Genomic DNA, 223,005 nt, shown 5'->3' with positions numbered 1-223,005 from the left:
GGTACCGGGCGAGCGTACGTCTTCGCGCGGGCTCGGGCTCCGGCCGGGTCAGCGCCCTTCGAGCAGGTCCAGGGCTCGCTCCCAGCCGAACTCCGGGCGGCCGCCGTCCTCCTCGGCGCCCCCGGGGTTCCCGGCGTACGGGTCGCCGAAGCGCACGCCCATCCCGCGCAGCCGGGCCAGGCTCTCCCGGTACGCGGGGTGGGCGGCCAGCGCGTCGGCCACGCACGGCAGGACGGCGACCGGGACGCCGAGGCCGCACGCCTCGCACAGGGTGGCCACGGCGAGGGTGTCGGCCAGGCCCGCGGCCCACTTGTTGAGCGTGTTGAAGGTGGCGGGCGCGACCACGACGGCGTCCGGCGCCGGGAAGGGCCGCGGATCGCCCGGTGCGCGCCAGGCCGAGCGGACCGGGCGGCCGGTCCGCTCCTCGACGGCGGCCGCGTCGAAGAAGCCGCCCATGGCGACCGGTGTCGCGATGACCCCGACCTCCCAGCCGCGTGTCCGCGCCGCGTCGATCAGCCCGCCGACGCCTTCGGCCACGCCCGCGGCGCAGACGACCACGTAGAGGAAGGGCCTCGCGGCCCCGTCGCTTCCGCTTCCGGCCTGTTCGCTCACCCCGGAACCCTACTGGGCGGGCCTCGGGCCGTGGATGCGCCGGTCCCGCTCCTCGATGCGCACGTCGTTGATGCTCGCCTCGCGCCGGGTCATCAGGCCGTGCCCGTCGAACTCCCACAGCTCGTTGCCGTAGGAGCGCCACCACTGGCCCTCGGTGTCGCGGGACTCGTACTGGAAGCGGACGGCGATGCGGTTGCCGTCGAAGGCCCACAGGTCCTTGCGCAGCGCGTACTCCCGCTCGCGCGCCCACTTGGCGGTCAGGAACTCGACGATGGCGGGGCGGCCGGTGAGGAAGACGTCGCGGTTGCGCCAGACCGAGTCCTGCGAGTAGGCGAGGGAGACCCGCTGCGGGTCACGGGTGTTCCACGCGTCCTCCGCGGCCCGCACCTTGCGCTCGGCGGTCTCCCGGGTGAACGGCGGCAGGGGCGGCCGGTCGGTCGTCGTCATGGCTGAACCTCCGTGCGCTACAGCGGAGAACGAGCGTTCTCTATCGGGCTGCTACCGTAGGAGAACGCCGGTTCTCCAGTCAAGGAAGAGGTCCCATGGACAGCGAGGCCGCCCGGGAGCGGGCACTGGACGCGGCGGAGGGGCTCTTCTACGCACGCGGGGTGCGGGCCGTCGGCATGGACGAGGTCCGCGGTGCCTCCGGCGTCTCGCTCAAACGCCTGTACCAGCTCTTCCCGGCCAAGGAGCAGTTGGTCGTGGCCTGGCTGGACCGGCGCGACCAGCGCTGGCGGGGACGGCTGTCCGAGTACGTCGACCGGCGCGAGGCGCCCGGCGCGCGCGTCCTGGCCGTGTTCGACTGGCTCGGCGTGTGGTTCACCGAGCCCGGCTTCCGCGGCTGCGCCTGGATCAACGCCTACGGCGAACTGGGTCCCGCCTCGCCCCCGGTGGCGGAGCGGGTGCGGACCCACAAGGCGGCGTTCCGCGCGTACCTCGACGGCCTGGTGGCCGGAGCGGGGCTGCCCGCCTCGCTGGGCGGGCAGCTCTTTCTGCTGGCGGAGGGCGCCATGGTGACGGCGGGTGTCACGGGCGGTGCCGAGCCCGCTCGCCAGGCACGGGAGGCGGCACGGGTGCTGCTGGGTGCGGCCGGGGCGGAACGACCCTAGGTTGCGCCCCGGCGGTGGCGAGGAGGGGTACGCGCGACTGTCAGCGGGCGTCCGGAAGGGTGCCGGCGCCCTCCGTCTCCTCGGCGGTGATCGCGCCCACGGGGCAGGCGCGGGCCGCCTCCCGTACCAGCGCGCTGCCGCCGCCGTCCTCCCGGCCGGGGCGCAGTGTGCTGTAGCCGTCGTCGTCCTGGGTGAAGACGTCGGGGGCGGTCAGGGCGCACTGGCCCGCGCCGATACAGGTGTCCTTGTCGATGCCGATACGCATGTCCGGAGCCTCCTACCAGGCCACGGGGAGTTCCAGCATCCCCTGGATCGTGTCGCCGGGTTTGAAGGGGATCTCGTCGGCCGGGGCGGCCAGGCGCAGCGTGGGCAGCCGGTCGAAGAGCGCGTGCAGGGCGATCTCCAGTTCGGCGCGGGCCAGGTTCTGGCCGAGGCACTGGTGGATGCCGAAGCCGAAGGCGACGTGGTGGCGGGCCGGGCGGTGCCAGTCGAGGGCGTCCGGGTCGGGGTAGACGCTCTCGTCGCGGTTGATGACGGAGGTCGAGAAGACGACTCCGTCACCGGCCCGGATGGTCTGCCCGTCCACGTCGATGTCCTCGGTGGCCATCCGCAGCAGCCCGTCGGCGATCGACAGGACGCGCAGCAGCTCCTCCACGGCGTCCGGCAGCAGCGCGGGGTCCGCGCGCAGTTCGGCCAGCCGGCGCGGGTTGGTCAGGAGGGTGTAGGTACCGAGCGAGATCATGTTGGCGGTGGTCTCGTGGCCGGCGACCAGCAGGATCACCGCGAAGGCGATCAGTTGGTCGCGGTCGATCGCGCCGTCGGCGAGCTGTCGCGCGACCAGGTCGTCCAGCAGGCCGTCGCCGGGTTCCCGCCGCTTGCGATCGATCAACTCCCCCAGGTACGCCTCCAGTCGGCCGCGGGCATCCTGGGTGTCGGCGGGCAGGGGGCCGCGCAGCAGCCGGCGGGACTGTTCCTCGAAGAAGTCGTGGTCGGCGTAGGGGACCCCGAGCAGTGCGCAGATCACCATCGACGGCACGGGCAGCGCGAAGGCCGTCACCAGGTCGGCGGGCGGGCCCTGCGCGATCATCGCGTCGAGCCGTTCGTCGACGATCCGCCGGATGCGCGGGCGCAGCGCGGCGGCGCGTTTGAGGGTGAACTCCGGGAGCACCAGCTTGCGCTGGGCGCGGTGCTCGGGGTCGTCCACTCCTAGCAGTGCGGTCCTGCGCCCGCGTACGGCGGCCAGGCGCGCCGAGGTGGCGGGGAAGCCGTCGCGGGTGCGGTCGGTCGACAGGCGCTGGTCGGCCAGCAGCCTGCGGGCGGCGGTGTGCCCGGTCACCAGCCAGGCCGGGCGGCCGTCGAAGAGGGTGATCCGGGTCAGCGGCCGGGCGGCGCGCAACGGGTCGTAGCCGGCGGGCGGCTGGTAGGGACAGGTCCGGTCCTGCGGGAAGGCGACGGGGGGCGCCGCGCCCTTGTCCCGCGTCGTGCCGGTGTTCGTCGTCGTGCCGGTGTTCGTCGTCGTGTCGGTGTCCGTCATGGAAGACCTCGCAGACGAAGAGTGCGTCGTGATCGTCATTAGATGCCTCAGGCATCTTTGAGGGGACGACAAGTTCGGCCATACCGGTGGCGGCGGCAGACTGGCCGGGGACCACCGGTCGGGGACGGCGGAGTCGTCCCGCGCGGGTTGGGTCGGCTCCGGGAGTGGCGCGATCGCGACCACCGGCGGCCCCGGCCGTGCCCCGGAACTGGCCGAGCGGCAGGGGGTGGCGACCGGCGGCCGGACCCGCTCCGTCCGGTTGTCCGCGCAACCCTGGGGTACGAGGGGCAGGATGCGGTAAGGATGGTCACGCGCCGGTCGAGGGTACCCATCGGTCCGGCCGGCCTGACGACACGACGACACGACGACACGACGACACGACGACACGACGACACGACGACACGGACGGATGCACATGCCTCTTGACGGCGAGTACGAACCCAGCCCGACGCAGTGGGTGCGCGAACAGGTCGAGCTGTACGAGAGCTCGGGCGGCACCGAGGGCACGACCCTGATGGACACCGGTCGGCCGGTGATCGTGCTGACCACCCGGGGCGCGCGGAGCGGCAAGCTGCGCAAGACGCCGCTGATGCGCGTCGAGCACGAGGGCCGGTACGCCGCGGTCGCCTCCCTCGGCGGGGCGCCCAAGCACCCGGTCTGGTACTTCAACGTGAAAGCCGATCCCCGGGTGGAGCTCCAGGACGGCCCGGTGAAGCAGGACATGACGGCCCGCGAGGTCACCGGCGCGGAGAAGGCCGAGTGGTGGGAGCGCGCGGTCGCGGCGTTCCCGCCGTACGCGGACTACCAGGAGAAGACCGACCGGGAGATCCCCGTCTTCGTGCTGGAACCGTCCGACGCGGGCTGAGCCGGGCGCGCCGGACTTTCCCGGACCGGCGCGCATGGACCGGCGGGTGCCGGGAACATGCCGTTCAGGCCCCGCCGCGTTCCCCCGTCGCGGCGGGGCTTTCCGCCGTCTCCCGCGCGAGCCGGTCGGTGACGTCGAGGAAGACCTGTCCCGCCTCGGGGACGGTGCGCGAGATCGACCTCTTGATGCGCACGGCGACCTCCTCCACCCGTTCGCTGTCCAGGCCCGGCACCAGGTCGACGCGGGCCGCCACCAGGGTCGAGTCCAGGCCGGTCTTCATGGTGAACAGCGCCTCGACGCTGTCGATCTCCGGCTGGGCGCACAGCAGCGCCCTGATCCGGCCGCTGGCCTCCGGGTCGGCGGCCTCGCCGATCAGCTGGTCGCGGGCCTCGCGGCCCAGCCGGTAGGCCACGTAGACGAGCAGGGTGCCGATGGCGAGCGAGGCGCAGGCCTCCCACACCACCTGTCCGGTGACCATGTGCAGCACCATGCCGGTCATGGCGAGGCAGACGCCGAGCACCGCGGTGCCGTCCTCGGCGACGACCGTGCGCAGCGCCGGGTCCCGCAGTCCGTCGGCGAGCCCTCCCTGACCCCGCACCTGGTGCAGGGCCCGCAGCAGGGAGCCGCCCTCCGCGAGCAGGGCGATACCGAGCACGATCAGTCCGGCCACGTAGCCGCCCAGTTCCTCGTCGGCGCCGGTGCGCAGGGCCTCGACGCCCTGGAAGAACGAGAAGCAGCCGCCCATGACGAAGATGCCGACGGCTGCGAGGAGCGACCAGAAGAACCGTTCCTTCCCGTAGCCGAAGGGGTGCTTGCGGTCCGCGGGGCGCCGACTGCGGCGCAGGGCGGCGAGGAGGAAGATCTCGTTCAGGCTGTCCGCGACCGAGTGTGCCGCCTCCGACAGCAGCGCGGGCGAACCCGCGACGAACCCGCCGACCGCCTTCGCGGCGGCGATCACCAGATTGGCTGCCAGGGCCACGAGCACGGTGACGCGTGTCCTGCGGTCGGCCTTCCGGCCCTGATTCTCTTCCCCTGCTGTCCCACTCACGAAGCCCCGCCTGCCCCGGCCGGCCGCGCTCACACCCCGCCTTGCGGGTGGCCACCAGTGCCGACGGGCGAAAACGGGGAACGCCTACACAGGGACGGACACACGGACAGCGGAAGGCGGGGCCATGAGCGGTGACGACGGGACGCCCGGGAACAGCGGCTACGGGAGGAAGGCGTTCAAGCGGTCCCGGAGCCACTTCGCGGACCGGATCACCGCGGACGGCCGGGACGGCTGGCCGGTGGAGGCGGGCCGCTACCGGCTGGTGGTGAGCCGCGCCTGCCCCTGGGCGAGCCGTGCCCTGGTCTCACGGCGGCTGCTCGGCCTGGAGGACGCCCTGTCCCTGGCGGTCGCCGACCCGGTCCAGGACGACCGCAGCTGGCGTTTCACGCTGGACCCGGACGGCCGCGACCCGGTCCTCGGCATCCGCTACCTCAGCGAGGCCTACGACCGGCGGGAGACCGGCTATCCGGGCGGGGTGAGCGTGCCCGCGGTCGTGGACGTGCCCAGCGGCGCGCTCGTCACCAACGACTACCAGCAGATCACCCTCGACCTCGCGACCGAGTGGAGTTCCCTGCACCGGCCGGGCGCGCCCGACCTGTATCCGCGGGCCCTGCGCGACGAGATCGACGAGGTGATGGCCGGGGTCTACGAGGACGTCAACAACGGCGTGTACCGGGCGGGCTTCGCCACCGGCCAGGAGGAGTACGAGGCCGCGTGCGCGGGGGTGTTCCGGCGCCTGGAGCAGCTGACGCCCCGGCTGGAGCGGCAGCGCTACCTGGTCGGTGACACGATCACGGAGGCGGACATCCGGCTGTTCACCACGCTGGTCCGCTTCGACGCCGTCTACCACGGCCACTTCAAGTGCAACCGCTGGAAGCTGACGGAGAACCCGGTGCTGTGGGGGTACGTCCGCGATCTCTTCCAGACGCCCGGATTCGGGGACACCGTCGACTTCGACCACATCAAGCGCCACTACTACCAGGTGCACACCGGTATCAACCCGACCGGCATCGTGCCCATGGGCCCGGACCTGGCCGGCTGGCTCACCCCCCACCACCGGCAGGAGCTGGGCGGGCGTCCGTTCGGCGAGGGCACCGCGCCGGGCCCGGTCCGGGCCGACGAGGAGGTACCGGTGCGGGGCAGGCCCTGACCCGCACCGGTACGCATACGACCAATCAGCCCACATCAGGCAAGGAGATTCCCATGGCGAAGAAAAAGAAGAAGCTCCCCCTCGCCTACAAGCCCGTCGGGTTCGCGCTCGGCTGGCTGGGCGGCACGCTGGCCGGGATGGCGTTCCAGAAGACCTGGAAGGTCATCCGCGACGAGGACGACGCGCCCGACGCCCTGGACCCGGACCGCGGCTGGGGCGAGATCCTGCTGGCCGCGGCGATCCAGGGCGCCATCTTCGCCGCGGTGCGCAGCGCCGTGGACCGCACGGGCGCCAAGGCCATCCAGCGCTCGACCGGCAGCTGGCCGGTCGCCGAGAAGGGCGGCCGCGACTGACACGCACGACACCCCTGGGGCCCGTCCGGCGGACTGGCCCCAGGGGTGTCGTGTCGGGTGCGCGGCGGAGGCGGGCGAGGGCGGGAACGCGATGAGGGGGCGCGCCGGACCCCCCGCGACCCCCGGCACGATCCGAACGGCAGGATCTAGCCCTGCTTGGGGGCGGTCGGTGCGAGGGCGAGGCGGAGAGTGAAGGAGTGCCCGGCCGGGTCGGAGAAGCCGCGCTCCTCGTGCGGGCCGGCCGGGTCCTTCGCCTCCACCGGGCGTCCGCCGAGCCCCACGATCGCCCGCTCGGCCCCGTCCAGGTCCGCCACCACGAACTCCAGGTGGACCTGGAGGGAGTTCTCCGGGCGCGGCCAGCTCGGCGGGGTGGCGTTCACGTCCCGCCGCAAGGCCATGCGGAAGCCGTCTGGAGCCTTGATCTCGATGCGGTTGGCGCTCACGTCGCTCTCCTCGGCGCCCAGCAGGCCCTTGTAGAACTCGGCGAGCCGCTCGGGTTCGGCGCAGTCGAGCACCACGACGCCCGCGTTGACCAGTGCCATGTCTCCTCCGAAGGATTCCGGGCCCGGGGCGTCGTGCCCCGTGCCCTGTACCTTGCGCATATCCCGGCCCGGCCGAATCAGTCGGCGGGCGGCCGCCGGCCGGCCCGCCCGAGTTCGCCGCGCTGCCTGTCGGCTGCGGGAATGGCACGATCACGTCGGAGGTTGCAGACCGTGCCGCCCGTCCCCTTCCCCGAGTTGCGAGGTCTCGATGAACACCATGCGCGCCGTCAGCCAGGACGTCCTCGGCGGTCCCGAGGTCCTGAAGGAAGTCCGGGCCGAGCGCCCCGAGCCGCGCCCCAACGAGGTGCTGGTACGGGTGCGTGCCGCCGGGGTCAACCCGACCGACTGGAAGCACCGGGCGAACGGCGGCTTCCTCGGCGAGCCGCCCTTCGTCCTGGGCTGGGACGTGTCGGGCGTGGTGGAGTCGGTGGGCATCGGCGTCGCCGCCTTCCGGCCCGGGGACGAGGTCTTCGGCATGCTGTCCTACCCCTTCGGCCACGGTTCGCACGCGGAGTACGTCACCGCCCCCGCGCGCACCTTCACCCACAAGCCGTCGGGGATCGACCACGTCCAGGCGGGCGCCCTGCCGCTGGTCTCGCTGACGGCGTGGCAGGCCCTGGTGGAGCGCGCGGACGTGCAGCCGGGGCAGCGGGTGCTGATCCACGCGGCGGCCGGCGGTGTGGGCCATGCGGCGGTGCAGATCGCCAAGGCCCGCGGCGCCCATGTGATCGGTACCGCCAGCGCGGGCAAGCACGAGTTCCTGCGCTCGCTCGGGGCGGACGAGACCGTGGACTACCGGGAGACGGACTTCGCCGAGGCGGTGAAGGACGTCGATGTCGTCCTGGACACGATCGGCGGCGACACGTCCCTGCGGTCCCTGCGCGTGCTGCGCCCGGGCGGGGTCGTGGTGTCGATCCTGCCGGTCGGTTCGGACGAGTTCTTCGAGGAGGCCGACCGGCTGGGCGTGCGGGCGGTGCGGATGCTGGTCGACGCCGACCGGGCCGGCATGGAGGAGATCGCCCGCCTGGTCGAGTCGGGGAAGCTGCGGGCGACGATCGCCGAGACGTTCCCGCTGGCCGAGGCGGCACGGGCGCACGCGCGGGGCGAAACCGGCCGCACCACGGGCAAGCTCGTCCTCGTGGTCGACTGACCGTCCGGCCCCTGCTGATGGGCGGACCGTCGGCGCTGCGGTGAGATTTCGATGACATATGTCAAATGAACATGCTCAAATTCGCTCGATCGGGGTAACTTTCCGAGCGGACTGGGTAGTTGAGCCCCCGGAAGCAGGCCGGAACGGCCGCAACAGGCTGGAGGCAAGGTTCGTGCGGCAGGAATCCGCGTCGCCCACCCGGCACCTCCGCGTGCGCCACCACCGGGGACACACGGTGCTGGAGTTCCGGGGCGAGATCGACATCGCCTCGGCGGCGGAGATCGCCCCGCACCTGGACCGGGAGACGGTACGTCCCGGTGCCCGGGTCGTCCTGGACCTCGGCGGCATCGAGTTCTTCGACTGCTCCGGGCTGCGGCTGCTGTACCGGGCCCGCAGCCAGGTGCTCGACCGGGGCGGGCAGGTGCACCTGGTGTGCGCCCACCCGCTGACCCTGCGCATGCTGCGGATCACCGGCCTGGCGCGACTGCTGCCGCCGTGGCCGACCCTGGACGAGGCCCTCGGCGTCAGCCGGCCGGCCGGGCGTCGAACAGGGCACTGACCGACTCGCCGTTGTGGATGCGGCGCACCGCCTCGGCGAGCGCCGGGGCGATGGACAGGATCCGCAGCTTGTCCGTGTGGTCGTCCACCGGCACCGGCACCGTGTTGGTGCACACGATCTCCAGCACGTCCGGCTGTTCGCTGAGCCGGCCGAGCGCCCCGGCCGCGAACAGCCCGTGCGTACAGGCCAGGCGGATGGTGCGCGGACCCGACTCCCGGAGCCGGTCGAGGAGTTCCAGCACCGTGCTGCCCTTGGCGATCTCGTCGTCCAGCACGATGACGTCGCGCCCCGCGACCTCCCCGATCACCGCGCTGATGCTGACCCGGTCGTCCGCGTACCGCTGCTTCGCCCCGGCCGCCACCTGCGCGCCGAGCATCCGGGCGAACGCCGCGGCCTCCTTGGCGTTGCCCAGGTCCGGCGAGACGACGGTCGCCCGGGAGAGGTCGTACTGCCGGAAGTGCGCGGCCAGCTCCCGCAGCGCGTGCAGGTGGTCGACCGGGACCGAGAAGAAGCCGTGCACCTGGGGCGAGTGCAGGGTCATGGCGAGGACCCGGCTCGCCCCCGCCGCCACCAGCAGGTCGGCCACCAGGCGCCCGCCCAGCGAGATGCGCGGGGCGTCCTTCTTGTCGGAGCGGGCGTAGGAGTAGTGCGGCATGACCACGGTGATGCGGCCGGCCGACGCCCCGCGGGCGGCGTCGCACATCAGGAGCAGCTCGACGAGGTGCTCCTGGACCGGCTTGACCAGCGGCTGGACGAGGAACACGTCCCGCTCGCGGCAGTTGGCCATGAGCTGCACCTCGAGGCAGTCGTTGGCGAACCGGCTGACCCGGGTGGGGCTGAGCGGCACGCCCAACTGGGCACAGACCTCCTCGGCCAGGTCGGGATGGGCACTACCGCTGAACACGGCGATGTCTCGCACGGACCGCTCCTCGGATGATCCTGTCCGGCCTAAGTCCCCAGCTTACGGAAATCCTGTTGCGCCGCTCCCGGGGCCCCGGGTGATGATGGCGCCGTCCACCTTCACCAGGACCTCAAGCCTCCCCACGTCAGGAATCCCTCGCATGCGCCGACTCCTCGGAATCACCCAGCGCCCCTTCCGGCCCACGGTTCCCGAGGACTCCTCCACGCATGCGCACCCTGAACATCGGCATCCTGGCCCACGTCGACGCCGGTAAGACCAGCCTCACCGAACGGCTCCTGTTCGACCACGGCACCATCGACCGGCTCGGCAGCGTCGACGCCGGTGACACCCGTACCGACGACGGCGGCATCGAGCGCCGCCGCGGCATCACCATCCGCTCCGCCGTCGCCGCCTTCACCGTCGGCGACACGCGGGTCAACCTGATCGACACCCCGGGACACTCCGACTTCGTCGCGGAGGTCGAGCGCGCCCTGGAGGTGCTCGACGGCGCGGTGCTGCTGCTGTCCGCCGTCGAGGGCGTACAGGCGCGGACCCGCGTCCTCATGCGCACCCTGCGGCGGCTGCGGCTGCCCACCCTGGTGTTCGTCAACAAGATCGACCGGTCCGGCGCGCGCACCGACGGCCTGCTCGACGACGTCCGGCGCCTGCTGACTCCGCACGTCGCGCCGCTGACCGAGGTGACGGGCGCCGGTACCCCGCACGCCCGGGTCGCCCGCCGCGCGCCCGACGAACGGACCGCGGAGGCCCTCGCCGAGGTCGACCCCGGCATCCTGGCCGCCCTGGTCGACGGTCCCGAGCCGACCGCGCGGGACCTGGCCGCCGCCCTCGCCACCCGTACCGCCGAAGGCACGTTCCACCCGCTGTACCACGGCTCCGCGCTCGGCGGCGAGGGCGTCGCGGAGCTGGTCGAGGGCCTGGTCGGCCTGGTCCCGGCCGCCGCGCCGGGCCCGTCCCGCGGCGCGGAACCGCGCGGCACGGTCTTCGCGGTGCGCCCCGGACCCGCCGGTGAGCGCACGGCCTACCTCCGGCTGTACGACGGGGAGGTGCGCCCGCGCCGGCGGCTCACCTTCCTGCGGCGCGAGTCCGACGGTCGGACCACCGAGTTCTCCGGCCGGGTGACCCGCCTCGACGTGGTCGGCGGGGACACCACGCTCACCGCCGGGAACATCGCCGCGCTCGCCGTCCCCGGGGGCCTGCGCGTCGGCGACCGGCTCGGCGAACTGTCCGAGCGGGCACCGCAGTTCGCGCCGCCGACCCTGCAGACCCTGGTCCGTGCGGTGGACCCGGAGCAGGCGGGCCCGCTGCGCGCCGCCCTGCTGGCGCTGGCCGACCAGGACCCGCTCCTGCACGCCCGCCCGGCGGCGTCCGGCGCCACCGCCCTGCTCCTGTACGGCGAGGTCCAGATGGAGGTGCTCGCGGCGACGCTGGCCGAGGACTACGGGATCGAGGCGGAGTTCGCGCCGGGCCGCGTCCGGTTCCTGGAGCGTCCGACCGGTACCGGTGAGGCGGCGGAGGAGATGCCGTGGCTCGACCACACCCGCTACTGGGCGACGATCGGCCTGCGCGTCGAACCGGGTCCGCGCGGCTCGGGCGGGGAGTTCGCCTACGAGACGGAACTCGGCGCGCTGCCCCGCGCCTTCCACCAGGCCGTCGAGGAGACCGTGCACGCCACGCTGCTCACCGGACTCACCGGCGCGGCGGTCACCGACTACCGGGTCACGCTGATCCGCTCCGGCTTCAGCTCGCCGGTCAGCACGGCCGCCGACTTCCGGGGACTGACGGCGATCGTGCTGCGCCGTGCGCTCGCCCGGGCGGGCACCGTGCTGTACGAGCCGTACCAGGCCTTCGAGGCGGAGGTCCCGGCGGACACGCTGGCCGCCGTGACGGCCCTGCTGGCGTCGCTGGGCGCGGACTTCACCGGCACGACGGGCGGCGACCCGGCCTGGATCGTCACCGGCGAGCTGCCCGCCCGGCGGGTGCGGGAGGCCGAGCTGCGGCTGCCGGGGCTGACGCGCGGGGAGGCGGTGTGGTCGTCGCGCCCCGCCGCGGACCGCCCGCTGAAGCACGGAAACGGTGGGCCTGGCAAGGGAGTTGGCGGGCATCAGGGTGAGTAGGAAGGAGGGCCGTCGCCATGACGACTCCCGTCAAGAAGCCCACGAGTCCCGTCGAGAGGCCCGCGCGGCGCATGCCCGGCTGGTCCAAGGCGCTGACCGCGCTGGTGCTGGTGCTCGTCGTGCTGTTCGCCGGGCTGCGCCTGAGTGTCGTACCGGGGCTGAAGGACCTGTTCGGCTCCGAGACCCAGGACCGTTCGGGTCCGGCGCTGCTGAAGTCCGTCCAGGACATCAGCCGTTACGACGCCGCGTCCGGCAACTTCCAGGTCGTCGTGGACCTGGAGAAGGACGCCAAGTTCCTGCCCGACGCGGTCCGCGGCACCCGCACCCTGTACGTCGGGGCGGGCACCGTCGACGCCTTCGTCGACCTCGGCAAGGTGGGCGAGGACGACGTGACGGTCAACGGCGAGCGGACCTCGGCCACGCTGCGGCTGCCGCACGCGGCGCTGGGCGAGCCGGCGCTCGACCCCGACCGTTCCTACGCGGTCTCCAAGCAGCGCGGGCTGCTCGACCGGCTCGGCGACCTGTTCTCGGACAACCCGAACGGCGAGCAGGCCGTGCAGAAGCTCGCGGCCCGGCACATCGGCGACGCGGCGAAGGACAGCGAGCTGAAGGCGCGGGCGGAGAGCAACACCACCGCCATGCTCCGGGGGCTGCTGACCTCCCTCGGCTTCGAGGAGGTACGGGTGACGTACGGGACCTGAGACCCGGCCGTGGACGCCGCCCGCGCCCACCCGGCGAGGAATCCCGGGTGGGCGCGGGCGATCGTGTCGTGCGCGGCCGGTCGGGCGCGGAGATCGCGCGGTTCGCCGGGCATCCTCGGCGGATCGGCGGGTAACCGCCCTACCACGCGGGGACGTTGACGACTGGAGGACACCGACATGGCTAGAGCCGCCTCACGACCGCGCTCTTGGCCGCGCCCCCGCGCCGCCAAGGCATCAGAGGGCGACCGTCGCGAACGGCACACGCTCGCCTGGCCGCTGCGGCTGCTGGCGACGGCGTGCGCGTTCGTCTTCATGGTGGCGTTCGCGGTGGTGCTGGCGCGGCTGACCCTGCAGCCCTCCCCCGCGTCCGAGGCCCTGACGCACACCAACCTGCATCCCGGCCGCTCCCTGAGGGCCTATCTGGACCAGCCCGCCCTGCGCGACGCCGTCAAGCAGATCGGCGGGAACATCCTGCTCGGCGTGCCGTTCGGCGTCCTGGTCCCGGTCGTCGCCCCGCGCACGCGCGGAGTGCTGCGCATGCTGCTCCTGACGGCCTTCGTGATGCTGCTGGTGGAGTCCGCCCAGGGCGCCCTGGTCACCGGGCGGGCCTTCGACGTCGACGACGTCATCCTCAACACCGGTGGAGCGCTGATCGGTTACCTGTTTCTCGGCCGGCGGATGAGCCGCACGGTGCACGCGCGCGGGGGACGCACCTGAGACCGGGCCGTCCGGTCCGTACCAAGGTATTGACCGGCCCTTATCTCACTACTTGAATAAAGAGGCGACACCTCCAACCCCCACCTCGGTCGGTGCCTTCGCGCAAGGCGCCGTACGGAAGGGAGAGCCGTGGCCCGCCCACGCCTGCTCCGCAGATGTCTCCTCGCCGCCGCCCTGTCCGCCGGGCTGGCCGCGTCCCTCGTGACCGGCCCCGCCCAGGCGGACCCGGCAACCTCCCGGGCCGCCGGGGCCCACGGGGCCGTCGACGCCTCGTCCTCCGCGGCCGCCGCCGTGGCCTTCTCCGACACCTTCGACGGTCCCGCCGGTGCGGCCGTCGACTCCTCGAAGTGGCAGATCGAGACCGGCGACAACGTCAACAACCACGAGCGGCAGTACTACACCTCCGGCAACAAGAACGCCGCCCTGGACGGCCAGGGCCACCTGGTCATCACCGCCCGCAAGGAGAACCCGGCCAACTACCAGTGCTGGTACGGCACCTGCCAGTACACCTCCGCCCGGCTCAACACCTCCGGGAAGTTCACCGCGCAGTACGGCCACGTCGAGGCCCGGATGAAGGTGCCGCGCGGGCAGGGCATGTGGCCCGCGTTCTGGATGCTGGGCACGCCGGTGAACTGGCCGGACTCCGGTGAGATCGACATCATGGAGAACGTCGGCTTCGAGCCCTCCACCGTGCACGGCACCCTCCACGGTCCCGGCTACTCCGGTGCGGGCGGCATCGGCGCCGGCTACACCCTGCCGGGCGGGCAGGCCTTCGCGGACGCCTTCCACACCTTCGCCGTCGACTGGGCGCCCGACTCGATCACCTGGTCGGTGGACGGCACCGTCTACCAGCGGCGCACCCCGGCCGACCTGGGCGGGAAGCAGTGGGTGTTCAACAGGCCGTACTTCCTGATCCTGAACCTGGCGGTCGGCGGCTACTGGCCGGGTGACCCGGACGGCTCCACGGTCTTCCCGCAGACGCTCGTCGTCGACCACGTCTCGGTGACGACGGGCGACTCACCGGCCGGTGGCGCGATCCGGGGCCTGGCCGGCAAGTGCGTGGACGTCGCCGCGGCGAACACCGCCAACGGCACGCCGGTACAGCTCTACGACTGCAACGGCACGGCGGCCCAGCAGTGGTCGGTGGGCTCCGACGGCACGATCCGGGCGCTCGGCAAGTGTCTGGACGTCAACGCCGGCGGCACGGCGGACGGCACGGTCGTCCAGCTGTGGGACTGCAACGGCAGCGCCGCCCAGCGATGGGTCGTCACCGCCGCGCGCGACATCGTCAATCCCCAGGCCGACAAGTGCCTCGACGTCACCGGCAACAACGCGGCCAACGGCACCCGGCTGCAGATCTGGACCTGCACGGGCGGCGCCAACCAGAAGTGGACGGTCGGCTGAGGCACCGGGCGGGGGCGGCCCGGGGCGCGTCCTAGTGCGTGGTCCAGGTGAACTTGTCCCCGCCCACCCAGCGCACGACCGCCGGGTCGTCGAGGTCGTGGACGGTGATGCCGAAGGCGGCGGCGGCCTCCAGTACGTCGGTGACGGCCCTGGCCTCACCGACCACCTGGCCGTCGATTTCTACGATCCGGAACGGGGGCGGGCCCGGGTGGACCCCGAGCACCAGGATGCGCGGACTGCCGATGTGCGGGCTGTCGATCTCGGTCATGCATCGAGGGTAGGCCGCAATCCGTGGTATCGGGGACCTGTCCCGGTCGGGCACGGCACCGCCGCCCGGCTCGTGGTGCGGGTCCCGGTGCTCTGGGGAACCCTGGACATGCCGGCCGAGGCCGGTGGGGCCGGTCGAGGTCGGACCAGGAGGTGGCGATGGACCCCGTCGAGGCGCTGGAGCGGATCGCGTTCCTCCTGGAGCGGGCCCAGGCGCCGACGTATCGCGTCCGTGCCTTCCGCACCGCGGCCGGGGTCCTCGGTGGGCTGTCGGCCGCGGAGCTGCGCGAGCGGGCGGGGTCGCTGGAGTCGCTCAAGGGGGTCGGGCCCAAGACGGCGCAGGTGGCGCGCGAGGCGCTGGACGGGCAGGTGCCCGGTTATCTCGCGAAGCTGGAGGACGAGGCGGACACCCCCCTCGCCCGGGGTGGTGAACACCTGCGGGAGCGGTTGCGCGGCGACTGCCACCTGCACTCGGACTGGTCGGACGGCGGCAGCCCGATCGAGGAGATGGGCCGGACCGCGGCGGCGCTGGGGCACGAGTGGGCGGCCCTGACCGACCACTCGCCGCGGCTGACGGTGGCCCGTGGCCTCTCCCCCGCACGGCTGCGCGAGCAGTTGGACGTGGTGGCGGAGCTGAACGCGGCCTGGGCGCCGTTCCGGCTGCTGACCGGCATCGAGTGCGACATCCTCGACGACGGCTCGCTCGACCAGGAGCCGGAGCTGCTGGAGCGGCTCGACGTCGTCGTCGTGTCCGTGCACTCCAAGCTGCGGATGGACGCCCGCTCGATGACCCGCCGGATGGTGACCGCCGTCCGCGATCCGCACGCCGACGTGCTCGGGCACTGCACCGGGCGGCTGCTGACCGGGCGGGGGCGGCCGGAGTCGGAGTTCGACGCGGACGAGGTCTTCGCCGCCTGCGCCGAGTCCGGCACGGCCGTGGAGATCAACAGCCGGCCGGAGCGGCTCGACCCGCCGCGGCGGCTGCTGCGCCGGGCGGTGGCGGCCGGCGTGCTGTTCTCCGTCGACACCGACGCGCACGCGCCCGGTCAGCTGGACTGGCAGATCCACGGGTGCGCGCGGGCAGAGGAGTGCGGGGTGCCCCCGGAGCGCGTGGTCACCACCTGGTCCCTGGACGAGCTGCTGGCCTGGACGCGGGAGGGCCGTACACCGTCCGGAGTGGCGGGCCGCTGACGTGGTACCCGCCCGTTGATCCATCCTCCACGGATCACGTATGACGCACCACGGAAGGGACAGTGCATGCAACGGGCGGCCGTGTTCGACGTCGACGGGACCCTCGTCGACACCAATCACCTGCACGTGACGACCTGGTGGGAGGCGTTCCGGCAGGCGGGCCACCAGGTGCCGATGCACGCCGTCCACCGGGCCGTGGGCCTCGCCTCCGGCGATCTGGTCGCGCGGCTGCTCGGAGAGGACCGGGACAAGGACCGGGACGCGGAGCTGAGCGCCGCCCACAAGGCACTGTACGGACAGTACTTCGACCGGCTGCCGGCGCTGCCGGGCGCCGGGAGCTGCTGCGCCGGCTGGCCGGTGACGGCTGGAAGGTGGTGCTGGCCACCTCGGCGGGCGGGGCGGAGCTGGGCGCGCTGCGGCGGGCGATCGACGCGGACGACGCGATCGCCGCCACCGCGAGCGCCGACGACGTGGACGCGGGCAAACCGGCGCCGGAACCGGTCGAGCACGCCCTGGAACTGGCCGGGGTGCCGGCCGAGCGGGCCGTCTTCGTCGGCGACACCGTGTGGGACATGCGCGCGGGCAGCCGGGCCGGAGTGCGCTGCGTGGGCGTGCTGTGCGGGGGTCTGCCCCGCGCCGACCTGGCGGAGGCGGGCGCGGAGGCGGTCTACGCCGACCCGGCCGACCTGCTGGCCTCCCTGGGCGGGAGCCCGCTGGCATGAGTCACCGGACCGAACCCCGCACCCGCCCCGCCCGCTTCGAGACGAGTCCGCCGGTCACGCGGGCACCCGGTACCGCATGAGCGCTGTGACACACACCCTCCGGGAGGCACTCCGGGGTCGGCGGCCCCTGGCCGCGGTGTGGTGGGAGGCGTGTTCCGTCGGACGGGCTGCGCGGGCGGCCTGGCGGGGGCCGGGGCGGGAACGCGACCTGGTCGTGCAGTCGCTCAAGGCCGCGGGCGCGGCGCTGATCGCCTGGGCCGTGGCGGGCGTCTGGCTGGACGATCCGATGGCGCTGATGGCGCCCTGGGTGGCGCTCGTCCTCGTCCAGGCCACCGTCTACAGCTCGGTGCGGCAGGCCGGGCAGCAGTTCGCGGCGATCTGCGTCGGCGCGCTGGTGGCGTCGGCGGCACAGGCGATCACGGAGGACAACACGGGGGCTCTGGTGCTGTCCCTGCCGGTGCTGATGCTGGCCGCGAACTGGTCCCGGTTCGGCCCGCAGGGCATCTACACGGCCACCACGGCGGTGTTCGTCCTGGCCTCCGGCACCTCGGTGTCGGCCGCCGCGGTCGGCCATCGGGTGGGCCAGGCGGCACTCGGGGCGGTCATCGGTGTGGCGGTCAACGCGCTGGTGCTGCCTCCGGTCCACCTCCGGGACGTACGGGAGAACCTCGCGGCGCTGGCCCGGGAGTCGGGCGACCTCCTGCACACCGTCGCCGCCGACCTGCGCGAGACCCAGTGGGACGCGCAGAGTGCGGCCGACTGGTCCCGGCAGGCCGCGTGGCTGCAGCGGCGGCTGGACGCGCTCTACTCCGCCCGGTCGTGGAGCCGGGAGAGTCTGCGCCTGACCTCGGGCCCGCTGCGCCGGCTGACCCGCCGGCCCACGGGCGTGCCGCCGGAGGACGAGGACCAGCGGTGGAGCCGGGTCACCGAGAACCTCACCGCGCTGACCCGGGCCCTGGCCGTCGCGGCCGACGAGAACCGGACGCCCGTACCGCCCGAGGGGCCCGTCCTCGACCTGTACGCACGCCTGCTGCGGCTGATCGGCGACGCCTGCCTCGCCGAGGCGGGCCGCCTGGTGGGCGAGCCGGACGTGGCCGACCCGGGGGCGGCCACCGAGGAGACGATGGAGGAACTGCACCAGCGGCTGCAGGAGGGTCTCAAGGAGCACGCCGGACAGGGCGCCGCGCGGACCGCGGTCCTCGGCACCCTGCTGCTCCAGGCGGAGAACCTGTGGGCCGAGATCGTCCCCGATCCCCACGAGCCCGCCGAGCAGTGACGCGCATCACCCCAAACCGCGACAGACGGTGGAACACCGGCAGGTCGTTCGCCGTTGAACAGACCGTGGGTACGGATGGGACAGTGTCCCCGGGCCTCACCTATTGCCCACAGGGACGATCGTTCGGCTGAAGCCCTGTGGAGCCTTTCGCCGAGAGGCGACCGCCATCCGTATCCACCCCGAGCCGCCCCGGCCGTGATTCCCCCGTCGCGGTCGGGGCTTCTCCATGTCCGCCCGCTCCGCGCGTGCCCTTCCGCGGGCGGCGGGTACCCGGTGCTCTCCGCAGCGGCGAACGGCCGAGAGGAGCACAGGGTGAGCAGCGCGACGGGCAGCAGGATCGTGGTCACGGGGGCCACGGGCAACGTGGGCACCAGCGTGGTGCGGCTTCTCTCCGAGGATCCGGAGGTGGGGTCCGTGCTGGGGCTGGCCCGGCGGATCCCCGGCTGGTCGCCCGCGAAGACGGAGTGGGCGGCGGTCGACCTGGCCTCCGAGCGGACCGACCTGACCGGTCACTTCGCCGGGGCCGACGCCGTCGTCCATCTGGCCTGGGCCTTCCAGCCGACGCACGACCCGGCGACGACCTGGCGCACGAACGTGCTCGGCTCCATCCGGGTCTTCGAGGCGGTGGCCGCGGCCGGGGTGCCGACGCTGGTGCACGCCTCGTCGGTCGGCGCGTACTCGCCGGGGCCGAAGGACCACGCGGTGGACGAGTCGTGGCCGACGCACGGCTGGCCGGACGCCGCGTACTGCCGTGAGAAGGCCTATCTGGAACGGACGCTGGACACCTTCGAACGCGACCACCCCGGGATCCGGGTGGTGCGGATGCGGCCGGCCTTCCTCTTCAAGCGGGAGTCGGCCAGTGAGCAGCGCCGGATCTTCGGCGGCCGGTTCCTGCCGGGTCCGGCGGCGCGTCCGGAACTGCTCCCGTTCCTGCCGGACGTCCCCGGTCTGCGGGTGCAGGCCCTGCACACGGACGACGCCGCCCACGCCTACCGGCTGGCGGTGCGTTCCGAGGGCGCCCGGGGCGCGTTCAATCTCGCGGCCGATCCGCCGGTGGACGCCGAGGTGCTGGGCGAGCTGCTGGGGGTGCGTGCGGTCCGGCTGCCCCGCACCGCGGCCCGTTCGGCGATCGCCGCCGCCTGGGGACTGCGGCTGCTGCCCGCCTCGCCGCATCTGTTCGACGCGGTGCTGCGGCTGCCGCTCATGGACTGCACCCGGGCACGGGTGGAGCTGGGCTGGCGCCCGACGCGCACGGCCACGGAGGTGCTGGAGGAGTTCCTGCGGGGCCTGCGGCAGGGCGCGGGGGCGGACACGGAGCCGATGCGCGGGCGCAAGGTGGGCTGAGCGCCACCCCGCGGGCCGGGTGGCTCGTCAGCCGGAGGGCTCGTCGGGCACCGGGTGCTCGGGGTGTACGGCGCCCGAGTGCGGTGCGCCCTGGCGGCCCGTGCCCGCCTCGTCGGTGTCGGGGACGTCGGGCTCCGTCCCGGCCTCCGTGGTCTCCGTGTCGCCGGGGGTCTCCCCGTCGTCCTCGGGGCGTTCGTCGTCCAGGCCCTGCTGGTGCTCGCGCTGCTCGCGGGTGGGCGAGGCGGCCTCCCACGGGTCGTCGTGGTCGCCGGCCTGCTGGTCCGGCATGTCGCGCGGGACGGGGGCACCGTTCTCCCCCGGTCCTTCGTGGCGGTGGTCGGACACGGCAGCTCCTTCTCGCGGCTCTCGAGGTCCTCCGGTCGCCCGACGGCCGTACGGGATCGTCCGGCGGCCGTCGGAGCGACGTCGGGTACCACCGCGGTGCCCGGCGAAACCTCAGTGCGGTGCCCGCTCCTCCAGCGCCGTGCGCCAGGCGGGGACCGGGTCCTGCGGGGCCGGTTCGGGGCGCCTGCCGCCGCGCGCGAAGAAGTCGGCCAGGGGCAGGATCGCGGCGCCGACGGTGACGGCGTCCGGGCCGAGCCGCCCGAGGTCGACCGTCACCTTCCTGGCGGGGTGCCGCAGCGCGTACGACACGGCGTGACGGCGTACGGCGGGCAGGAAGCGGGTGCCGAGCTGGAGACCGGCCCAGCCGCCGATGAGGATGCGTTCCGGCTGGAAGAGGTTGATCAGGTCGGACAGACCGGCGCCCAGGTATTCGGCGGTCTCCTCCAGCACGGCGAGCGCGACCGGGTCGGCGGCCTCGCCGTCGGCCGGGTAGGCGGCGGCGAGCATCGCGGTGAGGGCGGTCTCCTCGTCGGTGCCCTCCGGCACCCGGCCGTCCTCCTCGCGCCAGCGGGCCAGCAGTGACTCGGCGCCCGCGTACGCCTCCAGGCAGCCGAGCGCTCCGCACCGGCAGCGGCGGCCCCGGACCCGGACGGTCAGGTGCCCCCATTCGACCGCCCGGCCCTGCTCGACCTCGGGGGTGACGAGGCTGGCGCCGACTCCGGAGCCGAAGAGGACCACGACCGCGTTGCGGGCGCCGCGACCGGCGCCGAACCACATCTCGGCCTGGCCCAGGGTCTTGGCGCCGTTGTCGATGAGGTAGGGGACGGTGTCGGGCAGCGGGGAGCCGGCGCGCAGCAGGGCCTCCAGCGGGACCGCGTCCCAGCCGATGGTCTGGCCGTGCACCACGGCACCGCGGTCGGCGGTGTGCTCCACGATGCCGGGGACGCCGATCCCGGCGCCGAGCAGCCGCTCGGGCGGGAGTCCCGCCGTGGCCAGCACCTCGGCGACGCCCTCGCGGATGTGCCCGACTATGACGTCGACGTCGTAGCGCTGCGGGGCCAGCGGGCGTTCGGCGCGGGCGAGTTCGGTGAGCGTCAGGTCGAACAGCTCGACCCGCACCCGGGTCTCGCCGACGTCCACGCCGATCATGTGGCCGCTGGCGGGGGCCACGCGCAGCAGGGTGCGGGGGCGGCCGCCGTCGGAGTCGACGCTGCCGGCCTCCTCCACCAGTCCGTCGGCGACCAGGTCGGCGACCACGTTGCTGACGGAACCGGAGCTGAGTCCGGTCGCCGGGCCCAGCTCGAAGCGGCTGAGCGGTCCGTCGAAGTAGAGCCGTTGCAGCACGGCCGTACGGTTGGCCCTCCTCAGGTCGCGCACCGTGCGTCCGTTCCGCCCCGCCATGTGGTTCCTCCCGTACCGTGCCCGGTCTGCAAGATACCTCTGCCCCACGGCCGTACGCGACTTCCCTTGGCACTTAATTCATGCTATGAACTCGCCTCCCCGAAATCCGATGGCGATTCGACGTCTAGGCTATCTACGCTAGGTGCAAACCTAGAGAGCCTAGGTTTCTTTCGATCAAGGGGAGGCTCCCCATGAGAGCACTCGGCGAGCAGGACGTCCGCGGTTCCTTCATCAACTGCTCGAAGGGCGAGGCCAAGCGCCTGGCCGTCCCCCGCGACCTGGACGAGCGTCCCTGGGACGATCTCGACTTCCTCGGCTGGCGGGACCCCGGGGCGCCCGACCGCAGCTATCTGGTCGCCGACCTCGACGGGCGCCTCACCGGTGTGGCGCTGCGCTTCCAGCCGGCCAGGAGCGGCTTCTTCCAGCGCAGCATGTGCGCGCTGTGCCTGACCACCCATCCCCGGGGCGGTGTGTCGCTGATGACGGCGCGCAAGGCGGGCGCGGCGGGCCGCGAGGGCAACTCGGTCGGCCTGTACATGTGCACCGACCTCACCTGTTCCCTGTATCTGCGGGGCAGGAAGGTGTCGCAGAGCGGCGCCCGCTTCGAAGAGAGCCTCACCCTGGACCAACAGGTCGCCCGTACGCTGGGCAATCTGTCCGCGTTCGTCGCCAAGGTGACCGGCTGACCCGTCCGGCGGCGCCCGGCGCGTGAGAGGAGGTCCGGCGGCCCGCGTCCGGCTACCGTCCTGATCGGACACGTTCGAGGCGCCTGCGGAAGGGAACAGCCCGAGGATGCGGGATGTGCTTGAGGCCGCGAGGACGGCTCTGCGGCGGGCGAAGTGGCTGAAGGACCCCATGGTCGTGCAGGCCCTGCGGTCCGCCGCCGCGGCATCGATCGCCTATGTCATCGCGGTACGGCTCACCCCCGACAAGTCGGCGGCGCCCCTGACCGCGCCCCTGACCGCGCTGCTGGTCGTGCAGGTCACCCTGTACGCCACGCTGAAGATGAGCTTCCGCCGGGTGAACGCCGTGGTCGCCGGTGTCCTGGTCGCCATCGCCTTCAGCCAGTTGGTCGGGCTCAGCTGGTGGAGCCTGGCCCTGATCATCGTGGCGGCGCTGGGCGTCGGGCACCTGGTGCGCGCCGAGGAGTTCACCGCCGAGGTGGCGATCAGCGCGATGCTGGTGCTCGGCGTCACCTCGCACGGGAGCCTGGCGTGGGCCAGGGTGGTGGAGACCCTGATCGGGGCGATTGTCGGGCTGGTCTTCAACCTGATCCTCGCGCCGCCGGTGTGGGTGGAGCAGGCCGGTGAGTCGGTCGTGGGGCTGGCCCGGCAGGTGCGCCAACTGCTGCTGCGGATGGGCGAGGAGGCGGTCGGCAGCACGCCCTTCCACGAGGCGGCGGCCCGGCTGCACGAGGCCCGCCGCCTCGACCACGACATCGGCGAGGTGGACGAGGACCTCCGCCAGGCCGAGGACAGCCTGCGGTTCAACCCCCGGGTGCGCGAGGGACTGCTGCACCGGGTGGTGCTCCGCACCGGCCTGGACACCCTGGAGATCTGCACGGTGGTGATGCGGGTCCTCGCGCGCAGCTTCACCGACCTGGCCAAGGAGCGCGAGCCGGAACCCCTGTTCGCGCCGGAGACGGGGGCGGCGATCCAGCAACTGCTCTCCGAGATCGCCGACGCCGTGGTGAGCTTCTCGGTGCTGGTCACCAGCAGCGCGAGCGAGAACGCCGAGTCCGCGGAAGAGCGTCTGGCCGCTGAGCTGCGCCAGGCCGCGAGCACCCGGGACAGGCTGGCCGACCTGCTCCTTGACGAGGTCCGGCGCGACTCCCGGCAGTGGCAGCTGCGGGGCGCGGTGCTGGCCGAGGTGAACCGGATCATCGACGAGATGGACACCGAGCACCGCTCCCGCCGCCTCCTGGAGGAGCTGGACCGCCATACTCGCGAACAGCGCGAGCGCATGCCGCGGCTGACCCGGCTGCGGGACCGGGTGCGGGCCGGGCTGCGCAGGCGGAACCGCGGCACCGCCGCCCGGCGTTCCTCTTGAGGAACGACGAACGGCGCACGGCCGACGAAGGCGCGTGAACGGCGAACGAGGGGGCGTTGGATGGACGACACCAGTGTGCGGATCGACGGGAACCGGCTGATCCTGCCGGGCGGGGCGACGGTCCGCTTCATACGGACCCTGCGGCTGCCGGAGACGGGGACGCACCCGCTGCCGCCCGGGCTCGGCGAGTTCCCGGTCCGCCGGGTGTCCGACTACGCCGACCGGGTGCCCGAGGCGTGGCGGGCGCGCGGCGGCGTGCTGCTGCCGGTGTACCTGCGTGAGGCCATGTGGCTGAGTTTCGCGGGTACGCGGGAGCCCGCCGCGCTCCAGGTGGGGGCGGGCAAGGTGTGCGCGGTCTCCGGCAGGCCCTGGAGCGACCGGTTGTCCCGGGACCCGCAGAACTACGTGGTCCTGCCCCGGCAGCCCTGGCTGGACGGCATCAACTCCGGGACCGGCACGGTCCGTCAGTTCGTGGCGGTGCCGCTCGGCATGGGGGCGACCGTCGAGGGCCAGGTCACCGGCGAGGAGGTCTGGGGCGGCGTCCAGCTCCAGGCGTTCACGCTCAACGACACGGAGCTGGCCCGCTGGCGCGAGGAGGAGCGGCGGCGGACGGAGTCGGCCCGCAGGGCGGCCCGTTCCGGCGGTGCCTTCGGCGCCCCGGCGCCGCTCTCGGCCCCGGCCGCCCCGGGCTCGGCGGCGGGGTACGGCGGCGCACCCCGGTCCGCGCCCGCCATGGGTCTCGGCGTCGGCGGCTCCATGCGCCAGGAGGTGTACCGCGACCAACGGCCGTTGACGGACTGGGCCGAGCGTCCGGCGGGCCGGGTTTTCGTGCACCTGGTGACCCCGCCCGAGTGGCGCCGCATCACCGGTGAGGCGCCGCCGCCGTCCCCCGTGGACCGGGCCGCCTACACCCGGGCCGGTCTGCCCTGGTACGACTACTACGACCAGGACGCCCACGATCTCGCGCCCGCCGAACCGCTCCAGGACGTGCAGCCGGTCGGGGACTGGATCGGCGACGACCACGAGCCCTGGCAGCCGCCCGCGCCCCACCAGGTCCAGCCGCTGGGGGACGCGCCGGGCAAGCCGGTGCAGGACGGGGACTGGTAGCGGCGGACCGGCACGGGAGGGCCGTATGAGCGGTGACGGATGGAGCAGGCGGCGCTTCGTCGGGCTGCTCGCCCGCACGGCCACCGCGACCGCGGCCCTCCCCGCGGCGGCGGCGTGCGGCGGGGCGGCCGGGGCGCGGGCGCCGTCCGCGACGCCGACCCCGTCCCGGGCGGGCGGCGGTGCGTCGGGCAGGGAGCGGGGGTCCTCCGGCCCACGCCCGCTCCTCCTGGGCACCTACACCTCCGCCGAGGGCGGCGGCCAGGGCATCGGACTCGCCGAGTACGAACCCGGCACGGGCCGGATCACCGGCCGCGGCCTGCTCGCCGAGGTGGGCGATCCCTCGTACCTGGCGGTGCATCCCGACGGCCGGACCGTGTACGCGGTCGACGAGCGCGAGGACGGGGCGGTGACCGCCGTCCGGCTGTCGGACCGCAAGGTGCTGGGCAGCCGGAGCACCGGCGGGGCGGCGCCCTGCCACCTCTGCGTGCACCCGGGCGGACGCTGGCTGTTCAGCGCCAACTACGGCTCGGGAAGCGTCGCCGTGCACCCGGTCGACGCCTCGGGCGCACCGGGCGAACGCACCCACCTGGTCACGCACTCCACTCCGCCGCCGGGCCCGGGACAGCGGGGTCCGCACGCCCACCAGGTCGTCACCGCCCCGGACGGCGCCCACGTCCTCGCCGTGGACCTCGGCACGGACACCGTGTACACCTACCGCCTGGACGAGGGCGCGGGGACCCTCGCGGAGGTCGCCCGGGCGCGGACCCGGCCGGGCGCCGGGCCCCGGCACCTCACCTTCCACCCGGGCGGACGCCACGCCTATCTGGCCAACGAGCCTGACGCGGTACGCGGTGGAGGCTCGGGGCGCCCGGCTCCGGCTCCTCGGCACGGTGCCGGTGGGCGGCGACTTCCCGCGGCAGATCGCCTTCTCACCGGACGGCGCGCTGCTGTTCGCGGCCAACCAGCGCTCCGGCACCGTGACCGCGTTCCACGTGGGCTTGGAGGACGGCGGGCTGCGCCCCGCGGGAGAGCCGTTCGCCTCACCCGTCGCCGTCTGTGCGCTGCCGCTGTAGGGCCCGCGGGCAGGAGGTCGCGCTCGCCTGGGCGAGCAGCACGTGCACCCGCTCCGTCAGTTGCGCGATCTCGTCGGCGGGCGCGTGGAACGGCAGGCGTACGTCGCCGTGGTCACGGATCCGTTCGATGCGCAGGGTCAGTCCGTGCCGGTCGACGGCGAGCGGCCGCACCCGGGCCGCTCCGTACAGGCTGTCCGGGTCGACGAGCCGGGTCAGCCGCTGTACGGCGTCGCCGTGGCAGTCGGCGAGATGGGTCAGCAGCCGCGCCTCGGCCAGGGCCAGCGGATCGGGCGCGGCGGCGGTGAACTCGTCGACGTCGACCACCACGGTCCCGGACGGCCGCCGCAGCACCACACGGGTGGGCCGGAAGGCCAGCTGCCCGTCCGCCACGGCCAGCCGGCCGGCGAGCCAGAGCCGGGCCCTGATCCGCCCCCGCACCGGGACGGGCGCCACGTCGGCGAACTCCAGCACGGCGGACGGCTCCCCGCGGGGCGCGCACACCGCCGCGGCGACCAGCGCGCTGTCCTCGGGGACGTCCAGGAGCACCCGGCCGTCGTCGGTCACGGTGTGCGCGCCGACGAACTCCTCCCGGCCGCCCTCCGCGGTCACCGCGCACGACCAGGCGGCGGCGAGCACCGAGCGGGCCTGCTCCGCCGCGGCGGGCGCGGCCGCCCAGGTGTGGCTGTCACCCATCCCAACCTCCGTTCGGCAATTCATTAGGTAAGGCTCACCTAACCTATCGGAGTTCGGGGTGTGCGCCAACCACGACAGCGACGCGACTCGCCACCGCCGCGCGAACCGGACCCGCGGCCTCAGGGCGCGATGGCTCCCAACAGCGCCCGCGCGCACAGGTCCCGCACCTGCTCGCGGGCGGGCTCGGGGTCGCGCAGCCACTCCAGGCAGACCGCGGTGGTGAAGGCCAGCCAGCCGCGCACCGCCAGCCGCACGTCGCCGCGTTCCTCGAAGGCCGGGCCGAACTCCGGGTCGGCGGCGAGGGCGGCGAGGATCTGCCGTTCCTGCGCGGCCAGCGCCTTCTGGTAAACGCGGCGCACCGCCCGGTCGCCCGCCGCGTCGGCGCGGTGGAAGGCGCGGTAGCCGTGCGCGTGGGCCCGCACGTACTCCAGGTAGGCGTCGAGGCCCGCGGTGAGCTGCTCGCGGACCGGGACGCCGGGCACGGCCGCCGTCATCCGCAGCATGCGCTCGCTCTCGCGCTCGACGACCGCCGCGAAGAAGTCCCGCTTGTTCGGGAAGTAGTGGTACAGCAGCCCGCGGGAGACCCCGGCGATCTCGGCGACCTGCTCGATCCAGACCTCGTCGTACGGGCTCTCCGAGAACAGTCGCGCGCCCACCGAGAGCAACTGCTCCCGGCGCTCGGCGGTGCTGAGCCGGCGGCGGGTGCGCTCGCCCTGGTTCGCGGCCATGCCCGCACCTTACTTGACGCCGGTTCAACAACGGGACGACACTGGGCCGCGCTATTGAACCCATGTACAACACGCTCGCCTCGGCTCGTGCAACACGCCGCTGCGTCAAGGGAGATCACGTCATGGCCCAGACAGCGAGGGAGACGGCCCGGGACGGACTGCCGAAGGGCTTCCGCAGCGCCGAGCTGGGCTGGCCCGAACTGCACCGCATCCCGCACCCCCCGTACCGGCTGCCGCTGCTCGGTGACGTCGTGGGCGCGAGCAGGCGCACCCCGATGCAGGACTCGCTGCGGTACGCGCGGCGGCTGGGGCCGATATTCCGGCGGCGGGCCTTCGGCAAGGAGTTCGTGTTCGTGTGGGGCGCCTCCCTCGCCGCCGACCTGGCGGACGAGACGCGGTTCGCCAAGCACGTCGGCCTGGGCGTGGCCAACCTGCGGCCGGTGGCCGGGGACGGGCTGTTCACGGCGTACAACCACGAGCCCAACTGGCAGCTCGCGCACGACGTGCTGGCGCCCGGGTTCAGCCGCGAGGCCATGGCCGGGTACCACGTGATGATGCTGGACGTGGCCGCGCGGCTCACCGGCCACTGGGACCTGGCCGAGGCGGCGGGACGGGCGGTGGACGTGCCCGGCGACATGACCAAGCTGACCCTGGAGACCATCGCGCGCACCGGTTTCGGGCACGACTTCGGCTCCTTCGAACGCCCGCGCCCGCACCCCTTCGTCACCGCCATGGTGGGCACGCTCGGCTACGCGCAGCGCCTCAACACGGTGCCCGCCCCGCTCGCCCTCTGGCTGCTGCGCGACGCGAGCCGCCGCAACGCCGCCGACATCGCGTACCTCAACCGCACGGTCGACGACCTCGTCCGCGCCCGCCGGGCGACCGGTGGCACCGGCGGCGGGGACGGCGACCTGCTCGACCGGATGCTGGAGACGGCGCACCCCGAGACCGGTGAGCGACTGTCCCCGGAGAACGTCCGCCGCCAGGTCATCACCTTCCTGGTCGCCGGTCACGAGACCACCTCGGGCGCCCTCTCCTTCGCCCTGCACTACCTCGCGCGGCACCCCGAGGTCGCGGCCCGGGCCCGCGCCGAGGTGGACCGGGTGTGGGGCGACACCGAGGCGCCCGGTTACGAGCAGGTGGCCAGGCTGCGCTACGTGCGCCGGGTCCTGGACGAGTCGCTGCGCCTGTGGCCGACCGCCCCCGGCTTCGCGCGGGAGGCCCGCGAGGACACGGTGCTCGGCGGCACGTATCCGATGCGGCGCGGGGCCTGGGCGCTGGTGCTCACGGGCATGCTGCACCGCGATCCGGAAGTGTGGGGCCCGGACGCCGAGCGGTTCGACCCGGACCGCTTCGACGCGAAGGCCGTGCGGGCGCGCGCCCCGCACACGTTCAAGCCGTTCGGGACCGGGGCGCGGGCCTGCATCGGGCGGCAGTTCGCGCTGCACGAGGCCACGCTGGTCCTCGGGCTGCTGCTGCGCCGCTACGACCTGCGGCCGGACCCCGGCTACCGGCTGCGGGTCACCGAGCGGCTGACGCTGATGCCCGAGGGGCTGCGCCTGCACCTGGCCCGGCGGACCCCGTCGACGCCCGCGCCCGCCTCCCGCGCGGACGACGCCGGACAGGCACGGGCGGAAGACACCGGGAACGCCGGCTCAGCGTCCCGCTGTCCAGTGCACCGGGCGGGTGACTGAGTCCGGCAGCCTGGTGCCGGGGCCGCCCCTGGCCGCGTTGACCTGCGGCTGGGTCAGGAAGAAGGCGCCCGTCAGATCGGCGTCGGTGAGGTCGGCGTCGCGCAGGTCCGCGCCGATCAGGTCGGCGCCCCGCAGGTCCGCGCCGGTGAGGTCGGCGGCGATGAGGTAGGCCCCGCGCAGGTCGGCCCCGGAGAGGTCGGCGCCCTTCAGGCGGGCGCCCATCAGGTCGGCGTTGCGGCGGTTCTTCCTCCGGCCGCGGGTGCCGGACCGGACCAGCTCGCTGGTGCGCAGCAGGAGCACGTTCACCCGCTGCCGGTGCGCGGCCACGTCGAGGGCGGCCAGCTCCTTCGGTGTCCCCGAGGCGAGGCGCTCGGTGTCGGCGAGGGCGCCGCGCAGGTCGGCGTGGACCGGGCGGGCGGCGGGCAGGGTCAGCGCCTCGGTCAGGTACCAGAGCAGCTCGTGCAGGTGGCGGACGACCGGGAACACGTCGAACATGCGGCGGGCCTGCTCCGGCGGGCCGGTGCGCCAGTCGCTGCCGCCGAAGGTGACCTGCGAGACCCGCTGTCCGGCGCCGAAGCAGTCGTAGACCGTGCAGCCGGTGAAGCCGCGCTCCCGCAGCGTCGCGTGGATGCCGCAGCGGTGGTCGGTGCGCAGGTTCACGCAGGGGGTGCCGGCGTCCTTGTCGGTCGCGAAGTCCGCCGAGCGGGCGAACGGCAGGGCCACGCAGCACAGGCCGAAGCAGCTGTCGCAGTCGCCGCGCAGTTCCGCACCGGCCCGGGTGTCCGCCCCGTCCGCCGTGTGTTCTCGCATGTCGTCGAGGATACGGGCCGCCCGCGCGCGGCTCCGAGGGCGCCCCCGCGCCCCGGGTCAGCCCTCCAGCGCGGACAGGTCGAGTCGGGCCAGCCGTTCCGGGTCGGACAGGATGTACAGGCCCGTGATGAGACCGTCGGCGACGGTGACGTAGGTGACCGACCGCGGCCGCCCCTCGGACACGGCGACGGTACCGACCGCGCCGTTGACCAGGACGACGCGGGCGAGTGGGGCGAGGTGGCGGAAGTGGAACGCCCCGGTGGCGACGGTCCGGGCGCCGCGCACCACCTTGGACGCCGCCACGCCCCGGGCCAGCGCACCGGCGTCGGCCCGCAGCACCACGTCCGGGTGGAGGACAGACACCAGGGCCTCGAAGTCACCGGCGCGGCTAGCGGCCAGGAACGCCTCGACCACCCGGCGCTGCCGCCCGAGGTCCGGTTCGGCCGCGGGGGTCGCCTCCCGCACCCGGCGCCGGGCCCGGCTGGCGAGCTGGCGGGTGGCGGCCGGGGTGCGCTCGACGACCGGTGCGATGGCGTCGAAGGGCACGGCGAACATGTCGTGCAGGACGAACGCCAGCCGCTCGGCCGGTTCCAGGGTCTCCAGGACCACCAGCAGGGCGATGCCCACCGAGTCGGTGTGCAGGGCCTCCGCCTCCGGGTCGGCCTGGGGCAGGGCCCGCAGCACGGGGTCCGGCACAAAGGTGTCGAAGCCCTCGGTCATGGGCTCCTCGCGCCGCGCGGTGCGGGAGCGGAGCAGGTCCAGGCAGATCCGGCCGGTCACGGTGGTCAGCCAGGCGCCGAGGTTGTCGATGCCGTCCCCGCCGGAGCGGTCGAGCCGCAGCCAGGCCTCCTGCACGGCGTCCTCCGCCTCGGCCAGTGAGCCGAGCATGCGGTAGGCCACCGCCTTCAGCTGCCCCCGGTGCTCCTCGAACCGCTCGGCGAGCCGCTGCTCCTGCCGCATGTCCCGCACGTCCCGCTCCCCGCGCACGCCCCGCTCCCCCGCCACGCCGCTACCGTCCGAAGACTTCGAAGGTCACCGCCGGCTTCCCGCCGAACCGCTCCCCGGCGGCCTGGGCGAAGCCGGTGAGGAATCCCCGCACATACGTCTCGGGGTCCTCCTCCGTCAGCACCTCGATGTACGTGCGGTGTTCGAGCAGCGAGCGCACCGCGCGCTCCAGCCCCGGCGTGGCGTCCACGGCGTGAGTGGGCGAGGAGGAACCGGCGACCGCGACCCACCGCACGCCGTTCCAGGGTTCGAGGCCCTGCTCGGTCAGCTCGGGGAAGATCCACCGGTTGCCCGCGTCGGCCGCCGCGTCGAGCGTGGCACGGCCGACGGCGACGTGGTCCGGGGTGTTCCAGGCGACACCGCCCCAGGTGTCCCGGTGGTTCATGGTGATGACCAGCTCGGGTCGGTGCCGCCGGATCGCGGCGGCGATGTCGCGGCGCAGCGCGGTGCCGTACTCGACGACGCCGTCCCGGTGGTCGAGGAACTCCACCTCGCTCACCCCGACGACGGCCGCGCTCGCCCGCTGCTCCCGCTCGCGCAGCGGGGCGCACTCGGCGGGCGGCAGCGTGTCGATGCCCGCCTCGCCCCTGGTCGCGAGGACGTAGGCGACCTCGCGGCCCTCGTCGGTCCAGGCCGCGATCGCCGCCGAGCAGCCGTACTCCAGGTCGTCCGGGTGCGCCACCACGGCGAGGGCGCGGCTCCAGTCGCCGGGCATGGGCTCCAGTTGCGTGATCGTCGGCTCCGTCATGCCCGCACAGTAACCCGCGCCGCTGACATCGCACCCGGATTTCGGCGCGGTGCCGGGTGTCCGGCCCCGGCCTCTCAGGCCTCGTCGTGGGCGAGCGCGAGCAGCCGGTCCAGGACGCGGGGGCCGCCGGCCCGTACGCCGTCGTGCTCGAACTCGTCGGTGACCCAGGTGCGCAGGCCCCGGATCGCGCGGGCGGTGGTCAGGGCGTGGGCGGTGTCGACGTACATGTCGTCGTGGTAGACGGCCGCGGCGGCCGGGACCTCGTTGGCGGCGAGGCGGGCGGGGTCGTACAGCGGGGTCCAGTCGGTGCGGGCGGCGAGCAGTTCGGCGGTCTCGCGCAGGGGGCGCAGCGCCGGGTCGCAGTCGAACATCCAGGGGTGGATCGACTCGCCGGTGAACAGCAGCGGTTCGTCGCCCGCGAGGGCCTTCGCGGCGTCGAAGCGCGGGAACTCGGCGCGGACGCGCTCGGCGGACCAGTCGGTGGGCCGGGCGTCCTGGCCGTAGATGACCTCGTGGATGAGGGCGTACAGCGGGTTGGCCGCGTAGGACAGCAGGCCCTGTGCCTGCTCCTGGAAGGCGTCGGACAGCTCGTGTCCGTTCGGGGTGCGGACGAAGGCGTCCTCCAGCAGGAAGTGCAGCCGGTGGCTGCCCTCGCTGCCGCCGAGCATGATGCCGAGCGACTGGAAGGCCTCCACGGTGAGGCGGTAGCCGCCCGGCAGGACCACGTCGTGGGTCAGGAGGTGGTCGGCGATGCGGCGGGCGCGCTCGACGTCCTGCGGGTAGCGGGCGTAGTGCGCGACGACCTTGCGCTCGATGCGCGGGTAGGCGGCCCGGTAGACGTCGTCCGCGTGGGCGTCCAGGGAGGGCAGGCCGCCGGTGATCAGGGCGGTGCTCAGGCCCTCGGGGGCCAGCGACAGGTAGGCGACGGTGCAGAAGCCGCCGAAGCTCTGGCCGAGGACGGTCCAGGGGGCGCCGCCGGTGACCTGGGGGCGGATGGCCTCGCAGTCGCGGACGATGGCGTCGGCGCGGAAGTGGGCGAGGTAGTCGGCCTGCTCGGCGGGGCCGCCGCGCAGCGGGAGCGTCTGGCGGTTGGCCGGGGTGGAGGCGCCGGTGCCGCGCTGGTCCAGGAGCAGGACGCGGTAGTCCTTCAGGGCGCGGCCGAACCAGGCGGGACGGCCGATGAAACGGTTCGCCCCGAAGCCGGGTCCGCCCTGGAGGTAGACCAGCCAGGGCAGGTCCTGGTCGGCCTTGTCGCTCGCGACGGCCTCGCGGGCGTACAGCTCGATCGTCTCCCCGCTGGGGTCGGCGTGGTCGAGGGGCACGGTGAAACGGCGGTCGGTGAGGACGACGCCTGGCTGGCGGTAACTGACGCTCAAGGGGTCTCCCGGGCGGACGGATCTGGCGGCCGATTCTTTCGGCCATGCCCCAGTTCAGCACACCGTCCTGCGGCCGTCGGCCCCCGGGATCATGACAGCGTGCTGACCGGCCGGTCAGCGGGCGGCGAGGCTGGAGCGCCGCACCACCAGCTCCGGCTGGAGGACGACCCGCCGGTGCGGGTGGGGCCGGCCGGTGCCCTCCAGCTCGGTCTCCTCCAGGAGCAGTTCGGCGGCCATGGCGCCCATGGTGACGGCGGGCTGGCGCACGGAGGTGAGCGGGACGGCCGCGGCGGCGGCGAACTCGATGTCGTCGTAGCCCACGATCGCGAGGTCGTCCGGGACGCCGACCCCGGCGGCGTACATGGCCTGCAGGACGCCGAGGGCGAGCAGGTCGTTGGCGCAGAAGACGGCGGTCGGGCGCTCGGCGAGGCCCAGGAGGCGGGCGCCGGCGTCGCGGCCCGCGGCGACGTCGAGGCGCTCGGTGGGCAGTTCGCGCAGCGCGTCGGGGCCGAGTCCGGCCTCGGCGAGCGCGGTGAGGGCGCCGGTGCGGCGGTCGCGCACCTGGTTGAGGCCGGGCGGGCCGCTGACGTAGGCGATGGAGCGGTGTCCGGCGTCCACGAGGTGGCGTACGGCCAGCGCGCCGCCCGCGACGTCGTCGACGGAGACCGAGCACTCGGTGGTGCCCTCGGCGACCCGGTCGACCAGCACGAAGGGGATGTTGTGGCGCCGGAAGCCCTCGATGTTGCGGCCGGTGGCGTCGGCGGGGGTGAGCAGGACGCCCCGGACCCGCTGCTCGGCGAAGAGCGAGAGGTACTCGGCCTCCTCGCCCGGGTTCTGCGCGCTGTTGCAGACCATCACGCCGAGTCCGGCCTCGCGGGCGGCGCGCTCGGCGCCGCGGGCGACGTCGACGAAGAACGGGTTGCCCATGTCCAGGACGAGGAGCCCCATGATGCGGCTGCGGCCGGCGCGCAGCTGGCGCGCGGACTCGCTGCGGACGTAGCCCAGCCGGTCGATGGCGGACAGCACCCGCGCGCGGGTCTCGGTCGCGACGGTGTCGGGGCGGTTGATGACGTTGGAGACCGTGCCCACGGAAACTCCGGCGGCGCGGGCGACGTCCTTGATACCCACGGAATGGGCCATCGGGCAGGGACCTCCGAGGTCGGGCTGGGTCTGGGGGGGGCGGCCGCGGGACCTTCACACAGTACCCGGGCCGCCCCGACGAGGTCCCCGTCAGGCGAGGTGGAACACCTCGGTGAGGGGCTTCATCGCCTCGTCGGGGCGGGCCCCGTCGAGGGACTCGAACAGCGGGGCCATCTCCGCCTGCCAGCGGGCGTTGACCTCGGTGGCCTCCATCCCGGCCCGGGCGGCGGCGAAGTCCTCGGTCTCCAGGTAGCCGACGAGCAGGCCGTCGTCCCGCAGGAAGAGCGAGTAGTTGTGCCAGCCGGTGGCGGAGAGCGCCTCGCACATCTGGGGCCACACGGCGGCGTGGCGTTCGCGGTACTCCGCGACGCGGTCCCGGCGGACCTTGAGCAGGAAACAGACGCGCTGCATGGACTGCCGCTCCCGTACGAGGGTGGTGATCAGAAGTTGAACCGGTCGACGTTGTCGGCGGTGAACACGGTCGGCTTGCCGAGGTTGATCACACCGTCCTTGCCGATGGTGTACTCGCCCAGGGCGCCGGCCTCGAAGGTCTCGCCCTCCTTGCCGGTGATCTGCCCGGAGGACAGGGCGACGGCGGTGCGCGCGGCGAGTTCGCCGAGCTTGGCCGGGTCCCACAGCTCGAACGCCTCGACGGTGCCGTTCTTGACGTACTTGCGCATGTCGTTGGGGGTGCCGAGGCCGGTGAGCTTGACCTTGCCCTTGTACTTGGAGCCGGACAGGTACTGGGCGGCGGCCTTGATGCCGACGGTGGTCGGGGAGATGATCCCCTTCAGGTTCGGGTGCTCCTGGAGCAGGCCCTGGGTCTGCTGGAAGGACTTCTGGGCGTCGTCGTCGCCGTAGGCGACCTTGACCAGCTTGATGTCCTTGTACTTCGGGTCCTTCAGCTCGTCCTTCATGATCTCGATCCAGGCGTTCTGGTTCGTCGCGGTCTGCGCGGCGGACAGGATCGCGATCTCGCCCTTGTTGCCGATCTGCTCGGCCAGCTGCTGCACCTGGGTGCGGCCGATGTCGTCGGCGGACGCCTGGGAGATGAAGGCGTTGCGGCACTCGGGGTTGGTGTCCGAGTCATAGGTGACGATCTTGATGTCGTTCTTCATCGCCTGCTTGAGCGCGGTGCACAGCGCACCGGGGTCCTGCGCGGAGACGGCGATGGCGTCGACCTGCTGCTGGGTGAGCGTGTTGACGTAGGAGACCTGGCCGGCGGTGTCGGTGCCGCTGGAGGTGCCGACCTCCTTGTAGCTGGAGCCCAGCTCCTTGACGGCCTTCTCGCCGCCCTTGTCGGCGACGGTGAAGTAGGGGTTGTTGACCTGCTTGGGCAGGAAGCCGACGGTCAGTCCCTTCTTCGTCTCGGCGTTCGGGTCGGCCTTGCCCGCCGTGGCGGCCTTGCCGCCCTCGTCCTTGACGTCCTCCTTCGTGGTGCCGCCGCAGGCGGTGGCGGCCAGGGCGAGGGAGGTGACGGCGGCGAGGGTCGCACAGGTACGGCGGATGGACGACTTGCGCATGGTGGGTTCCTTACGAGGGTGGGCGGGGCCGGTGACGGGGTTCACGCAGTGGGCGCGGGCGCCTTGGACGGGGGTGTGGGTGCCGCCCCGCGTCCGGCCCTTGCGAGGGAGATCTGCCGTGCGACCCGGGGGCCGAGCACGGAGAGCACGAGCAGGACGCCGGTGACGACGATCTGCGACTGGGCGGAGACGTCCTGGAGGCTCATCACGTTCTGCAGCGCGCCGAGCAGGAACACGCCCGCGATCGCCCCGCCGAGCGTGCCCTTGCCGCCGTCGAAGTCGATGCCGCCCAGGAGCACGGCGGCGACGACGGACAGTTCGAGGCCGGTGGCGTTGTCGTAGCGGGCGCTGGCGTAGTGCAGGGCCCAGAAGACGCCGGTGAGGGACGACATCAGACCGGTCAGCGTGAACAGGATCAGCTTCTGCCGCTTGACCCGGAGGCCGGCGAAGCGCGCGGCCTCCTCGCTGGCGCCGATGGCGAACAGCGACCGGCCGAACGGCGTGGCGTGCAGGGCGAGCACGGCGATGGCCAGCAGCGCCAGGAACGGCAGGAAGGCGTACGGCAGGAAGGTGTCGCCGAGGCGTCCGGCCGCGAAGTCCAGGTACTGCGAGGGGAAGTCGGTCACCGAGTCGGAGCCGAGCACGATCTGCGCGATGCCCCGGTAGGCGGCCATGGTGCCGATGGTGACGGCGAGGGAGGGCAGCCCGAGCCGGGTGACCAGCAGGCCGTTGACCAGACCGCACACCACGCCGAGCAGCAGGCAGATCGGGATGATCGTCTCGATGGTCATGCCCTGGTTCCACAGGGCGCCCATCACCGCGCCGGACAGTCCCGCGGTGGAGGCCACCGACAGGTCGATCTCGCCGGAGACGACCAGCAGCGTCATGGGCAGGGCGATCAGCGCGATCGGCAGGGTGTTGCCGATCAGGAAGGACAGGTTGAGGGCGTTGCCGAAGCCGTCGACGAAGCCGAAGGAGAGCAGCAGGACGACCACGAGGAGGGCGCCCACCGCCCCGTCCCACCTCAAGGAGGCGGACCAGCGGACGACGCGCGTCGGGGAGCTGTCAGCCATGGCGGGCGTTCCTCTTCTTCAGGGCGTTGGCCACGCGCAGCGCGACGATCCGGTCGACGGCGATGGCGAGGATGAGCAGGATGCCGTTGATGGCCAGCACCCACACGGAGCTGACGCCGAGGGCGGGCAGCACGCTGTTGATCGAGGTCAGCAGCAGCGCGCCCAGAGCGGCGCCGTAGACGCTGCCGGAGCCGCCGGTGAAGACGACGCCGCCGACCACCACGGCGCTGACGACGGTCAGTTCGTAGCCGTTGCCGGTGCCGGAGTCGACGTTGCCGAACCGGGCGAGGTAGAGGGCTCCGGCGAGTCCGGCGAGGGCCCCGCAGAAGGTGTAGGCGGCGAGGATCCGCTTGCGGACCGGGATGCCGGCCAGCCGTGCGGCCTCGGGGTTGGAGCCGAGCGCGTACAGCTCGCGTCCGCTGCCGAACTGCTTGAGGTAGTACGCCGTGGCGACGAGCACCGCGAGGGCGATCATGGCCAGCCAGGGCACGGCGGAGATGCCGCCGGAGCCGAAGTCGACGAAGCCGCCGGGCAGGTCGGCCGCGGTGATCTGCCGGGAGCCGACCCAGATGGAGTCGATGCCGCGGATGATGTAGAGGGTGCCGAGGGTGACGACGAGGGCGGGCACCTGGCCGAGGCTGACCAGCAGGCCGTTGAGGAGGCCGAAGCCGATGCCCAGCAGCACCGCGAGCAGCACCGCCACGACGGGGTTGCCGCCGCCCTGGAGGTAGGTGCCCGCGGCGAAGGCGCTGATGCCGAGGGTGGAGCCGACGGACAGGTCGACGTTGCGGGTGATGACGACCAGGGACTGGCCGGTGGCGACCAGGACCAGGATGGTCGCGTTCAGCAGCAGGTCCTTGATGCCCTGCTCGGACAGGAACTCGCTGTTGCCGGCCTGGGTGAGGGCGATCATCACCAGGAAGACCAGCAGGATGGCCAGTTCGCGCATCTTGAAGATGCGGTCCACCAGCCGGGTGGCGCCGGCCGTCGGCACGTCGGCCGCGGGGGCCTTCTCGGGTGCGGTGACCGTCATGCGGCGGCCCTCCCCGTGGCTGCGGCCATCACGGTCTCCTCGGTGGCGTCGGTGCGGGATATCTCGGCGGTCAGACGGCCCTCGTGCATCACCAGGACGCGGTCGGCCATGCCGAGGACCTCGGGCAGGTCGGAGGAGATCATCAGGACGGCCACGCCGTCGGCGGCGAGCTGCGAGAGAAGCCGGTGCACCTCGGCCTTGGTGCCGACGTCGATGCCGCGGGTGGGTTCGTCGACGATCAACACCTTGGGGCCGGTGGCCAGCCACTTGGCGAGGACGACCTTCTGCTGGTTGCCGCCGGACAGGGTGGCGACGGTGTCGGCGATGCGGGCGTACTTGACCTGGAGCTTGACCGCCCAGTCGAGGGAGCGGCTGCGCTCGGCGCCGCGGTCCATGAGCCCGGCCCTCACGGTCGTGCGCAGGCCGGTGAGGCCGATGTTGCGCTCGATGGACATGTCCATCACCAGGCCCTGGGCGCGGCGGTCCTCCGGGACGAGGGCGAGTCCGGCGGCCATCGCGGTGGAGGGGGCGCCGTTGACGAGCGGCTTGCCGTCGACCTCGACCTCCCCGGCGTCCCAGCGGTCGACGCCGAAGACGGCGCGGGCGACCTCGGTGCGTCCGGCGCCCACCAGTCCGGCCAGCGCGACGATCTCACCGCGCCGCACCTCGAAGGAGACGTCGGTGAAAACGCCCTCGCGGGTCAGCCTGCGCACGCTCAGGGCGGTCTCGCCCGGGGTGACCTCCTGCTTGGGGTACAGCTCGTCGAGGTCGCGGCCGACCATGCGGCGCACCAGGTCGTCCTCGGTCATGCCCTCCAGGGGCTCGCTGGCGATCCGGGCGCCGTCGCGCAGGGTGGTGACCCGCTTGCAGATGCGGAAGATCTCCTCCAGGCGGTGGGAGATGAACAGCACCGCGGCGCCCTGTTCGCGCAGGGTGCGCACCACGCCGAAGAGCCGGGCCACCTCGCTGCCGGTGAGGGCGGCGGTCGGCTCGTCCATGATCAGGACCCGGGCGTCGAAGGAGAGCGCCTTGGCGATCTCGACGATCTGCTGGTCCGCGATGGACAGGCCGCGTGCGGGCCGGTCGGGGTCCAACTCGACACCGAGGCGCAGCATCAGTGCGGCGGTGGCGGCATGGGTGGCCCTGTGGTCGATGCGGCCGAGGGCGCGGCGCGGCTGGCGGCCCATGAAGATGTTCTCGGCGATCGACAGATCGGGGAAGAGGGTGGGCTCCTGGTAGATCACGGCGATGCCGGCGTCGCGGGCGTCGCCGGGGCCGTGGAACACGACCGGTGCGCCGTCGAGCAGCACCTGGCCGGCGTCCGGCCGGTGCACTCCGGCCAGCGTCTTGATGAGGGTCGACTTTCCGGCGCCGTTCTCGCCGGCGAGGGCGTGCACCTCGCCGGGGAACAGCTCCAGGGAGACGTCCCTGAGCGCACGGACCGCGCCGAAGGACTTGGAGACGTCCCTGAGCGCCAGGACCGGGGCCGTACCCGTGTCGGACGGGTGGGTCATTGGGGGCTCCTCGACGACACCGGACGGGACGGCCCTCACGGCGTCGTGAAAGGTTTCAACTTGGTTGCCGGGGACGTTAGGCAGCGAGGGTATGGCACGTCAATGGGTCCGGGTCGAAAAACTTTCGATCTCCGAAGGTCACGGACGCGTCACGAACAGCCGGGGTGACGAGAAGGGTTGACACCCCTTCGCGGGGCTCATAACTTCGCGTTCTGAATCGTTTCATCCACGGTCGTGCGCACAGCGGACCACGACCCGATGCCACAGGAGTCCCGAAGTGACCGAGCTCGCCGCGGTAAAGGCCGCGCTCAAGACCCAGGCCGTCGAGACGCCGTCGTGGGCGTACGGCAACTCGGGCACCCGCTTCAAGGTGTTCGCCCAGCCCGGTGTCCCGCGCGACCCGTTCGAGAAGCTGGACGACGCGGCGAAGGTGCACGAGTTCACCGGCGCGGCCCCGACCGTGGCCCTGCACATCCCGTGGGACAGGGTCGAGGACTACGCCGCGCTGGCCGCGCACGCCGAGCAGCGGGGCGTACGGATCGGCGCGATCAATTCCAACACCTTCCAGGACGACGACTACAAGCTGGGCAGCATCTGCCACCCGGACGCGGCGGTGCGCAGGAAGGCCGTCGACCACCTGCTGGAGTGCGTCGACATCATGGACGCCACCGGGTCGCGCGACCTGAAGCTGTGGTTCGCCGACGGCACCAACTACCCCGGCCAGGACGACATCCGCTCCCGGCAGGACCGGCTGTCCGAGGGCCTGGCCGAGGTGTACGAGCGGCTCGGCGAGGGGCAGCGGATGCTGCTCGAGTACAAGCTCTTCGAGCCGGCGTTCTACTCGACGGACGTGCCGGACTGGGGCACGGCGTACGCGCACTGTCTGAAGCTGGGCGAGAAGGCGCAGGTGGTGGTCGACACGGGGCACCACGCGCCGGGCACGAACATCGAGTTCATCGTGGCGACGCTGCTGCGGGAGGGGAAGCTCGGCGGTTTCGACTTCAACTCGCGGTTCTACGCCGACGACGACCTGATGGTGGGTGCCGCCGACCCGTTCCAGCTGTTCCGCATCATGTACGAGGTGGTGCGTGGGGGCGGGTTCACCTCCGACGTGGCGTTCATGCTCGACCAGTGCCACAACATCGAGGCGAAGATCCCGGCGATCATCCGGTCGGTGATGAACGTGCAGGAGGCTACGGCGAAGGCGCTGCTGGTCGACGGTTCGGCGCTGGCTGCTGCGCAGGGCTCGGGGGATGTGCTGGAGGCCAACGCCGTGTTGATGGACGCGTACAACACGGACGTGCGTCCGATTCTTCGGGAGGTGCGGGAGGAGTCGGGGTTGGACCCCGAGCCCATGAAGGCGTATCGCTCCTGCGGGTGGGCGGAGAAGGTCGTCGCCGAGCGGGTCGGTGGGCAGCAGGCCGGGTGGGGGGCCTAGTCCGTAAGCGTCTGCCGGGTTTCTGTTGTTCGCGGGCTGCGGGCCGTTCGTGGCTGGTCGCGCAGTTCCCCGCGCCCCTTCCAGGGGCGCTGCTCCTCGCCCTCGTTGAAAAGGACTGCCAAACATGGGTATCCACCCCTCAGCCGCCGCCCTCCTCGCCCGTTCCCATCGGCTCGGTGGCGATCCGCGCAACACCAACTACGCCGGTGGCAACGCGTCCGCCAAGGGCACCGGGACCGATCCCGTCACCGGGGGTGAGGTGGAGCTGATGTGGGTCAAGGGGTCCGGCGGGGATCTCGGGACGCTCACCGAGGCGGGGCTCGCCGTGCTGCGGCTGGACCGGATGCGGGCGCTCAAGGGCGTCTACCCGGGCGTCGAGCGCGAGGACGAGATGGTCGCCGCCTTCGACTACTGCCTGCACGGCAAGGGCGGCGCCGCGCCCTCCATCGACACGGCGATGCACGGGTTGGTCGAGGCCGCCCACGTGGACCATCTGCACCCGGACTCCGGGATCGCGCTGGCCTGCGCGGCGGACGGCGAGAAGCTGACCGCCGAGTGCTTCGGCGACACCGTGGTGTGGGTGCCGTGGCGGCGGCCCGGTTTCCAGCTCGGGCTGGACATCGCGGCCGTCAAGGAGGCCAACCCGCGGGCGATCGGCTGTGTGCTCGGCGGGCACGGCATCACCGCGTGGGGCGACACCTCCGAGGAGTGCGAGCGCAACTCGCTGCACATCATCCGCACCGCCGAGGCCTTCCTCGCCGAGCGCGGCAGGGCCGAGCCGTTCGGTCCGGTGATCGACGGGTACGCGGCGCTGCCCGAGGCCGAGCGGCGGGAGCGGGCGGCGGCGCTGGCGCCGTACGTGCGCGGTCTGGCCTCTCAGGACCGGCCGCAGGTCGGGCACTTCACCGACGCGGACGTGGTGCTGGACTTCCTGGCGCGGGCGGAGCACCCGCGGCTCGCCGCGCTCGGCACCTCCTGCCCGGACCACTTCCTGCGCACGAAGGTGCGGCCACTGGTCCTGGACGTGGCGCCGACCGCGCCGCTGGACGAGGCGGTCGCCCGCCTCAAGGAGCTGCACGCGGCCTACCGCGAGGAGTACGCCGCCTACTACCAGCGGCACGCCGAGCCCGACTCCCCCGCCATGCGCGGCGCCGACCCGGCGATCGTGCTGGTCCCGGGCGTGGGCATGTTCAGCTTCGGCAAGGACAAGCAGACCGCGCGGGTGGCCGGCGAGTTCTACGTCAACGCGATCAACGTGATGCGCGGGGCCGAGGCGGTGTCGTCGTACGCGCCGATCGAGGAGTCGGAGAAGTTCCGCATCGAGTACTGGGCGCTGGAGGAGGCCAAGCTCCGGCGCATGCCGAAGCCGAAGCCGCTGGCCACCCGTGTCGCGCTCGTGACCGGCGCGGGCAGCGGGATCGGGAAGGCGATCGCGCGGCGGCTGGTGGACGAGGGCGCCTGCGTGGTCGTCGCCGACCTGAACGCCGAGAACGCGGCCGCCGTCGCCGAGGAGCTGGGCGGGGACGACAAGGCCGTCGCGGTGGGTGTCGACGTCACCTCCGAGGAGCAGATCGCCGCGGCGTTCGAGGCGGCCGTGCTCGCCTTCGGCGGGATCGACCTGGTGGTCAACAACGCGGGGATCTCCATCTCCAAGCCGCTGCTGGAGACCACGGCGAAGGACTGGGACCTCCAGCACGACATCATGGCCCGCGGCTCCTTCCTCGTCTCGCGCGAGGCGGCCCGCGTGATGACCGCGCAGGAGCTGGGCGGCGACATCGTCTACATCGCGTCGAAGAACGCCGTGTTCGCGGGCCCCAACAACATCGCCTACTCCGCCACCAAGGCCGACCAGGCCCACCAGGTGCGCCTGCTCGCCGCCGAGCTGGGTGAGCACGGCATCCGGGTCAACGGCGTCAACCCCGACGGTGTGGTGCGCGGTTCGGGCATCTTCGCGGGCGGCTGGGGCGCCCAGCGGGCGGCGGTGTACGGGGTGCCGGAGGAGAAGCTGGGCGAGTTCTACGCGCAGCGGACGCTGCTCAAGCGCGAGGTGCTGCCCGAGCACGTCGCGAACGCGGTGTTCGCGCTGACCGGCGGCGACCTGACCCACACCACCGGCCTGCACGTCCCGGTCGACGCCGGTGTCGCCGCCGCGTTCCTGCGATGAGCACCGCCATCGACGCCAGGGCGTACGCCGCGGTCGACCTCGGCGCGTCCAGCGGGCGTGTCATGGTCGGCCGCGTGGGCGCCGACCGGCTGGAGCTGACCGAGGCGCACCGCTTCCCCAACCGGCCCGTCCGCACGCCAGACGGGCTGCGCTGGGACGTCCTCGCGCTGTACGCCGGTGTGCTGGACGGTCTGCGGGCCGCCGGACCGGTGGACTCGGTCGGCGTGGACAGCTGGGCCGTCGACCACGGCCTGCTGGACGCGGACGGGGTGCTCCTGGGCAACCCCGTGCACTACCGCGACACCCGTACCGAGGGCGTCGCGGAGAAGGTGTGGGCCTCACTGCCCCCCGGGGAGCTGTACGCGGCGACGGGCTTGCAGTACGCGCCCTTCAACACCCTGTACCAGCTGGTCGCGGCGCGCGGCACGGCCCAGTTCGCGGCGGCCCGGCGGCTGTTGCTCATCCCCGACCTGCTGACCTACTGGCTGACCGGCGAGCAGGGCACGGAGCTGACCAACGCCTCCACCACCCAGCTGATCGACCCGCGTACCCGGGACTGGTCGCGGGAGGTCGCGGACCGGCTGGGGATCGACCTCGCCTTGTTCGCCCCGCTGCGGCGGCCCGGTGACCCGGCGGGGCGGCTGCGCCCGGAGGTGCTGGAGGAGACGGGGCTGACGGGACCCGTGCCGGTGACGGCGGTCGGTTCGCACGACACCGCCTCCGCGGTGGCCGCCGTACCCGCTTCGGGTGAGCGCTTCGCCTACATCTGCACCGGCACCTGGTCGCTGGCCGGACTCGAACTGACCGCTCCGGTACTGACGGAGGAGAGCCGGGCCGCCAACTTCACCAACGAACTCGGCCTGGACGGCACCGTCCGCTACCTGCGCAACATCATGGGTCTGTGGCTGCTCCAGGAGTGCGTACGGGCCTGGGGCGACCCCGATCTGGGTGAGCTGCTGCGCGCGGCGGCGCGCGTGCCGGCGCTGCGGTCGGTGGTGGACGCGGGTGACGCCGCGTTCCTGGCGCCGGGACGGATGCCGGAGCGGATCGCCGAGGCGTGCCGTGCCTCGGGGCAGCCGGTGCCCCGGACGCCCGCCGAGGTGACCCGGTGCATCCTCGACTCGCTGGCGCTGGCCCACCGCGCGGCCGTCGAACAGGCGCAGCGGCTCGCCGGGCATCCGGTCGACGTCGTGCACGTGGTCGGCGGCGGCACCCGCAACGCGCTGCTGTGCCAGCTGACCGCCGACGCCTGCGGGCTGCCGGTGGTGGCGGGGCCGACGGAGGCGGCAGCACTCGGCAACGTCCTGGTGCAGGCCCGCGCCCACGGGTTGGTCGGCGACCTGGCGGGAATGCGCGGGCTGCTGGTGCGCACCCAGTCGCTGACCCGGTACGAACCGCGCGGCGGCACCGCCCGCTGGCGGGCGGCCGCGGCCCGACTCGCCGACCGGTGAACCGGGGCTCCCGCGCGCCCGATCGGCCGACTAGTCTGCACTCATCATTCATCCGATGATCGAACACGAGGAGCCGCGATGCGTGTCGCACTGTTCCTGACCTGCGTCAACGACACGCTCTATCCGGACACCGGCCGCGCCGTGGTGAGGCTGCTCACCAGACTCGGCGTCGACGTCGATTTCCCGATGGCCCAGACGTGTTGCGGGCAGGCGCACTACAACACCGGCTACCGGCACGAGGCCGAGCCGCTCGCCCGGCACTTCGCCGACGTGTTCGCGGACTACGACGCCGTCGTGACGCCCTCGGGCTCGTGCGGCGCGATGGTGCGGGAACTGTATCCGCGCATGGGTGAGCGGGCGCGGGCGGAGGGGCGCGGGGACACGCTCGCCGCCGTGCTGGCGCCGGTGGTGCCGAAGACGTACGAGCTGACGGAGTTCCTCGTGGACGTGCTGGGGGTGATGGACGTGGGGGCGTACTACCCGCACACGGTGACGTACCACCCGACCTGCCACGGGCTGCGGAGCCTGGGCCTGGGCGAGAGGCCGCGGCGGCTGCTGGAGGCGGTGAAGGGGCTGGAGCTGGTGGAGCTGCCGGGCGCCGAGGAGTGCTGCGGGTTCGGCGGCACCTTCGCCGTGAAGAACTCCGACGTGTCGGCGGCGATGGGCGCGGACAAGGTGCGCAACGCGGAGTCGACCGGCGCGGACGTGTTGTGCGCGGCCGACAACTCCTGCCTGATGCACATCGGCGGGACGATGACGCGGCTGCGCACGGGCATGCGGCCGGTGCACCTCGCGGAGATCCTGGCGAGCACCGAGGAGGTGGCGGCCGGATGAGCGGGACCTTCGTGGGGATGCCGGCCTTCCCCCGGGCGGCGCGGGAGGCGGTGGGCAACACGACGCTGCGCGGCAATCTGCGCCACGCCACCCACACCATCCGCGAGAAGCGGGCTCGCGCGGTGGCGGAGCTGGACGACTGGGCGGCGCTGCGCGAGGCAGGGAAGCAGATCAAGGACCACACGCTGCGCCACCTCGACCGGTACCTGGTGCAGGTCGAGGAGGCGGTCACGGCCGCGGGCGGCACGGTGCACTGGGCCGCCGACGCCGACGAGGCCAACGCGATCGTCACCCGGCTGGTCCGGGAGACCGGCGAGTCGGAGGTCGTCAAGGTCAAGTCGATGGCGACGCAGGAGATCGGTCTGAACGAGGCCTTGGAGGCGGCGGGCATCCACGCCTACGAGACCGATCTCGCCGAGCTGATCGTGCAGTTGGGCAAGGACCGGCCCTCGCACATCCTGGTGCCGGCCATCCACCGCAACCGGGGCGAGATCCGCGACATCTTCCGCTCCGAGATGGGCGAGTGGGGCCGTCCGGCGCCCGAGGGTCTGACGGACACCCCCGCCGAACTCGCGGAGGCGGCCCGGCTGCACCTGCGGGAGAAGTTCCTGCGGGCGAAGGTCGGTGTCTCCGGCGCCAACTTCGTGGTCGCCGAGACCGGCACGCTGGTGGTCGTGGAGTCCGAGGGCAACGGGCGGATGTGCCTGACCCTGCCCGAGACGCTGATCTCGGTCGTCGGCATCGAGAAGATCGTGCCGAGGTGGCAGGACCTGGAGGTCTTCCTGCAGACCCTCCCCCGCTCCTCCACGGCCGAGCGCATGAACCCGTACACCTCCATGTGGACGGGCACCAGGGACGGCCGGGCCGGGGAAGGGGACGGCCCCAGCGCCTTCCACCTGGTCCTGCTGGACAACGGCCGTACCGACACCCTCGCCGACGAGGTCGGCCGCCAGGCGCTGCGCTGCATCCGCTGCTCGGCCTGCCTGAACGTGTGCCCGGTGTACGAGCGGGCCGGCGGCCACGCCTACGGCTCGGTGTACCCGGGCCCGATCGGGGCGATCCTCAGCCCGCAACTGCGGGGCACCGGCAGCGAGATCGACGCCTCGCTGCCGTACGCCTCCTCGCTGTGCGGTGCCTGCTACGAGGTGTGCCCGGTCGCCATCGACATCCCCGAGGTGCTGGTGCACCTGCGGGAGCGGGTGGTGCAGGGCGGTCCGGCCGTCCGGGGCGGCAACCGGGTCGTCCTGAAGCCCGCCAAGGGGCACGCCGCCGAGCGGGCGGCGATGCGGGCGGCGCAGTGGGCGTTCACGCACCCCGGCGCGCTCAGGACCGGGCAGCGGCTGGCCTCGCGCACCCGTCGGCTGCATCCGCGCACGCTGCCCGGTCCCGGCCGGGCGTGGAGCGGCAGCCGGGACCTCCCGGCGGTGCCCGCGGAGCCGTTCCGGGACTGGTGGCAGCGCATGCACGGCGGGAAGGGCGGAGCGAAGTGAGCAGCAGGGAGCGCATCCTGGGCCGGGTACGGCGCGCACTGGCGGACGTGCCGGACGACGCGAGGCCCTACGAGGAGGTCGTCGCCCGGAACTATCTGCGCGAGCACGGGCAGCGGTCCGTCGCGCAGACGGTGGACCTGCTCGCCGAGAACCTGGCGGACTACCGGGCGGTCGTGCACCGCGCGGACGAGGAGGAACTGCCGCTGCTCATCATGCGGTTGCTCGCCCAGCGCGGCCCCCGGTACGTACTGGTGCCGCCGGGCCTGCCGCCCGCGTGGATGTCGGCCGCCGATCCGACGCGCGTGCACGACCGCGCGGTGAGCACACCGCACGAGCTGGACCGGGTGGAGAGCGTCGTGACCGGCTGCGCCGTCGCCGTCGCCGAGACCGGCACGATCGTCCTGGACGGCTCCCCCGACCAGGGGCGGCGGCGCATCACCCTCGTCCCCGACCACCACATCTGTGTCGTGCGGGTCCCCGACCAGGTCGTGTCGTCGGTGCCCGAGGCGCTCGAACGGCTCGACCCGAAGCGGCCGTTGACGTGGATCTCCGGGCCCTCCGCGACCAGCGACATCGAGCTGGACCGCGTCGAGGGGGTGCACGGCCCGCGCACCCTGGAGGTGGTGCTGCTGAGCGGCTCGTAGCGCTGCCGGGGTGTCGCTGAGTACACCCCCGGATACGGGTTCTGCACCCAGTGTGGTCCGGCCGCACTCTCCGTAGCGTCTTCCACGAGGCACCGCACAGGGCGTGCCACACGGAAGGTGATCACGATGTTTCGCTCCGGCGCACGAGGCAATCACGACCCGGGCCCCGCCTCCGAGGCCCTCCGGCTGGTCAAGGTGACCCGGACGTACGGCTCGGCGGAGAACGCCGTGACCGCCCTGGACGGGGTGACGCTGAGCCTGGGGCGCGGCACGTTCACCGCGGTGATGGGGCCGTCCGGCTCGGGCAAGTCCACGCTGCTGCAGTGCGCGGCGGGTCTCGACCGGCCGGACGGCGGCATCGTGTGCGTGGACGGCAAGGAGCTGACGGGTGGCGGCGAGGCGGAGCTGACGAGGTTCCGGCGCGGCCGGGTCGGGTTCGTCTTCCAGCAGTACAACCTGCTGGAGACGCTGACCGTCGCGCAGAACACGGTGCTGCCGCTCAAGCTGGCCGGGCGTCGCGTCGACCGCGGGCGGGCGCGGGAGATCCTGACGTCGGTCGGTCTCGGGGACCGGCTCGGTCACCGTCCCGACCAGCTCTCCGGCGGTCAGCGGCAGCGGGTGGCGATCGCCCGGGCCCTCGTCACCGAACCGCGGGTGATCTTCGCGGACGAGCCGACGGGAGCGCTGGACACGCGCAGCGCCCGGCAGGTGCTGCTGCTGCTCCAGGAGGCGGTGCGGGTGCACGGGCGGACCGTGGTGATGGTGACGCACGACCCGGTCGCCGCCTCGTACGCCGACTCGGTGGTCTTCCTCGCCGACGGCCGGCTGGCGGGGCGGATGGACGCGCCGACCCCGGACGCGGTCGCGGAGCGCCTCGCGCACCTGGGCGACGACGTGCCGGCGGGGGTGTGAGCGATGTTCGTACTGGCTCTTCGGTCGATCCGGCGCCGTCCCGGACGGTTCCTGGCGACGCTGCTGTCCGCCTTCCTGGGGGCGGCGATCATCATGACGTTCAACTCGATGCACGACACGGCCGGGCAGGGCGGTGTCGACCCGGTCAGTTCGGAGACGCTGGGCACGGCGGCGGGGGTCGTCGGCGGGTACGGGACGCTGCTGGTGTTCTTCGCGGTGGCCTCGGCGCTGACGGTCAACGTGCGTCAGCGCACCGCCGAGCTGGAGCTGCTGCGCTGCTCGGGGGCGACCCCGGCGCAGCTCAGGCGGATGGTCGTGGGCGAGGCGGTGGCCGTGGCCGTGGTGGGCTCGGCACTGGCGATCGGCCCGGCGATGCTCGGCGGGCGGGTGCTGCTGGACCTGTTCCAGGACAGCGGCCAGGTGGCGCGGTCCGTGGACTACTCCTTCGGCCCCGTCGCGCTGCTGAGCGGCGTGGCCCTCACCCTGCCGGCGTCGGCGGGCGCCGCGTTCCTGGCGGTACGGCGTCTGACGCGGGGCCGCCGGGAGCGGGCCGGGGCGAAGCGGTTCCTGGCCTGGGCGGCGCTGGCCGTCGGGGCCGCCGGGGCCTGTTCCACCTTCCTGTTCTCCGCGACGGACGAGGCGCTGATGGCGGCGCCGGCCAACGGGGCCATCCTGCTGTCGGCCGGTTTCGCGCTGCTGTCGCCGCGGCTGCTGAAGGGCGTACTGAACCGGCTGCCGCTGAGCGGTGCGAGCGGCTGGCTGGCCGTGCGCAATCTGCGTGAGCGCACGGATCATCTGGCCGGGATCCTCGTGTCGTTGATCATGTTCACCGCCGTGTCGACGGCGACGCTCACCATGCAGGCCGTGGAGAGCGACGCGGTGAAGGCCTCCGGTCTGGTGAAGTCGGTCGACGCCAAGAACCTGGAGACGCTCAACCTCACGGTGGTCGGCATCATCGCGGTGTTCGTCTGCGTGATGCTGGTCAACTCGCTGTACGCGGCGACGACGTACCGCTCGCGGGAGTTCGGTCAGCAGCGGCTGGCGGGGGCGACGCCGGGGCAGGTGCTGGGCGTGGTGGCCGCCGAGGGCGTGATCCTCACGGTGACGGGGGTCTTCTTCGGCACGGTGGCCGCGCTGGCCGGTGTGGTGCCGTTCACGGTGGTCCGCACCGACGCGGTGCTGCCGGACCAGTTCCTCGGGGTGTGGCTCGCGATGGTGGCGGTCTCGGCGGCGGCGACGCTGGGGACGAGCCTGGGCACGGCCCGGCGGGTGCTGCGCACCCCCGCGGTGGGCGCGGTGACACTGGCCGCCTGAGCGGCACGGGAAGGGGGTGGGGGCGACCGCCGTGGCGGTCGCCCCCACCCCCTTCACCGCTGTTGGCCGGACGTCCGGCTAGTCGGCCTTGGCGTACTCCTTCGCCATGCCACCGGCGAAGTCGTACACGACGCACTGTCCGTCGCCGACGACCCAGGCGTCGTGGCCGGGCGAGCAGACGAAGACGTCGCCCGGTCCCACCTCGCTCTCGGTGCCGTCGTCCATGCGGACGTGCATGCGTCCCTCCACCACGTAGCAGTTGTGGTGGATCATGCAGCTGTCGGTGCCGGCGATCGGCGCCACGGACTCCGACCAGCGCCAGCCCGGTTCGAAGGTGGCGACGGCGAAGTCGAGTCCTTCCATGTGCACGGCCTCGATGTGCCCGCGGGGGAAATCGCGCCGCTCGTCCGGCTTGTCGAGCGTCTTTGCCTCCAGCATGACGCTCCTCCTTTCCCTGGCCCCACCTCTCTATCCTCCGCCTGTCAACTCGGCGGCGCCATCCGGGGGACGCGCGTGTCAGCGGGGCGCGCCGCACAGGGCGGCGAAGCGGGCGGCGTCCACGTTGCCCCCGGAGAGGATCACGCCTACGCGGCGGGGCAGGGCGTCGATCCGGCCGTTCAGAAGGGCGGCCAGCGGGGTGGCGCCGCTGGGTTCGAGGACGGTCTTCAGCCGTTCGAAGGCGAACCGCATCGCGTCCCGGATCTCGTCGTCGGAGACCACCACGATCCCGTCGAGCAGCCGCCGGTTGACGGAGAAGGTCAGCTCGCCCGGGGTCGGCAGGGCCTGGCCGTCGGCGATGGTGCGCGGGACCGGCACCGTGACCCGCCGGCCCGCGGCCAGGGAGCGCCTGGTGTCGTCGCCGGCCTCCGGCTCGACGCCGATCACCCGGGTGCCGGGGTGCAGGCCCTTGACCGCGGTGGCGCTCCCGGCGATCAGTCCGCCGCCGCCGACCGGTGCGACCAGGGCGTCCAGCTCTCCCGTCTCCTCGACCAGTTCGAGGGCTGCGGTGCCCTGGCCCGCGATGACGTGCGGGTGCTCGTAGGGCGGGATCAGGGTCAGTCCCCGGTCGGCGGCCAGGGCCTCGGCCAGGGCGACGCGGTCGCCGGTGTAGCGGTCGTAGGTGACGATCTCGGCGCCGTAGCCCGCGGTGGCGTCCCGTTTGGAGGGCGGCGCGTCATCGGGCATGACGATCACCGCGGTGGTGCCCAGTTCGCGGGCGGCCAGGGCGACCGCCTGGGCGTGGTTGCCCGAGGAGTAGGCGGCGATGCCCCGGGCGAGCTGCTCCGGGGTGAGGCGGGAGGCCGCGTTGTAGGCGCCGCGGAACTTGAAGGCGCCGACCCGCTGGAGGTTCTCGCACTTGAGGTGGACCTCGGCGCCGACGAGGGCGTCCAGGGTGCGCGAGCGCAGCACGGGGGTGCGGTGGGCGACGCCCTCGATGCGGGCGGCGGCGGAGCGGACGTCGTCGAGGGTGACCGGCGGGGTGGTGGTCGTCACGGGTGTCCTCAGGGGGTGTCGGCGGCCGGGCCAGGCAGGGCGCGGGCCTGGGAGAGGTAGTGGTAGGCGGAGGCGCGGGAGATGCCGAGCCGGGCGGCGACGTGCTCGACCGAGCGGCGTACGGCGAAGACGCCGCGCCCGTCGAGGTCGCGGAACAGTTCGAGCCGCCGCTCCCGGTCCAGCGCGGCCCAGCTGGTGTCCCGGCGCAGTGGGTGGGCGTCCACGATGGCGTCGACCACGGCGTCGATGTCGTCGCCGAAGGTGGTCGCCGGTACTTCGGGGGTGCGGGCGGTCCCGGCGAGGGCGCCGAGGAGGGCGTGGGCCCGGTCGACGGCGGTGACGTCCAGGTTGACGCACAGGGCGCCGAACACGGCGCCCGTGGAGTCGCGCAGCACCATGGTGGAGGACTTGAGCAGCGTGCCGTCGGCCGTGCAGGTGACGTAGTTCAGCTCGTCGCGGGCCTCGTCGCCGCGGGCCAGTACGCGCATGCCGATCTCGCTCATCGCCCCGCCCACCGTCCGCCCGGTCACCGACCCGGCGACGGCGACGACCGACCGCTCGGGGCGCCGGTAGTCGTGGAGCACCGCCTCGCAGACCGGTCCGAACGTGGCGGCGATCCCGTCGACGACGGGGCGCAGCGCGGCGAGCACGGCGTCGCGTTCGGCGTCCAGTGCCGGTTCACTCATCCGGATCTCCCGTCTGGGACTTCGAGGAGTTTCAGACTACACGTCCAACGTCTGGACAGGTAGTCCAATTCTCTTTCTCGCGCCGCCGCACCGGGGCTCCGCGCCGGAGTGCGCCTCCCCCTCCGGGGTGCGACCGCGGGAGCGCACGGCCCCGAACGGGTATGTCTCCCGCTGCCACGGGGCCGCCGGGTCCGGCACCCCCGCCCGGCACCGCGCACTGCCCGAGTCCCTCGTACGGAGGTCGCTCCCCATGCCCAAGGACGCCAAGTCCCCGAAGAAGCTGCGCGGCAACCGCGCCGCACTCACGCACAAGGTCGGGTACGCGCTGCGCCACCCCGAGCGCGTCGGCCCCTACGTCCGCCGGGCGGGCCGGGACGCGTGGCTGCGGCTCAAGCACCCCGACCACGTCGGCTACTACCGGGCGGTGATGGCTTCCGACACCCGGCGCGACCCGGAGGCCGCGGTCGGCAGCCGGACCCACGACCGCTGGCTGGCGCTCGGGCAGATGCAGTTCGACTACCTGATCGAGCACGGGCTGCGCCCCGGGCACCGCATGCTCGACATCGGCTGCGGCAACCTGCGCGGCGGCTGGCGCTTCATCGACCACCTCGACACGGGCCACTACTACGGCGTCGACATCTCGCCGGACATCCTGATCGCCGCCAAGAAGACGCTGGCCGAGCGCGGACTCCAGGCCAAGCTGCCCCACCTGACCCTGATCGGGGACCTCCGGCTGGAGTTCCTGCCCGACGGCCACTTCGACGTCGTCCACGCGCACAGCGTCTTCTCGCACTCGCCGCCGGACGTCGTCGACGAGTGCCTGGCGCACGTCGGGCGCGTCCTGACGAAGACCGGGTTCTTCGACTTCACCTTCGACCGGACGGAGGCGTCCGAGCACCAGGTGCTCCGCGAGGACTTCTACTACCGCACGGACACGCTGCTCACGCTGGCCGCCCGGCACAATCTGCACGCGCGGTTCATGGAGGACTGGGAGAAGCGGCCGCACGGCCAGTCCAAGATCCGGGTGAGCCGCTCGCCGCTGACCGTGTAGGGCTCCGGTCGCGCCCGCCCAGGGGCCGGACCGTTCGTCCGGCCCCTACGGGCGCGGGTTGACGCGCCGCCAGGCGGGCCGGGCGTCCGCACCCCGGCGGCCGGCCGCGGCGGCGCAGCGGGGGCAGACCCGGCGGACGGCGTCGGCGGCGCCGCCGGACTCGGGCAGCACGTCCGTCCAGCGGACCGCCGCGAACCGGGAGAGCCGCGAGCGGTGGAGGGACAGCCCGCACACGGTCTCGTTCCTGCCCTGCTCCCACGCGTGCACCTCACCGGCGGGCAGCCAGCGGTTGTCGTCCTCGTCCCACCAGCGGCCGGAGGCCGCCACGTCGTAGCGCCGAGTCCTGGCCATGGCTCCCGGGTGCCCCGGAGGGAGCGCGCCCACACGCGCGTACCTCCTCCTGTGTGATCACTCCGCAAGCCCTTCCCGTTTGGGGTGTTTTGTCTGCTTAGCATGCGGGGTCCGCGCATCGCCCCGCTGTACGAGAGGACACCAGATGGCGCCCACGGGCCGTCCCCGCGCACTGGCCGAGCACGCCTTCTCCCCGCACGACGCCGTGATGGGAGCCGCCGCCCGGCACCTCGGCCGCAGGCGCTTCCTCACCGTCACCGCGGCCGCCGCCGCGCTCGCCTTCTCCACCAACCTGCCGGCCCGCGGCGCGGTCGCCGCCCCCGAACGCGCCGCCCGGATCAGCAAGGACCCCTTCACCCTCGGCGTCGCCTCCGGCGATCCGCTGCCGGACTCGGTGCTGCTGTGGACCAGACTGGCGCCCGAACCGTTCCTGGAGGACGGCGGGATGGGCGCGGAGCGGGTCACGGTCGAATGGGAGGTGGCCCTGGACGAGCACTTCGCGGCCGTCCTGTTCCGGGGCACCGCCGACGCCCACGCCGAGTACAACCACAGCGTCCACGTCGACGTGAAGGGCCTGACGCCCGGGACCGTCTACTACTACCGCTTCCGCGCCGGTGCCTGGCTCAGCCCGGCGGGCCGCACCCGCACCGGGCCCGCGGCGGGCAGCACCACCTCGTCGCTGAAGCTCGCGGCGGTCGCCTGCCAGGCCTACATGGACGGCTACTACACCGTGCTCCGCCACGTCGCCCAGGACGACGTGGACGTGGTGTTCCACCTCGGCGACTACCTGTACGAGTACGCGGTGAACTCCGAGGGCGGTGAGCGCCGCTACACCGACGTCACCCTGCCCGACGTGTTCAACCGAGAGACGATGACCCTCGCGGACTACCGGCTGCGCTACTCGCTCTACAAGAGCGACGAGGACCTGCGGGCCGCGCACGCCGCGCACCCGTTCGTCGTCGCCTGGGACGACCACGAGACCGAGAACAACTACGCGGGCGACACCCCCGAGAACGACATCCCGCCCTCGGAGTTCCTGCTGCGCCGGGCCGCCGCCTACCGCGCGTACTGGGAGAACCAGCCGCTGCGCGCCGCCCAGCTGCCGCAGGGCCCGGACGCCCGGCTGTACCGCCGGCTGCACTGGGGCACGCTCGCCCAGTTCGACATCCTGGACACCCGCCAGTACCGCTCCGACCAGGCCTACGACGACCGGCCGCACGCTCCCGGGGCCGAGTCGGACGACCCGGCGCGCACCATCACCGGCGCCGAGCAGGAGCAGTGGCTGCTGGACGGCTGGAAGGGCTCGACCGCGCTGTGGAACGTGATGCCCCAGCAGGTGTGCTTCTCCCAGCGCAAGTTCGACGTGACCGCCGACGCCGCGCTCTCCATGGACGCCTGGGACGGCTACCGCGCCTCGCGCGACCGGGTGGTCGCCGGGGCGAAGGCCGCCGGGGTCGACAACTGGCTGATCCTCACCGGGGACGTGCACGTGGGCTACGCCCTCGACGTCAAGGAGGACTTCGACGACCCGGCGTCCGCCACCGTCGCCACCGAGGTCACCTGCACCTCGGTGGCCAGCGGCCGGGACGGCGTGGAGAAGCCCGCCAACTGGGACCTGTACATGCAGGCCAACCCGCACATGAAGTTCTACAACGGCAAGCGCGGTTACGTCCGGGCCGAACTCGGCCGCCAGGCCACCCACCTCGACTTCAGGACGGTCTCCGCCATCAGCACGCCCGGCGCCGCCGTGACCACGGCCGCGTCCTTCGTCACCGAGGCGGGTGAACCGGGCCTCAAGCCCGCCTGATCCGGGCCCGCCCGGCGGCAGGGCGTCCGCGTACTGCACATGGCACCCCCGGCGTCCCCCATAGCGCGAAACAGACCGGGGTCGGGCATCGCCGCCGCTCTGCGCGGCAAGGCCTGTGACTTCGCCGCAGGCGCACCGTGATCCACGGTCGCCCACCGAACACCGCTGTCTCGCACAGCGCCCGAAGGAGGCACATCGCATGGTCGGCAGACATGCCGCGCGCAGCCGCCGCGCAGCCCTCACCGCGCTCGGCGCCCTGGTCCTGACCGCACTCCCCGCGGCCGCGTCGGCCGCACCGCCCCCCGTTCCCGGGCCGCGGCCCGCCGTGGCCGAGGCGCCCGCCGCCACCGCGCCGGCGCGCATGCTGAGCGCGATGGAGCGCGACCTGAAGCTGGCGCCCGGCCAGGCGGCGACCCGACTGGTCAACGAGGCGGAGGCGGGCACCCGCGCGGGCATGCTGCGCAACACGCTGGGCGACCGCTTCGCCGGGGCCTGGGTGAGCGGCGCGACCTCCGCCGAGCTGACCGTGGCCACCACCGACGCCGCCGACACCGCGGCCATCGAGGCGCAGGGCGCCGAGGCGGCCGTCGTCGGCAGGAACCTCGCCGAGCTGCGCGCGGTCAAGGAGAAGCTGGACGCGGCCGCGGTCCGCACCCGGACCCGGCAGACGCCGGTCTGGTCCGTCGACGTGCGGGCCAACCGGGTGACGGTGCAGGCCACCAGCCAGTCGGCCGCGGCCGCCTTCGTCGAGGCCGCCGGTGTGCCCGCCGAGGACGTGGGCGTCCGCGTCTCGCCGGACCAGCCGCGCGTGCTGGCTGACCTGGTCGGCGGCGACGCCTACTACATCAACGACCAGGCCCGCTGCTCCATCGGGTTCTCCGTCACCAAGGACGACCAGCAGGGCTTCGCCACGGCCGGGCACTGCGGCGACCCGGGCGCCACCACCACCGGGTCCAACGAGGCCGACCAGGGCACCTTCCAGGCCTCCACGTTCCCGGGCAAGGACATGGCCTGGGTGGGCGTCAACTCCGAATGGACCGCGACGCCGGACGTCAAGGCGCAGGACGGCGAGAAGATCCAGGTCGCCGGGTCGGTGGAGGCGCTGGTGGGCGCGTCGGTGTGCCGCTCCGGCTCGACCACCGGATGGCACTGCGGCACGATCCAGCAGCACGACACGAGTGTCACCTACCCGGAGGGCACCGTGAACGGGCTGACCGAGACGACGGTGTGCGCCGAACCCGGCGACTCCGGCGGCCCCTTCGTCTCCGGCACGCAGGCCCAGGGCACCACGTCCGGCGGCTCCGGCGACTGCACCAACGGCGGGACCACCTTCTACCAGCCGGTCAATCCGCTGCTCAGCGACTTCGGCCTCACCCTGAAGACCACCTCCGCCGCGACCGAGACGCCCGCGCCGCAGGACAACGCGGCGGCGGACGCCTGGGCAGCGGGCCGGGTCTACGAGGTCGGCACCACCGTGTCCTTCGACGGTGTGCGGTACCGGTGCCTGCAGGGGCACCAGGCGCAGGGCGCCGGGTCACCGGCGAGCACGCCGGCCCTGTGGCAGCGGGTCTGACGGACCGTACGCCCGGCGCGGGGTCGCTCGACGCGGCCCCGCGCCGGCCCGTGTACCGGCGCGCTATCCCTCGGCGAGGAGCGCGTACGCCGTGGCGATGAACGGGTCCCGGGCACGGAACCGCCGGGTGCACACGGCGGCCAGGGCGGTGTCGGTGTCGGGCCGGAAGCCCAGGAACGCCTGCTGCCCCAGGGTGGCGCCGCTGTGGAAGTACAGGGGCCCGCCGTCCGTGGGATGCCGGAACCAGCCCACCGTGTGCACGTGCCGGTGCCCCCACCCCCGGCGCAGCACCGGCACCCGCACCGCCCGCAGCGCGCCGGCCGCCGGTGAGCGGGCCGGGTCGAGGTGGGCCTCCAGGAAGGTGAGCAGGTCGCCGGGGGTGGACCGGACGGCTCCGGCCGCCTGGAAGCCGCCCGCGTCGAAGGGCGGGACGGGGGTGCGGCCGTCCTTGCGGTGTCCCACGGCGTCGGTCTCGGGGCCCTGGGCCCGCAGGGCCGTTCCGCTGAGGCCGAGGGCGGGCAGGACCTGGCCGGTGATCAGGTCCTCCCACGCCGTGCCGGTGGTCGCGGCGATCGCGTGACCGAGGACGGAGACGCCGTAGTTGGAGTAGTGCCAGCGGGTTCCGGGGCGGTGCTTCGGCTCGTGGCGCAGGAAGGTGCCGGTCAGCCGGTCGGCGGGGTAGCGGGCGTAGGGGTTGGTGCGCCAGGCGGGCAGGCCCCGGCGCACGAAGCCGGGCGGCAGGGCGGGCAGCCCCGCGGTATGGGTGATCAGGTGCGCCAGCGTCACGGGGTGCGGGCCGACGGTCCGGCCGGGGTCCAGGCAGGTGGCCGCCGCCTCGCCGCCGGTGAGCACGCCGCGCCGGATCAGACGCGTGAGCAGCAGCGCGGTGAACGTCTTGGACGCCGACCCGATCTCGTAGCGCAGCGCCTCGCGGGGGACGCCGGGCGGCGGGGCGGTGCCGCCGCCGTACAGGGTGCGTCGGCCGCGCCGGGAGACGGCGAAGACGACATCGGGTGCGTCGGCGGCGTCCACGGCCTCGGCCAGCCGCTCGCGCAGCGCCGCCGCGTCGGCACCGTCGGCCGGTGCGGGCTCCGACGGGGCGTACTCCACGGACTCCTCGGTGGCGGGTTCGCCCGGCCAGGGCGTGCGGCGGCCCGTCACGACGCGGAGTGCGCCAGCTCGGTGAGGGCGCGGGAGGTGGCCAGCAGGGAGGCGAAGGCGGCGACCAGCGTCGGGTGGTAGACCACGTCGAAGACCGTGTCGGGGTCGCCCTCGGGCATCGTGCGTACGGCGGGCATGGCGCCGTCGGGCTGCTGCGCGGCCGCGAAGCCCTGCCAGGCGGCCTCGTCGAGGGTGGGCCGGGGCAGGCAGGCGTCCACGACGAGGAGTTCGCCGAGCAGGTCCCAGCGTTGGAGGTCCAGCCAGTCGTCGATCCACACCGGGAGCCAGGTGGCGAGGTAGTCGGCGACGTCGGGCGGCAGGCCGCCGGGGTTCTCGCCCCAGTCGGTGAGGTGGAAGACGGTGTGGGTGACGTCGTAGGCGGTGTGGCCCTCGACCGTCCACGGCTCGGGGGTGCCCGCCAGCCAGGTGGCGGCGACCAGGTCGGCCTCGGGCGGTCGGGCGGGCAGGCCGAAGCGGCGCTGGAAGGCGGACAGGCCCAGGCGCCGGGTCGGGGTCACCGGGAACCGCGACCAGCTGTCCAGCCGGTGGTTGAGGACCGTGGCGCGTTCGATCTCGGGCTGGCTGTAGCCCAGCTCCTTGAACGGCAGGTACACCTCGAAGGGGACGGGCGAGAAGGGCTCGACGCGCTGGCCGCGCACCAGCATGCTGCCGCCGTCCAGGGTCTCGCGCCAGGTGTGGTCGAGCAGTTGGCGCGCGAGCTGGGACTGGCGGGATCCTGCGACGCCCTCGCGGAAGAGCACCGTGCAGATGAGGGCGAGTTCGCCGATCGGCTTGAAGCGTTCCAGGAATCCGATCTCGGGGTCCACGTCCGGTTCGAGGCGGAAGCCGTCCCGGTGGGCCCACAGCCACTCCAGGGCACCGGCTCCGACGCGGTGGATCAGGCGGGTGTCCGTCATCCCGGCGCTCCTTGTCCGGCGTGTCGCGCCACGTCTCGCGCCGCCTGCCGCACGTGCGGCGGGCGCGCGGTGGCCGCCGTGGCGAGTGCCGCCGCGAACGCGGCCATCAGGGTGGAGTGGTAGCAGTCGGCGAAGTCGTAGGGGTCCGGTCCCGGGTCCGGTCCGGCGGCGTCCTGGGCGGCACCTTCCTCGGGGATCGCGCCGGAGGCGGCCTGGGCGGCGGCGACCCGCTGCCAGGCGTCCTCCATGACGGCCGGTTCCGGCGGGCGCGGCAGGCTCGCCGCGACGGCGAGCAGTTCGCAGCTCAGGTCCCACATCCGGGCGTCCAGGCAGGTGTCGAGCCAGGGCGGCAGCCAGTGCAGGAGGTAGTCCGCCAGGTCCGCCGGCACGCCCTGGGCCGTCCGTCCCCAGTCGGTGAGGTGGAAGACGACGTGGGTGAGCGCGTAACCGGCCGCGCGTTCGAAGGTCCACGGTTCCGGCAGGCCGCCCAGCCAGGTGCGGCCCAGCGCCTGCGGCACGTCCCCGTGCGGGTCGATGCCGCTGCGCCGCTCGGCCTCCAGCACGCCGAGGCGGCGGGTGGGGTACTGCTCGGTGAGCCGCCAGCCGCGGGTGCGGGTAAGCACCGCGGCGGACGCCTCGTAGCCGGGGTGTCGCAGTCCGGCCGAGGCGAAGGCCGCGTAGACCTCCAGCGGGTAGGTGGCGAAGGGCTCCAGCGACTGCATGAGCGGGAAGAGTTCGCCCCGGTGGGTCTGCTGCCAGGCGAAGTCCAGCAGTTCGGACACGCGGGTGTGCAGCGGGTCCCCGGGCGGGGTGCAGCGGGAGACGGAGGCGCAGACCTGGGTGAGTTCGCCCAGGGGCTTCCAGGTCCGGTTGACCTGGCCGTCGGCCGCCAGCGCGTCGTCGCCGAGCGCGAAGCGGTCGCGGTGGGTCCACACCCACTCCAGTGCGGCCGCCTCGACGTCGCGGACGCTCACAGCAGCACTCCGGCCGGCATCAGCCGCGCCGCCTCCAGTTGCAGGGCCACCCGCGGGTCGGAACCGCCCATCAGGCGTACGAAGTCCAGTCCGGCCTCCAGGCCAAGGGTGTCCGGCACCCCGTCCAGGAGGGTGAGCCAGCGTCCGGCTCCGGCCGCCTGCTGCCAGTCGCGGCGGCGCACCGCCCGTACGAATCCGCGAGCCACGTCCACCGGACGGCCGCGGGCCACGCGGGTCACGGCGCACTCCTCGCCGGGCAGCGCGAGCGGGGCGAGGACGGCGAGCTGGTGGGTCAGGAACTGCCAGCCGGCGCCGTCGAGCCAGCGGGCGTCGGGTTCGGCGTCCGGCCCGTCGGCGGGCGGCGCGGTCAGGGGTTGTTCGGTCCGGCGCAGGGCGCGGGTCATGGCCCAGTGGCTCCACACGACGGTGGGTGCCGCGTCGTCGCGCGGCGGATGGGCCGCCACGGCGTCCTTGAACACGGCCAGTTGCGCGGGGTCGGGCGGGACGCGCAGCAGGACGCTGGGCAACAGGGTGTCGGCGCCCAGGACGCGTACGGCCGCGCGGGCGACGCCCTCACCGGCGCCGCCTCCCGTCAGGGTGCTCCCCGCTCGCACGTGGTCTCCGCTCCGAAGAGCGGAGACCACGTCGGAAGCGAGGTCAAGCACCGTTCCCTGCAGGAGGGCCGATGTGCTCGACTGCTCCATCAGATTCTCCCGTCGGTCCGTCAGCCCTTCTTCGGGCGCGGGGTCGGCGGCGAGAGCAGGAGGCTGGTGCCTCCGGACTGCAGGGCGAGCGCGGCGCACTCGCGGCTGTCGCGGAAGACTCCGTCGGGCTCGGCGGGGTCGAGTGCCGCGTCGATGTCGATGTTCTCGGTGTAGGTGACTTCCTCGAGCACCTTGTCCTTGGAAGGCATTTCACCATCTCCCTCTGGTAGCCAAATGGCCTTCACAACCAAGGGTGTCCGGTAAGTCCCAGAACATGCCTTTCTTCACAAAATTCTCGGAAGGTAACTCGTTCAACAAAACTCACACGCGCCGCAGGCGCCACACGTGGTCCTCGCGGAAACCCTCGACACCGTCGGGCGAGACGCTCGGCCGACGAGCGGTCCGGCGGGTCTCGACGTCCCACTCCCCCTCGGGCAGGGCGAGTTCGGCGAGGACACCGTCCAGGGTGGGGAAGACGGCGTCGAACGGCGGTTCGGTCTGCCAGGAGGGCCAGCCGGCGTGCAGGACGAGCAGCAGGGTGCCGCCCGGCGCCACGGCCCGTGCGGCGGCCCGCAGCACCGCCTGCTGGTCGAGCTCGACCGGGGACTGCAGGTAGTGGGCGCTCACCAGGTCGAAGGTGCCCTCGGGGAACGAGGGTCCCAGCTCGTGGCGTTCCCAGGCGACGCGGTCGCCGACCCCGGCCTCGGCGGCGTGCCCGGCGGCGCGTTCGAGGGCGGTGGCGGAGATGTCGACGCCGGTGACCCGCCAGCCGCGCGAGGCGAGCCACACGGCGTCCGCCCCTTCGCCGCAGCCGAGGTCGAGCGCGCTACCGGGCGCGAGGTCGCCCGCTTCCTGGACCAGCAGTTCGTTGGGGCGGCCGCTCCACACGCGGCCGGTGTCGCGGTAGCGGGCTTCCCAGAACTCCGCGGCGGGAGCCGGCGCGGGGGTGTCGGTCATGGTGCCTCCTGGGGCGGGCGCGGTCATCTGCTCGGCGGGGCGCGCGAGAACCACGCGCCCCGAGTGCAGGCTGCCCCGTCCGGTCAGGAGGCGCAAAGATGTTTGCCGGATCGGCAAAACCGGCGTGGACGGGTGCCTTCGTCAGCTCGTCAGCGCCTCCGCCCCGCCCTCGGAGCCGTCGGTGCGCACCCACACCGCCCGGCGCGGGAAGGGGATCTCGACGCCCGCGTCGTCCAGCGCCTCCTTGACCCGGCGGCGCAGCTCGCGGGTGACACCCCACTGCTGGAGCGGCGCTGTCTTGACGGCGAGGCGCACCAGCACTCCCTCGGCGTCCAGGGACTGCACGCCCCACACCGCGGGGTCCTCCAGCAGGACGTCCGCGAAGTCGGGCTCCTCGCGCAGCGCGCGGCCGGTGTCCTCCAGCACGCGGTAGACGGTGTCCAGGTCGGCGTCGTGGGCCACGGCGACGTCCAGGACGGCACGGGCCCATTCCTGGCTGTCGTTGCGGACCCGCAGGATCTCGCCGTTGCGGATGTGCCACAGGCCGCCGTTGAGGTCGCGCACATGGGTCAGGCGCAGGCCGACGTGCTCCACCTCGCCGACCGCCTCGCCGAGGTCGACCGAGTCGCCGACGCCGTACTGGTCCTCGACCATGATGAGCAGCCCGGACAGGTAGTCCGCGACCAGGCTCTGGGCGCCGAAGCCGATGGCCAGGCCGACCACTCCGGCGCTGGCCAGCAGCGGGCCGAGGGCGATGCCGACCTGGTCGAGCACCATGGCCACGCCCACCATGAACAGCACGATGGTGACGGCGCTGCTGAGCACCGAGCCGATGGTGCGGGCCCGTTGCTCGCGGCGCTGCCGCGCCCGGGACCGGTCGCGGTGCAGGACGGCGGCGCCGCGGGCCGGCCGGCGCGGGCGGCTGCGCTCGGCCTCGCCCGCCGACGGTTCCAGGACCCGCTGGACGACCCGGGTGATGGCCCGCTTCGCCACCGCGCGCAGCACCAGCAGGATCACCACGATGAGCGCGATGCGCAGCGGTATCCCGATCAGTGCCGCGGTGTGGTCGCCGAACCAGTCCGTCCACGAGGCCGCCAGCTGCGGGTCCGTGGCCGGTTCGGGGGGCGGGGAGGTGTACGACATCGGCTCGGCTGCTCCGTTCCTCGGGGACGACGTGTCTGCCGTCGGGGCCGCCTACCCGCGGACCGGGCGAACATGACGGCTTTCACCGGCGCCCGGCTGGGCACCCGCCGGGAGTCGTACAGCGGAAGGGGCCCGCGGCGTGGTTACCGTTGCCGTCCTGCTACTGCCCGGTCTGGGGCTGCTGTTGTTCGCCATGACGTGTCTGGAGGACCGGCTGTTCCGGGATCCGGCGCCGCCCCGGCACGCCCGGCGCCGCCATCTGCGTCTCCTCCCGGGCGGCGCGAGCGGCGGGGACCGCGGCGCCGAGCGGGACGCCGCCTGAGGCCGCGAACCCGCGCGCCGACACGTGCGTGCGCGGACCCCGCCGTGCGGGTGTCCGCCCCGCCGGGCGATGCTGTCCCGGACAGGACACACGCGGCGCGGGCGAGGAGAGCGGATGGACGCCGGGGAACAGCACGACGCGGACGACGAGTTCGTCCGGTTCTGGCAGGAGCGCCGGGTGTGCTTCCTGTCGACGGCGCGGGCCGACGGGACGCCCCACCTGGTCCCGGTCGGCGTGACGTACGACCACGCCACCCGCACGGCGCGGGTCATCACCAGTCGGGACACCACGAAGGCGCGCAACGTGCGGCGGGCCGCCGGAGCGGTCGTCGCCGTGGGCCAGGTCGACGGCAGGCGCTGGTCCACGCTGGAGGGCGTGGCGACCGTGCGGGACGACGCCGGGACGGTCCGCGACGCGGAGACCCGCTACGCCGCCCGCTACCGCCAGCCCCGGGCCAACCCGGAGCGGGTCGTCATCGAGATCGCCGTACGGCGCTTCCTCGGCACGGTGCGCCCGCTCGCGCGGCGTCCGCAGGCCTGATGCCGTCCTCGGCGGGGCGGGTCACCCCCGCCCCGCCCGGTCCCGGTGCCCCAGTCGCCCGGGCCACCAGGCGACGGCGCCGAGGTCGCGGGCGAGCGCCGGGACCAGCAGGGAGCGCACCACCAGCGTGTCCAGCAGGACGCCGAAGGCCACGATGAAGGCGATCTGCACCAGGAACGCGAGCGGGATCACGCCGAGCGCGGCGAAGGTGGCGGCGAGGACGACCCCCGCCGAGGTGATGACGCCGCCGGTGGCGGTCAGCCCGCGCAGGATGCCCTCGCGCACCCCGTGGTGCAGCGCCTCCTGCCGGACCCGGGACATCAGGAAGATGTTGTAGTCCACTCCGAGGGCGACCAGGAAGACGAAGCCGTAGAGCGGGACGGAGGCGTCCGTGCCGCTGAAGCCGAACACATGGGTGAAGACCAGCGCCGAGACGCCCAGGGTGGCCACGAAGTTCAGCGCCACCGTCGCCACCAGCAGCACCGGCATCAGCAGCGAGCGCAGCAGGGCGATCAGGATGACCAGGATGATGACGAGGACCACGGGCACGATCAGCGTCCGGTCGTGCTCGGCGGTGCGCTGGGTGTCGTACTGCTGGGCGGTGTAGCCCCCGACGAGGGCGTCCGCGCCGGGGACGTCGTGCACGGCCGTCCTGAGCCGGGCCACCGCGCTCTTGGCGGCGTCGCTGTCGGCCGGTGCCCGGAGCGTCGCGTCGACGCGCACGCGCCCGTCGACCACCTTGGGTTCGCCGCCGCCGGGACGGCCCGACGCGGTGACCGGGGCCGCGGAGGCGACGCCGGGGGTGTCGCGGGCGGCCGCGAGGACCGGGTCCAGCCGGTCGGCCTCGGCGATGATCACGGCGGGGTTGCCCGAACCGCCGGGGAAGTGCCGTGCCAGCGTCTGCTGCGCGGCGACCGACGGGGTGTCGTTCACGAAGATCTCGTCCAGCGGCACTCCCTTGGAGGTCAGCGTCGGTGCGAAGGCGGCGCAGGCGAGCAGCGCGGCCAGCGAGATCGCCCAGATGCGGCGCGGTGCCCGGTCCACCAGTTCCGCCACCCGGTGCCACAGCCGGTGCCCGGCCTGCGGGTCACCGGCCCGTACGGGCCTGGCCGGCCAGTAGGCGGCGCGGCCGAGCAGGACGAGGACGGCCGGCAGGAAGGTGAGCGTGCTCAGGACGGCGCAGACGATGCCGATGGCGCCGACGGGTCCGAGCGCGCGGTTGTTGGTCAGGTCGCTGAGCAGCAGCGCCAGCAGCGCGAGGGCGACGGTCGCCGCGCTGGCCACCACGGCTCCCCAGGAGGCCCGCAGGGCGGCGCGCACGGCGGCGAAGCGGTCCGGGTGCCGGGCCAGTTCCTCGCGGAAGCGGGCGGTGAGCAGCAGGGCGTAGTCGGTGGCGGCGCCGATGACCAGGATGGAGAGGATGCCCTGCACCTGCCCGTCGACGCGTACGGCGTCCCGCTCCGCGAGCGCGTAGACGATGGCGCAGGCCAGGCCCAGGGCGAAGACCGCGCCGAGGATGATGACCAGGGGCAGCAGGACGCTGCGGTAGACCAGCAGCAGGATCACCAGGACGGTGATCAGCGCTACTGCGAGGAGCAGTCCGTCGATGCCCGAGAAGGCGTCGGAGAGGTCGGCCTGGGAGGCCGCCGGACCGGCCAGCTGGGCCTGCGTGCCCGGCACCCGCCCGGCCGCGTCGCCGATCCGCTCCAGGACACCGGGCAGCGCGTCGCCGAGGTCGGGCTCGACCTGGACGACGGCCTGGAGGGCCTCGCCGTCGTCGGAGGGCAGCGCGGGCGACGCCTGCCCCACGACCCCGGGCTCACCCTCCAGGGAGGCGACGGAGCGGGTGGCCCCGGCCCGGTGGCCGGTGACGGAGCCGCCGCCGTCGGCGGTCCACACGACGATCACCGGGAGCGTCTCGTCCTGCTGGAAGGCCTTCTGGGCGTCGACGACCCGGGTGGACTCCGCGCTGCGGGGCAGGAAGGCGGCCTGGTCGTTGGTGGCGACCTCGCCGAGCTTTCCGGCGTACGGGCCGAGCGCTCCGCCGATGCCGAGCCAGACCAGGAGCAGGACGGCGGGGACGAGCCAACGGGCCCGTCGGGAGGGGATGGACATCGGTGTCGGGTCTCCAGGTCTGCGGGGCGACGGGAAGTGGCTCGATCATAAACAATCTCAATGATTGAATTACTTCGGCCCGTCATGACACACCGCGTGTGCCCCCGGTCACTCCTCCGTATGCGGGAGCGCCCGGGCGCTCAGCGCTCGTCCGACCGGACGAGGCCCAGTTCCGCGTTCATCGCCGTGAGGAAGCGGACCACGACCGCCAGTTCCTCGTCGTCGAAGCGCGCGCGGGCGGCGGCGGCCGCCTCCGCCAGCGGGAGGAAGTACGTCCTGGCCGCTTCGCGGGCCTCGGGGACGTAGCGCAGGTGCACGACCCGGCGGTCGGCGCTCTCCCGGACGCGGCGCACGTGCCCCGCGCGCTCCAGCCGGTCCACGCAGGCCGTCACCGCCCCCGAGGTCAGCCCCAGGTGCTCGCGCAGCCGCCCCGGTGTCATCGGCTCGCGCGCGTCCAGGATCGCGGCGAGCGCCTGGACGTCGGTGGCGTGCAGGCCGTGGCCGCCGGCGAACCCGTGCACGAGGCGGTTGATCTCGCCGTTCATCCGCCGCAGTTGCGCGGCGAGGACGTGCAGGTCGCTCGCCTCGGGGCCGGGACCGGTCCCCCGCTCGTGCGCGTGCTGTCCGCGCTGGTTCGCTGTCGCCACGTGATCAGCGTATAGAAGGGTCGACCTGGGCCGGGGCGCGTCCGGCGCGGCCCGTTCCGGGGAAGGGGTCACGGAGACGGCAGTCCCGCGAGCGACGGAGGCACATGAGCCAGGCGGACGAAGGACCCGGCCGAACGGGCGGCGCGGGCGGCACGGCGGGCGTGCGCTGCCTGGTCACCGGCGCGACGGGATACGTCGGGGGCCGTCTCGTGCCCGAACTGCTGGACGCCGGACACCGGGTGCGGTGTCTGGCCCGCTCCCCGCACAAGCTGCGCGACCATCCGTGGGCGGCAAGGGCCGAGGTGGTGCGCGGGGACGTGACCGACGCCGACTCGGTGGCGCGGGCGATGGAGGGCGTCGACGTCGCCTACTACCTGGTGCACGCGCTCGGCACCGGCGACGACTTCGAGACGACCGACCGGCGGGCGGCACGCACCTTCGCCGAACGGGCCCGGGCGGCCGGCGTGCGGCGCATCGTCTACCTGGGCGGCCTGACCCCGGCCGGGGTGCCGGAGGGGGAACTGTCGCCGCACCTGCGTTCCCGCGCCGAGGTCGGCCGCATCCTGCTGGCCTCCGGCGTGCCCACGACCGTGCTGCGCGCGGCGGTCGTCATCGGCTCCGGGTCGGCCTCCTTCGAGATGCTGCGCTACCTCACCGAGCGGCTGCCGGTGATGGTCACGCCCAGCTGGGTCCACACCCGCATCCAGCCGGTCGCCGTCCGGGACGTGCTGCGCGCCCTGGTCGGCAGCGCGACCATGCCCAAGGAGGTCTCCCGGGCGTTCGACATCGGCGGTCCGGACATCCTCACCTACCGGGACATGATGGTGCGCTACGCCGAGGTCGCCGAGCTGCCCAAGCGGCTGATCCTGCCGGTGCCGATGCTGTCCCCCGGGCTGTCCAGCCACTGGGTCGGGCTGGTCACACCGGTCCCGGCGGCCATCGCGCGCCCGCTCACCGAGTCGCTGCGGCACGAGGTGGTGTGCGGCGAGAACGACATCGTCCGGTACGTCCCACCGCCGCCGGGCTACCCGCTCGGCTTCGACGACGCGCTGCGGCTGGCCCTGCAACGGGTCCGCGAGGCCCGGGTCACCACCCGCTGGTCGTCCGCGTCCGTGCCGGGCGCGCCCAGCGACCCGCTGCCCACCGACCCGGACTGGGCCGGCGGCAGCCTCTACACCGACGACCGCGCGCTGACGGTCGACGCGCCGCCCGAGGCGCTGTGGCGGGTCATCGAGGGCATCGGCGGCGACAACGGCTGGTACTCCTTCCCGTTGGCCTGGGCGGTACGGGGCTGGCTCGACCGGCTGGTCGGCGGGGTGGGCCTGCGCCGGGGGCGGCGGGACGCCGCGCGGCTGCGGGTCGGGGACTCGCTGGACTTCTGGCGGGTGGAGGAGATCGTCCCCGGGCGGCTGCTGCGGCTGCGCGCCGAGATGCGGCTGCCGGGGCTCGCCTGGCTGGAGATGTACGCCGGGACCGACGACGCTGGGCGGACGCGCTACCGGCAGCGGGCGCTGTTCCATCCGCACGGGCTGGGGGGCCAGGCGTACTGGTGGAGCGTGTCGCCCTTCCACGCCGTGGTCTTCGGCGGCATGGCCCGCAACATCGCCCGCGCCGCCGCCCGCGCTCCCCGGCCCCCGGACCAGGGGCGCGACGGCTCGGGCTCCTGAGGCCGGTGCAGTGGGCCGGAGGCGGACCGGCCTTCAGGTGCGGGGGCCGTCCGGGCGGGAGGTGTGGTCCGGGTGGTTCCGGGTCCGGCGGACCTCCTTCAGCTCCGCCTCGTACAGGTGGCGGCGGCCCTCGGCCAGGCGCGCCACCGCCTCCCGCTCCAGGTCCCGGAACGGCTGGTAGTACGTCCGGTCGTAGGCGTCGAGGATCTGGAACGTCCAGTGGCCGGGGATGACGTTGCGGCCCAGGATCTCGGTGCGCACGCGTTCCGCCCACTCCGGGTGCCCCGCGGCGCGCAGCAGTTCGACCGCGCGGTCGAGTTCGAAGTCCGCGGAGCCGGTGTGCTGGTGGAAGGCGAACAGGTGGCCGCGGGCGCACTCGGTCGTCTCCAGCGCCTTGGACAGGGACCCCAGGGCCTCGACCGTCTCGTCGCTGACGCCCTCGGGGCGCCGGTGCGGGTCGTCGTCATCCATGGCGTGCCAGCGGGTCGTGGCCCCAGTTCATGAGCGAGTGCCGCCACCGGGTGTCCTCGACGTCGCCCGACGGGCGCTGGGCCAGGTGCCGGCGGACGTAGCCGACGACCTTGCGCATGTGCTCGTAGTCGTCGTCCGAGAGGTCGCCCTTGTTCTTGTGCAGGATCTCGACGATCCGGCGGCCGGACGCGTGCCCGACGGACTCGCCCCCGTCCTGGTGGTGGCCGGCGTCCCGCGACGCGTCGGTGTCGAGCCACCGGTCCAGTTCGGCCGGTGTCATGTTCACCAGTTCACGGAAGGCGTCCCGGGTCTCGTCCTGTTCGTCGCCGTCCATGACACCTCACTTCCCCTTCTTCTTCAGCGCGGACGGCTTGTGCACCGCCGACCGGCCCGACTTGTCGCTGCGCACCTGGTACTGCGGGGCGTCCGAGGAGGCGTCCACGGTGCGGCCGGCCGCCTCGGTCCGCTTGGTGATCTTCTTCTCCACCTCGCCCTCGGTGCGGGAGCCGTGGCTGCTCCAGGTGACCTTGTCGCCCTTCCTCAGGTGCTCGCCGTCGTCGCGGTTCTCGGCCATCGCGGTACTCCTTCGCCGGTGCGCCCCCTTCGGCTTCCTGGACGGTCAGGGTTCCCAGCCGGGGGCGCCCCACTCGGGCGGAGCGGTGATTGACCGCCGAACTATCCTGGTCGCGGCCCCGGCGGCGCCGTCCACGCCCGCCGTCGTCCCGTCACCGCCGTCGTTCCAGGAGCAGCCCGTTGAACACCAGCACAGCGTCCCCGGACAGCTACTACGAGCGCATCGACGAGCACCGCTACAAGCCGACCGCGCACGCGGGCGGCGCGTGGAGCGCGGACGAACAGCACTTCAGTCCGCTCGGGGGTCTGATCGTCCACGCCGTGGACCGCCATCTGGCGGGCCGTGCCGGTGCGGGGATGTCGCTGAGCCGGATCAGCTTCGACATCCTGGGCCGCCCGGCGCTGGACGAGTGCGAGATACGGGTGGAGACCGTCCGGCCGGGACGCACCATCGAGCTGGTCGAGGCGACCGTGCTGATAGCGGACCGGTCGGTGGCGCGGGCCAGGGCGTGGCTGCTGGCGGACGGGGACACGCGCGCGATCGCCGGTGGCGGTGCCGACCGGCTCCCCGGGCCGGACACGCTCGCCCGCTGGCCGATGGACGCCGAGTGGCCCGGTGGCTACGTCGCCTCCCTGGACGTTCGTCCGCTCGCCCCGCCCCGGCCGGGTCGCACCACCGCCTGGATCTCCACCGGCCTCGACCTGGTCGCCGGGGAGAGCGCGAGCCCGCTGGCCTCGTACGTCGCGCTGGTCGACACGGCCAACGGCATCGCGGTGCGGCAGTCGCCGCGGGAGTGGATGTTCCCGAACGTGGATCTGACCCTGCACCTGCACCGTGCGCCGCGGGGCCGCTGGACCGGCCTGGACACCACCGTCGTCTTCGGGCCCACCGGTCAGGGCATCACCAGCACCGTGCTGCACGACCTGGACGGCCCCGTGGGCCACGCCCAGCAGATGCTGACCGTCCGGCCACAGCCCTGAGCGGCCCTGCCGGACCCCGACGGCCGCGTCAGCCCCGGCCCGCGGGCGGGTCGGCGAGGATGCCCTCCAGCAGCCCGGTGGCCTGGCCGACCTCGATCAGGTACCCGTCGGGGTCGCGCAGGTAGCACCGCAGCTCGGCCTTGCGGTCGATCGGCGGGGTGAGGAACTCGGCGCCGAGCGCGCTCCACTCGCGGTGGCAGCGCTCGATGTCGGCCACCCGGATGTTGAGGAAGCTCGTCGCCGTCCCGGGGTCGTCCGGCGGACGCAGGGTGACGTCGGGTTTGTCCGGCGTCGGCCCTCCGCCCGGGTTCATGATGAGCCAGCTGTTCGCGAGCTTCACGATGCACGGGTTCTCGTCGAGCACGACCTCGCCGCCGAGCACCTCGGAGTAGAAGGCACGCGAGCGCGGCACGTCGGCCACGGTGAGGAAGTGGGTGAGCAGCAGCCCCGACTCCGGGGCCGGCAGGTCTTCACGGCGCATTCCTGGACCCCCACGGTCCTGTGACGGGCTTCCGGATCCCTCCATCGTGTCCATCATGGACCGGGTCCGCCGGGCCGGAAAGACGATCAAGAAGGGGTGAGGATCAGACGCCCCCGCACCTGCCCGGCCTCCAGCCTGCGGTGGACCTCGGCCGTCATCGACAGCGGCAGTCGGTCGGCGACGCGCGGACGCCACGGGGTGTCGGTGAGGACGTCCACGACGCCCCGGGCCGCCTCGGCGAGGTCCGCGGTCGTGGCGTTGCTGATGGCGAAGCCCACGATGCTCGCGTCCCTGGTGTAGAGGCGGCTCACGGGCAGTGCGGCGGGGCCGGTGACGAGCCCCACCATCGCCACCAGCCGCCCGCCCGGGGCCAGCGATTCCACGGCGTCGGCGAGCACCCCGTGGCCGGACGTGTCCAGGTGCACGTCGTAGCCGCCGGGGGCTGCCCGGCGCACGCGCGCGTCGAGGTCGGGCGCACGGTGGTCGAGGACCTCGGCGGCGCCCAGGCCCCGCACCTCCTCGGCGTCCCGCGCACGCGCCGTGGCGATCACGCGAGCCCCGGCCCGGGCGGCCAGGGCGACGGCGGCGCCGCCCACGTTCCCGGCGCCGCCCCCGACGTAGACGGTCTCCCCCGCCCGCAGCCGACCGTGCCGGAACAGCGCGAGCCAGGCGGAGGCGGCCGGATGGGCGGCCGCCACGAGGTGTTCCGCGTCGATGCCGGGCGGCGCCGCGTACAGGCGATCGGCGGCGACCGTCGCGTACTGGGCGAAGGAGCCCTGGCGGCCCGCGTGGCCGAGGCTGTTGCACCACACCCGCTGCCCGGCCGTGAAGCCCGCGGCGCCGGGCCCGGCCGCGGCGACCTCGCCCACCAGGTCGCGGCCGACGACGAAGGGCAGCGGCAGCGGTGTGGCGTACGCACCGGACCGTACGAAGGTGTCCACGGGGTTGGCGGCGACCGCCGTCACCCGCACGAGCACGTCCGTGGGACCCACGGAAGGCACGGGAAGCTCCCCGTGGCGGATGGCGCCGGCCGGTCCGACGGCGTCGACGTACGCCGCCCGCATCGTCTCGGGAACCGTGCCGTTCATGATCCCATGCTACGAACACCGGGACGGTGCTCGCGCAGCCGGCGACCGCGCCGAGTGAGGCCCCAGGGCTTGAGGACCGAGAGCAGGGTCATGAAGACGTAGGCGGACAGGGAGACCACCGGCCCGAAGAGCACGTCCCCCGCGTCGGGCAGCGGCCCTCCGGCGGCCACGGCGGCGACCGCCGAGTTCACCCCGGGGCGCAGCGCGAAGAACGTGGCGACGGTCGTGCCCAGGGTCAGCCAGAACTTCGTGTACACCCACCGGTGCCGGGCCAGGCCCCACGGTGTACCCAGGGCCAGCACCAGCCCGCTCGCCAGGGTGAGCAGGGCGAGGGGGAGCAGCAGCCAGTCGGCGAACAGCTTCATGCAGCGGACGGCGGCCTCCACCGCCACCGGGGCGGCGCCGGCGGCTGCGGTCACGCCGAGCGCCAGCAGCCCGAGGGTGAGCCCGAGCCAGGAGGCGGAGGCGACGACGTGGACGACGAGGGAGGCCCTGCGTGCGGGGCGGCTGAGTTTCACCCCACCCACGCTGCCGGTCGGCAGCCGCCCAGACGTCCCGCGGCGGGAGTAACCGCCCGTACCGAGCCGGGCGTACGCGCCGGGGGTCGTCGTGACCCGATCGGAGCAGCTTCCCGACGTCCGCGCTGCGAGGGGTACGGGCGCGCCCTAGCCTGAGCGTGTCCTCGGAGAAACGCCCTAGGAGTTCCCATGCGTCTGCCCGTCGAGCTCAGGCATGTCGCCCCGCGACTGGCCACCGGGGCTTTCATTCTCAACTCCGGTCTGGCCAAGCGCGGAGCCGATGAGCAGAGCGCCGCCATGATGCACGGAATGGCGAAGAACACCTATCCGTTCCTCGGCAAGCTGCGGCCCGCGACGTTCGTCCGGCTGCTCTCCGCCGGTGAGATCGCGCTCGGCACGGCGCTCCTCCTGCCGGTCGTACCGACGGCGCTGGCGGGCGTCGGCCTGACCGCGTTCTCGGCGGGACTGGTGGGGCTTTATCTGCGCACCCCGGGAATGCGCGAGGAGGGCAGCCTGCGCCCGACGCAGGAGGGAACGGCCCTGGCGAAGGACACCTGGATGCTCGGCATCGGGGTGGGATTCGTCGTGGACGGAGCCACCAGCAGGTCGTGTTGACCGCGCGCCCGGCCGCCGGTCCGGCTGCCCGGGTAACGGCGAGTTGCCGGTGAATTAACGGCGGACCACGGAATCCGTAATGCTCCCCAATTCCGGTCGTAGATCGTCGAATTGAGAGCGGAACAGTACCGGTTCGCACTTCAACATCACTATGCTGAAAGCGCTTCGCCGAGTTCGGCGCAGCGGCTGCCGACGCACCCGGGGAGGGGTGCCGACCGCGGCCTTTGGGGGGTGCGGAGAAATTCGGGGGTGACGCCGTCATGTCTGGGTGCCATTTTCCCGCGGGATTCTCGTCCCGCCGCCCCGGTGTCCGTGTGACGAAAGCCGAGGAATCACCGTGCGACGTACGACCTCCGTCCTGCTGTCCCTGAGCGCCCTGCTCGCGGCCTCCGCGCTGAGCGTTCCCACCGCCGTCGCCGCCCCGCGCGCCGACGGGCCCGCCGCCGCTCCGGCCGGCTGGGAGGCGGTGGACGCGACCGCCCTGGCGCGGATCACCGGGGAAAAGGACGCCCGGCGGGCCCCGCTCGCCGCCGGGGACACCGCCGCCGCGGCCGCGGAGCCCGAGCTGCTGGCCGTGCAGTCGGCCCGCAACGAGCGCTTCGTGGCCACCGAGAAGAACTACGCCGAGCCGAACACCGGTGTCCAGCGGGCCCGTTCGACCGAGTTCAGCGGCTCCTGGGAGAGCTACGCCTTCGAGTGGGACGAGGCCTCCGAGACCTACGCGCTGCGGTCCCTGGCGAACAACCGCTACGTGGCGGTGGAGAAGAACTACTCCGGCAGCGCGCAGAACGTCCTGCGGGCACGGTCCACCAGCGTGGGCGGCTGGGAGCGGTTCGTCCTGTACTACAACGAGAGCCTGGACCGCTGGGCGCTGCAGTCCACGCTCAACGGACTCTTCGTCGCCATGGAGAACGGCTACACCGGTTCGCTCCAGTACGCGCTGCGCGCCCGCTCCACCGAGGTGACGGGTTCGTGGGAGGAGTTCGTGCTCTACGACATCAGCGCCTGACACCAGTCCTGCTCGGCGAGGGCCAGCATCGCTTCGATGGTGTCCTCGTCGGGCAGGGGCCCGTGGTCCCCGACGACCTTCAGCGCGGACGCGGCCGTGAGGTGACCCAGCCGCAGGGCCCGGGTGAGATCCGTGCCGCCGCACAGTCCGGCGAGGAATCCGGCGGCGAACGCGTCGCCCGCGCCGACCGGTTCCACGACCTCGGTGGCCAGGGCGGGCACGGTGCACTCGCCGTGCTCGGTGAACGCGGTGGCACCCCGCCCGCCGTCCTTGACGACGAGAACGCGCGGGCGGCTCAGCATCCGGCGCACGTCCGTCGCGCGCAGGTCGGCGCCCCACAGGCCCTGGGCCTCGTCCAGGCCGACGAAGACGATGTCGGCGCGGTCGGCCAGCTCCCGCAGCACCGGGGCGGCCGTGCCCGGCGGCCACAGGGCGGGGCGGTGGTTGACGTCGAAGCTGACGGCGTGGGTGCGTCGCTCCGGCGGGGTGTGCAGGGCCCGTTCCACCAGGGCCCGGCAGGTCGGGGACAGGGCCGGCGTCACCCCGGTCAGGTGGACCAGGGCGGCGCCGCCGATCCGCGGGTCGTCCAGGAGGCCGGGGCCGAGGGTGGAGGCCGCCGAACCTCCGCGGTAGTAGTGCACGCGGGTCCCGGTGGCACCCGGCTCCTTCAGCAGCAGGCCGGTCGGCCGCGCCGGGTCGGTACGCACGCCCGAGACGTCCACGCCCGCCCACGCGACGGCCGAGCGCACCCTGCGGCCGAGGGCGTCGTCACCGACCGCGGAGAGCCAGGAGACGGGCACGCCCAGGTCCGCGAGGTACATGGCCACGTTCGACTCCGCGCCCGCCACCGAAAGGCACAGGGACTCCGCGTCCTCCAGCGAGTGCGGCGGGGCCGGTGCCATGGCCGCCATGGTCTCGCCCAGGCACACCACCGGCCCCCGCGGCAGCCGCCAGGGGCTCGTGGCCGGATCGGCGGCGGTCTTCCCGCGCCCGCCCGCGGCGGTGCCGTCGTCCCTCTCGGGCAGGGGCCGGGTGCCGGTCACGGCCGGGCCTCCCGCACGGCGGCGCAAAAGGCGCGGGCGCGGGTGCGGAGGGCGTCGAGGCTGCCTCCGTCGGCGGCGTCGCCGATCAGCGGGGAACCGACCCCGACCGCGGTGGCGCCGGCCGCCAGGTGGGCGCGGGCCGCCGCCTCGTCGACGCCGCCCACGGGCACCAGGGCGTCGTGCGGGAAGGGTCCGCGCAGGGCCTTCACGTAGGCGGGTCCGCCCGCCTGGGCCGCCGGGAAGATCTTCAGCGCGGTGGCGCCGAGGGTGCGCGCCGTGATCACGTCGGTGGGTGTCATGACGCCGGCCAGGACGGGCATCCCCCGCTCCCGGGCCGCCGTGACGCCCTCCCCCAGCCCCGGGGTGACCGCGAAGTCGGCGCCGGCCCGATGGGCGGCCACGGCGTCGTCGGCGGTGAGTACCGTGCCGGCGCCCAACGGGCGGTCGGGTCCGAGGGCCGCTCTGGCGCGTTCGATGACCAGGAGGGCGTCCTTGCCGGTCAGCGACACCTCGATCAGCTCCACGCCCTCCTCGGCCAGCGTCAGCACGGTGCGCAGCGCGGCGTCGGCGTCGCCGCCGCGCACGATGGCGACGAGGCGGTGGGCGTCCAGGGCGGCTCGCAGATCCACAGGCGGGTCTCCTACTCGAGGCATCACAGGTCACAGGGGTCGGACCGCACGCGGCGGCACCCGGCGGCCAGGGTAGAACGCCACCGCGCCGCACCGGAGGCCGGGCGGTGCGGGAGGCGGTACGAGGTCCGACCGCGCCCCCTACATCCGAGTTGCACGTTTTGCCCCATTCCTGATGGTGACCCGGACGGAGGACATCCACGTGCGACGAGGTGAGAGACATGCTGGTGCTGGGCCTCCTGCTCATGGCGGGCGCCGCCGCCTTCGCGGGCCTGCTGATCGCGTACAACCTGTCCGGCGGTCCGGACTACACCGTGACGCTGCTGGGGAGCGAGCCATTCACGATCAGTACGCTCGGGGCGTTTCTCGGCGGCATCGCCCTGACCCTGATCTTCGGCCTGGGCATGTGGATGCTCTTGGCCGGGACGGTACTGGCGCGCCACCGCGGCAAGAAGCGCCGCCGGGAGCGGGAGACCGCCAGGCAGGCAACCGCCGAGCGTGACGCGCTGGCCGGGCGCACGGAGGGTCCGGGCAGCAGCACGGACACCGCGGACACCGCGGGCGAGCCGGCCGGGCACCGCCGCCCGTCCGCCCACCGGCCACAGTGGCTCCGGCCGCACAGTCACCACTGACCGACCGCGCAACCGACCGACCGCGCACCGGAACACGGCCGACCGGTCCGGCTCACCGCCGGTCCGGTCGGCCGTGCCGCAATGTCGTGTCAGCCCGAGGCCCGGCCTATGTGACGGTCCTGTCCCGCACCGTGCCCGGCGACCGCCGTGGCGACGCCGAGGACGGCCAGGACGGTGAGCGGCAGCGTCCAACTGTCCGTGGTGTCGTGCAGGATGCCGAGGAGGAGGGGGCCGGCCGCCGCCACGAGGTAGCCGATGGACTGCGCCATACCGGCCAGCGCGGCGGCTTCGCCGGAGCTGCCCGCGCGCTGGCTCTGGAAGGTCAGCGCGAGGACGAGGCAGGCGCCGCCGCCGAGTCCGAGCAGGGTGCACGCCACGACGGGCAGCGCGGGGGCGGCGACCAGTACGGTGAAGCCGGCCGCCACGAGGACCGAGGCCCCGGCCGCGATCCAGCGCTGGTCGTGCCGGCCCCGGGTCAGCAGGGGCAGGAGACTGCTCGCGGCCAGCGACACCACCTGGTAGTAGAACAGCATCCAGCCGGCCGTGGTGCTGCTGGTACCGCGGTCGACCAGGATGCTGGGCAGCCACGCGACGGCGGTGTAGAAGGCCAGGGACTGCAGGCCCATGAAGAAGGTGACCTGCCAGGCGACCCGCGACCGCCAGGGCACCGGGCTGTGGGTCCCGCCGGTGGACGCCTGCGGCTTGTCCCCGCGCATCCGGGGCAGCCAGGCGAGGAACGCCGCGACGGTAAAGGCGACACCCCAGGCCAGCGCGGTGTGCCAGGAGCCCGGCACGGTGTGGGCCAGCGGCGCGGAGATCCCGGAGGAGACCGCGGCCATGAGGCCCATGACCGTCACGTAGAGGGCACTGACGCCCTGGATGCGGTGCGCGGGCACGTTGCGCCTGATCAGGGCGGGCAGCAGCACGTTGCCGAAGGCGATGGCCGCGGAGAGGATCACCGTTCCGGCGAACAGGCAGATCACCGAGGGGAGGGAGCGGACCACCGTTCCGACGGCCAGCACCCCGAGCGCCGCCACCAGCAGGCGGGCGCTGCCCAGCCGGTGGGAGGCCCGGGCCACCAGGGGCGAGGTGGCGGCGAACGTCAGCAGCGGGAGGGTGCTCAGCAGCCCTCCCCAGCTCGTCGTCAGACCGCTGCCGCGCTCGATCTCCGGCAGCAGCGCGCCGACACCGGTGAGCGTGGTGCGCAGGTTGGCCGCCACCAGGCAGATGGCGACGACGAGCCCGACCGACACGGCGGGCCGGGCGGAGTCGGCACGGTCGTCGACCGGTGCCCCGGTGGCGGGCTGCTGACGGGACGTCGAAGACGGCTGCGCGCTCACTCCTCCCCCTCCGCTCGTGAGGCGTCGGACTCGTGGTCGCGGGTGAGCCGGACGATCGCGCCCGCGGCGGCCCGGGCACCGCCCGCGTCCCGGGCCTCGATCGCGTCGACGAGCCGCCGGTGCAGGCGGGCGTGGTCCTCGGCGTGGGCGGCGTCCCAGGGCAGACCGCCCAGGGACGACATGAGCGCCGTACCGAGGTGGTCGTACACCTCCATCAGCAGGTCGTTGCCGCTCGCCCGGACCACGGCCCGGTGGAACAGCGCGTCGACACTCGTGGCCGCGGCCGTGTCCGCACCGTCGCTGGCCGCGTCGGCGTCGGCGAGCAGCTCCCGCAGCTGCCGCAGCTGCTCCTCGCTCCGGCGCAGGGCCGCGGCTCCCGAGGCGTACTCCTCCAGAACGGTCCGCAGCTCCAGCACCTTGTCCCGCTGCACGGAACTCGCCCGCCGCACCATCACCGACTGCAGCTCGCTGGAGGACCGGACATAGGTGCCGTCCCCCGCTCGGGGCTCCAGCAGCCCCAGGTGGACCAGTGCGCCGATGGCCTCCCGCAGCGTGCTGCGTCCGACCCCCAGCTCCTCCATGAGGACCTGCTCCGGCGGGATCCGCGTCCCCACCGGCCAGCCCCCCGCCTCGATGTGTGCCCTGAGGCTGTCCACGAGCTGGGCGGACAGGCTGGCCGCACGTCGTGGTGCGCTGATGCGTTTCATGACCGCACCCTACACAAACATCAGACGTTTGAACATCGCATGGGTCACTCGTCAGATGGGGCGGGCGTTGAGGGGACGTCCCGTGGGCTGGCGGGTGCGGGAGCCGGGCGGTCAGGGCGGTCAGGGCCGCCTCACGGCGCGGCCTCCCGGAGCGAAGCCGTCGAAGGACTGTTCTCAGGACTCGCCCGGCCAGTAGGTCACACGGCCCTCGGACGGCCGGTAACGGGCGGTGTAGACCGTGCTCCAATCCCTGGTGTACGCGGATTGATACAGCGGCGGCTTCAGCAAGACCACCGGCATTCCGGTCAGCACCCTGTCCCGTCTGGAATCCGGGCACCGCAGACCGGGCCTGGAACTCCTGCTGCCCCTGGCCCGGGCCTACCAGATACCGATCGAGGAGCTGATCGGCGCCCCGGCCGAACTCGACCCCCGTGTGTATCCACAGCCGTTTACCCGCAACGGCATGACGGTCGTTCCGCTGACCCGCAAACCCGTGGGCTGCAGGCGTTCAAACACATCCTGCCCGCCGGCCTGACCGACGGCCGGGAACCCGACCCCCGCTCACACGAGGGCTACCACTGGCTGTACGTCCTGCGCGGCTGCCTGCGCGTCGTGCTCGGCGACAAGGACTTCATCCTCACCGAAGGCGAAGTCGCCGAATTCGACACCCACCTCCCGCACTGGTTCGGCAACGCCAACGAACACCCTGTGGCACCGTGGAGCGGAATGTGAATGTGAAGGACAGCTCGCGGGCTGCGGTTCGCTGGCGGCGGTGCCGGTTCGGGTTCGGGAACCGCGGCGGGTATGCGACTGCGGTAGGCGGCGGCGAAGTCCCCGATCCGCTTCGACACCCCCTGCCACCGACGGAAGCGGCCGTTGACCTGTACCGGTCCACGAACAGTTCGATCTCGGCGTGGGGGTGGGAAGCGGTGTCGCCGCCACGGCCACAACTGCGGTGTCTAGGTGGGAGCCGAATCCCACCTGTCGGACAGCCGCAGCAGCACTTTGCTGCTCCCGGCGGCCGGGTCGGCGGCGACCGAAAGGGCCTCGGCCGCGCGGTCCAGCGGGAAGCGGTGGGTGATCAGCGGTGCGACGTCCACGCCGTCGCGCAGGGCGAGCAGCGCGTCGTCGATCTCCTCCACGAAGCGGTACGACCCCGTCCAGGTGATCTCGCGGGTGACCAGGTCGCCGAGGACGGCGGTGACCGCGCTGCCGGGCAGGTTGCCGACCTGGACGAGGGTGCCGCCGCGGGCGGTGGCCCGCAATACCGCACCGAGCGCCGCCGGGGCGCCGGACGCCTCGAAGACCACTTCTACGTCCTCGGGCAGCGTCTCGCCGCGCGCGAGGTCGCGGGTCTCGTCGGCTCCCATCGCCCGGGCGACGGCGAGCGCGTCCGCTGACAGGTCGGCGGCGATCACGGTGTCCGCGCCGCGGTGTTTGGCGGCGGCCACCACCAGGGAGCCGATCGGTCCGGCACCGTTGACCAGGACGGTCCGGCCGTGCAGGGACGGCACCCGGCCGACGGCGTGCAGGGCCACGGCCAGCGGCTCCGCCAGCGCGCCCCGCTCGGTGTCCACCCCGTCCGGCAGCGGCCGTACCTGGTCGGCGTCGACCGTGCGGTATTCGCTGAACCCGCCGTCGGTGTGGGGGGTGAAGGCTGCCGAGCCGAAGTAGCGGACGTGGGGGTAGAGGTTGGTGCGGCCCGCGATCCGTTGGGGCAGTACGCCGTCGCCTACCGGCCGGGCCGGGTGGACGGTCGTCGGCTGGCCTTCGGCAAGCCCGGTGACGCCCGGGCCGAGCGCGGCGACGCGGCCCGCCACCTCGTGTCCGAGGACCAGTGGATGGCTGAGCGCGGCTGTGCCGGATGCGCCGTGCCTCCAGTAGGCGATGTCGGATCCGCAGATCCCGCCCCATTCCAGGGCCAGCAGGACCTCGCCGGGTCCGGGTACCGGCAGTGGCCGTTCGTCCACGCGGACGTCGCCGGGGCCGTGCACCACCAGGGCACGCATGGTGCGCTTGCCGGCGGCGGGGGCTCCGTGTCCCTCGGTGGCGGTGGTCATACGGCGTCCTCCAGGCGGACCAGGTCGCGTCCGCGGGTTTCGGGCGCAAGGTAGGCGCCGACGAACGTGATCAGTGAGTAGACGATGAGCATGGCGGCGATGGGCCACCAGCTCCCGGTGACGGCCGTGAGGGTGGCGGCGAGGACGGGGCCTGTCGCGGTGGCGAGGATGCCGCCGATCTCCTTGGCGAGGGCGAGCTGGGTGAACCGGGTGCGGGCGCCGAAGAGTTCGGCCATCGTCACGCTCTCCAGCGAGAACAGCCCGAGCACGCCGACGTTGAGGCCGAGCACCATGCCGATCATCACGCCCGGCGTCGTGCCGGAGGTGATCAGCAGCATCACCGGGAAGGCGAGGACCATGGTCAGCGCCGAGACGACCAGGTAGAGCACGCGGCGGCCGACGCGGTCGCCGAGCAGGCCGATGAACGGCACGGTGGCGAATCCCACGAGCGAGCCGTACACGATCGCGTCCGTGGGTACGGACCGGTCGACGGCGAGATTGGTGGCGAGGTAGCCGACGAGGAAGGTCTGGATCAGTCCGGAGTTGCCGGCCTGGCCGAAGCGGAGCGCCAGGGCGAGGAAGAACGCCTTGCCCTTGCGCTGCCGCACGCCGGCTGCCAGTACGCTGCCCTGCTGCTCGGTGGAGTCGGTGATGGCCGACTCCACCTCGTCGCGGTCCAGCGCCACACCGTCCACGACGTCGGCGCGTTCCTCGAAGACGGGGCTCTCCTTCAGGCCTCGGCGCAGCCAGACGGCGAACAGCATCATGGCGAAGCTGAGGAGGAACGGCAGCCGCCAGCCCCAGGACAGGAGCTGGTCCTCGGTGAGTACGGCGAGCAGGACGGCCCACAAGCCGGAGGCGGCCAGGGTTCCGGAGTTGGTGCCGAGCGACACCAGCGAGGAGATCAGGCCCCGGCGCTTGGCGGGCGCGTACTCGGCGAGGAGCACCGTCGCGCCGGCGATCTCGGCGCCCGCGCCGAATCCCTGGGCCAGCCGCAGCGCGACCAGCAGGATCGGTGCCATGATGCCGATCGTGCCGTAGGTGGGCAGGACACCGATCAGGGTGGTTGAGGCGCCCATCAGGAGCACGGTGATGTAGAGGACCTTCTTGCGGCCGAGCCGGTCGCCCATCCGTCCGAAGTACACCGCGCCGGCGAGCCGGGCGACGTAGCCGACGCCGTAGGTGGCCATCGCGGCGATCAGTCCGATCGCGGGGCTGACGTCGGGGAAGAAGAGCCTGTTGAAGACGATCGCGGCGGCCAGCGAGTAGAGCTGGAAGTCCATGAATTCCATGGCCGTGCCCAGCCAGCCCGAGACGGCGGCTCTGGCCAGATCGCCCGTGGTGCGCTCCGCGGGGCGCGTCTGCTCCGCGGCGACGGCGCTGTCCTTCATCGTGAACTCCGTTGTTCGGGGACGGGAACGGGTGCGTGCAGGGGTGGGGTTGCACGGGGGGGCGGGAAGGTGGGAGTGCTGCGGGAGGGGGTCAGATTTCGACGCGGCCCGCGCGCAGTGCGGGGAACCGGCCGGCGACGGCCGCGGTGAGGACCGTGTCGTCGGCGAGATCCGCGGCGCCGACGGTGCGCAGCAGCGCGCTCACCGTCCCGGCCGCAGGAGCGCCCGCGTTCCAGCAGGAGGCGAGGGCCTCGGTCGCGGGGTCCGACCGGTCGGGGGCACCGGGCCGGGTGCCGTGTGCCCAGGCGGCGAGGGCGAGGGCCAGGACCGGCGTGTCCGTGCCGCTGGCGCGCAGCTCGCGCAGGGCGGGCAGCCAGCGCTCGGTGATCTTCAGGGAAGCGTCGGAGCCGATCTGCCGCAGCTGGTGGTGCATCGTGGGGTTGCGGAAGCGGACGACGAGATCACCGGCGTACGCCTCGGGGTCGGGTCCTCCGGCCGGCAGGGTGGGCGCGACCTCGGCGCACAGCGCGCGGACGAGCCGTTCGCCCCAGTCCGTCGCCATGGCGTCGGCGACGGTGGCGTGTCCAGTGGCGAGGCCCAGGTGGGCCAGGGCCGAGTGGGAGCCGTTGAGCAGCCGCAACTTGGTGAGCTGGTACGGGCCGACGTCCGGTACGAAGAGGGCGCCGTCGTGCTCCCAGGGTGGCCGGGCCGCGGGAAAGGAATCCTCCAGGACCCAGCTGCGGTAGGGCTCGCCGGCCACGGTCAGGCCGTCGTCGAGGCCCAGCGCGGTGCGGGCGGCCGACCGGTCGTCGTCACTGGTCGCGGGCACGATCCGGTCGACGACGGTCGAGGGGAAGGTCACCGCCTCGTCCATCCGGGCCAGGACGGTCTCGCGGTCCGGCCAGGCCGAGGCGTGGACGAATTCGCGTACGACGCGGGCCAGTACGGCGCCGTTGCCCGCCATGTTGTCGCAGGAGACGACGGCGACGGGGGCCGCGTCGGACCGCATCCGGAGGGCCAGGCCCGAAGCGAGGCGTCCCACCACGGTGGTGAGCGGCGCGCCGGGCGGGGCGGCCAGGTCCGCGGCGACGGGTGCCGCCGCCGTGTCCAGGCCGCCCACGGCCGACCGGTGGTAGCCCTTCTCGGTCACCGTGAGGGTTACCACGCTCACCTCGGGATCGGTGAGCAGCGCGTCGACGGCTTCGGCGTCGGGGCCCATCGACAGGGCGCCGACGACGGACCCGATGACGCGGCAGGTGTGGCCGTCGGGGTGGCGCTCGACGACCGAGTACAGACAGTCCTGTTTCCGCAGGGCGCGCACGGTGGCGGCCGAGCGGGGCGCGACGGCGGTGATGCCCCAGGGCTCGCTGGAGACGGCGGCGGCGTTCTGCGTGTAGAGGGCCTGGTGGGCCCGGTGGAAGGCGCCGAGCCCGAAGTGCACGATGCGTGGGCGCAGTCCGGCCGGGTCAACGGCGGGCCGGAGGTCGGGCGCCAGTCGCGACAGCGCGCGGCGGTTCAGGCGGGGAAGGGCGGGTGAGGTGCTCACCAGTCGTGCACCGAACCGTCGAGACGGCGCGCCACGGGGAGATAGCGACGTTGGTAAGGGAAGCGCTCGGCGGCCCTGTCGTCGTACTCCACGCCGAGGCCGGGCTCGTCGGAGGGGTTGAGGTACCCGTCGGCGAAGGTGACGCCGGAGCGGAACACCTCGGAGGTCTCTTCTGCGTGGCCCATGTACTCCTGGATGCCGAAATTCGGCACGGTGACGTCAAGGTGCACGGCGGCGGCCATGCTGACGGGTGAGAGATCGGTGGCGCCGTGCGAGCCGGTGCGGATGTGGTACAGCGCCGCCAGGTCGAAGATCCGCCGCAGGTGGGTGATGCCGCCCGCGTGCGCGACGGTGGTGCGTACGTAGTCGATGAGCTGCCCGGTGATGAGGTGCTGCACATCCCAGATGGAGTTCATCACCTCGCCGACCGCGATCGGTGTGGTGGTGTGTTCGCGGATGAGCCGGAACGCCTCCTGGTTCTCCCCCGGGGTCGGGTCCTCCATCCAGAACAGCCGGCAGCTCTCGACGCTTCGGCCGAAGCGGGCGGCCTCCATCGGCGTCAGCCGGTGGTGCACGTCGTGCAGCAGGTGGAAGCCGAACCCGAACCGCTCCCGGACCGCCTCCAGGTATCCCGGCGCGAAGCCGAGGTAGGCGTCGGTGTCCCAGGGCTGCTCCTCGGGCAGGTCGGTTGCGGCCGGCTCGTAGATCCTGCCCTTGCGCACCCCGTACGTGCCGCCGACGTCGGGAACCGCGGCCTGGGCCCGCACCGCCCGGTAGCCCAGTTCCAGGTGGCGTTCGACGTCGTCGAGGAGGGAGGGCACGTCGGTGCCGCTGGCGTGCGAGTAGACCAGCACGCCGTCGCGGGAACGGCCGCCGAGGAGTTGGTACACGGGCAGGCCCGCAACTTTGCCCTTGATGTCCCACAGCGCGGTGTCGACGGCCGAGACCGCGGTCATCGTCACCGGGCCGCGGCGCCAGTAGGCGCCCTTGTAGAGGTACTGCCACATGTCCTCTATGCGGGCGGGGTCGCGGCCGATGAGCAGAGGGGCCACGTGGTCCCGGAGGTAACTGGCGACGGCCAGCTCCCTCCCGTTAAGCGTGGCGTCTCCGAGTCCGGTGACTCCGTCGGTGGTGGTGATGCGCAGTGTGACGAACGTGCGACCGGGAGAGGAGACGAGCACCTCGGCCCGCGCGATCTTGCTCACTTACAGCTCCATCCTGTCGGGCAGTACTTGTATACAAGCATCTGTCGCACAGAGGGGCAAGACCCTTCGTCCAGTACGTAGGATGTGCGCATGGCTCAATCGAACGGGCGGCGGACCAGTCGGCGCGACATCTACCTCAAGCTGCGCCAGATGGTCCTGACCCTGGAACTCGCCCCGGGCGCCGCCCTGTCGGAGAACGAACTGGCCGCCTCACTGGGCGTCAGCCGCACCCCCGTGCGGGAGAGCCTCATCCTCCTGGCCCAGGAGGGACTCGTTCAGGTCTTCCCGAAGATCGGGTCGTTCGTCTCGCGCGTCGACGCCGTCCAGGTCGCCGACGCACAGTTCCTGCGCGAAGCGGTGGAACTCGCCTCCCTGGAGGACCTTCCCGAGCAGCTCGACACTGAGACGGTCGAGGAGCTGCGGAACAACTTGGAGTGCCAGCGTCGCACCGGTCTCGACCACGAGGAGTTCTTCGCCCTGGATGAGGCCTTCCACCGCGATCTGATGCGGCTGAGCGGTCACGGCAATGCCTGGGCCACCGTCGCCGCCGCCAAGGGCCACCTCGACCGGGCCCGCCGGCTCGGCCTGCACGGCCACGAGTCCCCCACCGTCTTCGCCGACCAGCATCACGAGATCTTCGCCGCGATCACCGCCGGCGACATTCCCGGGGCCCGCAGCCGCATGCGCGATCACCTTCGCGCCGTCTTCGACGACATCGAGCGCATCCGCAGCCACTCCCCGGAACTATTCGCCTCCGGCCCTGCGACGGTCCCCGTACGGCGCAGCGTGGTCGTGTGGGAGTGAGGCCCGGCCGGCCGACCGCCACCCCTCATGGCGGCTACGGCCGTACCCGCGCCCACCGCGGCCCTACGCCCCGTCCTCCCAAAGACAGCGTGTCCTCCGTTCTCGAGCTGGACGGGTTCGAGACCGGCCCAGAGGCCGCCGGCCTCGCGGACACCTGGTGGCGCGGCAGTGACTCGCCGCCCCCGCCCACCGAGGCGAAGCCGAAGTCATGGAAGCGCCGCGGTGCCGGACTGCCACCGTCTGTGCCGGACTCGACGAGCAAGGGAACTCCGCGAACATCAGTGCAAGTGTGCCCTTCATCCGCGCACCTACTCATTTGACGGCCGGCGTCGCCTGCCACGCGCCTGGACTCATGCCCGTCGCCTTCCGGAAGAACACTGAGAAGTTGGACGCGTCGGAGAAACCGAGCACGTTGGCGCAGCGGGCCGCGGTGAGGTGGTCGTGCGCGAGGAGCCGTTTGGCTTCCAGGACGATCCGATCGACGATGTACCCCTTTGCCGTGCGGCCACTGGCCTGCTGCACCGCTCGCGAAAGGGTGCGGGGCGCGTATCCCAGCGCACGGGCGTAGTAGCCGGCGTCGTGGTGTTCCCGGAAGTGCGCTTCGACGCAGGATCGGAACAAACGGAACACCGGAGGCGAGATCCGTGCTTGGGCATGCGGCGGCCGGAGACGGGCGATCAGCGCGGAGAGCAGGGTGCCGGGCAGCTCCCCCGAGACGTCGCCCGGCGGGGCGGATGTCTCAAGGAGGAGGTGGTCGCGTGCGGCGTCCACGAACGGCCAGTCGGCGTCAGGAATGCTCCATTGCGCGGCCAGGTCCGGGGACGCGACGAGTTCACGAGTGGCGTGGGTGACGGGAGCAGTCGGCACGAACAGCACGAGGTGTCCCGCCACGTCTGCGATGTCAGCCCATCGGTGCACCGCGCCGGGAGGGATCCACACCGCGGACCGCTCCTCGAGCGGGTGCCGGAGGAAGTCCACCGTGACGGAGCCGCGCCCGGCGTCGACGACGGCGAGGACGTGGAAGTCGGCTCGCTGCGTGCCGCCGTCGTTCAGATCGCGAAGGCGGCCGAACGTCATCGTCTCGACCGTGGCGGCACGGCGCTCTGCGGGCTGGTAGGCCATCTGCCGGATCACGGTCACCTGTCCAGTTTCCACCATCAGAAGACCAGTCACGCCGATGCCCCGCTCGGGTGCGGGGGATTCAATGAGCACCTAGGGAACCGCCCAGAACAGTGACCAGGAGAGCCACGATGACTGCAACGCAGCCGGTGCTGCTGCCCGCTTACGACCATCGGCCGGGGGCCGGTCCCACCCTGGTGTTCCTGCACTACTGGGGCGGTTCCGCCCGCACGTGGGACCTCGTCGTCGACCGCCTTCCGGGACGTGACGTGCTCACGTTCGACTTCCGAGGGTGGAGCCGGTCCATCGGTCTGCCCGGCCCCTGCACGCTCGGTCAGCTCGCCGACGACACGCTCGCCGTACTGGCAGACGCAGGGGTCACCGACTACGTCCTCGTCGGGCATTCGATGGGAGGCAAGGTCGCGCAACTGGTCGCGGCAACCCGGCCCGCCGGCCTGCGCGGCATCGTCCTCGTCGGCTCCGGCCCGGCGAAGCCCGCGGCACAGATCACTCCCGAGTACCAGGAGGCCCTTTCCCACGCCTACGACTCCGACGAGTCCATAGCCGGGGCACGGGACCACATCCTCACCGCGACCGAGCTGCCCGCGTCGATCAAGGCACAGATCGCGACCGATTCGCGAGCCGGCGCCGACGCCGGCCGCACCGAATGGCCGCTCCACGGTATCGCGGAGGACATCACCGAGCACACCCGCCTGATCAGCGTTCCCGCCCTCGTGGTCGCCGGAGAGAATGACCAGGTCGAACCCGTCGACGTGCTCCGCGACAACCTTGTGCCCTACCTCCCCCAGGCCGAGTTCACGGTGATACCGGCCACCGGTCACCTGATCCCGCTGGAAGCTCCGGCCGACCTCGCCCACGCCATCACGGCCTTCGCACCAGCGGCCTGACTCTCTGCGCGACCTGACGACAGATCTCCCCCTGATCACCAGCCGGACACTCTGCTGTGCGACAGCCGGCGCGGAGACTCGCACCGACCGAAAGCCAACCGGAGCGGGCATCCTTGGGACCGCACCCGCGTCGGCCACCTCGCCCGGCTCGGCCTCTCCCTCGCCGCGTGACTCCCTGGTCCTGCTCACGAAGTCCGAACCGTCACACGGCATCATGCAGGCATGATCACCATTCATCTGAAGTACGAGGTCGACGCTGACAAGCTCGAGGATTTCGAGGAGTACGGTCGCCGCTGGGTCCGGCTCGTCAACCGTTTCGGGGGGACGCACCACGGCTACTTCCTGCCCAGTGAGGGCGACAGCGACATCGCCTACGCTCTCTTCTCCTTTCCCAGCCTGGCCGCGTACGAGCAGTACCGCACGGACAGCATGTCCGACGCGGAGTGCCAGAAGGCGTTCGAACTGGCTCGTGACACCCGATGCATCAAGCGGTACGAGCGCCGCTTCCTCCGGCCGCTCGACGGCCTGTCCTAGACCGCCGGGAGGTGCGTGGCGCGACCCTGCCGCGCGGCGGTGCGCAGCGCTGCGACTACGGCCGTGGTCGTCGGGTTCGCGGTCTCGGTCTGACGGGTCGCGGCGAACAGCAGGCGCAGGATCGGGTAGTCCTCGATGGGCGCCGCGCGGATTCCGGGTGTAGCCGGGTCGATGGCCCTCCGGGGGACGAGCGCGGTGGCGAGGCCGGCCCGTGCGAGGGCGAGCTGGGCGGCGATGTCGGCGGTGATGTAGCGCGTCGTGGGTGTGAAGCCGGCCTGGTGGCAGGCGTGCAGGATGGCCTGTCCGCAGTCCGTGGTCGGCGGCGGCACGGCGAGGCTGCGCGTGGCCAGTTCCCGCAGCACGACGGGCCGCTCGTTGGCCTGCTCGGCCGCGGTGACGACCAGCAGCGGATCGTCGAGCAGCGGGGAGATCGCGATGCCCCGGGCCACGGTGTCGGGCAGGTGGTGACAGCGCTGCCCCAGCACCACATCGACGGTGCCGAGCGTGAGTTCCCGCACTTGCGCCTGGTCGGTGACAAGGCAGGTCACGGTGAGCTGCGGGTGGTGTGAGCCCAGTGCGGTGAGCCCGGGGGCCACGATCGTGGCGACGGTCGACGGCAACGCGGCGAGCGTGGGAGGTCTTCCTGGCCACCGGCAGCCATGTCTTCAACGGAGCACGGATCGGGGCCCGCTCCGAGGTGCGGATCAACGGCATCGTGCATCTGCGCACCGTGCTACCCGCCGACGATGGTGCCGATCGGCTGGGGCGCGGTCGGCGACCCGGTGCGCATCCTTCCGCCGTAGGACCACGACAGGATCTGGGCGGTACAGAAGAACCTGGACTTCCCCGGCTACGTCTTCGGCCTGGACCGCCCAGCCGACGGCGAGAGCCTGATGCCGGCCGTCTCCGAACGCTTCGGCCGCAGCCTCGGCCGTCACAGCAACGACCAACAGATGTGAGCCCCGCCGGAGGAGCTCGGTCCACCTGTCAGGGGCCCAGCGCCGTTGATACTCGTGACTCCCGTCCGGTCCCGACGGCCTGGTGCACTTCGAACCGCCGTCGAACTGCCGGCCTTCCTCAAACAGGGCACTAGGCACACCGCGGGACCGCTTGCCCCGCTGGCCGTCCGGTGCAAGCGGATCGCGAGGAGGACCTGCAAGATCGAAGGGCTCCGGTTGCGCGTCGGCACCGCACCACCGTCCCCGGCCCGACCACCGCCAAGACCCCGAACCTGATCGGCCGCGACTTCACCGCCCTGAGGCCGAACACGAAGTACGTTGGCGGCACCACCTACCTGCCCAGCAACGGCGGGAAGTTCTGCCACCTGACGACCGTCATCGCAATCGCATCACGCCGTTCCATAACCCGTGTTCAGGTTCCGGAGTCAATGTCCCGGAGTCATCTGGCATTAACCAGGCGGTCGTTGTCATTCGCCCCTCTGTCGAACTCCCCCATGCCCTCCATAGGCTCTTCATGTCCGCACCACTGAAGAGAAGGCAACTCGCATGTCTGAAAAAAGCGATCACGATGCCGCAAGCGACGTCACTCGGCGGTCAGTGCTACGAAGCAGCACGGGAATCGCCGCTGTCGGCGCGGCGTCCCTGCTCGCCACCGCGATCTCCACTCCCCCCGCCGTTGCGGTAGAGGGTGACAGTGGGTCGCGTTCCCGGGACCACGCGCTGCCGGCGTCGGTCGCGGGTATTCGTATCCCCAACACCGAACTGACGCGGGAAACCGTGAGATTCGCACGAAGCGCGTCCTCCGTGACCCTTTTCAACCACGTCATGCGGACGTACCTCTACAGTGCTGTGCTCTTCGAGCGCCAAGGTATCCGCTACGACCGAGAACTGGCCTTCGTCGCCGCGGTCCTGCACGACCTCGGGTTGCTGGAGACATACCAGGTGCCGGGCGAACGCTTCGAAGTCGGGGGCGCGGACGCCGCGCAGAGGTTCCTCAGGAAACAGGGTGTGCCAGAGGACCGGGTTGCAGTCGTCTGGGACGCCATCGCCCTGCATACCAGCAGCAGCATAGCGAGCCGGAAAAGGCCGGAGATCGCCATGGTCTCCGTCGGCTCCGCGGTAGATTTCGCCGGGCAAGGTCTTCAGCAAATACCGGCCGACGCCCTGGAGGACATCCTCACCGCGTTCCCCAGGGAGGATTTCAAGCAGAACGCCGTCCACACCATCCTCTCGATCTGTCGCATGAATCCGATGTCGGTGGTGATGCACCCCTTCGCCGAGGTCGGTCGTCGTCACCTCGCCGATTTCGCGGTTCCCACGGTCGAGGACATGCTGTTCGCCACGCCGTTCGAGGAGTGACGGTCCGCGCGTGATACCCGCATTCCAGCGCCGCACCTGCCTCAGCTCTTAGAGGTCCTAACAGAAGCCGTTGCTCATGTGACTGTCGGCTTGGTTGCTCGATCCAGCCCGCCAGCTCCGCCCAGGGCAAGTCCAGCATGGTGCCGCCGGTCATGGGCCTGGAGCCTTCCGACCGGCGAGATCACCCATCTGCCCGCCGGCGCTCGGACCCTTCGGGTCAACGGTCCTGGAACGTGTCCAGGGCCACGGCCTGGGCGACGGCCAGGCGCGGGTCCAGTCCGGGGGTGAGGATGTCGACCACGTAACGGTCCCGCAGCCCCCACTTCCTGTCCACCTTCAGCACCTGCTTGCCCCCCGTCTCGAAGTCGAAGTGGTACGGCCACAGGAACGGCACCAGATCCAGCGGCAGGAAGTCCCAGACACGGCGGAGCACAGCCACGAACCGGTTACGCTCGCGGCCGACGGCGGCCGGGGATCCGGGCTCGTCCAGCACCCAGGTCGAACGCACCAGTGAGGCGATGTCCCGCTCCTCGAAACCGCCGACGAGGTTGTCCTCCGCGTCCCACACGTCGTAGCCACCACCGGCGCCGCGAAGGCCGCGCTCCTCGATGGTGAACAGCACGCGGGTCCCGGACACGCCGGCGTGGAAGGTGATCTTCTCCTTGAGCGAGAAACGCTTCACCTCGGCGCAGGCCAGGACCTCGCCCTCCGAGCCGTCCGGCATCAGCTCGCTCACCGTGTAACGGCCGGCCTTGAGCCGGTTCTCCTGCCGGACGGTGAAGCGTCTGCCGGTCCACTGTCCCGCACTGCCCACTGTTCCGCTCCCGAAGCCGTCGTTCCCCGTGCCGCCGCTGAGCGCGTCCGGCGGAGCCATCATCACCGGACCGACCGCCCCGCGGCAGTCTCCATAAGTCGTCACCCGTAACGACCAAAGAGGACAGGACTCCCAGGAGCCGGAGACCCACTTTCGTCGCGCGAGACCGCACCGAAAGGAGGATGCGGGCGCCCGAGAACAGCTGTCTATCGTCTGGACGTGGATGCTGCAGAAACTCCCCGTCCCGGGCCGTCGTTCCGCTTCCGTCTCGCCGCCGCCTCCCCCTGGTCCCGGCGGCGGATCGCCGGCGAGGCCGTGCTCACCCCAGTGCTCTCCGGGATCGCAGGTATCCTCCGCACGGCGGAGACCGGCTCCCTGGTGCAGGGCGGGACACTGGCCCTGTTCGTCGCCGTACTGTCCCTGGCGCGTCGCGCCCTGCCGGCGTCGGTACTGCTGGCCGCGTCAGCCCTGGCCGGCGCCTTTCCCGGTACGTTCGCCCTGCTGGTCTGCGCCGGCTGGTCCGCCGGCAGCCGCATCGAGCGCCCCGGGCGGGCACTGGCCGCGTTCACGGCCGGTTTCGTGCTCCACCTTGTCGCCGGCGTGGCCACCGCACCGGATGAAGACCTCGGACTGTCGGCGCTGGTGACCGTCGCACTGACCGGGGGCCCCTTCCTGTTGCTGGCGGTGGCGCCCGGTTTCGCCGCCCGGTACCGTGCCCAGCGGCACGCCCTGCTGGACGCCCTGCGGCGGCACAACGCCCAACTGGTGCGCGAACGAGCGATGGTGGCGCGCCAGGCCCGGCTGCTGGAGCGGCAGCGCATCGCCCAGGACATGCACGACAGCCTTGGCCACCAACTTGCCCTGATCGCCGTGCACACCGGGGCACTGGAGGTGGACCCGGAGCTCAACGACCGCCAGCGGGAGGGTGTGGGCGTCCTCCGGGAGGCATCCAGATCGGCGATGCGGGAGCTGCGCGAAACCGTGGGCATCCTGCGCAACGACGCGGAGACGTCCGGGCCCGGTCCGCAAGGAGCCGGGCCCTCCTCGGACCGTGCCGCGGTTTCCGTCGACGAGCTGGTCGCGTCGTCGCGGTCCGCGGGCGCGACGGTGGAACTGCACCGCTCCGGCGCCCAGCGGCCCCTCACCCCCGCTGCCGACCGGGCGGCGTACCGCATCGCTCAGGAGGGACTGACCAATGCGCACAAGCACGCGCCGGGCGCCCCGATCACGGTCGCGCTGCGCTACGAACCGGACAGCCTCGTAGTCGAGGTGGCGAACGGCCCAGTACCGGACGGGGTTCCGGCCGCACCCCCCGCGATCAGCGGCCAACAGGGGCTGACGGGCCTGCGGGAGCGTGCCCGGCTGGTCGGCGGCATGGTGCACACCGGCCCCACCCCGGGCGGGGGCTTCCGCCTCGCCGGTGTGCTGCCGTACGCCGGTGGCGAGCGGCAGTCCCCTCCGGGCGGCGCGACTTCGGTGGCTGCGGACGACGACTTCCGAGGGCAGATCGGCGGGGCCTCGGCGGGAAATGGTGGTGGCGTCCTCGAACGCGCCATACCGCATAAGGAGTTCACCGCCATCATGAGCAGCAAGAAGAACGCCGCCCTGGGCTGCGCCGCCACCGCCGTGGTCCTCGTCGTGGGCGTCGGCGCCCTTCTGGTGTGGGGAGTGTCGAAAGGGATCGACGAGCTGGAGAAGGGCGCCATACCGGCGAGCGTGTACGAGTCGGCTCGAGTCGGCGAGGCCGAGACGGACCTGCGCGGGAAGTTGCCGGAAGGCGGCTCGTTGCTCACCGACGGCGTGGAGAAGCAAGGACCTGCGCTGCCCGATGACGCGGCCTGCGAACACTTCGTGGACGACGAGAAGGACCTCGTCTACCGGTTCTGCTTCCGCGACGGGAAGCTCGCCTCCAAGGTGTCCTACACATGGAACCCCTGACCGGAGGTCTGTGACCACGCTCCCGGCCGGATCGGGCATGATGAGCGGGCCTGTTGTCCGCCTGTCACACCGTTCCCGCGCAGGAGACCGTATGATCCGGGTTCTCATCGCCGACGACGAGCCACTCATCAGAGCAGGCATCAGAATGATCCTCACATCCGCCGAGGACATCGAGGTCGTCGCCGAGGCACGGGACGGCCGGGAGGCGGTGGACACCGCCCGGAGCACCGCGGTCGACGTGGCCCTGCTGGACATTCAGATGCCCGAGATGGACGGTCTGACCGCGCTGGCCGAACTGGGCCGTGCCGTGCCGGGAACACGGGTGTTGATCCTGACGACATTCGGGGAACGCGACAACGTCCTGCGGGCGCTCGGCCACGGCAGCGCGGGCTTCCTGCTGAAGGACACCGCTCCGCAGGAGCTGATCCACGCAGTCCGCGCGGCGTCGGCCGGCAATGCCTACCTGTCCCCAGCCGCCACCCGCCACGTGGTAGACACCCTCGCCTCCCCCGCCGCCACCGTGCGCGGCGAGGAAGCACGCCGTCGCCTGGCCGGGCTGACCGGTCGCGAACGCGAAGTGCTGGCCCTGCTCGGCGAAGGACTGTCCAACGCGGCCGCCGGCACCCGCCTTCATATGAGCGAAGCGACGGTGAAGACTTACGTCAGCCGCGTCCTAAGCAAGCTCGACTGCGACAACCGGGTCCAAGCGGCGCTCCTGGCCCGCGACGCGGGCCTAGCTTGATCTTTGGGCGTCATTTCATTTGGTGAGTCTGCGGTGGCATATGAGGGTCGCGGCGATGGCGGTGAAGGCGAGGAAGTGTTCCGGCTTGCGTTCGTAGCGGCGGTGGAGGCGTCGGCAGTCGGACAGCCAGGAGATGGTCCGCTCCACGACCCAGCGGTGCCGGCCCAGGTGTCGGGACGACTCGATGCCCTTGCGGGCAAGGCGGTGCCGGATGCCGCGAGAAGCGAGCCATCTGCGCAGGTGGCGGTAGTCGTAGCCCTTGTCGCCGTGCAGCTTGCCGGGCCGCCGGCGCCGCGGGCCGCGACGGGAGCGGATGGGCGGGTTGCCACGAACCAACGGGATGATGAGGGCCTGGCTGTCACGGAGGTTGGCAGCGGAGATGCCGACCGACAGGGGCAGGCCCTGGCGATCATTCGCAGGCGTCGCCTCAAGACGGCGCGCTCTGGGACCTGTTACGAGCTCCAAAAAGCGCAGCTCGCTGGCCTTCCGGGCGGCATTCGCTGTACCGCGGCAGGGCACGCACGCTGCCAGCCCGTCAGGGAAGCCGCAGGTCCCGCAGCTGTCGCCGGGAGGTGATGCTCAGCTTGCGGAAGATGCTGCGGAGGTGGGCCTCAATGGTGCGCGGGCTCAAGAACAGCTGTGCGCCGACCTCCCGGGAGGTCGCCCCGGTAGCTACCAGCCGGGCGATCGTCAGCTCCTGTGCGGTGAGCGCGTCCGAGGGCTGGGCGGACCGGCTGCGTGGGTGCTCGCCGGTGGCGCGCAGCTCGCGGGCGGCGCGCGCGGCGAACGCTTCCGCACCCATGTCCGACAGCATCTGGTGGGCGGTGCGGAGCTGCTGGCGGGCGCCTTGGCGGCGGCCCTCGCGGCGTAGCCACTCGCCATAGACGAGATGAGTCCGGGCCAGCTGGGTGGCCACTCGGCAGTTTCGTAGCTGCTCGATCGCCTCGCGGTAGTACTCCTCGGCGGCCAGGCCGGTGCTGACCAATGCCCGTGAGCGCGCTGCCAGCCCGAGCCCCCACGGGGTGCCGCTGGCCAGCGCCCGTGAGCTGAGCTGGTCCAGCGCAGCGGTCGCAAGCTCCGGCCGGCCGCTACGGCATGCCGCTTCAATGAGCTCGGAGTGGGCCAGGTTGCTGTGGGTCAGCTCGTCGGACTCGAAAGCCCGCGTCGCAGCGACCAGAGCCGCCGGGTAGTCGCCCAGACCGTTGTGCAGCACCGCCATGGCGTACTGCGCCAGGAAGTCCTCAGTTCGGCCCCCACGTCCAACCGCTTCCCGGACCATGGTCGCGTGGACCTCGGTGGTCTCGTCCGAGCGGCCGCGCCAGGCAGCCAGGATGAGCTGGCCGTGGAGCACGGGCACTGTTCTGGTCGCGGCCGCGATCGCGGTCTGCTCGGCGGCCCGGGAGAAGTCACCAGAGAGCACCAGCATGACGGACTGGACGAGCAGTGCTGCCGGGAGCGTGGCCAGCGCGCCGGCTTCCCTGACCAGCCGGACATGACGAGCGGCCAGCGCGTGCACCATCTGGTCGTCGAAGACCGACATCGCGGTCCGGCCGGCCAGCCACAGCCAGCGGCGATCGTCGCCGTCGTTCACGGCATGATCGTCCCGCTCGTGACGATTGAAGGCGTCCAACGCCCGCCGCAGCCCGGGCACTCCTGCCGCGTAGCCCTGCGTGAACGTCGTCACCAGCCCGTCGAGCAACAGATCCACCGGCCTCGGCGACTCCGGTGGTGCGGGCGCGGCCCGGGCTGCGTCGGCCACCGCACGCACGCCGCCGGGTCCGCGGTCGCCAGTAACGATCGCCGCATCGAGCGCGTCCAGGTAGGTCTCCCGGGACAGCGCCGGGTCCAGCGGGGCGAGGCTCTTGGCGGCGTCCAGCAGCATCCGCGGCCCCTCGCCGCCCCTTGCCCCGTGGAACGCGATCCGAGCATTCAGCAGCTCTAGGCGGGCCTGCGCCACGGCGTCCAACGGCCCGGCCGCGGCGACCGTCAGCAGCTCCAGGGCCCCGGACGCACCGGCCTCGTGCTTGGCGTGCGCAGCTTCCAGGGCCCGTTCCGCCCGGACGGCCGGCCCAGGGGTCAGCTCGGCCGCACGCTTCAGGAACGCCGCCGCGGCGGCCAACCCGCCGCGGGCGCGGGCCCGTCCGGCCGAACGCTCCAGCTCCGCGGCGGCGTCCTCATCAGTGCCCACCACCGCCTGCGCGCGGTGCCAGGCACGCCGGTCCGGATCGACCTGCTGGTCGGTGACGGCGGCCAGCGCGCCGTGCGCCCGGCGCCGGTCGGCCGGTGTGGCCGCCCGGTAGACCGCCGAGCGCACCAGCGGGTGCCGGAACCGCACACGGAAGTCGAACTCCAGCAGCCCGGCGGCCTCCGCGGGCGCAGCCGCCTCGCGGGCGATCCCCAGCTCCGCGGCCGCGCGCCACAGCAACGCCGCATCCCCGGTCGGCTCGGCCGCGGCAACCACCAGCAGCATCCGCGCGTCGGCAGGCAGGCTGTTCGCGCGACGCCGGAAGCCGTCCTCGATCCGGCGCGGAACGCTCACCACGTCCGGCAGCTCGAACCCGCCCGCGAACTGCACCGCCGGAGCACCCCGGGGTAGCTCCAACAACGCCAGCGGATTGCCGCGCGCCTCGGCTACGATCCGGTCGCGCACCACATCGTCCAGCGGTGCGCGGACCGCGGTGGCCAGCAGCGTCTGGGCATCGGACGCCCCCAGCCCCGCCAGGCGCAGCTCCGGCAACCCGCTGAACGCCTCGACGTCGGTCACACCGGGATCGCGCAGCGCAAACACCATCACCACCCGCTCGGCCCCCACCCGCCGGGCCACGAAAGCCAGAACCTGCGCAGACGCCTGATCGAGCCACTGCGCATCATCGACCACACACAGCAACGGCCCGTCCTCGGCCAACAGGCTCAACACCGCCAACCCCACCAGGAACCGGTCCGGCGCAGCACCCTCGCGCAGCCCGAACGCCACCCCGAGCGCGGCCTGCTGCGGCTCGGGCAGCTCGACCGCCCGCGCCAGGAACGGGGCGCACAACTGGTGCAGGCCCGCGAACGCGAACTCTGCCTCGGCCTCCACTCCGGCCGCGTCCTGAACCCCGAATCCCACCGCCACGGCGGTCTCCCGCATGTGCTGCAAGAGGGCGGACTTGCCGATGCCGGCCTCCCCGCGCACCACCAACACCCCGCTGTCGCCGCCCTGCGCCCGAGCCAGCAGCTGCTCGAGCACCGCCTGCTCGGCGCGCCGTCCTACGAGCATCGCCTGGTCCTCCCCTGGCGCCGACACGGCGTCTATCCGGTAATTGTCACCGACGCGAAGCGCGCGGGCAGCACCGGGTCGTCAAGATGCCGGCCTCCCCCGCGCCAGGGTCGGTGACGGGATAAGGGATTTCCACCGACGCGGACCAGGCGCCTTCCCCGCGACTCTGAGAGCCGACAGCAGAGCGACCGGGAAGGGAGCGACCACCGTGATCAGCACCGAGGTGTTCTTCCCCGCCGACGAGGAGTCCTCCCGTTACGGCAGCAGCGCGAGCGGGTCGCCGTCCACGCCGTGGCCCACCGGGAGCTGCACGGCGGTGGGGCGGGCTGTCGGAGGCCGATCGCCGGCGCCGGCTCACGCACCCCTGACCACGCCGAAGACATTTGGGCCGACGACACGTCGGTCGACGACACCTGAAAGGGAACAGCCGTGGCCTGGAGACCCCGCCAACTCGCCGAACTCGCCGGCACCACTGTGGGTGCGGTGCGGCACTACCACGACGTCGGCCTGCTGGAGGAGCCGCCGCGGCGCGCCAACGCCACAACACGGCGACGAACCTGCCCCTCGACCTCCTCGGCGGACCTACCGCCGTGACCGCGTTCGCCCCCGGCCTGAATGACGCGCACCGGCCGCCATCGTCGAGAGCATGCGGGCGGTGCCCCTCGGTGGCGGCCTGCAGCCGGCCGGCCGCGAGCGGCTCACCACCTCGCTCGTCGCGAACACCACCGGCGACGCCACCATCCGGGCCGGCGTGCCAGCCGGGTGGCTGATCGGGGGACAGGACCGGGACCGAAGCACAGGGCGAGCGCAACGACGTCGGGATCGTGCTGCCCCCGGACCGCGCGCCGCTGGTCTCGCCGTCTACGCCGACCCGGACGACCCGGAGTCCACGGCCGGCAACGCCACCATCGCCGAGGCGACAACGATCGCGGTACGGCGGCTCGTCGGTCAATAGCAGGCACACCACCCTCGGAAAGGAAAGATCATGGGACACGTAACCATCGGGAACGAGAACAGCACGCCGGTCGAGCTCTACTACGAGGACCAAGGCGCGGGTCAGCCCGTCGTCCTCATCCACGGCTACCCGCTCAACGGCCACAGCTGGGAGCGCCAGACGCGCGAGCTGCTCTCCGCCGGCTACCGCGTCATCACCTACGACCGCCGCGGCTTCGGCCGCTCGTCGAAGGTCGGCACCGGCTACGACTACGACACCTTCGCCGCCGACCTGAATGCCCTGCTGGAGACCCTGGACCTGCGCGACGTCGTCCTCGTCGGGTTCTCGATGGGCACCGGCGAACTCGCCCGCTACATCGCTCGATACGGCCACCAGCGGGTCGCGAAGCTCGCCTTCCTGGCCTCCCTGGAGCCCTTCCTCGTCGCTCGGGACGACAACCCGGACGGCGTGCCCCAGGACGTCTTCGACGGCATCGAGGCCGCGGCCAAGGGCGACCGCTACGCCTGGTACGAGCAGTTCTTCTCCAACTTCTACAACCTCGACGAGAACCTGGGCAACCGCATCGGCCAGGAGGCGGTCACAGCCAGCTGGAACGTCGCCATCTCCAGCGCCCCCGTGGCCGCCCATGCCGTCGTCTCCTCGTGGATCGAGGACTTCCGCGCCGACGTCGAGGCCGTCCGGGCCAGCGGCACGCCGGCCCTGATCCTGCACGGCACCGCCGATCGGATCCTCCCCATCGAAGTCACGGCCCACCGCTTCCGCCGGGCCCTGCCCGACGCGCAGTACGTGGAGATCGACGGCGCCCCGCACGGGCTGCTGTGGACTCACGCCGACGAGGTCAACGCCGCCCTGCTCACCTTCCTGGGAGACCCACTCCCTAAGGGCGTCCGCCCCGGTTCGAAGGAGTCGCCATGACCACGGCCACCGGCGCCTCGCCCCGCGGCGCCGACCTCGGCGTGCGCCCGCGGCGAGCGCCTCGTCCATACGCTGCCCGTGCCGTGGCAGCGGTTCGGCGTGCTCGATGCGCAAGCTCGTCGTCGGCGATCGACGAACGGGATCCACCGCCGAACGGGACCGGGCTCGGTGGGGTGGCACTGCCACAGCAGGGGCCCGAGGATGCGCTCATCAGGATCCGAGCGGGGCTCACCGGCATCGCGCTCGTGCACGGGGTCGGCGTCCTCGTCGGGGCGTCGGACGATCCCGCCGACCTCGGACGGTACGGCACGGACCTCTGGGACCGGAAGATGGTCACGGCTGAGAGGACGCGATGAGGGCACCCGGTGCTCCGGCTCCGCTCGTCGGACGACAGGCAGAGGTCGCTGCCGTGACCGAGGTGCTCGACCGAGCCCGCCGTGGCACCGGTGGCGCCCTGGTGCTCTGGGGTGAGCCGGGCATCGGCAAGACCGCACTTCTCGACCACGTCACCGCGGCGTCTCCCGATTTCGCCCCGCTGGCGGTACAGCCCGCACGGTGCGAGTCCGGGACCCCCTTCGCCGGCCTGGACACGCTGCTCCGGCCGGTCGAGCACCTGATCGCGACTCTTCCGGTGTCCCAGGCGGCAGCGTTGCGAGGCGTGCTCGCGGGCGAGGTCACCGGAGCGGGCCGGTCGCTCACCGCCGTGGCGGTCCTGTCCCTGTTGTCGGCGCTGGCAGTCGACCGCCCGCTCCTGATCGTCGTGGACGACGCACACCGGCTCGACGCGGAGACCGAGTTCGTGCTCGGATTCGTCGCCCGGCGGGTGGGGACCGATCCGGTGGTGGTCCTGGTCGCCGGCCACGACGCGCCCGCCGGCGGATCGTGGGAGGGCGTCGATCCGCTCGCGGTGAGTCCTCTCGCTGACGACCACGCCGCCCAACTGGTCGCCGCCGCCCACCCCGGCCTCGACGGCCCCGAGGTCACCCGCGCGGTGAAAGCAGGTGGGGGAAACCCGCTGGCACTGCACGAGCTGCCTGTACCAATCGACGATCTTGCCGCCGGCACGGTGCCCGTGGGGCCCCGGCTGCGTAAGGCCTTCGCCGAGCGCCTGCAGACCATGCCGACCCCGGCACGCGAGTTCGCCGTGCTCATGGCCGCGGCTCGTGCCGACGGTGATCAGCTCACGCTCGCACGGTCAGCACGTTCCCGCGCCGCCGAGGAGCCGGTCTGGGAGGAGACGACCTGGTCGGGTCTGCTCGCCGGGACGCCCGACCGGCCTGCGCTACGGCACCCGGTGGTCCGGGCCGCTGTCTACGCGAGCGCCTCCCCGTCTGAGCGCAGGAACGCCCACCGGACCCTGGCCGCCGCGCTTCCCCCGGGCAGTCGCGGGCATGTCTGGCACCGGGCCGCGACCGTTCACGACGTCGACGAGGAGATCGCCGGGCTGCTCGAGCAGACGGTGCCCTCGGGCGCCGGCGCGGTACCGATCCTGCGGCGGGCCGCCGAGCTGTCCGCCGACCCGGCCGCTGCGACCCGCAGGCTCGCCGGCGCGGCCGTGGCCGCCTGGCACGGCGGCGACGCCACGATGGCGCGTCGGTTGCTGGCCGATGCCCGGAGCCTGACCGACGAGGTCCTGGCCACCCGCGCCAGCCGCGGGCTGCGCGGAGTACTCGAACTCGCCGAGGGGTCTCTGGAACGAGCCCACCGATCGATCAGTCGCGACATCGCCGCGTTCGATGATCCGCGCATGAGAGTGGAGCTCGGCGCCGCTGCCCTGCACGCGGGATGGTCCGCGGCCCGCGACGACCTCGTCGGCGAGACCCTCACTCGTCTCGCGGGGCTGACGACCCCTGGGCTGCCCGACGTCCTCCCGATCGTCCGGACGTGGTGGGGGCCGGCGACGGACCCGGCACGGGCAGCGTCGTCGGCAGAACTCGGTGACGTCATGGCGCACATCTCCCGGGTGGAGTCGCAGCTGCTCCCGGCATCGCCGCTCGGACTGGTGTGGGGCCTCGACGAGCCACTCGCCGATGCCGTGCACGCCCTTGTCCGCAGGCACCGCCGTCACGCCGATGGCACCTCGCTTGCTGCGGCGCTGGCTCGGATCGCGCGACTCGACATCGCCGCGGGCCGGTGGGGCGCTGCGGAGGACGCCGCGGCCGAGGGGCTCGCGTCGGCCGAGCGGATCGGTGCCGAGCACATCGCTGCGGAGTGCCGGAACTGCCTCGGGTGGCTCGCCGCCGCCCGCGGTGACGGCCGCAGCGTCGACCATCTGACCGGTCGGACCCTGCAGTTGGCCGGGCCGCGCCGCGACCGTGCGGTCAGCGCCTCGGCCCACTGGAACCGTGGAATGGCCGCTCTGGCGGCCGGTCGCGCCGATGCTGCACTCGACCTGCTCGCCCGCTTGGACGAGCACGGGCACGAGGCAGCACATCCGATCGTCGCTCTGCTGGCAAGCCTGGACACGATCGAGGCCGCCGTGCACGCGCGGCGGCCGGAGATCGGCCGGCGCCGCGCCGAGGCGCTCGACGCCTGGGTACGGCGTACCGGCGCGCACTGGGCGCGATTCACAGCGCACCTGGCACGCGCACTGCTGGACGAACCCGCCGCCGAACGGTCCTACCGGGCGGCGCTGGACGTGCCCGGTGCGTCCCGGCGCCCGTTCGACCACGCACGGGCCCGGCTGCTCTACGGCGAGTGGTTGCGGCGACAGCGGCGGCGCCGAGACGCCCGCCAGCAGCTCGACGCCGCTGCCGAGACGTTCCACGCACTGGGAGCGCGCCCGATGCTCGAGCGGGCCCGGCGTGAGCAGCGTCTGATCATGGCACCCGCACGCCGTGCCACTGCTGCCGGCACGGGCATGGCAACGCTGACGGCACAGGAACGCCGGGTGGCCCAGCTTGCCGCCGGCGATCTGACCAACCGGGAGATCGGGGCCCGTCTGCGGATCAGCGACCGCACCGTCGGGCATCACCTGTCCAACGTGTTCGCCAAGCTGGGGCTCTGCTCACGGCGCGACTTGGCGGCCACCGGCATCGCCGGACGGAGATGATTCCGGCTCGGTCGTGACGCCTTAGAGGTCCTAACAAAGGCGTTGGGCGTGGCGTTGGGTGATCAGGCAGACGGCGAGGCCGAGGAAGGCTTCGTGGATGTCGTAGCGTCGTTCCCAGCGGATGCGCAGGCGTCGGAAGCCGTGCAGCCAAGAAATGGTGCGTTCGACGACCCGGCGGAAGGTGCCCGGGCCGGTGCCGTGTGGCTGGCCGCGTTCGGCGATCGCCGGGCGAATGCCTGGCTCGCGCAGAAGTCGGCGGTACTTGTCGTGGTCGTAGCCGCGGTCCGCGAAGAGCGTGTCGGGCCGTCGACGGGGTCGCCCGACGGTCCCGGCCACGGCCGGGATCTTGTCGAGCAAGGGCAGCAGTTGGGTGAGGTCGTTGCGGTTTCCGCCGGTCAGGGACACCGCGAGCGGGATGCCCTGGCCGTCGGTGATGACGTGGTGCCTGCTGCCCGGCCGTGCGCGGTCGACCGGGCTGGGACCGCTTTTGGGCCCCGGCGTGCGGCCCGGACGTGGGACGAGTCGATCACCGCCCTCGACCAGTCGAGTTGGTTCTTCGACCGCAGCTTCTTCAGCAGGAGCGCGTGCAACTGGTCCCAGACGCCGGCCTCGTTCCAGGCCGCCAGGCAGGATGCGGCGTACGACAGGTCCTGCGCTTGGGTCGTATCTGCCAGATCGGTACTCCCTGACCTCCGCAGACGTCGCCTCGCGTGACCTCAGCTGCCGCGCGTGGGCATTTCTGCAGGTCAACGGGACCGTCCACGAGGCTTCAGCGGGACTGCCGGTAGCGTGGGTGCGGGCAGCGGAGCCCCGTCGTACCCCTTGACCTCCCCGAAACGTGACCCGTCCATCCAGTCCCGGCGGGCCTGCGCGATCTCCTCCTGGGAGCGTCCGATCCAGTTCCAGAACATGATCAGTTCCTCCTCGAACGGCTCGCCGCCCAGGAGCATCAGGCCCGCGTCCGAGTCGGCGCGCAGGGGCAGCGCGTCGCGCCCGCAGCCGAGGTAGAGCATGGAGCCCGGCACCAGGGGCACGCCGTCGACGTGGGCCTCGCCGCTCATGGCCAGGACGGCGTACTCGAAGTCCCCCTCCAGCGGCAGGCGTACGTCCGTGCCGCCGCTGAGGGCCAGGTCGGCGCCGACGAGGGGCGTGTACGTGGTGCCGGGCGAGGTGGCGGTGTCGAGGGTGCCGAGGAGCACGGTGGCCGCCAGGCCGGGGGCCGTGACCCGGGGCAGCTCGGCGTGGAACTCGAAGTGCGGGTCGGTGTGGCGGTGGGCGTCCGGGAGGGCCACCCACAGCTGGGCGCCGTGCAGGAGGCGCGCGTGCGAGCGCGGGCTCTCCTCCGAGTGGCTGATCGCACGGCCGGAGGTCATCAGGCCCAGCTGGCGCGGGCGGATGGTCTGCAGGCTGCCGGTGGAGTCGCGGTGCAGCACCTCGCCCTCGTGCAGCCAGCTCACCGTCTGCAGGCCCATGTGGGGATGCGGCGGCACCTGCATGCCGGGCTCGTCGGCGATGTCGTCGGGGCCGTAGTGGTCGACGAAGCACCAGGCGCCGACCATCCGTCGGCCGAGGTTGGGCAGCAGTCGGCGGACCTCGGTGGACTCGCCGAGCTTGACGTGGCGAGGGCTGAGAAGTTCGCGTACGGGCTCCGTCACCACGAAGCCGCGGCCGCCGCAGAGACTGGGTACGGCCTCGCGATCAAGGTTGCTCATGCCGCCCAACCTAGACCCGGCGGGGCCCTCGCGTCAGACGGACCGCGGGCCGTCACCGTGGCGGGCGACGGCACCGCCGCGCACACCTCCATCAGTAGTGGAATGTTCAACCGTGTGGCGGGGTTGGAGGGGGCGAAGGAGGTTCGAGTGGACATGACGTACTACGACCACGGAACACCGGCGGAGCGCTGGGAGCGCGCGCGGATGTTCTTCGACGCCAAGGACTACGCCGCCGCGGCCCGCGTCCTGGACGCACTGGTCGCGGAGGTGCCCGAGCAGACCGGCCCGCGGCTGCTGCTCGCGCGTTCCTACTACCACTCGGCCCAGCTGCGGCGGGCGGAGGCCGAGCTGCGGACCGTCGTCGAGCGCGATCCCGTCGAGCAGTACGCCCGGCTGATGCTGGGCCGCACCCTGGAACGGCAGGGGCGGCAGGAGGAGGCCGACGCCCAGCTGCGGATCGCCTCGGCCCTCGCGGGCGACTTCGCCGAGATCTGAGCGCGAGCCGGGAGCGTGGCATCCTGACGCGATGGGAACCGCGATGGGAACTCCTGGTGATCGTGCCCCGCTTGCCGAGCGGGTCGAGGAACTGCTCGCCGTCGGCGGCCCGTTGCCGATCGTCGCGGCCGGGGACCCGGTGCTGCGACGCTCGGCCGAGCCGTACGACGGGCAGTTGGCGCCCGCGCTCTTCGAGCGGTTCGTCGAGGCGCTGCGGCTGACCATGCACGCGGCGCCGGGCGTCGGGCTGGCCGCGCCACAGGTCGGGGTGGGGCTGAGGGTCGCGGTGATCGAGGACCCGGCGCCGGTGCCGGAGGAGGTGCGGGTGGCGCGGGGCCGGGTGCCGCAGCCGTTCCGGGTGCTGGTCAACCCCTCGTACGAACCGGTGGGCGCCGGGCGGGCCGCGTTCTTCGAGGGCTGTCTGAGCGTGCCGGGCTGGCAGGCGGTGGTGGCGCGCCATGCCGAGGTGCGGCTGCGGGCGCGGGACGAGCACGGGCGGACGGTGGACGAGGTGTTCGCGGGCTGGCCGGCCCGGATCGTGCAGCACGAGACGGATCATCTCGACGGCACCTTGTATCTGGACCGGGCCGAGCTACGGTCACTGGCCTCGAACGCCGCGATGGCGGACCTCTGGTCCCAGCCGACGCCGGAGCGGGCGGCGTCGGCACTGGGCTTCGAGCTGCCCGGCCCGGCGGTCTGACCGGCCGCCCGGCACCGGCCGCCGGGTCCGGGACGACGGGCCGGCCCCCGTCAGTTGTCCCGGTACGCCTCCAGCAGCCGCAGCCACACCTCGCTGATCGTCGGGTACGACGGAACCGCGTGCCACAGTCGGCTGAGCGGTACCTGACCCGCGACGGCGACGGTCGCGGAGTGGATCATCTCGCCGACGCCGGGGCCGACGAAGGTGACGCCGCGCACGATCTCGTCCTCCAGGTCGACCACCATGCGGGCGCGGCCCTTGTAGCCGTCGCCGTACAGGCTCGATCCGGCCACCGCGATGGGGACGTCGACGGCCCGGACGCGGTGTCCCGCCTGCTCGGCCTCGGCCAGGGTCAGGCCGACGGACGCGGCCTCGGGGTCGGTGAAGACCACCTGGGGGACGGCGTGGTGGTCGGCGGTGGCGGCGTGCGCCCCCCACGGGTCGGACTCCAGGATCGGCACCCCGGAGGCGCGGGCGGCGATGGCGGCGCCCGCGATGCGTGCCTGGTACTTGCCCTGGTGGGTGAGGAGGGCGCGATGGTTGACGTCGCCGACGGCGTAGAGCCAGTCGTGGCCCTCCACCCGGAGGCTGTCGTCGACCGGCAGCCAGGAACCCGGCTCCAGGCCGACGGTCTCCAGGCCGATGTCGCCGGTGCGGGGCGTCCGGCCGGTGGCGAAGAGGATCTCGTCGGCCTCCAGGCGGTCGCCGCTGTCGGTGACGGCGACGACGGTGCCGTTCTCCCGGGTGACGGACTCGACGGAGACGCCGGTGCGGAGGTCCACGCCGGCCTCGGTGAGCGCCTCGGCGACCAGTTCCCCGGCGAACGGCTCCATCCGCGCGAGCAGGCCGCCGTCGCCGCGCACCAGCATCGTGACCCGGGAGCCGAGGGCCTGCCAGGCGGTGGCCATCTCGACGGCGACGACTCCGCCGCCGACGACGATCAGGCGGCCGGGCGCGCTCTTGGCGCTGGTGGCCTCGCGGCTGGTCCAGGGGCGGACCTCGGCGAGTCCGGGCAGCGGGGGCAGGGCGGCCGCGCTGCCGGTGCAGACGGCGACGGCGTGCCGGGCGGTCAGGGTGCGGCGGCTGCCGTCGGGGCCGGTCACCTCCACGGTGCGCGCTCCGGTGAGCCGTCCCTGACCGCGGTGCAGGTCGGCGCCGATGCCCTCGACCCACTGGACCTGGCCGTCGTCCTTCCAGTGCGAGGTGAACTCGTCGCGGCGGGCGAGGACGGCCTGCGCGTCGAGGGGATTGTGGACCTCCTGGGCGAGGCCGGGCAGGCGGCGGGCGTCCGCGCGGGCGATGACCGGGCGCAGCAGGGCCTTGCTGGGCATGCACGCCCAGTAGGAGCACTCGCCGCCGACCAGTTCGCTCTCCACGATCGCGGTGGAGAGCCCGGCCGCGCGGGTGCGGTCGGCGACGTTCTCGCCGACGGGGCCCGCGCCGATCACCACGACGTCGTACGTGAGGGAATCCGATTGCGTCATGGGGTCAGTCTGGTGGGTGGTGTGCGCCGTGGCCACATGGGTACGTGCGCGGAATACCCACCAGGTCGGCAGTGTTGTGCCGACGGCTTCACCCCCGAAATCAGGAAGAGGGATCACCTCATGACCAGCACCGTGGAACTCACCAAGGAGAACTTCGACCAGACGGTCACGGACAACGAGTTCGTGCTGATCGACTTCTGGGCGGAGTGGTGCGGTCCGTGCAAGCAGTTCGGGCCGGTCTACGAGAAGGCCGCGGAGGCCAACCCGGACCTGGTGTTCGGCAAGGTGGACACCGAGGCGCAGCCGGAGCTGGCGCAGGCCTTCGGTATCCAGTCGATTCCGACGCTGATGATCGTGCGGGACCAGGTGGCCGTGTTCGCTCAGCCGGGCGCGCTGCCGGAGGCGGCCCTCACCGACGTGATCGGTCAGGCCCGGAAACTGGACATGGACGAGGTCCGCAAGGCGGTCGCCGAGCAGCAGGCGCAGGCCGGTCAGAACGGCCAGGAAGGCCAGTAAGGCCAGTAAGGCCCGTAGCGGGCGGTTCGGCCGCCGGTCAGCTCGACTCCCGGTGCACCACCGTGGCGCCCAGCACCTTGTGGCGCTCGGGCGCGGCGCCGGGGTCGTGGACCGCCCGGTCGACCAGTGCGGCCAGGTCGCGGCCGGCGGGCAGCTCCAGGTGGACGGTGCTCAGCCGCGGCCGCAGCAGCCGGCCCAGCATCAGGTCGTCGGCGCCGATCACGGCGGCGTCGCCGGGGATGTCGAGGCCCTCGTCCTGAAGGGCCCGCATCAGCAGCATCGCGTACTCGTCGTTGTACGCGAACACCGCGTCGAGTCCCAGGGGACGCCAGCGCGCCGCGAGGCGGGCGGCGTCCCTTTCGTCGTAGGCGAGGGGCAGCTCGGTGACGGTGGCGTCGGTGCCGGACACGGCCTCGCGGGCGCCCGCGAGGCGAGGCGCCGAGAAGACGTCCAGACCGCGTTCCGCGGGCACCACCACGCCGATGCCGCGGCGGCCGCGGTCGTAGAGGTGGCGGGTCGCGCCGCGGCCGACGCCCTCCTGGTCGGTGAGCAGGGCGTGCGCTCCGTCGACGGCCTCGGGACCGAGGGTGAGGACCGCGCGGGCGCCGGAGCGTTTGAGGATCTCCACGCCCCGCGGGCCTAGGTCGGCGCCGGGGACCAGGACGGCGACCGGGCGCAGCTCGGCCCAGGCGCGGGCGGCCTCGTCGCCGTGCGCGCCGACGGTGCCGTACTGCACCACGGTGTAGTCGAGGCGGCCGAGCGCCCACTGGAGTTCCGTGAGGAAGCGGCTGTAGAGCGGGCCGGCGGGGAAGGACGGCGCCGGCATCAGGACCATGCGGCTGTGTCCGGCGCGCAGGGAGCGGGCCGCGGCGTGCGGGACGTAGCCGAGTTCCCGGGCGGCCTCGCGGACGCGGCGGCGGGTGGGTTCGCTGATCCGTACGGCGTCGGCGTTGTTGAGGACGTAGGAGACGGTCGCGCGCGAGACGCCGGCCAGGCGGGCCACATCGGCGCTCGTGGGCACGGAGCGCGCTGCGGAGGGCTCGGGGGGCGGCGGATTCGGTATCTGCACCATGACGTACGGCATCCTGGCAGAAGCCGGACGCGGGGCGGCGGGCGGGGCAACGTCGTCCGCTCCGGAGGGAGTTCAGGCCGGCGGGGCGGTGTCCGGGGACTCGGTCCCGGGGGCCGGGGCGTCGGTGCGGGTGACCCGTGCGACCAGGTCGAGCCAGCCGGCCCGCACGCGTTCGGCGGGCAGCCCGGACTGTCGGGTGAGGTGGTGGATCAGGGCGGCGTCGAGGTACGCCATGAGGGTGTGCGAGAGGAGTTCGCTGTCGGCGTCCGGCACCGCCTCGCGCAGCAGCAGTGCCACGTGGTGGCGCAGGAAGCGGCGCGGCGGGAAGGTGTGGCGGCGTTCGGCGCTGGGCTCTCCGGCCAGGAGCAGGTCGAGTTCGTCGATGGAGCGGCGCAGCAGCGCGCAGCCGAAGGCCCGCAGCCGCTCGACCGGCGGTGCGCCGGGGCCCAGGGGCGGCGGACCGCTGAGGAGCGCGGCCTGGAACTTGCGCTCGGAGTGGTCGAGCAGCGCCGCGAGCAGTCCGGTGCGGTCGCCGAAGCGGCGGAAGACCGTGCCCTTGCCCACGCACGCCGCGGCGGCCACCGCCTCCATGGTGAGAGCGCCCGCGCCGTGCTCGGCGACCAGCCGTTCGGCGGCCTCCAGGAGCCGGGCGCGGTTGCGCGCGGCGTCGGCCCGCAGGCAGGGCTCGTCCGCGTCGGTCCCGGTGCCGAGTTGCAGCAGCTCGGGCGGACCGGCGTTCTCCGGGGGCGGCGGGAGGTGCGGCGGGGCGGCGGACATGAAGCCAGCGTAAAGCATCGGGAAGAAAACTGGACCGCGGTCCGTTTGAGATGTTAGAAATTAAACGGACCTCGGTCCGGATCGTAACCGCAGTGTTTCGGCCCGCCCGCCATCACCTGTTTCAGCAGTGGGAGTACTCATGTCTGTCCGCATCCTTGCGCTCGTCGGCAGCCTTCGCGCCGGTTCGCACAACCGTCAGCTCGCCGAGGCGGCCGTCAAGTTCGCGCCCGAGGGCGCCGAGGTGCAGCTGTTCGAGGGGCTCGCCGACATCCCCTTCTACAACGAGGACATCGACGTCGAGGGCAGTGTCCCGGCCGCCGCCGCGAAGCTGCGCGAGGCCGCCCAGGGCGCGCAGGCCTTCCTGCTCTTCTCGCCCGAGTACAACGGCACCATCCCGGCCGTCCTGAAGAACGCCATCGACTGGCTGTCCCGCCCCTACGGCGCCGGCGCCTTCACCGGCAAGCCCGTCGCCGTGGTCGGCACCGCCTTCGGCCAGTACGGCGGCGTGTGGGCGCAGGACGAGGCCCGCAAGGCCGTGGGCATCGCCGGCGGCAAGGTGATCGAGGACATCAAGCTGGCCATCCCCGGCTCGGTGACCCGCTTCGCCGAGACCCACCCGGCCGACGACGCCGAGGTCGCCGCCCAGCTGACCGAGGTCGTCGCCCAGCTGCACGGCCACGCGGACGAGGTCCTCGCCGCCTGACCGGCGCACCGTACGGACACGGGACCGGGGCTCCGCCGAGCTCCGGTCCCGCCGTGTGTCAGGCCACCGCCGCCGCGGCCACCGTGCGCAGCTCCTCCAGCGCGGCCGCGACCGCCGCACGGCGGTGACCACCGCTGCGCGTGCAGGTCAGCAGCTTGCGGTGCGGTCGGTCGGCGCAGGGCACGCGGACGATCGGCAGCTCGGGCGTCAGCCGGGCGAGCCGGGGCACCAGCGCGACGCCCAGCCCGTGGGCGACCAGGTGGGCCGTGACGTTCCAGTCCACCGCGAGATGGACCACGTCGGGGGTGAACCCGGCGGCACCGCACGCCGACACCATGTGCGTCCGGCAGGGACTCTGCGGCAGCGGCGCGATCCAGGCCTCGTGAGCCGCGTCCGCGAGGTCGGCCTCCTTCCGCCCGGCCAGCGGATGGTCCGCGGGGACGACCAGGTCGAACGGCTCGTCCAGCAGCGGCCGCTGCTCGAAGCGCGTGTCGGCCGACGGCGGACTGGCCGGGGTCGCCTCCACCACCGCCAGATCGCTCTCCCCCTCGAAGAGCAGGTCGAAGCTCTCCCCCACCTCGACCTCCCGGATCCGCACCGACAGCCGGGGGTGCCGCTCCCGCAGCCGCGCCGCCATCGGGGCCAGCAGGACGGCCACGGCCACCGGGAACCCCGTCACCCGCAGCGGCCCCGCGGGGGACCCCTCCCCCGCCCGCAGATCCAGTTCGGCCTCGTCCCAGCGGGCCTCGATCGCGTCCGCGTGTCCGAGCAGGCTCTCGGCGGCGGGGGTGAGCCGCACCCCGCGCCCCTGCGGCTCCAGCAGGTCGACGCCCAGGTCCCGGGCGAGCTGCCGGATCTGCTGCGAGGCGGCCGAGGGGGTGAAGTGCAGGGCGCGGGCCGCGGCGGTGACGGTGCCGTAGTGGGCGACGGCGCGGAGCACGTGCAGCCTGCGCAGATCAATCATGAAGTACACGCTTCACGGTGGAGTCCGTAAAGTCAACGTGGACGTGAACGGATCCGTGGCCGCACCCTGTCAGTGGCGCCACGGTGGGACCGCGCACCCACACCGGCATCCCTACGTACCACTGACGCACGAGGAGTCGCCATGCCCAGCACGACCGGACTCGTCTGCCCGCACTGCGGGTGGCCCGACGGGGCCGAGCCCTTCCAGGTGCTGTCCGCCCACCCCACCGGCGCGGGCGGCACCCTGTGGACCCGGTGCGCCTGCGGCTCGCTCCAGGCCCGCGTCGTCGACGGCCAGGGCACCCGGGTGGTCTCGCGCGGCAGGCCCACCCCGGCCGGCTGCTGACCCGCTACCAGGGCAGCGGACCCGCCGCGTCGAAGTAGCCCCCGGTGGGTCCGTCCGGGCCCAGCCGGGCCATCCGGACGATGACCTCGGCGCCCTCGGCCACGGTCTGCGTGCCGGTGTTGCCGTTCAGGTCGGTCGCGGTGAAGCCGGGTTCGACGGCGTTGATCCGCGCCCCGGGGAACGCCTTCGCGTACTGCACGGTCAGCGCGTTGACCGCGGTCTTCGACGCCGGATAGGCGAGGCCCGGATAGCCGTACCCGGGACTGTCCGGCGAGGTGAGTCCGGTCAGCGAGGCCAGCCCGCTGCTCACGTTGACCACGACGGGCGCGGCGGAGCGGCGCAGCAGGGGCAGGAAGGCGTGGGTCACCCGCACCAGGCCGAAGACGTTGGTCTCGAAGACGGTCCGCACCAGGTCGGCGGTCGTGTCCTCGGCCCCGGTCACCGCGTTGTGCTCGCCGCGCTGCTCGATGCCGGCGTTGTTGACCAGGACGTCGAGTCCGCCGTCGGCCGCCACGGTCCGCACGGCGGCGGCGACGGAGGCGTCGTCGGTGACGTCCAGGACGAGGGGGCGGGCGCCCAGTTCCCGGGCGGCTCGGCGGCCGCGCTCGGGGTCGCGGGCGGCGGCGTAGACGGTGTGGCCCGCGGCGACGAGGCGGCGGGCCGTCTCGAAACCGAGGCCCTTGTTGGCTCCGGTGATCAGTGTGGTCGTCATGCGGCCAAGCCTGCGGCGCGCCGGTACGGGCAGCCAGGCGTCCGGTCTTCCTGGGACCACGGGTACCAGGAAGACCGGACGCCCGCGGTGTTCACTGGGGAGCATGACGGCTACGGAGTTCGGGCGGGCGCTGCGGCTGCGCAGGGACCGCGTCTCCCCCGAGTCGGCCGGGCTGCCCGCGGGCGGGCACCGGCGGGCGGCGGGGCTGCGGCGCGAGGAGCTGGCCCTGCTGGCCGGTGTCTCCGTCGACTACGTCACCCGCCTCGAACAGGGCCGGGCGGCCCACCCGTCGGCACAGGTCGTCGAGGCCCTCGTACGGGCGCTGCGGCTGCCGGTCCAGGAGCGCGCGCATCTGTTCCGGCTGGCCGGGCTGGTGCCGCCGGGTCCCGAGACGGTTCCGGCGTACATCCCGCCGAGCGTCCACCGGCTGCTCGACCGGCTGGCCGGCACCCCGGTCGCCGTGTACGACGCGGCGTGGACGCTGCTGCTCGCCAACCCGCCCTACGCGGCGCTGATGGGCGACCCGTCCCGGTGGCAAGGCCCGGAGCGCAACGGAGTGTGGCGCAACTTCGTCGGGCCGGGCAGCCGGGCCAGGTACACGCCCGAGGAGCGCCGGGCCTTCGAGGCGGCCCTCGTCGCGGACCTGCGCGCCACCGCCGCCCGCTACCCCGCCGACGACGGGCTGGCCCGGCTGGTCGCCCGGCTGCGTGCCCGCAGCGAGCGGTTCGACGAACTGTGGCGGGCGGACGCGGTGGGTCGGCACGAGGCGGCCCGCAAGGTGGTCGACCATCCGCGGGTGGGGCCCCTCACCCTGGACTGCGACGTGCTCGGTGTGGCGGGCAGCGATCTTCGGATCATGGTCTACACGGCCGAGCCTGACACCGCCGACGCGGAGCGGCTCGCACTGCTCACCGTCCTGGGCACCCAGGAACTGGTGGAGTAGCCCGGCGGCCCGAAGGCGGGCCTCACGCCCGCTCCCGCCGCCTGGTGACCCACAGGCTGCTGGCCGTGGTGACCGCGAGGACCAGCACGATGAACCCGAGCGAGAACGGGATGCCGATCTCGGGGACGTGGACGCCGGACTCGTGCAGGGCGTGCAGCACCAGCTTGACGCCGATGAAGCCGAGGATGACGGACAGGCCGTAGGAGAGGTGGACGAGCTTCTTCAGCAGGCCGCCGATGAGGAAGTACAGCTGGCGCAGGCCCATCAGGGCGAACGCGTTGGCGGTGAACACGATGTACGGGTCCTGGGTCAGCCCGTAGATGGCGGGGATGGAGTCCAGGGCGAACAGGATGTCGGTGAACCCGATCGCGAGCATCACGACCAGCATCGGGGTCATGACCCGCTTGCCGTTCTCCTCGATCCACAGCTTGGTGCCGTGGTAGCGGTCGGCGACGCCGAAGCGGCGCTCGATCGACTTCAGCAGCTTGTTCTCCTCGTACTCCTGCTCGTGCTCCCCCTTGCGGGCGTCCTGGACGAGCTTCCAGGCGGTCCAGATCAGGAAGGCGCCGAAGAGGTAGAACACCCAGGAGAAGGCGGAGATGATCGCCGCGCCCGCCGCGATGAACGCGGCGCGCAGCACCAGGGCCACCAGGACGCCGACCATGAGCACCCGCTGCTGGTACCGCGAGGGAACCGCGAACTTCGCCATGATCAGCACGAAGACGAAGAGGTTGTCGACGCTGAGCGACTTCTCGGTGATGTACCCGGCGAAGAACTCGCCACCGGGCCCGCCCCCTCCGATCACCAGCAGTCCCACGCCGAACAGGCAGGCCAGGGCCACCCAGACGGCCGTCCAGATCCCGGCCTCCCGGAGGGACACGTCGTGCGGCTTGCGCCCGATGAAGAAGTCGGCGGCGACGAGGACGCACAGGCCCGCGACGGTCAGCAGCCAGACGCTGAGGGAGACGTTCACCGGTGCTCCTCGTGCGGGACGGGTCGTACGGGTGGTTCTTGGTGGTTCTTGGTCAGGGTGTTTCCGGGATGCGGCGCAGGCAACCCGGCACCGTGCGCGGCCCCACGCACCGAGACCGGCGCGCACCGGCCGATTCCGACGTGACGGGAGCCCCCGGATGAACCTTCGGCCCTCGCATCCGCACCCCACCCGCCGCGGCCCGCGCATCGCCGTGCTGGGTTCCTACGGCGGCTTCAACATCGGCGACGAGGCGATCCTGACCTGCGTGCTCAGCTGTCTGCGCGCCCGGCGGCCGGACGCGCACCTCGTCGTCCTGAGCCGGAACGCGGAGCACACCCGCGCCCACCACCCCGACGCCGACGAGGTGGTGCCCTGGGAGGGCGTCAGCCGCAACCACGTCCTCGACGTGCTGCCCGGCCTGGACCTCCTCGTCCTGGGCGGCGGCGGCATCCTCTACGACGGTCAGGCGCGGCGCTACCTGCGGCTGGTGCGCGCCGCGCAGACCCGGCAGGTGCCCACCTTCGCCTACGCCGTCGGCGCCGGGCCGCTGACCGACGCGGAGGACCGGGACGCGGTGCGCACGGTGCTGGCGGAGATGGACGACGTCGTGGTGCGGGACGAGGAGTCGCGGCTGGTGCTGGAGGAGGTCGGCCTGGAGCGGGAGGTGGCGGTCACCGCCGACCCGGCGCTGCTGCTGGCCCCGGAGCCGTTCACCGAGGCGATGATGCGCGACGAGGGCATCCCGTCCGGCGCCCGGCTGGTGGGGATGTCCGTGCGCGAGCCGGGGCGGGCCGCCGAGAAGCTCGACGAGGGCGACTACCACGCGCTGCTCGCCGACGTCGCGGACTTCCTGGTCCGCCGGCTCGACGCGCGCGTGGTGTTCCTGCCGATGGAACGGCACGACGTACGGCACGCGCACGCCGTGCTGTCCCACATGACGGCCCCGGACCAGGGCCGCATCCTGCACGGCGACTACAGCCCGGGGCAGGTGCTGGGCTTCATGCGCCACCTCGACGTGGCCGTGGGCATGCGGCTGCACTTCGTGATCTTCGCCGCGCTCACCGGCGTACCGGTGCTGCCGCTGCCGTACTCCGGCAAGGTCTTCGACTTCGCGCGCCGGCTGGGCGCCCCGGCGCTGGTGGGGGTGGCCCGGGAGCAGGCCGGGCTGCTGCTGGCGGAGGTGGACCGGCTCTGGGACGAGTATCCGCAGCGCCGGGACGACCTGAGCACCCGGATGGGCGAGCTGTGCGCGTCGGCGCGGGAGACCGGCGAGCGGTGCGGGTCCCTGCTCGACGAGATCGGTGCCGCACGCGGGTCGGGCGGCGCCCCGGCCCCTGACGAGGGGCCGAGCGGTGACGGGCCGTACCGCGCCGAGCCGCGGCCGCTGCACGCCTGACCCGGAGGTGAGCGATGCCGATCCTGGAAGAGCCCCACGACCCCCGCACCGTCACCCTGCCGCCCCGGCCCGCCCGGCACGGGGGCCGCTGCGACGTCCTGGTGGTGGGCGGCGGCCCCGCCGGGTTCGCGGCCGCGGTCGGCGCGGCCGACACCGGGGCCGACACCGTCCTGGTGGAGCGGTACGGCTTCCTCGGCGGCAACGCGACGGTGGCGCTGGTGATGCCGCTGATGTCGTTCCACAACGAGCACAAGCAGGCCGCGTTCACCGAGGCCGGGGACACCTCGCGGCTGCTGCCCACCGACCACGGCGAGGGCGAGCCGGTGGTCGCGGGCGTCCTGTGGCAGCTGCTCGACCGGCTCATGGGCCGCGGCGGCTGTCTGCCGCCCTCCCCGAAGACCGGGTACACAGTCCCCTTCGATCCGGAGCTGTTCAAGCTCTCCCTGCTCGAGATGATGGACGAGTCGGGGGTGCGGATGCTGTTCCACTCCTTCGCCTCCGGCGCGCTGCCGCTGGAGGACGGCTCGGGCTGGCGGGTGGTGTTCGAGACCAAGTCGGGACCGGTGGTGATCGACGCCGGGGTGGTCGTGGACGCCACGGGCGACGGCGACGTGGCGACGGCCTGCGGGGCACCGTACGAGATCGGGCGGCCGGAGGACGGTCTCGTGCAGCCGATGACGCTGATGTTCCGCGTCGCCGACTTCGCCCGGCCGGACTTCGCCGCGTACGTGCGCGAGCACCCCGACCAGTGGCGGGGTGTGCACGGGCTGTGGGAGCTGATCGAGGAGGCCAGGGCGGGCGGCGAACTGCGGCTGCCGCGCGAGGACATCCTCTTCTTCGCGACCCCGCACCCGCGCGAGGTCGCCGTCAACAGCACCCGGGTGAACCGGGTCCTCGGCACCAGCGTCTGGGACCTCACCCGCGCCGAGTACACGGCCCGGCACCAACTGGCGCAGATCGACCGCTTCCTGCGCACCCGCGTACCCGGGTTCGAGGAGTCGTACGTGGTGCAGAGCGGCACGCACATCGGGGTGCGGGAGAGCCGGCGGGTGCTCGGCGACTACCAGCTGACCGGTCACGACATCCTGGCGGCGCGCACCTTCCCGGACGTGGTCGCGCACGGCGCCTATCCGGTCGACATCCACAACCCGCGCGGCTCCGGCACCGTCCTGAAAAGGGTGCCGCGGGGCAGCTTCTACGACATCCCGCTGCGCTGTCTGCTGCCCCGGGGCACCGACCGGCTGCTGGTGGCGGGCCGCTGCATCTCCGGGACGCACGTGGCGCACTCGTCGTACCGGGTGATGCCCATCGCCATGGCGACCGGGCACGCGGCCGGAGTGTGCGCGGCGCTGACCGTCCGGCACGGGCGCGGACCGCGCGGGCTGCCATACCGGCTGGTCCAGCGGGAGCTGCTGCGGCAGGGTGCCCGGCTGCGGACGGAGCGGCCCGACTGACGCTCCGGGCCCGGGTCCCCGGTCAACTCGCCCAGTCGAGCAGGCGTTCCCGGTGCTCGGGGGCGCGCAGGTGGGCGAGGGACTCCTTCTCCAGCTGGCGTACGCGTTCGCGGGTGAGGCCCACGTGCTCGGCGACCTGTTGCAGGGTGCGGGGGCGGCCGTCGTGCAGTCCGTAGCGCAGGCTGAGGATCAGGGACTCACGGGGGGCGAGGGTGCCGACGGCCTCCCGCAGTTCCGCCGCGAACGCCTGGAACTCGGCGACCTCCGGGGCCCGCAGCACCTCGGTGTCGGGGATGAGGTCGCCGACGACGGTGTCGCCGGTCTCGTCGACGGGGGTGTCCAGGCTGACCGCGTCCCGTCCGACCCGGCGCAGCCAGACGACCTTGTCCACGTCGATGCCGCTCTCGGCGGCGACCTCCTCGGTGGTCGGCTCGCGGTCGAGGCCCGCGCGGAGCTTGCGTTCCACCTTGGCGAGCTTCTGCAACTGCTCCACGACGTGGACCGGCAGCCGTACGGTGCGGGCGTGGGTGGCCAGGCCCCGTTCGATGGCCTGGCGGATCCACCAGGTGGCGTACGTGGAGAACTTGAAGCCCTTGGTGTGGTCGAACTTCTCCACGGCCCGGATCAGTCCGAGGTTGCCCTCCTGGATGACGTCGAGGACGGGCAGCCCGCGGTGGGCGTGGCGCTTGGCCATCGACACCACGAGCCGCAGATTGGCCCGCACCATGTGGTCCTTGGCCGCCTGGCCGTCGTGGACGGTCTCCTCCAGCGCGCGGCGGCGCCCGGGCGTGGGGGCGGGCTCGCCGGTGTCGGCGGCCTCCAGTTCCTCCCTGGCCCGGACGCCCGCCTCGATGCGGGTGGCGAGCCGTACCTCGTCCTCGGCGGTCAGCAGGGGGGTGGCGCCGATCTGGGTCAGGTACTGGCCGAGCAGGTCGGGTTCCTCGTCGGGTTCGGGGATCCGGGTGCGCAGCCGTGCGGTGCGGGTGGTGGCGCGGCGGTCCTCCCGGGTGCGTGCCGCGGGTGTGCGTGCCTTGGGCGCCATGTCGTTCCCTCCGTCCCCCTCGTCGGGTTTCGGGTCTTCTCGGGTCTCTTCGGCCTCGGGCATCAGCGCGGCAGGGCCGTGCCGCGTTCGCTCCGCAGCCGGCGGACCACCACGAGCAGGTCGGCCGCCGCCAGCAGGGCGAACGCCGCGCACACGACGGCGAGGACCACGAGGGTGCCGCGGCCCGGACTGTCACCGGAGGCGGTGTCGGCCGCCCACACGTCGAAGAACGCGGCTCCCGCGAGGAACAGCGGCAGGAAGAGCGCCGACAGCGACAGCCGCAGCCGTAGCGCGCTCCGCGCCTGGACCGGTTCGCTCATGCCGTTTCCTCCCCGGTGCCGGGGTGTCAGTGGCCGGGTGCGGCCCGGCTGATGTCCGCGAGCGCGGAGTGCGGGTCGTCGGTGACGGCGAGGTCGCCGAGGGTGACCACGCCGACCGGGACGCCGCCGTGCTCGACGACCGGGAGCCTGCGTACGGCGTGGCGGCGCATCAGCTCGGCGGCGCGGTCGGTGGTGTCGTCGGGCCCGAGGGTGACGACGGGCGGGGGTGTGCACACCGCGCCGACCGTGGTGGCGTCGGGGTCACGCCCGTCGGCGACGCCGCGGAGCACGATGTCGCGGTCGGTGAGGACGCCGAACAGGTCGCGGTCGTAGGTCACCAGGACGTCGCCGACGTCCTCCTCGCGCATCAGCCGGGCCGCCCGCGCCACGCTCGTCATGGGCTCCACGGCCACCGCGGCCGGTGACATCACGTCTCGGATTCGCCGTGTCATGTCGCGCCTCCCGGGGTGTCGGTACGGGATTGCCCGCGGGCCGCGCAGCCCGCACCCGGGCCGTTGAACCGTGCCGCGGCTGAACCGTGCCGCGGCGGGCGGCTCAGCCCAGGTCGATCAGTGCCAGTCCGATGTCGGGGCGGTGGGTCTTGGCCAGCTCGGTCGGGCTGTCCCGGACGACGACCTCCAACGTCGGCCAGACCCGGCCGGACAGCAGGTGGCCGCCGCGGGTGGAGCCGTCGGACAGGCCCAGTACGGCGTGCAGGTGCGGGGTGGGTCCGTCGTCGGCGACGGCGATGTCCCCGAGGAGGGACAGCACCTCGCACTGCTCCTGGACCGGGATGTGCCGGTAGCCCTTGGCCTGCCGGTCGAACCAGCCGACGACCGCCTCGGAGAAGGCACCCACGGCGGTCACCTGGGAGGCACCCAGCGACCGGTCACGGGCGAAGGCGGTCAGTTCGGCGACCGCGTCCTCCCCCGCGTCGAGCACCACCACGTACACCGCGGACGGACCCTCCTGCACCTGCTGCCACTTCATGCCCCGGCGGGTACCCGGCACGGGCCCGGGCAACCCCGGTCGGCGTCCCGCCGTCCGGACGGCGGGACGTGGCCCGGGCGCGACGCCGTCAGGCGTCCAGGGCCCGGCGGATCGCGTCGAGCCAGCCGTCGACCGGTCCGAAGGTGAGCAGTCCGCTGCCCGCGCCCGCGAGTTCACCGGACGCGGGCAGCAGCCGGTCGTGGGTCCGCCGCAGGGCCGGGCGGTCGCCGAGTGCGAGGGCGAGCGCGGCCTCGGCGCAGCACAGGGCCTCGTAGAGCAGGTCGGGCGGCGGTTCGGGCAGGGCCCGCAGGGCGTTGCGGGCCTCGGTGTCGCGGCCCGCGGCCAGCAGGGCGAAGGGCTCGGCCCAGGGCCGGTACGGCCCCCAGTCCGCGCCCGGGTCCACCTGCGCGGGCCGCCCGTGGGCCAGGCGCAGGCCGAGCAGGGCGAGCGGCAGCAGCCCGCGTTCCAGACCCGGCATCCCCGCGCCGTCGAGCAGCCCCGCGGCCGACCGGTAGGCGGCCTCGGCGCGGTCGTGGGAGTCGGCGGAGGGGCCGACCGCGGCGGCCTGGCGCAGGGCCAGGTACCAGGCGGTGAAGACGGCGACGAGGGGACGTTCGTGCCGTTCGGCGAGGCGGTCCACGGCGCTCGCGTGTGCGTCGGCGGCGGTGAGGTCGGCGAGGGCCGAGCGGGCCTGGAGCCGGACCAGGTGGCCGAGGATCTCGTAGTTGACCAGGCCGTGCCGGGTGCCGAGGGCGACGAGTTCGGCGCCGATCGCGTCGCGGCGGGGGGCCAGCCCGGCGCGGGTGCAGGACTGCATGAAGACGCCGTTGAGGGCGAACGCCAGCAGCGCGGGGTCGTCCAGGCGGCGGGCGATCCGCTCGGCCTCGGCGGCCGCACGGGGCCCGCGCGGGGAGCGCACGCCCCGCGACTCCAGCGCGACGGTGGCCAGCAGGCGGCAGCGTGCCGCGTCGGTGGCGGGGCCCTCCGGCAGGGCGCCCAGAGTGCGTTCGGCGGCGTCGACGAGGCGCCGGGCCAGTTCGGGGTCGTCGCTGCGGGTCCAGTTGGCGGGGACGTCGTAGGCGCCGATCACCCGGGCGGTCAGTTCCGCGTCGCCCGTCTCCTCCGCCGCCTGGACCGCCGTCATCCGGTGCTCCCGGGCGGCCTCCAGGCCACCGCCACCGGTGACCGCGAGGCTCCGCAGCAGGCCCACGGTGGATTCCAGGCGGGCCCGGGAACCGGCCGCGACCGTGCGGTCGTACGCCTCGGTCGCCCGGGTCCACAGCCGGGCCGCCGCGTCCGCCGGTTCGCCGGGCGGGTCCAGGTCCGGGTCCTGGGCGAGGATCCCGGCCTCCAGGCGGCGCAGCCGCGGGCCGGGGTCGATGCCCAGCCGCCCGGCCAGCAGGGCGCGGGCCCGGCGCAGCACGGCGAGGGCGTCCGCCTGCCGCCCGGTCCGGTACAGGGCGAGCGCGAGCAGACGCCAGGACTCCTCGCGCCAGGGGTGCTCGGTGAGGTGCGCGTCCAGGTCGGGGACCGCCTCGGCGGCGCGGCCGAGCTCCACCAGCAGCTCCGCGCGGCGTTCGACGGCGCGCAGCCGCAGCTCGGTGAGCCGGGAGCGTTCGCCGCGGGCCCAGTCCTCCGTGCCGAACTCGGCGTAGGCGGGCCCCCGCCACTCCCCCAGGGCCTCCCGCAGCCGGTCGGGGGCCCGAGCGGCCGGCATCCGGTCCGCCTCGGCGACGGCGGCCTCGAAGCGCCACGCGTCCACGGTGCCGGGCGCCGCGCGCAGGGCGTATCCCGGGCCCTCGGTGACGAGCAGCCGGGCGGGGGCGCGCGGCGGGCGGTCGGGTTCCAGGGCGCGGCGCAGGTCCCCGACGAAGGTGCGCACCGCGCCCACGGCACGCGGCGGCGGCGTGTCCCACAGGTCCTCGACCAGCCGGGCGACCGGGACGACCCGCCGCCGGGCCAGGATCAGCCGGGCGAGCACGGCCCGGTGCCGGGGGCCCTTGAGGGCGAGCACGTGGGGGCCGCGCCAGGCGGTGACCGCTCCGAGCACACCGAACGTGACCGCTTCCATGTTCCGTGTTCCGTCCGCTCCGTTCCGCCACCGCGCGTGCGGTCACCACGGTACGCGTGCGGGCCGGTCCCCGGCCGGTTGCTGATCGGTTGCTGATTCGCGCGCGGCAGCCTCGAAGGCGTCACCAGGACGTGTGACACGAGCAGACGGACACAAGCGGGAACTGAGAGGCACTGACCATCATGACCACCACGGAACCGGCCATCCCCGGCTTCACCCACGAACGCGTGACGGTCGCCGACGGCGTCGGCCTGCACGTGGCCGTCGGCGGCACCGGCAGCCCCGTCGTGCTGTTGCACGGCTTTCCCCAGACCCACCTGATGTGGCGGCACGTCGCCGCCGACCTGGCGGCCGAGCACACGGTCATCTGCCCCGACCTGCGGGGCTACGGTGCCAGCGACAAGCCCGCCGACCCGGACGGCACCGCGTACGCCAAGCGGGCCATGGCCGCCGACGTGGTCGCCCTGGCCCGGGAGCTGGGGCACGAGCGGTTCGCGCTGGCCGGTCACGACCGGGGCGCGCTGGTCGCGGTGCGCGCCGGGCTCGACCATCCCGACGCGGTGACGCACCTGGCCGCGCTGGACGTGCTGCCGACGCTGGACATGTGGGACGTCCTGCACGGCACGACGGCGGCGGTGGGGTTCCACCTGTATCTGATGGCGCAGCCGCCGGGGCTGCCGGAGGAGCTGATCGGCGCCGCGCCGGACGCGTTCTTCGGTCACTTCCTCGACGTCTGGACCCGGGACCCGGACGCCCTGCCCGCCGATGTCCGCGCCGCCTATCTGAAGGCGTCCCGCGAGGCGGTGCCCTCCATCGTGGCCGACTACCGGGCCTCGGCCGGTATCGACGTCGAGCACGACCGGGCGGACCTGGAGCACGGCAACCGGCTGCGGATGCCGGTGACCGTGCTCCAGCAGGACTGGGGCGCCGCTCTCGGGTACGACGCCGCCGCGCTGTGGCGGGCGTGGGCCCCGGACCTGCGGCACGAGACCGTCGGCTGCGGGCACTTCATGGCGGAGGAGGCGCCGGGCGCGGTCGCCGGGGCGCTGCGCGACCTGCTGGCCCGGTAGGGCACACGCGGGGGCGTCCGAGTGACGTCCGGGGGAGATCCGCACAACGATCGGTTGTACGTACCGCTCGGCCGGTTGTTTGATCCACCCGGCCCGGCTCGCTTGGATGTCGGGCGTGACGGAGTCGGGTGCGGTCGAGTCGGGCGTGGTGGGCGGCGGTTCGCTGGGGCGGGAGTTCGGATGGTTGTGGGCCGCGTACGCGGTGAGTGCGTTCGGTACGCGGCTGGCCTTCGACGCCTTTCCGTTGATCGCGGTCCTGGTGCTGGACGCCGGGCCGGCGCGGGTGGCGGCGCTCGCGGCGGCCGGTCTCGCGGTGGGCGCGGTGGTGGCCGTGCCGCTCGGGCCGTGGGTGGAGTTCCGGCGCAAGCGGCCGGTGATGGTCGCGATGGACCTGGTCCGCTGCGCGGTGCTGCTGAGCGTGCCGCTGGCGTACGCCTTCGGCACGCTCGGCTTCGCCCAGCTGCTGGTCGTGTCGGTCGTCGTCGCCGCGGCCGACATCACGTTCAGGGCCGCCGCCGGTTCCTGCCTCAAGGCGCTGGTGCGGTCGCCGGACCTGCTGCGGGCCAACGGCCGGTTCGAGTCGACGACCTGGACCGCGGCCATGCTCGGCCCCCCGGTCGGCGGGGCCGCGGTCGGACTCTTCGGTCCGGTGGTGACGGTGGCGGTCGACGCGGTCAGCTATCTCCTCTCGGCGCTGGGCATCCGCGCGATCGGGGGCGTGGAGCCGCGCCCGCGGCGCACGGAGGCGGGCCGGTTGCGCGCCGGTGACCTGCTGGACGGCTGGCGGTACGTGCTCGCCTCGCCGGGGCTGCGACCGCTGTTCCTCAACACGGTCCTGGTCAACGGGCTGATCATGGCGACGACACCGCTGCTGGCCGTGCTCATGCTGGGCGACCTGGGCTTCGCGCCCTGGCAGTACTCCCTCGCCTTCGCGGTGCCGTGCGTCGGCGGGCTGGTCGGCTCGCGGCTGGCCGGACCGCTCGTGGCGCGCTTCGGGGAGCACCGGGTACTGGTCACCAGTGGGGTGCTGCGCGTGTGCTGGCCCGTCGGGCTGGCCTTCGTGGGGCCGGGGACGGCGGGGCTGGTCCTGGTGATGGCGGTCGAGTTCGGGCTGGTCGCGTCCGTCGGCGTGTACAACCCGGTGTACGCCACCCGCCGCCTGGAGCTGACGCCCGCGGACCGGGTGGCGCGCACCCTGTCGGCCTGGGCGGTCGGCGGGAAGCTGACGACCGCGGCGCTGACCGCGGTCTGGGGCCTGCTGGCCGGCCTGACCGGCACGCGTACGGCGGTCGCGCTCGCGGGCGCACTGCTCCTGACGACCCCGCTGCTACTGCCCCGGCGGCCCCCCGCCCAGGCTCCGGCCCTGGTGAAGCCCACCGGCGACACGTGAAGCCCACGGCGCACGTCCGCCCGTGCCCCCTCCCCCGTCACACGGGTCATGCCCCCGGCGACGCGCCCCCGCCCAGGCCGGGGAAGCACCGGCGGGCCTCCGCGAACAGGGCCGGGTAGTCGGTGCCGTGGGCCACCGCGGCGGCGAAGAGGGCGCCGAGCGCGGCACGCAGCGGGTCCGGATCGGCGGCGGCGCGGAGGGCGGGCAGGGCCAGGGCCCGGCACAGCGGGGCGCCGCGGCCGACGCCGGGCGCGTCCGGCGCGGTGAGGGCGGTGCGGTCGTCGGTGAAGAAGCGGTCCCAGGCCGGCTGGGTGTCGTCGAACGGGGCCGGCAGAGGCTCCCCGCGGTCCAGTGCGGCCAACGCGGGCGCGATCCAGTCGACGCCCTCCAGTCCGGCGATGGTGAAGGCGCGGCGGGCGGCCCACCGGGCGAGGCCGCGCTGGGTGACCGGGCACGCCGCGTCGACGGCGTCGAGCAGGTCCCGGTCCAGCGGCACGAGCCCCCGCGCGACGTCCCCGGCCGCCCGTACGCGACGGCTGGGCAGCCGCCCGCCCCAGGACCGGGTCTCGGCGCGCTCCCGCTCGCTCGGTCCCCCGGCAACGGGTGCCGCCGCGGCGCACGCGCCGCGGCGCGGGTGTGCGGCGCCGCGTGAGGTCTGCCGGACGACCCGGTCCGCGGCGGGCGGGGCCGGCCAGAACTGCAGCAGGTACTGGCCGACCGGCCCCGCACCGTCGTCCAGGCCGCGTCCGCAGCAGCGCACCCGGTGGTCGGCGGGCGGCAGGGCCAACTCGCACAGCGCACCGTGGCCGCAGGGCAGGACCGCCGTCGAGGAGGTCAGCGGCCGGAAGGACGCCTCCACCACGTCCTCCCAGTGGTCGTCGAGGGGCGGCGCGGCGCCGTGCACCTCGACGGTCAGCGCGACCATCCCGCCGCGCACCCCCGTGCACAGGAAGAGACAGCCCGGGGCGACTGCCCCGCACGGGCCGTCGGTCTGTCCGGCGCAGGCCTCCGACGGCACCGGTCCCCGCGGCTCCCGGCGGCTGTCCACGTGGAACCGCCCATGGGCGACCGGAAGTTCACCCCTGTACACCGTCCGCATCCGCACAGCCAGTCCCCCTCGCATCCGGCACTTCGAGGCCACCAGTATGCGGAGGGGGACTGACAACGGTCCTGGCACCGTCCGGACGACGGACGCGTGACGCCCTCGGGAACGCCGGTCAGCGGGCCCCGGGCACGTCCTCCGTGACGCCGTTCAGCGGCGAGGACGGGTCACTGCCGTACGGGCGGGTGAACGCCTCCATGCCGTGTCCGGACGGGTCGGTGAAGTACACGCCCCGGCCGCCGTCGTTGCGGTTGATCCGGCGCGGATGCCGGCCCTGCGGGTCGGCCTGGATGGGGACCCCGCCCTCGACGAGCCGGGCGAGGACGGCGTCGAACTCGTCCTCGGAGACGAGGAACGCGTAGTGCTGCGTGACGACGTCGGTGTCGACGGTGGCGAAATCGAGGGTGACGCCGTTGGCGGTCGTCACCGGCAGGAACATTCCGGCCGGTTCACCTACCTCGAGACCGAGAACTCCGGCGAGGAAACGGGCGGACTTCTCCCGGTCGCGGGAGAGAACGATGGTGTGGTTGAACTCGACTGACACGGTCAATGCCTCCACGGGCATCTCCGCGGCGCCTCCATGCCTCACCCGGACGGTGACCGACACGCGATGCCGCGCGAAGATCATACGCCCGGGAGCCGCCGCGGAGCCGCCCCGGGCCGCCCCGGACCGCCCGTCAGCCAACTTGGGAGCTGTCCTTCATCGCCCCCCACCCGTGCCAGCGCTCCACCTCGACCCAGGCACTGACCCGGGGCCGCTCGCGGTTCGGGTACGGGTTGCCGGTGTAGTGCCGGGAGAGGCGGTCGATGCCGGAGAGGTCCTCGTCGTCGCGCATCTCGGCCACGCGGCCGATGAGGGTGACGTGGGTGTACCAGTCGTCGCCCGCGAGGACGGTGAGGGTGACGCGCGGGTCGCGTTGAAGGTGTCCCAGGCGCACGCGGCCCGCGTCGAGGTTGATCAGCACGCGGCCGTCATCGTCCCACGCGTACCAGGTGGGCGTGGTGACGGGGGCGCCGTCCTTGCGGAGGGTGGCCATGACGCACGGGTTGGGGCGGCGCAGCAGTTCGACGGCCTCGGACGGCAGCGGCGGCTTGGACATGCGGACTCCTCGTGATTCGGTGTCGGTGATGTTCTCCTGCACCCGGTACCCCGGCTGGGCTCAGTCGGTCGCCTTCTCCACGAAACTGGCGAAGTAGGCCGCCGCCATGTCCTCGTCCCCGTGTCCCTGGGCGGCGGCGCGGGCGAAGCGTTCCGCACCGGCGGCGGCGAGGTCCAGCCGGACGCCGTTCGCCTCGCCGGCCTCCACGATCAGGCGGGCGTCCTTCTCGGCGGTGCCGACGGCGAACTGGGCCGGGGTCAGCGCGCCGTCGCGGATCAGGCCGGCCTTGGCGCGCAGATAGCCCATGTCGAGCGGGCCGCCGGCGATGGCGTCGAAGAAGGCGTCCGGGTCCACGCCCAGCGCCTTGGCCAGCGCCAGGACCTCGCCGACCGCGTTGGTGACGGCGAGGACCCAGCTGTTGGCCACCAGCTTCAGCCGGGTCGCGCTGCCGGCCGCGCCGTCCTCACCGGTCCACACGGTGCGCGAGCCCACGGCATCGAACACGCGTGCGGCGGTGTCCCGCGCCGCGCCGGGACCGGCCGCCAGCACCAGCAGCTGTCCTGCCTCGGCCGGCTGCTTGGTGCCGAGGACGGGGGCGTCGAAGAAGACGAGGCCGTGCTCGTGGGCGAAGGCGGCCAGGTCGGCGACCGCGTCGACGCCCGCGGTGGTGGACTGCGCCCAGACCGTGCCGGGGCTCAGGCCGGGCACGGCCCGCCGCATGACGTCGAGGGCGGCCGGGCCGTCGTACAGCATCGTGAGGACGACGTCGGCGCCCCGTACGGCCTCGTCCGGGCTGTCCGCGACGTGCGCGCCGTCGGCGGCCAGCGGCTCGGCCTTGTCCCGGCTGCGGTTCCAGACGCGGACGGCGTGCCCGGCGCGGGCGAGGTTGCGGGCCATCGCGGCACCCATGATGCCGGTGCCCAGGACGCTCACGGTGAGCTGCTCGGTCATGACGTCGCCTTCTGACTCGTACTGACTCGTGTCGCCGGTGGCCAGGCTCCTGCGAGCCGGGCCCGGGGGGCCAGCCTGCCACCGGACGCGGGTCCCCGCGCGTCCGCGCGGACCCGTCCCGTACGGTACGGCCGTGAACGCCTTCACCGACGACATCGACGACAACGGCGCGGCCTTCCCGGGCCGTTACGGCCCCTTCGCCACCACCGAGGCCGACCCGCGCGAGGTGGGCCGGGTGCGGACCGAGTACTCCCCGGCGCACGACGGCGACCCCGATCCCGGCGAGATCGTCTGGACGTGGGTGCCCTACGAGGAGGCGGACGGCCGGGGCAAGGACCGGCCGGTGCTGGTGGTGGCCCGGGAGCCGGCCGGGACGGTGCTGGCGGTGCAGCTGTCCAGCAAGCGGCACGACGGTGACCGCGAGTGGGTGCCCATCGGGAGCGGGCCGTGGGACCGCTCGGGGCGCGACTCCTGGGTCGACGTGGACCGGGTGCTGCGCCTGCACGACGCCGGGATGCGCCGCGAGGCGTGCGCCCTGGACCGGATGCGCTTCGACCTCGTGCGGCGGCGGCTGTGGGAGCGCTACGGCTGGAGCTGACCGGGACGGCCCGCGCCCTCCGGGAAGGCGCGCTCGAAGGCCGCCCGGACGGTGGCGCCCGGGGTGCGGTCCAGAATGCCGAACGCCACCCGTTCGAAGGCACCGGCGAACCGTCCGCCGGGTCCGAGCAGCGTCCGGAACGCGCCCGCCACCTGGGCGGGGTCGTTGCGGAACACGCCGCAGCCCCAGGCGCCGAGCACCAGCCGCCGGTGCCCGTGGGCCACGGCCGTCTCCAGCACCCGCCCGGCGCGTGCGGTGAGGGCGGCGGGCAGGTCGGCGGCGCGCTCCGGGGCCGTGCGCAGCACCACGCCCGCGTTGGGCGCGGCACAGGTGAGGAACCCGGCCGTGAACGGCGCGTCCAGCAGGCGGCCCCGGTCGTCGCGGAAGACGGGCACGCCGGGCGAGTGGACGACGCGGTCCGTGTAGAACGGGTCGCGGTGGGCGCGGTGGTGGTCGTAGAACTCGCGTGCCCGCAGCAGGCAGGTGTACAGGGCGGAGGCCCGGCACAGGGCCTCCTCCTGGGCCTGGGCGCCATTGAGGTAGCCGCCGCCGGGGTTGCGCGCGGAGGCGAAGTTGAGCACGGCGACGTCGCCGCCGAGCCGCCGGGCGGCCTCCAGGCTGCTCTCGCCGGTGACCTCGAAAACCGTGCCCCTCCGGGCCGGAACGGACACCTCGACGGGCCCCGGGCCGTGCATCCGCGTCCCGTCCCGGGCCGCCCCGATCGCCGCCGCGAGGGACACCTCACGCCCGTCGGACGTGCGGTACGCCCCGGCCGCGACGATCTGCTCCGTCTGCTGTGCGATGCCCCGCAGGCGCGCGCTCACGGCGCCACCCCCGTGGACGCCGTGACCGCGCGCGGCGCGGTCTCCCCCGTCGTGCTCATGCGGGAATCCTGGGCGATGCTGGGGATGCGGTGCAACGAAGTTTCCCGACCGGCGAACGACGCGCGAAGCCCCCGGAAACAGGCGGATCGCGGAGATTACCGAGCGGGAACGTCCCGAAATGCGTCCTTGTGCGGAGCGGCGCGAGGGTCTTGGGTGGGACGAGTGTGCCGACCCGGCCCACCGCAGAGGGGTCGGCGGCATGGTGGAATCTCAGGAGGATCCCGACATGTCTGATTCGGTTGGTGGCTGTATCCGGCCACGTACCGCGGTCAGTGAGGCCGAGGTCGAGGCGCTGGTCCACGGCATCTGCTTCAAGACCGGTCCGCCCAGGCTCCTCGGCGTCGAGGTGGAATGGCTCGTCCACGAGCTGCGCGCGCCGCGGCTTCCCGTATCACCCGAACGGCTCCGCGCGGTGTACACCGCGCTGCGGGCCGTGCCCCTGAGGTCGGCGCTGACCGTCGAGCCCGGTGGCCAGCTGGAGCTGAGTTCGCTCCCCGCCGCCTCGCTGACGGAGTGCGTCCGCTCCGTCTCCGCCGACCTGGACGCCGTCCGCGCCGTACTGCGCGAGGACGGCCTCGCCCTGGTCGGCCTCGGCCACGATCCCTGGCAGGCGCCGCGCCGCTATCTGCGGCAGCCGCGCTACGACGCGATGGAGTCCTGCCTCGACCGCACCGGACCCGGTGGCCGCTTCATGATGTGCGCCTCCGCCTCCGTGCAGGTGTGCGTGGACGCCGGGCACGAGGAACCCGGGCCCATGGGGCACGTACGCCGGTGGTGGCTGGCCCATCACCTGGGCGCCGTCCTGCTGGCCGCGTTCGCCAACTCCCCGCTGTCCGGCGGCCGGCCCACCGGCTGGCGGTCCACCCGGCAGCTGCGGTGGACGCAGATCGGCGCCGGCCGGGCGGGCGGTCCCCCCTTGGACAGCGACCCGCGCGGCGCCTGGGCCCGGCACGTGCTGGACGCCCCGGTGATGTGCGTACGCCGCGACGGCGGCCCCTGGGACGTGCCTGAGGGCCTGACCCTGCGGGAGTGGACCCGCGAGCTGGTGCCCCGGCCGCCGACCCGGGAGGACCTGGACTACCACCTCACCACGCTCTTCCCGCCGGTACGGCCGCGCGGCCACCTGGAGCTGCGCATGATCGACGCGCAGCCCGGGGACGACGGCTGGATCGTGCCGCTGGCGGTGACCGCCGCGCTGTTCGACGACCCGGAGGCCACCGAGACCGCCTACCGGGCCGTCAAGCCGCTGGCCGAGCGCACGCTCGGGCGGCCCGCGCCGCACAACCCGCTGTACGAGGTCGCGGCCCGGCACGCCCTGACCGATCCCGAGCTGCGCGAGGCGGCCGTCACCTGCTTCACGGCGGCGCTCGCCGCACTGCCCCGGCTCGGCGCGGGCACCGAGGTGACGGACGCCGTCGCCGCCTTCCGGGAGCGCTACGTGCTCAGGGGCCGCTGCCCCGCCGACGATCTGCTGGACATGCCGGGCGGCGCGGACCGTGGCCCGCACGGGAGGGAGACCCGCTCATGACCGACCCCATCGACCCCACCGACAACACCGCCACCGTCACGGTCCCCTCCGGCGAAGGGGCCGTGGACGCCGAGGGGCTGCGTGAGCGGGCCCTGACCACGCTGGTCACGGCCCGCGAGCGCACCACGCTGCTGACCAGCTGCGTGGAGGGCCCCGACCTGACCGCCCAGGTGTCGCCGCTGATGTCCCCGCTGGTGTGGGACCTGGCGCACATCGGCAACCAGGAGGAGCAGTGGCTGCTGCGCGCGGTCGCCGGGCAGGAGGCGATACGTCCGGAGATCGACAGCCTCTACGACGCCTTCGAGCATCCCCGCTCCGAGCGGCCCAGCCTGCCGCTGCTGTCGCCCGCCGAGGCCCGGCGGTACGCGGCCGACGTGCGCGGACGGGCCCTGGACGTGCTGGAGCGCACCGCGTTCGACGGGACGCGGCTGACGGAGGCGGGCTTCGCCTTCGGGATGATCGCCCAGCACGAGCAGCAGCACGACGAGACCATGCTGATCACGCACCAGCTGCGCAGGGGCCCGCAGGCCCTGACCGCACCCGACCCGGACCCGGCGGGGCTGTTCACCGGACCGGCGGAAGTACTGGTGCCGGGCGGTCCGTTCACCATGGGCACGTCGACCGAACCGTGGGCCCTGGACAACGAACGGCCCGCGCACCGGCGCGAGGTGGCGCCGTTCTTCATCGACACCGTCCCGGTGACCAACGGCGCCTACCGGGCGTTCATCGAGGACGGCGGCTACGAGGACCCGCGCTGGTGGACCCCCGAGGGCTGGGACCACATCCGCCGGCACACCATCACCGCCCCGCTGTTCTGGCGCCGGGACGGCGGGCAGTGGCTGCGGCGGCGCTTCGGGGTGACCGAGGCGGTACCGGCTGACGAGCCGGTGCTGCACGTGTGCTGGTACGAGGCCGACGCGTACGCCCGCTGGGCCGGGCGCCGACTGCCCACCGAGGCAGAGTGGGAGAAGGCCGCCCGCCACGACCCGGCCGGCGACCGCGCCATGCGCTATCCGTGGGGCGACGCCGACCCGGGCCCGGAGCACGCCAACCTCGGTCAGCGGCACCTGCGCCCGGCGCCCGCGGGCAGCTACCCGGCCGGTGAGTCGCCGCTCGGGGTGCGGCAGTTGATCGGCGACGTCTGGGAGTGGACGTCGAGCGACTTCGCCCCGTACCCGGGCTTCAGGGCGTTCCCGTACAAGGAGTACTCGGAGGTCTTCTTCGGCCCCGAGTACAAGGTGCTGCGCGGCGGTTCCTTCGCCGTGGACGCGGTGGCCTGCCGGGGCACGTTCCGCAACTGGGACTATCCGATCCGGCGGCAGATCTTCTCCGGGTTCCGCACCGCCCGGTCGGTGGAGGCCGCCTGATGTGCCGACACCTGGCCTACGTGGGCCCCGCACAGCCGCTCGGCGCGCTCCTCGTGACGCCGTCGCACGGCCTGTACCGCCAGTCCTGGGCGCCGCGGCACCAGCGGTACGGCACGGTCAACGCCGACGGGTTCGGCGTCGGCTGGTACGCCGAGGGCGACCCGGTACCGGCCCGGTACCGCCGGGCCGGGCCGATCTGGGCGGACCAGTCCTTCGCCGACCTGGCCCGGGTGGTACGGACCGGCGCGCTGCTGGGCGCCGTACGGGACGCGACGCTGTCCGGTGCCGACGCGGAGGCGGCCGCGGCGCCGTTCGCCGCGGGGACCTGGCTGTTCAGCCACAACGGCGCCGTGTCGGGCTGGCCGGATTCGCTGGCTCCGGTGGCCGCGACGCTCCCGCCGGGACGACTGCTGTCGCTGGAGGCGCGCAACGACTCGGCGCTGGTGTGGGCGCTGGTCCTGGCCCGGCTGACCGCCGGGGACGACGAGGGCCGGGCGCTCGCCGAGACGGTGCTGGAGGTCGCCGCGGCGGCCCCCGCCTCCCGGCTCAACCTGCTCCTCACCAACGGCTCCACCGTCACCGCCACCACCTGGGGCGACACCCTGTACTACCTCTCCCGTCCGGGCGGCGGCACGGTCGTCGCCTCGGAGCCCTACGACGACGACCCGCGCTGGCAGGAGGTCCCCGACCGCTCCCTGCTCGCGGCGAGCGGCACGGACGTGCGGCTCACCCCGCTCAAGGTCCCGGGCGAAACCGCCCCGCCAGACGCTTCCGTCTCTGTGAAGGAGCCCCGCACGTGAGCCAGTTCCGTCTGACCCGGACGCTGCCCGAGGACGCCACGGACGCCGCCCTGCGTGCCGATGTCCTGGCGGGCCTGACGAGCACGCCCAAGTGGCTGCCGCCGAAGTGGTTCTACGACGCGCGGGGCAGCGAGCTGTTCGAGGCGATCACCGCGCTGCCGGAGTACTACCCGACCCGGGCCGAGCGGGAGATCCTGGTCGACCGGGCCGGTCAGATCGCGGCGGCGGCCGGCGCCCGCACCCTGGTCGAGCTGGGCTCCGGCTCCTCGGAGAAGACGCGTGTGCTGCTGGACGCGCTCACCGAGCGGACCGGGCTGCGCGGCTATGTGCCGGTCGACGTCAGCGAGAGCGCCCTCACCCAGGCCGGTCAGGCGCTGGTCGCCGAGCGTCCGGGCCTCCAGGTGCACGCGCTGATCGCCGACTTCACGGCCGGGCTGACGCTGCCCGACACGCCGGGACCGCGGCTGGTGGCGTTCCTCGGCGGCACCGTCGGCAACCTGCTGCCCGAGGAGCGCGCTGCGTTCCTGGCCTCGGTCCGCGCCCTGCTCTCCCCGGGCGACAGCCTGCTGCTGGGTACGGACCTGGTCAAGGACGAGGGCGTGCTGGTCCGCGCCTACGACGACGCGGCCGGGGTGACGGCCGAGTTCAACAAGAACGTGCTGTCGGTGGTGAACCGCGAGCTGGAGGCCGACTTCGCGCCCGCGGCCTTCGAGCACGTGGCGCTCTGGAACGCCGAACGGGAGTGGATCGAGATGCGGCTGCGCTCGCGCACCGCGCAGACCGTCAAGGTCCAGGCGCTCGACCTGGCCGTGGACTTCGCGGACGGGGAGGAGCTGCGCACCGAGGTGTCCGCGAAGTTCCGGCGGGAGGGTGTGCGGGCCGAGCTGGCGGCGGCGGGGCTCGACCTGGCCCACTGGTGGACGGACGGCGAGGGCCGTTTCGCCCTGTCGCTGAGCGTGGTCCGCTGAGCGTGGCGCACTGAGCCTGCCCGCTGGCGGGCAGGTCAGCGCTCGTTGGCGTCCAGCAGTTCGGTGACGCGGTCGGAGGCCTTCTGGGCCTCCGACTTCGCGTCCGCCCCGGTGAGCACCTTCGTCATGTACGCCTTGATCGGGTTGTCCGCCTCGACCGCGCCCCACCGGGGCGTACCGGGGGTCGCCCGGCCCTGTGCGGCACCGGCCGCCATGGCCTCGATCCCGTCCTCGCCGGAGACCTCCTCGGCCAGGGACTTCTTGTTCGGGACGTAGTTCATGGTGCGGGCCAGGTCGGTGTTCCACTTCTCGCCCGCGAGCGCCTCGATCACGGCGAGGGCGCCCTCCTCCTGGTCGGTGTTCTTCGGGACGACGAGGTCGGAGCCACCGGTGAAGACGGCGCCGGGCTTGCCCGCGCTCTTGCCGGGCACGGGGAAGAAACCGATCTTGCCCTTGAGGTCGGGGTTGTCGCGCACGATGGACTGCGCGAGGCCCGGCACGGCGACGATCTGCGCGACCCGTCCCTTCGCGAAGACCCCGGACTGCGGCGGGTGTTCCTCGTCGGCGTCGACCGGGCCGTCGCCCAGGGCCTGCAGTTCGCGGTAGAAGTCCATGCCGCGCAGGGCGGCCTCGGAGTCCAGGGCGCCCGTCCAGGAGCCGCCCTCGCCGTCCTGGGTGGCCAGTTCGCCGCCCTCGTCCCAGATGAAGCCGGAGAGCGTGTACCAGTCCTGGCCGGCCAGGTAGATGCCCTGGTCGCCGTCCTTGTCGAGCTTCTCCGTGGCGGTGAGCCACTCCTCGCGGGTGCGGGGCGGCTCGTTGACGCCGGCCTGCTCGAAGAGGTCCTTGCGGTAGATGACGACGCGGTTGGCGGCGTACCAGGGGATGCCGAACTGCTGGGACATCCACTGCCCCGGTTCGGCGAGACCCGGCAGCCAGTCGCGGATGCCCCAGTCCCGCATCGACTCCAGGGTCAGGTTCTGCAGCCGGCCGCCCTCCGCGTACTGCGGGACCTGGGTGTTGCCGACCTCGACGACGTCGGGCCCGTCCGTGCCGTCCGCCTTCAGCGCGGCCTGCACCTTGTCCCCGATCCCGGTCCACTCCTGGATGCGGATGTCCAGGTCGAGGTCGGGGTGGTCGGCCTCGAAGCCCTCGGTGAACCGCTTCAGGAAGTCCTGCGAGGCGCTGTCCTTCATCAGCCACACGGTGACGGTGTGCCGCTCGCTCCCGCCGTCCTGCGAGATCAGGCCGCAGCCGCTGAGCACGGAGGCGGACACACAGACAAGGGCGAGGAGGCGACGTCTCACGAGGGGTCCTTCTGACTGACGAACAGAGGGCGCGGGCAGGTGAGTCCTGCACACGCGAAGAAGCCCGACGTGGGGGACGAGCCCGAGGCTCGAACGGGTGTCTGAGATTTTGGTATGGACCATTACAAAGGTCAAGGGGTACCGGCCGGTTTCCACCCCCGACGCCGATGCCTCGCGCTCCGTCCCGACTTGGGGCACGGTGGAGTGACGCAGGGCACACCGCTGCCCCGCGGAAGGGAGCACCCGCATGTCGAACCACACCTACCGGGTCACCGAGGTCGTCGGCACCTCGCCCGACGGCGTCGACCAGGCCGTCCGCAACGCCATCACGCGCGCCTCGCAGACCCTGCGCAAGCTGGACTGGTTCGAGGTGACGCAGGTGCGCGGCCAGATCGAGGACGGGCAGGTCGCGCACTGGCAGGTCGGCCTCAAGCTCGGCTTCCGTCTGGAGGAGTCGGACTGACGCCCCTCGGTCGCGCACGTCCCTCAGGTGCGGCCCTCGCGCTCCTGCGCCACGCGCAGCTCGGCCGACCGGGCCGCCCAGCGCGCCCGGAGCACGGGGAAACCGGCCCGCTCGGCGTCGTCGCAGACCAACTCGTCGTCGTCCACCAGGACCCGGACCTCGCGGGTCCGCGCGAGCCGCCGCAGGATCTCCAGCTTGGTACGCCGGGCGGGCCTGCGGTCGCCGTTGCCGCGCATGTGCACCGTTCCGTCCGGCAGACCCTGCGCGGCCAGCCAGTCGAGGGTGTCGCGCCGGCAGCGCTCGGGTCGCCCGGTCAGGTAGACGATCTCGCACTCCTTGGCGCTCTCCCGTACCAGCGCGATGCCTTCGGCGAGCGGCGGATCGTGCGGCGCGGCGGCGAAGAAGGCGTCCCAGTCCCGCGGCCGGCGCTCCAGGAACCGCTGCCGGTGCGCGGTGTCGGCGAGGGTGTTGTCCAGGTCGAACACGGCCACCGGGGCCTTGCTGCTGTCGCTCACCCGCCCACCCTAGAACGCGCCGCCGGGAATCTGCGGGGCGTGGGAACGTTGAACACCATGTGACCTCCGCACTCGCCGCCACCCGGTTCTCCGTCCTCGACCGCTCCCGCATCCGGGCGGGCCGCACCGCCGGGGAGGCGCTGCGCGACACCGTGGAGCTGGCCCGGGAGGCGGAGCGGCTCGGCCACCACCGGTTCTGGGTGGCGGAGCACCACGGCGTGCCCGGGGTGGCCGGATCGGCGCCGACCGTGCTGGCGGCCGCCGTGGCCGGGGCCACCAGCCGCATCCGCGTCGGCACCGGAGGCGTGATGCTGCCCAACCACCGGCCGCTGGTCGTCGCCGAGCAGTTCGGCGTGCTGGAGTCGCTCTTCCCGGGCCGGATCGACATGGGTCTCGGCCGCTCGGTGGGCTTCACCGACGGCGTCCGCAGGGCGCTGGGCCGGGAGAAGGACGACGCCGAGGACTTCGACGCGCAACTGGCCGAGCTGCTCGGCTGGTTCCGGGGCACCTCGCCCACCGGCGTGCACGCGCGCCCGGCGGAGGGGCTGACCGTCCCGCCGTTCGTGCTGGCCATGGGCGAGGGGGCGGCCGTCGCCGCCCGTGCGGGCCTGCCGATGGTCATCGGGGACCTGCGCGACCGGGACCGGATGCGCCGCGGCATCGACCGCTACCGCGCCGGGTTCCGCCCCTCCGAGTGGAGCCGGGAGCCGTACGTCGTCGTCTCCGGGACCGTCGCGGTGGCCGCCACGCCCGAGGCGGCCCGGCGGCTCCTGGTCCCGGAGGCGTGGTCCATGGCCCACGCCCGCACCCGCGGCTCCTTCCCGCCGCTGCCGCCGGCCGAGGAGGTCGAGGCCCGGACGATGACCGGGAAGGAACGCGACCTGTACGAGGCCGGTCTCGCGGGCCACATCGCCGGTACCGAGGAGCAGGTCGCCGACGAGCTGGAGCGGCTGGTGAAGGAGACCGGCGCCCAGGAGGTCCTGGTCACCACCAGCACGTACGACCGGGCGGCGCTGCTCGACTCCTACCGGCGGCTCGCCCGGGTCACCGGTACGGGGCCGCTCGGCACCCCGGCGTAGAATCGCGGGGTTTGTCCCCCCACCGTACGGAGTTCCCCGCGATGCACAGCCCCCACGACCCGTACGTCCGGGTGCGCGACGCCCGCGAGCACAACCTCAAGGGCGTGGACGTGGACGTCCCCCGGGACGTGGTGGCGGTGTTCACCGGGGTCTCGGGGTCGGGGAAGTCGTCGCTGGCCTTCGGGACGGTCTACGCGGAGGCGCAGCGGCGCTACTTCGAGTCCGTCGCGCCGTACGCCCGCCGTCTGATCCACCAGGTCGGCGCCCCCAAGGTGGGCGAGATCACCGGGCTGCCGCCCGCCGTCTCCCTCCAGCAGCGGCGGGCCACCCCGACGTCCCGCTCCTCGGTGGGGACGGTCACCAACCTCTCCAACTCCCTGCGGATGCTCTTCTCCCGCGCCGGTGACTACCCGCCGGGCGCCGAACGGCTGGACTCCGACGCCTTCTCGCCGAACACGGCGGCCGGGGCCTGCCCCGAGTGCCACGGACTCGGCCGGGTGCACCGCACCACCGAGGAGTTGCTGGTGCCGGATCCCTCGCTGTCGATCCGGAACGGTGCGATCGCCGCGTGGCCGGGCGCCTGGCAGGGCAAGAACCTGCGGGACGTCCTCGACGCGCTCGGGTACGACGTGGACCGGCCCTGGCGCGAGCTGCCCGCCGAAGCGCGGGAGTGGATCCTGTTCACCGACGACCAGCCGGTGGTCACGGTGCACCCGGTGCGGGACGCGGGCCGCATCCAGCGGCCGTACCAGGGCACGTACATGAGCGCCCGGCGCTATGTGATGAAGACGTTCGCGGACTCCAGGAGCGCCACGCTGCGGGCGAAGGCGGAGCGGTTCCTCACCAGCGCGCCCTGCCCGGTGTGCGGCGGCGGCAGGCTGCGGCCCGAGGCGCTGGCGGTGACCGTCGGCGGCCGCACCGTCGCCGAGCTGGCCGCGCTGCCGCTCACCGAGCTGGCCGGACTGCTGCCCACCGAGGGCGAGACGGCCAGGGTGCTGACCGAGGACCTCACCTCCCGGATCGCGCCCGTCGTCGAGCTGGGGCTCGGCTATCTGAGCCTGGACCGGCCCACCCCCACCCTGTCGGCGGGCGAGTTGCAGCGGCTGCGCCTGGCGACCCAGCTGCGCTCCGGGCTGTTCGGGGTCGTGTACGTCCTCGACGAGCCCTCGGCGGGACTGCACCCGGCGGACACGGAGGCGCTCCTGACGGTCCTCGAGCGGCTGAAGGCGGCCGGGAACTCGGTGTTCGTGGTGGAGCACCACCTGGGTGTGATGCGCGGCGCCGACTGGATCGTGGACGTCGGTCCACGGGCCGGGGAGCACGGCGGGCGGGTGCTGTACAGCGGCCCGGTCCACGGGCTGGCCGAGGTCGCGGAGTCGGCCACCGCCCGTCACCTCTTCGACCGCTCCCCCGCGCCCGTCCGCGAGGTGCGCGCCCCGCGCGGCACGGTGACGGTCGGTCCGGTGACCCGGCACAACCTGCGCGGGGTGACCGCGCGGTTCCCGCTCGGTGTGCTCACCGCGGTGACCGGCGTGTCCGGCTCCGGGAAGTCGACCCTGGTCGGCGAGATCACCGAGGACCTGACCGGCGTGGGCCGGCTGGTCTCCGTGGACCAGCGGCCGATCGGACGCACTCCGCGCTCCAACCTGGCCACTTACACAGGTCTGTTCGACGTGGTGCGCAAGGTCTTCGCCGCCACGGACGAGGCCCGGGAGCGTGGTTACGGCGTGGGCCGGTTCTCCTTCAACGTGCCGGGAGGGCGCTGCGATACCTGCCAGGGCGAGGGCTTCGTCAGCGTCGAGCTGCTGTTCCTGCCGAGCACGTACGCGCCGTGCCCGGACTGCGGCGGGGCACGCTACAACCCCGCCACGCTCGAAGTGACGTACCGGGGCCGGAACATCGCCGAGGTGCTGGACCTGACGGTGGAGGGCGCGGCGGAGTTCTTCGCGGACACACCGGCGGTGGCCCGCAGTCTGGCCGCGCTGCTGGACGTCGGTCTGGGGTATCTGCGGCTCGGCCAGCCCGCGACCGAGCTGTCCGGCGGCGAGGCGCAGCGCATCAAGCTGGCGAGCGAGCTGCAGCGGGGGCGTCGCGGCCACACCGTGTATCTGCTCGACGAGCCGACGACCGGCCTGCACCCGGCCGACGTCGAGGTGCTGATGCGCCAGTTGCACGGTCTGGTCGACGCCGGGCACACGGTGGTCGTGGTCGAGCACGACATGAGTGTGGTCGCGGGCGCCGACCATGTGATCGACCTCGGGCCCGGCGGCGGCGACGCGGGCGGCCGGATCGTGGCCGCCGGGACGCCCGCCGAGGTGGCGGGCGTCGAAGGGAGCGCCACCGCGCCCTACTTGGCCCGGGTGCTGGACGGCGGGAAGCGCCGGTGAAGTCCGTTCACCGGCGCACGGTCCCGCGGTGATGCCGGGGGTCGGTCACTCGCGGCCCCGCCGCTTGCCGCCCCGACCGGTCTCGTCCTCCGTGAAGGACTCGGTCTCGGCCTCGATGCGCTCCTTGCGGACCTGGCCGCGCACCGTCTCGTTCTCCGTCAGCTCCTCCGTGGTCATCCGGACGCGCTCCACCGGTACCGTCTCCGTCTCCACGACGGGGCGTTCCGCGTGCAGCGTGACCTCGTGTTCGGCCTCGCTGATCTCCGGCCCGGCCAGGGCCTCGTCACGGTTGGCGTCCGTGATGGGCTCACGCACCACGCGCACTTCCTCGTGGGTGACCGGAACGGTCTGCTGGACCTCTTCCGTGACCACGTACTTGCGCAGCCTGGCCCGGCCCGACTCGTGCCGTTCGACGCCGACGTGCATCTGCTCCTCGGAGCGGGTCATGGCCTCGTCGCCGCGCATGGCCTCACGGTCCATGGCGTCCTGGCGGCCGGTCATGCCGCCGGTACCGGCCGCGGCGCGCATGTCCCCGCCGCCGGTCTCGCCGGTCCGGCCGGCCATGCCCGCCGCACCCGCCGCTCCGGCGGCTCCGGCCGCGCCCGCCGGGCCCGGTCCCGCGGCGAAGCGGCCGTCGTCGGTGCGCTCGGCCTCGGACAGCACGCTGTCCCAGTTGATGCCGTAGTAGTCGTAGAGCCGGTGCTCCTCGGTCTCCGACAGATGGCCGCCCGCGTCGACGTCGACAGAGGGCGCGCCCTTGACCTGGTCCTTGCCGTAGGGAACCTCGAGGTGGTCCTGCACCAGCGCGGCGTCGCGGATGGGCACGAAGGACTCGGCGGAGCCGAACATGCCCGTCTTGACGCTCACCCACTCGGGGCGCCCGGTCATGTCGTCGAAGAAGACATGCTTGGCGTCGCCGATCTTGTTGCCGTCCCCGTCGTAGACCGGTTGGTCCAGGACGTTGGCGATCTCTTCACGGGTGATCATCTGCCATCACCCTCCTTTCGAGTGCCTGCCTTCCGGTTGTCCGCATCCAGCGGAAAGGAAACGGCACAAACTTCACAAAGCACACATACTTTTCGAAGGTGCTTTCCGCTGGTGACCGTGGACGGCGTCCTCGGTGGCCCGGGCCAGGGAACGGCGGTCACGGTGGCGGCCGGGCGGCAGGGCCGGGCGCACCTCCACCTCGGCCCTCAGGCCACGCGCCGACGCCACCCGCCACAGGGAGGCGAGCAGCGTGTCCACGCCGACGAACGCGGGCGTCGTGCTCACCGCCCGTTCCCCGGCCAGGTAGCGGATCCGGACCGGCTGGACCGGCACCCCGGCGTCCAGGGCGGCCTGGAACACCGCACGGCGGAAGGGTCCGTGGGCGCGTCCGCACCAGGTGCTGCCCTCGGGGAAGGCGGCCACCGCGGCGCCCGCGCGCAGGGCCCCGGCGATCGCGTCGACCGTGCCCGGCAGGGCCCGCGGCCGGTCCCGTTCGATGAACAGCACCCCGGCGCGCGCCGTCGGCCCGCCCGCCACCGGCCAGCGCCGGATCTCGCTCTTGGCCAGCATCCTCGCGGGACGTACGGCGGCCAGCAGCGGGATGTCGAGCCAGGAGACGTGGTTGGCGACGAGGAGCAGCCCGCCTCCGGGGACGGCGGCCCCCGTGACCCGGACCCGTACCCCCGCGGCCCGCACGATCCACCGGCACCAGTGCCGTACCAGGGCCGCGGGCAGCCTGCGCCGCAGGCCGGACGGCGCCAGGACGACGGCGATCCCGGCGAGGAGCAGCAGAGCGAGCGCGGTGAGCCGCAGCACGGCGCGCGGCACGGCCGCCGCGGCCGCCCGGGCCCCTTCCACGCAGGCGGCGGGGGTGCAGGGTGCGAGGGGCAGCCAGCCGCTCATCAGGCCGGGGCCAGCGAGAGGAAGTGCCGCAGGTAGCGCGGGTCGACCCGGTTCATCGGCAGCAGCACGTACAGGTCCGCGACGCCGAAGTCGACGTCGTGCGCGGGCTCCCCGCAGACCCAGGCGCCGAGGCGGAGGTAGCCGCGCAGCAGCGCCGGCAGCTCGGTGCGGGCGGCGGGCGCCGTCGGGCGCGGGACCCACGGCAGCAGCGGCCGCACCCGGTACTCCTCGGGCGCCAGGTGCCTGGTCCGTACCCGGTCCCAGGCACCGGCGGCGAGGGCCCCGCCGTCGGCGAGCGGCAGTGAGCAGCAACCCGCGAGCCAGGTGTGGCCGCGGTCGGTCATGTAGCGGGCTATGCCGGCCCAGACGAGTCCGATGACGGCGCCGTCGCGGTGGTCGGGGTGCACACAAGAGCGCCCGACCTCGACCAGGGAGGGCCGGATCGCGTCCAGCGCGGTGAGGTCGAACTCGCTCTCCGCGTACAGCCGTCCGGCGACCGCCGCGCGCTCCGGGGGCAGCAGCCGGTAGGTCCCGACGACCTGCCCGGTAGTCTCCTCGCGTACGAGCAGGTGGTCGCAGTACGCGTCGAAGGCATCGACGTCGTACCCGGGCTGGGGGCTCGCCAGCAGCGCGCCCATCTCCCCGGCGAACACGTCGTGCCGCAGCCGCTGCGCGGCCCGTACGTCGTCCTCGTCGCGGGCGAGGGAGACGGTGTAGCGGCGGGGCGCGGCGGGCTTCGGGGGACGGTCAGCGGTCAGTACGCCGGTCATGGGTGCTCTCCTGGTCGTGAGAACGGTGGTCGTGGGGACGGCTCGTCCCAGTTCTTCCGACACCGGCTGTACTGCGCATGACGACTGCCGGGAGCGCGGATGTGCGCTTCCTGAATGCCGGGAGCGAACGCGAGACGGGGCCGGGAGGAGCACCTCTCCCGGCCCCGCCCGTCCGCACCTGACGGCGAACGTCGTGAGGGCTACTTCTTGGCCACCTTGCGCGCAGCCCGCAGCCACTCCTTGTTCATGCTGGTGATGGAGACCAGGGGAATGCCCTTCGGGCACGCCGTCGCGCACTCGCCGGCGAGCGTGCACCCGCCGAACCCCTCCGCGTCCATCTGCCCCACCATGTCCAGCACCCGCGTCTCCCGCTCGGGCGCGCCCTGCGGCAGGACGTTCAGGTGGTTCACCTTCGCGGAGGTGAACAGCATCGCCGCCCCGTTCGGGCAGGCCGCGACGCACGCGCCGCACCCGATGCACTCCGCGTGCTCGAAGGCGAGGTCGGCGTCCGGCTTCGGCACCGGCGTGGCGTGCGCCTCCGGCGCGGCACCGGTCGGCGCGGTGATGTAGCCGCCGGCCTGGATGATCCGGTCGAAGGCCGAGCGGTCGACGACCAAGTCCTTGACGACCGGGAAGGCGGACGCCCGCCACGGCTCGACGTCGATGGTGTCGCCGTCCTTGAAGGACCGCATGTGCAGCTGGCAGGTGGTGGTGCGCTCGGGGCCGTGGGCGTCGCCGTTGATGACCAGCGAGCAGGCGCCGCAGATGCCCTCGCGGCAGTCGTGGTCGAAGGCGACCGGGTCCTCGCCCTTGAGGATGAGTTCTTCGTTGAGGGTGTCGAGCATCTCCAGGAAGGACATGTCGCTGGAGATTCCGTCCACCTCGTACGTGGACATGGCGCCGTCGGCGTCGGCGTTCTTCTGCCGCCAGACGCGCAGGGTGAGCTTCATGCGTAGCTCCGCTGGGTGGGGTGGACGTACTCGAAGACCAGGTCTTCCTTGTGCAGGGTGGGGGCGTCGCCGGTGCCGGTGAACTCCCAGGCGGCCGCGTACGCGAACTCGTCGTCCTTGCGGGCCGCCTCGCCGTCCGGGGTCTGGGACTCCTCGCGGAAGTGGCCGCCGCAGGACTCGGAGCGGTGCAGCGCGTCGAGGCACATCAGCTCGGCCAGTTCCAGGTAGTCGACGACGCGGTTGGCCTTCTCCAGCGACTGGTTGAACTCCTCGCCGGTGCCCGGGACCTTGATGCGCCGCCAGAACTCCTCGCGGATCTGCGGGATGCGCTCCAGGGCCTTGCGCAGGCCGGAGTCGGTGCGGGCCATGCCGCAGAACTCCCACATCAGCTCGCCCAGTTCCCGGTGGAAGGAGTCCGGGGTGCGGTCGCCGTCGACGGACAGCAGCAGGTTCAGCCGGTCCTCGGTCTCGGCCAGCACCTCCTGCACCACCGGGTGGTCGTCGTCCACGTCGTCCGCCAGGGGGTTGCGGGCGAGGTAGTCGTTGATGGTGGCCGGCAGCACGAAGTAGCCGTCGGCCAGGCCCTGCATCAGCGCGGAGGCACCGAGCCGGTTGGCGCCGTGGTCGGAGAAGTTGGCCTCGCCGATCGCGAACAGGCCGGGCACGGTGGTCTGGAGGTCGTAGTCGACCCACAGGCCGCCCATCGTGTAGTGCACGGCGGGGTAGATCCGCATCGGCACCCGGTACGGGTCCTCGTCGGTGATCCGCTGGTACATGTCGAAGAGGTTGCCGTACTTGGCCTCGACCGCCTTGCGTCCCATCCGCTTGATGGCGTCGGCGAAGTCCAGGTAGACGCCCTGGCCGCCGGGGCCCACTCCCCTGCCCTCGTCGCAGACGTTCTTCGCGGCGCGGGAGGCGATGTCGCGGGGCACGAGGTTGCCGAAGGACGGGTAGATGCGCTCCAGGTAGTAGTCGCGCTCGTCCTCGGGGATCTTGTTCGCGGGCCGGTCGTCGCCCTTGGCCTTGGGCACCCAGATCCGGCCGTCGTTGCGCAGCGACTCGCTCATCAGCGTCAGCTTGGACTGGTGGTCGCCGGTGCGCGGGATACAGGTCGGATGGATCTGCGTGAAGCAGGGGTTGGCGAAGTAGGCGCCGCGCCGGTGCGCCCGCCAGATCGCGGTCGCGTTGGAGTTCATGGCGTTGGTGGAGAGGTAGAAGACGTTGCCGTAGCCACCGCTGGCGAGGACGACGGCGTCCGCGTAGTAGGTGTCGATCTTCCCGGTGATCAGGTCCCGGGCGACGATGCCGCGGGCCCGGCCGTCCACCACGATCAGGTCGAGCATCTCGGTGCGGGCGTGCATCTCGATGGTGCCGGCCGCGATCTGCCTGCTGAGCGCCTGGTAGGCACCGAGCAGCAGCTGCTGGCCAGTCTGGCCGCGGGCGTAGAAGGTGCGGGAGACCTGCACGCCGCCGAAGGAACGGGTGTCGAGCAGACCGCCGTACTCGCGGGCGAAGGGCACGCCCTGCGCCACGCACTGGTCGATGATCTCGACGGAGATCTGCGCGAGCCGGTGCACGTTGGACTCGCGGGAGCGGAAGTCGCCGCCCTTGACCGTGTCGTAGAACAGGCGGTGGATCGAGTCGCCGTCGTTGCGGTAGTTCTTCGCGGCGTTGATGCCGCCCTGCGCGGCGATGGAGTGGGCGCGGCGCGGGGAGTCCTGGTAGCAGAACTGGACGACGTGATAGCCCTGTTCGGCCAGGGTCGCGCCCGCGGAGCCGCCCGCGAGGCCGGTGCCGACGACGATGACGGTCTTGCCGCGCCGGTTGGCGGGGTTGACCAGCTTCGCCTCGAAACGGCGCGTGTCCCAGCGCTCGTTGACGGGTCCGGCCGGGGCCTTGGTGTCGGCGACCGGCTCGCCGGTCGTGTAGTCGGCGTAGGTTGTCATGTCAGCTCACCACTCCGGTCATGACGCCCACGGGTACGGCGACGAAGCCGATCGTGAGCAGCAGCGCGAGGACGTTCGCGGTCGTCTTCAGGGCCCGGTCGCGGGAGCGGCTCCCGGCGCCGAGGGTCTGGGCGGCGCTCCAGAAGCCGTGCCGGATGTGCAGGCCGAGGGCGAGCATCGCGACGATGTAGATGACGTTGCCGTACCAGGTGGAGAAGGTGTCCACGACGTTCTGGTAGGGCTTGCCGGTCTCGAAGCCGCCGGAGTGCACGGTGCCGGTGGTCAGGTCGAGGATGTGCCAGACGATGAACAGGCCGAGGATGATCCCGCCCCAGCGCATGGTGCGAGTCGCGTAGCTGGCACGGGGCTTCTTGTGCACGTACTTGCTGGGCCGGGCGTTGATGTCGCGGCGGCTGAGCTGGTACGCGGAGACGGCGTGGGCGACGACGGCGACGACCAGCACGACGCGGATCAGCCAGAGCGTCCACTCGTAGTGCATGAACGGCTCGCCGACCGTGCGCAGCCAGTGGGCGTAGTGGTTGAACTCCTCGACCCCGAAGTAGATCTTCAGGTTCCCGATCATGTGGGCGACCAGGTAGAGCAGCATGACGAGACCGCTGACCGCCATCACTGTCTTCTTGCCGACGGTCGAGTCCCACACGGTGCGCGCCATGGACGGCCGTCGGTCCGTCCGCGTTGCCAGAGCCATGTCACAGGACGTTACGGGCCCGGCACCCCATCGGTCCAAGACATGGAACGCCTGGTTTCCATAGGTGCTGCCTATCGACGAAGTATGCTCGCGGTATGCAGTTGCAACAGCTCCAGTACTTCGTGGCGGTCGCCGAGACCCGGCACTTCACCCGGGCCGCCGAGGTGGTCCACGTGGCGCAGCCCTCGCTGTCGCAGCAGATCAAGGCGCTGGAGCGGGAGCTGGGCGCCGACCTGTTCCTGCGGGCGCGCGGGAACATCACGCTCACCGACGCCGGGGAGGCGCTGCTGCCGCTGGCCCGGCGCATCCTGGCGGACGCGGACACCGCCCGGCACGAGGTGCTGGAGCTGGCGCAGCTGCGCCGCGGCCGGGTCAGGCTGGGCGCCACCCCGAGCCTGTGCACCGGTCTGCTCCCCGACGTGCTGCGCGCCTTCCACGACCGCTATCCCGGCATCCAGCTGCTGATCGAGGAGGGCGGCTCGCACGACCTGGTGCGGGAGCTGGCGCGCGGCGCGCTCGACCTCGCCCTGGTCGTGCTGCCGCTGCCCACCGCCTCACCGTCGCTGACCACGGTGGAGTTGCTGCGGGAGGACCTGGTGGTGGTGTCGTCCCCGGAGTCGCCCCGGCCGGGCGGCGGGCGCCGGGCCGTACGCATCACCGACCTGGAGGGCGAGCGTCTGGTGATGTTCCGGCACGGCTACGACCTGCGGGAGCTGACCGTGGCCGCGTGCCGCTCGGCCGGGTTCGAGCCGGACTTCGCCGTGGAGGGCGGGGAGATGGACGCGGTACTGGGTTTCGTGCGGGCCGGGCTCGGCATGGCGGTCGTCCCACGCATGGTGGCCGCCCGCTCCGGGCGCGGACTGCGGGTGACCTCGCTGGCCCGGCCCGGCCTGCACCGGACCATCGCCCTGGCCCACCGCAGCGACGTGGCCCCACCGCGGGCGGCCCGGGAGCTGCAGCGGATGCTGCTGGAGCGGTGAGGGGCCCTCCGGGTGCCGCGCACCGCCGTCCCGCTGCGCACTCGCGCGCGGTGACGTCACGGGACGGCTGATGACGGTGGTCGCGCCGGGGCGGGCGCCACGGACCCGACCGCGCGCGGCGTGGCCGCGTCCGTGTCGGCGTTCGTCGCCGGAGGCGTGTCCCGGACGAGCCCGGTCGGCAGGCCCGGGGCCGCTCTCAGGCGAGCGTGGCCGGCCTGAGGACCTCCTCGCACCAGCGGCGGAAGCTCGTGGGCGCGGTGTCCGGCGTGCTGGGCTCGGCCGCGCCGTAGAAGCCCTGGGCGTCCATCGCCGAGGCCATGTCGGCCAGGCCCTGGGCGCCCGCCTCGCTCGCCCCGAAGCGGAGGGCCGACGCCCGGTACGCCTCCGGCGTCGTCTCCCGCACGCGTACCGGACGGCCCAGTACGTCCGACAGCACCTCGGCCATGCCCTTGGGGGTGAGGTCGTCCGGGCCGACGAGCGGGACGTCGGCGTGACCGGTCCAGGAGTCGTCGAGGAGCAGGCGGGCGGCCGTGGCGGCGATGTCGCCGGTGGCGCAGGTCCGCAGGACGCGGTCGGTGGCGTACGCCATGCGGAACTCGCCCGTGTCGCGCAGCGCGGCCGCCTGCCCGAGAAGGTTCTCCATCAGGAAGGGCGGACACAGGGCGCGGTAGTGCACGCCGGTGGCCGCGATCCGGTCGTCCATGGCCAGGGAGGCGGAGATCGGTCCGGCGTCCTTGGCCACGCCGCGTCCCAGGCTGGAGACGGCGACGACCCGGGCGACGCCCTGGCGCGCGATCACCTCGCACAGCGGCGTCGTGAAGTCGCGGAAGTGGCCCTCGACGCTGTCGGCGCCGGGCGCGGGCGGCACCAGCCAGAACACCCGGTCGGCGCCGGTGCAGGCGGCGGCCAGGACCTCGGGGTCGGCGTGCGAGCCCTGGAAGACCTCGGTCCGCTCGCGGGCGCGCGGGGAGAGCCGGGCGGGGTCGCGGGCGATGACGCGCGGGGCGGTCCCGTCGTCCCGGGCGTCGAGGGCGTCCAGGACGTTGTCGAGGACCTGGCGGCCGATTCCGCCGGTCGGGGTGGTGATGACGATCACGAGCGCAACTCCGGTTCAGGGAGGGAGACATGGGAGGGAGTCAAGAGAGGGACCGCGCCGGGGCGGGAAGCCCGTTCCGTACGCTTCCCGGCGCTCTCTCATCCTGTTCTCCGGCCCGGTGGAACTGAAGGACCGATCCGATCCCGGTCGTTACCCTGAAGGCAATACCAGGCAAGTTACCGGAGGCCACGGAGGGAGGCGGAGCATGGAGTCGCGTTCCCTGCGCTACTTCGTCGCCGTCGCGGAGGAACTCAACTTCGCGCGGGCCGCCGAGCGGCTGGGCATCTCCCCGCCGCCCCTGTCCCGGGCGATCCGCCGCCTGGAGACCGAGTTGGGCGTCACCCTGTTCGAGCGGACCACCCACAGGGTCACCCGGACCCCGGCCGGGGACGTCCTGCTCGCCGAGGCGCGCGTCGCGCTGGACGCCCTGGAGGCCGCCGGTCAGCGCGCCCGCCGGGCGGCCGAGGGACCGAAGCTGGTGCTGGCCGTGAAGGCCGACGGGGACGCGGGGCTGCTGGAGCCGATCCTCGCGCGCTACGCGTCCGAGCCCGGGTCCGTACCGGTCGCCGTCCGGCTGTGCGGGTGGCAGGAGCAGCCGCGGCTGCTGCGCTCCGGAGAGGCGGACGTCGCCCTCGTCCACGCCCCGTTCGACGCGACCGGCCTGGACACCGAGACGCTGGCCGCCGAACCCCGGGTCGCCGTCCTGGCCGCGAACCATCCGCTCGCCGCCCGCGACCGGCTGGAGCTGGCCGACCTCGGCCTCGACGCGGGCAGCGTGGAGCGGCACATCGACGAGGCCCGGCGCGGCCACGACGACCTGGCCCAGGTGCTCACGGCCGTCTCCCTCGGCAAGGCCGTCACCCTGCTCCCCGCCTCGGTGACCGCCCGCTACCCGCGCCCGGGCGTCGCCTACCGCCCGGTCCTGGACGCCCCACCGGTCGTCCTCTCCGTCGCCTGGCCCCGGCAGTCCCGTTCGACCGCCACGGCGGCGCTGGTCCGCGCGGCGACCGAGGTCGCCGAAGCGACCCGCAACGAGGAGTGAACCGGGCGGCGCCCCCGTTCAGCCCGTGGCGTCCACCAGTGCCAGGTCGTGCAGACGCTCCGGTGGGCCCGGGCGGGCGTAGTACCAGCCCTGGGCCGTGTCGCAGCCCAGTATGCGCAGCTGTTCGGCCTGGGCGCCGGTCTCCACGCCCTCCACGGTGACCGCGAGGTCCAGGCTGTGGGCCAGGGCGACGATCCCCTCGACGATCTTCAGGTCGACGGGGTCCGCCGGGAACTGCTGCATGCTCTGCGTGAACGAGCGGTCCAGCTTGAGGACGCTCACCGGCAGCCGGCGCAGGTTGGCCAGGTTGGAGTAGCCGGTGCCGAAGTCGTCCAGGGCGATGTCGACGCCCATCTCGGCCAGCCGCCGCAGCGGTTTCAGCAGGTCGTCGTCGGCCCCGATCAGCGCCGACTCGGTCACCTCCAGGCACAGCGCGTCGGGCGCGACGCCGGTCCGTTCCAGGATCTCGACGGTGTCCTGGACCAGTCCCGGGTGGGTGAGCTGGCAGGGCGAGAGATTGACGTTGATGCGCAGCGGTCCCGCGGCGCCGCCCTCGCCGTACCGCTCCCGCCACAGGCGGGCCTGCCGCACGGACTGCTCCAGGACCCAGCGGCCCAGCGGCACGATCAGTCCCGTGTGTTCGGCGAGCGGGATGAACCGGTCCGGGCCGAGCACTCCGTGCTGCGGGTGCAGCCAGCGCACCAGCGCCTCGGCACCGCGCACACTGCCGTCGCCGAGGTGGACCAGCGGCTGGTACTCGATGAAGAACTCGCCCCGCTCCAGGGCGGCGGGCAGCGCGGTGGTCAGCCCGTGCCGGGTGATGACACGGGCGTCGGCCTCCGGGTCGGCCAGCTCGAAGCGGTTGCCGCCCGCCGACTTGGCCCGGTACATGGTGATGTCGGCGCTGCGCAGCACCTCGGCCGGGCTGCGCTCGCCGGCCGGGCCCTCGACGATGCCGATGCTGCCGCGCACGGTCAGTTCGCGGCCGTCGACGCTGACCGGGGCGAGCAGCGCGTTCATGATGCGCCCGGCCAGCTCGTCGACCTCGTGGCGGGTGTCGGGCCCCGTGGTCAGCGCCACGAACTCGTCGCCGCCGAGCCGGGCGACCATCTCGCCGGGCGCGGTGGCGCAGGCCTGGAGCCGGTCGGCGACCTCCACGAGCAGCCGGTCGCCGGCCGCGTGGCCGAGGCTGTCGTTGACGGTCTTGAAGCCGTCGAGGTCGAGGTAGCAGAGGCCGAAACGCTGGCCGGGGCCCGCGTTCAGGGCCTTCTCCAGGCGTTCGAAGAAGAAGCTGCGGTTGGGCAGTCCGGTGAGCGCGTCGTGCGTGGCCTCGTAGCGCAGCCGCAGGTTGAGCAGCCGCCGTTCGGTGGTGTCCTCCATCAGCGCGAGCTGGTACTGCGGGGTGCCGTCGGCGTCGCGCAGCAGGGAGACGGTCAGGTTGGTCCACAGGACCGTCCCGTCGGGCCGGTAGAAGGCCTTCTCCACGTGGTAGTGCTCGCGCTCGCCGCGCACGAGTTCCTCGTAGAGCCGCCAGGTCTGCGGCGCGTCGTCGGGATGCGTCCACTCCGTCGCCCGGCGGCCGCCCAGCCTGGGGTCGGCGATGCCGAACATGCGCATCAACGCGTCGTTGACCTGGAGGACGTTGCCGTCCAGGTCGGCGATGCCGATGCCTATGGCGGCGCCCTCGAAGACCGCGCGGAAGCGGGCCTCGCTGGCGTGCAGGGCCTCGGCCACCACGCCCTGCGCCTTCAGCGCGGCCTGCGCGATGGCCTCCTGCTCGGCGAGGGTCCTGGCCCGCAGCGCCCCGGCGAACCCGGCCGCCATCGCGTGCTGGAGCCGTGCGGAGCGGGCCCGCAGGTCCTCCGGGTCGCCGTCCTCGCCGCAGTACAGCACCAGGTAGGCGTCGACGCAGTCCAGCGTCCGGGAGAGCGCCTCCGGGTCGGTGCAGTGCGCGTCGACGAGCGCGGCGCCGACCGCCCGGGCGTCCTCCGCGTCGAAGCTCCGCGCGTGCAGCACCCCGCTCAGCCGGCGGGCCAGCGGCAGCAGTTGGGCCTCGAACTCGGGCCGGGTGGACGACGTCGAGGTCACCGGGAACACCGCCCGGCTCCAGATCGTCGCGAACCGGCGCAGCCTGTCCTCCGGCCCGTCGGGCTCGGCGCTCACGCCGTACGCCCCACGCCGGCGAACCCGGAGAACGCGTAGCGGTCCTCTTCCTCGGGCTCCTCCTCCGGCCTCCAGCGCGGCATCGGAACCAGTCCGGGTTCCACCATGTCGTACCCCTCGAAGAACCGCGCGATGTCGTCGCGCGAACGCATGATCAGCGGATTGCGGATGTCCTTGTACACGTCCACCGCGCCCCCGGCCCGCTCGGCGGGCAGCGGGATTCCCTCGTACGAGGCGTGCGTGAGGACGAGCAGGCTGCCGGGCGCGAGCGCGTCGCTCAGCTCGGCCACCGCAGCGTACGGGTCGTCCTCGTCTTCCACGAAGTGCAGTATGGCAACCAGCAGCAGGGCGACCGGTCGATTCAGGTCGATCAGCCGCTCCACCTGGGGACTGGCCAGGATCTCCCGCGGCTTGAGCAGATCGCCCGCCACGACGTCCGCGTCCTCGTTGCCCGCCAGCACGGCCTCGCTGTGCGCGACCGCCACCGGGTCGTGGTCGACGTACACCACGCGGGCGCCGGGGCGGCTGCGTCCGGCCACCTCGTGGACGTTGCCGAAGGTGGGGATGCCGGAGCCGATGTCGAGGAACTGGTCGATGCCCTCACCGGCCGCGAAGCGCACCGCCCGGCGCATGAACGCCCGGTTCGCCTGCATGATCTTGGGGAGTCCCGGCATGAACTCCATCGCCCTGCGGGCCGCTTCCCGGTCGACCTCGAAGTTGTGCGAACCGCCCAGGTAGAAGTCGTAGATCCGGGACACGCTGGGCACCGAGATGTCGATGCTGCGAGGGGCCCAGGCGGGACGCTCCATCTAGCTCTCCAAGGCATAGGCGGTCCGGTGTTCGAGCTGAGGCTACTGATCGCCCGCCAAAGGAGCGAGCCCAAACGGAAATTGACCGTCCGTTCCCGGTCACTGCCTGCGGCACGTGCCGTGGGCGAAGGCATGCCAATGCGCACGAACGGGGCCGTCCCCTCCGTCTGGGTACGGAGGGGACGGCCCGCGGTCGCGCGCCGAAGGCCGGCAGGCGAAAGGTCGCTACTTCTTCGGCGCGCCGACCGGCTTTCCGTCGGGCTTGACGGCGTACCAGGTGCCGCCCACGCCCTGGCCGTTGGTGTCCCCGGCCTTCTTGTCGCCGGCGAAGGTGTAGATGGGCCAGCAGTCGATCGTCTGCTGGGCGCCGCCGTCCGGCCGGGTGAAGCTCATCAGGCCCTTCTTCTCCACGCCCTTGGTGTCGTTGGCCTCGACGGGCGCCACGACCGGCCACTTCTCCAGGCACGCGCCGGTGCAGGCCGAGACCGGCTTCGGCCAGGCCTCGTCCTTCATGAAGCGGTAGACGGTCATGCCGTTCTTGTCGACGACGATCTCGCCGAGTTTCGGGTCCTCGCGGGTGGACAGCCCGGCGGCCGGTTCGGCCTTGGCCTTCTTGCCGTCCGCGGCCAGCGCGAACCACTTCTTGCCGACGCCCTGGCCCTTGACGTCTCCGGCGGCGGTGTCCTTGGCGTAGCGGTACGCGGGCCAGCCGCCGATCGTCAGCTGCTTGGTGCCGTCGGGCCGGGTGACCTCGCCGAGCAGGTCCTTGTCGATGCCCTCACCGGCGAGGGCGTCGTCCGCGGCCACCGGCGGCCACTGGGTGGCGCAGTCGTTCTCGCAGGTCGTCTTGGGCGGCTGGGCGGTGTCGGCGTCGAAGCGATAAAGGGTGCGGCCCGCTCCGTCGGTCACCAGCGCGCCGATCTCGGCGTTCGCCGTGACGGACAGCTTGCCCGCGGGCTCCGGCGCGCTCGCCGAGGCCTGTCCGGCGCCCGCGCCGGTACCGAGTCCGTCACCGGCGCCGGTGCCGAGGTCGCCGACGTCGCCGGGGGCGGCCGTGGCGCCCACGTTCTGGCTGCCGGTGGCGCCGCCGCCGTCCTGGCCGCACGCCGTCGTCAGCGCCAGCAGCGCCGCGGCGCCCGCCACGAGTGAGGCGCTCCGCCAGGAGGTCTTCATCGTCAATCCCCGATCGTCACGAAGGTGTTGGGGCGCCCTGGTGGGCCGCCGCACGACCCTGGGTACGCACGGAAGAGCCCGTTGTGTTCAACCGGGCGCGGGATTTCTTCCCGTCCGCCACCGGCACGCGGCCCCTCGTACAGGCTTCCGGGCTCCCGCGCGAGCGGGTCCGTGCTCGTCAAACCCCTGGTGGGGCGGTGTCCCTCCTTCGGGGCAATCGCCGGCCACTCGGGTGTGGGGCGCTGCGCCAGGCTCCATGATCTGCGTCGTGCATGGACCCGAACCGACCCGATCCGCCGCCGCCGGACGGGTGTTGGCCCTGGTGACGCTGACGTTCACCCTCGTCGGCATACCGGTCGCCCCGGCGCAGGCCGACGCCTGCGCGTACGCGTCGACCGGACCGGACGGCACCGACGCGGTGGCGGTCGCCGGGAGCGCTTCCTGGCCCACCTTCCCGCCCTGCCCGAGGCCCACCCCGACGCCCCCGCCGACCCCGACGCCCACACCCACGCCTCCCCCGCCCGAGCCCCCTCCCCCACCGCCGCCCGCGCCGAAGCCTCCGCCGCCCAAACCCCCGGAGCCGACGCCCGAACTGCCGCCCCCGCCTCCGCCCGCGCGCCCGGCGCCGCCCCGGCCCACACCGACCCCGACCCCGACGCCCCGTCCCACCCCACCGCCGGTCCGCCCCGCGGTGCCCGCGCCCGCTCCCTCGGTCACGCCCGAGCCCACGCCCCGTCCGTCGCTCAGCCCGGTGCACTATCCGCGCCACCGCGCCGCCCGGGCGCCGCAGCGGTCCTCGCGCGGGGCCACGTCGCCGCTCGTCTTCGTCCTGCTCATCACGGTGCCCGCGGTGGTCGCCGTCGCCGCGCTCCGTGCGCGCTGATCCCTGGAGGCCTCCCTTGCCGGAATGGCTTGTTCTCACCCTCGCGATGCTGGCCGCCTGTGTCGTGGTGGTCATCATCACCCTCCTACGGCACCGCACCGCGTCCGACGACGAGGACATCACCGAGACCCCGGACGTCATCGAGTACATGACGATGTGGATCGGCGTGGTGTACGCCATCGTCCTGGGCCTGGCCATCGCCGGTGTCTGGGAGGCGCGCAGCGCGGCCCAGGCCGACGTGCAGACGGAGGCCGTCGCGCTGCACGAGGTCTCCGAACGGGCCCGGGTCTACCCGTCCGAGGTCCGTGACCGTATCCGGGCGGATGTCAACGCCTATGTCGGACACGTCGTCACCACCGAGTGGAAGGCCATGGCCGACCACGGCGAGGTGACCGACCGCGGCACCGAACTGCTCGACCGCGTCCGCGCGGACGTCACCGACTACGAGCCGAGGTCGGACTTCGAGGCGCAGGCGTACCAGCCTCTCGTCGATCAGGTGGCCCTCGCGGACCAGGCCCGGACCTCCCGCGCGCAGTCGACCGGGGCGACCATGCCGGGGGTGGTGTGGTTCGGGCTGATCGCCGGGGCCGTCGTCACCATCGGGATGGTCTTCGCCCTGCAGATCCGGCGCACGACCCGCGAGCTGGTCCTCGCGGGGCTGTTCTCCGCGCTGATCGCCTTCCTGCTCTTCCTGATCTGGGACTTCGACGCACCCTTCAGCCGGGGTGTCGCGGCGTCGACCGACCCGTTCCTGAGCCTCTTCCCCGGCGCCGGGGACTGACACGACAGCGGGGGCGGTGACGGCCGACTCGCCGTCACCGTCGCCTGAGCGGCCCACATTCTTGCCCCATTCGCGCGACTGCGATCGCGGCGACGTGCACGGCTTCCTAGCGTTTCGGACATCGAGGTGCATTCCTGGCGCGAGCGGAACAGGTCCGCCGCTGCTCCTCGGGGACCCGGAGGATTCACCATGCGCGCGATACCCGTCGCCTCGGTCGCACTGCTGGGCGGCGCCGCCCTCTCCGCCTGCGTACCGGCCGGGGCCGTGGGCTCGAACACGTTCGGCTTCACCGTCAGCCCCGCCACCGCGGCGCCCGGCGGCGAGGTCACGCTGGGCGTGGGCCGTACCGCCGCGGGCTGCCACGGGCGGGTCACGGTGACCTCGCCGGTGTTCGACACGGTCACCATCCCCCGGGACGAGTCCTCGGCGACGGCGCGGATCGACCGGGACGCCCGGCGCGGAGCGGTCTACCGGGTGACGTTCGCCTGCCGGGACAAGACCGGCACGGTGGACCTGACCATCGCGGGCGGCGGCTCGCACCACCCCTCCGACGAGCCCTGGCACTCCAAGGGCGTGCACGCCGGGGAGGGCGGCAGCGTCGCCGGGTTCGACGTGAAGCAGCTGGGGCTCGGTGCGGCCCTGGTCGCGGGGGCGGTGGGCACGGCGTACCGCCTCGCGCGCCGCCGTTCCGGCGCGGACGGCGGCTGAGCCCGCCCCGCCGAGCGCAGGACTTCGCCCCGGATCCGACGAGGGTCCGGGGCGAAGTCCTGTGCTCGTGCGCCGGTCGCGGGCGCTCAGATCCGCCGCTCGGACCGGCGGCGCATCCAGAACAGTCCGCCACCGGCGACGGCCGCGGCGACGAGCCCGCCGCCGATCGCGATGTCGGTCGAGGTCGCCCCGCTGGAGCTGCTGCCGCCGAGGCCGCCGCGGACACCGCCGATGACGGTGAAGGCCGCCGGCCGGGTCAGCCGCCGGCCCGAGCAGTTCACGGTGATGTCGTACGAGCCGGGCCTGGCGTCCTGCTTGATGGTGGCGGTGCCCTTCGAGGTCTCGTTGGCTCCCCTGACCGGGGTCAGGTGGGTGGTCCGGAAGGCGTCCGAGGTCATGGTGCCGCCCTGGGGGCAGCCGTCGACCGTGACGGTCATCTGACCGCCGCGGGCGATCACGCTGGGCAGCGCGACGATGTTGCTCGGCTGGTTGTGGTCACCCCCGGCGGAGGCCGTGGGCGCGGCCAGTCCGAGGACAGCGACGGCGGCGCCGGCTGCCGCGAGGGCACGAGTGGTGCGCATGTGATCCTCCGCGGAAGACGCCCCGGGTCCCGTCCCCGGTCGATCGGCGAGAAAGCGCCTCCCAGATAGACCCTCAGTTGCCCTGCCCGCACCCGCATTTCGGGAATGGTCCGTCCTGGTGAGCGGCCTACCGGGCCGAAACCGCGCGAGTGGATATCGCCGCAGGTCACGCCCCGTCAGAAAATCTCCGCCGGTCACCTCCCGGATGGCGCACGGAAGGACGCCCGCACCACCCGTTCGCCGCCGCCCCGTCGCCGGTCCCCCGCACGGCGCTTAGCGTGCTCGTATGCGCGGATGATCCGGCGACGGCCGGGTCGAGAGGGGAAGGCGAATGTACGACTCCGAGTTGGCCGAAGAGGAGGAGCGGCGGAGGAAGCGCGCTCCCTGGGGCGTGATAGCGCTTGTTCTGCTGACCGGTCTCGCGCTCATCCGCAACGGCTCCGGGGAATTCGACGTGGGCCCCCCGCAGCCCGCGTCGGCCGCCGCCTCGGACACCCGCGCGGCCGCCGCCGACGGCGCCGCCCCCGGCGTATCGCCGCTGCCGTACTCGGTGCCGGACCGGGTCTCCGTCCCCGCCATCCAGGTCGACGCGCCGGTCATGGGGGTCGGCCTCGACGCGGAGGGCTGGGTCGACGCGCCGCCGCCCGAGGACCCGAACCTGGCGGGCTGGTTCACCGGCGCGGTGTCCCCGGGGGAAAAGGGCACCGCGGTCGTGGTCGGCCATGTCGACAACGAGCAGGGCCCCGCCGTCTTCTACGGCCTCGGCGCCCTGAAAAAGGGAAACAAGGTGGACGTGCACCGCCAGGACGGAAAGACGGCGGTTTTCGAGATCTACGGCATCGAGGTCTTCGAGAAGAACAATTTCCCCGGCGACCGGGTCTACGGCTCGAAGGGCAGCCCGGAACTGCGGGTCATCACCTGCGGCGGTGGATTCACCAAGCAGAACGGCTACGACGGGAACGTCGTCGCCTTCGCCCGCCTGGTCGAGGTCCGCTGAGCGCGCCCCGGCCCGGCGGGCGCGGCGGCGCACTCAGATCAGGCGCCGCCGGGGGACGGTGAGGTGGTAGCCGGAGTCGAGCAGTTCGGGCAGGTAGCGCCGCAGGGCGCGGACACTCTGCGAACGGTCGCCCCCGGCGTCGTGCGAGAGCACCACGACGCCGGGGGCCGCGCCTTCCTCGACCCGGTCGACGATGGTGCCGGTGCCCGGTGTGGTCCAGTCGAGGGTGTCCACCGTCCAGGCGAGCGGTTCCATGCCGAGTTCCGCGCCGAGCTGGAAGGCGGCGCGGTTCCACGCGCCGTAGGGGGCGCGGAACCAGCGGGGCGCCTCGCCGCAGGCCCGCTCGACGACCTCGCTGGTGCGCTCCATCTCGGAGCGGATGCGGCGCCGGGAGAGCTTCGTCAGCAGCGGGTGGGACCAGGTGTGGTTGCCGACCACGTGCCCTTCGTCGGCCATCCGGGTCAGCAGGTCCCGGTTGTAGTCCGCCATCTCCCCGCACACGAAGAACGTCGCGCGCACCTCGTACTTCGCGAGTGTGTCCAGGATCCGCGGGGTGTACTCGGGGTGGGGTCCGTCGTCGAAGGTGAGCATCATGGTGCGGCCCCGGCCCGTCATGCGCAGGATGGGCTCGCTGCGCACCGGGGGCCTGCCGGGCGCGGCCGTCGGTGCGCCGTGTCCGGTCAGCGGCTGGAGACGGTAGGCGGAGGGCTTGAGCGGGCTGCGCTGCGGGGGCCCGGGGGCGGGTGCGGGCGGCTTCGCCGGGCCGTCCCCCAGGCCCGCCGCGAGTACGCCGCCGGCGCCGGCCGCGCCCAGGGCCGCGACGCCGGTGAGCAGGGTGCGGCGGGTGAGCAACTGGTCCTTCTTCATGACTCATCCCTCGCCCGGTCGCGGTGCGCCGCACCTGAGCAACACCGGGGCGGCGGCATGAATCCACCCGCCCGGCTCAAGATCGCCGGGTCTCCGATAGCCTCGCCGCGTGACGGAACAGCACTCCCATCAGTTCGAACGCGGCACGGACGGCCCCAAGGTCATCGTCGCCGGTGTCGACGGCTCCGACTCCTCGTTGCGGGCCGCGGCCTACGCCGGTGGGCTGGCCAGGCGGCAGGGCGCCCTGCTCGCCGTGGTGTACGTACAGCCGGTGCTGGCGGGGGGCGCGGCGCTCGGGGCGTCGGTGGCGGTGACGACCGACGAGATCGCCGAGGATCTGGTGGCCCAGATCCGGGACGCGGCGGAGCAGGTGAAGGGGATATTCGACGTCCGCTGGGAGTTCCACACGTTCCGCGGCGACCCGTACAGCGGTCTGGTGCAGACGGCCGACGAGCTGAAGGCGGACGCGGTGGTGGTGGGCGCCTCCGAGCAGGCCGGTCACCGGTTCGTCGGCTCGGTCGCGGTGCGGCTGGTGAAGGCGGGACGCTGGCCGGTGACGGTCGTGCCGTAGCACCGGCCGGGCCGGTTGCGGACGACCAGGGTCCCGCGTGCGTCGTGACTTCCGTCACGGACCTGTGTGCGTCATCATGATCCACCGTCAGCCGTTTGCCGTTCACGAAGAGGTGAGGCGCATGGCCCGGTTCCGCATGGGTGAGGGTGTCCTCCGCCGCAAACCCATCGAACGCATCGAGGAGACGGAGAGCGGCGGGGGCCTGGTGCGCTCGCTGGGGCTGTGGCAGCTCACCGCGATCGGCGTCGGCGGCATCATCGGGGCCGGGATCTTCACGCTGGCCGGGACGGTCGCCAACGGCACGGCGGGCCCGGCGGTCCTCGTCTCCTTCCTTATCGCCGGTGTCGCGAGCGCGGCGGCGGCCCTGTCGTACGCGGAGTTCGCCGGGCTGATCCCGAAGGCGGGCTCCGCCTACACCTACGGGTACGCGGTCCTGGGTGAGCTGGTGGGCTGGCTCATCGGGTGGGACCTGCTCCTGGAGTACACGGCGATCGTGGCGGTGGTCGCGATCGGCATCTCGGGCTACTTCAGCTTCCTGGTCGGCGAGATGGGCGCCGACCTGCCCAACTGGATGCTGGGGGCGCCCGGCACCGGGGACGGGCACAAGGTCGACCTGTTCGCGGCCGTGCTGTGCCTGCTGATCGCGTACCTGCTGACGCTGGGCATCAGGAACGCGGCCCGCTTCGAGATGGTCGTGGTCGTGCTGAAGGTGCTGGTGGTGCTGCTGGTGATCGGGGTGGGCGTCTTCCACATCACCAGCTCGAACTACCACCCGTTCTTCCCGTTCGGGGTCGGCGGGGCGTTCACCGGTGCGGCGACGGTGTTCTTCGCGGTCTTCGGGTACGACGCGATGTCGACGGCGGCCGAGGAGTCGAAGGACGCCCAGCGGCACATGCCGAAGGCGATCATCTACTCGCTGATCATCTCGATGGTGCTGTACGTGGCGGCCTGCCTGGTGCTGACCGGCATGCAGAACTACACGGAGATCGACCCGGAGAGCGGCTTCTCGACGGCGTTCAAGTCGGTCGGGCTCGGCTCGCTGGCCGACATCATCGCGGTGGGCGCCATCATCGGCATCCTCACGGTGATGTTCACCTTCATGCTCGGCGTCACCCGCGTGTGGTTCTCGATGTCCCGCGACGGGCTGCTGCCCAAGTGGTTCGCCAAGACCCATCCGACGCGGCACGTGCCGACGCGGGTCACCTGGATCGTCGGGGTCGCCTCCGCCCTGATCGCCGGGTTCCTGCCGATCGGGGAGGCGGCGGAGCTGACCAACATCGGCATCCTGCTGGCGTTCGTGGTGGTGTGCGCGGCGGTGGTCGTGCTGCGCTACCGGCAGCCGGACCTGCCGCGCACCTTCCGTACCCCGTGGATGCCGTTCGTGCCGGCGCTGGGCATCGTCTTCTCGATCTGGCTGATCACCTTCCTGCAGTGGCAGACCTGGGTGCGGTTCGCCGTGTGGTTCGCGGTCGGCCTGGTGATCTACTTCGCGTACTCGTACCGGAAGTCGGAGCTGGCGCGGCGTTAGCTCGTTCTTCATCTTGTGGCGCACCGTGAAGGACGAGCTGCCCAACGGCCCGGCCCTGCTCGGTTCCGCCACGGCGTCTGTCGAGACGGTGAAGGGTCTTCACCGGGTTCCACGGCAGGCCCGTCGCCCGGTCGCGAGCGGTCCGGGCCTGCCGCGGTCGGTTCACCTACCGGGTGCCGCGCCGGATGTGCTGACCTGTTTCGGAAGGTCCAGCAACGTCCGCATGTCCTGCCGGGCCCGGTCGCTCGCGCTCGGCGGGACGGCCTGCACGGCGCCCGACGCGCGGCTGCCCGCCGGTCGGGGCGCCACCACGCAGTTCGACTTGCCGGACTCGTAGACGCCGTTGACGGCGGTCACGCAGAACTCGTAGTTCCACACGCCGGGGAACAGGAACCCGATCCCCTTGCTCGTGCCCTCGACGATGTCCTCGTCTGCCTTGGAGGTACCGCCGTCGTGGTCGTCGCCGTTGATATTGCGGACCCACACGCGGTAACCGGCGGCCGCGTTCGACCCCTTCCAGTTCAACTGGACAGTCGTCGCGTCGGTGGAGGTGACCCGCAGGTCCGTCGGCGCGGGCGGGGTGCCGGCGCCGACGGTGACCGGGCGGGCCAAGCCGGGCAGGCCGCCGCCGGCCGCGTTCCAGGTCGCCACCGCTACGAGGTAGTGGTGCCCGGGTTTGAGGCCGTCGACGTGCGCGACCGTGCCGCGCGCCCCGGTGCTGGTGAGGAAGGCGCCGGGAGTGTCCTTGTCGTACAGGACGATCTCGTAGCGGTCGATGGTGTCGGTGTACGGGCCCGTCGGCGGGGTCCAGGCAACGTCGACACCGGTGGCGCTGGGCCGGCTGGCGATGCTGGTCGGGGGTGGTGCGGTCTTCGGGTGGGCGGTGGCGCCGACCGTGGCGGACCATCCCGAGGTGGTCTCGGTGCAGCCGCGTGGATCATGTGGGTCCGTGTTCCAGCGGCAGCCCATGTTGGCCCGCACCTGGTATTCCCAGCCGATGCCGTCGACGGTCCAGGTGGTGTCGGTCCGGTTGCTGAAGGCTCTCCCCTGGCTCCACGCCGTCTGACCGGCGATCCGCGAACGTACGTCGTAGTCGACGGCTCCGTACACCGGGTCCCAGGTCACCGTGACTCCGCGCGCGTTGGACACCGCTCGTACGTTCGTGGGAAAAGCCGGAGTGAGTCGTGCGGGCACGGTGGCGGGCACGTCCATGTCCCTGGCGCCGAAGGCGTAATCCTGGTGCAGGACCTGTGCGAAGGCCGCGGCGAGTTCGTATTCCCCGTGTTCGTTGGGGTGCAGGCCGTCATATCCGGAGGGGCAGTTCGTCGGAGAGCAGGAGTATCGGGCCGCCCAGTCGACGAGATTGATGTTGGAGATCGGGTCGTCCGCTTGCCAGGTCGCCATGGACTGCGGAAGGAGGCTGTTGTAGTGGTCGGTCTTGGCGATGAGGTCGTCCCGGCCGCCGATCTTCGTGCGCTGCGGTACGTTCGCCAGTGCGAAGTCGACACTCGGATGGGCGTCGCGGGCCTGCGCGACGATCTGCCCGACGTCGCTCAACGTGCCGTGTTCGTCGCTGACGAACCAGCCCATGTCGTTGAAACCGATCGCGAGCAGGATCAGGTCGGGCCGGTAGGTCGCGACCTGCTGCCGGATGTCCTGCTTGACCTGCGCGGCCTGGCGGCCCCAGTGTGCGTAGTGGTCGCTGTCGAAGGCGATGTCGGTCGGCGGTCCGGACCCGGGGTTCTGGGGTTCGCTGACGTCGGGGGCGTAGCCGCCCGACGTGCGGAGGCCCTGACTGGGCGGCGCCTCCTCCGGAAGCCGCGGGGGTGTGGGCGGGGCCGGCTGGTCGGGGGTGAACGTGCCGGAGTACGGCCCGACGAAGTCAACGGCGACCTTCTCGCTCCGCAGCCACTGCCACAGCCGGTAGCGCCAGGTGAAGTCGCCCTGCCGGCCTTGCGTGATGGAATCGCCGACGACCATCACCCGGTGGACCGGGGCGAGGATCCAGTGGCTGCCTCCCCCCTCGTCGGCCGCCGCCCGCGTCCGGGCCCCGGGCCGATCGCAGTCTCGCCACTGGCTCCGGCCCGAGAAGCTCACCTGCTGAAGGGTATAGGTCAGGTACAGGCAGTTGTCGGGTTTGAAGGCGGACCTGATCTCGACGTCCCGCCCGGCGCCGGGTACATCCGCGTCGACGATGGTCATCTTCTGCTCCGGTGGTACCTGATCGCGCGCCGCGACGCACGGCGCCGTCCGCATGGCACCGCTCTCCACGAAGATCATGCAGCCGATGTCCGGATCGACGTTGGCGATCTGCGCGCTGTTGTCCTCCGGGTCGTAGTTGTGGAAGCGCCAGTTCTCCGCGCCGTGCCGATCGTCGTCGATGACCGCGTCCGCCGCCGGGCTCGGTATCTGCACCGTGGCGCCCACGCCGGGTGGCACGTCGGTCGCGGTGATCTGATAGTCGGTCGCCGCGGCGGCCATCACCGACCTGAAACCCACGGGTGTGTGGTCCGCGCCGCCGGGGTTGTCCAGGCGCGCCGGAGCGAGGATGCCGGACAGGTCGCCGGAGGTGACCATGTAGTCCCATTCACCGCCGCTCACGTGCGTGGCGAGGCCGGTTCCGGCCGCGACACCGATGCGGTTGCCGGTGCTGTCGCGCGGCATCGCCTGTGTCAGGTTGACCGGATCCCGGTTGAAGTCGCCGAGCGCGACCCAGCTGTCTCCGCCCACCGCGGTTTCGATGTTCCTCAGCAGCCCCGGCGCGTCACTGCCGTGGCTGCGGGACAGCGCGTGCAGGGTGAACACCCAGGTCGTGCCGAACCTCACCCCGAACGTTGCCCGGCCGTCCGGGAGACCTGACGGAACGATCCGCACCTCCCGTGGAACGCGGTCGGTCACTATCGCAAGGTTCACGCGGTGCCCGTTCGGGTCTGTCTCCATGAAGTACACGTAGCGGTATGTGTCTGATGAGGGGAGCCGCCAGAGGGTCTCGGTCACCCGTGAGCCACCGGACTGGGCGACGGTGGAATTGCCCTGCCCCACTGGGCGGGAACCCGCCTCCTGTAGTGCCACGATGTTGTGCGCGAACATGGTTGAGGACGGTCTGCCGTTCGTCAGCGCGGTGACGCCTGTCGACCATTTGCTGGTAATTGAGTCGGTACCTCCCTGCATGTTCCAGGTGGCCATGCTGAGGTTCGTGATGTCCTGCGGAGCGGCGCTCGCCTCCCGCGGTTGGCTGATGAATGCCGCCATCAGTACGCTGCACGCCAACATCGTGATCATGCCGCGGAGCGTTCGGGATCTTCGCGGGCGGAGTTCCGTCCCGGGTCTGCGATGCCGGACTTCGTTCGTTCTCATGAGCTCCCTCAAGGTGACGTGGCATGGCCGTCGCCGCACGAACCGCTGCCGTGGCGGTCCTCCCGCACGCCCTGCCAGGCGTCGCCCCCTTCCGCGTCGGGCTGGCCGACCCGGCCGGCGCCGAGGTCCGCCTCGTAGGGCACCGGCCCCGCCGCGCGGGTGCCACTCGGCCGCGGCGGCGATCCCGGAACCGCCGATACGGAGCACCCTGCCGGTCGGCAGGGGAACGGCACGTCCGACAGCCACCGCCGCCCCCGAGCACAGCGGCCGGAGAGAACGCTACAGACGCCACGAGCGGCCGTCGTCACCATGCAGAGCCACTTCGGACGTAGCTCGCACGGGGGACAAACCCTTCCCTCGCCAGGGCCGGCGGAGGTCTGCGGCGAGTGGCCGAGCGGTCCGCCGCCTCGGGGTAGAACAAGGTCAGAGGGTGCGCAGGAACCCGGTGACGATGTCCGTGAAGGCCTCGGGCTGCTCCATGTTCGGGTAGTGCGCGACGCCGTCGACGACGACGGAACGGCCGTTTCGGACCGTGCGGGCGAGCCGTTCCGCCTCGGCGATCAACTCGGGCGCGTCCAGGGCGCCGTTGACGGTGAGGACCGGCACGTCGATCTTCGGTACCCGGGCCCAGGTGTCGGTCAGGGGCACGTGGTGGTTCACCTCGTCCGGGGTGTGCTTGGAGAGGGTGCCGAGGGCCATCTCGCGCACCCGGCGCAGCACGTCGGGGTCGACGTCGTCGAGGGTGCGGTGCTCCCCCGGCACGAAGCGCAGGAACGCCGTGAGCCAGCCCTCGACGTCCCCGGCGCCCAGTGCGGCGGCCTGCTCCGCCTGCACCCCGCGCACCCAGGCGTCGGTGTACTCGAACTCGCTGGTGGACGCCCCGCAGGCCACCACCGCGCGGACCAGTTCCGGATGTTCGAGGACCGTGTCGGTGGCGATGGCCCCGCCCATGGACACGCCGACGAGCACCGCGGGTCCGGCGTCGAGGTGGCGGAGCAGGGCGGCCAGGTCGTCCGCCCAGCGGAATGGCCGGGTCGCGTTGGCGGAGGCGCCGTGTCCGCGGACGTCGGGTGCGATCACGCGGTACTCGCGGGCCAGGGCGGGGATCTGGGCGTCGAACACGCGGTGGTCGGTGAAGCCGGAGTGCAGCAGGACGACCGGGTCGCCCGCGCCGGTGTCGCGGTAGGCGAGATCGCCGTCGTCGGAGGCGAAGAAGCGGAGGTCCGAGGCGGTAGTCATGACAACCAAGGTGTCATGTTGACTCTCGTTTTGGCAACCTGGGTGTCATGATGGCGACGTGAACGACATCGACGCACCCCTCCCCCCGGACGCGCTCGCCCGGCGCCTCGCCGAGGTCTACGACCTGGTCGGCCCCCTCTACCGGCGCGCTCAGCGCGGCGTCGAGCAGGGTCTGGCCGCCGACGGTCTGTCCGTGGGCGTCCGCGCCGTGCTGACGATGCTGCGACGCGGCGGCCCGATGACCGTGCCGCAGATGGGCCGGGCGCAGGCGATCAGCCGTCAGTTCGTCCAGCGGATGGTCAACGAGGCCGCGGCCCTGAACCTGGTGGAGAGCATCCCGAACCCGGCGCACCGCCGGTCGTCGCTGATCCAGCTGACCGCCCGGGGCCGGACCGCGATCGACGGCGTCCTCGACCGGGAGCACCGCCTGCTGAGCGAGGTCGGCCCGGACCTCACGGACGCCGACGTCACCGCCTGTCTGCGCGTGCTCGGGGCCATGCTGACGGCCCTGGACCACGTGGCGGACGCGTGACCTACTCGCCCATCACCAGCCCGTCCTCGGCGGCGCCCCGGCTGAGTACCACGTCGCGGATGCGGTCGCGCACGGCGCGCAGGTCGGCGCCCTCGTCGATCGCCCGGTTGAGGTTGACCACCCGGCCGGCGTCGACGTCGAACAGCTGCGGGACGAACTCGGCCTTCGTCACCTTCCAGCGCTCACCGGCCCGTTCGGGCGGGGCGAAGGTGAAGCGGCCGATGGACGACTGGTTGCCGCGCGGGTCGCGGGCCCCCGTGTCGTTGACCATCTCGCCCGCGATCTGGTCCCCCATGCCGTAGACCACCCAGGTGCCGTTGACCTTCTCGTAGGCCTGCGGGACGTGGGCGTGGGTGCCGAGGATCAGGTCGATGTCGGGGCGGTCGCCGGTGCGTGCGGCGGTCAGGCTCCGGGCCAGGGCCACCTGGTCCCCGTCGGGCTCGTCCTGCCACTCGGTGCCCCAGTGCAGCGACACGACGACGACGTCGGCGCCGGCCTTCCGGGCGGCCCGCGCGTCCTCGACGACGCGGGCCTCGTCGATCAGGCCGACCGCCCAGGGCTGGTCCGCGGGCAGCGGGTGGCCGTTGGTGTGGAGGGTGTAGGCGAGGTGGGCCACCTGGGCCCGGCCCGCGCGCAGCACCGTCGCGAGGTCCGCCTCGGCCTCGGTGCGCGCCGTCCCGGCGTGCCGGACGCCCGCGCGGTCGAGGGCGTCCAGGGTGCGGCGGATGCCGTCCGCGCCGTCGTCGACGCTGTGGTTGGAGGCGGTGGAGCAGCCGTCGTAGCCGGTGGCGGCCAGCGCCTTCGCCACCTCGGGCGGGGACTTGAAGAGCGGGTAGCCGCTGTAGTCGCCGTTCGCGCCGTAGACGGTCTCCATGTGGCACAGGGCGAGGTCGGCCCGCGCGACGACGGGCCGGGCGCCAGCCAGCATGGGGCGGAAGTCGTGGCCGGTGCCGCCCGCGTCGAAGCGGGCCCGCTCGATGATCGAGTCGTGCGGGAGCACGTCCCCGGAGGCGACCAGTGTGAACACACCGGTGTCCGCGGCGGACGGGGCCGGCGCCGGCGGTTTCGGCGGTTCGTGGTCGCGGGCCTGGCAGGCCGCGCCCGCGGTGAGGAGGGCGGTCAGGGCCAGGGCCACCTGCCGACTGCGTGTGATCATCCGTTCACTCCGCTGGGTCGCACACACCGATGAAAAGTCACATTTACTTACAAACAGATACAGAGGCGCGGCTTGTCACAGGCGGCTCCGACACGCCCATTAGCCCGTCCGGCGGGTGCGAACGGGGTGCCCGGACCGCGCACGCCGACCTCGCGCCGACCGTTCGTCGAACCGTTCGTCGACGCGATCGACCGCCCGTCGCACACCCGTGCGTGCGCCCTGTCCCCGCGCGGCCCCGTGCGGTGCCATACGGCCATGACGGCCGGAATCACCCTGACGGACACGGCGAACGGGACGACCGCCGAGCACGAGCTCGCCGCACTGCAACGCGAGCACGGCCGGCCGCTCTTCGCGCTGCTGCTGCGGCTCAGCGACGGCGACCGGCAGCGTGCCGAGGACCTGGTGCAGGAGACCCTGGTCCGGGCCTGGCAGCACCCCGAGGCGCTGCGCGCCGACGACTTCGACTCCGTTCGGCCGTGGCTGCTCACCGTGGCCCGGCGGCTCGCGATCGACGCGCGCCGCGCCCGCCAGGCGCGCCCCGCGGAGGTCGGCGACGCCGTACTGGAGAACGCCCGCGTCTGCGCGGACCACGCCGAGCGGGCCACCGCGGCCCTCGATGTGCGCGAGGCTGTGAAGACACTCACTCCGGAGCACCGTGAAGTCCTGGTGCTGGTGTACTTCCAGGGGGCGAGTGTGGCGGAAGCCGCGGCCGCCCTCGGCATCCCACCCGGTACCGTGAAGTCCCGCGCATACTACGCGCTGCGCGCCATGCGCAGGGTGCTACCGGGATACGCCGCCGACCTGCGGTGAAACCGGCCCTATGGTCAAACCTCCGTAAAGCGCCTTGCCCAGGACCCCGGTTGAGCAGTCGGCTGTCCTCATCCGTGTTCCGGACGGGGGTCCATGACCCGGGTCGGGCGACGCGCACGCACCGGAGGAAGGCAGGAAGGGATGCTGCACAGAGGTCAAGAGAGCACGGACGGCACCGGAGGGGGCGAACTCAGCGTTCCCATGGCGTGGTTGTACGCCGAGTACATCGCCGACGAACTGCTGCGGACCGGCGACCTGATGCCGCCGACGTCCTTCGAGTTCCGCGCCGGTCGCGACGCGCTGGCGCTCACCGTCTTCCTGTCCGACACGGAGAACGAGCTGAGCGGCATCCGGATCGTCACCCACCTGGAGACCTGGCTGTCCCTGACCGCCTACGACCAGCCCTGGCACGAGTGGGTGCACGGGCGGCTGGCCGAGGTCACGGCCGAGGCGGTCGCCGCCGGACGCCACTCGCCGGACCTGGAGCTGGCCCGGGCCGCCTGGCGCTGGCTCCAGGACACCGAACTGCTCGCGCCGGACCTGAACGCGGTCCCGGGCGGGGCGGCGGTGACCGGAGAGGACGAGGGGCCGAAGGTGTGGACGCCCGCCTGGCAGCTCGGGCTGCCGCTGGGACACCTCGCCATCCACCTGTTCTAGGGCCTGTCTGACAATTCCTGCCTGCCTCGCGACGCCATGCACGCACTCTCGCCGCACCGGGCGCAGAGCCAAGTACATCCAGTACGACGCTCTACGCCCGGCACGCCGAGAGCACGCACCTGACGCCGCGAGGCCGCCCTTCGGGCGACGGCGGGAATTGTCAGACAGGCCCTAGCCGCCTCGGCCGGACTCGCGGACCTTTCCCGAAGGAGGGACCAATCCACGCCCCGGGCCGCTCCGAACACCTCGGTCGCGATTGCGCGGTGACTTGAGTGATTCCGCTGTCCGGTGCGTACGGGTGGGAGCAAGGAGTAACCCCACCCGCACCCAACGGTACGAGGATTCGGCATGAGGTCCCTGGAAAGGCATCGTGACGTCGGCGCCTACGCGCTCGGTGTGCTGGACGAGGCGGAGGCCTTCCGTTTCGAGGACCACCTCATGGAATGCCCCCGGTGCACGGCCCAGGTGACCGAGTTCGGCCCCGCCGCCCGCCAGTTGATGCTGTACCGGCAGGCGACACCCCGTGTCGTCCACCCGCTGGCCGGGCCGGGCCCACGGCTGCTGGACCGGCTGCTGTCCGCGGTGGCCACCCGCCGGCGGGCCGGCCGCAGGCGGGTGCTGTACGCCGTGGCCGCCGCCGTCGTGTGCGCCGTGGCCGGGCCCGGCGCCGTGCTGTACGCGAGCCAGGGCGACCCGGCGGCGCCGGTCACCGCGACCGACGCCCGGTCCGGGGTGTGGGCGCGGATCACGGCCGAGGACGAGACCTGGGGGACGGACGTGCGCCTCGAGGTCAAGGACGGGGCCGGGCCGCGCTCGTGCCGGCTCGTCGCCGTCGGCCGGAACGGGTCCGAGCAGACGGTCACCAGCTGGATGGTCCCCCGGCACGACGTCCGGCCGCACACCATGCGCGGCGGTGCCGCGCTGCATCCCGGCCAGATCGACCGCTACGAGGTGCGCACGGCGGACGGCGAGCGCCTGGTGACGCTGCCGACCGGATGACCGCCGCCCCGGCGACCTCCCGCCACCGCGTTGGCGCCGCTACTTCAGCAGCCGGGACATCCTGCGGTCCGCCAGCGGTTTGCCGCCGGTCTGGCAGGTCGGGCAGTACTGGAGCGAGGAGTCGCTGAAGGAGACCTCGCGGACGGTGTCGCCGCACACCGGGCAGGGCTCCCCGGTGCGGCCGTGGACCCGCAGCCCGCTCTTCTTCTCGGCCTTCAGGCGTCCGGCGGCGATGCCCCGGGAGCGCTCCACGGCCCCGGTGAGCGTGTCGCGCAGCGCCGCGTACAGCCGGGCGGTCTCCTCGTCGGTGAGGGAGGCGGCCAGTTTGAACGGCGACATCTTCGCGGCGTGCAGGATCTCGTCGCTGTACGCGTTGCCCACGCCCGCGATCAGGCTCTGGTCGCGCAGGGCGCCCTTGAGCTGCCGCCGCTCCCCGTCGAGGAGGGCGGCGAAGCGTGCCTCGTCGAAGTCGTCGGCGAGCGGGTCGGGGCCGAGCCTGGCCACGCCCGGCACCTGTCGCGGGTCGGCCACGACGTACACCGCGAGCCGCTTCTGCGTGCCCGCCTCCGTCAGGTCGAAGCCCGCGCCGGTCTCCAGGGCGACCCGCAGCGCGAGCGGGCCCTTGCCGGGTCTGGGCATGCCGCTGGGCAGGCTGTCCTTCCAGTGCAGCCAGCCGGCCCGGGCCAGGTGGGTCACCAGGTACGGGCCGCCGGCCGTCTCGACGCCGAGGAACTTGCCGTAGCGGTGCACGGCCGCCACCCGGTGCCCCTCCAACGCCGTGAGCGGGGGGTCGTACGTCTTCAGGACGCTGATCGCCACGGGCAGGACCCGGACGATCTCGCGGTCGGTGAGGTGCTCGGTCAGGAAGTCGCGGAGCGCCTCGACCTCGGGCAGTTCTGGCATACGACCAGAGTGCCACCGGACACCGACAGTGCGGGCGGGATTCAGCCCGCGCCGTGCGCCACCTCGAACTGGGCCCACACGACCTTGCCCCCGCCGCGTGCCTCCACGCCCCACGCGTCGGCGAGCGTGTCGACCAGGAGCAGGCCCCGCCCGGACACCCCGTCGTCCCCGGCCTCCCGGCGGCGCGGCAGGGCGCTGGAGGTGTCCTCGACCTCGACGCGCAGCCGCCGCTCGGTTCCGGTGAGCAGCCGCAGGGTCACGATCGCGGAGCCCTCGGTGTGCATGAGGGCGTTGGTCATCAGCTCGTCGGCGACCAGTTCGATCTCGTCGCTCTGTGCCCTGGCGCCCCAGGACCGGACCGCGGTGCGGATCATGTGCCGGGCCTCGGTGAGGCCCTCGGGGTCGCCCGGGGAGACGTGCTGCTGGACACGGCCGAAGGTCCGGGGGGCGCCCAGGCCGTGGCGGCGCAGCACCAGGAGCGCCACGTCGTCGTCGCCGCGCCGCTCGTCGACCACGTCGATCAGCCGGTCGGCCAGGTCCCGCACGTCCTGCGGCCCGGAGGTGATCAGCGCCGTGAGGACGTCCATGCCCTCGTCGAGGTCGGCGCCGGGCTGCTCGACCAGGCCGTCGGTGCACAGCAGCAGGGTGTTGCCCGGGTCCAGCTCCAGGGTGGCGACCGGGTAGGCCAGGCGCCCGAACTCGGCGGACAGGCCGAGCGGCAGCCCGCCCTCGACGCGCACCAGGCGGCAGGTGCCGTCGCCGAAGCGCAGCAGCGGGTCGATGTGTCCGGCGCGGACCACCTGGACCACGCCGGTGCCCAGGTCGGCCTCCGCGTACAGGCAGGTCGCGAAGCGGTCGGTGTCCAGCTCGTGCAGGAAGACGGAGGCCCGTGCCATCACCGTGGCCGGGGGGTGGCCCTCGGCGGCGTAGGCGCGCAGCACGATGCGCAGCTGGCCCATGACGGCGGCGGCGTGCGTGTCGTGGCCCTGGACGTCGCCGATGACGGCGCCGACGCGTCCGCCGGGCAGCGGGATCAGGTCGTACCAGTCGCCGCCGATGTCCCGGCCGAGGGCGCCCCCGATGGAGGCCGCGCGGTAGCGGACGGCGACGTCGCAGCCGGGCACGCTGGGGATGGTGCGCGGCAGCATGGCCTGCTGGAGGCCCTCGGCGAGGTCCATCTCCTGCTCGTAGAGCATGGCCCGCTGGAGGCTCTGCGCGATGCCGCTGCCGAGCGCGACCAGGACGTTGCGGTCCTCCGGGGAGAAGCCGTGCCGGTCGCTGTAGAGCAGTCCGATGGCACCGATGGGCCGGGCCTGGGCGATCAGCGGCAGGTAGGCGGCCGCGGTGATGTCGAGGTGGGTGATGTCCTGCCACAGCCGGGGGTAGCGCTCCGCGAACTCCTCCGGCGACTCGATGAAGCGGGGGCTGAGGGTCCGCACGGCCTCGCTCATCGGGTAGGGCTCGTCGATCCGGGTGACGCGGGTCCCGGGGATGAAGCTGTTCTCGGGGCCGTCGGCGACCAGCCGGATGCGGCCGGCCTCGACCAGGCCCATCACCAGGCTGGTGGCGCCCAGCCGGGTGAGTCCGTGGGTGTCGCGCAGCACGTCGATGACGTCGTCCACGGTGCGGGCGTGCGCGAGGGCGGCCGTGGCGAGCTGGACGACGTTGGTGAGCCGGCGGCGCGCCTCGTCCTGTGCGGCCTGCTCCCGGTTGGCCGCGATGTCGGCCATCTCCTGGGTGGCGTCGCGGACGATGCCGATGATCCGGCGGGGGCGGCCGGTCTCGTCCCGGCGGATGTAGCCCTGGGTGTGGGTCCAGCGCAGGGTGCCGTCGCGGCGGCGCAGCCGGAAGTAGGTGCCGTAGTTCTCGCTGCCGTCCTTCATGGCCCGGGCGACGATGGTGTCCATGCGGCGGCTCTCCGCCGTGGGCACGCGCAGCGCCAGCGACTCGGGGCGCCCGTCGTACTCCTCCGGGCGCAGGTCGAACACCTCGTGGGCCTGGGCGTCCATGTGGAACAGTCCGGCGTCCAGGTCCCAGTCGAAACTGCCCATGCGGTTGAGCGCCAGGATCGGGTCCGGGTGGGCGGGCCAGTCGTCCGGGAGTGACGGGGCGCTCGCTCCCCGATCAGACATGAACCCCACCTTGCCAGGATTTGTCGGAATCTTCGACTCCTGGTGCGCCGGACCGTGCCCGGGAGGGCCGGTGGCCGGGCGGGGTACACGGAGCGGGTACGAGAGGAGCCCCGGCCGTGGAGTGGTTCACCGCACCCGACTACTGGCTGGCCCGGCTGGTCTTCCAGCGGGCGCTGGCCGTCGTGTACCTGGTCGCGTTCCTGACGGCCGCCCTGCAGTTCCGGGCGCTGCTGGGCGAGCGCGGTCTGACGCCCGTACCCCGCTTCGTCGAGCGGGTGCCGTTTCGGCGGGCGCCCAGCCTGTTCCAGTGGCGCTACTCGGACCGGCTCTTCGCGGGCTGCGCCTGGGCGGGCTGTGCGGTGTCGGCGGCGCTGGTGGCCGGGCTGGACTCGCTGCTGCCGCTGTGGGGAGCGATGCTGCTGTGGCTGGTGCCGTGGGCGCTGTATCTCTCGATCGTCAACGTCGGACAGACCTGGTACTCCTTCGGCTGGGAGTCGCTGCTCCTGGAGACCGGCTTCGTCGCCGTGTTCCTGGGCAACGAGGAGGTGGCACCGCCGGTCGTGGTGCTGTTCCTGCTGCGCTGGCTGCTGTTCCGGGTGGAGTTCGGGGCGGGGCTGATCAAGATGCGCGGCGACGCGTGCTGGCGGAACCTGACCTGCCTGCACCACCACCACGAGACCCAGCCGATGCCCGGCCCGCTTAGCTGGTTCTTCCACCACCTCCCTGGGCCCCTGCACCGCGTCGAGGTCGCCGCGAACCACGTCACGCAGCTGGTGGTGCCGTTCCTCCTGTTCGCCCCGCACCCCGTGTCCACGGCCGCCGCCGCGCTGATGATCGCGACCCAGCTGTGGCTGGTGCTCTCGGGCAACTTCTCCTGGCTCAACTGGATCACCATCGTGCTGGCCCTGTCGGTGATCCGCTTCCCGGCCGATCCGCCGTCCACCGCCGCCGCCCCGCTCTGGTACGAGATCGTGGTGCTGGCGGTGGCGGCGCTGCTGGTGTTCCTGAGTCACCGGCCGGTGCGCAACATGATCTCCCGCCGCCAGGTGATGAACCGCTCCTTCGACTCGCTCCACCTGGTCAACACCTACGGCGCCTTCGGCTCCGTCAGCCGGGTCCGGTACGAGGTGGTGGTCGAGGGCACCGCCGACGAGGTGGCCAGGAAGGACGGCGACTGGCGCGCGTACGAGTTCAAGGGCAAGCCCGGTGACCCACACCGCTGGCCGCGCCAGTTCGCGCCGTACCACCTGCGCCTGGACTGGCTGATGTGGTTCGCCGCGCTGTCGCCCTCCTACGCCGGAGCGTGGTTCGGCACGTTCGTGGAACGGCTGCTGGAGAACGACCCCGCCACGTTGCGGCTGCTGCGCAGCTCACCGTTCCCGCCCGACGCGCCGCCGCGCTTCGTGCGCGCCCGGCTGTTCCGCTACCGGTACACGACCTGGCGCGAGCTGCGGGAGACGGGCGCGTGCTGGGAGCGGACGTATGTGCGGGAGTACCTGCCGCCGACCCGGCTCACCGGGAAGCGGTGAGCCGGGCCGGTCGCAGGCGCGGGCGCTAGGCGCGCTTCAGCCGCAGGGTCATCAGCTGGAACGGCCGCAGGCTCACGGCGATCCGGTCGCCGTCCGCCCGGGGGGCCTCCGCGTCCGCCAGCGGGCGTTCCAGCAGGTCGGTCACCTGCACGTCCGTGACCGCGAACCCCGTGGTGAGGGTGGCGCGGGCCCGGCCGCCGTGGGCCTCGTGGAAGCGGACCACGACGTCGCCGCTGCCGTCGTCGGCGAGCTTGACGGCCGTGACGACGACCGCGTCCCGGTCCACCGTGACGAGCGGCGCGACCTCCCCGGCGCCGCCCGTCACCCGTCGCTCGGGCAGGTTGATCCGCCAGCCCTCGCGCACCGCGTCCCCGATGCCCGCGCCGGGCACCAGCGCGTGCCGAAAGCGGTGCACGCCCTGGTCGGTCTCGGGGTCGGGGAAGCGCGGGGCGCGCAGGAGGGAGACCCGCACGGTGGTGGTCGTACCGGCGTCGCCGTCGGTGCGGACGGTGCGGGTGACGTCGTGGCCGTACGTCGAGTCGTTGACGACGGCGACGCCCCAGCCGGGCTCCTCCAGGTGCACGAAGCGGTGGTTGCAGGCCTCGAACTTGGCCGCCTCCCAGCTGGTGTTGGTGTGGGTGGGCCGGTGGAAGTGCCCGAACTGGGTCTCCGAGGCGTACCGTTCGGCGTGCACGTCGAGCGGGAAGGCGAGCTTGAGGAACTTCTCCGTCTCGTGCCAGTCGACCTCGGTGTCCACCTCCAGCCGCCGCTCCCCCGGCGCCAGGGTCAGCACCTGGGTGACGCGGGAGGAGCCGAAGGAGCGGACGATCCGCACCGAGGCGCCGTCGTCGCCGGGGACGACCTCGTCGGCGTCGGTGAGGTCGGTGACCGTGTTGCGGTAGAACTCGTCGACGTCCCAGGCGTCCCACATGTTCGGGAAGTCCGGGTGGAGCTGGAGCAGGTTGCCCGCCCCGCCCGGCGCGATCGTCTCGCGGTCGGCGGCGAGGTCGTACGCCGACACCACGAGCCCCCGGTCGTCGATCTCGACGCGCAGCAGGCCGTTGTCCAGGACGTGGCCGCCGCCGGGACGGGGAGCGAGGTCGGTACGGCCGTCGATGGCCGGGGACGCGGCGGCGCCCGCCGGGACCCCGGCCCGCGCGTGCGGGGCGGAGTTGAACACCAGCGGGGTGTCGCCCTCACCGGCCAGGGCGCGCTGGGCGGCGTCGATGATCGCGTCCAGTTCGGCGGCGACCCGGTCGTAGGTCGCGCGGGCCTCGCGGTGCACCCAGGCGATGGAGGAGCCGGGCAGGATGTCGTGGAACTGGTGCAGCAGGACCGTCTTCCAGATGCGGTCCAGGTCGTCGTACGGGTAGGGGAACCCGGCGCGCACGGCCGCCGTCGCCGCCCACAGCTCGGCCTCGCGCAGGAGGTGTTCGCTGCGGCGGTTGCCCTGCTTGGTCTTGGCCTGGCTGGTGAGGGTGGCGCGGTGCAGTTCGAGGTACAGCTCGCCGACCCAGACGGGCGGCGCGGGGTTCTCGGCCTCGGCCTTCTCGAAGAAGGCGTGCGGGGTCTCCCACTCCACGGTGGCGGAGCCTTCGAGGTTGTGCAGCCGGGCCGCCTTGGCGACCATCTCGCGGGTGGTGCCGCCGCCGCCGTCGCCCCAGCCGGTGGGGGCGAGGGAGTGCCGGGCGACACCCTTGTCCTTGAAGTTCCTCGCCGCGTGGGCGATCTCGCTGCCCTTCATCGAGCAGTTGTAGGTGTCGACGGGCGGGAAGTGGGTGAAGATCCGGGTGCCGTCGATGCCCTCCCAGCGGAAGGTGTGGTGCGGGAACTTGTTCGTCTGCGACCAGGAGATCTTCTGCGTCAGCAGGTACTTGGCCCCGGCCGCCTTGATGATCTGCGGGAGGCCCGCCGCGAAGCCGAAGGTGTCCGGCAGCCACGCCTCGTCGTTCTCGACGCCGAACTCGTCGAGGAAGAACCGCTTGCCGTGCACGAACTGCCGGGCCATCGCCTCCGAGCCGGGCATGTTGGTGTCCGACTCCACCCACATGCCGCCGGCCGGCACGAACCGCCCGTCGGCCACGGCCTTCTTGACCCGCGCCCACACCTCGGGCCGGTGGTCGCGCACCCACGCCCACTGCTGGGCCTGGGACATGGCGAAGACGAAGTCCGGCTCGTCCTCCAGGAGGGCGGTCATGTTGGAGGTGGTGCGGGCCACCTTGCGCACGGTCTCGCGCAGCGGCCACAGCCACGCCGAGTCGATGTGCGCGTGCCCGACGGCGCTGATGCGGTGCGCGGAGGGGACGGCGGGGGCGGCCAGCACCTCGGTGAGGCGGGAACGCGCCTGCTGAGCCGTGCCGTTGACGTCCTGGAGGTCGATGGCGTCCAGTGCCTTGTCGACGGCGCGCAGGATCTCCCAGCGGCGCGGCGAGTCCACGGGCAGCTCGGCCATCAGCTCGCCGAGCACCTCCAGGTCGAGCACCAGGTTCCACACCGTCTCGTCGAGGACGGCGAGGTCCATACGGGTCAGGGTGTACTGCGGTTCGCTGCCCGCGGTGTCCTTGTCGCCGAGCTGAGTGGGCACGAAGGGGTGGTAGTCGAGGATGACGGGGTTGGAGGCCGCCTCGACGTGCAGGCGGACCTCCTCGCCGCCCTCGACGGGCGCGCCGATCCGCACCCACTGGTTGCGCGGGTTGAGGCCCTTCACGGGGGTGCCGTCGGGGCGGTAGACCAGGCCCTCGCACTGGAAGCCGGGCATGTTCTCGTCGAAGCCGAGGTCGAGGACCGCCTCGACGGTCTTCCCGGCCCACTCCTTCGGCACGGTGCCGGTGACGCGGAACCAGCTGGTGCCCCAGGGCGCGCCCCAGCGGGCGCCGACCTCGATGGGCCGCGGTTCGGCCGCGAGTCCCTCCTCGACCGGGACGGGCTCGCCGGGTGCGTTCCAGACCGCCACGTCCAGCGGCACGGACTCGGGGTAGAGGGCGGGGCGGACGCGCTCGTCGAGGACGCGCTTGAGGCGGGCTTCGACCAGGCTGCGGTCGTCATGCATGCGGGTGCTCCGGGGTTGGGGGCGGGTGGTTGCCGGGGTGGGTAGCGGTGGCGGGGGCCGACGTCAGGTACAGCTCCCCAGCGGCGCGCGCTTCGAATCGTGCGGCGCCCTCGTTCCGCCGCGCGGGACGATCACGGGACGGGCACCTGGTCGGGGGTGACGACCTCGGTGATGCCGCGGGCCGCGAGGTGTGTGCCGTCGGCGGCGCGGGTGTCGAGGACGGTGGTGGGGCGGGCGCCGTCGGCGACCAGCCGGAAGAAGGCGTCGAAGACGGCACCGCCGGGCGCGCAGGCCGAACGTGCGGCGGGGTCGGCCGGAACGGCGAGGGCGGTGGTGCGCGGGGCCGGGGCGGGGCGGGTGCCCGCGCGGGCCGCACGTGCCGCGCTCGCCAGGACCCGCGCCGTGTCCTTGGGGCGGCGGTCGTTGGTGAGGAGCCCGAGCCCGTACTCCAGCTCCGGGAAGTCGGCCAGCGCCCGGGACACGTCGTGCGAGCACCACCAGGTGACGCCCCACAGGTCGGGGCAGTCCAGGGCGTTCTCGACGGTCGCCTCGGTGAAGGCGGCGGCGTGCTCGGCGGGGACGAGGGGGGCGGGGGCGCCGACCTCCTGGAGCCAGACCGGGCGGCGCGGGTCGTCGGCCCAGGCCTTGCTCAGCTCGATCAGGTAGGCGGCGTGGTGCTCGCTGGGCACGGAGGTGCGGCCGTGGCGCTGGGCGGTGCCGTTGAAGACCCAGGAGTGCACCGCGGTGACGGCGCCCCGGCGGGCGGCCTGGGCCGGGGTGAAAGGCTGGTCGTCCTGGTACCAGGTGGCGTCGTACTCGGCGTGCAGGTGCATCCGGCCCGGGGCGCCCTCCTCGCAGGCGGCCAGCATCCGCTCCAGCCAGGCGTCGATCTGGTCGCTGGTGGCGCGGTCCGGGTCGGGGTGGGGTCCGGCGGAGAACTGGTTGACCTCGTTGCCGAGGGTCATGCCGAGGAAGTTGGACCGCCCGGCGAGGGCGGCGGCGAGGGTGCGCAGATAGGCGGCCTGGCCCTCGACGACGTCCGGGTCGGTGAACAGGTTGCGCCGGTGCCAGGTGCGGGTCCAGGCCGGCACGTAGTCGAAGCTGCTCAGGTGGCCCTGGAGGCCGTCCACGTTGACGTCGAGGCCGCGTTCGCCGGCCGCGTCGACCAGCGCGACCAGGTCCTCGACCGCGCGTTCGCGGATCAGGGAGCGGTTGGGCTGGAAGTAGGGCCACAGCGGGAAGACGCGGACGTGGTCCACGTCCAGGGCGGCGATGGAGTCCAGGTCGGCGCGTACGGAGTCGAGGTCGAAGTCGAGCCAGTGGTGGAACCACCCCTCGCTCGGGGTGTAGTTGACGCCGAAGCGCACGGCAGAAGGCATGCGGTGTCCTTGTGAGGGGAAGCGGGTGGTTCAGCCCTTGACGGCGCCCTCGCCCACGCCGCGGAAGAAGTACCGCTGGAGGCAGGCGAAGAGGACGATGAGCGGCGCCACGGCGATGATGGTGCCCGCGGCGACCAGGCGTTCGTCGTTGGCGAAGGTGCCGTGCAGGTAGTTCAGGCCGATGGTCAGGGTGAACTTGGACGGGTCGCTCAGCACGATCAGGGGCCACAGGAAGTCGTCCCAGGCGCCCATGAAGGCGAAGATCGCGACGACGGCGAGGGTGCCCTTCACCGCGGGCAGCGCGATCCGGTAGAACCGCTGCCAGACGTTGGCGCCGTCGACGAAGGCGGCCTCCTCGATCTCGTAGGGGAGGTTGAGGAAGGCGTTGCGCATCAGCAGCACGTTCAGGGCGCTGACGCAGCCCGGCAGCACCACGCCGATCAGGGTGTTGTTGAGGCCCAGCTCCCGCATGGTGGTGAACTGGGCGATGATGATGCCCTCCACCGGCACGAGCATGGCCAGGATGAAGACCAGGGTGGCGACGCGTCGGCCGCGGTAGCGCAGCCGGGCCAGGGCGTATCCGGCGAGGGCGGCGCCGACGCAGTTGGTGACGACGTTGGCCGCGGCGACCTTCAGCGAGTTCAGGGCGTAGTCCCACACCGGGATGGTGTCGGCGACCCGCTCGTAGTTGTGCAGGGTGGGATCGGAGGGCAGGAACTTCGGCGGGGAGCTGAAGATGTCCTCGGTGGGGCCCTTGAGCGAGGTCGACAGCTGCCACAGGAACGGCCCGATGGTCAGGGCCAGGACGCCGAGCAGCAGCAGGTAGCGCAGGGCCAGTTCCCAGCCGCGTACCCGGCGGCCGTGCTCGTCGGTGATCCGGGGTTCGCGTTGCCGGGTGCGGGAGGTGGCCCGGGGCTTGTCGGCGGGCCGGGTCTTCTCGGCGAGGCTCACGACTCCTCCTTCCGGTCGGCGCGCAGGACGAGCAGCATCAGGACGACGGTGACGACGAAGACGACGACGGAGATGGCCGAGGCGTAGCCGACCCGGCCGGTGAGGCCGGTGCCGGTGCGCTGGACCAGCATCACCAGGGTGGTGTCCTCGCCGGCCGGGCCGCCGCTGGGGCCCGCCATCAGGTACACCTCGGAGAAGACCTTGAAGGCGGCGACCGAGGAGAGCGCCGCGACCAGGACCATGGTGGAGCGGACCGCGGGCACTGTGACGGTGAGGAAGCGGCGGACCGCGCCCGCGCCGTCCACGGCGGCGGCCTCGTGCAGCTCGCGGGGCACGTTGGCCAGCGCCGCCAGGTAAATGATCATGTAGTAGCCGAGGCCCTTCCAGACCGTGACGCCCATCGCGCTGAGCAGGATCAGCCACTGGTCGCTGAGGAAGCCGACCGGACTGGCGCCGAGTGTCTCCAGCACTGAGTTGACCAGGCCGCGCTCGTCGAGGAGCCAGACCCAGATCAGCCCGACGACGACGATCGAGGCGACGACCGGGGTGTAGAAGGCCGAGCGGAAGAAGGTGATGCCGGGGATGTTCTTCTGCACCAGCAGCGCGAGCAGCAGCGGCAGCAGCACCAGCGCGGGGACGACCCCGAGGACGTACAGGGAGCTGTTGCGCAGGCCGATCCAGAACATGTCGTCGTGGAGCAGCTCGCGGAAGTTGGCGAGGCCCACGAACTCGCCCGGCACCAGCGTGCGGCGGTCGGTGAAGGAGTTGACGAGGGTGGAGACGAAGGGGTACAGGATGAACGCGCCGGTGATCAGCAGACCGGGGGCGGCGAACAGCCAGGGGCTCGCGGGCAGTTGGCGCCGCACGCGCCGGGTGCCGCCCTTGCGGGCGTCCGGGGTGCCGGTGGTGAGGGTGGGACTCGCCATGATGCCTCAGCCCTGCTGCTGAAGGAGCCGGTCGCACGCCTTGACAGCGTTGTCGAGGGCTTCCTCGGGGCTCTGCTTGCCCTGGAGCGCCTTGGCGACCTCGTTGCGCAGCTCGGTCTTCATCTGCTCGCTGAACAGCACGGGCGTGTAGTTGACGGCCGTCTTCAGCGACTTGGCGGCGGCGATCCGGACGCGGGTCTCGTCGGTGCCGTCCTCCTTGGTGAAGTACGGGTCGTCCAGCGAACCGGCGGTGCTCGGGAAGATGGCGACCTGCTTGGCGAAGGACATCTGGTGGGCCGCGTCGGTGACGTAGTGCGCGAAGGCGACCGCGGCGGGCTTGCGCTGGCTCTGCGCGTTGACCATCAGGCCCATCACGTACATGTTGACGTGGCCGGTGCTGGTGATCTGGTCGGTGATGCCGATGTTCTTGTACAGGTTCGGCGCCTGCTTCTTGAAGTTGGCGAGGTCGAGCGCGCTGCCCGGGTTCATGGCGACGGCTCCGGTGAGGAACTTCTTGCCGGAGGACTCGGGGGTGGCGGTCAGCGCCTGCGGGTCGAGGGCCTTGGCGTCGTACAGCTCCTTGTAGCGGGTGAGGAGCTGCACGCCCTTGGCGTCGTTGAACGCGAAGGCGGTGCCCTCCTTGTTCATGAGCGGTACGCCGTAGCGGCCGAAGTCCTCGATGGTGGGCACGTTGGCGAGCGTGGCGACCTCGCCGTCGGTCTTGTCGGCGATCTTCAGGGCGGCGTCGAAGACCTCGTCGTACGTCTTCGGCGGCTGCTCGGGGTCGAGTCCGGCCTTCTCGAAGAGGGACTTGTTGTAGAAGAGCGGGCCGGTGTTGAGGTACCAGGGGAAGGCGTAGGTGCCGTCCATGCCCGGTATCCGATGGCTGGCCCAGGCCCCTTCCAGGTACTCCTTCTCGTACTGGCCGGCGGCCTTGTCCAGGTCGAGGGCGAGGCCCGCCTTGGCCAGCGGGGCAACGAGGTCCGGGGAGACGTTGACGACGTCGGGCAGGGTGCCGCCGGCGGCGTCGGCGCTGATCTTGTCGGCGTAGCCCTCGCCGGGCTGGTCGACCCACTTGACGTGGGTGCCGGGGTACTTCTTCTCGAAGTCGGTGATCAGGCCCTCGAAGTAGTCCTTGAAGTTGGCCCGCAGGTTCCAGGTCTGGAAGGTGATGTCGCCCTCGACCTTGCCGGAGGCGTCGGTCGAGCCCCCGCCGTCGCCCCCGGAACCGCAGGCGCTGAGCGGCAGGACGAGGGCGGCGACGGCGGCGACGGCGAATGTTCTGCGCGAGGTGGGCACGGTGACACGTCTCCCTGAAGGACGTCGGCGGTGGGATGCCAGCGACCATGCACGGCGAATCCGGAGAAAGTCAATGGATTCACGCCAACTAAAGTCGCCGGTGCGACATTAGCGCAGGTCAGAGCGGCATGACAGAGCACTTGCCAGAAACTACTAATGCGCTTTAGGATCTTCGCACTCAAGCGCTTTAGCTCTCACCGCTCTTCACCGCTCGCACCGAGGAAAGGAGCGCGCATGCCGGCCAAGCGGCCCGCCGCGCGCCGGCCGACGATGAAGGACATCGCGCGCCGGGCCGGAGTCTCCGAGAGCGCGGTGTCGTTCGCGCTGAACGACCGGCCGGGGGTCTCCGAGATCACCCGGGACCGGGTGCGCCGGGTGGCCGAGCAGCTCGGCTGGCGGCCCAGCACGGCGGCGCGCGCGCTGTCCGGGGAGGGCGCGGCGACGGTCGGCTTCGTGCTGGCGCGGCCCGCGCACACCCTCGGCGTCGACTCCTTCTTCCTCCAGTTGGTCTCGGGCATCCAGGAGGTGCTGGCCGGGCGGCACCTGGGGCTGCTGTTCCAGGTGGCGCGGGACGTCGAGGACGAGTGCGCGGTCTACCGGCGCTGGTGGGCCGAACACCGGGTGGACGGCGTGCTGGTGGTGGACCCGCGCACCGACGATCCGCGTCCGGGCCTGCTCGACGAACTGGGCCTGCCCGGCGTGGTGATCGGCGGGGCGCCGGACGAGCGCCACCCGGGGCTGTCGACGGTGTGGGCGGACGACGCGGGGGCGATGGCCGCCCTGGTGGACGGGCTGCACGCGCTCGGGCACCGGCGGATCGTGCACATCGCCGGGCTGCCCGACCTCGCCCACACCGAGCGCCGTATCCGCGCCCTGCGCGCCGAGGCCGGGCGGCGCGGACTCGGCGAGGTCGCGTCGGTGACCACCGACTACTCGGACGCCGAGGGCGCGGCCGTGACCCGCCGGGTGCTGGAGGCGCCCGCTCCCCCGACCGCCCTGATCTACGACAACGACGTGATGGCCGTCGCCGGGGTCGCCGCCGCGGCCGAACTCGGCTTCTCGGTACCGGCGGACGTGTCCGTGGTGGCCTGGGAGGACTCGGCGCTGTGCCGCATGGTCAAGCCGTGGCTGTCCGCCCTGTCCCGGGACAGCGTGGAGTTCGGCCGCACGGCGGCGACGGAGCTGACCGCCCTGCTCGACGGCGGCCCGGCCCGCACGGTGCGGGTACCGGTGCCGCGGCTGATCGAGCGGGACAGCACGGGAGCGGTACGACCGTCGGCCTGACGGCCGGGGCCGGGCGCGCCGGGCTCCGGCGGGCGCGCCCCGCCGTCACCCGCGGGACCGCGCCGGCTCCGAAGGGCGGCTGCCGGACCTCCGATCAGGCGAGGGCGGGGCCGGCCCTGGCCGTCGGCGCGCACACACCCCCGCGGCACTGGCACGGGTGACCGCCGGTCACCGGCCCCGGCCCGCACGGTGCTGGTACCGGTGCCGCGGCTGATCGAGCGGGACAGCACGGGAGCGGTACGACCGTCGGCCTGACGGCCGGGGCCGGGCGCGCCGGGGTCCGGCGGGCGGCCCCGCCGTCACCCGCGGGACCGCGCCGGCTCCGAAGGGCGGCTGCCGGACCTCCGACCAGGCGAGGGCGGGGCCCGGTCCTGGCCGTCGGCGCGCACACACCCCCGCGGCACGGGCACGGATGACCGCCGGTCACCGGCCGGTCGACGGTTCCGGCGCGTCCGCGCCCTCGACGTGCGCGCCCGGGGCGGGCAGAGTGCTGTCCTGCGTACTCGCCAGTAACGCCGCATCCCCGTTCCCGCACCCCTAGGAGCCCTCCGTGACCGACTGGGCCGGCCGGACCGCCGTCGAGATCGCCGCCGCCGTACGGGAGAAGCGGGCCACGCCCCGTGAGGTGGTGGCGGAGCACCTGGCCCGCGTCGAGCGGCTCGACGGCCGCGTCGGCGCCTTCCGCGCGGTGCGGGCCGAGGCCGCGCTCGCCGAGGCGGAGGAGGTGGGCGCCCGGGGCGATCTGGGAGAACTGCCGCTGGCCGGCGTACCGGTGGCGGTCAAGGACGATCTCGCGGTGCGCGGAGAGTCCACGCGCGTCGGCTCGGCCGCCACGCCGCACACGCCCGCGGACGCCGACCATGTCACCGTGGCCCGGTTGCGGGCGGCCGGCGCGGTGGTGGTGGGGGTGACGAACGTGCCGGAGCTGTGCGTGTTCGGCACCACCGAGGGGGTGCTCGGCACGACCCGCAACCCGTGGGACCCGGCCCGCTCGGCGGGCGGTTCCTCGGGCGGCAGCGCGGCCGCGGTCGCCGCCGGGATGGTGCCTCTCGCGCTCGGCAACGACGGGATGGGCTCGCTGCGCATACCCGCGGCCAACTGCGGCCTGGTCACCCTCAAGCCGGGCCGCGGCATCGTGCCGGCCGGCATCGGCGAGTGCGACTGGTTCGGCATGTCCGAGAACGGGCCGCTGGCGACGACGGTCGCCGACGCCCGCCTGATGCTCACCGTCCTCGCGGACGGGCCCCTGCCGGAACGCGAGGACTCCGGCGCCCTGCGCATCGCCGCCTCCCTGCGCAGCCCCCTGCCGGGCGTCCCGGTCTCCCTCCCCTACGCACGGGCCGTGCGCGAGGCCGCCGGGGTCCTGATGAAGGCGGGGCACCAGGTGCGCCGGGCGGACCCGCCCTATCCGGCGTCGCTGGGCGTCACCGCTCTGACCCACTGGACGGCCGGTACGTCGATGGACGCGCGGGACCTGGACCGGCGGCTGCTGACCAGGCGCACCCGGGTGCACGCGGCCCTCGGGCGGCGCTTCGTCGGCCGGGCGGCGGCCGGCAGGGGCCGGGAGCGGCTGCGCGGGCGCCTGGAGCCGTTCTTCACCGAGTACGACGTCCTGCTCACCCCGGCGCTGGCCCGCCGCTCCCCCGTGGCGGGGCCCTGGCACGAGCGGGGCTGGCTGCGCAACGTGGTGGCGAACTCCGCGTACTCGCCGTTCACGCCGCCGTGGAACCTGACCGGCTGGCCCGCGATGTCGGTGCCGTTCGGCACGCTGGACTCGGGCGCGCCCTGCGCCGTGCAGTTGGTGGGGCGCCCGGGCTCGGAGGCGGTGCTGCTGGAGCTGGCGGAGCGGATCGAGGCGCTGCGGCCCTGGCGGCGGACGGCGCCGCTCGACTGAGGGGGCTACAGGGCGCGGTGCATGACGTGCAGGCCGACCCGCCCGTGCCGGGGGTGGTCGAAGGCGTCCGGCACCGTGCCCAGGATCGTGAAGCCGAGGGAGGTCCACAGCCGTACGGCGGGGTTGGTCTCGACGACGGCGTTGAAGACCATGCCCCGGTACCCCTCGGCCCTGGCGGCGTCCAGGACGTACTCGGCGAGGGCCCGGCCGGTGCCGCGTCCGGCCCGGTCGGGGTCGACCATGAAACCGGCGTTGGCGATGCGGGCGGCGGGGCCGCCGTAGTTGGGGGTGACGTAGGCCGAGGCGACGACCGTGCCGGTGTCGTCCTCGGCGACGTAGACGCGTTTGGCGGGGTTCATCCACAGGGCCCGGGCGCCCTCCTCGGAGGTGTCCGGGTCCCAGGCGTAGGTCTCACCGGCGGCGACGATGCGGTGCCAGAAGGGCCAGATGTGCGGCCAGTCGCCGGCCGTGGCTTCCCTGATCAGCATGGGCGCGAGTGTGGCACGCCCATGCGCTCGGCGACCTCGGTGGGTGGCGTGCGGGTCAGTCCACGCTCGGCAGGATGTGCGGCTCGGCGAGGTCGTCCTCGTAGCCCGCGAGGCGGATGGGGGCGGAGCGCGCCCACACGTCGAGGCTGCCGATCTCGCCGGGTCGGCGGCGGGCGCGCCCGCCGCGTTCCTCGGTGCGTTGTTCTGGCTTGGTCGTCGTTTCCGGTGTCACCGCGCACTCCTTATGTGTCGGGTCACCCTCGGGGCCTGTCGGCGCCAGTCTCCTGTCCGGCACCCGGCGCCCGCTCGGGTGTGAGTCGAATGCAGTTCGGACGCGGTGGCGCCGGTAACTCGTGCGGAGGCGAACCGTTGTGAACCGGCTCGTCCCATGGCGGACCTTGGGCGGGTAGTGCCCTGTGCTGCCGTCTGTCCGGTCCAGGTTAACCAAATGAGCGGGGGTGCGCTCTATGGGGCTGAAAAGATGGGAGAACCATTGCCCTTCGCCCCGCGCGCAGTTGGCCCAAGTCTGCCCCGGTTCCTCCGCTTCCGCACCGCGCACACCTCACCCGTTCGGCCTACATCCTCGCCCGCGCCTTCGAACGGCGGCGGTGACGGGTCGCGCAGTTAAGTTGCCGTTGGCTGCGCCGCAAGCTCGCCATGGTCTGCTGCTCGTCGGCAACGGCTGTCTCGTGGGAGGACCGAGGCATGGAACTGCGCAGCGTCGAGGAGCTGATGGATCTGCTGTACGCCTGCCGGGGCGAGCGGCCGCCCGCCGGGGGGTACGGCGACGGGCCGGGGGATCCGCACGGGCACGCGCTGCGCACGGCCGCGCTGCTGCGCCGACGCCGCCCCGCCGACAAGGAGCTGCAGGTCGCGGGGCTGGTGGCGCCGGTGGGCCGACTGCTGTGGCCCGGCGATCCGGCCGCCAGGACCGCCGACGCGGTACGGCCGCTGCTCGGCGCGCGCGTCGCCCGCCTGGTGCGCCGTCAGGCCCACCCGGAGGCCTGGGACCACGACGACGACCTGGCCAGTCTGCGTCAGGCGGACGACGAGGCCCGCACCGCCGACTTCGACGCCGGGGTCCTGGAGGACTGGCGCACGGTGCTGGAGCTGACGGCGGCCAGGAACTCCCGGCTGGGCCTCGTGGACTGAGGCCCCGTCACCACTTGCCGGGTGCGTAGTCCTTGAGGAAGACGCCGTACAGGTCCTCGCCCGCCTCGCCGCGCACGACGGGGTCGTAGACGCGCGCGGCGCCGTCGATCAGGTCGAGCGGGGCGTGGAAGCCCTCCTCGGCCAGACGCAGCTTGTCGAAGTGGGGACGCTCGTCGGTGATCCAGCCGGTGTCGACGGAGGTCATCAGGATCCGGTCGGTGTCGAACATCTCCTGGGCGCTGGTCCGGGTCACCATGTTCATGGCGGCCTTGGCCGCGTTGGTGTTGGGGTGACCGGCACCCTTGTAGCCGCGGGCGAACACGCCCTCCATCGCGGAGACGTTGACGACGTAGGCGCGTCCCGACGCCGCCTTGCGCGCGGCCTCGGCCATCGACGCGCGCAGCGCGCTGATGAGGATGAAGGGCGACGTGTAGTTGCACAGCTGGGTCTCCAGCAGTTCCACCGGCGAGATCTGCTCGATGGTCTGGACCCAGGTGTTGGAGTCGACCACGTCCGGGACCAGGCCGCCCGCGTCGATGGCGGTGCCCTCGCGGTGCCGGACCACGCTGGCGTTGCCGGCGACCAGCGCGAGGTCGGCCACCTTCTGCGCGTCGAGCCCCGAGGCGCCCAGCGGCAGCGCGGCCAGGCCGTCCACCGCGCCGGAGTTGAAGGCGCCGATGACGTGGTGGGCGGGCAGCTCCCCGGCGGGCAGCGGGGCGCCCTCGCCCTCGACCAGCGCGGCGTACGCGGAGGGCAGGCGCCGCACGGTCTGGGTGGCGTTGTTGATCAGGATGTCGAGCGGGCCCTGCTCGGCGACCTGCTCGGCGAGGGCCACGGCCTGGGCGGGGTCGCGCAGGTCGATGCCGACGACCTCCAGGCGGTGCAGCCAGTCGGCGGAGTCGTCCATCGCCTTGAAGCGGCGGATGGCGTCCTTGGGGAAGCGGGTGGTGATCGTGGTGTGCGCGCCGTCGCGCAGCAGGCGCAGCGCGATGTACATCCCGATCTTGGCCCGGCCGCCGGTGAGCAGGGCGCGCTTGCCGGTGAGGTCGGCGCGGGCGTCGCGGCGGGTCCGGTTCTCGGCGGCGCAGTCCTGGCAGAGCTGGTGGTAGAAGTAGTCGACCTCGACGTAGCGCTGCTTGCAGATGTAGCAGGAGCGGGGGCGCTGGAGTATCCCCGCGATCGTGCCCTGCTCGGTGCGCGAGGAGGGCAGCAGGCCCTCGGTCTCGTCGTCGATGCGCTCGGCGGACCCGGTGGCGGTGGCCTCGGTGACCGCCTTGTCGTGGGCGGTCTTGGCGGCGCGGCGCTCCTGGCGGCGGCGCTGCTTGACCATGCGGTAGATGTGCGAGGTGGCCCGGCGGACCCGGATCGCGTCCGGATGGTCGACGTCGAGCGTGTCCAGTTCCTCCAGCACGCTCAGGCAGAGCGCGAGCCGTTCGGGGTCGATGCCGGGGCCGTACGCGGGGGCGTTCGCCTCCTCCCCTGCCGCCGCCTGCGGGGGCGCCTGGGCCGCGGGCGCCTCGTCCCTGGTCGCCGAGCCGTCCTGTGTCACCGTCATCGCCGCTGCCGTTCCGTGGTCACCGTCGCGGCGCTCCGGGAGGCGACCGCTGTCGAACAGCGGATTTTATTCAGCGGGCGGCGCGGATCCAAACCCGCCGGGGTCAGGGACGGCACGCCGTGAGCAACGTCTCCACCTCCTCGGCCACCGCCCGGGCGAACCGGTCGAGGTCCGGCACCGCCTTCGCGTCGGCGACCAGGCCGTAGTGGACCTGTCCGCGGTACGTCGAGACGGCCACCGCGAGGGAGTGCCCGCGGGCCAGCGGCGCCAGGGGATAGACCTCGGTGAGCGGGTGGCCGCCGAGCCGCAGTCCGAGGCTGGGCAGGGGCACGCTGGTGACCAGGATGTCGAACCAGAGCCGCGCGGCCCCCGAGACCAGCGGCCCGCCGAGCCGGTGGCCGAGCGCCGGCACGTGGTCGGCGAGCAGGGCGACGGCCCCGGCGCCGCGGCCGGGCCCGGCGTCCTTGTTGCGGTCCATGGCGGCGCGGACCGTGCCGAGGCGGGAGAGCGGGTCGGGGTCCCCGACCGGAAGCCTCATCAGGTACCCCGAGAGCCGGTTGCCCGGTGGCTGGGCGGTACGCGGGCGGCGCTTGGAGACGGGGATCAGGGCCCGGGGCGCGACGCCCTCGCTGCCGTCGCCGCGCTCGTCCAGCCAGCGGCGCAGGGCGCCCGCGACGACCGCGATCAGTACGTCGTTGACGGTGCCGCCGGTGGTCTTGCGGACGTGGTGCACGTCGTCGAGGTCGACGGCCACGCCCGCGGTCCGGCGGGTGCCGGAGGAGGCTGCGGTGAGCGCGGGCGAGGAGCGCACGTCGAGGGTGGACAGCGCCGCGGCGGCACCGATGTCCAGGGCGCGCCCGGCGTTGGACAGGGCGTCGCGCAGCCGGTCCGGCAGGGCGCGCACGTCCGGCAGGAGCCCACGCGGCGGCTGCTCGGGGCGGGGCCGGGGGGCCGGCAGGTCCAGCGGGTCGAGGACCCCGGCGGCGAGGGTCAGGGCGCGCAGGCCGTCGGCCAGGGCGTGGTGGAACTTGAACAGTACGGCGAAGGACCCGCCGTCCGCGCCCGGCAGCACGTGCGCCTCCCACGGTGGCCGCCCGCGCTCCAGGGGGCGCTCCATGAGGTGTCCGGCCCGGGGGTGGAAGTCGGTGGTGGGGGCGTGCAGCCGCACGTGGTCGAGCGGGTCGAAGCGGGGGTCGGGCTCGCGGGTCGCGCCGCCGAAGGCGAAGGGGCGGCGCAGGGCCAGGGGCGGCTGCCAGGTGTCCCGGATCCTCATCCGCAGTCCGGGCACCGCGGGCGCGCGGGCCGCGAGCAGGTCCGCCGCGTGGGCGCCCGCGGTGGGCGAGTCGGCCTCGAAGACGCCGAGTGCGCCCAGGTGCATGGGGTGCTCGGCGGACTCGATGTTCCAGAACGCCAGGTCGAGGGGAGCGAGCGGATCGGGAGTCAAGGGCTTGCCTCGCAAGGACGACGCAGGGGCGGCAGATGAGCGGCGGATGGACTACGTGTGGACAAGCAGTCAATCGCTCTCCGACGATTACGGTCAAGTACGATCAAGCTACGCACAGTTAACAGCGGGTTAAAGTCCCGCCCCCTTCGGTAGGGGGCGGGACTGCTGTGACTCATGGGGCGTCTGCGCTCACATCACCCTCACGTCAGCGGCGGCGGCACCGCCTGGGCCGAGGTTCCCCACTCGGACGGCTGCGGGCCGACCGTGAACGCGAGCGACCGTACGGAGCGCAGGGCGTCGGTCGTCAGCCAGGTGCGGGCGTAGGCCGAGCCGTCGGTGCGGGCCGACTGGACGTACCGGTCGGTGTCCGAGGTGCCGGGCGCGGTGATCGTCAGGGCGCCGCGCGGGTAGTAGCGGCGGTCGAGGGCGAGGTCGACGCGGTCGAAGACCGGGGTGGACAGGCCCCAGGTGTCGTAGCCGGGCTGGATCGGGAAGATCCCGATCGAGGACAGCACGTTCCAGGCGGACATGGTCCCGAGGTCGTCGTTTCCGGTCATGCCGGTCGGCGTGTCCGTGAACAGGGTGAGCGCCGCGTGCACCACGTCGGTGGCCTTCCAGGGCTGCCCGGTCGACAGGTAGGTGTACGGGGCGATCAGGTCGGGCTCGTTCTGCGGGTTGTACTTGTCGGCGTTGTAGTAGTCGTACGGCCCGTTCACCCACACCTCGCGGGCGGTCTTCGCCGGGTCCTTCAGGAGCTGGTCGTAGGCGAAGAAGGAGTCGAGCCGCTCGTTGGCGGCCTCGGTCCCGCCGATGAGGTCGATCATGCCGGGCAGGTCCTGCGGCACCAGCCACTGGTACTGCCAGGACGTGCCCTCGTGGAAGCCCTCGCTCTGCGCCGGGTCGGCCGGCCCGGTGAAGGCGCCCTCGGCGTCGCGGGCGCGGAAGAAGCCGGTCGAGGGATCGAAGACGTCGCGGTAGCTCTGGGCGCGCTCGGCGTACCGCTTCGCGTCCGCCTCGTGGCCGAGGTCGCGGGCCATGCGGGAGAGCATGGCGTCGGACAGGGCGTACTCCAGGGTGGCGGAGGCGCCGTGGTCGTAGTCGGAGTCGCCGGGCTTCGCGTGCGGGCGGCCCTTGACGTACGGCGCGAAGCCGTCGGCGAGGTATTCGCGGTTGGCCTCCCGGCCGACGGCCGGCGAATCGGCGGGCGGGACGCCGTCGGCGTTCTTCCTCAGCGCGCGGTAGGCCTTCTCCTCCCAGCCGTGCAGCAGTCCCTGCTGGTAGGCGTTGGTGAGGAAGGGGGTCACCGGGTCGCCCGTCATGATGTTGGTCTCGACGGTGCCGTAGCCCCACTTGGGCAGCCAGCCGCTCTCCTCGTCGATCTTGATGACGGAGATCGCCATGTCGCGGGCCTCGCGGGGCGCGAGCAGGGCGAGGAGCTGGGACTGGGTGCGGTAGGTGTCCCACAGCGACCAGTTCTGGTAGTACGTGAAGCCCTTGGCGCGGTGAATTTCCTGGTCCCAGCCGGTGTAGCGGCCGTCGACGTCGCTGCCGACGTTGGGCGCGAGGAAGGACCGGTACAGGGACGAGTAGAAGGTGCGGCGCAGGGTGTCGTCGCCGCCCCGGACCCTGACGTCGTCCAGCCGCTTCTCCCAGGTGCGGTCGGCACCGCGGCGCACGGAGTCGAAGGGGTGCCCGCCCTCGGCGCGCAGGTTGAGCGCGGCGCCGCGCGCGTCGACGTAGGACAGGGCGGTGGTGGCCTCGACGGTGCGGTCCTTCGTGGTGTCGAAGCGGACGTAGGCGCCGTCGCCGCCGCTCTTCGCGCCCGCGGTCACGGTGCCGTCGTCCCAGGTGCCGTAGGAGGCGAAGGGCCGGTCGAAGCGGGTGATCGTGTAGACGGTGTACGGCTTGGTGTCCTGGCAGAAGCCGCTGCCGGTGATCGCGGTGCGCACGGTGCGGCTGTCGAGCACCTCGACCTTGGTGCTGATGTTCTTGTGCAGCGACTGGCCGGCGTTGAGCAGGACGTTGGCCTTGTCGGTGGAGGGGAAGGTGTAGCGCTGCACTCCGGTGCGTTCGGTGGCGGTCAGCTCCGCCTCGACGCCGGAGTCGAGGCCGACCCGGTAGTAGCCGGGGCTCGCCTCCTCGTCGTCGTGGCTGAAGGAGGCGGCGTACTTCGCGTAGTCCGTCTCGGTGACGTCGCCGGTGGTCGGCAGCACCGGCAGGTCGCCGCCGAGTCCGCAGCCGACGCCGGAGAGGTGGACCAGGGAGAAGCCCCGGATGCGGTCGTTGGAGTAGTCGTAGCCGACGTTGTGGCCGGTGTCCGGCGAGAACTGCACCATGCCGAAGGGCACGGCGGCGCCGGGATAGGTGTTGCCCTCGTTCTCGGTCCCGATGAACGGGTTCACGAGGTCGGTCAGGTTCTGGTCGGTCGTCGGGGCGGCCTGCGCCGCCGGGGCGGTGAGCAGCGCGGACGCTGCCACCACCCCGGCCACGCACAGCCGCAGACGCCGGGTGCCTCTCATGTGCGGTGACCTCCGGAAGGTCTGCGGTGTCGTGCGGTCGTTCCTCGGGTGCGGGTGATCAGGCGGTGCAGCCCGCCGGGGTGGGCTGGGAGGCGTCGTGGATGAGTGCCTCCTGGGCGGCCTTCACCCGCTCGACGTCCGGCTTGAGCACCTTGCGGTCGTAGGTCGTCAGGCCGTTCAGCTCGCCCTCGACGTCCGAGATCTGGGTGTAGACGGCGCCGTTGCTGCCCCGGCAGACCAGGGCGCGCACCTCGTCGAGCTTGGTGAGGTAGTCGTCCGTGTAGGTCTGCGGGTCGACGTCGACGTACGACTGCTGCACGGACCAGGCGTGACCGGGCACCGCGAGGCCCAGGCCGCCGTACTCGCCGGTGACCAGGGCGCGTTCGCCGTCCGGGGACGGCGGCAGGGCGGGGCTCGGATAACCGTGCTCGTCCATGATGTCGCCGGCGCCGCCGTCGGCCCCGAGGTTCAGGCCCGACTGGTTGTTGACGAGCCGGGTCGGGTCCCAGGCCTTGGCCTGCGCGGCGACGCGGCCGATGTCGTACTGGCCCCAGCCCTCGTTGAAGGTGACCCACATGATGATCGACGGGTGGCTGACATGCTCGTCGATCATCTCCTTCATCTCCCGCTCGTACTCGGCGCGGGCGGCGGTGGACGGGTTCTTCCCGGCGGTCATCGCGGGCATGTCCTGCCACACCATCAGGCCCAGCTTGTCGGCCCAGTAGAACCAGCGGTCGGGCTCGACCTTGATGTGCTTGCGCACCGAGTTGAACCCGAGCTGCTTGTGCAGCTTGAGGTCGTACGCGAGGGCCTCGTCGGTGGGCGCGGTGTGCAGGCCGTCCGGCCAGAAGCCCTGGTCGAGGGTGGCCATCAGGAAGGTGGGCTTCCCGTTGAGCATGGTGCGCGGGACGCCGTTGACCTTCTCGACGGCGATGGAGCGCATCCCGAAGTAGCTCTCGACCTGGTCGCGTCCGACGGTGACCTCGAGGTCGTAGAGGAACGGGTCGTCGGGCGACCACAGGTGCGGGTCGCGGATCTTGAGGGTGAGGGGCTCGCCGGTGCGGCCGCTGACCGTGGCGACCTTGCGATGCCCGGCGTACGCCGTGGCCTGGACGCGTACGCCGTCGCGCACGCCCTTGGGCTCGACGGTCAGGGTGCTCGCCGCGCCGTCGACGTGCGGGGTGAGCTTCAGGGAGTCCACGTGGTCCCGGGCGACCGGCTCCATCCAGACGGTCTGCCAGATGCCGGAACTGGGCGTGTACCAGATGCCGCTCGGGTCCAGGCGCTGCTTGCCGAGCGGCGGGTTCTCGCCGTTCGCCGCGTCGGTCGGGTCGTAGACGCCGACGATCAGCTCCTGGGTGCGGCCGGGCTTGAGGGCGTCGGTGACGTCGGCGCTGAACTTGTCGTAACCGCCCTTGTGGTCGGCGACCTTGGTGCCGTTGACGTACACCTCGGACTGCCAGTCGACGGCGCCGAAGTTCAGCTTCAGCCGCTGGGCGGAGCCGATGTGCCAGTCGCGGGGCACGGTGAAGGTGCGGCGGTACCACATGCGGTCCTCGTGCCGCTGGATGCCGGAGAGCTGGGACTCCACCGGGTACGGGACGAGGATGCGCTCCTTCAGGTTCTTGCCGACCGGCGGCTGCTCGCCCGCCTCGGCGGCGGCGAACTGCCAGCGGCCGTTGAGGTTCTGCCAGTCGTCGCGGGTGAGCTGCGGGCGCGGGTACTCCGGCAGGGCGTTGTCCGGTCCGACCTCGTCGGCCCAGTCGGTACGCAGCTCGTAGGTGGACTCGTTGCCGCCGCTGCTCCAGAAGGCGTTGACAACGTTGCCTTCGGCGTCGGTGAGCCCGCCTTCGCCGTCGTAGCGGACGTCGGCGGTGCCGGGGGCGTCGCCGTTCTTGTTGCCGACGACGGGCTGGTCGAGGGCGACGAGCAGGGCGCTGGGGTCGGCGGGGTCGAGCCTGGTCTCGCCGAGCGGCCACGTGGCGCCGCCGATCACCGCTTCGAGGTGGTCGGTGAGACCGGCCGGGGGCGCGGCGAGCGGGCTCGCGAAGTCGAGCTTGAGGGTGCGGCCCGTGGCCTGGACGGTGGTCGCCGTCGCACCGTTGTAGTCGAAGCCGTCGGGCAGCCGGAACGCCGACTGCGGGATCGCCTCCTTGCTGCCGCCGGGCTCGGTCCAGCGCAGGTGGAGGTTGGAGCCGCCGTAGTGCTCGAAGTACTCCAGCTTGATGTCGTAGGACTGGCCGGCCGTCAGCTCGATGGGCTGGGCACTCTGTTCGCGGTCCCAGTCGTCGACCCAGTGGTCGATGGCGAGCTGTCCGCCGACCCAGAGGCGGAAGCCGTTGTCGCCGATGATCGAGAAGGTGTGGGCGCCGGTCTTCTCCGGGACGAGCTTGCCGGTCCAGCGGACGCTCACGTCGTCCGACTGCCCGGTGGCGAAGGCGAGTCGCGGCTCCAGGGTGTTGAAGTCGACCTGCGGGTCGAAGCCGGTGGCCTTCAGCTCGTGGAAGTCGAAGGCGCCGGGGGCGGACTGGGTGTAGTACTCGCCCTTCAGGCCGTGGACCTCCGCGGCGGAGTCGTCGGCCGCGTTGGCGGCCGGTACGGCGGCGAGCCCGGCGACGCCGAGCGCGGCGGCCAGCAACAGGGCGAGTTTGTCTCTGAGTCGTTTGGTGCGCACTGACCCTCTCCTCGAGAACGGGTGGTGGCTGATGGCTCAGGACATCGATGTCATACATCGATGTAACAGCAGCGGTGCAGAGGCATGACAACACGGATTCCGCTTGACGTCCAGGGACATGACAACGGCCCCGGAGTCAACGCGCGTATCACGCGTCCGGAGCCGTCGCCCGTCTGATCGACCGTCCGTCACGGCACCCGCTGCCCCTTGCCCAGCGCGATCACACCGCCCTTGGAGACGGTGTACAACTCGCCGTCCCGCTGCGGGTTGACGCCGATCGTCGCGCCCGGCGGCACCTGGACGTTCTTGTCCAGCACCGCCCCGCGCACCACCGCGCCCCGGCCGATGTGCACGTTGTCGTGCAGCACCGAGCCCTGCACGACCGCCCCCGGGTCGACCACCACGCCCGGGGAGAGCACGGACCGGGTGACCTGGCCCCGGATCAGGCAACCCGCGCTGATGATCGACTCGCTGGCGATGCCGCCGGCGTTGAAGCGGGCGGGCGAGAGCTGGGTCGAGTGGGTGTAGATCGGCCAGTCCCGGTTGTAGAGGTTGAACGCGGGCCGCTCGGCGATCAGGTCCATGTGGGCGTCGTAGTAGGCGTCCAGCGTGCCCACGTCCCGCCAGTAGCCCTGGTCCCGCAGGGTCTCCCCCGGGACGTGGTTGGCGCTGAAGTCGTACAGCGCGGCCTCGCCCCGGTCGGTGAGCTGGGGCAGGATCGAACCGCCCATGTCGTGCACGGAGTCCTCGTCCTCGGCGTCCCGCTGGAGGGCCTCAACGAGGGCCTTGGTGGTGAAGACGTAGTTGCCCATCGAGGCGAAGACGCATCCGGGGTCGTCGGCGAGACCGGGCGGGTCGGCCGGTTTCTCCAGGAAGCCGGTGACGGTCTGCCCGTCGGAGCCCGGCGTGATCACGCCGAAGGACGGCGACTCGGCGCGCGGGACCCGGATCCCGGCGACGGTGACCCCCGCGCCGGACTCGATGTGCTGGGTGAGCATCTGGCGCGGGTCCATCCGGTACACGTGGTCGGCGCCGAACACCGCGACGTACTCCGGCTGTTCGTCGTACACCAGGTTCAGGGACTGCAGGATCGCGTCGGCGCTGCCGAGGAACCAGCGCGGGCCGAGGCGCTGTTGGGCGGGGACCGGGGTGACGTAGTTGCCGAGCAGGCTGGACATCCGCCAGGTGGTGGTGATGTGCCGGTCCAGGGAGTGCGACTTGTACTGGGTGAGGACGCAGATCCGCAGGATGTCGCCGTTGACCAGGTTGGACAGGACGAAGTCGACCAGCCGGTAGGTGCCGCCGAAGGTGACCGCGGGTTTGGCGCGGTCCGCGGTCAGGGGCATCAGGCGCTTGCCCTCTCCGCCCGCCAGCACGATGCCGAGCACCGAAGGACCTCCACGACGCATGGCCGCTCCCCTCACCCTCGTTCACCCCGGCTGCCCCGGGCGGGGCGGCCTAAGCCTGCTTGAGGATCTCCTCGTACAGCCGGACCGTGCGGCGCGCGACCGCGTCCCAGCCGAACTCCTCCACCGCGCGCGCCCGTCCCGCCTCGCCCATCCGGCGGGCGCCCGCCGGATCGCCGAGGACGGAGTCCAGTGCGCGCGCGAGACCCGCCTCGAAGTCCTCGTCCGCCGCCGCGTCCCCGTCACTCTCCTTACTGACGAGTACCCCCGTTTCGCCGTCGCCCACGACCTCGGGGATCCCGCCCACCCGGGAGGCCACCACGGGGGTGGCGCAGGCCATCGCCTCCAGGTTGACGATGCCCAGGGGCTCGTACACGGAGGGGCAGACGAAGACGGCGGCGTGGGTCAGGAGCTGGATCACCTCCGTGCGCGGCAGCATGCGCGGGATCCAGTGCACGCCCTCGCGGACGCGGCTCAGCTCGGCGAAGAGGTCGCGGAACTCCTGGTCGATCTCGGGGGTGTCCGGGGCGCCCGCGCACAGCACGACCTGTGCGGCGGGGTCGATGTCCCGTACCGCGCGCAGCAGATGGGGCACGCCCTTCTGCCGGGTGATGCGGCCGACGAACAGGACGTAGGGGCGGGCGCGGTCCAGTCCGATCCGGTCCAGCGCGTCGGCGCCGTGGTCGGGCCGGTAGAGCCTGGTGTCGATCCCGTTGTGCACGACGTGGACCGTGGCGGGGTCCAGGGCCGGGTAGCAGCCGAGGATGTCCTCGCGCATCGCGCCGGAGACGGCGATCACCGCGTCGGCCGCCTCGATCGCGGTGCGCTCGGCCCAGCCGGACAGGGTGTAACCGCCGCCGAGCTGCTCGGCCTTCCAGGGGCGCAGGGGCTCCAGTGAATGGGCGGTCATCACGTGCGGGACGCCGTACAGGAGCTTGGCGAGGTGGCCGCCGAGGTTGGCGTACCAGGTGTGGGAGTGCACCAGTTCGCGCCCTTCGAGGGCGGCGGTCATGGCGAGGTCCACCGAGAAGGTGCGCAACGCGTCGTTGGCGCCGTCGAGCGCGGACCAGGGGCGGTGGCGCAGGACGCCGTCGCTGCGGCCTTCGCCCCAGCTGTGCACGTCCAGGTCGACGAGGCGGGCGAGCTCCCGGGCGAGGAACTCGACGTGGACTCCGGCACCCCCGTACACGTCCGGCGGGAACTCACGGCTCAGCAGTCCCACGCGCACCCGGAACCTCCCGTCTCTGCGGCTGGTTCCCTCATGGTCACCCAGAGCGGGCGCCTGGGGAAGAGCGCGGAGGGCGGGGGCTGTCCGGCGGGCGCGAGGAACGGGCGGGTCCCGGCGGACCCGGGAAGCAGCAGTCGCCGCAGACGCCCCCGCCCGGCACCCGGTAGTACAGGCAGCAGCTGCGGCGCCGGAAGGAGGTGCCGGTGAGCGTCCCGGTACCGGCGAGCAGGGGGTGGGCCAGCAGCTCGGCGGTGAGCGTCCGGGCGCGGGCTGCGGTGTCCGTACGGCCCTGGCGGCGGGCCCAGCGCTCCAGTTCGCGTCCGGCGCCGGTCAGGGCGGAGGCCGCGTTGCCGCGCAGCAGTCCCCTGGCGACGCCGTAGCGGGCGTGCACGGCCTCGGTGAGGGGCGCGAGGTGGGTGTCGAGCACGACCTCCGCGACGGTGGCGGTGTCCCCCGGCAGGGCGTGCACCTCGGTGAGCCACAGGTCGTCGGGGGCACTGGCCTCGGGGTCCCAGTGCAGCAGGCGCGGATCGAGGTCCGGGACGCGTCCGTACAGGACGGCGCAGGCCAGGGACACCGACCACAGACGGGCCGCGAGCCCCTGCTGGGCCACGGAGGCGGCGACCCGCGTCTCGGGGGCGCCGAGCGCGACGGCGACCTTGCGGACGCGGTGGCCCAGCGGATCGGTACGGTCGTTCGGGGCCTGGCACTGATCCGGGACCTGAACGCCCGCGGTCGTGCTCACGTATCCCGGTGCGTAGGCGGCGGCAAGAGGTGCGACGGTGGCGTGATGCCGCGACGGCACCGGACGGGAGGCATGCAGGACGGAGAAGCCGCCGAGCGGGCGGAGGGCGGAGAGGGCGGGGTCGAGGTCCACGGAGAGCAGTAGTATCAGGGCCCTTAGGGGGCTGGGCCAGGGGTTGGGGTCGCAAGTCGCCCACCCTGGGGAGGACGGCGGCGCCCTCGTACTCCATCGGTAGTAGGACCCAAAGAATGCTCAGGGACGACGACGGGAAGACCCTGAGACGGCATCGTGTTGTCCATGGATGACGACCGTTCGCCGCGCCGGGCCCAGCGCCCCCGCCTCACGCAGAGGAGCAGCCGATGAGCGCCCTCGCGCTGTCCGTGCTGCTGTCGCTCGTCTCCGCCGTGGCGTACGCGGGCGGAGCGATCGTGCAGGAGCAGGTCGCGGCGTCGTCCCCTGATGCCCAGTACGCCCCCCTGCGCCGCCCCGCCTGGTGGGCGGCGGTGTCGCTCAACGGCCTGGGCGGTCTGCTGCACGTGGTCGCCCTCGCGCTCGGTCCGCTGAGCCTGGTGCAGCCGCTGGGAGCGCTCACCATCGTGTTCGCGCTGCCCATGGCGGCGCTTTTCGTGGGTCGCAGGGCCGGTGCGACGGCCTGGCGCGGCGCGCTGATGGCCACGGTCGGTCTCGCCGGTCTGCTGTCCCTGGTCGGCGTCTCCGACGCGCAGTCGCTGGACTCGGCGCAGCGGGTCGGGGCGGCCCTTGTCACCGGTGGTGCGGTCGTGGCGCTGATGATCGCCGGCCGGGCCGCGCACCGGCACCCGGCGGTCCGCAGCATCCTGCTGGCGACCGCGTCCGGAATAGCCTTCGGGATGTCCTCGGTCTTCACCAAGACGGTCGCGGTCGACTGGTCCGGCGGGGTGTCCGCCGGGGACCTGCCGTCGCTGGCCGTGATCGGCGTTCTCGCCACGGCCGGCATGGTGCTGTCCCAGGCGTCCTACCGGGGCGCCGGTCTCGCGGCCCCGCTGGCCACACTGACGGTCGTGAACCCGGTGGTGGCCGCCATCGTCGGCATCACGATGTTCGGCGAGACGTTCCGGTACGGCACGGCCGGCACCGTGCTGGCCCTGGGCTGCGGTGTGGTGGCCGCCGGTGGCCTGATCATGCTGACGACGGAGCGGATCGCGCGAGAGGGCAGCGAGACCGGGACCGGTGAGGCTGCCTTGGTCCCGGCCGAGGACACCGTGGAGCTTCCGGAGGCCGCGGCGGCGACGCTCGGGTCCACGGCGCTCGGGTCCGCCGCGCCCGGGCCTGTGCCGGTTGGTGCAGCGGTACCGGTTGGTGCAGCGGTGCCGGTGGATGTGCCGGTCGAGGAGGTCCGGGAGCCGGTGGCAGCGGCGGTTCCGGTGGCTCGGGCGGCGCGGAGGGCGGCGGTGACGCCGGTGTCGTCCTTGGATCGAGTGGCTCCGGTCGCTCCGGTCGCGGCGGTGGCTCCGTTGGCTCGGCTCTCCGAGAAGGTCGTCGTGCCTTCCCCGGTGGCGCCGCCGGTCCCGGACACCGCCCCCGCCGAGGAGGCGTACGAAGTCCGGGCGCCGGTGGAGAGCGACGACACGACGCTCTCCTACGGCCCCTTCTACGGCGGTCCGTTCGTCCCGCCGCCCATGCTCGGCCGCCGACGACGGGTCCGGATCAGATCCTGACGCCGCCGGCCCGCAGATACGCCAGCGGGTCGACGTCCGAACCGAAGCCGGGCCCCGTCCGCACCTCGAAGTGCAGATGCGGGCCCGTGACGTTGCCCGTGGACCCGGAGCGCCCCAGTCGCTGGCCGACGCCCACCGACTGGCCGTTCTTCACGGAGATCGCCGAGAGGTGTGCGTACTGGGAGTAGCGGCCGTCGGCGTGCCGGACCACCACCTGGTAGCCGTAGGAACCACCCCACCCCGCGCTGACCACCCGGCCCGCCGCGACCGACTTGACGGAGGTGCCGGTGGGGACGGGGAAGTCGACGCCGGTGTGGTAGCCCTTGGACCAGGAGGAACCCGCCTGGTGGTAGGGCGTGCCGGTGGCGGCGTCGACGGGGGCCACGACGGCGCGGTGGGTGGTGGCCTTGTCGGTCTTGGCCTTGGCCTTGGGGCTGTCGGAGGAGGACTTCTCCGGCGCCTTCCGCTGCTCCTGCCGCTTCTGTTCCTTCGGCTGGGACTTGGGCTCGGCCTTCGGTTCCTTCTTCTGCTGCGTCTTCTGCTGCTTCTGCGTCTTCTGGGACTTCTGCTGCTTGTCCTGTCTTCCCGCCTCGGTACCGGAGGGCGCCGCCGTGGCCCCCTCGCCGCGCAGTGACAGGCGCTGGCCGGGCAGGATCAGGTCGGGGTCGGATCCGATCGCGCCGCGGTTGGCGTCGTACAGGCGCTGCCAGCCGCCCCGGACCTCGTGGGTGTCGGCGATGCCGGAGAGGGTGTCACCGGTGACCACCGTGTACATCCGGGCCTTGCCCGCCCGGGACTGCGGGGTGGTCTGCGGCTGGACGTCCTTCACCGAACCCGACTGCTTCGCGGACGCCGCTCCTCCGGCCGACCGGATGTCGGGCGGGTCGCCGCCCCGGGTCAGTCCGGCCCGCTGCGAGCACACCGGCCAGGCGCCGGGGCCCTGGGCGTCGAGCACCTTCTCGGCGACGGCGATCTGCTGTTCCTTGGTGGCCAGGTCGGCGCGCGGGGCGTACCGCGCGCCGCCGAAGGCCTCCCAGGTGGACTGGGTGAACTGCAACCCGCCGTAGTGGCCGTTGCCGGTGTTGATGTCCCAGTCGTCGGTGGACTCGCAGGCGGCGACCTTCTCCCAGGTCTCCACGTCGGCAGCGTGGGCCGTGCCGGTACCGACGAGGGGGAGGGCCAGTCCCGCACCCCCCGCGGTGACGGTCAGCGAGGCTCGGTTGATCCTGTTCGGCTGATACCGGCGGTGCCGGCCGCGTACGGCCATGGAGGTCCCCCTCGACATTGCGTCAGGAGGGGCAAAAGTAAGCGCCGCGAACAGGCCATGACAAGACGGCAACCGGCCGCTTGGCCACCCCGAGTGGCCGGGATCGGGCGGCCGTTGACCGGATGAGGTGTCGGCCCGCTGAGGCACTGGGCGCCTCCTCGCCGTACTGGACCCCTGGAAGCACGAAGTGCGGCCGGCGTACCGGCACGTCAGCATGGCCGAGCGGCGAAATTGGCGATACTGGCGGTCACGGGCACCACAGACACCAAGGTCACTAGGAGCCAAGGCAATGAGCACTACAGCGCAGATCGGCGTCACGGGTCTCGCGGTCATGGGCCGCAACCTCGCCCGCAACTTCGCCCGCAACGGCTACACGGTCGCGGTGCACAACCGGACCGCGTCGCGCACGCACGCGTTGGTGGAGGAGTTCGGCGGTGAGGGCGACTTCGTCGCGACCGAGACCGCCAAGGAGTTCGTGGCGGCCCTTGAGCGGCCGCGGCGCCTGGTGATCATGGTGAAGGCCGGTGACCCGACCGACGCGGTGATCCGGGAGTTCGCCCCGCTCCTCGAACCCGGGGACATGATCATCGACGGGGGCAACGCGCACTTCGCGGACACCCGGCGCCGGGAGCGCGAACTGCGCGAGCAGGGCATCCACTTCGTGGGCACCGGCATCTCCGGCGGTGAGGAGGGCGCGCTGCACGGGCCGAGCATCATGCCGGGCGGCTCGAAGGAGTCGTACGAGTCGCTGGGCCCGATGCTGGAGAAGATCTCGGCGAAGGCTGCGGACGGGGCGCCCTGTGTGACGCACGTCGGTCCCGACGGTGCCGGGCACTTCGTGAAGATGGTGCACAACGGCATCGAGTACGCCGACATGCAGCTGATCGGCGAGGCGTACCAGCTGCTTCGGGACGTCGCCGGGTACTCCCCCGCGCAGATCGCGGAGATCTTCCGCACCTGGAACACCGGACGCCTGGACTCGTACCTGATCGAGATCACGGCGGAGGTGCTGTCGCACGTGGACGCGGCGACGGGCAAGCCGTTCGTGGACGTGGTGGTCGACCAGGCGGAGCAGAAGGGCACGGGCCGCTGGACCGTGCAGATCGCCCTGGACCTGGGAGTGCCGGTGTCCGGCATCGCGGAGGCCGTCTTCGCCCGCTCCCTGTCCGGTCACGCGGCGCTGCGCGAGGCCTCACGCGGCCTGGCGGGCCCGAAGGCGGCGCCGCTCGGGGAGTCGGAGGCGGCCGCCTTCGCCGACCGCGTCGAGCAGGCGCTGTACGCGTCGAAGATCGTGTCCTACACACAGGGCTTCCACGAGATCGCGGCGGGCAGCGAGGAGTACGGCTGGGACATCGACCTGGGCGCGGTCTCCGCGATCTGGCGCGGCGGCTGCATCATCCGGGCGGCCTTCCTGGACCGGATCCGCGCCGCGTACGACGCCCGGCCCGACCTGCCGAGCCTGCTGTCGGACGAGACCTTCGCCCAGGAGATCGCCGCCGCGCAGGACGACTGGCGCGAGGTCCTGGTGGCGGCGACCCGGCAGGGCGTACCGACGCCGGGATTCGCCGCCGCCCTCGCCTACTACGACGCCCTGCGCGCCGAGCGGCTGCCCGCCGCGCTGACCCAGGGGCAGCGGGACTTCTTCGGGGCGCACACCTACCGCAGGACGGACCGGGACGGCGCCTTCCACACGCTGTGGGGCGGGGACCGGTCGGAGGTCACCGCGTAGCCTGCCTCCCCGTCGTTCAGGTGAGCGGCGGCCCGGGTTCGGGGTTGGGCACGGGCTCGGGTCCCGGCGGGATCGGCGACGGCGAGGGCCCGGGCGGAGCCGGCGGCTCCGGAGGCTGGGGCGTCGGCTGCGGGCCGGGGCCCGGCGGCTGAGGTGTGGGTTGCGGACCGGGGCCCGGCGGCGGGGGCGGAGGGGTTGGCTCCGGCCCCGGGCCCGGGGTCGGTGGTGAGGCCGGGTCCGGGTGCGGATGCGGTGGCTCCGGGTCCGGGCCGGGGGTGGGTCCCGGGGTGGGCCCGGGCGGGACGGGATCCGGATACGGGTTCGTCATGGCGCTGTCCTCCGGCCAATCGGTCGACGTCGGCTCTGGACTTGTCCCCCGCCTACCCGACGGCCGCTTCCCCACTCACCCGGCCGTACGAACCGTCCGGCCCGAGTGGCCCAGCCTGCCCGGGCGAGCCGCCGCCCCGGCCGCCGACGCCCCGGCCGCCAGTCCCGGCGCCGGGCTGGCCAGCACGGGGACCCGGGCCCTCGTCCTCTCCTTGGCCGGTGCCATGGACGCCTGGGCCAGGACGATCACGTCGGCGCCGGTCACGGAGTCGGCCGCCTCGGCGACCCGGCGCAGGTAGCCCTCGCCGTCACCGGCCTCGAACCGCGACCAGGCGCCCTCCACCAGCCGGGTCCGCACCTCCACGCGGCGGTCCGCACGCCGCGCCTCCTCCTCGATCAGTGCCGCCGTCGGCGCGAGCGTGCTTTCGAGGGCGGCAAGGACGAGGACACGCGGACCGACGGCCACCGCGGCGGCGGCCATGGGCCGGTCCACGCGCAGCACCGGCACGCCGACCCCGGCGGCTGCCGCCTCGGCGACACCGCCGATGGTCGAGCAGGTGCACAGCACGGCGCGGGCCCCTTGAGCCACCGCCCGCGCCAGCACGGCCGCGACGGTTTCGGCCACGGCCTCGGGCCCGTCCCGCCGCGCCCGCTCCAGCAGTCCGGCGTCGACGTGGTGCCGCAGTTCCAGACCGGGATGCGACGCGTCACGCAGCGCGTCGAAGACCGGCACATGAACGGGCGAGGTGTGCAGAAGCGCCAGCACGCGTGTCCCCGTCCCTCTCTCTTGCTTGTCTGTTTTCTTGGTCCCGCTCAGAACAGCTCGGGATGCGCCACGAGCCACTCCTTCGCGGCGCGCAGCAGCTCCGGATCGGCGGCGGGCGCCTCGTCCGGGTGACGCTCGGCCCACTTCACGACGTACGGGCACAGCGGGGCGACCGTGACACCCTCCCGACGCGCGAGCCCGTACAGCTCACGCGCCAGGGAACCGGCGATGCCCTGGCCCTCGTGGGCCGGTTCGACGATCGTGTGGACGGGGACGACGGCCCGCTCCGGAGCGTCGAGGACGAAGTACTCGATACGCCCGACGACCTCTCCGGCCGCGACCGCCTGCAGCCGTCCGGCCGCCCGGTCGTCACGGATCTCGATGTCACTCACGGCCACGCTCCTCGTCCCCGCGGAAACGGCAGGTCGGTACGGTCAGGCCGACACGGCCTGAGGGCTGCGCTCCTGGTCCGAGCCCGGCACCGGCTCGGACGCGTCGGCGCCCAGGGCGACGATACGGTTGTCGCCGTCCACGTGCACGACCCGGGGCCGCAGCGACCGCGCCTCGGCGTCGGTGACCTGGGCGTAGCTGATGAGGATGACCAGGTCACCGGGGTGCACGAGGTGAGCCGCGGCCCCGTTGATCCCGATCACCCCGGACCCCCGCTCCCCCTCGATGACGTACGTCTCGAGCCGGGCCCCGTTGGTGATGTCCACGATGTGCACCAGCTCACCGGGCAGCAGATCGGCGGCGTCCAGCAACTCGGCGTCGATGGTCACCGAACCGACGTAGTGCAGGTCGGCCTGGGTGACGGTGGCGCGGTGGATCTTGGACTTGAACATGGTACGGAACATCGGGGCACTCCCACTGATAGGCTCCCTGCCTGCGTTTTTGCAGGTCAAGTGCTGTTTCGAAACCTTACAACGAGTCGCGTGTTCGGGCAGCTGTCCCCAGGTTTTTCAGGACTCACGCCGGCCACTTGCTGACGTGCCTGACGCGTCGGCAGGCGGCCGGCGGAAGCTTTCGCGCGCCCTCCCCGACCCACCGTGGTGACGGTTCAAGCCTACGCAGCGCCCCCTCAAGGAGATCCGTGATGACCGTCACTCGGCCAGCTCGGCGGTCATACCCCAGCCGATCAATTCCCAGGCGCTGACCTGTAACGCACAGACCACGCACGGTTCTCGCCTCTTCAGGGGCCGCCCTTGGCCTGACGCCGGCCGGCGTCGCGATCCCGGCTCACGCGGTTGATGGGACTCTCACCCCACCGACTCACCTGTTCAACGGGTACAGGCACTGTGCGACCGACGCGGACCGGCCGTCGTACCAACAGCAGGCCGACGATTGCCCCGACCATCACCTCGTCGAACTACGCGGCCGAGAAGTGGAATGAAGGCGGCGAGCCGGTCGAGTTCACGCTGAGCGCGGATGGCGCCACCGCGGCTGACCGAGCCGCGCTCGCCCACCACCGGGAACAGGCCCGCACCGGCCCGTCACCCGCCGAAGCGGGACGCGTCCGCGGGGAAGTAGCGCAGCTCCGGGTGGGCCGGGTCGAACTGCGGGACGCCGGGCGGCAGGACGGGGTGCAGGGCCTCGAAGACACCGCGCACGGCCTCGTCGGTGTACGCCGCCGCGGTCTCGGTCGCCTGGAGGACCACACCGCCCGCCGAGAGCGGAACGACCCGCTGGAAGGCCCCGGTCGCGGCCAGGGCCTCGGGGCCGCCCAGCCGCACGGACAGCTCCTCGGGACACACCGTGGTCCAGGAGTAGCCCCGGAGGAATGTCCTGGCCTGGCGCACCGAGTCCCGCACCCGGCGGTTGAGCACGCAGTCAAGATTGGTGTCGTCGGTGGCCGGCCCGTCGACCCCCATCCATGCGAAGGCCGGATTCACGGCGTCCAGCGCGGCAACGAGAAACCGCACACTGTCGGCGCAGAACCGAGGATCGTCGAGTGGACGAACGGTCTGCCCAGGGGCCTCCGCATGAAGAGCACGTGGGCCAGTGCGGGCTCGCGCAGCAGTTCCTGGCGCATGGCCGTCCACGCCGTGAAGAGTGGTTGGTACTCCCGTTCCTCGGCCCTCTCGTCGGCACGCGAGTTCGCCATGGTGAACATGGCTCCCCGCCGCTCCTGCGCGACGAGATCCTTCAGCGGCCCCGAGAGGGCGGACCCGCGAGGCAAGCCCGTTCCCGACCCCGCCTCTGGTGGCGGCATCAAACGTCGCAATGGCCCGCAAGCCCATCGTCACCGTCCAGGATGTCTCGGGTGACGGCGTCACCGACCTCGTCTACCGCACCGATGTCACCGGCAGGCTGCCGCTCCGCAAGGGCATCGTGGCCTCCGGCGGAGGTGTGAACCTCACCTCGCTGGCCGCCGCAGCCAACTCGGCGGGGGCGTGGACACCGAGTACGGCGCCTCCGGCTGGGGCAGCGCCAGCATCCCGCATCTGATCGGCACGCCGGACGTCAACGGGGACGCGATCCCCGACATCTGGACCGTGCGCTCCGACGGGTCCGTGAGGTTCTACGCGGGCGGCCGGACCGTGCTCGCCGGCTCCGGCACGCAGATCATCGGCGCCGCGAGCTACTGGAAAACGCGCCTCGCCGTCGGCTGACGCCACACGGGGCGCGGGGCGGAACCGGCATCACGTCCGGTTCCGCCCCGTGCCGCTCGCCTAGTCGGTTCCGGTCGGTGACGCCCGGCGAGTGGCGGCCAGCCGTCCGGAGATGAGCGCCTCGGCCTCCGCCACGATCCGCCGCACGACGTCCCGGACGGTCGGGATGTCGCCGATGAGGCCCTGGGCCATGCCGGCGCTCCAGACGCCGGCGTCCAGGTCCCCGTCCTCGAACACCTTGCGCCCCCTGGCCCCGGCGACCAGTTCCCGTACGTCCGGGAACTCACCGCCGTCCCGGAGTATCTCGACGACTTTCCTGCTGACCGAATTGCTCGCCACCCGGGCGGTGTTGCGCAGGGGGCGGAAGATCAGCTCGGTGTCGAGTTCGCTGTTGGCGACGATCTGTTCCTTGACCCGCCGGTGTACGGGGGATTCCGCGGTGCACAGGAAGCGGGTGCCCATGTTGATGCCCTCGGCGCCCAGGGCGAGAGCGGCCACCAGACCGCGGCCGTCCGTGAATCCGCCGGAGGCTATCACCGGAATGGACACCCGTTGCGTGGTCGCGGGAATGAGGACGAGGCCCGGGACGTCGTCCTCCCCGGGGTGGCCGGCGCATTCGAAGCCGTCGATGCTCACGCCGTCGACGCCGATCCTCTCGGCCTTCACCGCGTGCCGGACGCTGGTGCACTTGTGCAGCACCTTGACACCGTGGGCGCGGAACTCCGCAAGGTGCTCCGCGGGGTTGAAGCCGGCGGTTTCGACGACCTTCACGCCGGATTCGATGATCGCACGGCGGTATTCGTCGTACGGGGGCGGGTTGATCGACGGCAGGATGGTCAGGTTGACGCCGAACGGCTTGTCGGTCATCTCCCGGCAGCGTGCGATCTCCTCGACGAGCGCCTCCGGTGTCGGTTGGGTCAGAGCCGTCAGGAAGCCGAGCGCGCCCGCCTCGGCGACCGCGGCGACCAGTTGCGCCCGGCCCACCCACTGCATGCCGCCCTGGACGATCGGGTGTTCCACGCCGAACGTCTCGCAGAAGCGTGTGGTCAGCATCGCGGCTCCTACAGTCCGTAGGTCTTGCCGATGATGTCCCGCTGGATCTCGCTCGTGCCGCCGTACACCGTGGACACGACGGTCGAACGGAGCAGGGCTTCCATGCCGTACTCCGTGGCGTATCCGTAGCCGCCCATCATCTGCATGCCTTCCAGGGTCACGTGTTTGGCGAGCTCGGTGCACTTGAGCTTCGCCATGGACGCTTCTCGCGCGAACACCCGGCCGGGTTCGGCGTCGATCGCGCGGGCGACGTCGTCGAGGAGCAACTGGGCGCATTCGAGTTCGGTGGCCATGTCGGCGATCCGGTGCTTGAGCGCCTGGAAGGAGCCGATGGGACGGCCGAATTGTTCGCGCTGGCGGACATAGGCGAGGGTGTCGTCGAAGGCCCGTCGTGCGACGCCCAGCATCAGGGCGGAGAGGATCATCCGTTCCAGGTTCAGCCCGGCCATGAGCTGCGTCCAGCCCTGTCCGGGCTCGCCGACCACCGCGGAGTCGGGCAGGAAGCAGTCGGTGAAGTAGAGGTCGTTGACGTCCTTGCCGCCCATGGTGTCGATGCCTCTGATCTGGAGGCCGTCGGCGTCGGCCGGCACCATGAACTGAGTGATTCCGTGGTGCTTCGACTCCCCTTGCTCCGTGCGGGCGACGAGCAGGATGTGGTCGGCGAAGTGGGCGTTGGAGCACCAGGTCTTCTGGCCGTTGACCAGGTACCCGCCGGAGGTGCGTTCAGCACGGCAGGTCAGGGCGCCCACGTCGGAGCCGGCACCGGGTTCCGACATCGAGATGGCCTCGACCCGGCCGGCGGCCACGCCTTCGAGTACGGTGCGCTTCTGCTCCTCGGTGCCGAACTTCTCGTAGGCGGAGGCCGCGATGACGGTGGTGCCGAAACCGCTGATGGGGGCCAGCCCGTACGAGGTCTCCTGGAGGAACAGGCAGAGATCCGTCATTCCCCGGCCCGCCCCTCCGTACTCCTCCGGAATCGCGATGCCGAGCCAGCCCAGGTGCGCCATCTTCTCGTACAGCTTCTGGTTGTGCTGCTCCTGACCGTTTGCGGTCAGCTTGTCGCGCTGTTCCCTTGTTCCGCACTCGCGGCGGCAGAAGTCGGCGATCGCCTTGACCAGGTCGCGGCGTTCATCTGACAGGACTCGGGGCATGGAGCTCTCTCCTTGGCGGGGGCGCTGAAGGTGGAGTCACTTGTCGCGCAGGGCGGGATAGACCGTGTCGACCAGGTGGAGAACGGTGCGGGTGAGCATCACGTGCAGGTCGCTGCGGCTGAGGGTGCCGCGCACCAGCCATTCGCGGGAGGCGGCTTTGAGCATGCTGCTGTGGGCGCGGATCATCGCCCGGAGCTTCTCCCGGCCCTCGGTGACGTCGGCCATCATGGCGGCCTCGAGGACCCGGTCGGTCGCGATCTCGTCGGCTTCGAGCATGATCTGGTCGATCTCCGGGTCGTTGCCGAGCGCTTCCAGGCCGATCGCGGACAGCCACATCTCCCGGTTGCGTTCCACGACCTCGAGCCACCGGTCGACGCAGATCGAGACGCGCTCTTCCGCAGTGGTCGGCGGCAGCCGCTGCGAGACGGACGCCGGTACGACCATCATCTGCCGGACCACCTCCAGGTACAGCTGCCGCTTCCCGCCGAAGTAGTGGCTGACCAGGGCACGGGCCACTCCTGCCTCGGAGGCGATGTCCGCGATGGACACCGTGCTGTAGCTCTTGGCCCCGAACAGCCTGCGGGCGACGCCGAGGATCTCGGCTCGCCGGGCGTCCGGCTCCATCCTGCGGCGCGGGGCCTGGCGCTGAACGCCCATGTGGTGGTTCCTTCCGTGGTCGCGGTGTGCCGGACCTATGTGTACATCGACTCGATCGTGGCGGCGTGCGCTTCGTCTATGGCGCGGCGGCGAAGGCTCAGCTTGGGTGTCAGCTCGCCGGTCTCCGCGGTCCAGGGGCCTGCGAGGACACGGTGCTTCTTCACCTGCTCCGTGCGCGACAGCACCGCGTTCGCCTCGGCCACGGCCTGGTCGAGCGCCGCGTGGACCTTCGGGTGACGGGCCAGCGCGTCCACATCGGACGCGTCGGCGACACCGTTCGCCCGTGCCCACAGCGGGGCCGTCTCCTCGTCCAGTACCAGCAGGGCGGTGACGTAGCGCCGCCGGTCCCCGATGACGACGGCATGGGCGATCAGAGGATGCGCGCGCAGCAGGGACTCGATCTTGGTGGGGGCGATGTTCTTCCCGCCGTCGGTGATGATGATCTCCTTCTTGCGGTCGGTGATGGTGACGAAGCCACGTGAATCGACCGTTCCCACGTCTCCGGTGGGCAGCCAGCCCTCCGCATCGGTCGCAGGCTCGATGCCACCATCGCTCTGCAGGTAGCCGGCGAACACGACCGGTCCCCTCACGAGGAGTTCGCCGTCATCGGCCGCCTTGACCTCGATGCCCGGTCCCGGCCTCCCGACCGAGCCGAATGCGAAGGCCCCGGGAGTGCTGACCGTTGCCGCGCCGGTGGTCTCGCTCAGTCCCCACACCTCGTACACCGGCAGGGACACACTCGCCAGGAACTCCAGTACGCGGCTCGGAATCGGTGCCGCGCCGCTGAAGGCCCGGTGGCATTCGTCGAGTCCGATCGCGGCCCGGACCGGCCGCATCACCCGGGTATCGAGTTGCTCCAACACCTCGGCGAGCTCCGCCGGGACGTCCTTGCCGTCGGAGCGGAGCAGGTACGCCTCCAGGGCGGTCTTCCGGGCCTGCTCCATGGCCGCGGACTGTTCCTCGGGCAGTGCCGCGAGCTTCGCCTCCAGGCCGGCGGCGAGCTTCTCCCACACCCGGGGCACGCCGAAGAAGCCGTGCGGACGCACCGTGAGGAGCGTGGGCAGGAGTTGATCGGGCTCCGGGCAGATCGTGACGTGGCCCGCGTTGCAGACGGGCATGTAGATGCCCAGGACCCGCTCGGCGATGTGGGCCAGGGGAAGGTACGCGACCGAGCGCGGGTGGTCCGGCACCTTGACGAGCTGGTCCTGCATCAGGCACTCGTGGATCACGTTGCGATGGGAGAGCACCACGCCCTTGGGGTCACCGGTCGTACCCGAGGTGTAGGCAAGGGTCAGCGGATGATCGGTGGTGACGGCGTCCGTGAGTTCCTCGAACCCGGCGTCGTCGGGAGGCACCGCGCCGCGTACGGCCGTGTAGCTGACGAAACGCGGGTCGTCGGCAGGAGCGGCGTCCCAGTCGAGCACGACGACGGCGCGCAGGTTCGGCAGGTCGTCCAGGACCGGACGCCACCGCCGCATCTGTTCCTTGCCCTCCAGGACGAGGACGGCAGCCGCGCTGTGCCGGGCCAGGGCGCCGATCTGCTCGGTGCTCAGCGTGTCGTACGTGCTGCAGGGCAGGGCACCGACATGGACCGCGGCCAAGTCGGCGATCCAGTGCTCCGCCCGCTTGGACATGGCGATGAGCATGCGATCGCCCCGGTTCAGTCCCAGGGCCTCCAGGCCACGGGTGACCGCGGCGACCTCGGCGCGCAGCTGCGACCAGGTCAGGGTCCCGGCCTCCGGGCCGATACCGGTGGTCAGCGCCGGACGCTCGGCGTACTGCCGGGCGTTGCGTCGCAGTAGTGCGGTGATCGTCAGCCCTTCGACGGACTCGTGCAACTGCTCTGCTGTGGCCATGACGGGTCCCCTCCCTCGCAAGACGTGAGCGGATTGCTGAGCGGACCCCACAGTGAACCGCTCTTGGCGAAGAGTCAATAGAGGGATACGCGCGAGCGCTCAACACGTCCGCCGAACTCGGATTGCCCCTCACCCTTCGGCCAGGACTAGGCAGTGCGACGGCACACGCACCCTATTGACGGATAGCCAATAAACACTCTTACTTGTCCCCACCGGATCCACCACCTGCACCCGGAGTGCCCGGATCGGCAGCACATCGCCTGCCGACGAGAGGAAGTGCCAGGACAGTGACCGAAGCATTCATCTACGACGCGATCCGCACCCCGCGCGGTCGGGGCAAACGGGGTTCGCTGCACCACGTCAAGCCGGTCTCACTGGTGACGGGCCTGCTCGGCGAGATCCGCCGCCGCCATCCCGGTCTGGACCCGGACCGTCTGGACGACGTCGTGCTCGGCGTGGTCTCCCCGGTCGGTGACCAGGGCATGAACATCGCCAAGACGGCGGCGCTGGCGGCAGGACTGCCGGACCACGTGGCCGGCGTCCAGCTCAACCGGTTCTGCGCATCGGGGCTGGAGGCGGTGAACACGGCCGCGCAGAAGGTCCGTTCCGGCTGGGAGCGCCTGGTGATCGCCGGCGGCGTGGAATCCATGTCGCGAGTGCCGATGGGCAGCGACGGCGGTCCGATGGCCGCGGATCCCGAGACCGCCTTCGACACGTACTTCGTGCCGCAGGGCATCGGCGCCGATCTGATCGCGACCATCGAGGGCTTCTCGCGCGACGACGTCGACGCGTACGCGGTCCGGTCGCAGCAGCGTGCCGCGCACGCCTGGTCCGGCGGCTACTTCGCCAAGTCCGTGGTGCCGGTCAGGGACCGCAACGGCGTCGTCGTGCTCGCCCAGGACGAGCACATGCGCCCGGAGACGACGACGGCGGCGCTCGGCGAGCTGAAGCCCTCGTTCGCGGACCTCGGCACCATGGCGGGCTTCGACGCGGTGGCTCTGCAGAAGTACCACTGGGTGGAGCGCATCGAGCACGTACACACCCCGGGCAACGCCTCGGGGATCGTGGATGGTTCGGCGCTCGTCCTGGTCGGTACGGAGCAGGCGGGAACGGAGTGCGGCCTGGTGCCACGGGCGCGCGTGGTGGCGACCGCGGTGAGCGGAGCCGACCCGACGATCATGCTCACCGGGCCGGCGCCGGCCACCCGCAAGGCGTTGGACCTCGCCGGTCTGACGGTGGACGACATCGACCTGTTCGAGATCAACGAAGCCTTCGCCTCGGTGGTCCTGCGCTACGTCAAGGACCTCGGTCTGCCGTGGGAGAAGGTCAATGTCAACGGTGGCGCCATCGCCATGGGACATCCGCTCGGCGCCACGGGGGCCATGCTGGTGGGCACCGCCCTGGACGAACTCGAGCGCCGCTCCGCGCGACGGGCCGTGGTCAGCCTCTGCGTGGGTGGCGGCATGGGCATCGCCACCGTGATCGAACGGCTGTGACCCCCCGCCCGGGCGCCCCGCGTGCCCGTCACGTACATCCCCTCGAAAGGAGCGCCGTACCGATGCTGGCGAAGAACATGATCCACTGGGAACAGGGGCCTGACGGGGTCGTCCTGCTGACCATGGACGATGCCGATCAGCCGGTCAACACGATGAACCGGACCTACGTGGATTCGATGGAGGCCACCGTCACCCGCCTCGAGGCGGAGCGGGACCACATCACCGGGGTCGTCCTCACCTCCGCCAAGAAGAGCTTCTTCGCCGGCGGAGACATCGGCTTCATGAGCAGGGCACAGCCGGACAACGCCGCGGAACTCAGTGAGCTGTGCACGGTCCTGAAGTCACAGCTGCGCCGGCTGGAGACCCTCGGCAGGCCGGTGGCCGCGGCCATGAACGGCACGGCACTCGGCGGCGGGCTCGAGATCGCGCTCGCCTGCCACCGGCGCGTCGCCCTGTCCACGCCGAGCAGCCGCTTCGGCCTGCCGGAGGTGACTCTGGGCCTGCTGCCCGGCGCCGGTGGAGTCAGCCGGACCGTCCGCCTCCTGGGGCTCCAGGACGCGCTGACCGACATCCTGCTGACGGGGCGGCAGTACAAGCCCCAGGAGGCGCTCGCCAAGGGGCTGGTCCACGAACTCGCCCAGACGCCGGAGGAGCTGCTCGCCCGGGCCAGGCAATGGGTCCTGACCCATCCTGAGTCCACTCAGCCGTGGGACGCCCCAGGTTTCCGTATGCCGGGCGGATCCCCTTCCCATCCGAAGGTGGCGGCGATGCTGCCGACCCTCTCGGCGCACCTGCGCAAGCAGCTCAAGGGTGCGAACGTGCCGGCGCCGCGCAACATCCTCGCCGCGGCCGTCGAGAGCACACAGGTCGACCTGGAGACCGGGCAGAAGATCGAGACCGGCTACCTCGTGGAACTGATGACGGGTCAGGTCTCGACCAACATGATGCAGGCGTTCTTCTACGACATGCAGCACATCGGCTCCGGTGGAAGCCGTCCCGACGGCTACCCGCCCCACACCGTCCACCGGGTGGGCGTACTGGGCGCCGGCATGATGGGAGCCGGCATCGCGTACTCCTGCGCGCGCAGCGGCGTGCCGGTGGTGCTCAAGGACGTCACCTACGACGCGGCGACGAAGGGCAAGGACTACTCCCGACAGGTCCTGGCCAAGGCCGTGGCACGCGGACGGCTCTCCCGGACCAAGGCCGACGAGGTGCTCGCACGGATCATGCCGACCGCCGACCCGGCGGATCTCGGCGGCTGCGATCTGGTGATCGAGGCGGTCTTCGAGGATCCGGACCTCAAGCGGCAGGTCTTCCGCGACATCGAGGACGTCGTCGCACCGGACGCCGTGCTGGGGTCCAACACCTCCACGCTCCCGATCACCGGGCTGGCGGAGGCGGTCAAGCGCCCCGAGGACTTCATCGGTCTGCACTTCTTCTCCCCCGTGGACAAGATGCCCCTGCTGGAGATCATCACCGGGGCGAAGACCGGCGAGCACACCGTGGCGAAGGCGGTCGACATGGCGCGGCAGATCGGCAAGACGCCGATCGTGGTCAACGACAGCCGGGGCTTCTTCACGAGTCGCGTGATATCCAAGTTCATCGACGAGGCGGTGGCCATGATCGGCGAGGGGCTGCCTCCCGCCTCGGTGGAGCAGGCCGGCTCGCAGGCCGGCTACCCCGCGCCTCCGCTGCAGCTGCTGGACGAACTGACGCTGACCCTGCCCCGGAGGATCCGTGAGGAGACCAGGGCCGCGGTCCTGGCCGAGGGCGGCGACTGGCGTCCGCACGGTTCGGAGCCGGTCATGGACCGCATGATCGACGAGTTCGGGCGGGGCGGACGTTCCTCGGGTGCCGGGTTCTACGAGTACGCCGACGGCCGGCGTACGCGGCTGTGGCGGGGGCTGTACGAGCACTTCGCCGTGCCGGGCCGTGAGATCCCGTTCGAGGACATGAAGGAACGGATGCTTTTCGCCGAGGCACTGGACACGGTCCGGTGTCTCGACGAAGGCGTACTGCGGTCGGTGCCCGACGCCAACGTCGGCTCCATCCTGGGCATCGGTTTCCCGGCCTGGACCGGCGGTGTACTGCAGTACATCAACGGCTACGCCGGCGGGCTCCACGGTTTCGCCGCCCGCTCCAGGGAACTGGCCGAGCGGTACGGCGAGCGGTTCGAGCCGCCGACATCCCTCGTGGCCAAGGCCGAGCGAGGCGAAGGCTACTCGTGAGGCGAGTGCGGTGGTCCGAGCATCGGCACGAGGAACTGCCGGGCCACCGCACGCAGTTGATCGTCGTCGTCGAGATCGATCACATGGCTGGGAATGACGAGGAACGACGCGGACATACGCACCATCATCTCGGCCACCAGGTCCACCTGCACATGACCGGCGATGTTCCCCGCGCGCTGTTCCCGGAGCAGTCTCGATGCCACGAACTGCTGCACCACGGCCAGGGTGCGGCCTCCGTCACTGGTCATGGACGGGACCACGGCGTCCGGCTCTGCGGTCATGAGACCGCCGATGAGACGGTTGCGGCGGATGGCCCTGAGTGAACTCACGAACCCCACGACGACCCGGTCGGCGACGGTGTCGGCGTCCTGGATGTCCAGGATGAAGCGGTCGAAGTACCGCCGGAACTCACGCCGTACCACCTGCTCGACCAGTTGGTCCTTGGTGGCGAACCGGCGGTAGACCGTGATCCGGGAGACGCCGGCCAGCCGCGCCACGTCCGCCATGGTCGAGCGCTTGATGCCCATGCGGCAGAACTGCTCGTAGGCGGCGTCGAGCAGACGCTCCGAGACCTCGTCATCCCGCCCGGCACCCTCGACGGCCTCGGCGAACACACTCTCCAGCACGGACGGAGCACCGGACGACGACCTCATGAGTGCCAACAGGACAGGTTCCACGACTGCCTCCCTGATTCTGTGAAGCCTCTGGCGTTCACGTCACGCGTGTGCTCCCCTGTTGAAACAACGAAGCACGATGCGTTTCATCGTACCAACCCCTGCAACGATGCCACAGAACTCGAGGAGGAGTTCGCAGCGATGGATGGACTCAGCAGGCGCAAGATGTTGTTCGCGGGCGGAGCCCTGGGAGCCTTCGGGGCGCTGAGCCTGGCCTCGCCCACCCACGCACGGTCCCTGTGGACGTGGGCGCCGAGCGGCTCGGTGGCGGGCAAGGGAGCCGGTCTCGACCCCGAGTGGGTCTGGGACGAGGAGGTCGACCGGTTGGTCGCCGCCGTGATCGAGCGCGGCGATGTGGCCAAGACCAATGCGGCGCTGCGCTCTTGGACCCGCAACGACCAGGCGCTGCCGGCCGGACTCCCCGCGGACCTGCGCGACTTCATGGAGAAGGCCCGCCAACTGCCCGCCTGGGCGGACCGGGAGAAGCTGGAGCGGGCGGCCGAGTTCAACAAGTCGAGGGGCCTGTACCTCAACCTGCTGAACGGAGTCGGCGGCGGCATGCTGAGCACCGCCATCCCCCGTGAGGCCCGCTCCGTCTACTACTCCAAGGGCGGCGCCGACATGGAGGACAGGGTCGCCAAGACCAGCCTGCTGGGCTTCGCCGTCGGGGACCTCAACGCGTTCCGGCCCGACGGGGACGTCATCGTGCAGGCCGTCAAGACCCGCCTGGTGCACGCGGCCGTACGGCACCTGCTGCCCCAGTCACCGGCCTGGACCCAAACCAGCGGCGGCCAGACGATTCCCATCAGCCAGCAGGACATGCTGGTCACCTGGCACAGTCTGCCCACCTATGCCATGCGGAAGATGCTCGAGTGGAAGGTGCCCCTCCCGGCCGCGGACTCGGCCGCCTACCTGCACGTGTGGCAGGTCACCGCCCACCTGCTCGGCATCCGGGACGAGTACATCCCCGCCACCTGGGACGCGGCCGACGCACAGTCCAAGCAGGTCCTCGACCCCGTCCTCGCCCCCACGCGCGAGGGCGTCGAGCTGACCGACATCCTGCTGCGCCAGCTCGCCGAGCAGACCAGCCCCGGCGGGATCGACCGCCCGCTCGTCAACGCCCTCGCCCGGTACCTGGTCGGCGACCAGGTCGCCGACTGGGACGGCATCCCGCGTGAGCCGTTCTGGGAGAAGGCCATCGCGACCGCCTGGCCGAAGCTGGTCGCCTTCCGGGAGAAGCTGATCCCGCTGCCCCTCGTACCGCCTCTGGCCTGGACGATCGACGAGGCGGCCCGGAAGTACATCCTCTTCTACCTCACCAAGGGACGCGGAACCCACATCGACATTCCCGAGACCAACCGTCCCGCCTGACCGAAACCGGCACCCGCCGGATGGCCACGGCGGCCTCGGCGGAACTCAAGGAAGGGTTCTCAGCATGGACGACCTGAGCAGGCGCAAGATGCTGATCATGGGAGGAGCGCTCGGAGCGCTCGGAGCACTGGGGGCCGCGTCACCGGCCCAGGCCCGGTCCCTGTGGACGTGGGCGCCGAGCGGCTCGGTGGCGGGCAAGGGAGCGGGCGTCGACCCCGACTGGGTCTGGGACGAGGAGGCGGATCCCGTCCTCGCCGCCGTGATCGAGCGCGGCGACGTGGCCAAAGCCAACGAAGCGCTCCGCAAGTGGACCCGCAACGACCAGCCCCTGCCGGCCGGACTCCCCACCGACCTGCGCGACTTCATGGAGAAGGCCCGCCAACTGCCCGCCTGGGCGGACCGGGACAAGCTCGCGGCCGCGGCCAGGTTCACCACGAAGAAGGGCATCTACACCGGGGCGCTGTACGGCCTGGGCAGCGGCCTGTTGAGCACCGCCATCCCGAGAGAGGCGCGCGCCGTCTACTACTCCAAGGGCGGCGCGGACATGAAGGACCGCATCGCCAAGACGGCCCGGCTCGGCTACGACGTCGGGGACCTGGACGCCTACCAGCCGCGGGGCGGAATGATCGTGACCGCCGTGAAGACCCGGCTGGTGCACGCCGCCGTACGGCACCTGCTGCCCCAGTCACCGGGCTGGACCCGCACCAGCGGCGGGCAGACGATACCCATCAGCCAGGCCGACATCATGGTCACCTGGCACAGCCTGGCCACATTTGTCATGCGCAAGCTAAAGGAGTGGAAGGTCCCGATCACCACCACCGAGTCGGACGGCTACCTCCACGTGTGGCAGGTCACCGCCCACATGCTCGGCGTCCGGGACGAGTACATCCCCGCCACCTGGGACGCGGCCGACGCACAGTCCAAGCAGGTCCTCGACCCCATCCTGGCGTCCACCCCCGAAGGCACCGAGCTGACCGACGTCCTCCTCGACATCGTCGCGGAACTCGACGCCGGCCTCACCAGGCCCCTCATCAACGGCTTCGCCCGGTACACCCTGGGCGACCGGACCGGTGACCTGATCGGGCTGGACAGGGAGCCGTTCTGGAAGCCGCTGATCAGCACCGCCTGGCCGCTCCTGGTGGCCTTCCGTGAAGGGCTCATCCCGCTGCCGCTGATCCCCCAGGCCGCCTGGACGGTGGAAGAGGCCCTCCGCAAGTTCGTCCTGCTCTTCCTCAGCGAAGGACGGGGCATCCACCTCGAGATCCCGGACGCCAACCGTCCCGCCTGAGCCACGTACGCCATCACGACGTGGGGGTACAACGTCACCGGCGTACCCCCATCCGTACGCCCCACGTCCCGCCACCCCACCGACGTCGAGAACGAGTGGAGACCATGACGACACCTCACGACAGCGAGACGACACGTTCGTGCTCGGCTCGGGCGGCCCACGCGCAGCCGCCGGCACCGGCCGCGAGGGCGGGAGGCCGCCGGTGACGGACAGCGATCACTCGTCCCGGCAGAACTCGAGCGCGCAGCCCTTCGCCAGACGCCGCTTCCTCGGATACGTCCTGGCCGCCCCCACCTTGATGACGGCCGCCCAACTCGTCCCCGCGTCCGAGGCGCGTGCGGACATCCCCTCGCCGGAGATCACGGAACTGATCGACCTCAACGACGTGATGACGGCGGCGGCCCTGCCGACGTCCGGCCTGATCACGGTCGAGGTGAACACGGACGGCACCGTGTCCTTCGCCCTGCCGCGGACCGAGGTGGGGCAGGGCATCACCACGTCGACGGCCATGCTGATCGCCGAGGAACTCGGCATCCCCCTCTCCCGAGTGCACATCACCCTCGCCGAGGCACGCCCGGAGTTGCTCTTCAACCAGCTCACCGGCGGATCCAACACGACGTTCGCCACCTACACCCCGATCCGGGTGGCCGCCGCCGTCGCCCGCAACCGGCTGCTTCAGGCCGCGGCCACCGAATGGGGCACCGCCGTCACCGAACTGAGCTGGGAGGCGGGTCTCGTCACCGGCCCCGGCGGCCGGAGCGCCGACATGGGGGACCTGTCCCCGAAGGCGGCACGCGCGCGGACCGAGGAGGTGTCGGTCAGCCTCAAGCCCCGCGACATGTTCACCGTCATCGGCAAGCCGCACAACCGCGTGGACGCCCACGCGGCGGTCACCGGACGCAAGACGTTCACGCTGGACCTGAAGGTTCCGGACGCCCTGCCGACCATGGTGTGCCGCCCGCCGACCATCAACGGCAAGGTCGGATCGGTGTCCAACCTGTCCGAGGTCCGTGCCATGCCCGGTGTCACCGACGTCGTCGTGATATCGACCGGGGTGGCGGTGCGCGCCACCACCTTCGGCCGGTGCATCGACGCGGTGCGCGCCCTGCGGGTCTCGTGGCAACCCGGCAGTGCCGAGGGAAAGTCCGACGAGTCCGTGCTCGCGGAGTTGCGCGCCGCCGAACTGCCCATGGGGCTGCCGTCTGTGACGCCGAACGTGGAGGAACGCTTCACGTTCCACTTCCGCAGCAACAGCGCGCTGGAACCCAACTGCGCGATAGCCGACGTGCGCCCCGACCGTGCCGAGATCTGGTCGAGCCTCAAGGCTCCGATCGTCGCGAAGCAGGCGATCGCCACCAAGCTCGGCCTGCCGCTCGGGGCGGTGACCGTGCATGTCACGGAGGGCGGGGGCTCCTTCGGCCGCAAGCTCTTCTTCGACGCGGCGCTGGAGGCCGTCGAAGTCTCCCGGCGGATCCGCAAGCCGGTGAAGCTCATGTGGCACCGCGCCGACGACGCCCGCCAGGGCCGCACCCATCCCATGGCCACGTCGCGCGTGCGCATCTCCTACCTGGGCAACACCGTCCTCGGGTACAGACAGCGGCACACCAGTGTGTCCACCGACCTCAGCCACGGTCTCGGGGAGATCTTCACCGCCTTGGCCGCGAGACTGCCGGTGGGTGACATCGGGTTCTCGGAGACCTTCTTCCAGCTCTCCCAGTCGATGCCCTACGACTTCGGTGCCAACAGCCGGCTCCTGAGCGAAACCGACAAGGGCTTCAACACCGGCAGCATGCGCAACGTGTACTCCCCCGACGTCACGTGCGCCCGGGAACTACTGGTCGATCGGCTCGCCGGGAAGATGGGCAAGGACCCCTACCGGTTCCGGCACGACTTCCTTCGGGACGACCGCGGCCGAGCCGTGCTGGACAAGGCCGCCGAAGCCGGGAACTGGGGCCGGAGCATGCCGGCCGGTACGGCGCAGGGCATCGCCTTCCACTCCGAATACCACTCCGCCAGCGCCGTCCTGGTGGAACTCGACTGCCGACCGGAGACCGTCGACCGCCCCGTCCGGGACGGTGTCGCCGGCCCGCGCGTGACCAAGGCCGTCATCGCCGTGGACGTCGGCCTCGCCGTCAATCCGCGTGGCCTGGAAGCTCAGATGATGGGCTGCCTGATGGACGGCATCGCCCTGACCCTGACCTCCAGCCTGCACCTGCGCGACGGGCACTTCCTCGAAGCCAGCTGGGACAACTACTTCTACACCCGGCAGTGGAACACACCGCCCGAACTGCGGGTCATCGTCCTGCCGCCCAGCACCGGCAAGCCCGGCGGCGCGGGTGAACTCGGCGTCGCCGCGTCGATGGCCGCGGTCGCGTGCGCGTACGGCCGTGCCACCGGCACGATGCCCACGGTCTTCCCGATCAACCACGGCACCCTCTCCTTCGAACCGAAACCGACCGTCCCGCCCATCCCCGCGTCCCCCACCGATGGCCTGGACCACGTCCGCTGAAGCCCTGCGAGACATCTGGGAGTTCTCATGCCCACGCACACATTCCGCCTCAACGGTGAGCAGGTGACCGTCGATGCCCCGGACGACGAGCGGCTGCTGTGGGTCCTTCGCGACCTCCTCGGCGTCACCGGACCGAAATACGGCTGCGGCATCAACGTCTGCAAGGCCTGCACGAGCCACCTCAACGGCAGGGCGGCGAACCCCTGCGCCATCCCGGTGCGGGACCTGAGGCCGTCCGACGAGGTCACCACCATCGAAGGGCTGCCGGCCACCGTGGGAGCGGACCTGCACCCGATGCAGGAGGCATGGCTCGACCAGGACGTGGCCCAGTGCGGCTACTGCCAGCCCGGCCAGATCATGGCCGCCGTGGCCCTGGTCCGCCGTCTCAGGGAAGAAGGCCGCACCATCACCGAGGCCGACCTGGACGGTATCCGCAACATCTGCCGGTGCGGCACCTACCCCCGCATCCGCGAAGCGATCAGAGCCGGCGCCGAGAACATGTGACCAGACAAGTGGAGGGAGGACGCCGTGTCCGCATATCGTCCGTCGATCGTACTCATCACCATGGCCGTGCTCCTGGTCGCCGCCGCGGCGATCGTCCGTCTCGTAGTGGCCCCGAACGCGACGAAACTGCCCGCCGACACCGACCAGACGGTGCACTACGCGGGCGAGACCACCATGCTGGATGTCAAGACCCTGAGGTCCGGAGACACCGCGCATGCGCTCCGGTCCGGCATCCCCGTCACCGCCGACCGGCGGGTGCGGGTCACCTCCACGCATGGTGACACGGCCGTGATCGAGGACACGATGACGGTCCACGCCGGTGAGCAGTCCCTACCCAGCTCGAAGACGTACGCCATCGACCGAACAAGCAGGAAGGGTGCGCCGCCACCGGCCTCGACATCGGCGGAGAACTCACGGGGCGCACTGAGTTCGGCCTTTCCGCCGGATGCCGAACAGGACGACTCCTACACGTACTACGACGCGACGACCCGTTCCATCGTGCCGGTTCGCTACACCGGAACCGCCCGGCGGGAGGGCCATGCTGTCAACGTCTACGAGATCAAGGTCTCAGCGCCCGTCAAGGACCCGGCGGTGCTCAAGCCGCTGCCGACCGCTCTGCCGAAGAAGCTCGTCGCGAGCCTGGTGCCCGCTCTCGACTCCAGGACACGGGCCCGGCTCACACCCACGGTGCTGACCGGGCTGCCGGACCCCGTTCCGCTCACTTACCTGGGCCAGTCGACGCTGGTCGCCTACGTCGACCAGGAGACCGGCATCGCCGTGGACCAGACGGTGAGCCGGAGAACGGTGGCGACCGCCGCTGTCGACGGAGCGGCCATGCCTCTGCTTCCGGTGTCGGTCCTGACCCTCGAGGTCACTCCCGAGAGCGTGCGAGACCTGGGCGACAAGGCGACCTCAGCCGGTCGGATCCTGACCGCCCTGACCGTCCTCGCACCGCTCGCGATGGTCGCCGTCGCCGCCCTGCTCCTCCTGGCCGCGTTCCTGCTCGCGCGCAGGCGCCGACACCGCTCCCGAGTCCAGGGATGAGGCCCGCGGCACCCGTTCCGCCCGACCCCGCCCGTGCGAGCACCACGATCAGGGGCGGGGCACGTCCGGCCGGGGACGAGGTCATGCCGTAACGGTCTCCGGCTGTGCCGCCTCCCGGCGGGCCTGCTCGCCGAGCTCCTCCGTCGGGACCTTGTGGGTCTCGCGGGCCGAGAGCGCGGCGATCACCGGCGGGACGCACAGCGCCGCCGTGAACAGTGCCACCGCGATCCAGTCGTCGCCGTCCGGGCCGGCGATCCGCGCGGCGAAGGTGACCGCGAAGCCGGCCACCGCGAACCCGATCTGCGTACCGATCGCCACGCCCGACAGCCGGACCCGGGTGGAGAACATCTCGCCGTAGAAGGCCGGCCACACGCCGTTGGCCGCGCTGTAGACGATGCCGAAAGCGACGATGCCCAGCAGGAACGTCAGCGCGTAGGAGCCGGTCGAGATCGCCCACAGGTACAGGAACATCGTCACCGCGCTGCCGACCGCGCCGATCAGGAACACCGGACGCCGGCCGATCCGGTCGGACAGCATCGCCCACAACGGGATCGCGGCGAGTGCGGCGACGTTGGCGAGGGCGCCGACCCACAGCATCGCGGTGCGGGACATGCCGACCGAGTCGCTGGTGGCGTAAGCCAGTGCCCACACCGTGAAGATGGTGCTGACCGAGGCGATGAGCGCGCCCGCGACCACCCGCAGGACGTCCGCCCAGTGGTCGCGCGCCAGCACGGCCAGCGGCATCTTCGCCACGCCCTCCGCCGCGGCCTGCTGGGCGAAGGCCGGGGTCTCGTCGAGCTTGCGGCGGATGACGTAACCGACGACGGCGACCACCACGCTCAGCCAGAACGGCACGCGCCAGCCCCAGGCCAGCAACTGGTCCTCGGGGAGTGCCGCGACGGGGAGGAAGACCAGGGTGGCGAGCAACTGGCCGCCCTGGGTGCCGCTGAGGGTGAAGCTGGTGAAGAAGCCACGTTTGTGGGGCGGCGCGTGCTCCAGGGTCATGGAGTTGGCGCTGGCCTGCTCCCCCGCCGCCGATATGCCCTGGAGGACACGGCAGAGCACCAGCAGGACCGGGGCGAGGACGCCGACCTGGTCGCGCGTGGGCAGACATCCGATGAGGAACGTGGACACGCCCATGAGGATCAGGGTGAAGACCATGATCTTCTTGCGGCCCATGCGGTCGCCGATGTGCCCGAGGAAGAGCGCACCGACCGGACGCGCGGCATAGGCGACGCCGAACGTGGCCAGCGACAGCAGCGTCGCGGTGGCCGGGTCGGACTCGTCGAAGAAGACCTCGGGGAAGATCAGCGCGGCCGCGCTGCCGTAGATGAAGAAGTCGTAGTACTCCAGCGCGCTGCCGATCCAGGCGGCGGTGGCGGCCTTCTTCGGCTGGCCGGGCGGGGCGGCGCCCTGGGAGGCGGGGGCGGGGACGGACACGGCGTACTCCTTCGGGGAACTCCACCGGGGGACGGGGTGAGCGGAGGGGAGGGATGCCGGACGATTAATTAACCCACTGGGTAGTTAGTCGCGGTTGGGAAGGGATGTTGCGCCGACGTGTCCCGCCTGTCAAGGGGTGGTGTCCTGGGCGAGCACCCGCCCTCAGTCCGTCACGCGCTCCGCGGTCAGGTAGGCGATCACCATGTCCCCCAGCATCGCCCGGTAGTGCTCGCGCTGGTCCGGGGCGACCAGGTCGCGGCCGAACAGGGCACCGAAGGTGTGCCGGTTGGAGACCCGGAAGAAGCAGAAGGAGCTGATCATCGCGTGCAGGTCGACGGCGTCGACGTCGGCCGTGAACAGGCCGGAGCGCCGCCCTTCCTCAAGGATCCGGCGGATCACGTCGAGCGCCGGGGAACCGATGCTGGCGAGCATCTCCGAGGACGCGATGTGCGCGGCGTCGTGGATGTTCTCGATGCTGACCAGGCGGATGAAGTCGGGGTGCCGCTCGTGGTGGTCGAAGGTCAGCTCGGCGAGGCGCCGAATGGCGGCCACCGGGTCCAGGTGGTCGACGTCGAGCTGCTGCTCGGCCTCTCGGATCACGCCGTACGCCCGCTCCAGCACGGCGGTGAACAACTGCTCCTTGCCTTCGAAGTAGTAGTAGATCATCCGCTTCGTGGTGCGGGTGCGGGCGGCGATCTCGTCCACGCGGGCCCCGTCGTAGCCTGCCCGGGCGAACTCCCGCGTCGCCACGTCGAGGATCTCGGCCCGGGTGCGGGCGGCGTCGCGGGTGCGGGTGCCGGCTCGGGCCGGTTCGTCGACGCTGGTCATCGGGTTCCTTCGGCTGGGCCTGGGCGGGGCGCGGGCAGGGCGTGTCGGTGATTGTAGAAGCCTTGCGCTTCCCTCCCGCCGCGACCTCCTGCTATGACTAACGTACTGGTTCGTACATTGCTCGCTCGGGTCCAGGCCCGAGCCGCTCAGGAGGTCGTCCCCGGTGGCCAAGGACTCGTATCTCGTCGGACTGATCGGTTCCGGCATCGGCCCGTCGCTCAGCCCGGCTCTGCACGAGCGGGAGGCCGGTCGCCAGGGCCTGCGCTACCTGTACCGGCTGATCGACATCGACGCCCTCGGCGTCCCGCCCGAAGCCGTGGGCGATCTGCTGCGCGCCGCCCGGGACCTGGGCTTCGACGGACTGAACATCACCCACCCGTGCAAGCAGCACGTCATCGGGCACCTGGACGCCCTCGCACCGCAGGCGGAGGCGCTCGGCGCCGTCAACACCGTCGTCTTCGACGACGACGGCCGTGCCACCGGCCACAACACTGACGTCACCGGCTTCGCCGCGTCCTTCGCCCGCGGACTGCCCGACGCACCCCTGGAGCGGATCGTGCAGCTCGGCGCGGGCGGCGCGGGCGCGGCCGTGGCCCACGCCACGCTCAACCTCGGCGCCGGCCGGGTCACCGTCGTGGACGCCATGCCCGATCGGGCCGCGGCCCTCGCCGCCTCGCTGAACCGGCACTTCGGGGACGGCCGTGCCGCCCACGCCCCCTCCGACCGGCTGCCCGGACTGCTGAGGTCCGCCGACGGCATCGTCCATGCCACCCCGACCGGCATGGCCGCACACCCGGGACTGCCGCTGCCCGCAGAACTGCTCCGTCCCGGACTGTGGGTCGCCGAAGTCGTCTACCGCCCGCTGGAAACCGAACTGCTGCGCACCGCACGCGCCCGCGGCTGCACGACGCTCGACGGCGGCGGCATGGCCGTCTTCCAGGCCGCCGACGCCTTCCAGCTCTTCACCGGGCTCGAACCCGACGCCGCTCGGATGCTCGCCGACATCACCGACCTGGCCGGCGCCGTGGGCGCCCCGCAGTAGGAAGAGGGACCGACGTGCGCACCTCCATCGCCACCGTCTCGCTGAGCGGCTCCCTCACCGAGAAGCTCACGGCCGCCAGCCGGGCGGGCTTCGACGGTGTGGAGATCTTCGAGAACGACCTGCTGGCCTCCTCCCTCGCCCCGGCCGAGATCCGCGCCCGCTGCGCCGACCTCGGACTCACCATCGACCTCTACCAGCCCATGCGGGACGTCGAGGCACTGCCCGAGGACGACTTCGCCCGCGCCCTGCGCCGCGCCCGGCACAAGTTCGAGCTGATGCGCGGGCTCGGCGCGGACACCGTCCTGGTGTGCTCCAGCGTCTCCCCGCACGCCCTGGACGACGACGCCCTCGCCGCCGAACAGCTCGGCCGGCTGGCCGACCTGGCCCAGGACCACGGCATCCGCGTCGCCTACGAGGCGCTCGCCTGGGGCCGGTACATCAGCACCTACGATCACGCCTGGCACGTCGTGAAGGCCGCGGACCATCCCGCGCTCGGCACGTGCCTGGACAGCTTCCACATCCTCTCGCGCGGCAGTGACCCCAAGGGCATCGAGGACATCCCCGGCGAGAAGATCTTCTTCCTCCAGCTCGCCGACGCCCCGCTGCTCGCGATGGACGTCCTCCAGTGGAGCCGCCACTACCGCTGCT

At 72.6% G+C, this 223,005-nt stretch carries 206 protein-coding genes and 6 pseudogenes (1 of these 212 only partly in view); 94 read left to right on the top strand and 118 right to left on the bottom strand.

From position 1 onward, the window contains the following. Positions 1-48 precede the first annotated feature (48 nt). Both ACGH52_RS35105 and ACGH52_RS35100 read right to left on the bottom strand, forming a co-directional pair. Positions 49-612, bottom strand: a complete 564-nt coding sequence (locus tag ACGH52_RS35105; protein WP_399945322.1) for a flavoprotein — start codon at positions 610-612, stop codon at positions 49-51. 9 nt (positions 613-621) lie between these two features. Further along, the gene (locus ACGH52_RS35100) at positions 622-1,059 is read right to left on the bottom strand and encodes a nuclear transport factor 2 family protein (RefSeq protein ID WP_121702830.1); all 438 of its coding nucleotides are present in this window, start codon (positions 1,057-1,059) and stop codon (positions 622-624) included. A gap of 95 nt (positions 1,060-1,154) precedes the next feature. Here ACGH52_RS35100 and ACGH52_RS35095 point away from each other — a divergent pair, with 95 nt between their 5' ends. Further along, positions 1,155-1,721, top strand: coding sequence for a TetR/AcrR family transcriptional regulator (locus ACGH52_RS35095; RefSeq protein WP_399945319.1), 567 nt, complete (start codon positions 1,155-1,157; stop codon positions 1,719-1,721). 40 nt (positions 1,722-1,761) lie between these two features. Here the strand turns inward: ACGH52_RS35095 and ACGH52_RS35090 are convergent, their stop codons facing one another. Beyond that, the gene (locus tag ACGH52_RS35090; protein ID WP_059296815.1) at positions 1,762-1,986 is read right to left on the bottom strand and encodes a ferredoxin; all 225 of its coding nucleotides are present in this window, start codon (positions 1,984-1,986) and stop codon (positions 1,762-1,764) included. Between the two features lie 12 nt (positions 1,987-1,998). After that, a complete protein-coding gene (locus ACGH52_RS35085) occupies positions 1,999-3,255 on the bottom strand; it encodes a cytochrome P450 (RefSeq protein WP_076972828.1) in 1,257 nt (418 codons plus the stop codon). Positions 3,256-3,670: 415 nt separating this feature from the next. Between ACGH52_RS35085 and ACGH52_RS35080 the strand changes: the two genes are divergently transcribed. Further along, the gene (locus ACGH52_RS35080; protein WP_121702826.1) at positions 3,671-4,120 is read left to right on the top strand and encodes a nitroreductase family deazaflavin-dependent oxidoreductase; all 450 of its coding nucleotides are present in this window, start codon (positions 3,671-3,673) and stop codon (positions 4,118-4,120) included. 64 nt (positions 4,121-4,184) lie between these two features. Here the strand turns inward: ACGH52_RS35080 and ACGH52_RS35075 are convergent, their stop codons facing one another. Then, positions 4,185-5,105, bottom strand: coding sequence for a cation diffusion facilitator family transporter (locus tag ACGH52_RS35075; protein WP_399946990.1), 921 nt, complete (start codon positions 5,103-5,105; stop codon positions 4,185-4,187). Positions 5,106-5,292: 187 nt separating this feature from the next. Between ACGH52_RS35075 and ACGH52_RS35070 the strand changes: the two genes are divergently transcribed. Together ACGH52_RS35070 and ACGH52_RS35065 are read left to right on the top strand one after the other, a co-directional pair. Then, positions 5,293-6,318 (top strand): glutathione S-transferase C-terminal domain-containing protein, encoded by a 1,026-nt coding sequence (locus ACGH52_RS35070; protein WP_059296819.1) that lies wholly within the window; start codon positions 5,293-5,295, stop codon positions 6,316-6,318. 53 nt (positions 6,319-6,371) lie between these two features. Then, complete coding sequence (locus ACGH52_RS35065; protein ID WP_121702824.1) at positions 6,372-6,671, top strand: DUF4235 domain-containing protein; 300 nt, start codon at positions 6,372-6,374, stop codon at positions 6,669-6,671. Positions 6,672-6,817: 146 nt separating this feature from the next. On the opposite strand, the gene ACGH52_RS35060 is transcribed toward ACGH52_RS35065, so the two are convergent. Next, positions 6,818-7,213 carry a VOC family protein gene (locus ACGH52_RS35060; protein ID WP_399945313.1) on the bottom strand — a complete coding sequence of 132 codons (396 nt, stop codon included), beginning with the start codon at positions 7,211-7,213 and terminating at the stop codon, positions 6,818-6,820. 208 nt (positions 7,214-7,421) lie between these two features. On the opposite strand from ACGH52_RS35060, the gene ACGH52_RS35055 reads away from it, so the two are divergent. Together ACGH52_RS35055 and ACGH52_RS35050 are read left to right on the top strand one after the other, a co-directional pair. Continuing rightward, positions 7,422-8,363: an NADP-dependent oxidoreductase gene (locus ACGH52_RS35055; protein WP_399945311.1), complete on the top strand. Its 942-nt coding sequence runs from the start codon at positions 7,422-7,424 to the stop codon at positions 8,361-8,363. A 172-nt stretch (positions 8,364-8,535) separates the two neighbouring features. Then, on the top strand, positions 8,536-8,922 hold the full coding sequence (locus ACGH52_RS35050) for an anti-sigma factor antagonist (protein ID WP_059296823.1): 387 nt from the start codon (positions 8,536-8,538) through the stop codon (positions 8,920-8,922). On the opposite strand, the gene ACGH52_RS35045 is transcribed toward ACGH52_RS35050, so the two are convergent. Beyond that, on the bottom strand, positions 8,888-9,841 hold the full coding sequence (locus tag ACGH52_RS35045) for a ribose-phosphate pyrophosphokinase (RefSeq protein ID WP_059296824.1): 954 nt from the start codon (positions 9,839-9,841) through the stop codon (positions 8,888-8,890). The two genes, ACGH52_RS35050 and ACGH52_RS35045, sit on opposite strands and share 35 nt — an antisense overlap. Positions 9,842-10,050: 209 nt before the next feature. On the opposite strand from ACGH52_RS35045, the gene otr(A) reads away from it, so the two are divergent. From otr(A) to ACGH52_RS35025, 4 genes are all read left to right on the top strand, one after another. Next, positions 10,051-11,958, top strand: coding sequence for a tetracycline resistance ribosomal protection protein Otr(A) (gene otr(A), locus ACGH52_RS35040; RefSeq protein ID WP_399945307.1), 1,908 nt, complete (start codon positions 10,051-10,053; stop codon positions 11,956-11,958). A gap of 17 nt (positions 11,959-11,975) precedes the next feature. Next, a complete protein-coding gene (locus ACGH52_RS35035) occupies positions 11,976-12,659 on the top strand; it encodes a DUF4230 domain-containing protein (protein ID WP_399945304.1) in 684 nt (227 codons plus the stop codon). 177 nt (positions 12,660-12,836) lie between these two features. After that, a complete protein-coding gene (locus ACGH52_RS35030) occupies positions 12,837-13,376 on the top strand; it encodes a VanZ family protein (RefSeq protein ID WP_076972836.1) in 540 nt (179 codons plus the stop codon). Positions 13,377-13,505: 129 nt separating this feature from the next. Beyond that, the gene (locus ACGH52_RS35025) at positions 13,506-14,780 is read left to right on the top strand and encodes a glycoside hydrolase family 16 protein (protein WP_210976934.1); all 1,275 of its coding nucleotides are present in this window, start codon (positions 13,506-13,508) and stop codon (positions 14,778-14,780) included. Between the two features lie 31 nt (positions 14,781-14,811). Here the strand turns inward: ACGH52_RS35025 and ACGH52_RS35020 are convergent, their stop codons facing one another. Further along, positions 14,812-15,048 (bottom strand): hypothetical protein, encoded by a 237-nt coding sequence (locus ACGH52_RS35020; protein ID WP_059296829.1) that lies wholly within the window; start codon positions 15,046-15,048, stop codon positions 14,812-14,814. A 158-nt stretch (positions 15,049-15,206) separates the two neighbouring features. On the opposite strand from ACGH52_RS35020, the gene ACGH52_RS35015 reads away from it, so the two are divergent. The 4 genes and pseudogenes from ACGH52_RS35015 to ACGH52_RS35000 all read left to right on the top strand — a co-directional run bounded on the left by ACGH52_RS35015 (position 15,207) and on the right by ACGH52_RS35000 (position 19,580). Then, positions 15,207-16,238, top strand: coding sequence for a PHP domain-containing protein (locus tag ACGH52_RS35015; protein ID WP_059296830.1), 1,032 nt, complete (start codon positions 15,207-15,209; stop codon positions 16,236-16,238). Between the two features lie 66 nt (positions 16,239-16,304). Then, positions 16,305-16,960, top strand: a pseudogene (locus ACGH52_RS35010) (HAD family hydrolase). A gap of 76 nt (positions 16,961-17,036) precedes the next feature. Next, positions 17,037-18,236: an FUSC family protein gene (locus ACGH52_RS35005; protein ID WP_399945299.1), complete on the top strand. Its 1,200-nt coding sequence runs from the start codon at positions 17,037-17,039 to the stop codon at positions 18,234-18,236. Between the two features lie 312 nt (positions 18,237-18,548). Continuing rightward, entirely contained in the window at positions 18,549-19,580 is a 1,032-nt protein-coding gene (locus ACGH52_RS35000; RefSeq protein ID WP_076972839.1) for an SDR family oxidoreductase, read from the top strand. A gap of 27 nt (positions 19,581-19,607) precedes the next feature. On the opposite strand, the gene ACGH52_RS34995 is transcribed toward ACGH52_RS35000, so the two are convergent. Further along, positions 19,608-19,925, bottom strand: a complete 318-nt coding sequence (locus ACGH52_RS34995; protein ID WP_059296833.1) for a hypothetical protein — start codon at positions 19,923-19,925, stop codon at positions 19,608-19,610. Positions 19,926-20,036: 111 nt separating this feature from the next. Then, complete coding sequence (locus tag ACGH52_RS34990; RefSeq protein WP_059296834.1) at positions 20,037-21,326, bottom strand: ROK family transcriptional regulator; 1,290 nt, start codon at positions 21,324-21,326, stop codon at positions 20,037-20,039. A gap of 191 nt (positions 21,327-21,517) precedes the next feature. Between ACGH52_RS34990 and ACGH52_RS34985 the strand changes: the two genes are divergently transcribed. From ACGH52_RS34985 to ACGH52_RS34970, 4 genes and pseudogenes are all read left to right on the top strand, one after another. Next, positions 21,518-22,012 carry an FBP domain-containing protein gene (locus tag ACGH52_RS34985; protein WP_399945294.1) on the top strand — a complete coding sequence of 165 codons (495 nt, stop codon included), beginning with the start codon at positions 21,518-21,520 and terminating at the stop codon, positions 22,010-22,012. A gap of 106 nt (positions 22,013-22,118) precedes the next feature. Continuing rightward, positions 22,119-23,375, top strand: coding sequence for an aromatic acid exporter family protein (locus ACGH52_RS34980; RefSeq protein ID WP_193777846.1), 1,257 nt, complete (start codon positions 22,119-22,121; stop codon positions 23,373-23,375). A 60-nt stretch (positions 23,376-23,435) separates the two neighbouring features. Then, positions 23,436-24,482, top strand: coding sequence for a hypothetical protein (locus ACGH52_RS34975; protein WP_121704060.1), 1,047 nt, complete (start codon positions 23,436-23,438; stop codon positions 24,480-24,482). Positions 24,483-24,507: 25 nt separating this feature from the next. Beyond that, a pseudogene (locus ACGH52_RS34970) lies at positions 24,508-25,555 on the top strand (lactonase family protein). Here ACGH52_RS34970 and ACGH52_RS34965 read toward each other — a convergent pair. Beyond that, complete coding sequence (locus tag ACGH52_RS34965; RefSeq protein WP_399945290.1) at positions 25,523-26,248, bottom strand: DUF2470 domain-containing protein; 726 nt, start codon at positions 26,246-26,248, stop codon at positions 25,523-25,525. The pseudogene ACGH52_RS34970 and the gene ACGH52_RS34965 sit on opposite strands and share 33 nt — an antisense overlap. Positions 26,249-26,367: 119 nt before the next feature. Further along, positions 26,368-26,976: a TetR/AcrR family transcriptional regulator gene (locus tag ACGH52_RS34960; protein ID WP_059296840.1), complete on the bottom strand. Its 609-nt coding sequence runs from the start codon at positions 26,974-26,976 to the stop codon at positions 26,368-26,370. 122 nt (positions 26,977-27,098) lie between these two features. Here ACGH52_RS34960 and ACGH52_RS34955 point away from each other — a divergent pair, with 122 nt between their 5' ends. Further along, positions 27,099-28,670, top strand: coding sequence for a cytochrome P450 (locus tag ACGH52_RS34955; protein ID WP_399945287.1), 1,572 nt, complete (start codon positions 27,099-27,101; stop codon positions 28,668-28,670). Here ACGH52_RS34955 and ACGH52_RS34950 read toward each other — a convergent pair. The 10 genes from ACGH52_RS34950 to ACGH52_RS34905 form a co-directional block, all read right to left on the bottom strand. Further along, positions 28,632-29,480, bottom strand: a complete 849-nt coding sequence (locus ACGH52_RS34950; protein WP_399945284.1) for a pentapeptide repeat-containing protein — start codon at positions 29,478-29,480, stop codon at positions 28,632-28,634. The two genes, ACGH52_RS34955 and ACGH52_RS34950, sit on opposite strands and share 39 nt — an antisense overlap. Positions 29,481-29,537: 57 nt before the next feature. After that, a complete protein-coding gene (locus tag ACGH52_RS34945) occupies positions 29,538-30,440 on the bottom strand; it encodes a sigma-70 family RNA polymerase sigma factor (protein ID WP_076972946.1) in 903 nt (300 codons plus the stop codon). Between the two features lie 49 nt (positions 30,441-30,489). After that, entirely contained in the window at positions 30,490-31,233 is a 744-nt protein-coding gene (locus tag ACGH52_RS34940) for a PIG-L deacetylase family protein (protein ID WP_076972847.1), read from the bottom strand. Between the two features lie 74 nt (positions 31,234-31,307). Then, positions 31,308-32,609 carry an alpha/beta fold hydrolase gene (locus ACGH52_RS34935; RefSeq protein ID WP_399945280.1) on the bottom strand — a complete coding sequence of 434 codons (1,302 nt, stop codon included), beginning with the start codon at positions 32,607-32,609 and terminating at the stop codon, positions 31,308-31,310. A 114-nt stretch (positions 32,610-32,723) separates the two neighbouring features. After that, positions 32,724-33,749, bottom strand: a complete 1,026-nt coding sequence (locus tag ACGH52_RS34930) for a LacI family DNA-binding transcriptional regulator (protein ID WP_399945277.1) — start codon at positions 33,747-33,749, stop codon at positions 32,724-32,726. 90 nt (positions 33,750-33,839) lie between these two features. Then, entirely contained in the window at positions 33,840-34,160 is a 321-nt protein-coding gene (locus tag ACGH52_RS34925) for an L-rhamnose mutarotase (protein ID WP_076972850.1), read from the bottom strand. 29 nt (positions 34,161-34,189) lie between these two features. Next, on the bottom strand, positions 34,190-35,272 hold the full coding sequence (gene rhaS / locus ACGH52_RS34920; RefSeq protein WP_076972851.1) for a rhamnose ABC transporter substrate-binding protein: 1,083 nt from the start codon (positions 35,270-35,272) through the stop codon (positions 34,190-34,192). 41 nt (positions 35,273-35,313) lie between these two features. After that, the gene (locus ACGH52_RS34915; RefSeq protein WP_399945272.1) at positions 35,314-36,345 is read right to left on the bottom strand and encodes an ABC transporter permease; all 1,032 of its coding nucleotides are present in this window, start codon (positions 36,343-36,345) and stop codon (positions 35,314-35,316) included. Next, positions 36,338-37,378, bottom strand: coding sequence for an ABC transporter permease (locus tag ACGH52_RS34910; protein ID WP_399945269.1), 1,041 nt, complete (start codon positions 37,376-37,378; stop codon positions 36,338-36,340). Before ACGH52_RS34910 ends, ACGH52_RS34915 begins: the two co-directional genes overlap by 8 nt. Further along, positions 37,375-38,892: a sugar ABC transporter ATP-binding protein gene (locus tag ACGH52_RS34905; RefSeq protein ID WP_399945266.1), complete on the bottom strand. Its 1,518-nt coding sequence runs from the start codon at positions 38,890-38,892 to the stop codon at positions 37,375-37,377. Before ACGH52_RS34905 ends, ACGH52_RS34910 begins: the two co-directional genes overlap by 4 nt. A gap of 277 nt (positions 38,893-39,169) precedes the next feature. Here ACGH52_RS34905 and rhaI point away from each other — a divergent pair, with 277 nt between their 5' ends. From rhaI to ACGH52_RS34865, 8 genes are all read left to right on the top strand, one after another. Continuing rightward, positions 39,170-40,330 carry an L-rhamnose isomerase gene (gene rhaI / locus ACGH52_RS34900; protein WP_210976924.1) on the top strand — a complete coding sequence of 387 codons (1,161 nt, stop codon included), beginning with the start codon at positions 39,170-39,172 and terminating at the stop codon, positions 40,328-40,330. Positions 40,331-40,454: 124 nt separating this feature from the next. After that, positions 40,455-42,494 carry a bifunctional aldolase/short-chain dehydrogenase gene (locus ACGH52_RS34895; RefSeq protein WP_399945262.1) on the top strand — a complete coding sequence of 680 codons (2,040 nt, stop codon included), beginning with the start codon at positions 40,455-40,457 and terminating at the stop codon, positions 42,492-42,494. Further along, a complete protein-coding gene (locus ACGH52_RS34890; RefSeq protein ID WP_399945260.1) occupies positions 42,491-43,945 on the top strand; it encodes a rhamnulokinase family protein in 1,455 nt (484 codons plus the stop codon). The genes ACGH52_RS34895 and ACGH52_RS34890 overlap by 4 nt, the downstream gene beginning before the upstream one ends. A gap of 78 nt (positions 43,946-44,023) precedes the next feature. Beyond that, positions 44,024-44,779, top strand: a complete 756-nt coding sequence (locus tag ACGH52_RS34885) for a (Fe-S)-binding protein (RefSeq protein ID WP_399945257.1) — start codon at positions 44,024-44,026, stop codon at positions 44,777-44,779. After that, positions 44,776-46,269, top strand: a complete 1,494-nt coding sequence (locus ACGH52_RS34880) for a LutB/LldF family L-lactate oxidation iron-sulfur protein (protein WP_399945254.1) — start codon at positions 44,776-44,778, stop codon at positions 46,267-46,269. Before ACGH52_RS34885 ends, ACGH52_RS34880 begins: the two co-directional genes overlap by 4 nt. Continuing rightward, positions 46,266-46,913, top strand: a complete 648-nt coding sequence (locus ACGH52_RS34875; protein WP_076972859.1) for an LUD domain-containing protein — start codon at positions 46,266-46,268, stop codon at positions 46,911-46,913. The genes ACGH52_RS34880 and ACGH52_RS34875 overlap by 4 nt, the downstream gene beginning before the upstream one ends. Positions 46,914-47,039: 126 nt before the next feature. Beyond that, positions 47,040-47,825, top strand: a complete 786-nt coding sequence (locus tag ACGH52_RS34870; protein WP_171987002.1) for an ABC transporter ATP-binding protein — start codon at positions 47,040-47,042, stop codon at positions 47,823-47,825. Between the two features lie 3 nt (positions 47,826-47,828). Beyond that, positions 47,829-49,139, top strand: a complete 1,311-nt coding sequence (locus ACGH52_RS34865) for an FtsX-like permease family protein (RefSeq protein ID WP_210976918.1) — start codon at positions 47,829-47,831, stop codon at positions 49,137-49,139. 78 nt (positions 49,140-49,217) lie between these two features. On the opposite strand, the gene ACGH52_RS34860 is transcribed toward ACGH52_RS34865, so the two are convergent. The 3 genes from ACGH52_RS34860 to ACGH52_RS34850 all read right to left on the bottom strand — a co-directional run bounded on the left by ACGH52_RS34860 (position 49,218) and on the right by ACGH52_RS34850 (position 51,319). Next, positions 49,218-49,577, bottom strand: coding sequence for a cupin domain-containing protein (locus tag ACGH52_RS34860; RefSeq protein ID WP_061440886.1), 360 nt, complete (start codon positions 49,575-49,577; stop codon positions 49,218-49,220). A 78-nt stretch (positions 49,578-49,655) separates the two neighbouring features. Next, positions 49,656-50,633, bottom strand: coding sequence for a pyridoxal-phosphate dependent enzyme (locus ACGH52_RS34855; protein WP_399945249.1), 978 nt, complete (start codon positions 50,631-50,633; stop codon positions 49,656-49,658). 8 nt (positions 50,634-50,641) lie between these two features. Next, on the bottom strand, positions 50,642-51,319 hold the full coding sequence (locus ACGH52_RS34850; RefSeq protein ID WP_399945246.1) for a transcriptional regulator: 678 nt from the start codon (positions 51,317-51,319) through the stop codon (positions 50,642-50,644). A 250-nt stretch (positions 51,320-51,569) separates the two neighbouring features. Here ACGH52_RS34850 and ACGH52_RS34845 point away from each other — a divergent pair, with 250 nt between their 5' ends. After that, complete coding sequence (locus tag ACGH52_RS34845) at positions 51,570-52,370, top strand: class I SAM-dependent methyltransferase (RefSeq protein ID WP_210977086.1); 801 nt, start codon at positions 51,570-51,572, stop codon at positions 52,368-52,370. 45 nt (positions 52,371-52,415) lie between these two features. On the opposite strand, the gene ACGH52_RS34840 is transcribed toward ACGH52_RS34845, so the two are convergent. Further along, positions 52,416-52,721, bottom strand: a complete 306-nt coding sequence (locus ACGH52_RS34840; RefSeq protein WP_059296863.1) for a hypothetical protein — start codon at positions 52,719-52,721, stop codon at positions 52,416-52,418. Positions 52,722-52,866: 145 nt separating this feature from the next. On the opposite strand from ACGH52_RS34840, the gene ACGH52_RS34835 reads away from it, so the two are divergent. After that, entirely contained in the window at positions 52,867-54,528 is a 1,662-nt protein-coding gene (locus ACGH52_RS34835; RefSeq protein ID WP_399945243.1) for an alkaline phosphatase D family protein, read from the top strand. A gap of 199 nt (positions 54,529-54,727) precedes the next feature. Next, positions 54,728-56,101, top strand: a complete 1,374-nt coding sequence (locus ACGH52_RS34830; RefSeq protein WP_399945240.1) for a trypsin-like serine protease — start codon at positions 54,728-54,730, stop codon at positions 56,099-56,101. Between the two features lie 63 nt (positions 56,102-56,164). Here ACGH52_RS34830 and ACGH52_RS34825 read toward each other — a convergent pair whose 3' ends face one another. The 7 genes from ACGH52_RS34825 to ACGH52_RS34795 all read right to left on the bottom strand — a co-directional run bounded on the left by ACGH52_RS34825 (position 56,165) and on the right by ACGH52_RS34795 (position 61,957). Further along, the gene (locus ACGH52_RS34825; RefSeq protein ID WP_399945237.1) at positions 56,165-57,262 is read right to left on the bottom strand and encodes a serine hydrolase domain-containing protein; all 1,098 of its coding nucleotides are present in this window, start codon (positions 57,260-57,262) and stop codon (positions 56,165-56,167) included. Then, positions 57,259-58,179: a DUF6895 family protein gene (locus tag ACGH52_RS34820; protein ID WP_121704038.1), complete on the bottom strand. Its 921-nt coding sequence runs from the start codon at positions 58,177-58,179 to the stop codon at positions 57,259-57,261. The genes ACGH52_RS34825 and ACGH52_RS34820 overlap by 4 nt, the downstream gene beginning before the upstream one ends. Beyond that, complete coding sequence (locus ACGH52_RS34815) at positions 58,176-59,153, bottom strand: DUF6895 family protein (protein ID WP_121704037.1); 978 nt, start codon at positions 59,151-59,153, stop codon at positions 58,176-58,178. Before ACGH52_RS34815 ends, ACGH52_RS34820 begins: the two co-directional genes overlap by 4 nt. Then, positions 59,150-59,857: a hypothetical protein gene (locus tag ACGH52_RS34810; protein ID WP_076972870.1), complete on the bottom strand. Its 708-nt coding sequence runs from the start codon at positions 59,855-59,857 to the stop codon at positions 59,150-59,152. The genes ACGH52_RS34815 and ACGH52_RS34810 overlap by 4 nt, the downstream gene beginning before the upstream one ends. A 20-nt stretch (positions 59,858-59,877) precedes the next feature. After that, complete coding sequence (locus tag ACGH52_RS34805) at positions 59,878-60,066, bottom strand: hypothetical protein (RefSeq protein ID WP_059296870.1); 189 nt, start codon at positions 60,064-60,066, stop codon at positions 59,878-59,880. Positions 60,067-60,178: 112 nt separating this feature from the next. Beyond that, the gene (locus ACGH52_RS34800) at positions 60,179-60,814 is read right to left on the bottom strand and encodes a class I SAM-dependent methyltransferase (RefSeq protein ID WP_361462782.1); all 636 of its coding nucleotides are present in this window, start codon (positions 60,812-60,814) and stop codon (positions 60,179-60,181) included. Between the two features lie 141 nt (positions 60,815-60,955). After that, a complete protein-coding gene (locus ACGH52_RS34795; protein WP_076972872.1) occupies positions 60,956-61,957 on the bottom strand; it encodes a mechanosensitive ion channel family protein in 1,002 nt (333 codons plus the stop codon). A gap of 139 nt (positions 61,958-62,096) precedes the next feature. On the opposite strand from ACGH52_RS34795, the gene ACGH52_RS34790 reads away from it, so the two are divergent. Both ACGH52_RS34790 and ACGH52_RS34785 read left to right on the top strand, forming a co-directional pair. Next, a complete protein-coding gene (locus ACGH52_RS34790) occupies positions 62,097-62,279 on the top strand; it encodes a hypothetical protein (protein WP_193777844.1) in 183 nt (60 codons plus the stop codon). Between the two features lie 114 nt (positions 62,280-62,393). Further along, positions 62,394-62,819 (top strand): TIGR03618 family F420-dependent PPOX class oxidoreductase, encoded by a 426-nt coding sequence (locus tag ACGH52_RS34785; protein WP_121704035.1) that lies wholly within the window; start codon positions 62,394-62,396, stop codon positions 62,817-62,819. Positions 62,820-62,840: 21 nt separating this feature from the next. Here ACGH52_RS34785 and ACGH52_RS34780 read toward each other — a convergent pair whose 3' ends face one another. Continuing rightward, the gene (locus ACGH52_RS34780) at positions 62,841-64,934 is read right to left on the bottom strand and encodes an MMPL family transporter (protein ID WP_121704034.1); all 2,094 of its coding nucleotides are present in this window, start codon (positions 64,932-64,934) and stop codon (positions 62,841-62,843) included. A 140-nt stretch (positions 64,935-65,074) separates the two neighbouring features. Further along, entirely contained in the window at positions 65,075-65,581 is a 507-nt protein-coding gene (locus ACGH52_RS34775; protein WP_076972875.1) for a MarR family winged helix-turn-helix transcriptional regulator, read from the bottom strand. A gap of 104 nt (positions 65,582-65,685) precedes the next feature. Between ACGH52_RS34775 and ACGH52_RS34770 the strand changes: the two genes are divergently transcribed. Then, positions 65,686-67,248: an SDR family oxidoreductase gene (locus ACGH52_RS34770; RefSeq protein ID WP_399945228.1), complete on the top strand. Its 1,563-nt coding sequence runs from the start codon at positions 65,686-65,688 to the stop codon at positions 67,246-67,248. Between the two features lie 33 nt (positions 67,249-67,281). On the opposite strand, the gene ACGH52_RS34765 is transcribed toward ACGH52_RS34770, so the two are convergent. Genes ACGH52_RS34765 through ACGH52_RS34755 form a run of 3 tightly spaced genes read right to left on the bottom strand, consistent with a single transcriptional unit; the run spans position 67,282 to position 68,293 of the window. Further along, positions 67,282-67,719: a hypothetical protein gene (locus tag ACGH52_RS34765; RefSeq protein ID WP_210977081.1), complete on the bottom strand. Its 438-nt coding sequence runs from the start codon at positions 67,717-67,719 to the stop codon at positions 67,282-67,284. Beyond that, the gene (locus tag ACGH52_RS34760; protein ID WP_076972877.1) at positions 67,712-68,053 is read right to left on the bottom strand and encodes a DUF3140 domain-containing protein; all 342 of its coding nucleotides are present in this window, start codon (positions 68,051-68,053) and stop codon (positions 67,712-67,714) included. Before ACGH52_RS34760 ends, ACGH52_RS34765 begins: the two co-directional genes overlap by 8 nt. Positions 68,054-68,059: 6 nt before the next feature. After that, positions 68,060-68,293, bottom strand: coding sequence for a DUF2945 domain-containing protein (locus tag ACGH52_RS34755; protein ID WP_076972878.1), 234 nt, complete (start codon positions 68,291-68,293; stop codon positions 68,060-68,062). 179 nt (positions 68,294-68,472) lie between these two features. Here ACGH52_RS34755 and ACGH52_RS34750 point away from each other — a divergent pair, with 179 nt between their 5' ends. After that, complete coding sequence (locus tag ACGH52_RS34750) at positions 68,473-69,273, top strand: thioesterase family protein (RefSeq protein WP_076972879.1); 801 nt, start codon at positions 68,473-68,475, stop codon at positions 69,271-69,273. Between the two features lie 28 nt (positions 69,274-69,301). Here ACGH52_RS34750 and ACGH52_RS34745 read toward each other — a convergent pair whose 3' ends face one another. The 3 genes from ACGH52_RS34745 to ACGH52_RS34735 all read right to left on the bottom strand — a co-directional run bounded on the left by ACGH52_RS34745 (position 69,302) and on the right by ACGH52_RS34735 (position 71,360). Further along, on the bottom strand, positions 69,302-69,754 hold the full coding sequence (locus tag ACGH52_RS34745) for a VOC family protein (protein WP_059296882.1): 453 nt from the start codon (positions 69,752-69,754) through the stop codon (positions 69,302-69,304). A gap of 86 nt (positions 69,755-69,840) precedes the next feature. Continuing rightward, positions 69,841-70,842: an NADPH:quinone reductase gene (locus ACGH52_RS34740; protein WP_399945223.1), complete on the bottom strand. Its 1,002-nt coding sequence runs from the start codon at positions 70,840-70,842 to the stop codon at positions 69,841-69,843. Continuing rightward, entirely contained in the window at positions 70,839-71,360 is a 522-nt protein-coding gene (locus tag ACGH52_RS34735; protein ID WP_399945220.1) for a DUF2269 domain-containing protein, read from the bottom strand. The genes ACGH52_RS34740 and ACGH52_RS34735 overlap by 4 nt, the downstream gene beginning before the upstream one ends. Before the next feature lie 189 nt (positions 71,361-71,549). Between ACGH52_RS34735 and ACGH52_RS34730 the strand changes: the two genes are divergently transcribed. Continuing rightward, entirely contained in the window at positions 71,550-71,975 is a 426-nt protein-coding gene (locus ACGH52_RS34730) for a hypothetical protein (protein WP_076972882.1), read from the top strand. Positions 71,976-72,312: 337 nt separating this feature from the next. Further along, on the top strand, positions 72,313-72,984 hold the full coding sequence (locus tag ACGH52_RS34725; RefSeq protein ID WP_076972883.1) for a hypothetical protein: 672 nt from the start codon (positions 72,313-72,315) through the stop codon (positions 72,982-72,984). Here the strand turns inward: ACGH52_RS34725 and ACGH52_RS34720 are convergent. Further along, positions 72,966-74,027 (bottom strand): sugar kinase, encoded by a 1,062-nt coding sequence (locus ACGH52_RS34720; RefSeq protein WP_210977077.1) that lies wholly within the window; start codon positions 74,025-74,027, stop codon positions 72,966-72,968. The genes ACGH52_RS34725 and ACGH52_RS34720 overlap by 19 nt on opposite strands. After that, positions 74,024-74,656, bottom strand: coding sequence for a bifunctional 4-hydroxy-2-oxoglutarate aldolase/2-dehydro-3-deoxy-phosphogluconate aldolase (locus ACGH52_RS34715; protein WP_210977076.1), 633 nt, complete (start codon positions 74,654-74,656; stop codon positions 74,024-74,026). Before ACGH52_RS34715 ends, ACGH52_RS34720 begins: the two co-directional genes overlap by 4 nt. 221 nt (positions 74,657-74,877) lie before the next feature. On the opposite strand from ACGH52_RS34715, the gene ACGH52_RS34710 reads away from it, so the two are divergent. Further along, entirely contained in the window at positions 74,878-75,288 is a 411-nt protein-coding gene (locus ACGH52_RS34710) for a hypothetical protein (protein ID WP_210977075.1), read from the top strand. A gap of 89 nt (positions 75,289-75,377) precedes the next feature. Here ACGH52_RS34710 and ACGH52_RS34705 read toward each other — a convergent pair whose 3' ends face one another. Then, on the bottom strand, positions 75,378-76,628 hold the full coding sequence (locus ACGH52_RS34705) for an MFS transporter (protein ID WP_210977074.1): 1,251 nt from the start codon (positions 76,626-76,628) through the stop codon (positions 75,378-75,380). Beyond that, a complete protein-coding gene (locus tag ACGH52_RS34700) occupies positions 76,625-77,335 on the bottom strand; it encodes a FadR/GntR family transcriptional regulator (RefSeq protein ID WP_121701574.1) in 711 nt (236 codons plus the stop codon). Before ACGH52_RS34700 ends, ACGH52_RS34705 begins: the two co-directional genes overlap by 4 nt. 298 nt (positions 77,336-77,633) lie before the next feature. On the opposite strand from ACGH52_RS34700, the pseudogene ACGH52_RS34695 reads away from it, so the two are divergent. Then, positions 77,634-78,046 (top strand): annotated as a pseudogene (locus ACGH52_RS34695) (helix-turn-helix domain-containing protein); the annotation flags it as partial. Positions 78,047-78,294: 248 nt separating this feature from the next. Here the strand turns inward: ACGH52_RS34695 and ACGH52_RS34690 are convergent. The 4 genes from ACGH52_RS34690 to manD all read right to left on the bottom strand — a co-directional run bounded on the left by ACGH52_RS34690 (position 78,295) and on the right by manD (position 83,537). Further along, positions 78,295-79,395: an L-idonate 5-dehydrogenase gene (locus ACGH52_RS34690; RefSeq protein WP_399945214.1), complete on the bottom strand. Its 1,101-nt coding sequence runs from the start codon at positions 79,393-79,395 to the stop codon at positions 78,295-78,297. Beyond that, positions 79,392-80,786: an MFS transporter gene (locus tag ACGH52_RS34685; protein ID WP_076972888.1), complete on the bottom strand. Its 1,395-nt coding sequence runs from the start codon at positions 80,784-80,786 to the stop codon at positions 79,392-79,394. The genes ACGH52_RS34690 and ACGH52_RS34685 overlap by 4 nt, the downstream gene beginning before the upstream one ends. 91 nt (positions 80,787-80,877) lie before the next feature. Further along, positions 80,878-82,332, bottom strand: coding sequence for a mannitol dehydrogenase family protein (locus ACGH52_RS34680; protein WP_399945211.1), 1,455 nt, complete (start codon positions 82,330-82,332; stop codon positions 80,878-80,880). Next, positions 82,329-83,537 carry a D-mannonate dehydratase ManD gene (gene manD, locus ACGH52_RS34675; RefSeq protein ID WP_399945208.1) on the bottom strand — a complete coding sequence of 403 codons (1,209 nt, stop codon included), beginning with the start codon at positions 83,535-83,537 and terminating at the stop codon, positions 82,329-82,331. Before manD ends, ACGH52_RS34680 begins: the two co-directional genes overlap by 4 nt. A gap of 90 nt (positions 83,538-83,627) precedes the next feature. Between manD and ACGH52_RS34670 the strand changes: the two genes are divergently transcribed. Beyond that, positions 83,628-84,341: a GntR family transcriptional regulator gene (locus ACGH52_RS34670; RefSeq protein ID WP_399945205.1), complete on the top strand. Its 714-nt coding sequence runs from the start codon at positions 83,628-83,630 to the stop codon at positions 84,339-84,341. A 312-nt stretch (positions 84,342-84,653) separates the two neighbouring features. Here ACGH52_RS34670 and ACGH52_RS34665 read toward each other — a convergent pair whose 3' ends face one another. Further along, positions 84,654-85,499 carry a helix-turn-helix domain-containing protein gene (locus ACGH52_RS34665; protein ID WP_399946986.1) on the bottom strand — a complete coding sequence of 282 codons (846 nt, stop codon included), beginning with the start codon at positions 85,497-85,499 and terminating at the stop codon, positions 84,654-84,656. A gap of 92 nt (positions 85,500-85,591) precedes the next feature. On the opposite strand from ACGH52_RS34665, the gene ACGH52_RS34660 reads away from it, so the two are divergent. Together ACGH52_RS34660 and ACGH52_RS34655 are read left to right on the top strand one after the other, a co-directional pair. Then, a complete protein-coding gene (locus ACGH52_RS34660; protein ID WP_076972893.1) occupies positions 85,592-86,368 on the top strand; it encodes an alpha/beta fold hydrolase in 777 nt (258 codons plus the stop codon). Positions 86,369-86,590: 222 nt separating this feature from the next. Next, positions 86,591-86,902, top strand: coding sequence for an NIPSNAP family protein (locus tag ACGH52_RS34655; protein ID WP_076972894.1), 312 nt, complete (start codon positions 86,591-86,593; stop codon positions 86,900-86,902). On the opposite strand, the gene ACGH52_RS34650 is transcribed toward ACGH52_RS34655, so the two are convergent. Beyond that, positions 86,899-87,522: a LysR substrate-binding domain-containing protein gene (locus ACGH52_RS34650; protein ID WP_399945201.1), complete on the bottom strand. Its 624-nt coding sequence runs from the start codon at positions 87,520-87,522 to the stop codon at positions 86,899-86,901. The genes ACGH52_RS34655 and ACGH52_RS34650 overlap by 4 nt on opposite strands. An 885-nt stretch (positions 87,523-88,407) precedes the next feature. Here ACGH52_RS34650 and ACGH52_RS34645 point away from each other — a divergent pair. Then, positions 88,408-89,220, top strand: coding sequence for an HD domain-containing protein (locus tag ACGH52_RS34645; protein WP_121703717.1), 813 nt, complete (start codon positions 88,408-88,410; stop codon positions 89,218-89,220). Between the two features lie 217 nt (positions 89,221-89,437). Here the strand turns inward: ACGH52_RS34645 and ACGH52_RS34640 are convergent, their stop codons facing one another. Next, positions 89,438-90,034 carry a hypothetical protein gene (locus tag ACGH52_RS34640; protein ID WP_121703726.1) on the bottom strand — a complete coding sequence of 199 codons (597 nt, stop codon included), beginning with the start codon at positions 90,032-90,034 and terminating at the stop codon, positions 89,438-89,440. 219 nt (positions 90,035-90,253) lie between these two features. Here ACGH52_RS34640 and ACGH52_RS34635 point away from each other — a divergent pair, with 219 nt between their 5' ends. Continuing rightward, entirely contained in the window at positions 90,254-91,972 is a 1,719-nt protein-coding gene (locus ACGH52_RS34635; protein WP_399945198.1) for a histidine kinase, read from the top strand. Positions 91,973-92,063: 91 nt separating this feature from the next. After that, on the top strand, positions 92,064-92,714 hold the full coding sequence (locus ACGH52_RS34630; RefSeq protein WP_399945195.1) for a response regulator: 651 nt from the start codon (positions 92,064-92,066) through the stop codon (positions 92,712-92,714). 15 nt (positions 92,715-92,729) lie between these two features. Here the strand turns inward: ACGH52_RS34630 and ACGH52_RS34625 are convergent. Continuing rightward, a pseudogene (locus ACGH52_RS34625) lies at positions 92,730-93,125 on the bottom strand (transposase); the annotation flags it as partial. A 124-nt stretch (positions 93,126-93,249) separates the two neighbouring features. Further along, the gene (locus ACGH52_RS34620) at positions 93,250-95,973 is read right to left on the bottom strand and encodes an AAA family ATPase (protein ID WP_399945192.1); all 2,724 of its coding nucleotides are present in this window, start codon (positions 95,971-95,973) and stop codon (positions 93,250-93,252) included. Between the two features lie 429 nt (positions 95,974-96,402). On the opposite strand from ACGH52_RS34620, the gene ACGH52_RS34615 reads away from it, so the two are divergent. From ACGH52_RS34615 to ACGH52_RS34600, 4 genes are all read left to right on the top strand, one after another. After that, entirely contained in the window at positions 96,403-96,567 is a 165-nt protein-coding gene (locus ACGH52_RS34615) for a MerR family DNA-binding transcriptional regulator (RefSeq protein ID WP_107487770.1), read from the top strand. 52 nt (positions 96,568-96,619) lie between these two features. After that, positions 96,620-96,928, top strand: a complete 309-nt coding sequence (locus ACGH52_RS34610) for a hypothetical protein (protein ID WP_399945189.1) — start codon at positions 96,620-96,622, stop codon at positions 96,926-96,928. Positions 96,929-96,958: 30 nt separating this feature from the next. Further along, the gene (locus ACGH52_RS34605) at positions 96,959-97,843 is read left to right on the top strand and encodes an alpha/beta fold hydrolase (protein ID WP_399945186.1); all 885 of its coding nucleotides are present in this window, start codon (positions 96,959-96,961) and stop codon (positions 97,841-97,843) included. A 409-nt stretch (positions 97,844-98,252) separates the two neighbouring features. Next, complete coding sequence (locus ACGH52_RS34600) at positions 98,253-100,895, top strand: AAA family ATPase (RefSeq protein WP_399945183.1); 2,643 nt, start codon at positions 98,253-98,255, stop codon at positions 100,893-100,895. A gap of 30 nt (positions 100,896-100,925) precedes the next feature. On the opposite strand, the pseudogene ACGH52_RS34595 reads toward ACGH52_RS34600, so the two are convergent. Together ACGH52_RS34595 and ACGH52_RS34590 are read right to left on the bottom strand one after the other, a co-directional pair. Next, positions 100,926-101,521: pseudogene (locus ACGH52_RS34595) on the bottom strand (IS5 family transposase); the annotation flags it as partial. 120 nt (positions 101,522-101,641) lie between these two features. Further along, positions 101,642-102,607 carry a pirin family protein gene (locus ACGH52_RS34590; RefSeq protein WP_399945180.1) on the bottom strand — a complete coding sequence of 322 codons (966 nt, stop codon included), beginning with the start codon at positions 102,605-102,607 and terminating at the stop codon, positions 101,642-101,644. Positions 102,608-102,754: 147 nt separating this feature from the next. Here ACGH52_RS34590 and ACGH52_RS34585 point away from each other — a divergent pair, with 147 nt between their 5' ends. Both ACGH52_RS34585 and ACGH52_RS34580 read left to right on the top strand, forming a co-directional pair. Further along, on the top strand, positions 102,755-103,102 hold the full coding sequence (locus ACGH52_RS34585) for a tetratricopeptide repeat protein (RefSeq protein ID WP_076972902.1): 348 nt from the start codon (positions 102,755-102,757) through the stop codon (positions 103,100-103,102). A gap of 43 nt (positions 103,103-103,145) precedes the next feature. Then, entirely contained in the window at positions 103,146-103,802 is a 657-nt protein-coding gene (locus ACGH52_RS34580; RefSeq protein ID WP_399946983.1) for a peptide deformylase, read from the top strand. A gap of 50 nt (positions 103,803-103,852) precedes the next feature. Here the strand turns inward: ACGH52_RS34580 and ACGH52_RS34575 are convergent, their stop codons facing one another. Continuing rightward, on the bottom strand, positions 103,853-105,286 hold the full coding sequence (locus ACGH52_RS34575; protein WP_399945172.1) for a dihydrolipoyl dehydrogenase family protein: 1,434 nt from the start codon (positions 105,284-105,286) through the stop codon (positions 103,853-103,855). A gap of 120 nt (positions 105,287-105,406) precedes the next feature. On the opposite strand from ACGH52_RS34575, the gene trxA reads away from it, so the two are divergent. Beyond that, on the top strand, positions 105,407-105,802 hold the full coding sequence (gene trxA / locus ACGH52_RS34570) for a thioredoxin (RefSeq protein ID WP_076972904.1): 396 nt from the start codon (positions 105,407-105,409) through the stop codon (positions 105,800-105,802). Positions 105,803-105,839: 37 nt separating this feature from the next. On the opposite strand, the gene ACGH52_RS34565 is transcribed toward trxA, so the two are convergent. Together ACGH52_RS34565 and ACGH52_RS34560 are read right to left on the bottom strand one after the other, a co-directional pair. Then, positions 105,840-106,874 (bottom strand): LacI family DNA-binding transcriptional regulator, encoded by a 1,035-nt coding sequence (locus ACGH52_RS34565; RefSeq protein WP_076972905.1) that lies wholly within the window; start codon positions 106,872-106,874, stop codon positions 105,840-105,842. Positions 106,875-106,946: 72 nt separating this feature from the next. Continuing rightward, positions 106,947-107,651 (bottom strand): TetR/AcrR family transcriptional regulator, encoded by a 705-nt coding sequence (locus tag ACGH52_RS34560; protein WP_210977065.1) that lies wholly within the window; start codon positions 107,649-107,651, stop codon positions 106,947-106,949. A gap of 139 nt (positions 107,652-107,790) precedes the next feature. Here ACGH52_RS34560 and ACGH52_RS34555 point away from each other — a divergent pair, with 139 nt between their 5' ends. Then, positions 107,791-108,354, top strand: a complete 564-nt coding sequence (locus tag ACGH52_RS34555) for an NAD(P)H-dependent oxidoreductase (protein WP_076972907.1) — start codon at positions 107,791-107,793, stop codon at positions 108,352-108,354. Between the two features lie 58 nt (positions 108,355-108,412). Here the strand turns inward: ACGH52_RS34555 and ACGH52_RS34550 are convergent, their stop codons facing one another. Beyond that, positions 108,413-109,318 carry a LysR family transcriptional regulator gene (locus ACGH52_RS34550; RefSeq protein ID WP_076972954.1) on the bottom strand — a complete coding sequence of 302 codons (906 nt, stop codon included), beginning with the start codon at positions 109,316-109,318 and terminating at the stop codon, positions 108,413-108,415. Between the two features lie 141 nt (positions 109,319-109,459). Between ACGH52_RS34550 and ACGH52_RS34545 the strand changes: the two genes are divergently transcribed. After that, entirely contained in the window at positions 109,460-109,663 is a 204-nt protein-coding gene (locus tag ACGH52_RS34545; RefSeq protein ID WP_076972908.1) for a hypothetical protein, read from the top strand. A gap of 4 nt (positions 109,664-109,667) precedes the next feature. On the opposite strand, the gene ACGH52_RS34540 is transcribed toward ACGH52_RS34545, so the two are convergent. Then, complete coding sequence (locus tag ACGH52_RS34540) at positions 109,668-110,375, bottom strand: SDR family NAD(P)-dependent oxidoreductase (RefSeq protein WP_076972909.1); 708 nt, start codon at positions 110,373-110,375, stop codon at positions 109,668-109,670. A gap of 103 nt (positions 110,376-110,478) precedes the next feature. Between ACGH52_RS34540 and ACGH52_RS34535 the strand changes: the two genes are divergently transcribed. After that, positions 110,479-111,318, top strand: a complete 840-nt coding sequence (locus ACGH52_RS34535) for a helix-turn-helix transcriptional regulator (protein ID WP_210977062.1) — start codon at positions 110,479-110,481, stop codon at positions 111,316-111,318. Positions 111,319-111,340: 22 nt separating this feature from the next. Here ACGH52_RS34535 and ACGH52_RS34530 read toward each other — a convergent pair whose 3' ends face one another. Continuing rightward, positions 111,341-112,291, bottom strand: a complete 951-nt coding sequence (locus tag ACGH52_RS34530) for a TerC family protein (protein WP_076972911.1) — start codon at positions 112,289-112,291, stop codon at positions 111,341-111,343. Positions 112,292-112,448: 157 nt separating this feature from the next. Here ACGH52_RS34530 and ACGH52_RS34525 point away from each other — a divergent pair, with 157 nt between their 5' ends. Then, on the top strand, positions 112,449-113,687 hold the full coding sequence (locus ACGH52_RS34525) for a polysaccharide pyruvyl transferase family protein (protein ID WP_399945164.1): 1,239 nt from the start codon (positions 112,449-112,451) through the stop codon (positions 113,685-113,687). 14 nt (positions 113,688-113,701) lie between these two features. Next, a complete protein-coding gene (locus tag ACGH52_RS34520) occupies positions 113,702-115,141 on the top strand; it encodes an FAD-dependent oxidoreductase (RefSeq protein WP_399945161.1) in 1,440 nt (479 codons plus the stop codon). A 22-nt stretch (positions 115,142-115,163) separates the two neighbouring features. On the opposite strand, the gene ACGH52_RS34515 is transcribed toward ACGH52_RS34520, so the two are convergent. From ACGH52_RS34515 to ACGH52_RS34495, 5 genes are all read right to left on the bottom strand, one after another. Continuing rightward, complete coding sequence (locus tag ACGH52_RS34515; RefSeq protein WP_399945158.1) at positions 115,164-116,183, bottom strand: RNA polymerase sigma factor RpoD/SigA; 1,020 nt, start codon at positions 116,181-116,183, stop codon at positions 115,164-115,166. Between the two features lie 62 nt (positions 116,184-116,245). After that, positions 116,246-116,503 (bottom strand): DUF6343 family protein, encoded by a 258-nt coding sequence (locus ACGH52_RS34510; RefSeq protein ID WP_399945155.1) that lies wholly within the window; start codon positions 116,501-116,503, stop codon positions 116,246-116,248. Positions 116,504-116,529: 26 nt separating this feature from the next. Next, complete coding sequence (locus ACGH52_RS34505) at positions 116,530-116,955, bottom strand: CBS domain-containing protein (protein ID WP_059296961.1); 426 nt, start codon at positions 116,953-116,955, stop codon at positions 116,530-116,532. Between the two features lie 103 nt (positions 116,956-117,058). Next, on the bottom strand, positions 117,059-117,493 hold the full coding sequence (locus tag ACGH52_RS34500; protein WP_121703702.1) for a PPC domain-containing DNA-binding protein: 435 nt from the start codon (positions 117,491-117,493) through the stop codon (positions 117,059-117,061). 88 nt (positions 117,494-117,581) lie between these two features. Next, positions 117,582-119,564, bottom strand: a complete 1,983-nt coding sequence (locus ACGH52_RS34495) for a BTAD domain-containing putative transcriptional regulator (protein WP_399945151.1) — start codon at positions 119,562-119,564, stop codon at positions 117,582-117,584. 182 nt (positions 119,565-119,746) lie between these two features. On the opposite strand from ACGH52_RS34495, the gene ACGH52_RS34490 reads away from it, so the two are divergent. Both ACGH52_RS34490 and ACGH52_RS34485 read left to right on the top strand, forming a co-directional pair. After that, a complete protein-coding gene (locus tag ACGH52_RS34490) occupies positions 119,747-120,634 on the top strand; it encodes an alpha/beta fold hydrolase (RefSeq protein WP_210977058.1) in 888 nt (295 codons plus the stop codon). A gap of 106 nt (positions 120,635-120,740) precedes the next feature. After that, on the top strand, positions 120,741-122,024 hold the full coding sequence (locus ACGH52_RS34485) for an MFS transporter (RefSeq protein ID WP_399945147.1): 1,284 nt from the start codon (positions 120,741-120,743) through the stop codon (positions 122,022-122,024). 46 nt (positions 122,025-122,070) lie between these two features. On the opposite strand, the gene ACGH52_RS34480 is transcribed toward ACGH52_RS34485, so the two are convergent. From ACGH52_RS34480 to ACGH52_RS34465, 4 genes are all read right to left on the bottom strand, one after another. After that, on the bottom strand, positions 122,071-122,949 hold the full coding sequence (locus tag ACGH52_RS34480) for a hypothetical protein (protein WP_399945144.1): 879 nt from the start codon (positions 122,947-122,949) through the stop codon (positions 122,071-122,073). A 292-nt stretch (positions 122,950-123,241) separates the two neighbouring features. Then, the gene (locus ACGH52_RS34475; protein ID WP_059297221.1) at positions 123,242-123,670 is read right to left on the bottom strand and encodes a VOC family protein; all 429 of its coding nucleotides are present in this window, start codon (positions 123,668-123,670) and stop codon (positions 123,242-123,244) included. A 133-nt stretch (positions 123,671-123,803) separates the two neighbouring features. Then, the gene (locus ACGH52_RS34470; RefSeq protein ID WP_076972921.1) at positions 123,804-124,226 is read right to left on the bottom strand and encodes a PPOX class F420-dependent oxidoreductase; all 423 of its coding nucleotides are present in this window, start codon (positions 124,224-124,226) and stop codon (positions 123,804-123,806) included. Between the two features lie 60 nt (positions 124,227-124,286). Then, complete coding sequence (locus ACGH52_RS34465; protein ID WP_076972922.1) at positions 124,287-125,177, bottom strand: NAD(P)-dependent oxidoreductase; 891 nt, start codon at positions 125,175-125,177, stop codon at positions 124,287-124,289. Between the two features lie 133 nt (positions 125,178-125,310). Between ACGH52_RS34465 and ACGH52_RS34460 the strand changes: the two genes are divergently transcribed. Next, complete coding sequence (locus ACGH52_RS34460; protein WP_399945139.1) at positions 125,311-125,775, top strand: type II toxin-antitoxin system PemK/MazF family toxin; 465 nt, start codon at positions 125,311-125,313, stop codon at positions 125,773-125,775. Here the strand turns inward: ACGH52_RS34460 and ACGH52_RS34455 are convergent. Beyond that, positions 125,760-126,599: a TIGR02452 family protein gene (locus ACGH52_RS34455; protein ID WP_171987006.1), complete on the bottom strand. Its 840-nt coding sequence runs from the start codon at positions 126,597-126,599 to the stop codon at positions 125,760-125,762. The genes ACGH52_RS34460 and ACGH52_RS34455 overlap by 16 nt on opposite strands. 286 nt (positions 126,600-126,885) lie before the next feature. Between ACGH52_RS34455 and egtA the strand changes: the two genes are divergently transcribed. From egtA to egtD, 4 genes are read left to right on the top strand one after another with little or no spacing between them, the layout of a single operon-like run. Further along, the gene (gene egtA / locus ACGH52_RS34450; RefSeq protein WP_399945135.1) at positions 126,886-128,187 is read left to right on the top strand and encodes an ergothioneine biosynthesis glutamate--cysteine ligase EgtA; all 1,302 of its coding nucleotides are present in this window, start codon (positions 126,886-126,888) and stop codon (positions 128,185-128,187) included. Further along, entirely contained in the window at positions 128,184-129,554 is a 1,371-nt protein-coding gene (gene egtB, locus ACGH52_RS34445; RefSeq protein ID WP_247700960.1) for an ergothioneine biosynthesis protein EgtB, read from the top strand. The genes egtA and egtB overlap by 4 nt, the downstream gene beginning before the upstream one ends. After that, positions 129,554-130,354 carry an ergothioneine biosynthesis protein EgtC gene (egtC, locus tag ACGH52_RS34440; protein ID WP_399945131.1) on the top strand — a complete coding sequence of 267 codons (801 nt, stop codon included), beginning with the start codon at positions 129,554-129,556 and terminating at the stop codon, positions 130,352-130,354. The genes egtB and egtC overlap by 1 nt, the downstream gene beginning before the upstream one ends. Beyond that, positions 130,351-131,322, top strand: a complete 972-nt coding sequence (gene egtD, locus ACGH52_RS34435) for an L-histidine N(alpha)-methyltransferase (protein WP_399945128.1) — start codon at positions 130,351-130,353, stop codon at positions 131,320-131,322. Before egtC ends, egtD begins: the two co-directional genes overlap by 4 nt. A gap of 35 nt (positions 131,323-131,357) precedes the next feature. Here the strand turns inward: egtD and ACGH52_RS34430 are convergent, their stop codons facing one another. After that, complete coding sequence (locus ACGH52_RS34430) at positions 131,358-132,626, bottom strand: extracellular solute-binding protein (RefSeq protein ID WP_076972927.1); 1,269 nt, start codon at positions 132,624-132,626, stop codon at positions 131,358-131,360. Positions 132,627-132,873: 247 nt separating this feature from the next. Between ACGH52_RS34430 and ACGH52_RS34425 the strand changes: the two genes are divergently transcribed. Beyond that, positions 132,874-133,089 (top strand): dodecin, encoded by a 216-nt coding sequence (locus tag ACGH52_RS34425; protein WP_030399431.1) that lies wholly within the window; start codon positions 132,874-132,876, stop codon positions 133,087-133,089. Positions 133,090-133,112: 23 nt separating this feature from the next. On the opposite strand, the gene ACGH52_RS34420 is transcribed toward ACGH52_RS34425, so the two are convergent. Beyond that, positions 133,113-133,604: a hypothetical protein gene (locus tag ACGH52_RS34420; protein ID WP_059296975.1), complete on the bottom strand. Its 492-nt coding sequence runs from the start codon at positions 133,602-133,604 to the stop codon at positions 133,113-133,115. A gap of 59 nt (positions 133,605-133,663) precedes the next feature. On the opposite strand from ACGH52_RS34420, the gene ACGH52_RS34415 reads away from it, so the two are divergent. Further along, a complete protein-coding gene (locus tag ACGH52_RS34415; protein WP_059296976.1) occupies positions 133,664-134,683 on the top strand; it encodes an LLM class flavin-dependent oxidoreductase in 1,020 nt (339 codons plus the stop codon). Between the two features lie 41 nt (positions 134,684-134,724). Next, a complete protein-coding gene (locus tag ACGH52_RS34410; protein WP_399945123.1) occupies positions 134,725-137,070 on the top strand; it encodes an ATP-binding cassette domain-containing protein in 2,346 nt (781 codons plus the stop codon). 45 nt (positions 137,071-137,115) lie between these two features. Here ACGH52_RS34410 and ACGH52_RS34405 read toward each other — a convergent pair whose 3' ends face one another. The 6 genes from ACGH52_RS34405 to ACGH52_RS34380 form a co-directional block, all read right to left on the bottom strand. Next, entirely contained in the window at positions 137,116-138,057 is a 942-nt protein-coding gene (locus tag ACGH52_RS34405) for a DUF2382 domain-containing protein (protein ID WP_121702895.1), read from the bottom strand. A gap of 72 nt (positions 138,058-138,129) precedes the next feature. After that, a complete protein-coding gene (locus tag ACGH52_RS34400; RefSeq protein ID WP_121702894.1) occupies positions 138,130-138,960 on the bottom strand; it encodes a 1-acyl-sn-glycerol-3-phosphate acyltransferase in 831 nt (276 codons plus the stop codon). Next, positions 138,960-139,730 (bottom strand): GNAT family N-acetyltransferase, encoded by a 771-nt coding sequence (locus tag ACGH52_RS34395; RefSeq protein ID WP_399945118.1) that lies wholly within the window; start codon positions 139,728-139,730, stop codon positions 138,960-138,962. The genes ACGH52_RS34400 and ACGH52_RS34395 overlap by 1 nt, the downstream gene beginning before the upstream one ends. Before the next feature lie 200 nt (positions 139,731-139,930). Continuing rightward, the gene (locus tag ACGH52_RS34390) at positions 139,931-140,680 is read right to left on the bottom strand and encodes a succinate dehydrogenase/fumarate reductase iron-sulfur subunit (protein ID WP_076972933.1); all 750 of its coding nucleotides are present in this window, start codon (positions 140,678-140,680) and stop codon (positions 139,931-139,933) included. Next, positions 140,677-142,626 carry a fumarate reductase/succinate dehydrogenase flavoprotein subunit gene (locus tag ACGH52_RS34385; protein WP_210977053.1) on the bottom strand — a complete coding sequence of 650 codons (1,950 nt, stop codon included), beginning with the start codon at positions 142,624-142,626 and terminating at the stop codon, positions 140,677-140,679. Before ACGH52_RS34385 ends, ACGH52_RS34390 begins: the two co-directional genes overlap by 4 nt. Position 142,627: 1 nt before the next feature. Further along, positions 142,628-143,299, bottom strand: coding sequence for a succinate dehydrogenase (locus ACGH52_RS34380; protein WP_399946980.1), 672 nt, complete (start codon positions 143,297-143,299; stop codon positions 142,628-142,630). A 131-nt stretch (positions 143,300-143,430) separates the two neighbouring features. On the opposite strand from ACGH52_RS34380, the gene ACGH52_RS34375 reads away from it, so the two are divergent. After that, a complete protein-coding gene (locus ACGH52_RS34375) occupies positions 143,431-144,315 on the top strand; it encodes a LysR family transcriptional regulator (RefSeq protein WP_076972936.1) in 885 nt (294 codons plus the stop codon). A 196-nt stretch (positions 144,316-144,511) separates the two neighbouring features. Here ACGH52_RS34375 and ACGH52_RS34370 read toward each other — a convergent pair whose 3' ends face one another. Further along, the gene (locus ACGH52_RS34370; protein ID WP_076972937.1) at positions 144,512-145,411 is read right to left on the bottom strand and encodes an NAD(P)H-binding protein; all 900 of its coding nucleotides are present in this window, start codon (positions 145,409-145,411) and stop codon (positions 144,512-144,514) included. Between the two features lie 205 nt (positions 145,412-145,616). Here ACGH52_RS34370 and ACGH52_RS34365 point away from each other — a divergent pair, with 205 nt between their 5' ends. Then, positions 145,617-146,453, top strand: coding sequence for a LysR family transcriptional regulator (locus tag ACGH52_RS34365; protein WP_399945112.1), 837 nt, complete (start codon positions 145,617-145,619; stop codon positions 146,451-146,453). An 18-nt stretch (positions 146,454-146,471) separates the two neighbouring features. Here the strand turns inward: ACGH52_RS34365 and rmdA are convergent, their stop codons facing one another. The 3 genes from rmdA to ACGH52_RS34350 all read right to left on the bottom strand — a co-directional run bounded on the left by rmdA (position 146,472) and on the right by ACGH52_RS34350 (position 150,598). Continuing rightward, positions 146,472-148,616 carry a cyclic Di-GMP phosphodiesterase RmdA gene (gene rmdA / locus ACGH52_RS34360; RefSeq protein ID WP_076972939.1) on the bottom strand — a complete coding sequence of 715 codons (2,145 nt, stop codon included), beginning with the start codon at positions 148,614-148,616 and terminating at the stop codon, positions 146,472-146,474. After that, on the bottom strand, positions 148,613-149,425 hold the full coding sequence (locus ACGH52_RS34355) for an SAM-dependent methyltransferase (RefSeq protein WP_076972940.1): 813 nt from the start codon (positions 149,423-149,425) through the stop codon (positions 148,613-148,615). Before ACGH52_RS34355 ends, rmdA begins: the two co-directional genes overlap by 4 nt. 225 nt (positions 149,426-149,650) lie before the next feature. Next, positions 149,651-150,598, bottom strand: coding sequence for an SCO0930 family lipoprotein (locus ACGH52_RS34350; RefSeq protein ID WP_123627537.1), 948 nt, complete (start codon positions 150,596-150,598; stop codon positions 149,651-149,653). Positions 150,599-150,866: 268 nt separating this feature from the next. Here ACGH52_RS34350 and ACGH52_RS34345 point away from each other — a divergent pair, with 268 nt between their 5' ends. From ACGH52_RS34345 to ACGH52_RS34335, 3 genes are all read left to right on the top strand, one after another. Further along, the gene (locus ACGH52_RS34345) at positions 150,867-151,481 is read left to right on the top strand and encodes a hypothetical protein (RefSeq protein WP_399945107.1); all 615 of its coding nucleotides are present in this window, start codon (positions 150,867-150,869) and stop codon (positions 151,479-151,481) included. Positions 151,482-151,497: 16 nt separating this feature from the next. Then, positions 151,498-152,262 carry a DUF4239 domain-containing protein gene (locus tag ACGH52_RS34340; RefSeq protein WP_121701011.1) on the top strand — a complete coding sequence of 255 codons (765 nt, stop codon included), beginning with the start codon at positions 151,498-151,500 and terminating at the stop codon, positions 152,260-152,262. A 189-nt stretch (positions 152,263-152,451) separates the two neighbouring features. After that, positions 152,452-152,970, top strand: coding sequence for a hypothetical protein (locus tag ACGH52_RS34335; RefSeq protein WP_121701010.1), 519 nt, complete (start codon positions 152,452-152,454; stop codon positions 152,968-152,970). 86 nt (positions 152,971-153,056) lie between these two features. Here the strand turns inward: ACGH52_RS34335 and ACGH52_RS34330 are convergent, their stop codons facing one another. Continuing rightward, a complete protein-coding gene (locus ACGH52_RS34330; RefSeq protein ID WP_399945104.1) occupies positions 153,057-153,551 on the bottom strand; it encodes a hypothetical protein in 495 nt (164 codons plus the stop codon). Positions 153,552-153,882: 331 nt separating this feature from the next. On the opposite strand from ACGH52_RS34330, the gene ACGH52_RS34325 reads away from it, so the two are divergent. Then, positions 153,883-154,548, top strand: a complete 666-nt coding sequence (locus ACGH52_RS34325) for a class F sortase (RefSeq protein ID WP_059296993.1) — start codon at positions 153,883-153,885, stop codon at positions 154,546-154,548. Positions 154,549-154,581: 33 nt separating this feature from the next. Here the strand turns inward: ACGH52_RS34325 and ACGH52_RS34320 are convergent, their stop codons facing one another. Then, positions 154,582-155,415, bottom strand: a complete 834-nt coding sequence (locus tag ACGH52_RS34320) for a polysaccharide deacetylase family protein (protein WP_399945100.1) — start codon at positions 155,413-155,415, stop codon at positions 154,582-154,584. Between the two features lie 109 nt (positions 155,416-155,524). Between ACGH52_RS34320 and ACGH52_RS34315 the strand changes: the two genes are divergently transcribed. Together ACGH52_RS34315 and ACGH52_RS34310 are read left to right on the top strand one after the other, a co-directional pair. Beyond that, complete coding sequence (locus ACGH52_RS34315; RefSeq protein ID WP_076977572.1) at positions 155,525-155,986, top strand: universal stress protein; 462 nt, start codon at positions 155,525-155,527, stop codon at positions 155,984-155,986. Positions 155,987-156,107: 121 nt separating this feature from the next. Continuing rightward, the gene (locus tag ACGH52_RS34310; RefSeq protein ID WP_059296996.1) at positions 156,108-157,514 is read left to right on the top strand and encodes an amino acid permease; all 1,407 of its coding nucleotides are present in this window, start codon (positions 156,108-156,110) and stop codon (positions 157,512-157,514) included. 162 nt (positions 157,515-157,676) lie between these two features. Here ACGH52_RS34310 and ACGH52_RS34305 read toward each other — a convergent pair whose 3' ends face one another. Further along, the gene (locus ACGH52_RS34305) at positions 157,677-160,796 is read right to left on the bottom strand and encodes a fibronectin type III domain-containing protein (protein ID WP_399945097.1); all 3,120 of its coding nucleotides are present in this window, start codon (positions 160,794-160,796) and stop codon (positions 157,677-157,679) included. 498 nt (positions 160,797-161,294) lie between these two features. After that, positions 161,295-162,110 (bottom strand): alpha/beta fold hydrolase, encoded by an 816-nt coding sequence (locus ACGH52_RS34300; RefSeq protein WP_399945094.1) that lies wholly within the window; start codon positions 162,108-162,110, stop codon positions 161,295-161,297. A gap of 58 nt (positions 162,111-162,168) precedes the next feature. Between ACGH52_RS34300 and ACGH52_RS34295 the strand changes: the two genes are divergently transcribed. After that, a complete protein-coding gene (locus ACGH52_RS34295) occupies positions 162,169-162,642 on the top strand; it encodes a MarR family winged helix-turn-helix transcriptional regulator (protein ID WP_399945091.1) in 474 nt (157 codons plus the stop codon). A gap of 1 nt (position 162,643) precedes the next feature. Here ACGH52_RS34295 and ACGH52_RS34290 read toward each other — a convergent pair whose 3' ends face one another. Next, positions 162,644-163,798 (bottom strand): CapA family protein, encoded by a 1,155-nt coding sequence (locus ACGH52_RS34290; RefSeq protein WP_076977569.1) that lies wholly within the window; start codon positions 163,796-163,798, stop codon positions 162,644-162,646. Between the two features lie 255 nt (positions 163,799-164,053). Here ACGH52_RS34290 and ACGH52_RS34285 point away from each other — a divergent pair, with 255 nt between their 5' ends. From ACGH52_RS34285 to ACGH52_RS34275, 3 genes are all read left to right on the top strand, one after another. After that, complete coding sequence (locus tag ACGH52_RS34285; RefSeq protein WP_059297222.1) at positions 164,054-164,608, top strand: sigma-70 family RNA polymerase sigma factor; 555 nt, start codon at positions 164,054-164,056, stop codon at positions 164,606-164,608. Between the two features lie 141 nt (positions 164,609-164,749). Beyond that, positions 164,750-165,265 carry a hypothetical protein gene (locus tag ACGH52_RS34280; RefSeq protein WP_399945087.1) on the top strand — a complete coding sequence of 172 codons (516 nt, stop codon included), beginning with the start codon at positions 164,750-164,752 and terminating at the stop codon, positions 165,263-165,265. Between the two features lie 348 nt (positions 165,266-165,613). Further along, positions 165,614-166,264 (top strand): zf-HC2 domain-containing protein, encoded by a 651-nt coding sequence (locus tag ACGH52_RS34275; RefSeq protein WP_076977568.1) that lies wholly within the window; start codon positions 165,614-165,616, stop codon positions 166,262-166,264. Between the two features lie 39 nt (positions 166,265-166,303). On the opposite strand, the gene ACGH52_RS34270 is transcribed toward ACGH52_RS34275, so the two are convergent. Both ACGH52_RS34270 and ACGH52_RS34265 read right to left on the bottom strand, forming a co-directional pair. Further along, a complete protein-coding gene (locus ACGH52_RS34270) occupies positions 166,304-167,167 on the bottom strand; it encodes an Fpg/Nei family DNA glycosylase (protein WP_076977567.1) in 864 nt (287 codons plus the stop codon). Between the two features lie 41 nt (positions 167,168-167,208). Continuing rightward, positions 167,209-169,299 (bottom strand): SpoIIE family protein phosphatase, encoded by a 2,091-nt coding sequence (locus ACGH52_RS34265; protein ID WP_076977566.1) that lies wholly within the window; start codon positions 169,297-169,299, stop codon positions 167,209-167,211. 116 nt (positions 169,300-169,415) lie between these two features. On the opposite strand from ACGH52_RS34265, the gene ACGH52_RS34260 reads away from it, so the two are divergent. Continuing rightward, positions 169,416-170,828 carry a lipase maturation factor family protein gene (locus tag ACGH52_RS34260; protein WP_076977565.1) on the top strand — a complete coding sequence of 471 codons (1,413 nt, stop codon included), beginning with the start codon at positions 169,416-169,418 and terminating at the stop codon, positions 170,826-170,828. Positions 170,829-170,853: 25 nt separating this feature from the next. Here the strand turns inward: ACGH52_RS34260 and ACGH52_RS34255 are convergent, their stop codons facing one another. The 5 genes from ACGH52_RS34255 to ACGH52_RS34235 form a co-directional block, all read right to left on the bottom strand. Continuing rightward, on the bottom strand, positions 170,854-173,877 hold the full coding sequence (locus ACGH52_RS34255; RefSeq protein WP_399945082.1) for an alpha-mannosidase: 3,024 nt from the start codon (positions 173,875-173,877) through the stop codon (positions 170,854-170,856). A 131-nt stretch (positions 173,878-174,008) separates the two neighbouring features. Then, positions 174,009-175,256, bottom strand: coding sequence for a glycosyl hydrolase (locus tag ACGH52_RS34250; RefSeq protein WP_399945079.1), 1,248 nt, complete (start codon positions 175,254-175,256; stop codon positions 174,009-174,011). A 30-nt stretch (positions 175,257-175,286) separates the two neighbouring features. Then, positions 175,287-176,207: a carbohydrate ABC transporter permease gene (locus ACGH52_RS34245; protein WP_059297007.1), complete on the bottom strand. Its 921-nt coding sequence runs from the start codon at positions 176,205-176,207 to the stop codon at positions 175,287-175,289. Continuing rightward, a complete protein-coding gene (locus ACGH52_RS34240; protein WP_059297008.1) occupies positions 176,204-177,133 on the bottom strand; it encodes a carbohydrate ABC transporter permease in 930 nt (309 codons plus the stop codon). The genes ACGH52_RS34245 and ACGH52_RS34240 overlap by 4 nt, the downstream gene beginning before the upstream one ends. 6 nt (positions 177,134-177,139) lie before the next feature. Next, positions 177,140-178,432, bottom strand: coding sequence for a sugar ABC transporter substrate-binding protein (locus ACGH52_RS34235; RefSeq protein WP_121700982.1), 1,293 nt, complete (start codon positions 178,430-178,432; stop codon positions 177,140-177,142). Positions 178,433-178,666: 234 nt separating this feature from the next. On the opposite strand from ACGH52_RS34235, the gene ACGH52_RS34230 reads away from it, so the two are divergent. Both ACGH52_RS34230 and ACGH52_RS34225 read left to right on the top strand, forming a co-directional pair. Beyond that, the gene (locus ACGH52_RS34230) at positions 178,667-179,716 is read left to right on the top strand and encodes a LacI family DNA-binding transcriptional regulator (RefSeq protein ID WP_121700981.1); all 1,050 of its coding nucleotides are present in this window, start codon (positions 178,667-178,669) and stop codon (positions 179,714-179,716) included. 550 nt (positions 179,717-180,266) lie between these two features. Then, positions 180,267-181,610, top strand: coding sequence for an amidase (locus ACGH52_RS34225; RefSeq protein ID WP_210977239.1), 1,344 nt, complete (start codon positions 180,267-180,269; stop codon positions 181,608-181,610). A 5-nt stretch (positions 181,611-181,615) separates the two neighbouring features. On the opposite strand, the gene ACGH52_RS34220 is transcribed toward ACGH52_RS34225, so the two are convergent. Continuing rightward, positions 181,616-182,098 (bottom strand): GNAT family N-acetyltransferase, encoded by a 483-nt coding sequence (locus ACGH52_RS34220; RefSeq protein WP_076977558.1) that lies wholly within the window; start codon positions 182,096-182,098, stop codon positions 181,616-181,618. Positions 182,099-182,153: 55 nt separating this feature from the next. Further along, on the bottom strand, positions 182,154-182,330 hold the full coding sequence (locus ACGH52_RS34215; RefSeq protein WP_063124325.1) for a hypothetical protein: 177 nt from the start codon (positions 182,328-182,330) through the stop codon (positions 182,154-182,156). 473 nt (positions 182,331-182,803) lie between these two features. Here ACGH52_RS34215 and ACGH52_RS34210 point away from each other — a divergent pair, with 473 nt between their 5' ends. Then, positions 182,804-183,250 (top strand): hypothetical protein, encoded by a 447-nt coding sequence (locus tag ACGH52_RS34210; RefSeq protein WP_399945071.1) that lies wholly within the window; start codon positions 182,804-182,806, stop codon positions 183,248-183,250. Between the two features lie 7 nt (positions 183,251-183,257). On the opposite strand, the gene ACGH52_RS34205 is transcribed toward ACGH52_RS34210, so the two are convergent. The 7 genes from ACGH52_RS34205 to ACGH52_RS34175 all read right to left on the bottom strand — a co-directional run bounded on the left by ACGH52_RS34205 (position 183,258) and on the right by ACGH52_RS34175 (position 194,953). Then, complete coding sequence (locus ACGH52_RS34205) at positions 183,258-184,805, bottom strand: SDR family NAD(P)-dependent oxidoreductase (protein WP_210977238.1); 1,548 nt, start codon at positions 184,803-184,805, stop codon at positions 183,258-183,260. A gap of 103 nt (positions 184,806-184,908) precedes the next feature. Continuing rightward, on the bottom strand, positions 184,909-186,249 hold the full coding sequence (locus tag ACGH52_RS34200) for a wax ester/triacylglycerol synthase family O-acyltransferase (RefSeq protein ID WP_399945067.1): 1,341 nt from the start codon (positions 186,247-186,249) through the stop codon (positions 184,909-184,911). Positions 186,250-186,449: 200 nt separating this feature from the next. Continuing rightward, positions 186,450-188,768 carry a GH92 family glycosyl hydrolase gene (locus tag ACGH52_RS34195; RefSeq protein ID WP_399945064.1) on the bottom strand — a complete coding sequence of 773 codons (2,319 nt, stop codon included), beginning with the start codon at positions 188,766-188,768 and terminating at the stop codon, positions 186,450-186,452. Positions 188,769-188,826: 58 nt separating this feature from the next. Then, positions 188,827-191,442: a PA14 domain-containing protein gene (locus ACGH52_RS34190; protein WP_121701369.1), complete on the bottom strand. Its 2,616-nt coding sequence runs from the start codon at positions 191,440-191,442 to the stop codon at positions 188,827-188,829. Positions 191,443-191,630: 188 nt separating this feature from the next. Continuing rightward, a complete protein-coding gene (gene glgC / locus ACGH52_RS34185) occupies positions 191,631-192,851 on the bottom strand; it encodes a glucose-1-phosphate adenylyltransferase (protein ID WP_121701370.1) in 1,221 nt (406 codons plus the stop codon). Positions 192,852-192,900: 49 nt separating this feature from the next. Further along, positions 192,901-194,076: a glycogen synthase gene (gene glgA, locus ACGH52_RS34180; protein ID WP_399945060.1), complete on the bottom strand. Its 1,176-nt coding sequence runs from the start codon at positions 194,074-194,076 to the stop codon at positions 192,901-192,903. Between the two features lie 37 nt (positions 194,077-194,113). Then, positions 194,114-194,953: a (2Fe-2S)-binding protein gene (locus ACGH52_RS34175; protein WP_399945057.1), complete on the bottom strand. Its 840-nt coding sequence runs from the start codon at positions 194,951-194,953 to the stop codon at positions 194,114-194,116. 227 nt (positions 194,954-195,180) lie between these two features. Between ACGH52_RS34175 and ACGH52_RS34170 the strand changes: the two genes are divergently transcribed. Further along, positions 195,181-196,518, top strand: a complete 1,338-nt coding sequence (locus ACGH52_RS34170; RefSeq protein ID WP_399945054.1) for a DMT family transporter — start codon at positions 195,181-195,183, stop codon at positions 196,516-196,518. Here ACGH52_RS34170 and ACGH52_RS34165 read toward each other — a convergent pair. Then, the gene (locus tag ACGH52_RS34165) at positions 196,508-197,785 is read right to left on the bottom strand and encodes a transglycosylase family protein (RefSeq protein WP_399945051.1); all 1,278 of its coding nucleotides are present in this window, start codon (positions 197,783-197,785) and stop codon (positions 196,508-196,510) included. The genes ACGH52_RS34170 and ACGH52_RS34165 overlap by 11 nt on opposite strands. Positions 197,786-198,074: 289 nt before the next feature. Here ACGH52_RS34165 and gndA point away from each other — a divergent pair, with 289 nt between their 5' ends. Next, positions 198,075-199,514, top strand: coding sequence for an NADP-dependent phosphogluconate dehydrogenase (gene gndA / locus ACGH52_RS34160; RefSeq protein ID WP_399945048.1), 1,440 nt, complete (start codon positions 198,075-198,077; stop codon positions 199,512-199,514). 403 nt (positions 199,515-199,917) lie between these two features. Here the strand turns inward: gndA and ACGH52_RS34155 are convergent, their stop codons facing one another. The 5 genes from ACGH52_RS34155 to ACGH52_RS34135 form a co-directional block, all read right to left on the bottom strand. Next, entirely contained in the window at positions 199,918-200,607 is a 690-nt protein-coding gene (locus ACGH52_RS34155; protein ID WP_399945045.1) for an aspartate/glutamate racemase family protein, read from the bottom strand. Positions 200,608-200,654: 47 nt separating this feature from the next. Beyond that, complete coding sequence (locus ACGH52_RS34150) at positions 200,655-200,999, bottom strand: GNAT family N-acetyltransferase (RefSeq protein ID WP_193777335.1); 345 nt, start codon at positions 200,997-200,999, stop codon at positions 200,655-200,657. Positions 201,000-201,041: 42 nt separating this feature from the next. Next, positions 201,042-201,461, bottom strand: coding sequence for an aspartate 1-decarboxylase (panD, locus tag ACGH52_RS34145; protein ID WP_076977543.1), 420 nt, complete (start codon positions 201,459-201,461; stop codon positions 201,042-201,044). 636 nt (positions 201,462-202,097) lie between these two features. Continuing rightward, positions 202,098-202,475, bottom strand: coding sequence for a hypothetical protein (locus ACGH52_RS34140; protein ID WP_399945041.1), 378 nt, complete (start codon positions 202,473-202,475; stop codon positions 202,098-202,100). A 17-nt stretch (positions 202,476-202,492) separates the two neighbouring features. Further along, positions 202,493-202,708, bottom strand: a complete 216-nt coding sequence (locus tag ACGH52_RS34135) for a hypothetical protein (RefSeq protein ID WP_399945038.1) — start codon at positions 202,706-202,708, stop codon at positions 202,493-202,495. Between the two features lie 131 nt (positions 202,709-202,839). On the opposite strand from ACGH52_RS34135, the pseudogene ACGH52_RS34130 reads away from it, so the two are divergent. Continuing rightward, positions 202,840-203,216, top strand: a pseudogene (locus ACGH52_RS34130) (hypothetical protein); the annotation flags it as partial. A gap of 60 nt (positions 203,217-203,276) precedes the next feature. Here the strand turns inward: ACGH52_RS34130 and ACGH52_RS34125 are convergent. Genes ACGH52_RS34125 through ACGH52_RS34110 form a run of 4 tightly spaced genes read right to left on the bottom strand, consistent with a single transcriptional unit; the run spans position 203,277 to position 207,933 of the window. Then, positions 203,277-204,269 carry an NAD(P)H-dependent flavin oxidoreductase gene (locus tag ACGH52_RS34125; protein ID WP_399945035.1) on the bottom strand — a complete coding sequence of 331 codons (993 nt, stop codon included), beginning with the start codon at positions 204,267-204,269 and terminating at the stop codon, positions 203,277-203,279. Between the two features lie 8 nt (positions 204,270-204,277). Next, complete coding sequence (locus ACGH52_RS34120) at positions 204,278-205,420, bottom strand: acyl-CoA dehydrogenase family protein (RefSeq protein WP_399945032.1); 1,143 nt, start codon at positions 205,418-205,420, stop codon at positions 204,278-204,280. 36 nt (positions 205,421-205,456) lie between these two features. After that, positions 205,457-206,077, bottom strand: a complete 621-nt coding sequence (locus ACGH52_RS34115; protein ID WP_240999898.1) for a TetR/AcrR family transcriptional regulator — start codon at positions 206,075-206,077, stop codon at positions 205,457-205,459. A 35-nt stretch (positions 206,078-206,112) separates the two neighbouring features. Further along, positions 206,113-207,933 carry an AMP-dependent synthetase/ligase gene (locus tag ACGH52_RS34110; RefSeq protein ID WP_399945028.1) on the bottom strand — a complete coding sequence of 607 codons (1,821 nt, stop codon included), beginning with the start codon at positions 207,931-207,933 and terminating at the stop codon, positions 206,113-206,115. A 287-nt stretch (positions 207,934-208,220) separates the two neighbouring features. Between ACGH52_RS34110 and ACGH52_RS34105 the strand changes: the two genes are divergently transcribed. Next, a complete protein-coding gene (locus ACGH52_RS34105) occupies positions 208,221-209,429 on the top strand; it encodes an acetyl-CoA C-acetyltransferase (protein ID WP_121704467.1) in 1,209 nt (402 codons plus the stop codon). A 62-nt stretch (positions 209,430-209,491) separates the two neighbouring features. Then, positions 209,492-211,657 (top strand): 3-hydroxyacyl-CoA dehydrogenase NAD-binding domain-containing protein, encoded by a 2,166-nt coding sequence (locus tag ACGH52_RS34100; protein WP_399945025.1) that lies wholly within the window; start codon positions 209,492-209,494, stop codon positions 211,655-211,657. On the opposite strand, the gene ACGH52_RS34095 is transcribed toward ACGH52_RS34100, so the two are convergent. After that, positions 211,648-212,334, bottom strand: a complete 687-nt coding sequence (locus ACGH52_RS34095) for a TetR/AcrR family transcriptional regulator (protein WP_259293957.1) — start codon at positions 212,332-212,334, stop codon at positions 211,648-211,650. The genes ACGH52_RS34100 and ACGH52_RS34095 overlap by 10 nt on opposite strands. A 138-nt stretch (positions 212,335-212,472) precedes the next feature. Here ACGH52_RS34095 and ACGH52_RS34090 point away from each other — a divergent pair, with 138 nt between their 5' ends. The 5 genes from ACGH52_RS34090 to ACGH52_RS34070 all read left to right on the top strand — a co-directional run bounded on the left by ACGH52_RS34090 (position 212,473) and on the right by ACGH52_RS34070 (position 219,047). Next, positions 212,473-213,702: an oxygenase MpaB family protein gene (locus ACGH52_RS34090; RefSeq protein ID WP_121704469.1), complete on the top strand. Its 1,230-nt coding sequence runs from the start codon at positions 212,473-212,475 to the stop codon at positions 213,700-213,702. A gap of 64 nt (positions 213,703-213,766) precedes the next feature. Next, complete coding sequence (locus ACGH52_RS34085; RefSeq protein WP_121704470.1) at positions 213,767-214,990, top strand: oxygenase MpaB family protein; 1,224 nt, start codon at positions 213,767-213,769, stop codon at positions 214,988-214,990. 298 nt (positions 214,991-215,288) lie between these two features. Continuing rightward, positions 215,289-217,499 carry a molybdopterin cofactor-binding domain-containing protein gene (locus ACGH52_RS34080; protein ID WP_399946977.1) on the top strand — a complete coding sequence of 737 codons (2,211 nt, stop codon included), beginning with the start codon at positions 215,289-215,291 and terminating at the stop codon, positions 217,497-217,499. A gap of 27 nt (positions 217,500-217,526) precedes the next feature. Further along, the gene (locus ACGH52_RS34075) at positions 217,527-218,003 is read left to right on the top strand and encodes a (2Fe-2S)-binding protein (protein ID WP_399945020.1); all 477 of its coding nucleotides are present in this window, start codon (positions 217,527-217,529) and stop codon (positions 218,001-218,003) included. A gap of 24 nt (positions 218,004-218,027) precedes the next feature. Continuing rightward, positions 218,028-219,047, top strand: a complete 1,020-nt coding sequence (locus ACGH52_RS34070) for a porin PorA family protein (RefSeq protein ID WP_399945017.1) — start codon at positions 218,028-218,030, stop codon at positions 219,045-219,047. Between the two features lie 81 nt (positions 219,048-219,128). Here the strand turns inward: ACGH52_RS34070 and ACGH52_RS34065 are convergent, their stop codons facing one another. After that, positions 219,129-220,487: an MFS transporter gene (locus tag ACGH52_RS34065; protein ID WP_121704473.1), complete on the bottom strand. Its 1,359-nt coding sequence runs from the start codon at positions 220,485-220,487 to the stop codon at positions 219,129-219,131. Between the two features lie 162 nt (positions 220,488-220,649). Continuing rightward, positions 220,650-221,315, bottom strand: coding sequence for a TetR/AcrR family transcriptional regulator (locus ACGH52_RS34060; protein WP_121704474.1), 666 nt, complete (start codon positions 221,313-221,315; stop codon positions 220,650-220,652). Positions 221,316-221,478: 163 nt separating this feature from the next. Here ACGH52_RS34060 and ACGH52_RS34055 point away from each other — a divergent pair, with 163 nt between their 5' ends. Both ACGH52_RS34055 and ACGH52_RS34050 read left to right on the top strand, forming a co-directional pair. Beyond that, complete coding sequence (locus ACGH52_RS34055) at positions 221,479-222,357, top strand: shikimate dehydrogenase (RefSeq protein ID WP_121704475.1); 879 nt, start codon at positions 221,479-221,481, stop codon at positions 222,355-222,357. Positions 222,358-222,371: 14 nt separating this feature from the next. Next, on the top strand, positions 222,372-223,005 hold the 5' portion of the coding sequence (locus ACGH52_RS34050) for a bifunctional sugar phosphate isomerase/epimerase/4-hydroxyphenylpyruvate dioxygenase family protein (protein ID WP_121704476.1). 1,172 nt of this gene lie beyond the right edge of the window; the window shows 634 of its 1,806 coding nt (coding positions 1-634); its start codon is at positions 222,372-222,374; its stop codon lies beyond the right edge, outside the window.

It is taken from the genome of Streptomyces sp. BBFR25 (genome assembly GCF_044590125.1).
Classification (GTDB): domain Bacteria; phylum Actinomycetota; class Actinomycetes; order Streptomycetales; family Streptomycetaceae; genus Streptomyces; species Streptomyces canus_D.
This window is presented reverse-complemented; position numbering and strand designations above follow the sequence as displayed.

Bases quoted from the DNA above. Each gene is read 5' to 3' on its own strand.
- ACGH52_RS35100 (WP_121702830.1), bottom strand. From the start codon at position 1,059: ATGACGACGACCGACCGGCCGCCCCTGCCGCCGTTCACCCGGGAGACC.
- ACGH52_RS35095 (WP_399945319.1), top strand. From the start codon at position 1,155: ATGGACAGCGAGGCCGCCCGGGAGCGGGCACTGGACGCGGCGGAGGGG.
- ACGH52_RS35090 (WP_059296815.1), bottom strand. From the start codon at position 1,986: ATGCGTATCGGCATCGACAAGGACACCTGTATCGGCGCGGGCCAGTGC.
- ACGH52_RS35085 (WP_076972828.1), bottom strand. From the start codon at position 3,255: ATGACGGACACCGACACGACGACGAACACCGGCACGACGACGAACACC.
- ACGH52_RS35080 (WP_121702826.1), top strand. From the start codon at position 3,671: ATGCCTCTTGACGGCGAGTACGAACCCAGCCCGACGCAGTGGGTGCGC.
- ACGH52_RS35070 (WP_059296819.1), top strand. From the start codon at position 5,293: ATGAGCGGTGACGACGGGACGCCCGGGAACAGCGGCTACGGGAGGAAG.
- ACGH52_RS35065 (WP_121702824.1), top strand. From the start codon at position 6,372: ATGGCGAAGAAAAAGAAGAAGCTCCCCCTCGCCTACAAGCCCGTCGGG.
- ACGH52_RS35060 (WP_399945313.1), bottom strand. From the start codon at position 7,213: ATGGCACTGGTCAACGCGGGCGTCGTGGTGCTCGACTGCGCCGAACCC.
- ACGH52_RS35055 (WP_399945311.1), top strand. From the start codon at position 7,422: ATGAACACCATGCGCGCCGTCAGCCAGGACGTCCTCGGCGGTCCCGAG.
- ACGH52_RS35035 (WP_399945304.1), top strand. From the start codon at position 11,976: ATGACGACTCCCGTCAAGAAGCCCACGAGTCCCGTCGAGAGGCCCGCG.
- ACGH52_RS35030 (WP_076972836.1), top strand. From the start codon at position 12,837: ATGGCTAGAGCCGCCTCACGACCGCGCTCTTGGCCGCGCCCCCGCGCC.
- ACGH52_RS35020 (WP_059296829.1), bottom strand. From the start codon at position 15,048: ATGACCGAGATCGACAGCCCGCACATCGGCAGTCCGCGCATCCTGGTG.
- ACGH52_RS35015 (WP_059296830.1), top strand. From the start codon at position 15,207: ATGGACCCCGTCGAGGCGCTGGAGCGGATCGCGTTCCTCCTGGAGCGG.
- ACGH52_RS35005 (WP_399945299.1), top strand. From the start codon at position 17,037: ATGAGCGCTGTGACACACACCCTCCGGGAGGCACTCCGGGGTCGGCGG.
- ACGH52_RS34990 (WP_059296834.1), bottom strand. From the start codon at position 21,326: ATGGCGGGGCGGAACGGACGCACGGTGCGCGACCTGAGGAGGGCCAAC.
- ACGH52_RS34985 (WP_399945294.1), top strand. From the start codon at position 21,518: ATGAGAGCACTCGGCGAGCAGGACGTCCGCGGTTCCTTCATCAACTGC.
- ACGH52_RS34980 (WP_193777846.1), top strand. From the start codon at position 22,119: ATGCGGGATGTGCTTGAGGCCGCGAGGACGGCTCTGCGGCGGGCGAAG.
- ACGH52_RS34975 (WP_121704060.1), top strand. From the start codon at position 23,436: ATGGACGACACCAGTGTGCGGATCGACGGGAACCGGCTGATCCTGCCG.
- ACGH52_RS34965 (WP_399945290.1), bottom strand. From the start codon at position 26,248: ATGGGTGACAGCCACACCTGGGCGGCCGCGCCCGCCGCGGCGGAGCAG.
- ACGH52_RS34960 (WP_059296840.1), bottom strand. From the start codon at position 26,976: ATGGCCGCGAACCAGGGCGAGCGCACCCGCCGCCGGCTCAGCACCGCC.
- ACGH52_RS34955 (WP_399945287.1), top strand. From the start codon at position 27,099: ATGGCCCAGACAGCGAGGGAGACGGCCCGGGACGGACTGCCGAAGGGC.
- ACGH52_RS34950 (WP_399945284.1), bottom strand. From the start codon at position 29,480: ATGCGAGAACACACGGCGGACGGGGCGGACACCCGGGCCGGTGCGGAA.
- ACGH52_RS34945 (WP_076972946.1), bottom strand. From the start codon at position 30,440: ATGCGGCAGGAGCAGCGGCTCGCCGAGCGGTTCGAGGAGCACCGGGGG.
- ACGH52_RS34940 (WP_076972847.1), bottom strand. From the start codon at position 31,233: ATGACGGAGCCGACGATCACGCAACTGGAGCCCATGCCCGGCGACTGG.
- ACGH52_RS34930 (WP_399945277.1), bottom strand. From the start codon at position 33,749: ATGGCCCATTCCGTGGGTATCAAGGACGTCGCCCGCGCCGCCGGAGTT.
- ACGH52_RS34925 (WP_076972850.1), bottom strand. From the start codon at position 34,160: ATGCAGCGCGTCTGTTTCCTGCTCAAGGTCCGCCGGGACCGCGTCGCG.
- rhaS (WP_076972851.1), bottom strand. From the start codon at position 35,272: ATGCGCAAGTCGTCCATCCGCCGTACCTGTGCGACCCTCGCCGCCGTC.
- ACGH52_RS34915 (WP_399945272.1), bottom strand. From the start codon at position 36,345: ATGGCTGACAGCTCCCCGACGCGCGTCGTCCGCTGGTCCGCCTCCTTG.
- ACGH52_RS34910 (WP_399945269.1), bottom strand. From the start codon at position 37,378: ATGACGGTCACCGCACCCGAGAAGGCCCCCGCGGCCGACGTGCCGACG.
- ACGH52_RS34905 (WP_399945266.1), bottom strand. From the start codon at position 38,892: ATGACCCACCCGTCCGACACGGGTACGGCCCCGGTCCTGGCGCTCAGG.
- ACGH52_RS34895 (WP_399945262.1), top strand. From the start codon at position 40,455: ATGGGTATCCACCCCTCAGCCGCCGCCCTCCTCGCCCGTTCCCATCGG.
- ACGH52_RS34890 (WP_399945260.1), top strand. From the start codon at position 42,491: ATGAGCACCGCCATCGACGCCAGGGCGTACGCCGCGGTCGACCTCGGC.
- ACGH52_RS34885 (WP_399945257.1), top strand. From the start codon at position 44,024: ATGCGTGTCGCACTGTTCCTGACCTGCGTCAACGACACGCTCTATCCG.
- ACGH52_RS34880 (WP_399945254.1), top strand. From the start codon at position 44,776: ATGAGCGGGACCTTCGTGGGGATGCCGGCCTTCCCCCGGGCGGCGCGG.
- ACGH52_RS34870 (WP_171987002.1), top strand. From the start codon at position 47,040: ATGTTTCGCTCCGGCGCACGAGGCAATCACGACCCGGGCCCCGCCTCC.
- ACGH52_RS34865 (WP_210976918.1), top strand. From the start codon at position 47,829: ATGTTCGTACTGGCTCTTCGGTCGATCCGGCGCCGTCCCGGACGGTTC.
- ACGH52_RS34860 (WP_061440886.1), bottom strand. From the start codon at position 49,577: ATGCTGGAGGCAAAGACGCTCGACAAGCCGGACGAGCGGCGCGATTTC.
- ACGH52_RS34850 (WP_399945246.1), bottom strand. From the start codon at position 51,319: ATGAGTGAACCGGCACTGGACGCCGAACGCGACGCCGTGCTCGCCGCG.
- ACGH52_RS34845 (WP_210977086.1), top strand. From the start codon at position 51,570: ATGCCCAAGGACGCCAAGTCCCCGAAGAAGCTGCGCGGCAACCGCGCC.
- ACGH52_RS34840 (WP_059296863.1), bottom strand. From the start codon at position 52,721: ATGGCCAGGACTCGGCGCTACGACGTGGCGGCCTCCGGCCGCTGGTGG.
- ACGH52_RS34835 (WP_399945243.1), top strand. From the start codon at position 52,867: ATGGCGCCCACGGGCCGTCCCCGCGCACTGGCCGAGCACGCCTTCTCC.
- ACGH52_RS34830 (WP_399945240.1), top strand. From the start codon at position 54,728: ATGGTCGGCAGACATGCCGCGCGCAGCCGCCGCGCAGCCCTCACCGCG.
- ACGH52_RS34820 (WP_121704038.1), bottom strand. From the start codon at position 58,179: ATGACGGACACCCGCCTGATCCACCGCGTCGGAGCCGGTGCCCTGGAG.
- ACGH52_RS34810 (WP_076972870.1), bottom strand. From the start codon at position 59,857: ATGGAGCAGTCGAGCACATCGGCCCTCCTGCAGGGAACGGTGCTTGAC.
- ACGH52_RS34805 (WP_059296870.1), bottom strand. From the start codon at position 60,066: ATGCCTTCCAAGGACAAGGTGCTCGAGGAAGTCACCTACACCGAGAAC.
- ACGH52_RS34800 (WP_361462782.1), bottom strand. From the start codon at position 60,814: ATGACCGACACCCCCGCGCCGGCTCCCGCCGCGGAGTTCTGGGAAGCC.
- ACGH52_RS34795 (WP_076972872.1), bottom strand. From the start codon at position 61,957: ATGTCGTACACCTCCCCGCCCCCCGAACCGGCCACGGACCCGCAGCTG.
- ACGH52_RS34785 (WP_121704035.1), top strand. From the start codon at position 62,394: ATGGACGCCGGGGAACAGCACGACGCGGACGACGAGTTCGTCCGGTTC.
- ACGH52_RS34780 (WP_121704034.1), bottom strand. From the start codon at position 64,934: ATGTCCATCCCCTCCCGACGGGCCCGTTGGCTCGTCCCCGCCGTCCTG.
- ACGH52_RS34770 (WP_399945228.1), top strand. From the start codon at position 65,686: ATGAGCCAGGCGGACGAAGGACCCGGCCGAACGGGCGGCGCGGGCGGC.
- ACGH52_RS34765 (WP_210977081.1), bottom strand. From the start codon at position 67,719: ATGGATGACGACGACCCGCACCGGCGCCCCGAGGGCGTCAGCGACGAG.
- ACGH52_RS34760 (WP_076972877.1), bottom strand. From the start codon at position 68,053: ATGGACGGCGACGAACAGGACGAGACCCGGGACGCCTTCCGTGAACTG.
- ACGH52_RS34755 (WP_076972878.1), bottom strand. From the start codon at position 68,293: ATGGCCGAGAACCGCGACGACGGCGAGCACCTGAGGAAGGGCGACAAG.
- ACGH52_RS34745 (WP_059296882.1), bottom strand. From the start codon at position 69,754: ATGCGCCGTGAAGACCTGCCGGCCCCGGAGTCGGGGCTGCTGCTCACC.
- ACGH52_RS34740 (WP_399945223.1), bottom strand. From the start codon at position 70,842: ATGAACGGCACGGTTCCCGAGACGATGCGGGCGGCGTACGTCGACGCC.
- ACGH52_RS34730 (WP_076972882.1), top strand. From the start codon at position 71,550: ATGCGTCTGCCCGTCGAGCTCAGGCATGTCGCCCCGCGACTGGCCACC.
- ACGH52_RS34710 (WP_210977075.1), top strand. From the start codon at position 74,878: ATGCTGGTGCTGGGCCTCCTGCTCATGGCGGGCGCCGCCGCCTTCGCG.
- ACGH52_RS34700 (WP_121701574.1), bottom strand. From the start codon at position 77,335: ATGAAACGCATCAGCGCACCACGACGTGCGGCCAGCCTGTCCGCCCAG.
- ACGH52_RS34690 (WP_399945214.1), bottom strand. From the start codon at position 79,395: ATGACCACCGCCACCGAGGGACACGGAGCCCCCGCCGCCGGCAAGCGC.
- ACGH52_RS34685 (WP_076972888.1), bottom strand. From the start codon at position 80,786: ATGAAGGACAGCGCCGTCGCCGCGGAGCAGACGCGCCCCGCGGAGCGC.
- ACGH52_RS34670 (WP_399945205.1), top strand. From the start codon at position 83,628: ATGGCTCAATCGAACGGGCGGCGGACCAGTCGGCGCGACATCTACCTC.
- ACGH52_RS34665 (WP_399946986.1), bottom strand. From the start codon at position 85,499: ATGGTGGAAACTGGACAGGTGACCGTGATCCGGCAGATGGCCTACCAG.
- ACGH52_RS34660 (WP_076972893.1), top strand. From the start codon at position 85,592: ATGACTGCAACGCAGCCGGTGCTGCTGCCCGCTTACGACCATCGGCCG.
- ACGH52_RS34655 (WP_076972894.1), top strand. From the start codon at position 86,591: ATGATCACCATTCATCTGAAGTACGAGGTCGACGCTGACAAGCTCGAG.
- ACGH52_RS34645 (WP_121703717.1), top strand. From the start codon at position 88,408: ATGTCTGAAAAAAGCGATCACGATGCCGCAAGCGACGTCACTCGGCGG.
- ACGH52_RS34630 (WP_399945195.1), top strand. From the start codon at position 92,064: ATGATCCGGGTTCTCATCGCCGACGACGAGCCACTCATCAGAGCAGGC.
- ACGH52_RS34620 (WP_399945192.1), bottom strand. From the start codon at position 95,973: ATGCTCGTAGGACGGCGCGCCGAGCAGGCGGTGCTCGAGCAGCTGCTG.
- ACGH52_RS34610 (WP_399945189.1), top strand. From the start codon at position 96,620: ATGCGGGCGGTGCCCCTCGGTGGCGGCCTGCAGCCGGCCGGCCGCGAG.
- ACGH52_RS34605 (WP_399945186.1), top strand. From the start codon at position 96,959: ATGGGACACGTAACCATCGGGAACGAGAACAGCACGCCGGTCGAGCTC.
- ACGH52_RS34590 (WP_399945180.1), bottom strand. From the start codon at position 102,607: ATGAGCAACCTTGATCGCGAGGCCGTACCCAGTCTCTGCGGCGGCCGC.
- ACGH52_RS34580 (WP_399946983.1), top strand. From the start codon at position 103,146: ATGGGAACTCCTGGTGATCGTGCCCCGCTTGCCGAGCGGGTCGAGGAA.
- ACGH52_RS34575 (WP_399945172.1), bottom strand. From the start codon at position 105,286: ATGACGCAATCGGATTCCCTCACGTACGACGTCGTGGTGATCGGCGCG.
- trxA (WP_076972904.1), top strand. From the start codon at position 105,407: ATGACCAGCACCGTGGAACTCACCAAGGAGAACTTCGACCAGACGGTC.
- ACGH52_RS34565 (WP_076972905.1), bottom strand. From the start codon at position 106,874: ATGGTGCAGATACCGAATCCGCCGCCCCCCGAGCCCTCCGCAGCGCGC.
- ACGH52_RS34560 (WP_210977065.1), bottom strand. From the start codon at position 107,651: ATGTCCGCCGCCCCGCCGCACCTCCCGCCGCCCCCGGAGAACGCCGGT.
- ACGH52_RS34555 (WP_076972907.1), top strand. From the start codon at position 107,791: ATGTCTGTCCGCATCCTTGCGCTCGTCGGCAGCCTTCGCGCCGGTTCG.
- ACGH52_RS34550 (WP_076972954.1), bottom strand. From the start codon at position 109,318: ATGATTGATCTGCGCAGGCTGCACGTGCTCCGCGCCGTCGCCCACTAC.
- ACGH52_RS34545 (WP_076972908.1), top strand. From the start codon at position 109,460: ATGCCCAGCACGACCGGACTCGTCTGCCCGCACTGCGGGTGGCCCGAC.
- ACGH52_RS34540 (WP_076972909.1), bottom strand. From the start codon at position 110,375: ATGACGACCACACTGATCACCGGAGCCAACAAGGGCCTCGGTTTCGAG.
- ACGH52_RS34535 (WP_210977062.1), top strand. From the start codon at position 110,479: ATGACGGCTACGGAGTTCGGGCGGGCGCTGCGGCTGCGCAGGGACCGC.
- ACGH52_RS34525 (WP_399945164.1), top strand. From the start codon at position 112,449: ATGAACCTTCGGCCCTCGCATCCGCACCCCACCCGCCGCGGCCCGCGC.
- ACGH52_RS34520 (WP_399945161.1), top strand. From the start codon at position 113,702: ATGCCGATCCTGGAAGAGCCCCACGACCCCCGCACCGTCACCCTGCCG.
- ACGH52_RS34515 (WP_399945158.1), bottom strand. From the start codon at position 116,183: ATGGCGCCCAAGGCACGCACACCCGCGGCACGCACCCGGGAGGACCGC.
- ACGH52_RS34510 (WP_399945155.1), bottom strand. From the start codon at position 116,503: ATGAGCGAACCGGTCCAGGCGCGGAGCGCGCTACGGCTGCGGCTGTCG.
- ACGH52_RS34505 (WP_059296961.1), bottom strand. From the start codon at position 116,955: ATGACACGGCGAATCCGAGACGTGATGTCACCGGCCGCGGTGGCCGTG.
- ACGH52_RS34500 (WP_121703702.1), bottom strand. From the start codon at position 117,493: ATGAAGTGGCAGCAGGTGCAGGAGGGTCCGTCCGCGGTGTACGTGGTG.
- ACGH52_RS34495 (WP_399945151.1), bottom strand. From the start codon at position 119,564: ATGGAAGCGGTCACGTTCGGTGTGCTCGGAGCGGTCACCGCCTGGCGC.
- ACGH52_RS34490 (WP_210977058.1), top strand. From the start codon at position 119,747: ATGACCACCACGGAACCGGCCATCCCCGGCTTCACCCACGAACGCGTG.
- ACGH52_RS34485 (WP_399945147.1), top strand. From the start codon at position 120,741: ATGTCGGGCGTGACGGAGTCGGGTGCGGTCGAGTCGGGCGTGGTGGGC.
- ACGH52_RS34480 (WP_399945144.1), bottom strand. From the start codon at position 122,949: ATGGTCGCGCTGACCGTCGAGGTGCACGGCGCCGCGCCGCCCCTCGAC.
- ACGH52_RS34470 (WP_076972921.1), bottom strand. From the start codon at position 124,226: ATGTCCAAGCCGCCGCTGCCGTCCGAGGCCGTCGAACTGCTGCGCCGC.
- ACGH52_RS34465 (WP_076972922.1), bottom strand. From the start codon at position 125,177: ATGACCGAGCAGCTCACCGTGAGCGTCCTGGGCACCGGCATCATGGGT.
- egtA (WP_399945135.1), top strand. From the start codon at position 126,886: ATGTCTGATTCGGTTGGTGGCTGTATCCGGCCACGTACCGCGGTCAGT.
- egtB (WP_247700960.1), top strand. From the start codon at position 128,184: ATGACCGACCCCATCGACCCCACCGACAACACCGCCACCGTCACGGTC.
- egtC (WP_399945131.1), top strand. From the start codon at position 129,554: ATGTGCCGACACCTGGCCTACGTGGGCCCCGCACAGCCGCTCGGCGCG.
- ACGH52_RS34425 (WP_030399431.1), top strand. From the start codon at position 132,874: ATGTCGAACCACACCTACCGGGTCACCGAGGTCGTCGGCACCTCGCCC.
- ACGH52_RS34410 (WP_399945123.1), top strand. From the start codon at position 134,725: ATGCACAGCCCCCACGACCCGTACGTCCGGGTGCGCGACGCCCGCGAG.
- ACGH52_RS34405 (WP_121702895.1), bottom strand. From the start codon at position 138,057: ATGATCACCCGTGAAGAGATCGCCAACGTCCTGGACCAACCGGTCTAC.
- ACGH52_RS34400 (WP_121702894.1), bottom strand. From the start codon at position 138,960: ATGAGCGGCTGGCTGCCCCTCGCACCCTGCACCCCCGCCGCCTGCGTG.
- ACGH52_RS34395 (WP_399945118.1), bottom strand. From the start codon at position 139,730: ATGACCGGCGTACTGACCGCTGACCGTCCCCCGAAGCCCGCCGCGCCC.
- ACGH52_RS34390 (WP_076972933.1), bottom strand. From the start codon at position 140,680: ATGAAGCTCACCCTGCGCGTCTGGCGGCAGAAGAACGCCGACGCCGAC.
- ACGH52_RS34385 (WP_210977053.1), bottom strand. From the start codon at position 142,626: ATGACAACCTACGCCGACTACACGACCGGCGAGCCGGTCGCCGACACC.
- ACGH52_RS34380 (WP_399946980.1), bottom strand. From the start codon at position 143,299: ATGGCGCGCACCGTGTGGGACTCGACCGTCGGCAAGAAGACAGTGATG.
- ACGH52_RS34375 (WP_076972936.1), top strand. From the start codon at position 143,431: ATGCAGTTGCAACAGCTCCAGTACTTCGTGGCGGTCGCCGAGACCCGG.
- ACGH52_RS34365 (WP_399945112.1), top strand. From the start codon at position 145,617: ATGGAGTCGCGTTCCCTGCGCTACTTCGTCGCCGTCGCGGAGGAACTC.
- ACGH52_RS34355 (WP_076972940.1), bottom strand. From the start codon at position 149,425: ATGGAGCGTCCCGCCTGGGCCCCTCGCAGCATCGACATCTCGGTGCCC.
- ACGH52_RS34350 (WP_123627537.1), bottom strand. From the start codon at position 150,598: ATGAAGACCTCCTGGCGGAGCGCCTCACTCGTGGCGGGCGCCGCGGCG.
- ACGH52_RS34335 (WP_121701010.1), top strand. From the start codon at position 152,452: ATGCGCGCGATACCCGTCGCCTCGGTCGCACTGCTGGGCGGCGCCGCC.
- ACGH52_RS34330 (WP_399945104.1), bottom strand. From the start codon at position 153,551: ATGCGCACCACTCGTGCCCTCGCGGCAGCCGGCGCCGCCGTCGCTGTC.
- ACGH52_RS34325 (WP_059296993.1), top strand. From the start codon at position 153,883: ATGTACGACTCCGAGTTGGCCGAAGAGGAGGAGCGGCGGAGGAAGCGC.
- ACGH52_RS34320 (WP_399945100.1), bottom strand. From the start codon at position 155,415: ATGAAGAAGGACCAGTTGCTCACCCGCCGCACCCTGCTCACCGGCGTC.
- ACGH52_RS34310 (WP_059296996.1), top strand. From the start codon at position 156,108: ATGGCCCGGTTCCGCATGGGTGAGGGTGTCCTCCGCCGCAAACCCATC.
- ACGH52_RS34305 (WP_399945097.1), bottom strand. From the start codon at position 160,796: ATGATCACGATGTTGGCGTGCAGCGTACTGATGGCGGCATTCATCAGC.
- ACGH52_RS34300 (WP_399945094.1), bottom strand. From the start codon at position 162,110: ATGACTACCGCCTCGGACCTCCGCTTCTTCGCCTCCGACGACGGCGAT.
- ACGH52_RS34290 (WP_076977569.1), bottom strand. From the start codon at position 163,798: ATGATCACACGCAGTCGGCAGGTGGCCCTGGCCCTGACCGCCCTCCTC.
- ACGH52_RS34285 (WP_059297222.1), top strand. From the start codon at position 164,054: ATGACGGCCGGAATCACCCTGACGGACACGGCGAACGGGACGACCGCC.
- ACGH52_RS34280 (WP_399945087.1), top strand. From the start codon at position 164,750: ATGCTGCACAGAGGTCAAGAGAGCACGGACGGCACCGGAGGGGGCGAA.
- ACGH52_RS34275 (WP_076977568.1), top strand. From the start codon at position 165,614: ATGAGGTCCCTGGAAAGGCATCGTGACGTCGGCGCCTACGCGCTCGGT.
- ACGH52_RS34270 (WP_076977567.1), bottom strand. From the start codon at position 167,167: ATGCCAGAACTGCCCGAGGTCGAGGCGCTCCGCGACTTCCTGACCGAG.
- ACGH52_RS34265 (WP_076977566.1), bottom strand. From the start codon at position 169,299: ATGTCTGATCGGGGAGCGAGCGCCCCGTCACTCCCGGACGACTGGCCC.
- ACGH52_RS34255 (WP_399945082.1), bottom strand. From the start codon at position 173,877: ATGCATGACGACCGCAGCCTGGTCGAAGCCCGCCTCAAGCGCGTCCTC.
- ACGH52_RS34250 (WP_399945079.1), bottom strand. From the start codon at position 175,256: ATGCCTTCTGCCGTGCGCTTCGGCGTCAACTACACCCCGAGCGAGGGG.
- ACGH52_RS34240 (WP_059297008.1), bottom strand. From the start codon at position 177,133: ATGGCGAGTCCCACCCTCACCACCGGCACCCCGGACGCCCGCAAGGGC.
- ACGH52_RS34230 (WP_121700981.1), top strand. From the start codon at position 178,667: ATGCCGGCCAAGCGGCCCGCCGCGCGCCGGCCGACGATGAAGGACATC.
- ACGH52_RS34220 (WP_076977558.1), bottom strand. From the start codon at position 182,098: ATGCTGATCAGGGAAGCCACGGCCGGCGACTGGCCGCACATCTGGCCC.
- ACGH52_RS34210 (WP_399945071.1), top strand. From the start codon at position 182,804: ATGGAACTGCGCAGCGTCGAGGAGCTGATGGATCTGCTGTACGCCTGC.
- ACGH52_RS34205 (WP_210977238.1), bottom strand. From the start codon at position 184,805: ATGACGGTGACACAGGACGGCTCGGCGACCAGGGACGAGGCGCCCGCG.
- ACGH52_RS34195 (WP_399945064.1), bottom strand. From the start codon at position 188,768: ATGAGAGGCACCCGGCGTCTGCGGCTGTGCGTGGCCGGGGTGGTGGCA.
- glgC (WP_121701370.1), bottom strand. From the start codon at position 192,851: ATGCGTCGTGGAGGTCCTTCGGTGCTCGGCATCGTGCTGGCGGGCGGA.
- ACGH52_RS34170 (WP_399945054.1), top strand. From the start codon at position 195,181: ATGAGCGCCCTCGCGCTGTCCGTGCTGCTGTCGCTCGTCTCCGCCGTG.
- ACGH52_RS34165 (WP_399945051.1), bottom strand. From the start codon at position 197,785: ATGGCCGTACGCGGCCGGCACCGCCGGTATCAGCCGAACAGGATCAAC.
- gndA (WP_399945048.1), top strand. From the start codon at position 198,075: ATGAGCACTACAGCGCAGATCGGCGTCACGGGTCTCGCGGTCATGGGC.
- panD (WP_076977543.1), bottom strand. From the start codon at position 201,461: ATGTTCCGTACCATGTTCAAGTCCAAGATCCACCGCGCCACCGTCACC.
- ACGH52_RS34140 (WP_399945041.1), bottom strand. From the start codon at position 202,475: ATGGGGGTCGACGGGCCGGCCACCGACGACACCAATCTTGACTGCGTG.
- ACGH52_RS34135 (WP_399945038.1), bottom strand. From the start codon at position 202,708: ATGGCGAACTCGCGTGCCGACGAGAGGGCCGAGGAACGGGAGTACCAA.
- ACGH52_RS34125 (WP_399945035.1), bottom strand. From the start codon at position 204,269: ATGCTGACCACACGCTTCTGCGAGACGTTCGGCGTGGAACACCCGATC.
- ACGH52_RS34120 (WP_399945032.1), bottom strand. From the start codon at position 205,420: ATGCCCCGAGTCCTGTCAGATGAACGCCGCGACCTGGTCAAGGCGATC.
- ACGH52_RS34115 (WP_240999898.1), bottom strand. From the start codon at position 206,077: ATGGGCGTTCAGCGCCAGGCCCCGCGCCGCAGGATGGAGCCGGACGCC.
- ACGH52_RS34110 (WP_399945028.1), bottom strand. From the start codon at position 207,933: ATGGCCACAGCAGAGCAGTTGCACGAGTCCGTCGAAGGGCTGACGATC.
- ACGH52_RS34100 (WP_399945025.1), top strand. From the start codon at position 209,492: ATGCTGGCGAAGAACATGATCCACTGGGAACAGGGGCCTGACGGGGTC.
- ACGH52_RS34090 (WP_121704469.1), top strand. From the start codon at position 212,473: ATGGATGGACTCAGCAGGCGCAAGATGTTGTTCGCGGGCGGAGCCCTG.
- ACGH52_RS34085 (WP_121704470.1), top strand. From the start codon at position 213,767: ATGGACGACCTGAGCAGGCGCAAGATGCTGATCATGGGAGGAGCGCTC.
- ACGH52_RS34080 (WP_399946977.1), top strand. From the start codon at position 215,289: ATGACGGCCGCCCAACTCGTCCCCGCGTCCGAGGCGCGTGCGGACATC.
- ACGH52_RS34075 (WP_399945020.1), top strand. From the start codon at position 217,527: ATGCCCACGCACACATTCCGCCTCAACGGTGAGCAGGTGACCGTCGAT.
- ACGH52_RS34060 (WP_121704474.1), bottom strand. From the start codon at position 221,315: ATGACCAGCGTCGACGAACCGGCCCGAGCCGGCACCCGCACCCGCGAC.